Source organism: Streptomyces sp. NBC_00203 (assembly GCF_045206325.1).
Lineage (GTDB): Bacteria > Actinomycetota > Actinomycetes > Streptomycetales > Streptomycetaceae > Streptomyces > Streptomyces lutosisoli.
In genome coordinates, this window is record NZ_CP108126.1 from 9,736,038 (window position 1) to 9,963,826 (window position 227,789).

Here is a 227,789-nt window from a genome sequence, read left to right on the forward strand (position 1 = left end):
CGATGCCCCGGTCTACCCCGCCGAGCTCGCCGACGCTCTCGGCATCTCGCGCACCCGGCTGTCCAACCACCTCGCGTGCCTGCGCGACTGCGGCTTGGTCGTCACCGTGCCCGACGGTCGCCGCACCCGCTACGAGCTCGCCGACGAACGCCTCGGCCACGCGCTCGATGACCTGCGCACCGCCGTGGTAGCCGTCGAAACCGACCGCATGTGCGTCGACGCCGACGAGAAGGGGTGCTGCTGATGACCGCGATATCCCTCGGCCCCTCCCTGGCCCGCCGCGACGCGCTCGCCCGCCGGATACGCCTGCTGGTCACCGCGACCATCACCTACAACGTCATCGAGGCAGTCGTCGCCATCACCGCCGGCACCCTCGCCTCCTCCACCGCCCTGATCGGCTTCGGACTGGACTCCGTCATCGAGGTTTCCTCGGCCGCTGCCGTCGCCTGGCAGTTCTCCGCCCGCGAACACGCCGTACGCGAGGCCCGCGAGAGGACCACCCTGCGGATCATCGCGGTGTCGTTCTTCGCGCTCGCCGCCTACGTCACCGTTGACGCCGCACGTGCCCTGGCAGGCACCAGCGAGGCCGAACGCTCCATCCCTGGCATCGTGCTCGCCGCCCTCTCCCTTGCGGTCATGCCCTTCCTGTCCGCCGCCCAACGCCGCGCCGGCCGCGAACTGGGCTCCGCCAGCGTGGTCGCCGACTCCAAACAGACTCTGCTGTGCACGTACCTTTCGGCCGTGCTCCTGATCGGCCTGGTCCTCAACGCCACTCTCAGCTGGTCCTGGGCCGACCCCATCGCCGCCCTCGTCATCGCCGCCATCGCCATCAAGGAAGGCCGCGACGCCTGGCACGGCAAGGGCTGCTGCGCACCCTCAACCGCAACGGCCCCGGCCGGCAATCGTGAGGCAATCGACGCGTGCGGCTGCCGTCCTGGCAGCGACTGCTGCCGCTGACCCGGAGCCCGCCTGGCCAACTGTCACCGAGACAAGTGGCCATCGGCGATTGAGCGCAAGTCCGCGACCTGTACTTCTGTCGGGCGAGGCGGCCGTTGAGGGGCGCGAGGCTGTCTCAATATGCGGCTCCGCCGCGTGGGCGCGACCAGCCACAACGGACCCGCAGTCTCTCCACGGCCCAAAGAGCGCCCCGCTCAGCGCCACCCGTACCGCTCGCGCAACCGGTGCACCACGAGATTGAACCGCATCCGATCCAGCGCACAAGCCTCCCGCCGCATCCCGTCCTCATACAGCCGCAGCACCCGGTCCACGTCCACCCAGGAGTCCCGCCCCGACCGGTCCCACGGCCCGCTCCCGATCGGCACCCACTCCCGGTCCCCGTCGTGCCGCTTGCTGGACAACTGCACGGCGAGCAGCGTCCCCCCGTCCTCGCGAGCGACCACCAGCACCGGCCGGTCCTTGCCCCGCCCGTCGTTCTCTTCAAACGGCACCCACGTCCAGACGATCTCGCCGGGATCCGGATCGCCGTCATGCGCGGGGGAGTACTCGGTCCTGACCCGGCCGACCTCGCGGGGTTCGGCTTCGGTGGTCGCGGTGGGCCCGTAGCGGCCGGGCACGTCTTCGTCGGTAGAGGCAGTCACGGGGCACACGTTACTTCGGGGGTACGGAAGCCAACTCCCGTACCCCCGAAGCCTCACCGACTCACGGCCTCACTGCCTCAAACGGCTCACCTCTCGTCCTTCTCCACCGTCACCTTCTCCGTACGCGGCGCCACGACCCCGTTGAGCCCAGCCGCGGCCCCCGCCCCGTTGCCCGTCGCCCCGTCCTGGTTCATCGACGCGAGCAACTGGCGTGCCAGGCCCAGGCCGGTGCCGCCCATGGTGAGCGCCTTGGCGAACATGTCCGCCATGCCGTCGGCGCCGTTGAGCAGCACCATGTGGTCGACGTTGCCGAACGCGCTCGCGCCCGCCTGGACGATCTCCGGCCAGTTCTCCGCGAGTTGCTGGGCGACCACGGCCTCCTGGTTCTCGGCGAGGGCGGCGGCCCGCGCCTTGATGGTCTCGGCCTCCGCCAGACCCTGCGCACGCGTCGCCTCGGCGGCCGCCAGACCCTTGGCCTGTGCGGCGGCGGCCTCGGCCTCACCGGTGGCGCGGGTCGCCGTCGCCGCGGCCGCACCCCTCGCCTTGGTCGCCTCGGCCTCGGCGTTGGCGGCCGTCTTGACCCGGTTCGCCTCGGCCGCGGCCGCGAGTTCGGTCTCCTGGGCCTTGGCCTGCGCCGCCGAGATACGCGCGTCACGCTCGGCCTCGGCGTGGGCACGGATCTCGTACGCCCTCGCGTCCGCGGGCTTGCGGACGTCCGCCTGGAGCTGCTGCTCCCGGCGGAGGGCGTCGAGTTCGGCGATGCGGGTCTCCTGGACGACGACGTCCTGCCGGGCGGCCGCGTCGGCGAGCGGTCCGGCCTGCCGGGCCTTCGCCGCCGCCTTGTCGCGCTCGGCCTGGTAACCGGCCTGGAGGATCTCGCTGTCCCGGGTGGCCTCCGACATCCGGGCGAACGACTTCTGCTCGGCCTCGGTGGCGAGACGATTCGCCTCCGCCTGCGCGATGCGCGCGTCGCGCTGTACGGCGGCGGCGTGCGGCATGGCGAGGTTCTTGATGTACCCGGTCGGGTCCTCGATCTCGTGGATCTGCAGTGAGTCGACGATCAGGCCGAGCTTCTCCATCTCCGTACCGCACGCGGCCCGGGTCTGACCGGTCAGCTTCTCCCGGTCGCGGATCATGTCCTCGACGGTCAACCCGCCGACGATGGACCGCAGATGACCGGCGAACACGTTGTGCACCCGCTCGGCCATCATCTTCTGCTGGTCGAGGAAGCGGCGGCCAGCGTTGGCGATCGACACGAAGTCGTCGCCCACCTTGAAGATGACCACGCCCCGCACCTTCAGCGGAATGCCCTGGTGGGTCACGCAGTCCACGTGCAGCTCGGTCTCGTTGAGGTCGAGCGAGATCTTGCGCACCGCCTGCACACCCGGCAGGACCAGCGTTCCGCGCCCCGTGACGATGCGGAATCCCATGCCCTCTTCAAGGCCTTCGGTCCGATGCTTCGAACCGGAGATGATCAGTGCTTCGTTGGGCTCCGCGACACGCCACATGAGCTTGAAGACCACAACGATGAAGATCAGTGCGAGGACAACAGCCCCCGCCACGACGCCGACAACCATCGGCATACGCCCCCTTTGCATGGTGCCCTATCGGCACCGAACGAACGGGAGTGTGCTCCTGTGCAAGGCGCGGGTACAGACGCTGACGGATCCTTGTTGCAATCTTGACGCGTACGGCTCTCACCTGGGACGAACCCGTCACAGACGAGCTGTCAACTGGCGTGTGCGGGGCGCGTGTCAGGCGTCGTACGCGGCCGACACGTACACCGTTCGCGGCGGCAGATACTCCACCACCATCACCACCGTGCCCCGCTCGATGCGGTCCTTCGCGGCGGCGGGATACGCGAGGAAGTGCTCGGCGCCGCCGCGCACCCGGACGATCACCTCGCCGACGAGCCCAGGTCCGACCGTGCCGGTCACCCGCCCCATCAACCCGACCATCGACGCATCGTCCATGGTCACAGGGTACGGCCGGAACTCGCTTACGCCGCCGGAGAGTCCGCCGGAGTCTGGTGCGGCGGCCACCATTCGTGCCAGCGCAGGTCCGCCTCCAACTGGGCGGCCAGGGAGACGAGAAGCGGCTCGCTGTTCGCCGGGCCGAGCAACTGGGCGCCGACGGGCAGGCCGTCGCCCACGAAACCCGCGGGGACGTTCACGCCGGGCCACCCGAGGATGTTCCACGGCCAGGCGTACGGGCAGGCGGCGATCATGGCCCGGTCGGTGCCGAGACCGTTCAGGTTCACCATCGAGCCGATCCGCGGCGGGGGAGCGGCGGTCGTCGGCGCGAGCAGTACGTCGTAGGTGTCGAAGAGCGCGCCGATCCGCCGGTGCAGCGTGGCCTCGGCCCGCCGGGCCGCCCGCAGCGGCGCGCCGCCGAGCAGCCGGCCGAGGCGGGCGGCGTCACGGGTGCGCCGGTCGAGCAGATGGGGGAACGGCACATCGCGCACCCGCTCGGCCAGGCCGGCCGTGGCGCGTGGGATGAACGTGAGCCCGATCTGCCCGTACCGCGGCTCGGCCTCCTCCACGACATGTCCGAGCGCCGCGAGCCGCTCCGCGAGCGCGAGGACCTTCGCCCGTACGACGGGGTCGAGCCGGGCGGGCAGCGCGGTGAACGGCGGTTTCAGCGACAGCGCGATCCGCAGCCGGCCCGGATCGCGGCCCACCGCGTCCGAGACGCGCAGCGCGGGCGGGCGGTGCAGATCGCCGTCGTGGTTGCCGCCGGCCGCGTCCAGGAGCAGGGCCGCGTCCGCGACCGTGCGGGCGAGCGTTCCGTTGACCGTGATGCCCTGGAAGGACTCCGGACGCGGCCAGGTCGAGATCCGGCCGCGCTGCGGCTTGATGCCGATCAGATGGGTCCAGGAGGCCGGAATGCGCACCGAGCCCGCGCCGTCCGAGCCGAGCGCCGCCGGGACCAGACCCGCCGCCACCGCCGCCGCGGAGCCCCCGGACGAGCCGCCCGGGGTGTGATCGCTGTGCCACGGATTGCGGGTGGCGCCGAAGGCGGGACCCTCGGTGAAGGGCCACTGGCCGAGCTCGCAGGTGTTGGTCTTGCCGACGACGACGGCCCCGGCCGCCCTCAGCCGGCGTACGGCCTCACCGTCCTCGGCCTGCGGCGGATGGTCGCCCCGGCAGCCGAACGCGGTCGGCTCGCCCGCCACGTCCATGTCGTCCTTGACCGCCACCGGCACCCCGAGCAGCGGTCGCCGCACACCGGCGGCAAGCTCCTTGTCCGCCGCGTCGGCCTCGGCGAGCGCCGCCTCGGCGCGCACCAGCCGGAAGGCGTTCAGGGTGGGCTGGGTCGCCTCGATCCGGGCCAGCGCCCGCTCGACCACCTCGCGCGCGGTCACCTCGCCGTCGGCGAGGGCGCGTGCGCACTCCGCCAGACCTGCGGCACGGTCGGGAGCCATCCGGGTCACCTCCGAAGCATGTCGTCTACCGAACGGTAACCTCCGGACGGGCCATCCGACACCGGACGCGGAAGTTCCTTTGTGGAAGCGGGAGTTCCGCCGTCCGGGGGCTCTGGGCTCCCCCCGGCACAGAACGGCACGCAGTGCCTCTGCAAGGATGCGATACGTCATGGTGCAGATACCGAAGCAGTCCGCCCCGCCGTCACCCGCACAACGACCCGTGCCGACGAGCGCCGATGTGGCGCGCCTGGCGGGCGTCTCCCGCGCGACCGTCTCGTACGTCCTGAACAACACCAGCGCCGTCCGGATCAGCGAACCCACCCGCCGCCGCGTCCACGAGGCCGCCAAGGAGCTCGGGTACGTCCCGCACGCCGCCGCCCGCAGCCTGCGCGCCGGGCACAGCCGCATGGTCCTGATGCCGGCGCCGTCCGTGCCCGTGGGACCCCTCTACAGCCAGTTCTTCAACGAGCTCCAGTGGGCGCTGAGCCGTCTCGACTACACCGTCGTGCAGTACGGCAGCGTCGGCCTGCACGGCGACGAGGCCGCCCGCGCCTGGGCGGAGCTCAGGCCGGTCGCCGTACTGGTCCCCGGCAGCGGGCTCGGCCCGCAGGGTGTGGCCGTCCTCAAGCGCTCCGGCGCCCGGGCCGTCGTCACCCTGGGCCCCGAGCGCGTCGAGGGCGCGCACGCGCTGCTCATGGACCACGACCGGGTCGGCCACAGCGCGGGCGCCCACCTGGTGGCCCGCGGCCGCCGCCGTATCGGCGTAGTGGTGCCCGAGGAAGCCGGCCTGGAGATCTTCTCCAAGCCCCGCCTCGAAGGCGTACGCCGCGCCCTGCACGGCACCGACGCGTCGGCGACCGAGCTGCCGCTGGCGTACGAGGAGGAGGCCGCCGCCCGGCTCGCGGCGCGCTGGCGCTCCCTCGGCCTCGACGCCGTGTTCGCGTACAACGACGAGTACGCGATGCTGCTGATGCGCGCCCTGCAGGACGAGGGCATCGGCATCCCGGACGAGACGGCCGTCATCGGCGCCGACGACCTGATGCTCGGCCGGCTGCTGCGGCCCCGGCTGAGCACCGTCCACATCGAGCTGCCGTCCGGACGCGACCTCGCCGAGCTGGTCGACCGGGCGGTCCGCGAACCCGGCGCCGGGCCCGAGACCCATGAGGTACTGGGAGCGCGGGTCGTGCACCGCGAGTCGAGCTGAGAGAGGCTGGATCTGGTCCCCCGACCGCATCGGACACCGGAGGCGCTTCATGCGGACCACGGTCGGCATCATCGGCGGCGGCCCCGCCGGGCTCCTGCTGGCCCGGCTGCTGCACCGGACGGGGATCGACTGCGTCGTCCTGGAGAGCAGGACGCGCGCGTACGTCGAGCAGCGCCAGCGGGCCGGAATGCTGGAGCAGGGCACGGTGGACGCGCTGCGCGAGTGCGGCGCCGCCGACCGCCTGGACGCCGAGGGCCTGATCCACCAGGGCATCGAGCTGCGCTTCGACCGCGAGCGCCACCACATCGACTTCCCCTGGCTCACCGGCGGCCGTACCGTCACGATCTACGCCCAGACGGAGATCGTGAAGGACCTCGTGGCTCTCCAACTCGCCGCGGGGCCACCGCTGTTGTTCGAGGCCGAGGCGCTCGCCGTCGAGAAGCCGGAGAGCGACTCACCCGTCGTGCGGTTCCTGCACGAAGGCCGCGAGCAGACCTTGAGCTGCGACTACGTGGTGGGCTGCGAGGGCTCCCACGGCGTCGCGGCCGACGCGTTCCCTGCCGAGGTGGGCCGCGTCTACGCGCACGAGTACCCGTACTCCTGGCTGGGGATCCTCGCCGAGGTGCCGCCCTCCTGCGATGAGCTGATCTACGCGCGCGGCCCGGGCGGCTTCGCGCTGCACAGCATGCGCTCGCCGTCCGTGTCACGGCTGTACCTGCAGGTCCCGAACGGCACCGACGTCAGCGACTGGCCCGACGAGCGGATCTGGGACGCGCTCGACGCGCGCTTCGCGATCGACGGCGACTGGCGGCTGGCGCGCGGCCCCATCACCTCCAAGTCCGTGACACGGATGCGGAGTTCCGTCCACGAGCCGATGCGGTACGGACGCCTGTTCCTCGCCGGGGACGCGGCCCACATCGTGCCGCCGACCGGCGCCAAGGGCCTCAACCTCGCCGTGTCCGACGTCCGGGTCCTGGCGCGCGGCTTCGCCGAGCTGCACCGCACGGGATCGACCGAACTCCTGGACCGCTACTCGGAGTTGTGCCTCGCCCGGGTGTGGCAGGCCACACGTTTCTCGTACGACATGACTAGGATGTTGCACGCTCAACCAGATGGGGATGCCTTCGAACACCGGATGCAGCTCGCGCGACTGCGCCGGATCACGGCATCCCGCCCCGCGGCAGCCGAACTGGCCGCGAACTACACGGGACTTCCGCTGGCTTTATGAGCTCGACGGGCCGCCTGGGATCCACGAGTCCTACGAGCCCGCTGTGCCCCGCTGGTGATCAGTGAACGATCGGAGAGCCGTCATGCCGCTGCTCGACCCCACGACCTGGCAGTCCCGCACCCTGTCGGGCGGTGAGTACACCGTCACCGAGCCCGCCACCGGCGAGCCGCTCGGCGCCGTCACGCTCGCCGCCGCCGAGGACGTCGCGACGGCCGCGCGGACCGCCCGCGCCGCCCAGGCCGAGTGGGCCAAGGCCCCGCACTTCGTCCGTGCCGCCGTGCTGCGCAAGGCGGGGGACCTGTTCGCCGCGCACGCCGGTGAACTGCGCGACTGGATCGTCCGCGAGTCCGGCTCCATCCCGGGCAAGGCCGACTTCGAGCTGCACGTCGCCGCCCAGGAGTGCTACGAAGCCGCGGCGCTCGCCTCGCGTCCGACCGGCCAGATCCTGCCGTCCGAGGCGCCGCGCCTGTCGTACACGCGACGCGTCCCGGTCGGTGTCGTGGGCGTGATCGCCCCCTTCAACGCCCCGCTGATCCTCTCGATCCGCTCGGTGGCCCCGGCGCTCGCGCTCGGCAACGCCGTCGTACTGAAGCCGGACCCGCGCACCGCCGTGTGCGGCGGCCTCGCGCTGGGCGCGGTCTTCGCCGAGGCGGGCCTGCCCGAGGGGCTGCTGCACATCCTGCCCGGCGGCCCCGAGGCCGGTCAGGCGCTGGTCGCCGACCCTCAGGTGCCGGTGATCTCCTTCACGGGTTCAACTGCCGCCGGACGCGCGGTCGGTGAGGCCGCGGGCCGTCATCTCAAGCGCGCGCACCTGGAGTTGGGCGGCAACTCCGCCCTGATCGTCCTGGAGGACGCCGACATCGACGCGGTGATCTCCACGGCGGCCTGGGGCTCGTTCTTCCACCAGGGCCAGATCTGCATGACGACGGGGCGCCACCTGGTCCATGCCTCGCTGTACGAGGAGTACGTGGAGCGGCTCGCCGCCAAGGCCGACGCGCTCGCCGTGGGTGACCCGTACCGCGAGCAGGTGCACCTCGGGCCGATCATCGACAGCGCCCAACTCGCCAAGATCCAGGGGCTGGTGGAGTCCAGCACGGCACGCGGCGCCAAACTGGCGGCGGGCGGCACCCACGAGAAGCTGTTCTACCGGCCCACGGTCCTCGCGGGAGTCGACGACACGACTCCGGCGTACGCGCAGGAGGTGTTCGGTCCGGTCGCGCCGGTCCGTGCGTTCGGCGCCCTGGACGAGGCCGCGGCCCTCGCCTCGGCGGGACCGTACGGCCTGTCGCTGGGCATCGTGACCCGGGACACCGCGCGCGGCCTCGAACTCGCCGAGCGCATCCCGACCGGCATCGTCCACATCAACGACCAGACCGTCAACGACGAGGCCGTGGCCCCCTTCGGCGGGATCGCCGCCTCCGGCACCGGCGCCCGCTTCGGCGGTGAGGCCAACCTGGAGGCCTTCACCGACGTGCGCTGGACGACGGTGCGCGGCGATGTTGCGGCGTACCCGTTCTAGACCGCGTACGCGGCCTTACTGACCGTCCTGCTGAGCCTGCTGGGCCTGCTGCTCCGCGATGGACTTGCGGACCTCGTCCATGTCCAGCTTCCGGGCCTGCCCGATGACGTCGTCCAGGGCGGCCTGGGGCAGCGCCCCGGGCTGGGCGAAGATCGCGACCTGGTCGCGGACGATCATCAGCGTCGGGATCGACTGGATGTCGAAGGCCGCGGCCAGCTCCGGCTGCGCCTCGGTGTCGACCTTGGCGAACACCAGGTCGGGGTTGGCCTCGGCGGCCTTCTCGTAGACGGGGGCGAACTGACGGCACGGCCCGCACCAGGACGCCCAGAAGTCGATCAGGACGAACTCGTTGTCCGTGACCGTCTGGTCGAAGTTCTCCTTGGTGAGCTCCAGGGTGCTGCTCATACGTGTATCCCTCTTCCTCGCGTCCGGGTCATGCCGGTTTGCACAACGCCGCCTCCCGGGGGCGTATTCCGCGTGCGTACCCGTGTGGCCACGGCGCACACCAGGAACCAGACTGGGCCCATGACGGAAACGGAATCCATCGCGTACGACGTCGTGGTGCTCGGGGCCGGGCCCGTGGGGGAGAACGTCGCCGACCGCACCCGCGCGGCAGGTCTGTCCACCGCGGTCGTGGAGAGCGAGCTGGTCGGCGGCGAGTGCTCGTACTGGGCCTGTATGCCCAGCAAGGCTCTGCTGCGCCCGGCCATCGCCCGCGCCGACGCCCGCCGTGTGCCCGGACTCAGGCAGTCCGTGCAGGGCCCCCTCGACGCCCCCGCGGTCCTCGCCCACCGCGACTACTACGTGTCCCACTGGAAGGACGACGGCCAGATCGCCTGGCTGGACGGCATCGGCGCCGATCTGTACCGCGGCCACGGGCGGCTCGACGGGCCCCGCAGGGTGACCGTCGAGGGACCGGACGGCGAGCGGCAGGTGCTGACCGCCCGGCACGCGGTCGTCGTCAGCACCGGCAGCCGCGCCCTCCTCCCCAACTTGCCGGGACTCGCCCAGGTCAAGCCCTGGACCAGCCGTGAGGCCACCAGCGCGCACGCCGTGCCCGGGCGGCTGATCGTGGTGGGCGGCGGTGTGGTCGCCGCCGAGATGGCCACGGCCTGGCGGGCCCTGGGCTCCGAGGTCACCGTCCTCGTCCGCGGCAAGGGCCTGCTGCCCCGCATGGAGCCCTTCGCCGGGGAGCTGGTCGCCGAGGCCTTGCAGGAGGCGGGCGCGGACGTGCGCACCGGCACCTCGGTGTCCGCGGTGACTCGGGAAGGCTCCACGGTGGTCGCGCTGACCGACACCGGCGACCGGATCGAGGCCGACGAGATCCTCTTCGCCACCGGGCGCGCGCCCCGCACCGACGACCTCGGCCTCGACACGGTCGGCCTGGAACCCGGCTCCTGGCTCGACGTCGACGACAGCCTTCAGGTGGTCGGCAGCGAGTGGCTGTACGCGGTCGGCGACGTCAATCACCGCGCACTGCTCACCCACCAGGGCAAGTACCAGGCCCGGATCGCGGGCGCCGCCATCGCCGCCCGCGCCGCCGGGGTGCCCCTCCTGGAGACTGACCCCTGGGGAGCCCATTCCGCGACCGCCGACCGCGCGGCCGTCCCCCAGGTCGTCTTCACCGACCCGGAGGCCGCGGCCGTGGGCCTCTCCCTTGCCGAGGCGGAAGCCGCCGGGCACCGCGTCCGGGCCGTGGACGTCAACATGTCCTCGGTGGCGGGCGCGGGCCTGTACGCGGACGGCTACCACGGCCGGGCCCGCATGGTCGTCGACCTCGACCGCGAGATCCTCCTCGGCGTCACCTTCGTCGGCCCCGGCGTGGGCGAACTGATCCACTCGGCGTCGATCGCGGTCGCCGGTGAGGTACCGATCGGCCGCCTCTGGCACGCCGTGCCGTCCTACCCGACGGTGAGCGAGGTGTGGCTGCGGCTGCTGGAGGGGTACCGGGACAAGTAGGCGGCGTTGTGGAAGTCCCGCGCGGCAGCCGCGCGGGACTTCGTCATGCCAGGGAGACCAGCTCCAGATACTCCTCGCTCCACAGATCCTCGTCCGCGTCCGGGAGCAGCAGCACCCGGTCCGGACGCAGGGCCTCGATGGCGCCCACGTCGTGGGTGACCATGACGATCGCGCCCGGGTACGTGCCCACCGCGGCCAGGACCTCGGCCCGGGAGACCGGGTCGAGGTTGTTGGTGGGCTCGTCGAGGAGCAGGACGTTCGCGCCGGAGTGGACCAGACCCGCCAGGGCGTGGGGGTCCCCCCATGCCCTTAAGGCTATGGGGGAGGGTCTTCTCCCCTCCGGACAGCACGCCTACGCGTTTGTCGGCGTCGTCGCCCGTGAACAGGAACGAGCCGAGCACCCGCCGCACCTCGCCGTCCGTGAGATGCGGCGCCGTGGCGGCCAGCTGCCCCCGGACCGTGTCGGCGGGGTCGAGCGTGTCGTGCTCCTGCGCGAAGTAGCCGAGGCGCAGCCCATGACCGTGCACCACACGCCCGCTGTCCGGGGTGTCGTGTCCGGCGAGGAGACGCAGCAGAGTGGTCTTGCCCGAGCCGTTGAGGCCGAGGATCACCAGCCGGCTGCCCCGGTCGACGGCCAGGTCGACTCCGCCGAGGACACGGAGATCGCCGTACGCCTTGGTCAGACTGATCGCACCGAGCGGCATCCGCCCGCAGGGGGCGGGCTCGGGCAGCCGGATCCTGGCCACCTTCTCCGTCCGCCGGACCGGTTCGAGCTCGGCGAGCATGCGGTCGGCGCGGCGGGCCATGTTCTTCGCCGCCACGGCCGTCGACACGTACGTGCGCATCTTGTCCGCCTGCGCGTGCAGCGTCGCCGCCTTGCGCTCGGCGTTCGCCCGCTCCCGGGCCCGGCGGCGCTCGTCGGCGTCCCGCTGGGCGAGGTAGGCGTGCCAGCCCGTGTTGTGGACGTCGAGCGTGGCGCGCGACGGGTCGAGGTGGAAGACGCGGTTGACCACGGCGGCCAGCAGCGAGGTGTCGTGGCTGATGAGGACGAGCCCCGCCTGATGGTTCGTCAAGAAGGCACGCAGCCAGGCGACCGAGTCGGCGTCCAGGTGGTTCGTCGGCTCGTCCAGGAGCAGGGTGCCGTGGTCCGCGAACAGGATGCGGGCCAGCTCGACCCGGCGGCGCTGACCGCCGGACAGAGCGCCGACCGGCTGGTCCATGACCCGGGCCGGCAGCCCGAGGCCCGCGGCGACCCGGGCCGCCTCCGCCTCGGCCGCGTACCCGCCCCGCGCCAGGAACTCGGCCTCCGCCCGTACATAGGCGTTCATCGCGCGCTCGGAGCCGTCGGCCATCGCGGCCTCCGCCGCGCGCAGCATCCGTACGGCGTGATCCAGGCCGCGCGCCGACAGGATCCGGTCCGTGACCGTCACCGCGGGGTCGGCCGCACGAGGGTCCTGGGGCAGGTAACCGAGCGCCCCCGTACGGGAGATGGACCCGGCGGCGGGCCGCGCCTGCCCCGCCAGGGTGTTCAGCAGAGTGGTCTTGCCCGCGCCGTTGCGGCCGACCAGACCGATGCGGTCGCCGGGGGAGACGTGGAAGGAGATGTCGGACAGCAGCAGACGGGCGCCCACGCGCACGTCGACACCGCGAACGGTGATCATGGGAATACGCTCCGGGGAATCAATCGGCAAAAGGACACACGGGTGGCGTGGAAGCGGGTCCTTGAGCTAAGAGATGCGGGGCGTAGACATGCGGCCAGGCTAGTGAAGGGACTTGGGCGGGCGCCACGGGATTTCCGCGGGCCCGAGCCTTCCGTCAGTCCCCGCCAGGCCTCGACTCGCGCCGTGGTGCGGCCGAGGCCGGCTCTCAGCCGGGCAGCGTGAAGCCGAGAGCCGCGGCCGCCCGCTCCGGCGTCGGCTGGTTCCAGCGGTCCGCCATCGCCTGGTTCGACGACAGTGAACGAGGCTCCGCGCGGTCGAGGTAGAGCATGCCGTCCAGGTGGTCCGTCTCGTGCTGGACGATGCGCGCGGGCCAGCCGGTGAACACCTCGTCGACCGCGCGGCCGTGCTCGTCCAGCGCCGTCAGCCGCACCTCGGCGTGCCGGACCACCAGCGCCTGCCAGCCCGGAACGCTCAGACAGCCCTCGAAGAACGCGGCCCGACCCGCGCCGACCCCCTCGTACGACGGATTGACCAGCACTCGGAACGGCAGCGGAACCCGCCCTCGCGCGAGGCGCACCTCGTCGGGCACCGGCGCCGGATCCTCGATGACGGCGAGCCGCAGCGGTACGCCGACCTGCGGCGCGGCGAGGCCGACGCCCGGCGCCGCGTGCATCGTCGCGCGCAGGGCCGCGACGAAGCGGGCCAGCAGCCCCGGGTCCAGCTGGCCGTCGAAGGGCTCGGCAAGCCGGCGCAGCACCGGGTCGCCGGCGGCGACGATCGGCAACGGGCCTTCGTGGGAGAGGAGTTCCTCGACCAGGTCGCTCAGGGGGCGGGAGGTGCTGGGGTCACGTTCGGATGCCATCGCGCCAGGATGCCAAGCCGGCCCGCGCCGAGCGAGGCGGCGCGGGCGAGTCCCGGATCTTCCCGGATCTTCCCGCATGTGACGCACGCCACTCGCACGCCCGGGAACTCGACTGCTCCGCGCCCCGACTACTGGACCGCCACCGGCGAAGGGAGCCCAACTCCCCGGCCCACGGCCCGTTTCCGTCCCCTGCCCGACCGGAGAACCCCGCCGATGTCCACCGCTCCCTTGACCACGACGGACGAGTCCCCGCAGTCCGTAGCGCCGACACCGTCCCGAAGAATCTGCTCCCCGCTGCGCCCCCTGATCCTGCGCCTGCACTTCTACGCCGGACTGCTCGTCGCCCCGTTCCTGCTGGTCGCCGCCACGACCGGCCTGCTGTACGCCGCCTCGTTCCAGGCCGAGAAGATCGTGTACGCGCATGAGCTGACCGTCCCGGCCGGCGACCACAAGCTTCCGCTGTCCCAGCAGGTGGCCGCCGCCCGCAAGGTCCACCCCGAGGGCACGGTCTCCGCCGTACGCCCCTCACCGGAGGCGGACGCCACGACCCGCGTACTGCTCTCCGGCGTCCCCGGCGTCGGCGCCGACCACACCCTCGCGGTCTTCGTCGACCCGTACACCGGGAAGGTCCGCGGAGCCCTGGAACAGTACGGGTCCACCGGTGCGCTCCCGCTGCGCACCTGGATCGACGGGCTGCACGCCAACCTCCAGCTCGGCGAGAACGGCCGCCTCTACAGCGAACTCGCCGCCAGCTGGCTGTGGGTGATCGCGGGCGGCGGCCTGGTGCTGTGGTTCGGCCGCCGCCGTGCCCAGCGCAAGGTGCGCGGCACCAGTGGGCGCCGCCGCACCCTCGGGCTGCACGGCACGGTCGGCGTCTGGGCGGCCGCCGGGTTCATCTTCCTCTCGGCGACCGGTCTGACCTGGTCGACGTACGCCGGGGCGAACATCGACACCCTCAGGACCTCGCTCGGCCAGGCGACGCCCTCGGTCTCGTCGGCGACCGGCGGCGAGCACGCGGGCCACACCGGCACGGGGACCGCGGAGGCCACGGCACCGGACATCGCCCTCGACGTCGACAAGATCCTCGCGGCCGCCCGCGCCAAGGGCCTCGGCGACCCCGTCGAGATCGTCGCGCCCGCCGACGCCTCCTCCGCCTATGTGGTGAAGCAGATCCAGCGCAGCTGGCCCGAGAAGCAGGACTCGGTGGCCGTGGACCCGGCGACGGGCAAGGTCATCGACGAACTCCGCTTCGCCGACTACCCACTGCTCGCCAAGCTGACCCGCTGGGGCATCGACGCGCACACCGGTGTCCTGTTCGGTCTCGTGAACCAGATCGCCCTGATGGCCCTCGCGCTCTCGCTGATCCTGCTCATCGTGTGGGGCTACCGCATGTGGTGGCTGCGCGGCCGCGCCTCCGCGTTCGGCCGGCCCATCCCGCGCGGCACCTGGCAGCAGGTCCCGCCGCAGATCCTGGTCCCGGCCATGGCGGCCGTCGCCGTCCTCGCCTACTTCGTCCCGCTGCTCGGCATCCCGCTCGCGGTGTTCATCGCCGTGGACGTCCTCCTCGGCGAGATCGCGTACCGGAAGGGGAAGCGCACCTACGGCGGCCCGGTGGCGTGACCGGACGGGCGAATGCCGAAGGGAGACGCGAAAAACGCCTGAGGAAGACGCGAAAGGGCGAACGCCGGAGGGAGACGCGAGAAGGCGAACGCCGGAGGAAGACGCGAAAAGGCCGGTCAACGAGGTGACCGGCCTGTCGCCGAAAGGGGCCTGAGCGGTGTGATCACACCTGCTCGAAGTCGCCCGCCAGTGCCGAGGCGATCCGCAGATGCGACTCCGCCTCGTCATGCCGACCCTGGCGCTGCAGCGTGCGCCCCAGCATCAGCCGGGCGTAGTGCTCGACCGGGTCGAGCTCCACGAGCGCGCGCAACTCCGTCTCGGCGCGGCGCAGTTGAGCCGAGTGGTAGTAGGAGCGCGCCAGCAGCAGCCGGGGTCCGACCTGCTCCGGCACCTCCTCGACCAGCCCGCCCAGAATCCGCGCCGCGGCGGCGTAGTCCTTGGCGTCGAAGTACATCCGCGCCCGCTCCCAGCGCTCCGCGGCCGTCCCGTGGTCGTAGTACGTCGTTTCCACTGCTGACCTCCTTCGACAGGCCACAACCGCCAGAGTTGGTTGAATATTCCACAACGGGTCCTCGCCCTGCTGTGCTGCGGGCAGTTGCTTACGCGCCCGCCAGCTCCGCGTCGGCCCGCTCCGTGACGAGGGCCAGCACGCGCCCGGCGGTCGCCAGGTCCTCGGCCGGAATGTCCGCGTACAGCCGGGCCGCGATCTCGTTGCCGGCGGTGCGGATCCCCTCGAACAGCTCCCGGCCGCTGTCCGTGAGCGACACCCGCTCGGCCGTCGGCTCCTCCAGCAGCTTCAGGGCCGTCATCTCGTCGACGGTGGCCCGGGCCGCGGGCTCCTCGATCTTCAGTGCCCCGGTCAGCCGGCCCACGAGCCAGTCGCGCTCGACGGTCCCGCCGTTGTCGGAGACGGCCCGGAGGGCCACCGACTGGTTGAAGGTGGTGCCGCTGCGGGCGAGCACGCTCTCCAGGAGAGCTCGGCTCGCGTAGTGCGCCAGACCTATGACCTGGCCGCCTACGGGGGGAGTGGTGATGGTCATGACTGCTCCTTGTCGGGATGTCGGTCGTTGTCACGATGCGGGCCGATGCCGCGATGCCGGTCGGTCCCGGCCTGCGGATCGAGTGGTACGTCGAGCAGGGTGGCCAGCTCGCGGCTGAACGCCTTCGTGCGCTCGCCGTCGAGCCCGCCCAGGGGTTCGAGAAGCTGGTCCAGGAGCCCCTGGACCACCCGGATCGCACGGCGGGCGATCTCGCGCCCCTCGTCCGTGAGGGTCAGCTGGATCGCCCGGGGGTCCGCCGGATCCCGGGTGCGGTCGACGAGGCCTGCCGCCTCCAGGGCGCGGGCCAGCTTCGACACGTAGAGCGCTTCGAGTCCGGTGTGATCGGCGAGCCGGCGCTGACTGGGCCGCAGCCCCTCCCTGTCCATGCCGTACAGCGACGCCACCAGCGAGTACTGCGCGTGGGTCAGGCCCAGCGGAGCGACCGCGCGGTCGACGGCCACGCGCCATTTCATCGACAGACGCCAGACCAGGAAACCTGGCGTCGCCTTCTCAGGTACCGAACTCATGAGAGAAACCGTACATGGCTACTATATCCATGGCTACTATTTTCTGACGGGTCCGACCAACGGCGTACGCGCCTGCGGCCGAGGTCCTGGGCCCCGCGCCGGTTCTGAGCCAAGTGCCCCTCGATGGGCGGGTCGATGGCCTGACGGAGGGTCCCCGACGGGGCTAGGTTGTGCGCCATGAGCAATCTTGATCGCGAGGCGGTTCCCGCACTCTGCGGTGGCCGCGGTTTCGTGGTGGCCGAGCCGGTGCGTGAACTCCTCAGCCCCCGCCGGGTCAAGCTCGGCGAGTCCACCGAAGTCCGCCGCCTGCTGCCCAACCTGGGCCGCCGCATGGTCGGCGCGTGGTGCTTCGTCGATCACTACGGGCCCGACGACATCGCCGACGAGCCCGGCATGCAGGTCCCGCCGCACCCGCACATGGGCCTGCAGACCGTCAGCTGGCTGCACGAGGGCGAGGTGCTGCACCGCGACTCCACGGGCAGCCTGCAGACCATCCGCCCGCGCGAACTGGGCCTCATGACCTCGGGCCGCGCCATCAGCCACTCCGAGGAGAGCCCCAAGTCGCACGCCCGCCTCCTGCACGGCGCGCAGCTCTGGGTCGCCCTCCCCGACGGCCACCGCCTCACCGACCCGCGCTTCGAGCACCACGCCGAACTGCCCGTCGTCACGGCTCCCGGCCTCAACGCCACGCTCATCCTGGGCACCGTCGACGGCACCACCTCGCCCGGCACGACGTACACCCCGATCGTCGGTGCCGACCTGGCCCTGGCGAGCGGCACCGACGTACGACTGCCGCTGGAACCCGACTTCGAGTACGCCGTCCTGTCCATGTCCGGCGAGGCCCACGTGGACGGCGTACCGGTACTCCCCGGCTCGATGCTCTATCTCGGCTGCGGCCGGAGCGAACTCCCCCTGCGCGCCGAGTCGGACGCCGCGCTCATGCTCCTGGGCGGCGAGCCCTTCGAGGAGGAGCTGATCATGTGGTGGAACTTCATCGGGCGGTCCAACGAGGACATCGCACAGGCCCGTTCGGACTGGATGGCGGGCTCGCGGTTCGGTGAGGTGGTGGGGTACGACGGTGCGCCACTGCCCGCTCCTGAACTCCCGCCGGTGCCCCTGAAACCGCGCGGAAGGGTGCGCTGACCTGGGGTTCCAGCCCTGGTGCGGGCCTCTCGCGGGACACGGCTGTCTCCGCTCGGCACCCCGTTTTCGCGAGTGGGCGATCGCTCCTGATGGGGCGTCAGCATCATTGTGTTGGTGTCTTGTGCTGGGGCGAGACGCCACCAAGTGCCTGGGTGGCGAAGGGGAGGAGCCTCACAGCGCGGGGCCCGCCATCATCCGGTCCACCGACGAACCGCTCATCTGCAGACCGGGCAGCAGCCAGTCCTGGAACGGCGCCAGCACGGCCAGCACGAGGAAGGCGAGGCCGACCGCCCAGCTGAGCCAAGGACCCCCGCGCCACAGCTTCTCCAAGAAGATCACGGCGGCCAGTCCCGCCATCGCCGCTACGTTCATCACGCCGAGCGGGATCAGGACGATCATCAGGCCCCAGCAGCAGCCGACGCAGTAGAGCCCGTGGTGCGCGCCCACCCGCAGGTCCTTCGCCCACGGCCGGAAGCGCGCGTACCGCAGCAACTGGAACATCGGGTTGCGGCAGTGCCGCAGACAGACTCCTTTCAGCGGCCCGAACTGCTGCACTCCCGCGAGCAGAAAGGCTGCCGCGCCGATCCAGCGGCCCGCGTCGGGGTGGCTGTCGACCAGATGCCCGGTCGCCGCCAGGGCCGCGTACACGAGCAGCCCGAACCCGGCCCAGGCCAGCAGATAGCCGCCGATGAACTCGCTGATGCGCAGGGCCCGGACACGGCCCGCCGCGCTGCGATTGATCGCCTGGACCCAGGTGAGGGCGACGGGCGCCAGCGACGGCAGCATCATCGCCGCCATCATGACCACCCACAGGAGCAGGAAGAGTGGGAGCGCCAGGCCCATGGTGCCCGGGTCCATTCCCATGCCGCGGGACTGAGCGACCGTGAGCACCCACGCCAGAGCGGCGATGAGCGTCAGCAGAGTCCAGCCGAGGGCCAGATCACGCCTCGGCAGCAGGACCCCGGGCCGGGTGGGCTCCGGCGCGGCGAGGTGAGGATGCAGCATGGCGTGCCTCCCGGGAACGCCCACCACGGACAGCGGTGAGCAGTCCGAAGACACCTCCAGCAGATCACAGAATCGGAGGGCCCAAAAGCGGACGGAGGGGAAGCGGCTCTCGTCGGTGACCGGACCTCCCCTGTGCCGCGGCCGACACCGCGCAGGACTGGGGTTTCCTCGCCGTGCAGGCGCATGCTGGAGATGAGGCCGATCCGCTTGGCTTCGTGGCCGGAGAGCTCTGTGCGGGACGACTCCGCCGCTCCCAGGACCTTGCGGTAACGGGGGATGAGAAGGTCAGCAAGATGACCGAAACAACCACCAGCCCGGCCTGGCATCTGGTCGGCGACTGGTTCGACACCTGTAAATGCGCCTGAACTTCCTGATGCTCGGGTCCTTCACCGGCAACATATGGGCCGGCGCCGCCACCGACTCGTATGCCGCCTTCTTCGTCGACGAGCGCGCCGACGACCAGCAGCGCGCCGCGCTCGGCACGATCTTCAGCGGTGAGGTGGGGGGCTGGCCGAAGGAGTTCGGCGAGCTCGCTCCCTTCGAGGTGCGCGGCATGGAAGTCGCCCCTGTCATCGTGGAGATCGACGAGGACCTGGGATCGTGGAGCGTCGAGGTCCCGGGCCGGGTCACCGCCCGCGCCGAGGCCCTGGCCGGTCCCACCACGCCCGCCGGCGCGCGGGTGCAGGTACACAACGCCGGCGGTGCCGAGGTCGGCCCGGGCCAGATCGCCACATGGGGTCGCGCCACGACGGACCAGGCCGACGCCTTCGGCTTCAGCTGGGACCGCAGCGGCAAGTCGAGCAAGCATTTCCCGTTTGACTGGAGCGGTCCCGACTGATCAACCCCGCTGTACGGAAACGGAATCCAGATCCCTGCCCGCAGGCCGGAACCGAACGGCCATTCAGACCTTGCCGTACTCGTCGTGGCGGCGCAGCCAGTGGGCCTCCTCGCCGTCCTCGTGGCGGCCCAGTGGTGTCCGGTCGAGGAGGCCGTAGTAGGCCATGGCGGGTTCGAGGCCGCGCGCGGTGGTGACGTACGTCCGGTGGACGCTGCCGTCCGAGAGCGCGTAGGCGCTCATCCCGGGCCCTTCGGTGACGTACCCGAGCACGTCCGTGCCGGACAGTTCCGCCATCTGATGCACGGTCGGCGGGATGTCGCCGTCGAGGAACGGCCTGAGCTCCTCCTCGGTGTACTGCAAGCCGAGGTCGCGGTGGAAGTCGCTGCCGCCGGCGGAGACCCAGTCGAAGCTCCAGCCCATCCGCTCCCGGTAGGCGAGGAGCTTGTCGATCGGCGCCCGCGAGGAGCAGATCAGCGTCACGTCGCGGGCCTTGAGGTGGATCACGTTGGGCGCGAGGGTGTCCGCGATCGAGGAGCAGACCGTGCATCCGGCCTCGTACGGCGGACCGAACATGAAGTGGTAGATGAGCAGCTGCGAACGTCCGTCGAAGAGGTCCGCGAGCGACTTGGTCCCGCCCTCGGTCTCGAAGCGGTAGTCCTTCTCGACCGGCACCCACGGAAGCTCCCTCCGCTTCCGCGCGAGTTCGTCGCTGCGCCGGGTGAGTTGCTTCTCCTCCACGAGCAGCTCCTGGCGGGCTGCGTCGAATTCCTCCTGTGTGCCGACCCTGTGCTTCGGCATTGCTTTCTCCCTCCTGCGCGGGAGCACCATCGGGCTGTGTGCGGTCGCCTGCGGCGGCTGCCGGCAGTGCCTGCTGCCTGCACCGGCGTACCCGTCAGGCCTCATCTCCACCGTACGCGCGGCGGCGGGGCCTTGCCTTACAAGATCATTATCGTGGCCCCGACGGTCGGCGCCTCCGTGCTGTACGCGGTCGCGGACAGTCCCGGCCGGCTGTGGGCGGCTCGCCTCGGCCAGGGCGCCGCGGCCTCCGCCCTTTCCACTTCGGCCTCCGCCATGGCCGCCCGCCTGAATCCGGCGGCCGAGCGAGGCCGCGCGTTCGGCAGTCACGGCGGCTGCCGTTTCAGCTCGGGGACGCGCTGCCGTTGGTGCGTCAGCTCGGCTTCAGTGCCGACGGCGCCAGAACGGCGTGTCCCAGCGTTGTTCTCGTCGGTACTGGGCGGTGCGTGCGTTCAGGTACTCGGCATGTACGGCTGCGATGCGCCGGGCGTAGGCGTCCAGCGCGCCGGTCTCTCCGGCCCGGTCGGCCAGGATTGCCCGTGCCGCCACCAAGCCGGTGGCCACCGCGGTGACGATCCCCCGGGCGGCCAGGGGGTCGGTCGCGGTGGCGGCGTCACCGACGGCTGCCCAGCCCGGGCCGGCCGCAGGCCTGGCGCAGGCGGAGCCGGCGGCCAGCACCCGCAGCCGCCGGGGTGGACTCTCCCAACGGGCGGTGCGGTCCCGGATGTGACCGGCGAGCTGCACTTGGGCCCACCACACGCCCGGATCGAGCAGATGCAGGCCGGCGACGAGGTCGGCATCGGTCATGGCCATCACGACCCGCTCACCACCGGGCAGCGGGGCGGTGTACCACCAGCCCCAGGGAGTGGACTCCACCAGCGACGTTCGTTCCAGCTCAGCCGTCCCCGCCCCCGCCCTCGGCGGACCCAACAGCCCGGCTACCGCGATCAGATGGTCGGAGCGGACCAGCCCCGCTCCGATCCGGCGGGCCAGCCGCGCCGCCCGGCCAGTGGCGTCAACGAGATGGCCGGCCCGCAGCACGCTGCCGTCCCCTGTGGTGACCTGCCAACGGTCCTGCTGCCGTCGGACACTGTGGACGCGCCCGGTGTGCCGGCAGGCGCCAGCGGCCTGGGCTGCTTGTAGGAGGGCGGCATTGAACCGGGCTCGGTCAAGGTGCCAGCCGTCGCCGTACGGCCCGAACTGATAGCCCGCGACGCTGAGAGCGTCCTCGCCCCAAGCGGCCTGGTTGCCGTGACAGGGAGCGTGCCCATCGGCGGCGATACGGTCGAGCACTCCCAGCCGTTCCAGCAGCGGACGGGCGCTGGGAGCAAGACTCTCCCCGACCCTCCAGCCGGGGGAGACCACCGGGGTGACGATGACGACTTCCGCGCCGGCCCGGACGAGGCTCAGCGCGGCCACACACCCGGCGGGGCCGCCCCCGGCTACCAGAACGTCGCAGTGCCGCGTCCTCGCGCCGCTGTTCGATCCGCTGCCGCTCAATGCTCCGCTCCGGCCTCTGCCCGGCCTACTCGGGCTCGGGAGCGGTCCGCTCCGTCTCCACCAGGATCTCGCGGCCGTCCGGACCGGGCCGGGCGACGACGAACCCGAGAGTGCTCCACTTCGCGACCATCGCGTCAGCGTCGGCGATCCCACGGTCCCACTCCCTGAACGCGTCGGCCGCGACCTGAATGAGCGCGTCGTGCTCGGGCTCGGGAAGCACTTCGTCGGGGCGGGAAGCGGGCCACCAGTGGGTGTGGCAGGCGTCGAAGTCGGCCTGCCAGGGCAGGGCCATGTACTTGGTGACATCTCCGGCGAACAGGTCTTCGCGCAGCCGGAAGGGCGCGGCCCAGGTGGCCGGGTTGTCAGCGATGTACGTCATCTCGATACCCGGGAAGAATCCCCCGCCGCTGCAGGCCTCCAATGCGGCCCGTACCAGGGCGTGCGGCTGGTCCGCGGGCGCGAGGGCCTCGAGCGGCACCTCGGGGGCGGGCGCGCCCGGCCAGTCGGCCAGGAAGTCGCCGACGGCCCAGCGCCGCATCCGTTCGTACTGGCCGGGCAGGAGTGTCAGCCAGGTTTGCGGATGCTCGGGGTCTCGATCGCCGCCGTCGCCGGCAAGGACGGGCATGAATCCGGCGTCGGCCTGGCCGATGTCCAAGAGCCCGGGCTTCGGCGTACGCAAGCGGTCGAAGACGGCTTGCCGGTGCTTGGCGTTGACGTCGGCGTTCGAGGACAGCTGGGCGAGGCGGTCGGACGCGAGGAAGTTGCGTGCGATGCCGTGCTTGATGCGCGCGACCGCGTTGACCCAGGCGAATCCGACCGGCCGGGCGAGCAACGGGTAGATGTCCCGGGTGAAGGAGACCTCCGGCGCTATGGGCAGCCTGCCCGACGCGCGGGCGGTCTCCAAGGCGACGTCGTACAGAGTGATCAGGCTTGCTGTGTAGGGGGCGTAATCAGGAGGGGCCGCCAGGACCCAAGCGGGAGTCACCGGCACCGGGCGACCCTGCGGCCCCAGGCGGACGGTCGCGCTGACCGGACCGTCAGAGATGTCGTCGAACCAGAAATCGTTGTTGGCGAAGTGGCTGATCGGATTGGCGGGCTTGACCGAGGCGGACTTCCCGAAGCCGCCGAGGACGAGGAGCCGGCCTGCCTCGTCCGTGCGCAGTTCACCCAGCGGCACCGGGGTGCCCAGGAAGGTTCCGGTGTCGAACCGGGCACCCGTGCCGTCCTGGGAGGGACCGGTCACGCTGCGGGGGCCAGGCCGGATGACCAGCCGCGCCCGAGCCGAGGGATCGGCGGGATCGATGTGCCGGTTACGGCGGTTGGCGTCCGCGGCGGACTCGTGGAAGCGCCCGGCGAACTTGAACCACTCGCCCTTGGCGTTGGCCAGCTCGACGGTCCAGGTGACGTGCGCGTCGGCCGAGGTGAGCTCGCCCAGGGCAGCGCCGGCCCGGTCATAGGCGTACAGGCGGAACCGGGCGGCCTGGCGCTTGATCCGCCCGGCGGTGTCCTTGAAGCCGCCGTCCGGCCGCGGCGGAATGCCGGGGGCCTCCGGACCTATGAAGAAACCGTCGGGACTGTCGCCCAACCTGGCGATGCCGACCGTGGGGTGGATCTCGCAGTGGGAGATGTCATCGAGGTTCATGTGCGCTCAGTGGAAATGCATCTCGGTGGCCAGATCCCCTTCTTCTTCGTAGAACTCCCGCCCTATCGCGAGCTGCAGATCAACGCCAACCGGTCCGCCGTCCAGAAACTTCGCGGTCACCTGGTTGCTCTCGTGCAGTCTGTCTGCCGGGCGATCTGCCCTTCCGGCGATCTCAAGCCGCGGGCCCTTCCGGAGGATGTCATCGGTGAGCACAGTGCCCCCGTTACCTGAGGCTTGCCGAATCGCGATGTGATGATCGAAGTCCGGGGCCTTGGTGATCCAATGCGCGAGGAAAAGCTCACTTCCCTTCCCGAAGGCCAGGTAATTCAGGGCCGGGGGCCGAGAGGCGTGATGGTCGAAATGCCGGAAATTGATGACGCGTTGCACCTCGACAGTCACCGGGTCGATGATTTCGGTGCCGCCTCGCTCAAAATGACCTCGAAACAACGTACCGGTGAACGAGGTGAGTTTGGGCTCTTGGCCTTCCGGGGCGACGAGATCGGAGATGCGGAACGGTTCGGGGGCCAGCGTGTAGACAGCTGTTCCCGTCGTCCGGCGGTCATCGGCGTAGATCTGCCGCGCGTCACCTGTCGCGCTTTTCAGGGTGACTTCAATAACGTACTGAACGGCGTGGGGATCCATGAACATGGGCATGTGGGACAGATAGACGGTCCCCTCACCCAGTACCACCATTCCATGGGAAGCCTTCGGCTCGACGATCGGCATCGGGATCATCTCCGTTGCGAAGTTCGTCCGTCGTTCCCGTGAGGGACCTCCCCTTGGCCTTTCTCAGGCTTGCACGTGGTCTGGAAGATCGCCATTCATGGTCAGATCACGCCCGTTGAAGCGACACCGTGACGTGGTTACTGCAACTGCTCGGTCCGACCGGCGACGAGCCGGCCGGACCGAGCAGTTGCAGCCGGGCCGAATGTGCGGTTGTGGCGTCCGGCACGGTGACGTCGGCCTGGCCGCGGACGAGAGCCGACCATCAGGGGGTCAGCGTGATGTCCAGGTCGTCGTGGTCTCCGACGTCCTGCATGCGGTAGCCGATCTGCGTGGAATCCGTGCTGCTCGTCCACTCACACCAGTCGAACGCGCGAGACGGAGCCTGCCGGGCGAGGTCGCCGGCCCAGAACGCGCCGTCCGAGGCGTGTGCGAAGTAGCACCAGTAGCGGTTGATGTCCGACAGATCACCGCCGTGGACGACAGCGCTCTGTCCCGGAGCCAGATTCCACCAGCCCTTCTTCGTCCAGTCTCCCCCGTCAACGCAGTTGGGCGTGTACCACATGATGGTCACGGCGAGCTTTTGCGGGTACTGGTTGATGAATTTCAGCATCAGTCGTTCCCCTCACTCTGCGGTCGCACGGCAGGCCCTCTGTTTTTCGCCCCTGCGGTCTGCTCGGACCAGCTGGGGGAATGTTCCGACCCGCTCAGCCCGGGACGGTGCGACACACTCAGCGACTTCCGGACCTTGGGACCGTCTGACGATGCGCCGAAATCGGCGGTCGGGCTCACGCTCACCGTGAACTCGGTGGCATCCTTACCCGGCATTTATTTCGCTCCTCACGTCAATTGCCCGCTGCGAGGGGGCATTTCCTGTTTCCCATCTAAGGCGGCCGATCTACCCGGTGGGGGTATTTGCGCAGGCGACACGGGAAGCTGTCACCTGATGGACCCAATTCCGCACAGCAGGCGCAGGTGATCGCGTTGCAGGCGTCGTACATATGTGCGTCACTGGCTGTAGATGCAACCAAAAGGTCCCTTTTGGGAAGGATTTGACATGGTTGATCTTTCTACTGTGCAGGATTCCACGGTCGCCGTCTGGTCGGATTTCTGCGCCATCGCGCCCAGTCCGGAACTGCGCACCAGGACGCTGCAGGAACTGGAGCGGGTCCGAAGCGAATCGGACGTGGCGAGTATGTTCCGGCCCGGTGGTGCCCCGCGCATGCTCGGCTTCGACGACGGCACCATCATCCCGGCCGACGAATTCCCGCCGGGCACACCGCACGAGGCCATCCGCACCGCGGCAGCCACCCGCGCCTCGCTGACCGGTGCGATACGGGTCGTCGTCGTCCTGGCGGACTTCGCGGACAAGCCGATGACCGCGGACAGGGAGCACTTCGAGAAGCTGTTCTTCTCCCTCGGTGAGCTCCCGCACGGCAGTGTCCGGGACTACTACCGCGAAGTGACGCACGGTCTGGTGGACATCGTCGGCGAGGTCACCGGTCCCGTCCGGCTGCCGCAGAAGCTCTCCTGGTACGCCAACAACAACTTCGGCATCGGCCGCCCGGCAGGGCAGGCACGCGCGCAGATCATGGCCCGCGACGCCGCCGTCAGCGCCGACCCTCTCATCAACTACGCGCCGTACGACAACGACGGCAACGGATTCGTCGACGCCTTCATCGTCCTGCACGCCGGCGCGGGGGGCGAAGCCACCGGCAACCGCGGTGACATGTGGTCGCACAAGTGGGTCCTGCCGAACGCGTACAACGCCGACGGCGCCCGGATCTTCGGTTACCTCACGATTCCCGAGGACGCCAAGATCGGCGTCTGTGCCCACGAGTTGGGGCACCTGCTGTTCGGTTTCCCCGACCTGTACGACATCGACGGATCGTCGGAAGGGGTCGGCAACTGGTGCTTGATGGGCGCCGGTTCATGGGGCGGCGGCGGTGACATTCCGACGCATCCGTCGGCGTGGTGCAAGATCCAGCAGGGCTGGGCCAAGGCCGTCAACGTCACGAACAACGGAACGCTGTCCATCCCCGACGTCAAGAGCAGCTTCGAGGTGCAACGGCTGTGGAGGGACGGCCTGCCGGGGGACGAGTACTTCCTGGTGGAGAACCGTCAACAGACGGGATACGACAGCTCGTTGCCCGCCTCGGGCATGCTGATCTGGCACGTCGACGAAGGCCAGTCGGACAACACGAACGAGAACCACTACATGGTGGGCCTGGTCCAGGCGGACAACCAGCGCGACCTGGAAGGGGCGACGAACCGCGGTGACGACGGCGACACCTACCCAGGGAGCACCGGCAACAGCTCGTTCAGCCCGTCGAGCCAGCCCAGTTCCCGGTCGTACACCGGGGCTGCGACCGGTGTCTCCGTCACGGACATCTCGGCGCCCGGCGCCACGATGACCGCCACGGTGTCGGTCTCGGCGGCGGGTGCCGTGCGTGCACCCGTCCATGCCATGGCCAGGCACGAGGCTGAGGACGTACCCGGGCTGGTCAAGACGATCCACGATCTTCAGGACCGGCTCACCGCTCTGGAGCAGGCCGTGGCGCCTTGGGCGGGCGCCGAGGCATACCTCGAACAGAGCCTGCGGTCCGAGCTCAGGGGTACGACGGGCGGCCCGCAGCCTTTCGCCAGAGCGAGCGACGCGCACGCCACGCACCGGCACGAGGGACCGCCCCACCGGTGACCGTCGGACATGGTGCAGTCGATCGACAACCGCACTGATCTGGTCGCGCGGCTGGTCAGGACAGGCCCCCATCCGCGGCTGGCAGGCTGGGACCAGGCAGAAGTGGACGTACTCGACGCAGAGCCGGTAGTCGGCTACGCCGACCTGCTGTCGGGCAACGTCGGGCAGCGCATGCTGCTCGCCGTGCCCAGCCCGCTCCTGGCGGACGCGGTGCCGGGGTCCACCATCCGTGCGAGGGCCAGACTGGCCGCCTCGGGTGAGGCGATGGCCGAGAACAGGCCCGCTCCGGGCACCTTCGTCGTCGAACCGCCGAAGTGAGGGGATGCGTCAGTGAGGGGGCCGACCCTGGGTCGGCCCCCTCGCTCGTGTCCCCCTGTAATGTCGGATACAGGACTTTCGTCTGGTCGGGAGGTTGCTGATGTCCGATCCCATTCCCCCGGCAGAGTGGGAGGCACGCGTCCCTTCCGAGGTTCCACCGCGCCCGGAGGTCGTCGAGGTCGCGGAAGCGGAGCCCGCCCAGGACGATGAAGGCCCTGCCGGCCACGAAGGGCATCCGGGTCCCGAGCAGAATCACCCTCCACGGATGACGTCGGCACCGCTCCCTCCGGAGGGGAAGCGGCGGCCCCTGTGGCGCCGTCCCGCTGGTCAGCGGGACGACAAGGGCGAGCCGACCAGTGCGGGCGGCTGACGCCGACGGGCGGCGCCGGCGCGGGTCAGGGCTCGGTCGAAATCGCGTACGAGATGAGATCCGGCAGTGACCGCCCGCCGCCGGCGGCGTTCGGTCCTCCGGCCATGTTCCAGTTCTCCGCGCTCTGCTCCGCGACCACACGCGGGAAGCTCTCGCCCGACCACCAGCCGAAGTACGGACCGCCCGACTGGCCGGGCTTGATGTCGTTGCGGTGCATGATCCGCAGCGCGTTGCGGCCGCCGAAGGTTTCGCTCACCGTGCTGTCCATGATGCCGTTCGTCGTGTAGACCGGCCGCATGCTCGCACCGATGTCGACCGGGTAGCCGATGTGCGCCCACAGGGCCTGTCCGTTCCAGCTGTCCGAGTACTCGCGTGAGCCCATCCATCCGGTGCTGTCACCCAGGCCGCTGCTCAACACGCAGACCGCGTAGTCGAACGCCGCCTCGTTGGACTGGATCCCGTCCGATCCGTTCACGCGCTGCCAGACGTAGATGCGTGTGGCGTAGGCGGATCCGTAGGGAGTGCTCGTGTCGTACTGCATAGGCGTGAAGGTGACCCAGTCCGACCCGCCCCCGGCCAGCCAGGGGATGGCGTGGCCGGCGGTGATCATGTGACGGCGTCCCACCATGACGCCCGAGGCCGAGCCGCCCGGAGTGGCGACGCGGCCGCAGGTCCGCCATGGGTACGACGTGTCGTAGATGACGGTGCGGTCGTCCGGCGGGTAGACCGTGGACGGTTCACCCACCTCGTCCTGTGTCCCGGGCACACGGCGCCACAGGGGCGCCCTCACGGCCTCCGGGCGCAGCAGCTGCGGCACCGCTCGCAGTGGCGCGTCGTCCGGACGGTAACCGTCGTGTTCGGCCGGGGCGTCGGCCAGCTGGGCCAGATCGGCTTCGGACACCATGATGACTTCGGGTCGTGGCGGGAACTCGTGATCGGTCTCAGGCACTTCAGAGGCCGACGGCTCCAGTTGTGGACGCCAGTGCGCTGGGGGAATCGGTTCGGTCATGGCCGGCCCTCCTGGCGGTGCGCTGCGGAGACGAAACCGAACTGAAACACAGTCACAAGCCTGAAATAAAGGGCCATTTCGGTGAGTATTGCCTGATGAGCTGCCAAAATACACATCCGGACCAGCGGCAGACTGACTTCCCTGACGGGCCCCTCAGCCAGGAAAAGAGGAGGCGTTCTGACGCTCAGTTGATGATGGGCGAAGCGATGACGACGGTGATGTCCGCGGCATCCGTGCCGGTGCGGTAAATGTGGGGGGGCGTCTCCGGCGAAGGCCAGGAGATCCCCCGGGCCCAGGCGATGGGGGGCGTCGGTGGGTCCGGCGGTGACGTGGCCGGAGGCGACGGCCCTTCTTGACCTTCAGCGTCGGCAGGGCCACCTCGGCGAGGTCGGCGAGGCTGCGCACATGGGTGCCACCGCAGGGCGCGGCGTGCAGGGCCCCCAGGCGCACGACGAGCTGCCCTGCTCGTCGTGGTCCGCGGTCACGGCCTGACCGGAGAAGTGGATGTTCCCGGCGCAGGTCCATCCCTGGGCGCGGCCGGCCATCAGGTGTCCGGCCGGACGCAGCGCCGCATGCGTCTTACGCGCCTCCAGGTCGATCCGGGCCTTGACCGGCTGTTCCTCCGTGAAGACCGGCAATCCAGCCCCTTCGGGCGCCCTAGCACGTCCCGTGTGCCTCCCTGAGGGGATCGGCGCCCTAGGCTTCCATCCGGCACCGGCACCGACCCCAGGAGCGCACACCGTGTTCGACCCCGCACCGGAGCACCCGTACCCCGACGCCGACCGGCCGGACGAGGCGCCCACACCGCACGCACTGCTCGAGCCCGTGCTCGGCCTCTTGGGCACTTGGTACGGCCGAGGTCAGGGCGGGTACCCGACGCTCGCCGAGGAGTTCGCGTACGCGCAGGAGGTTACCTTCAGTCACGACGGCCGCCCCTTTCTGCGCTACGAGGCCCGGGCCTGGCTGCTCGACGCCGATGAGGCACCGCTGCGTCCGTCGGCCCGCGAGAGCGGCTGGTGGCGGCTTCAGCCCGACGGCCGCGTGGAGGCACTGATCACCCAGCCCACCGGCATCGCGGAGATCATGGTCGGTCGTGCGACCGGCAACTCGGTCGACCTCTCCACCCATGAGGTGGCCCTCGCCCCCACCGCCAAGAAGGTCAGCGCCACCCGCCGCCACTACACGCTGACCGACGACGACACGCTCACGTTCGTCCACGACCTGGAGGCGGTCGGTCAGCCGTTGCAGCACCATCTCTCGGCGCGCCTGCGACGCAAGGGTTAGGACGGAAGGGCTGGGACGCTCCGCTCGGGAAGGCGACCTTCGCGTCCATGGCGTGAAGCCGCGTAGGCCGCGCAGTCGCGAAGGGTCGCGCGCAGTCGCGAAGGGCCGCGCGCCTTGCCCGCGTCGCGCACCCGGCGCACGCTGGTCGTATGGCTGGTCACGACGGGCCTACGCTCATCACGTCCGTGCGGCGGGCCTTCCGCCTGCTGGAGGCGGTGGGCGCGCACGAGAACGGCGTGCCGGCGAAGCAGCTGGCACGTGAGACGGGTCTGCCCCTGGCCACCGCCTATCACCTGCTGCGGACGATGGTCCACGACGGATACATACGGAAGCTGGACGACGGCGGGTTCGTCCTGGGTGACAAGGTGCAGACGCTGCACACCACAGGGCGCGGGCAGGCGCTCCTCAGCCGGGTCCGTCCCACGCTCGCCGCTCTGCGGGACGAACTCGCGACCCCCGCCTACCTCACCTTCTACGAGGAGGGCGAGATCCGGGTCGCCGAGATCGTCGACGGTCCCCGGACGCCCCGGGTCGACCTCTGGGTGGGATTCGAGGACGCGGGGCACGCCACCGCGCTGGGAAAGTCGGTGCTGCGAGAACTGGATGACGGCTCCCGCAAGGACTACCTCTCCCGGCACCACCTCGCCGACCTCACACCACGCACCATCACGAGCCGTCCGGAACTGCTCCGGCGCCTCGACTCCTCACCCTTGGCCCCCGCGGTCACGGACCTGGAGGAGTACGCCCTCGGCACGGTCTGTGTCGCCGTGCCCGTCTACAGCGGGGACACGCTCGGCTCGCTCGGTGTCTCCATGCCGGCCAACCGGCTCTCCCGGCTCGAGGACGTCCTGGAGCGACTGATCCCGACGGCGAATCGTGTGACCAGGAGCCTGTCGCTCACTATCTGAAAACCCTGTTCTTGTGACGCCCGAGCCAAACCCGTTTCCTGGATGAAACAGACATTTCAGGAGTGCGGCCGGCGCACAGATGAGGACTGCGGACAAGACATGAGCCAGGCCCGAGACCATGGTCGCGACCACTGGCCGATGCGGTCGTTCCGAGACCGAGTGGCCGGTCCCGGGGCGCCGGTCCGGAGGCGTATCGCCGTACAGATGGCCGCCGCCGCGCCCGTACTGCCCGTGCTGTTCGTCTGCGCCATCGTGCTCATCGGCGTCGTCGGTGGAGCGGGGATGATCTGGCTGCCGCTGCTCGCGGTCGGCCCCGCGCTGGCCGCCACCACCAGCGGGCCGCGCGGAGTCCTCTGTGTCGGTCTGCTCGCCGCGGTGCTGGGCGCGACGCTCGGGACCAGGGACGGTGTTCCGGCCCGCGAGCTGTCGGCGGTGCTGTCCGCCCTGGTGGCCGTCGCTCTGGCGAGTGGTCTGGCCAGCGCGCTGCGCGGGCGTCGTGAGCGGGTGCTCGCGGCCGTCCGTTCGGTCGCGGAGGCCGCCCAGCACGCGCTTCTCAAGCCGGTACCCGCGACCGTGGGCCCGTTCCAGGTGGCTGTCCGTTACAGCGCCGCGGCGGCGGAGGCCCGTATCGGCGGGGATCTCTACGCGCTCGTGCCCACCCCGTACGGAGTCAGGCTGATCGTCGGCGATGTGCGCGGCAAGGGGCTGCAGGCCGTGAGCACCGCCGCACTGGTACTCGGCGTCTTCCGTGAGGCCGCCTACGACGAGCCCGATCTCCTCGCCGTCGTCGACAGGATCGAGCGGAGCCTGGCGCGCAACCTCGGGCCTGACGACTTCGTCACCGCCGTGGTCGCCGGATACCCGCAGGCAGGGCATCTGGAGCTGGTCAACTGCGGACACGCGCCTCCGCTGCTGGTCCGCGCATCCGGAAGCGTCGTGGCGGTCGAGCCGACCCATCCGGCCCCGCCCCTCGGGATACGTGCCCTCACGAATGAGACGCCCAGCCTCCAGGTGCTGCCCTTCGCCGACGGGGATCAGCTGCTGCTCTACACCGACGGGGTCACCGAGGCCCGCAACCACAGCCGTGAGTTCTACCCGCTCGCCGAAGGGCTGGCACGCCACTTGTCCGACGAGCCGGCGCGCACCCTCACCGCGCTCCACGACGAACTCCTGGCCCATGTGGGCGGCCGGCTGCACGACGACGCGGCGCTGCTTCTGCTCCAGAAGCCGGCCGCTCCCGGGCCGGCGGTTCCCGAACCGGCCGTCCCGGAACCGGCGATGCCGAGGCAGCTGTAGGCCGCCCGCCCGCGTACACGGGGGCGGCCGTCAGCTGTCGTAGTCCACGCTCAGGGTCTCGGAGACGGGGAAGGACTGGCAGGTAAGGACATAGCCCGCGTCGACCTCGGAGGGTTCGAGGGCGAAGTTGCGGCGCATGTCGGCCTTGCCGTCGGTGACCAGGGCCCGGCAGGTGCCGCAGACACCGCCTTTGCAGGCGAAGGGCAGGTCGGGCCGCGTCTTCTGGGCGCCGTCGAGGATGCTCCGGTCTCGGCGCAGGGCGGAGGCCGTGGAGCGGCCGTCGAGCGTGATGGTGACCTGGCTGACCGGGCCCTCGGTGGCCGCGTCCTGGTGGTGCACTTCCCGTACGGGCTCGTCGTCGGCGTAGAACAGCTCCTGGTGGACCCGGTCGCCGGGCACGCCGAGCCCGGCCAGCACCTGCTGGGCGTCACGGACCATGCCGTGCGGGCCGCACAGCCACCAGTGGTCCGCGCCCGCCACGTCGACCAGCGAGTCCACGAGCGCGGACAGCCGTTCGGCGTCCAGCCGGCCGGAGAGCACTTCGGCCTCGCGCGGTTCGCGGGAGAGGACGTGGGCGAGCTCGAACCGGGCCGGGTAGAGGTCCTTCAGGTCGGCCAGCTCGTCGGCGAACATCACGGTGCCGGCACGCCGGTTGCCGTAGAAGAGGGTGACCGTCGAGCGGGAGTCCGCGGCCAGTACCGACTCGGCGATGGACACCATGGGAGTGATGCCGGAGCCCGCCGCGATCAGCACGTGATGGCCCGGGGTGGTGAGGTCCGGCGTGAAGGCGCCGGTCGGGGCCATGACCTCGACCGTGTCACCGGGGCGCACGTCCTTCACGAGCCAGGAGGAGAACAGTCCGCCCGGCACCACCCGCACCCCGATGCGCGGTACCGATCCGGCCGGAGAGCAGATGGAGTACGAGCGGCGCTCGTCGCGGCCGTCGATCGCGCGCCGCAGGGTGAGCGACTGCCCGGGGGCGAAGGCGAACTCCTCCGCCAGCTCCGCGGGGATGTCGAAACTGACCGCCGCCGCGTCCTCGCACAGGGGCTGCACGGCGGCGACCCGCAGGGAGTGGAAGGCCGGCCGGCGGCGGGTACGCGGGCGTACCGCCGGGGCGCCGGCCGGCTCCATCAGGTCGTCCATCAGATCTCCTTGACGTACTCGAACGGTTCCAGGCAGGCGCGGCAGCGCCACAGCGCCTTGCAGGACGTGGCGGCGAAGCGGGAGGTCTCCTCGGTGTCCACCGAGCCGCAGCGCGGGCAGGCCACCGTCCGGCGGGCGGGGGTCAGCACCAGCGGTACGGGACCTGCGGTCCTACGGGGTGCGGTGCCGGGCGGGGCGATCCCGTGTTCGGCGAGCTTGCGGCGGCCCGTCGGGGTGATCCAGTCACTGGACCACGGCGGGTCGAGCACCGTGCGGATCTCCACGCGCGCGTACCCGGCGTCCTTCAGCCGCGCGGCGACACCCGCCCGCATCTCCGCCATCGCCGGACAGCCCGAGTAGGTCGGCGTCAGGCTCGCGACGACCGTGCCGTCGGGGCCGAGCGACACCTCGCGCAGCACGCCCAGGTCGGCCAGCGTCAGCATGGGCAGCTCGGGGTCCGGCACCTGCTCGGCGATGTGCCGGGCCCGCCGCACGTCGGTCAGTACGGTCACCATGTCGCCTCCGGGTGGGCACGGGCCACGCTCTGCAACTCGGCCAGCAGCGGCGCGAGATGCTCGGTGTGGTCACCGGAGCGGCCGGCTCCGGGCAGCGGCCGGTACACGGGCATGGGCAGCCCGCCCGCCTCCGTGACCTGACGCAGCACGGCGACGACCTCGTCCCGTACGTCGTACGCCGTGAACAACTCACCCAGGTACGGGGCGACTTGCTCCAGAGCCGTACGGGTCCGGCGGTGCGACTCCTGCGTACCGTCGCCCAGCCGGACCACCCACTCGGCCGCGTACTGCCGGTGGTAGGTCAGTTCCTTGACGCCCTTCGCGGCGATCGCCGCGAGGACGGGGTCGGGGGACGCCATGAGCCGCTCGAAGTGCGCGAGCCGCCAGCTGGACAGCACCAGGAGCCGCACGACGCAGAACGCGAAGTCCCCGCACGGGAGTTCGGCCAGACGTACGTTGCGGAAGTCGTCGGCGTCGCGGAAGTAGGCGTAAGCGTCCTCGCCGCGGCCCGTGCCGTCGACCTGGCCGGCGCGCGCGTAGAGCAGGCGGGCCTGGCCGAGCAGATCGAGGCCGATGTTGGCGAGCGCCACCTCCTCCTCCAGCTCGGGGGCGCGGGTGGTCCACTCGGCCAGTCGCTGGGCGGAGACCAGCGCGTCGTCGGCGAGCACGACGCAGGAGGCCGCCAGCTCCCCGGCGTCGACCCCGTCGGGCACGGTGGTGTCGACCCCGTGCAGGGGATCCTCGAAGCCGGTGCCGTACGCCCAGCGGGCGTCGTCCTCGTGTCCCTCGGCGAGGGTCAGGTAGACGTGGTCGTCACTCATGCCCTGCTCCTCAGATGTGCGGGACGTCATCGGGGATGTCGTAGAAGGTCGGGTGGCGGTAGACCTTGTCGGCGCTGGGGGCGAAGAACGGGTCCTTCTCGTCGCGGGTGGAGGCGGCGATGTGCTGCGAGCGCACCACCCAGATGCTGACGCCCTCGTTGCGACGGGTGTACAGGTCACGGGCGTGGGTCAGGGCCATCGCGTCGTCGGCGGCGTGCAACGAGCCGACGTGTACGTGGTTCAGGCCGCGCTTGCCCCGTACGAACACCTCGTACAGCGGCCAGCCGTCCTTCTTGCCGTCGGTGTCGCTCATGCCGCCGCTTCCTTCCGGGCTCGTTCGTTCTGCTTGGCCGCGTGGGCGGTGGCCGCCTCGCGGACCCAGGCGCCCTCCTCGTGGGCTGTGCGCCGCCGGGCGATCCGCTCGGCATTGCACGGTCCGTCGCCCTTGATGACGCGCATCAGTTCGTCCCAGTCCGGGGTGCCGAAGTCGTGGTGTCCGCGCTCCTCGTTCCAGCGCAGCTCGGGGTCGGGCAGGGTGACGCCCAGCTTCTCGGCCTGCGGGACGGTCATGTCCACGAAGCGCTGGCGCAGCTCGTCGTTCGAGTGCCGCTTGATCTTCCAGGCCATCGACTGGGCCGAGTTGGGAGAGTTGTCGTCGGGCGGACCGAACATCATCAGCGACGGCCACCACCAGCGGTCCACCGCGTCCTGGACCATCGCCCGCTGGGCGTCGGTGCCGCGCATCATCGTCAGCAGCAACTCGTACCCCTGGCGCTGGTGGAACGACTCCTCCTTGCAGATTCGCACCATGGAGCGCGCGTACGGGCCGTACGAACTCCTGCACAGCGGTACCTGGTTGCAGATCGCTGCGCCGTCGACGAACCAGCCGATCACGCCGACGTCGGCGAAGCTCAGGGTGGGGTAGTTGAAGATCGACGAGTACTTCTGCCGGCCCTCGATCAGCCGCTCGGTGAGGTCGGCGCGGTCGGCGCCCAGGGTCTCCGCCGCCGAGTACAGATACAGCCCGTGTCCGGCCTCGTCCTGGACCTTGGCGAACAGGATGGCCTTGCGGCGCAGCGACGGCGCGCGGGTGATCCACTCGCCCTCCGGCTGCATGCCGATGATCTCCGAATGCGCGTGCTGGGCGATCTGCCGGATCAGTGTCTTGCGGTAGCCGTCGGGCATCCAGTCGCGCGGCTCGACCCGCTGGTCGCGCGCGATGGTCGCGTCGAAGTGCTCCTGGAGCTGCTCTTCGGCCGCCGGCCCGACGCCGTCGGCGCTCGCGGCGGCGGAGTGTGTCGTGGTCATCGATACCAGCTTCCCTACCGACCATTCGTTCGGTTCTAGTGTGACGGTTTTCTTCCGGCCGGGCAAGACTTTCGCCCGGCCGGGCAGCACCTGGGCGTGGTCAGGGCCGGGCACGATCAGGGCCGGGCGCGGTCGGACCCGTGCCGCTCACGGCCAGGCGTAGAAGCCCCGTCCTGTCTTCCGCCCCAGCTCGCCGCGCGCGACCTTGTCACGCAGCAGCCGCGGCGGCGCGAAGCGCTCCCCGAGCGTGGCGTGCAGGTGTTCGGCGATGGCGAGGCGTACATCGAGTCCGACCAGATCGGTCAGGCGCAGCGGGCCCATGGGGTGCCTGTAGCCGAGACTCATGGCGTCGTCGATCGCCTCCGGCTCGGCGACCCCCTCCTCGACCATGCGGATCGCCTCAAGGCCCAGGGTCACTCCGAGGCGGCTGCTGGCGAACCCGGGGGAGTCCTTGACGACGACGTCCTTCTTGCCCAGCGCGCGTGTCCAGTCGAGCGCCAGCCGCAGGGTCTCCTCCCCGGTCTCCGGCGCAACGACGATCTCGATCAGCTCGGAGGCCGGCACCGGATTGAAGAAGTGCATGCCGAGGAAGCGCCCGGGGCGGGAGAGGGCCGCCGCGAGGTCGGTGACCGACAGGGAGCTGGTGTTGCTGGCCAGCACGGTCGCCGGACTCACGACACGCTCGGCTGCGGCGAGCAGGCGGGCCTTCAGCGACGCGTCCTCGGGGACGGCCTCGACGACGAGGCCGCACGCACGCGGCAGCTCGTCGACCGAACCCACGACAAAGACCCGGCCGAGCACGTCCGCGGCGGGCTCGCCGATCCTGCCGCGCTCGGCGGCCCGCTCGATCCCGGTCGCGACCCGGTCCAGAGCGGCGGCCGCGGCTCGCTCACCGCTCTCCACGACGGTCACGGACGAGCCCGCGGCGGCGAACGACTGGGCGATGCCCGCCCCCATCCGGCCGCCGCCGATCACGCCCACGACGGCGGGTGCGGACGCAGTGCTCATTGCGGCGGTGCTCATGCCCTGCTCCTCTTCTCCAGGAAGCGACTCATCCGCTCCCGCTTGTCCTCTCCCTCGAACAGCACGGCCTGCGCCAGGTCGTCGGCGACCGGGTGGGCGCCCGGCGAGTCGACCACGAGCTTGGTGAGGCGCAGGGCCGCGGCCGAGGAGCGCGCCATGCGGTCCAGCAGCGCGTGCGCCGCGTCGAGGAGCTTGTCGGCCGGTACGACATCGATGACCAGCCCCGCCGCCAGCGCCGCCGGCGCGTCCAGATTCCGCCCGGCGAGCAGCACCTGCTTGGCCACCGACTCACCGACCAGCTCGGGCAGCCGCCAGCAGGCCCCGGCCGCGGCGAGAATGCCCAGTCCCGGCTCGGGGTTGCCGAACACCGCGTCGGGTCCCGCGATGCGCAGATCGCAGGCGTACGACAGTTCCGCGCCCCCACCCAGCGCCCAGCCGTCGACCGCGGCGAGGGTCGGCATGGGCAGCCTGCGCACCCGCTCGAAGAGACGGCTGTTGATGCCCTGCAGGGCTTCGTCGCGGCCGCGCCGCAGCAGCTCCGCGATGTCGGCGCCGCCCGCGAAGACCCCGCCGTGCCCGGTGAGCAGCAGGAGCTTCGGGTCATGTTCCAACAGATCGCAGACGGCGTGCAGTTCGCGGATCATCAGCCCGCTGATGGCGTTGCGGGCCTCGGGCCGGTGCAGGGTGACGACGACCCGGTCGTCGCGCTCCTCGACCAGGAGCGTCTCGTACGTGGTGCTCATACACGCCCCTTGGCCGACGGGGACTCGTAAGCGGCGCTCATACGCGTTCCACGAGCATCGCGACGCCCTGCCCGACGCCGACGCACAGGGTCGCCAGGCCCCGGCGGGCGTCCTCGCGCTCCAGCCGGCCGAGCAGCGTGAGCAGGATGCGGGCGCCGGAGCAGCCGAGGGGATGGCCGAGCGCGATGGCGCCGCCGTCGGCGTTGACCTTCTCCTCGTCGAGCTTCAGCCGCCGTATCACCGCGAGTGCCTGTGCGGCGAACGCCTCGTTCAGCTCGACCGCGTCCAGGGCGCCGGTCTGCCAGCCGGCACGGGCGAGGGCCTTCTCGGTGGCGGGGACCGGACCGAGACCCATCAGGTTCGGCTGTACGCCGGCCGAGGCGGAGGTGATGATCCGGGCGCGCGGGGTGAGCCCGTACCGCTCGACGGCCGCCGCGCTCGCCACCACCAGCGCGGCGGCGCCGTCGGACAGCGGGGAGGAGGAACCGGCGGTGACGATGCCGTCCGGGCGGAAGATGGTCCGCAGGCCGGCGAGCTTCTCCAGCGTCGTGCCCGGGCGCGGGCCCTCGTCGCGTACGACCGCGCCGTCCTTGACCGGCACCGGCACGATCTCGCGGTCGAACCGGCCGGCCTCCCGCGCGGCCACCGCCCGCTGGTGGCTGCGCAGCGCGAAGGCGTCGGAGTCGGCGCGGGTGATGCCGTCGAGCGCGGCGACCTCTTCGGCGGTTTCCCCCATCGACAGGGTCACCTTCGCCGTCTCGGGGGCCGCGTCGGCGGCCACGGCCCGGTCGGCGGCCGTGAAGCGCGGGTTGGTGAAGCGCCAGCCCAGCGAGGTGTCGTGCACCTCGCCCGGCTTGGCCCAAGGGGTGCCGGGCTTGGCCATCACCCAGGGCGCGCGGGTCATCGACTCCACCCCGCCCGCGACGACCAGGTCGGCCTCACCGGACCGGATGGCCTGGGCCGCACTCGCGACCGCCGTCAGCCCGGACGCGCACAGCCGGTTCACGGTGTAACCGGGCACGGTGTCCGGGAGCCCGGCGAGCAGCACGGCCATGCGGGCCACGTCCCGGTTGTCCTCACCGGCCTGGTTGGCCGCCCCGAGGATCACCTCGTCCACGGCGTCGCCCGGTATCCCGCTGCGCCGCACCGCCTCGCCGACGACCAGGGCGGCGAGGTCGTCCGGCCGTACGGAGGCCAGCGCGCCTCCGTACCGGCCCTGCGGGGTGCGGGCTCCGTCGATCAGAAAGACCTCGTCAGGCATGGACGGACTCCTCTGCGGACTCTCCGGCCTGCCCCAGCGGGGTGCGCTGGCGGGCGAAGAAGTCCGGACGCTCGGGGGCTTTCCTGGGCATGCGTTCCACCTCTTGACAGGCAGTGGTGATGCTGGATTACTTGGCCGTGCCGCACGCTAACCGAATGTTCGGTCGGGCCACAAGGTGGTGAAAAAGGTGACGCAGACCACGGACGCGACATCGGCGGGAGCGACACCCACCGAGGCGATGTTCGCCGCGGACGAGGCGTCCCGGGCGCTGGGCATCGAGCTCCGCGAGCAGGGCGAAGGGACCGCCACGCTCCGGATGACCGTGACCCCGGCGATGGTGAACGGACACCACATCGCCCACGGCGGCTATCTGTTCCTGCTCGCCGACACCGCCTTCGCCTGTGCCTGCAACAGCCACGGACCCGTGACCGTCGCGGCCGGAGCCGACATCGACTTCGTGGCCCCGGCGTACGAGGGCGACGTCCTGGTGGCCACGGCCCGGGAGCGCATCCGGTTCGGCCGCAGCGGCATCTACGACGTGAGCGTTCTGCGCGGCGACGAGGTGATCGCGGAGTTCCGCGGACGCAGCCGCAGCATCCGGAACACGACGACGAAGGAGTCGCGATGAGCACCGCACCGACGCCCGGCGCGGCCATGGGACCGAGCCCGGCCCGCCTGGGCGAGCCGCTTCCCCAGGATCTGCTGGACGAGGGCGAGCGCCTCACCCGCGAGCAGCTGAGGGAGCTTCAGCTCGACCGGCTGCGGGCGACGTTGCGGCACGCGTACGACAACGTGGAGCTGTACCGCAAGAAGTTCGACGCGGCCGGGCTGGGGCCCGACGACTGCCGTTCCCTGGAGGACCTGGCCCGGTTCCCCTTCACCACCAAGGCGGATCTGCGGGAGACGTACCCCTTCGGCATGTTCGCCGTCCCGATGGCGGACGTGCGGCGCATCCACGCCTCCAGCGGCACCACGGGCCGCCCCACGGTCGTCGGCTACACCGAGAACGACCTCTCCATGTGGGCGGACGTGATCGCCCGCTCGATCCGCGCGGCCGGCGGCCGCGCGGGCCACAAGGTGCACATCTCCTACGGCTACGGCCTGTTCACCGGTGGCCTGGGCGCGCACTACGGCGCCGAGCGGGCCGGCTGTACGGTGATCCCGGCCTCCGGCGGTATGACGGCCCGCCAGGTGCAGATCATCCAGGACTTCAAGCCCGAGATCATCATGGTCACCCCGTCCTACATGCTCACCCTGCTCGACGAGTTCGAGAGGCAGGGCGTCGACCCGCGCACGACCTCCCTTCAGGTGGGCATCTTCGGGGCCGAGCCGTGGACCGAGGCGATGCGCCGCGAGATCGAGGAGCGCATGGACATCCACGCGGTCGACATCTACGGCCTGTCCGAGGTGATCGGCCCCGGGGTCGCCCAGGAGTGCGTCGAGACGAAGGACGGGCTGCACGTGTGGGAGGACCACTTCTACCCCGAGGTGGTCGATCCGTTCACGGACACGGTGCTGGCCGAGGGCGAGGAGGGCGAAGTGGTGTTCACGTCCCTCACCAAGGAGGCCCTGCCGATCATCCGCTACCGGACCCGCGACCTGTCCCGGCTGCTGCCCGGCACCGCCCGGCCCGCCTTCCGCCGCATCGAGAAGATCACCGGCCGCTCCGACGACATGATCATCCTGCGGGGAGTGAACGTCTTCCCCAGCCAGATCGAGGAGATCGTGCTGGCAACGCCCGGAGTCGCGCCCCACTTCCAGGTGCAGTTGACCCGCCGCGGCCGGATGGACCACATGACCGTCCGCGTCGAGGCACGCCCCGGGGCCGGGGCCGAGCAGCGGGAGGCGGCCGCGAAGGCGATCGTCCAGGGTGTGAAGGACGGGGTGGGTGTCACCGTCGAGGTGGCGATCGTCGACCCCGAGACCTTGGAGCGCTCGCTGGGCAAGCTCCGCCGGGTGAAGGATCTCCGCGAGCAGTGACCGGCTGCTGACCGGCTCGGGATGCCGGGCCGACGGGCATCGCGGCCCAGGGTTCCAGGCCGGTCGTCAGGGCGCCGGGGTCAGGAGAGTCCGCCGAGCTCGTAGTCGAACCAGATCCGGTGCGTGCCGTCGGCGTCGACCGCCATCCCGCCGGCGCCGGAGATCCCCGCCAGCTCCCCCGTGCCGCTGGAGGGGACGATGGTGAAGAACTCGGCGGTGCGGTCACTGCCGGAAGTCGTCGCCGAGTGCGCGAAGTTGAAGGCACCGCCGCGGCCGTGCAGGGAGCCTTCGAAGGACTCCATCGCCACGTATGTGCCGGCTCCGGTGGCCTGGTCGAACGCGGCGGTGAACAGGGTCGCGGAGCGGCCGACGACCTCGCCTTCGTAGCGCTTCTCCATCCGCGCGACGCCGACCGGGAGTCCGGTGGGCACGGCCGGGTCCGGGCCCAGTTCCGTCGGCACGAAGGCTTTGACGCTGAACGTTCCGGCGGCTCTCATACGACGGATGGTATCGGCGCCGCCCGGACGCGCCCCTAGCGAGCGGTCAGGCCCGCGGGCTTCGCCGACGGGCCGGGGCGCGTGCGCGCCTTTGGGGGAGTGAGCGCACCGTGCCCCGCGGTGCAGACGACCACGGCTTCGACCGGCTCGCCGCAGTCGGCGTGCGTGACCTCCAGCGGTGGACCTTCCGGATCCGCCACGTAGCGGTCACCCCACTGCTTGAGGGCGATCATCGCCGGCCACAGTTCCCAGCCCTTGCGGGTGAGCCGGTACTCGTAGCGGGTGCGGCTGCCGGGCTCGCTGTAGGGGACGGTGTCCAGGATCCCGGCCGCGACCAGCTTGCGCAGCCGGTCCGCCAGCACGGACTCGGACAGCCCGACGTGCCGCCTGAAGTCGTCGAAGCGCCGTACGCCGTTCATGGCGTCCCGCAGGACCAGCAGCGACCACTTCTCGCCGACCAGGTCGAGGGTGCGCGCGACCGTGCAGTTCTCCGTGCTTGTCTCGAGCCACGTCATGCGCTCCATCCTAGGCTGGCTTCGACATTGACATCCAGGCCTGGTGCTGGCTAGCTTCGAACACAGAAGCCAGATCATTTGAGGAGTGCCATGGGCAGGTCACGCACAGTCGACTGGGAGGACCCGGCCGTCTCGGCCGGCGCGGTCGGACAGCACAGCGGTCTCGACTTCCTCCGCGAGATGCAGGCCGGGCGGCTCCCCGCGCCACCGATCTCGGCGACCCTCGGCATGACGCTCGAGGAAGTCGAGTACGGCCGAGTGGTCTTCGCGCTGGTGCCCGGTGAGGAGCACTACAACCCCATCGGCAGCGTGCACGGCGGCGTCTACGCCACCATGCTGGACTCGGCGGCGGGCTGCGCGGTGCAGTCGGTCCTGCCGCAGGGCACCGGGTACACCTCGCTCGATCTGAACGTGAAGTTCCTGCGTCCGGTCACCGTGGACACCGGCAAGATCCGAGCGGTCGGCACCGTCCTCAACAGCGGGCGCCGCACGGCCCTCGCCCAGGCCGAGCTCTTCGACTCCGCCGACCGGCTGCTCGCCCACACCACCAGCAGCTGCCTGTTGTTCCCCGTCTGACCGGGCACGGCGAGTCCTGGCGCCGGGGAACCTCCGGAGAGCGGGACCCGGAGGCGTCCTGAGAGCATGGGGTAGGGGTCGGCGGGGATTAGGTCAAGGCCTGGCTCCCATCCCGGCGCGGCGGTCGCCCGGTGTGCCGGGGCGGGGTCCGCGGCCCGTGCCTTCCTTGCGGTCGAGCTCGGACTTCCAGACCCGGAAGCCGTCCTCGGACCTGCCGCGCCGCCAGTATCCCGAGATGGACACCTGGTCACGGGGCAGGCCGCGCTCGGTGAGCAGGTGGGGCCGCAGCCCGTGCATGACCTCCTGCGCCTCACCGTGGACGAACGCGTGCACCCGGCCGGGCAGCCAGTCCATGTCCCGTACGGCGGCTTCGAGTTGGTTCTCCTGGTCTGTGCCGTGCCGGTGGACGTAGGTGACCTCGCCGTTCTCCGGCAGGGGGAGGGCGGGTTCGTGCGCGGGGGAGTCGACGAGGGCCACGACCCTGGCCACCGCGTCACGGGGCAGCTCCGCCAGGGCGGCGGCGATCGCCGGGAGGGCCGACTCGTCGCTCACCAGCAAGTGCCAGTCGGCGGACGGGTCGGGTCGGTATCCGCCTCCGGGGCCATTGACCATGAGCTGGTCACCCGGTGCGGCGGCCGCGGCCCAGGGGCCGGCGACGCCTTCGTCGCCGTGGATCACGAAGTCGATGGCCATGGTCCCCGACTCGACGTCCGGGAAGAGCGCGGTGTAGGTACGGACGGCGGGCAGGTCCTCGGGCGGCAGCACGCGGCGCAGGGCGCGCACGTCGAGCGGTTCCGGGTAGCTGACTCCGGGCTTCGGGAACACCAGCTTGACGTAGCGGTCCGTGTGGACGCTGTCGGTGAAGGCCGACAGGTCCTCGCTGTGGAACCACACCCGGCGCAGGCTGGGCGTCATCATCTCTGTGCCCGTCACGGTCAAATGCGTTGTCACCAAGGCTCCTTCATCGACAACATCCCTCAATTCGTCATGCATGTGCCGGCGCGTCGTGGGGAAGGGTGGCCACGGACCGGGGAGGGGGCCCTTCGGCCGCGGCGGGGCGCCGCACCAGGCCGTGGACGATGATCCGGACCAGGGACGCGCCGTCCGGGAATCGGCGCGTCGGACGTGGCCGCCTCGTCGGACCGTCCTCCTGCGGAGCCCGGCGTGCACCCGGTGTGCCCGGTGTGCTGAAGCGCCGCCTCCGCGCACGACCCTCTCAGCGGCGAAAGGCACCGGCAAGGCCGGCGCGGGGAATCTATGGTTGCGGGGAACGCGTCTGCCGGGCGCCGGCCGTGCCCGCTGGTCGGGCGACCGGTGGTCGCGGGGGACGTAGCCCACTCGCGGGCAACTCCACCGACAAGGCCCTCAACCTGCTGGAATCGGCCGCGGCGCCCGGCTACCCGCACCGCCTGGGCGACATCGCCGCGGCCGCCGGAGTACCCAAAGCCGGCGCGCACCGCATCCTGCAGGACTGCGACGTGCTTACGCGGCGCCGGACAGGGAGTCCGCGGTGTCCTGGACATCGCCTCGTGAGACGGCCAGGTAGCCGACGAAGCCGATGATGGCGACGGTCCAGGACACGGTGACGGGCCCCAGCCCCAGGGCGAGGCCGCCGCGGGAGTGGCCGAGCGCCATCCAGTCGGCGACGGAGGCGCCGAGCGGACGGGTGATGACGTACGCGGACCAGAAGGCGGCCACCGCGTTCAGGGAGCCCCAGCGGTGCATGACGGCCGGGACGGTGATGGCGACGGCGTACAGGACGGCCGAGCCCAGGTAGCCGAGGCCGATCGTGGCGGAGAGGTCCCCGGCGGCGGTGCCGAGCGCGAAGGTGGCCAGCACGGTGGCCCAGTAGAAGATCTCGCGGCGGCGGGTGCGGATGCTGTGGATGGAGAGCGTGCGTTCGCACGCGTACCAGACGGCGAACACGGCGGCCAGCGCGATCATGAAGAAGGGCGTCGAGAGCGTGTACGGGACGCCGAGACCCACGTGCAGCACGTCGGCGGCCATCGTGCCGAACACACTGACCATGACGATCGCCGTCCAGTAGATCCAGGCGACATAGCGGCGGACGGCGAACTGCACGGCGAGCGAGAGCGCGAGAGCCACGCCGCCGAGGCCGACGGCCGGGATGGGACCGAGGTTCTGGGCGAGGAAGTCGGAGGCCGTCTCGCCCATGCCGGTGGTCAGCACCTTGATCACCCAGAAGTAGATGGTGACTTCCGGAACCTTGCTCGCCAGGGCGGTGGCGGAGGGGGTGGCGACGCGACGGTGACGGGTGAGGTGCTCTGTGCTCATGCCCGCACGATGACATGGCGAACTGACGTTGCCACAGGGGTCTTTGCCATCGCTTGGGGGCTTCTGGTGCAGGAGTTGCCAGGGGTGGCGACGGGCCTGAACACAACCTGAACACCTGAACGGAACACCTGGTCAGCGGCATGATCGCGGTGATACGAAGAGCGGTTGCCCGGCGGCCGAGGCGACCGCGCGGGCGTCGCCCGGCGATGGGGCACCCGCTCGGGCGGGTGCCCCATCGGCGTATCGGGCGTCCGGTCACGCGGCAAGCGTCACCGCCGCCACGGCGGGCGTCCGCAAGGAACGCCGGGCCGTGAACAGGATGGTCCCCAGTGTCACTGTCGCCGCGACCGTGACGACGGCGAGCCAGATGCCCAGGCCCCTGCCCGGCCATGCCGTGTCCGTACGGACCAGGGTGAACGGGAGGATCCCCGCGAGCCCGGCCACGGTGCCGAAGAACACTCCGGTGACCGTCAGGATCACACCTTCGGTGCCGACCATGGCGAGCACCTGGCCCGGTGTCGCACCGGCCAGCCGCTGCCGGCCGAACTCCTGGCCGCGGTAAGTGGTCGCCGCGTACAGGGAGTTGATCAGCATGACGCAGGAGAAGACCACGATGATGCCGACGACCACGAGGTTGAGGGTTTCCAGGTTCTTGGCGTCGACGGACTTGGGTACGCCCGAGGCGTCGATCGCCTCGTTCTCGACCGCCTGCATGCACAGCGTCGCCGTCGCCATGCAGGTGAACAGGATCAGCGGCATCAGGACACCGGACAGCTCGTCGGCGCGCCGCCGTAGATTCCGTACGGCCAGCCAGCCGCTCGGGCCCGGCAGCGGGAGCCGGTCGAGCAGCTCCTTCAGCAGCTTCGGGGAGAGCAGCGCGAACCCCACCGACAGCAGGATCGCGCCGTACGCGGGAGGCGCCATCAGCGCGGCGTCGTTCGCGGAGAAGGCGAAAGTCGAGCAGACGGCCACGACGCCGACGGTCAGGGCCGCGTACTTGAAGAACTTCCGTGCCCCGCCCCGGGGTTGGCGCCGCCTCGTCGCCCGTCGCACCGCGAGGAACGCCGCGCCCGCCGCCGCAAGCACCGTGATGTCGATGCCCGACACGAGGGCGATGGGACCGAAGGAGTAGTCCACGGACCGCGCCACCTGACCGCTGTCCTGGAAGACGGTGAGCAGGGCCCGTCCGCCGAGCATCGCGGGACCGATCGCCAGTACCGAGCCCACCAGCGCGACCGCCACCGACTCACCGACGACCATCCGCCTGATCTGCGCCGGAGTCGCCCCCGAGCACCGCAACAGCTCCATCTCGGCGCCGCGTTGACGGACATTCACCGTCAGCGTCGAGGCGACCGCGAAGAACACCAGCAGGGTGCCGTAACCGCCGACGACACTCGCCGCGGTGGACAGCGACTCCGCGCTCACCGAGTCGACACCCGACTGCCCGGCCGTGTCGTGCATCGAGTTGAACGTCATGATGATCGCCGCGCCGAGGAACGCGGACAGCAGCGTCGCCGTGAAGCGCCCGGGGCGCTTGCGGATCGAACGCAGAGCCAGAGCGAACATGACCTCACACCCCCAGCAACGCGTCGTCGCCCAGGTGCGCCAGGCGCTCGGCCACCGCGTCCACCGTCGGCGCCTGCATCCGGCCCGCCGGCCGTCCGTCCGCGAGGAACACCACGGAATCGGCGTACGAGGCGGCCACCGGGTCGTGCGTCACCATGACCACGGTCCTGCCGTGCACCCGTACCGCCTCCTGGAGCAGGCGCAGCACATCGCGCGCACTGCGCGTGTCCAGCGCACCGGTCGGCTCGTCCGCGAAGATCACCCGGGGTTCGGTGACGAGCGCACGGGCGATGGCCACACGTTGCCGTTGTCCTCCGGAGAGCTGGTCGGGCAGGTGGCCGAGCCGGTCACCGAGACCGACGGCCGTCAGGATCTCCTGGACCCGCGCACGGTCGACGCGCCGCCGGGCGAGCCTGAGCGGCAGGACCGTGTTCTGCGCGACGGTCAGCGTCGGCAGCAGGTTGTACTGCTGGAACACGAAGCCGATCCGGCTGCGCCGGAACCTCGTCAACTCGGCCTCGCCGCCGCCCGTCATCTCCGCGCCGTCCACCATCACGATGCCGCTGTCGGGCCGGTCGAGCCCGGCCGCGCACTGCAGCAGCGTGGACTTGCCGGACCCAGAGGGCCCCATCACGGCGGTGAACGTGCCCCGCGCCAGGCTGAGCGTCACCCCGTCCAGGGCGGTCACGGCACTCTCCCCGGCGCCGAACGTCCTGCTGACCTTGACCAGCCGCAGAGCCTCCGGGGCGGGTCCCGAGTCGTGCGTACGTCGCGCTTGGCGAAACATCGTCATCACTCTCCGTCCGGCACGCCCTGTGCCTCGCCCACGACGCTACGGAGAGCCGGGCCGGGCCACATGGGGCGCAGAACCCGTATTCCGGGGTGTACTCAGTGACACCCCGTACGGGTCACCAGAACGCGCCGACCTCCCGACAGCCCCGATGCAATGGACAGATGACGGCGCCCCCGGACGACTGCCTCGCGCGCAACGAGTGGATCTGCGGCGAGTATCTGAGCACGCGCCGCCAGATCCTCCTCGACGCCGTCGGCCAGCACCTCCAGCTCACGGCGGTCTCCGTCCTCATCGGGCTCGCCCTCGCGGTGCCGCTGGCCGTCCTCGCCCGCCGCTGGGGCTGGTCGGCAGGTCCGGTCCTCGGGGTGACCACGATCCTCTACACGATCCCGTCGCTGGCGATGTTCTCGCTGCTGCTGCCCGTCTACGGACTGTCGGCCGCCCTGGTCGTCGCGGGCCTCGTCCTCTACTCCCTGACCCTCCTCGTACGGAACATCCTCGCGGGCCTGCGCGCCGTCCCCGAGGACACCCGGCAGGCCGCGCGCGGCATGGGATACGGGCCCATCCGGCTGCTGCTCACCGTGGAACTGCCGCTCGCCGTGCCCGCCGCGATGGCCGGGCTGCGGATCGCCACCGTCTCGGCCGTCTCGCTGGTCACGGTCGGCGCGATCGTCGGCTTCGGAGGGCTCGGCAACCTCATCTACGCGGGCATGAACACCTACTTCAAGGCCCAGGTCCTCACGGCGTCCGTGCTGTGCGTCGTCATCGCCGTCGCCGCCGACCTCCTGCTGCTCGGCGTGCAGCGGCTCATCACCCCCTGGACCAGGGCGGCCCGCGGATGACCACCCTGACCGATGCCTGGGACTGGCTCACCGACCCCGCGCACTGGTCGGGCGACGACGGCATCCGGCACCGCCTCGCCCAGCATCTCGTGCTGACCGTCGTCTGTCTGATCATCAGCTGTCTGATCGCGCTGCCCGTCGCCCTCGTCCTCGGCCACCTCGGCAAGGGCGGCGCACTCGCCGTCAACATCTCCAACATCGGCCGCGCCGTCCCCACCTTCGCGGTCCTGGTCCTGCTGCTCCTGACCCCGCTCGGCAAGTACGGCGAGGGCCCGACCGTCGTCGCCCTCGTCCTGTTCGCCGTGCCGCCCCTGCTCACCAATGCGTACGTCGGGATGCGCGAGGTCGACCGCGATGTGGTGCGAGCGGCGCGCGGGATGGGCATGACCGGGCGACAGATGCTGTTTCGCGTGGAACTGCCCCTTTCGCTCCCGATGGTGATGAACGGGGTGCGGATCGCCGCCGTCCAGCTCGTCGCGACCGCCACCATCGCCGCGCTCGCGGGCGGCGGCGGGCTCGGCCGGATCATCACCGCGGGCTTCAATCTGGCGAGTACGCCCCAGGTCGTCGCCGGTGCCGCCCTGGTCGCCGTGTTCGCGCTGATCGTCGAGGGGATCTTCGAGGTCACGGAACGGCTGGCACCGCACTGGGTGAGGGGCCCGCGATGAGCCGTCAGTGCGCGCCGCGCAAGGGGCTCGCGACGAGACGGCGCGCCGCCGCCCTGCTGACGCTGCTCCTGCTGAGCGGCTGCGCCACCGGCCCGGCCCTGGAGAACCAGAGTGCGGTCACCGCCGCGCCCGGCGACAGCAAGCACCTGACCATCGGCTCGGCCGGCTTCACCGAGAGCGACCTGCTGGCCCAGATGTACGCGCAGCTGCTGAACCAGGCCGGCTACCGGACGTCCATGCTCACCGTCGCCAACCGGGAACTGTACGAACCCGCCCTGGAATCGGGCCAGATCGACGTCGTCCCCGAATACGCGGCCACCTTCGCGGACTGGCTGAACGCCAAGACCAACGGAGCCGGTGCGCCACCCGCCGGCTCGCCCGACCTCGACACCACGATGGCCGCCCTGCGTGAACTGGCCACGCCTCGCGGCCTCACCGTCCTCGAACCCGGCAAGGCCGTCGACCAGAACGCCTTCGCGGTGACCGGGGCGTACGCCCGTGAGCATCACCTCAAGACGCTCGGCGACCTCGGAAGGTCCGGCCTGGAGGTGCGGCTCGCCGCCGGCGACGAGTGCGTGCAACGGCCGTACTGCGAACCGGGGTTGAAGAAGACGTACGGCATCGACATCACCGCCGTCGACCCGAAGGGTGTCGGCACCACCCAGGCGAAGCAGGCCGTGCAGAGCGGCCAGGACCAGATGGTGCTGACCACCACGACGGACGCGACCCTGGACGACTTCGGGCTGGTCCTGCTCGCCGACGACAAGCACCTGCAGAACGCCGACTACATCGTCCCCGTCGTCAACCGCTCCCGCGCGGGCAGCGAGGGCGTCACCAAGGCGCTCGGCAGGCTCAACGACGTACTCACCACCGCCGATCTGGCGTCCATGAACCAGCAGGTGGACAGCTGGCGACGGCTGCCGACGGACGTGGCGAAGACCTTTCTCGAGGACAAGGGCCTGCTGAAGTGACAGGTCCGTGACGTCCGTGACCGGACTGGTGCGGTGCGGTGGCTTCCCGCCGGGGCCGGGCCTCGGTACACGTTCTCCATGGGGGATTACGGGGGATTCCGCCGGACATGGCGGCAGACATTACGTGAAGCGGTCCTGGGGGCCCGCACCGACACCAAGGCCGACGGGCTGGCGAATCTCGTCGAGCCCGGCCGCGAGACGGCGTACGAGCGGTTCGAGAGCGTCTATCCCAAGCAGCAGGTGCAGCTTCAGCTGCTCTACGGCGCATCGCAGCGGGCCTTCGAGTCGCAGACCAGACAGTCGCTGCGGATCACCGTCGGCAGCGTACTGAGCAACGTGCTGCGCGACGGGCGGCTGACCGGCACCGAACCCGACCGTCACCTGGCCGAATATCTCGGCAAGGAGATCTCCGGCCTGCGGGCGCGCATCGACCAGGACTGCGCGCTGGCCGTCAGCCGTGGCCTGAACGTGGGGCTCAGCCTGGGGGCGTTCATCAGCGTCGTGCTGCTGATGGTGCCCCTGGTGGTGGGAGCCGCGGGGCTGCTCGACCTGTTGCGGGTCGAGGTGGGCTGCACCGACCGCTGGAGCCTCATGGGCGCCTTCGTCTGCGGGGGAGTGGGGGCCTTCGGCGCGGTGCTCAGCGTGCTCGTACGGCTGCGCAACAGCGGCGAGGAGTTGACGCGTCGCAGGACGAACGGCGACCGGGGCTCGGTCGCTCCCGGCCAGATGGCCCGCGGCATGCGGCACGAGGGCGTCTACCGGGTCTTCGTCGGCTGGATCCTGGCGCTGGCCGTCTACTTCCTGCTCAACGCCGGCTTCATCACCCTGTTCGACATGCCCGCCACGCCCGCCGAGATCTGCGCGGACAACGCGGAAGGACAGGGCACCGCCTTCTGGGGATTCTGGTGCGCCGTCGGTTTCCTGGCGGGCTTCAACGAACGCTGGGCCTTCGGGCTCCTCGACCGCTCGAACCGGCCGGACCGCACCGCCCGGTCCACGACTCAGGCGTCCGCCACGGAGTCGAACTCCACCTGACCCCGGGGCACGCCGCGCGCGTCCGCGTCCACCGAGCGTCGCAGCGCCTCGTGCAGCTTCGCCGGGGTCAGCACGCCGAGGAAGCGCGCCCCCTCCAGCACGGCGACCCAGCCGGCGTCGTGCTGGAGCATCACACCGAAGGCCTGCTTCAGCGGGGCACCCACCGGCACCCAGGAGTTCATGCGGTGGGCGAGGTCGCCGACAGCGCCGCCCGCCCCGAGCTCGTCGACGCCGACCCATCCGTGCAGATCGCCCTGCGTGTCGAGCACGACGGCCCAGCGCGCGCCCTCCGCGTGCAGTCGGGATGCCGCCTGCGCGGCGGGTTCGTCCAGGCGTGCGATCGGCGGCTGTTCCAGGTCGTCGATCTCGATCGTGGTGACCGACAGCCGCTTCAGACCGCGGTCGGCGCCCACGAACTCGGCGACGTACGGAGTGGCGGGCGTGCCGAGCACCGCGCCGGGCGTGTCGAACTGCTCGATGCGCCCCTGCCCGTACACCGCGATCCGGTCGCCGAGCCGCACCGCCTCCTCGATGTCGTGCGTGACCAGCAGCACCGTCTTGCGCACCGCCTGCTGCATCCGCAGGAACTCGTCCTGCAACTGCTCGCGCACCACCGGGTCCACGGCCCCGAACGGCTCGTCCATGAGCAGCACGGGCGGGTCGGCGGCCAGCGCCCGCGCCACCCCGACCCGCTGACGCTGACCGCCCGACAGCTGCTCCGGATAGCGCGATCCGTACGTCTTCGGATCCAGGCCCACCAGATCGAGCAGCTCGGCGGCGCGCGCCCGTGCCTTCGCCTTCTTCCAGCCGACCAGTGTCGGGACGGTCGCCGTGTTGTCGAGAATGGTCCGGTGCGGGAACAGGCCGACCTGCTGGATGACATATCCGATGCGCCGCCGCAGCCGCACCGGGTCGACGGTGGCGATGTCCTCACCGTTCACGAGGATCCGTCCCGACGTCGGCTCGATCAGCCGGTTCACCATCATCATGGTCGTCGTCTTGCCACAGCCCGACGGGCCGACGAGCGTGACGAGTTCGCCCTCGGTGACCTCGAAGGAGAGGCCGTCCACGGCGGTCGTGCCGTCCGGGTAGCGCTTGGTGACCTGCTCGAACCGGATCATTCCCTCACGCTAACCGCGGCCTTCACTCCCCGCTCACCAGCACCACCTCCAGGGTGCGCGGACCGTGCACCCCCTCGACCCGGTCCAGCTCGATGTCACTGGTCGCCGACGGCCCGGAGATCCACGTCAACGGGCGGGCCGGGTCGAGGCGCTCCAGGGCCTGGGGCACGGAGGAAACGACCTGGTCGGCGACCCGTACGACACAGATGTGGTGGTCGGGGACCAGGGTGACGCGGCGGCGTCCCTGGTCGGGGGAGCCGTCGAGGACGAGGGTGCCGGTCTCCGCGATCGCCACCGCGCACGCCGTGACCACACTGTCGACGGCGTCCAGCTCGTGCGGTGTGCTGTCGAGCCGGTCGGGGACACGCCTCACGTCGGTCGCCGCGAGCCACGCCTCGTCCAGCCCCGCCGGTACGACCACCGACGCCGAACCCCGCTCGGCGAGCAGCCCGGCGATCGTCGACGCCAGCCCATCGGCGTCGCAGCGGTGCACGAGCGCCCGATAGTCCGCCAGGTTCTCGGCGAGCAGATCCACCGTCTCCGCGACACTCCGAGCCCCGTGCTCGCGCAGATAACTCCGGTCGACGGCCTGCTCGTACGGCGTGTCGTCCTGTCGTACGTCGGCGATCGCCCGCCGCACCCGGCCCAGGATCACATCCCTGCTGCTCACTTCGCCTCCGCCTCCTTGCCGCCCTGCGTACGCTGCCACCAGTCGCGGAACGGCTCCGCGGGCACCGCCGGCAGATCACGGGTCTCGCTCCACGCCCTGCCGGGGCCCGGCAGTGTCCGTGGATGGAAGCGGCGTGTCCGTGAGGCGAGCCGCTGGCCGGTGCGCAGTGCGCCGGGATGGCTGAACGCCCAGCGTGCCGCCCGCATTGCCGCCCGCTCTGCGGCATGCCCCTTCGCGGGCTTGAGGACGACCCTGTTGCCGTCCCGTGTGGCCTGACCGCCCTCGGCGACCCGTTCCCGCAGATGGACGAGGACTTCCGGGATGTCGATGGCGACCGGGCACACCTCGTAGCAGGCACCGCACAGCGTGGAGGCGTACGGGAGGGAGGCGTCGATCTCGCTTCCGGTGCCCCGGAGCTGGGGGCTCAGGATGGCGCCGATCGGGCCCGGGTAGACCGAGCCGTAGGCGTGACCGCCCGCCCGCTCGTACACCGGGCAGACGTTCAGACACGCCGAGCAGCGGATGCAGCGCAGCGCCTGGCGGCCGACCTCGTCGGCGAGCGTGTCGGTGCGGCCGTTGTCGAGGAGGACCAGGTGGAAGGTCTGGGGTCCGTCCTCGTCCGTGGTGCCCGTCCAGGTCGAGGTGTACGGGTTCATGCGCTCGGCCGTCGAGGAGCGGGGGAGCGTCTGGAGGAACACCTCCAGGTCCTGCCAGGTCGGCACGATCTTCTCGATGCCGACGACCGAGATCAGGGTCTCGGGGAGCGTCAGGCACATACGGCCGTTGCCCTCGGACTCCACCACGACGAGCGTGCCGGTGTCGGCGACCATGAAGTTGGCGCCGGAGACACCGACCTTGGCGCGCAGGAACTTCTCCCGCAAATGCAGCCGGGCGGCCTCGGCCAGCTCGGCGGGCGTGTCGGTCAGTCCCTCGGGGGCCGGGCGGCCCCACTCGCCCATCTCACGGGCGAAGATGTCGCGGATCTCGCCGCGGTTGCGGTGGATCGCCGGGACCAGGATGTGCGACGGCCGGTCCTTGCCCAACTGCACGATGAGTTCGGCGAGATCGGTCTCGTAGGCGTGGATGCCCTCGGCTTCGAGAGCCTCGTTGAGCCCGATCTCCTGCGTGGCCATCGACTTGACCTTGACGACCTCCGTCTCGCCGGTCATCTTGACCAGCTCCACGACGATCCGGTTGGCCTCGTCGGCGTCGGCGGCCCAGTGCACGATGCCGCCGGCCGCCGTGACCGACTCCTCCAACCGCACCAGATAGTGGTCGAGATGACGGAGCGTGTGGTCCTTGATCTGCTTGCCCGCCTCGCGCAGCGCGGCCCAGTCGGACACCTCCGCGACCGCCTTGGCACGCTTGGAGCGGATCGTGTGGGTGGCGTGTCGCAGATTGCCGCGCAGGGTGGCGTTGTGCACGGCTTCGTGCGCGGCCTTGGGGAACGCCGGCATGCCGACGAAGGTCCCGCTCATACCAAGGGCTCCTCTTCCGTGCTCGCCAGGATCTCCGCGATGTGCACGGGCCGCATGCCCGTGTTGAGGCGGCCCATCGTGCCGCCGATGTGCATCAGACAGGAGTTGTCGGCGGCGCACAGCACATCGGCGCCCGTCGACTCGGCGTTGCGCACCTTGTCGGCGCCCATCGCAGCGGAGACATCGGAGTTCTTGACGGCGAAGGTGCCGCCGAAGCCGCAGCACTCGTCGGCGCCGGGCAGCTCGCGCAGTTCAAGTCCCTTGACGGCCTGGAGCAGCCGGCGCGGCCGGTCGCCCAGACCCAGACTTCGCAGGCCGTGACAGGTGGGGTGATAGGTCACCGTGTGCGGGTAGTACGCGCCGACGTCCGTCACACCGAGTACGTCGACGAGGAACTCCGTGAGCTCGTACGTCTTCGGCACGACCGGCGCCAGCGTCTTGGCCAGGGTGTCGCCACGCCCCTCGGCGCGCGCCCGCTCACCCATCCGCGGATACAGCTCCCGCACCATCGCCCCGCACGAGCCGGACGGCGTCACGATCGCCTCGTACTCCCCGAAAACATCGGAGAAATGCCGGGCCAGCGGCTCGGCATCATGGCGATACCCGGTGTTGTAGTGCGCCTGCCCGCAACACGTCTGACCCATCGGGAAGTCGACGTCGACACCCAGCCTGGTCAGCAGTTTCACCACGGCGCGGCCGGTGTCCGGATACAGCGTGTCGTTGACACAGGTCAGGAACAGAGCGACACGCATCGCGGCTCCTCGTTCTCGATCATCGGATGAGTGCAGGGTACGCGGCGAGCGCGCGGTGTGGGAGACACCGCGCACCGCCGCGTACGCGCCTCGCGGTTCATTACGGGGCGAGCCTGGCCTCGGCAGCCTGCCAGGCCGCCGTGTCGCCCCGCGGCTCGTACCGCCGCAACGGCTGGGTACGGGCGAGCAGTTCACGCATCTCCGCGCGGTCGCCCACCAGCCCGTGGGCCCGGGCCTGGACGAGGACGTTGCCGAGCGCGGCCGCCTCCGCCGGACCCGCCACGACCGGCAGCCCGCAGGCGTCGGCGGTCAGTTGGCACAGCAGGGCGTTGCGGGTGCCGCCGCCGACGATGTGCACGACGTCGACCGGGTGGTCGGCGAGCGACTGGGCCTCGGCGACCGCCCGGCGATGGGCGAGCGCGAGGGAGTCGAGGATGCAGCGCGTGACCTCGGCCGGGGACTCGGGCACCGGCTGCCCCGAATCCCGGCAGGCGGCGGCGATCCGGGACGCCATCCGGCCCGGTGCCAGGAACGCCGCGTCGCCCGCGTCCACGACGGACCGCAGCGGCGCGACTTCGGCGGCGGCCGAGAGGAGATCCCCCAAGTCAGGGTGCCCCCATTCCCGTACGCACTCTTGAAGCAGCCACAGCCCCATGATGTTCCGCAGATAGCGGACCGTGCCGTCGAGGCCCAGCTCATTGGTGAAGTTGGCCGCCCGGCTCGCCTCGGTGAGCACCGGCGCGTCCAGCTCCAGCCCCGCCAGGGACCAGGTGCCGGTGCAGATGTACGCGAACCGCTCCCTGGTGGCGGGCACGGCGGCCACCGCCGAAGCGGTGTCGTGCGAACCGACCGTGGTCACCGGCACCGGACCGGTCAGCCCGGTCTCCTCCAGGACCTGCGGCCGCAGCAGTCCCGCGGGGTCGCCGGGGCGGCGCAGCGGCGCGAACAGCTTGAGGTCGATGCCGAGCCGCGTCGCCAGGTCGTACGACCAGTCGCGCGTCCGCGGGTCGATCAGCTGGGTCGTCGAGGCGTTGGTGAGCTCGGTGCCCGCCTCGCCCGTGAGCCAGTACGTCAGCAGGTCCGGGATGAGCAACAGGCGCTCGGCACAGGCGAGTTGTGCCGAGTGCCGGGCCGCCGTCAACTGGTACAGCGTGTTGAACGGCGCGTACTGGAGCCCGGTCGCCGCGTACAGCTCGGCGGCGGGCACGGTGGCCCACACCTTCTCCGCGACGCCCTCCGTGCGGGCGTCGCGGTAGTGCACCGGGTTGCCGAGCAGCGCCCCGTCGGCGTCCAGCAGGCCGTAGTCCACGGCCCAGCTGTCGATGCCGACCGAGTCGACCTGCCCGGCCGCGCGCAGACCGTCGAGGACGCCCGCGTACAGGGAGAGGATGTCCCAGCGCAGGCCCTCGGGGACGCGCACCGGGCGGTTGGGGAAGCGGTGCGCCTCGGAGAGTTCCAGGGTGTCGGGGCCGACGCGGCCGACCATGACGCGCCCGCTGGACGCGCCGAGGTCGACCGCGGCGTACGACTTCACAGCCGTCACTTGAGTCTCCGTGTCACTTGAGTTGCCCGCGTCACCCACATCACCCACGTCACCCGCGTCACCGAAGGAACGCGGCGGCGACGCCGGCGTCGACCGGGACGTGCAGGCCCGTGGTGTGCGTCAGCTCCCCGCCCGTCAGGGCGAACACCGCGTTCGCGACGTGCTCCGGCAGCACTTCCCGCTTGAGGATGGTCCGCTGGGCGTAGAACTCGCCCAGCTTCTCCTCCTCGATGCCGTACGTCGCCGCCCGCTGCGCGCCCCAGCCGCCCGCGAAGATCCCCGAGCCGCGCACGACCCCGTCGGGGTTGACGCCGTTGACCCGGATGCCGTGCTCGCCCAGCTCGGCGGCCAGCAGGCGCACTTGGTGGGCCTGGTCGGCCTTGGTCGCGGAGTAGGCGATGTTGTTGGGGCCGGCGAAGACCGCGTTCTTGGAGGCGATGTAGATGATGTCGCCGCCGAGGCCCTGCCGGGTCATCACCCGGGCCGCCTCGCGCGAGACGAGGAAGGAGCCGCGGGCCATGATGTCGTGCTGGAGGTCCCAGTCCTTCGCGGTGGTCTCCAGCAGCGGCTTGGAGATGGAGATGCCCGCGTTGTTGACCACCAGGTCCACCCCGCCGAAGGCCAGCACCGCCGCTTTGAACGCCTCGGCGATCTGCTCCTCGGAGGTCACGTCGACGGTGACGGCGACGGCCTTGTCGGGACCGCCGAGGGCGGAGGCGACCGCGTCGGCGTTCTCCCCGTTCAGGTCCGCGACGACCACGCACGCGCCCTCGGCCACCAGCCGCTCGGCGATCGCCCTGCCGATGCCACTGCCCGCGCCCGTCACCAGCGCCACCCGCGTCGCGAGCGGCTTGGGCTTCGGCATCCGCTGGAGCTTGGCCTCCTCAAGAGCCCAGTACTCGATGCGGAACTTCTCCGACTCCTCGATCGGCGCGTACGTCGAGACGGCCTCGGCACCGCGCATCACGTTGACGGCGTTGACGTAGAACTCGCCGGCCACGCGTGCGGTCTGCTTGTCCTTGCCGAAGGAGTACATGCCGACGCCGGGCACGAGCACGATCGCCGGGTCGGCGCCGCGCATCGCGGGGGAGTCGGGCAGGGCGTGCCGCTGGTAGTACGCGGCGTACTCCTCGCGGTACTCGCCGTGCAGCTCCTTGAGCCGGGCGACGACCGTGTCCAGGTCGGCGGCCGGCGGCAGGTCGAGGACGAGCGGCCTGACCTTCGTCCGCAGGAAGTGGTCGGGGCAGGAGGTGCCGAGCGCGGCGAGCCGCGGGTGCTCGGCGCGGGCGAGGAAGTCCAGGACGACGTCCGCGTCGGTGAAGTGGCCGACCTGCGGGCGGTCCTGGGAGGCGATGGCCCGGATGTACGGCGCGAGGGCCGCGGCCCGCTCCCGGCGCTCGGCCTCGGACAGGGCCTCGTACCCCTCGACGACCGGCCCGAACGGCTCCGCCTTCCCCTGCGCGGCCAGGAACGCCTCGGCGGTGCGGATGATGTGCAGCGAGTTGCGCTCGCACTCCTCGGCGGTGGCACCCCACGCCGTGATGCCGTGCCCGCCCAGGACACAGCCGATCGCCTGCGGGTTGGCCTCCTTGACCGCCGCGATGTCCAGTCCGAGCTGGAAGCCCGGCCGGCGCCACGGCACCCACACGACGCTGTCACCGAAGCACTCGGCGGTCAGCTTCTCCCCGTCGGCCGCGCAGGCCAGCGCGATCCCGGAGTCGGGGTGCAGATGGTCGACGTGCGGCGCGTCCACCAGACCGTGCATCGCGGTGTCGATGGACGGCGCTGTGCCTTCCCCTCCCGAGGGTCCTCCCTTGCCATGCAGGCAGTAGTCGAACGCGGCGACCATCTCGTCCTCGCGCTCGACACCCGGGTAGACGTCCTTCAGCGCCAGCAGCCGGTCCAGCCGCAGCACGGCCAGCCCCGCCTCTGTGAGCGTGCCGAGGTCACCACCCGACCCCTTGACCCACATCAGCTCGACATCACCCCCGGTCACGGGATCGGTGTCGGTGCCTTTCGCGGAGGCGTTGCCACCGGCGTAGTTGGTGTTACGGGGATCGGCGCCGAGCCGATGAGAGCGGCCGAGCAGGGCAGCGGCTTCGGGATGGGGTGCCATGGTGTTCTCAGTCCTTAGTAGATCAAGAGGGTGGATATCTCAGCCGCGGGCCGAGGGGAGCGCCCCTTCAGGGGCGCGGGGCTGTGTCGTCATGCGGCTCCGCCGCGTGGGCGCGACCAGCCACATACGGCCCGCAGTCTGCAACCGGCGTCGCCCGGCAGACGCGATGCAGCCGGCTACGCCCCCCAACCCGCCTGCTGCCCACCCACCCGCTCCGCGGCGATCTTCTCCGCCCACCCGCAGCGGCGGTATGCGGCAACCGGGTCCGGGTCCAGCCCGAGCTCGGCGCGGACCTCGGCCAGCAAAGGCCGCACGTCAGTGTTGTACGCGTCCATGACCACGGCGTTCGCAGCCAGCACATCCCCAGCCCGCTGGGCCTCACCGAGCGCGGAACGATCGACGAGGAGCGCCTTCGCCGTGGCCTCCTGGACGTTCATGACGGAACGGATGATCGCCGGGATCTTCGCCTCGATGTTGTGGCACTGGTCGAGCATGAACGCCACATCCGGGGTGAACCCACCCCCACGGATCACCTCGTACATGATCCGGAACAGCTGGAAGGGATCGGCGGCCCCCACCATCAGGTCGTCGTCGGCGTAGAACCGCGAGTTGAAGTCGAACCCGCCGAGCTTCCCCTCCCGCAGCAGCGTGGCGACGATGAACTCGATGTTGGTGCCGGGCGCGTGGTGCCCGGTGTCGACCACGACCTGCGCCTTGTCGCCGAGCTTGAGGCAGTGCGCGTACGCCGTGCCCCAGTCGGGGACGTCCGTCGAGTAGAAGGCGGGCTCGAAGAACTTGTACTCCAGCAGCATCCGCTGGTCGTCCCCGAGCCGCTCGTAGACCTGGGCCAGGCCCTCGGCGAGCCGGTCCTGGCGCTCACGGAGGTCGTCCTGCCCGGGATAATTCGTGCCGTCCGCGAACCACAGCTTCAGGTCCTTGGACCCCGTCGCGTCCAGGATGTCGACACACTCGAACAAATGGTCGATGGCCTTGCGTCGCACCGCCGCGTCCGGGTGGCAGATGGAGCCGAGCTTGTAGTCGTCGTCCTGGAAGGTGTTGGAGTTGATCGTGCCCAGCTTCAGGCCGCGGTCCTCCGCGTACTTCGCCAGGGCTGCGTAGTCGTCGACCTTGTCCCAGGGGATGTGCAGGGCGACGGTCGGCGCCGCCCCGGTGAACTCGTGCACCTTCGCGGCGTCGTCCAGCTTCTCGAAGGGATCGCGCGGCACTCCGGGTTGCGCGAACACCTTGAAACGGGTTCCCGAGTTCCCGTACGCCCATGACGGCGTCTCGACGGCCTGGGTCTTGAGCGCGGTCTTCACCGCTGCGAGCTCGGTCACTTCGGGGCTCCTACGACTTCGAATGTGAAAGGGCTTCTTGAAAGCTCACTCTGAAACGATTCAGGAGCCGAAGCTATGAGCCCCCCGAAGGGCTGTCAACCCCTGCGGCGCAGGCCGTTGACCGTGACTCGGTTGTGACCTTCGGGCATCGAAAAATTTCGACACGAACCCATTGACGCGACCTGGGTGACCTGCCTAACGTCCCGGCAACCCAATTGAAACCTTTCACGACGCTGTGAGGGCAGTCCTGCCGGCGTCGTCGAGGAGCCCCTCATGACCCACCCGTCCGATACGGGACCGGCCCCCGTGCTGGCGCTCAAGGACATCTCGAAGTCCTTCGGCGCCGTACGAGCCCTGCGGGACGTGTCCCTGGAACTGTTTCCTGGCGAAGTGCACGCGCTCGCCGGAGAGAACGGCGCGGGCAAGTCGACCCTCATCAAGACGCTCGCCGGCGTGCACCGACCGGACGCCGGTCAGGTGCTGCTGGACGGCGAACCCACCGTCTTCCACGGTCCCGCCGACGCCCGCGACGCGGGCATCGCGGTGATCTACCAGGAGCCCACGCTCTTCCCCGACCTGTCGATCGCCGAGAACATCTTCATGGGCCGCCAGCCCCGGCGGGCGTTCGGCCGGATCGACCACAAGGCCACCCACGCGGCGACCGCCGCCCTGATGAAGCGCCTCGGCGTCGAACTCGACCCCGACCGTCCGGCGCGCGGCCTGTCCATCGCGGACCAGCAGATCGTCGAGATCGCCAAGGCGCTCTCCTTCGACGCCCGCGTTCTGATCATGGACGAGCCGACCGCCGCCCTGACCGGCAGCGAGGTGGCCCGCCTCTTCGGCGTCGTCCGCGCCCTGCGTGAGCAGGGCTCGGCGGTGCTGTTCATCTCGCACCGGCTGGAGGAGATCTTCCAGATCTGCCGGCGGGTCACGACCCTGCGGGACGGCGCCTGGATCTCCAGCGAGCCGCTGGAGGACATGACGGAGGACGACCTGGTCCGCCGGATGGTCGGCCGCGACCTCGACGAGCTCTACCCCAAGCAGGACGTCGAGGCGGGCGAGGTCGCCCTGAGCGTGCGCCGGCTGACCCGCGAGGGCGTCTTCACCGATATCTCCTTCGACGTCCGGCGCGGCGAGATCGTCGGTCTCGCCGGACTCGTCGGCGCGGGGCGCACGGAGGTCGCCCGGGCCGTGTTCGGCGTCGACCGCTGGGACGCCGGAGAGGTCGAGGTCGACGGCAGGACGCTCACGAACGGAGCGCCCTCCACGGCCATGGCCGCCGGGCTCGCCCTCGTCCCCGAGGACCGGCGCGCCCAGGGTCTGGTGATGGACATGTCCATCGAGCGCAACATCGGCCTGACCGGGCTGCGTACGACGGTCAAGGCGGGCCTGATGGACCGCGGCGCCGAGCGCAGCCGCTCCCTCGACTGGGCGGTCAAGCTCCAGGTGAAGTACGCCCGGATCGCCGACACCGTCTCCACGCTCTCCGGCGGCAACCAGCAGAAGGTCGTCCTCGCCAAGTGGCTCGCCACCGGCCCCAAGGTGCTGATCGTCGACGAGCCGACCCGCGGCATCGACGTCGGTACGAAGGCCGAAGTGCACCGGCTGCTCAGCGAGCTGGCCGCCGACGGGGTGGCCGTCCTGATGATCTCCTCCGACCTGCCCGAGATCCTCGGCATGGCCGACCGCGTGCTCGTGATGCACGAGGGCCGGCTCACCGCCGAGATTCCGCGCTCCGAAGCCACCGAGGAAACCGTGATGGCCGCAGCCACCGGGAGGGCCGCCGCATGACAGCCATGGAGAGGGCTGCCCGTATGACCCCGATCAACCCCCGGAGGGCCGCCGTATGACGGTGACCGCACCCAACCCCGCCCCCGCCGCCGAGGTGTCCAGGTCGAGCGGCACCCGGCTGGTGGACCGCGTCTTCAAGATGCGTGAACTCGCCATCCTGGTCGTCTTCCTGGTGATGATCGCCATCACCCAGATGGGCAACAGCCAGTTCCTGTCCGAACAGGGCATCAAGGATCTGCTGCTGAACGCGACCATCCTGGTGCTGGTCGCCACCGGCCAGTCGCTGGTGGTGATCACCCGGAACGTCGACCTGTCGGTCGGCTCCACGCTCGGCATCAGCGCCTTCGCGGCCGGCACCTATCTCCAGGGCGGCGGAAACCCCGTCGTCGCCGTACTCCTCGCGGTGCTGCTCGGCGTCGGCTGCGGACTGGTCAACGGGCTGCTCGTCAGCCTCGGTCAGGTGCCCGCGCTCGTCGTCACCCTCGGCACGCTCTACATCATCCGCGGCATCGACTCCATCTGGGTCGGCTCCCGGCAGATCACGGCGGCCGACCTCCCGGGCGGCTTCGTCGACTTCGGCTCCGGCGGCATCTCGGCGGTCCCGTACCTCGCCCTGATCGCCCTGGCGGTGCTGCTGGTCACCGCGTACTACCTCAAGCACTTCGGCAGCGGCCGCGAACTGTACGCGCTGGGCTCCAACCCCGAGGCCGCCCGGCTCGCCGGCATCCCGGTCCGCAAGCGGATCCTGACCGCGTACGTCGTCTGCGGCGGGCTCGCCGGACTCGCGGGCGCCATGTATCTCGCCCGGTTCGGCAGCGTCGATTCCAGCACCAGCACCGGCTATGAACTCACCGTCGTCAGCGCGGTCGTGGTCGGCGGTGTCGTCTTCACCGGCGGCTCCGGCAGCGTCTACGGCGCGGCCCTCGGCGCACTGCTGCTGACCTCCATCAACAGCGTGCTGCCCGCCCTCGGCGTCAGCTCCGTCTGGGTGCTCGCCATCAACGGCATCCTGCTCATCCTCGCCATCGCGGTCGACCGGATCGTCGCGCTGCGCGTGGCCTCCGCCCTGAAGAAGAGGAACGCCCGCCATGGCTGACTCGTCCCTCGCGCGCGCCGTCCGCTGGGACACGGTCGTGGGCGCCCTCCTCATCGTCCTGCTGCTGTCCTCCTTCGGCTTCGTCGACGGCTTCGGCAATGCCCTCAACCTGTCGTTCCTGATCGGCAACACCCTGCCGATCGCGATGATCGCCCTGCCGATGACCCTGCTGGTGGTGGCCGGTGAGATCGATCTCTCGGTCGCCTCCACGGCGGGCCTGTCCGGTTCGGTGATGGGCGCCCTGTGGAACCAGGGCATGTCGATCGAGTCGATCATCCCGCTGTGCCTGCTGCTCGGCGTGGTGTGCGGGCTGGTCAACGGTCTGCTGGTGACCCGGCTCGGGCTGCCGTCGCTGGCCGTCACCATCGGTACGCTCGCCGCCTACCGTGGCATCGCGCAGATCGTGCTCGGCCAGGACTCGGTGACCGACTTCCCCACCCAGTACCTGGACTTCGCGGCCGGACGCCTCGGGAACACCTTCCTCCCGCAGGCCTTCCTGCCCTTCCTGGTGCTGCTGGCCATCGCCGTGGTAGTACTGCACGCCACCCCGTTCGGACGCTCCGCCTTCGCGATCGGCGCCAACGAGGAGGCCGCGCGGTTCGCCGGCATCCGCGTCAAGCGGCAGAAGCTGATCCTCTTCGTCGCCACCGGCGTCATGGCTTCCCTGACCGGCGTCTTCTGGACGCTGCACTACGCCAGCGCCCGCTACGACAACGCCACCGGCCTCGAACTCTCCGTCGTCGCGGCCGTGCTGCTCGGCGGCATCGACTTCGACGGCGGCAAGGGCACGCTCGGCGGCGCGATCGCGGGAGTCTTCCTGCTCGGCGCGCTGCAGAACGTGATGAGCCTCCTGAATGTCTCCGCGCAGTCGCAGATCGTCGTCACCGGCGTGCTGCTCGTCGTCTCCGTGCTCGGCCCCCGGGTCGCCCGGCAGATCTCCGTAGCGAGGGCGGGCCGCAGAGCCTCCTCGGCTCCGGCCTCGTAACTCCCACCCTGCCCCGCCCTGTCATCCCTCCGCTCCCCCTCGTAAAGGAACTTCCGCCATGCGCAAGTCATCGATCCGTCGGGCCTGTGTCGCCCTCGCCGCCGTCAGTTCGCTCGCCCTGGCCGCCACCGCCTGCGGCGGCACCACCAAGAACGACGTCAAGGACGAGGGCGGCTCGGCCGCCGCGACCGGCAAGGCCGACCCCAACGCCGCCACCAAGAAGGGCCTGACCGTCGGCTTCCTGCCCAAGCAGGTCAACAACCCCTACTTCACCTCCGCGGACAAGGGCGGCGAGAAGGCCCTGACGGAGCTGGGCTCCACGTACAAGGAGGTCGGCCCGAGCAGCGCCACCGACACCTCCGGCCAGGTGAGTTACGTCAACACGCTCACCCAGCAGCAGGTCGACGCGATGGCCGTCTCCGCGCAGGACCCGGGCGCCCTGTGCACCGCGCTCAAGCAGGCCATGACCAACAAGATCAAGGTCGTCACGTACGACTCGGACACCAAGCCCGAGTGCCGCAACGCCTTCGTGTCGCAGGCCAGCGCCGAGGACCTGGGCCGCACCGAGGTGCAGCTGCTCGCCGAGCAGATCGGCTACAAGGGCGAGATCGCGATCCTCTCCGCCGCGCAGACCGCGACGAACCAGAACACCTGGATCGACTTCATGAAGGACGAGCTGAAGGACTCCAAGTACAAGGACATCAAGCTGGTCAAGGTCGCGTACGGCAACGACGACGCCCAGCAGTCCTTCCAGCAGACCCAGGGCCTGCTCCAGGAGCACCCGAACCTCAAGGGGATCATCTCCCCGACCACCGTCGGCATCAAGGCGGCGGCCCAGTACCTCTCCGGCTCCAAGTACAAGGGCAAGGTCAAGCTGACCGGCCTCGGCACCCCCAACGACATGCGCAAGTACGTCAAGAACGGCACGGTCGAGGGCTTCGAGCTGTGGGACCCGGCGAAGCTCGGCGAGCTGGCAGCGCGGACCGCCGTGGCGCTGTCCTCGGGGCAGATCACCGGCAAGGAGGGCGAGACCTTCAAAGCCGGTGACATGGGCTCCTTCACCATCGGCAAGGACGGCGTGATCAGCCTGGGCAAGCCGACCGTGTTCAACGCGAAGAACATCGACCAGTTCAACTTCTAGAAGTTCAACTCGCAGGACCCGGAGGGTCATTGATGCAGCGTGTGTGCTTTCTGCTGAAGGTCCGTGCGGACCGCCTCGACGAGTACCGCGAGCGGCACGCCGCCGTGTGGCCCGAGATGCTTCAAGCGCTCTTGGCCACCGGCTGGCACAACTACTCGCTCTTCCTGCGCGAAGACGGCCTGCTGGTCGGCTACTTGGAGACCGAGGACTTCGCGGCCGCACAGGCAGGCATGGAGGCCACCGACATCAACGCCCGCTGGCAGGCCGAGATGGCGCCGTTCTTCGAGTCGCTGGACGGCGCCAGACCCGACGAAGCCATGAAGCCCCTCACCGAAGTGTTCCATCTAGCCTGACCAGGAGCTCCGCAGGATGAGACGACGCACACTGCTCACGACGGCACTGCTGGGCGCGGTGGCAGGCCCCGGCCTGGGAGCCGGTACGGCGCGGGCGGCCGACCCCGGCCCGTCCGTCACACTGACCGGCACCACCCAACTCGACGCCCAAGCCCTGTTCTTCGTGTCCTACGACGGCCTGGTCAACAACAACTCGTTCCAGAAGAACGGGCTGTTGACCTACAAGGGCTACCAGTACGCGGCCTGGTACACCACCGACCGCAGCGCGGTCGTCGCCCGCCGGGCGCTCGGCGCGTCCAGCTGGTCGACGGTCACCCTCGCCCACACGCTCAAGAGCTCCGACTCGCACAACGTCATCTCCATGGGCGTGTCCAAGACCGACGGCCGGCTGCACCTCAACATGGACTCCCACAGCGACGGCTTCTTCTACGTGAAGTCGGTGGCGGGCCTGCTCGACAACCCGGCCTCCACCAGCTGGACCTCCGCCGTCTTCGGCTCCGTACAGACGACCCTCGACGGCCTCGCGCTCACCACGCAGTTCACCTATCCGCAGTTCATCTCGACACCGGAGGGCAAGCTCCAGCTCAGCTATCGCGTCGGCATCTCCGGCAACGGCCGCAACGCCCTCGCGGAGTACGACGGTTCGTCCTGGACGGCTCTCGGGGAGTGGTCCAGCTCGACCGGTACGTACACCAGCTCGCACGGCTCCAGCACCGTCCGCAACATGTATCTGCACGGCATCGACTACGACGTCAACGGCCGACTGCACTCCTTCTTCACCTGGCGCGAGCAGAACGCCGCCGTGATGTGCAACAGCGGCGGCATCACCAACCACGACACGGGCTACGTCTACTCCACCGACCGCGGCCGCACCTGGCGCAACGACGCGGGCACCCTCGTCGGCACCACCGGGACGTCGGACACCGTCGCCGTCACCGACAGCGGACTCGTCATCGACTCCCTCAACCCCGACCACTCCCTGATGAACCAGGAGAGCCAGGCCACCGACTCGACCGGCCTGCCGCACGCGATCATCAGCTACGTACCCGGCCGCTTCGGCCAGTGCACGACCAACTACGTCACCGACCGGACGGCCAACGGCCGCGCCTTCCACGTCCGCAAGAACTCCTCGGGCACCTGGACCAAGACCGAGATACCGATCGTCCTGAACTCCAGCCAGCGCACCAAGCTGGTCCTCGACAAGTACGACAACGCCTACGCGATCATGCCGTTCGGCCGGATCGTCGGCGCCTCGAAGTCGTCCGGGTACACCGACTGGACGCTCCTCTACGACGGCAGCGCCCTGAACGCCTTCGGCGAGGTCGTGATCGATGAGATGCGTGTCTCGCAGGATGGGAAGCTGTCGTTCATGTACCAGGAGAAGTCCAGCGGTACGACGCCGTCGGCCCTCCACGTCGTCGATTTCCAGTTGCCTTCGTGACCACTGGGTACGGCCCTCACGCGGGTAGTGTGAGGGCCGCGCCCGCCGCTTCTCGTTTCCCTGGAGGTTCCCGCCCGATGGCCCAGTCGGTGGGTATCAAGGACGTCGCCCGTGCCGCCGGAGTCTCCGTCGGTACGGTCTCGAACGTGATCAACCGCCCCGACTCGGTCGCCTCCGAGACCCGGGCGCGAGTGCTGTCCGCCATCGACCGGCTCGGCTATGTCCGCAGTGAATCCGCGCGCCAGCTGCGGGCCGGGCGCAGTCGGATCATGGGCCTGCTCGTCCTCGACATGGGCAACCCGTTCTTCGTGGACGTCGCTCGGGGCGCCGAGCGCGCCGCGCGGGACACCGGGCTCGGCGTGATGGTGTGCAACAGCGCGCAGAGTTCGAGCGAGGAGGCCGACTATCTGTCGCTCTTCGCCGAGCAGCGGGTGCGCGGGGTGCTGCTGACGCCCACCGACGCGAGCGGGCGCAACATCGAGGCGTTCCGCCGCAACGGCATCCCGTTCGTGCTGGTCGACCGGGTCGCCGAGGGCACCACCGAGTGCTCGGTCTCGGTCGACGACGTGGCGGGCGGCGCGCTCGCCGTACGGCATCTCGTGGACGCCGGTCACCGCTCCATCGCGTACGTCAGCGGGCCGCCCGGACTCAACCAGGTCAGGGACCGCCGCACCGGCGCCCTGAACGCCCTGGCCGAGGCGGGACTCGGCCCGGACAGCCTGCGCGAGCTGCCCACCGAGCGGCTCGACGTGGCCGCGGGGCGCGACGCCGGTGCCCGGCTGCTGGGCCTCGCCGAGCGCCCCACCGCCGTCTTCTGCGCCAACGACCTGCTCGCCCTCGGCGTCCTGCAGGCCATGTACGCGGCCGGCGTCGGCGTACCCGACGACCTCGCGATCGTCGGCTACGACGACATCGAGTTCGCCGCCGCCGCGGCCGTCCCGCTCACCTCCGTACGCCAGCCCGCCGTGACCATGGGCGCGCTCGCCGCCGAGCTGCTCCTTGAGGAGATCGAGGCGGAGACCGCTCCCACGCCGCACGAGCACCGGCGGGTCGTGCTCCAGCCGGAGCTGGTGGTGCGCCGCTCCAGTCTCTCGGCGCGCTGACCGCGGGTTCAGTGGGAGCAGGGGCTGCCGGGTGGCCCCTGACGGCGAGCGGGCTGAGCCGCTGTTCAGTTAGATTTCTTGATCCCCGGGCTCCGCCGCCTGCGGAACATGTGCTCAACTGGGACGCAGCCTGGAATCCGTTCGTCTCGGGAGCCCTGTTGACCGTCAGCTACCGCCAGCCCGGTGTCGTCCTCACCGACCACCGCTTCACCGTGCCCCTCGACCACGACGACCCGGCGGGGGAGAGCATCGAGCTGTTCGCCCGTGAGGTCGTCGCGAGCGACAGGGCCGACAAAGCGCAGCAGGACCTTCCCTGGCTGGTCTACCTCCAAGGCGGTCCCGGCTTCGGCGCCAACCGCTTCGTCGGCAAGCAGGCCTGGCTCGGCCGCGCGCTGAAGGAGTTCCGGGTACTGCTCCTCGACCAGCGCGGCACCGGCCATTCCACGCCCGCGAGCCGGCAGACTCTCCCGCTGCGTGGCGGCCCGCGCGAACAGGCCGACTACCTCACGCACTTCCGCGCCGACTCCATCGTCCGCGACTGCGAGGCCATCCGGCCCCGGCTCACCGGCGGCGCCCCCTGGACCGTCCTCGGCCAGAGCTTCGGCGGCTTCTGCACGGTGCACTACCTGTCGACCGCGCCGAAGGGACTGCGCGCCGCCGTGATCACCGGCGGGCTGCCCACCCTCGACGGGCACGCGGACGACGTCTACCGGGCCGCGTACCCCCGCATCGAGCGCAAGGTCGCCGCGCACTACGCGCGCTACCCGCAGGACGTCGAGCGGGCCCGCCAGATCGCGGAGTACCTCCTCCAGCACGAGCCGGTCCTTCACGGCGGCTACCGCCTGACCGTCGAGGCCTTCCAGTCGCTCGGCATCGTCCTCGGCGGCAGCGAGGGCAGCCACCGCCTCCACTACCTCCTGGAGGAGGCCTTCGTCCGCACCCCGCAGGGCCAGGCCCTCTCCGACGCCTTCCAGGAGGACGTCCAGGGCCTCCTGTCGTACGCCGGCCACCCGCTGTACGCGCTCGTCCACGAGGCCTGCTACGCCCAGGGCGACCGCCCCACCGCCTGGTCCGCCGAGCGGGTGCGCGCCGAGTTCCCGCAGTTCGACGCGGCCAAGACCCTCGCGGACGACGGACCGCTGCTGTTCACCGGCGAATCCGTGCACCCCTGGGCGTTCGAGACCGACCCGGCGCTGCGCCCGCTGCGCGAGACCGCCGAGCAGCTGGCCGCTCGCACCGACTGGCAGCCGCTGTACGACCCCGCCCGCCTCGCCGCCAACGAGGTGCCGGTCGCCGCCGCGGTCTACCACGACGACATGTACGTGGACGCCGAGCACTCCCTGCGCACGGCACGGGCGATTCGCGGCCTGCGCACCTGGGTGACGGACGAGTTCGAGCACGACGGCGTACGTGCCGGCGGGCCCCGCGTCCTGGACCGGTTGCTGGCGCTGACGCGCGACGAGGTCTGAGATCTCCGAGCCCCTCTAAAATTCTGACGGACTGTCAGAAGCCTTAGGGGGTACGGATGATCGACACCACACGTACGGACATCCCGGAGGGTGAGGAGCGGCTGCGCCTCGACGTCGGGGACGGCATCGGCGTCCTCACCCTCTGCCGCCCGGCGAAGCTCAACGCGTGGAGCTGGGAGTCCACGCGTCAACTCGGGCTGTTCGCCGACCGGATCCGCTTCGACGAGTCGATCCGGGTGGTCCTGCTGCGGGCCGAGGGGCGGGCCTTCTGTGCGGGGATCGACGTCACGGCACCGGGCGGCGCGATCACCGGCCGGTCCGCCGCGGAGCGTGCCCGCGCCTACTACGAGGGCATCCGCTGGGCGCACGAACGGTTCGCGGCCTTCGCCCGGCTGCCGCAGCCGGTCGTCGCGGCCGTACGGGGCTACTGCCTGGGCTTCGGGTTCGAACTCGCGCTGATGGCGGACCTGCGCGTCGCGGCCGACGACGCGGTGTTCGCGTTGCCGGAGGCGCAGCTCGGGGTCGCGGTCGACGCGGGCGGTGATCTGCGGATCGCCCGTGAGGCGGGCGCGGGCTGGGCCAAGTTCCTCGCGCTGACCGGGCGCCGGCTGGACGCGGTCACGGCCGAGCGCCTCCATCTGGTCCAACTCCTTGTTGCACCCGATGAGTTGGACAAGACGGCCCGTTCCGTCGCCGTCGAGATCGCGGCCAACGGGCCCCTCGCCGTGCAGGGCATCAAACACGACATCGACACCTACGCGGACGCCGGTCTCGCCGCGGCCCTCGACCGCACGGCCATGTCGGCGGCGCTCACCCTCACGTCCGAGGACGCGCGCGAGGGATACGCGGCGAAGGGCGCCCGGCGCGTGCCGCGTTTCGAGGGAAAGTGACCGGCATGTTTTGATCAGTCAGGTTTCTGCACGCGTTCTGTACGGCGTTCTGTACGACGGAGGATGGGGGAGGACCGATGCACGACAGTGAACTGCTCGCCGACCGGTTCGAGGCGCACCGCGGCCACTTGAGAGCGGTGGCCTACCGGATGCTCGGCTCGCTCAGCGAGGCGGACGACGCGGTCCAGGAGGCCTGGCTGAAGCTCAGTCGGACCGACGCCGACGAGGTCAGGAACCTCGGGGGCTGGCTGACCACCGTGGTCGGCCGGGTCTGCCTGGACATGCTGCGCTCCCGGGCCTCGCGCCGGGAGGATCCCATCGAGGACACCTTCGTCCCCGACCCGGTCATCAGCCCCTTGGCACGGATCGACCCCGAGCAGGAGGTGCTGCTGGCCGACTCGGTCGGGCTCGCCCTCCTCGTGGTCCTGGAGACACTGGAGCCCGCCGAGCGGCTCGCGTTCGTGCTCCACGACATGTTCGCGGTTCCCTTCGACGACATCGCGGCCATCGTGGGCCGCTCCCCGGCCGCGACCCGCCAGCTCGCCAGCCGGGCCCGCCGCCGGGTACAGGGAGCCGCTCCGGAACCCGAGCCCGACCTCACCCGGCAGAAGAAGGTCCTCGACGCCTTCCTCGCGGCCTCGCGCGGCGGAGACTTCGAAGCCCTCCTCTCCGTCCTCGACCCCGATGTCGTGCTGCGCGCGGACTCGGGCCCGCTGGTCGGCGGAGCGGCGGCCTCCAAGCTGGTCCGCGGTGCGGCGGCCGTGGCCCGACAGGCGCTCACGTTCGCGCGGTTCGCGGCATCCTCGCGGCTCGTGCTCATCAATGGCGAGGTCGGTGTCGTCGCGCTGCTCGACGGGCAGCCGATGTCGGTCATGGGCGTCACGGTCGCCGACGGGAGGATCGTGGCCATGAACATCCTGGCCGACCCCGAGCGGCTCGCGCGGCTCGACCTCGGGGCACTGGCCGGGTGACGGTCGGCCGGTGAAGGGGGGCAGGTGCAGGTCCCAGGTGACGGTCAGCCGGTGAAGGGCCCGCGCCCCATCTGCTCCCGCACCGGCACCACCGGCGGGCTGACGAGCCCCCTGCGCTGCCAGTTCGCGCCGTCCACAACCAGCGTGTGGCCGGTGATGAAACGGGCGTAGGGGGACGCCAGGAAGGTGGCGGCCCAGCCGAGTTCGCGCGGCGCGCCGACCCGGAGGGCGGGCTGGCGCGCGTCGTGCGCGTCGGCCCGGTCCAGGTTCCCGCGGATGTCGTCGGTCATGTCCTCGTGCGGCATCAGCCCGGGCACCAGGCCGTTGACCTGGATGCCGTACGGCCCCCACTCCACGGCCAGCGTCCGGACCAGGGTGCGCACACCCGCCTTGGCCGCCGCGCTGTGCGCGAAACCGGGGCCGCCCGTCCAGGCGTACGACGCACCGACGTCGATGATCGAACCGGGCGTGCCCGCGGCCAGGTGGCGGCGGCCGAACTCGCGGCTCATCAGAAACGTCCCGGTCAGTGTGATGTCGACGACCGCCCGCCAGGCGTTCGGGGACATGTCCTCGGCGGGCACGGGGAAGTTGGCGGCCGCGTTGTTGACCAGCACGTCGGGCAGCCCGCACGCGTCGAACACCTCGGCGATGCGCTCCGCGTCCCGTACGTCGCACACGGCCGTCGTCACCCGCGTGCCCAGCGCCGCCAACTCCCGCCGCGCGGACCGCAGATGCTCCTCACCGCGACTGACGAGCAGCAGATCGGCGCCCAGTCGCGCGAACTCCGCCGCGACCGCCCTGCCGAGCCCGGTCCCGCCGCCGGTGACCAGGACGAGCGAGCCGTCGTACGTCCCCGGCGGCAGCGCGCTCGCGCCGGGCGGGGGAGGGGCGGGGAGACCGGGGAGAGGGGTGTCGTCCATGGCCGTCTCGATACCCGGTGTCCCCGCAATCCGCCAGAGACACCCGGACATCGGCGGGCATCCGCCTTCGGCGCCGTTCGCTCGGCTCAGTCGACGGCGATGCCCAGGCACACCTCCTGAGCACCGAGGGCGAGACGGAGCGGGAGCGTGCTGTAGGGGTGGTGCGGCGGCACGATGATGTCCGCCGCGCATGTCCACGCGGCGCCGGGCGGCAGTGCCGGAACGACGGGGGTGCCGAAGGAGGCGTGGGTGCTGTCGACCGGGGCGGCGTCGGTGGCCGTGGCGGAAACGTTGGTGACGGTCAGCCGAGCGGTGACGGTCGCCCCGCGGACGGCGGCGACGGGCCCGAGGGTGACGGTGAAGGGACCGGCCGCGCCGGAGGCATGGCCCAGCTCCTGTGCGTACCGCGAGACCCAACCCGCGGCCGGCGAGCCCGCGTTGGTCGTGCTGGGTTCCCAGATGACGATTCCGTCAGCCAGCTCGCGGAACCGGTCGGCGCTGTACGACCAGACGTCCGGCGGCAGTTCGCCACCCCCGATGTAGTGGGGATGGAAGTACGGATGGACCGGCTTGCCCGGCGCCAGGGCACGTGCGTGGCGGACGGCCGCCGCGAACCGGTCGGTCCACGTCGCAGGGGTCTGATCGGGCCACCAGTACGCCTCGGGCGCGAAGAGGTCGAGCAGCCCGTCCTCGTACAACTCCCGTGTCAGTTGCCGGTTTTCGGGTTTCCAGTCGAAGCCGTACATCCCGACCGGGGAGCCGGGGACGGTCTCCTTCGTCCAGATGATGAGCCGCTTCCAGAGGTCGAGTGCGTGGCGGGCGGCCCGCCCCGACAGCTCGGTGAGCAGGATGTCCTCGAAGTCGAGCACGACCGGAGCGCCCGGCTCACCGCCGAACTGCTCGATGTATGCGTGTACTTGGGCCTGGTAGGCGGCCCGGTCGGGGAGTGCGCCCCCGCGCGCGTGGCCGCCGTCGTCGTCGCAGGTGAACTTGAAGATGTCGTACACGACCGTGGACCGGACCGCACCGAACTGGTGCAGGCCCGGCACACGCTCGCCGCGCTCATTGGTGAAGACGCGCATGGAACCTTCCGTACGAGAAGCCGGCGATGTCAGAGAACGACCGTGGCCCACCGGGTGTCGCTCAGACCCGTGCGCAGATGGAACAGCGCGGTGCTCCATGTCTCGGTCGACGGGATGGTCAGGTAGAGGGTCGTGTTCCAGGTCGCGCCGGGCGCCAGCGCGGGCACGTTCCAGTACTGCCAGGTGCCGGAGATGCCCTGCGGCGCACCGGTGAAGCTCTGCATGGTCGTGGCCGCGGTGGTGGCACTGGACGTGTTCTTGATGGTCACCGGAACGCTGGTGGTCGCACCGCGCGGGACCGTGCAGTTGCCGCTGGGCGCGGACGCGGTCGCCGTCAGCGGTCCGCTGCTGCTGGTCCCCGTGATGACACCCATCTCGTACGAGTTCTGCGACACCCAGTTGCAGGCGGTGGAGTCGGCGGCGCCCGGCTCCCAGACGACGACACCGTCGGCGCTCGCCTTGGCCTGGGTCAGGATGTAGTTCCACGTGGTGCCCGAGACATAGCCGCCGCCGATGATGTTGGGGCTGACGTACGGGTAGATCGGCTGGTCGGGGACGAGCGAGCGGTCGTTGGCGACGGACGCGTCGAACTGGGTCTTCCAGCTCGACTGGGTCTCGCCGCTGTCCCAGTACGCACGCGGCGCGAAGAAGTCGAGCAGGCCGTCGGCGTGGAGTGCCTTCGTCAGAGTGTTGTTGGTGGCGTTGTAGTCGTAGCCGTACATCCCGACCGGCGCCGACGGCGCGACCTCGTGCGTCCAGGTGATCAGCTCCTTCCAGAGGTCGAACGCGTTGGTCGCGGCCGTCCCGGAGAGCTTGGTGACGACGATGTTCTCGAAGTCCAGGACCACCGGGGCGGTGTCGCCCGCGCCGAACTGGCTGATGTAGTCGAGCATCTTGGTCTTGTACGCGCTCTCGGTGGGCAGCGCCCCGCCGTTCGAGTAGCACGCGCTGGTGTCACAGGTGAAGGCGAACCAGTCGTACGCCACCGTGGCCTTCACCGCGCCGTACTGCTCCAGGCCGGGCGTGGTGGCGTTGCGCTCGTTGGTGAAGACGGGGAAGGTCGCGGCGGCGGAGGCGGGTGAGGCGAGGGCGGGCGTCACGGTCAGCGCGGTGGCGGCCGCGAGCAGCACGCTCCGGCCGAGGGCCCGGCGCAGGAGGTGGCGGAGAGAGGGCGGGCTGTTCCAGTGCATCGTTGCTCCTGAAAGGTCGTACGGGTGTGACGTGGGCCTAGGGGCGGACCGGCCGAGGTCCTCAGGCGAGCCGCACCCTGACGGTGTGCGTCGCGCCGGCGGCTCCGGTCAGATCGCCGAAGGTGAGCTTGAGACCGTGCCCGGGGCGGGCTGCGGTGACCGCCGGGGACTGGGAGAGCACCTCGCGGACCGGGCGGTGCCACACGACTTCGAGGGCGGTGGCTTCGCGGGCCGGGTCGGCGACACAGACGGTGGCCGTGCCGTCCCGGTGTTCCCGCACGAGGACGGCGGCCGGGGCACTGGCCGTGAGGAGGCCGAGGCTGCCGGGCTCCCAGAAGTTGACGGCGGTGAGGCCCAGTTGGGGGCTGCGGACGCCCTGCCGGCGGGCGGTGTTGGCAAGGATCCTCAGCCGGCCCGCGTCCTGCGCGCGATGCGCCGTGGCCCTGGCGCTCGCGCCGGGCATGAGGACGTACGCGTAGCCGGCGTTGGCGGGGAGGAAGCCGTGGTCGGTCCAGAGGGTCAGATAGCGGCGGGTGATCGGGGTGGTGGAGCCACCGGTGTTGATGTCCCGCCAGGCGCCGGTCCGTTCCTCACGTACGGCGTTGAACGCGGCCCCGCCGGGGAAGACATAGCCGGCGTGCCCCTCGATGTGGGCCCAGGAGGCGTTCCCGAACTTCCCTGTCCAGCCCTGGGTGTTGGGCTGCGTCTCGCCGTCGACGGTGAGAGCGGGTGAGCCCGACGTGCCCAGCGCGCGGTTGTCGACGGTGGTCTCGATCGCGTACCCGTCGGCGGCGGAGATGCCCGCGCCGAGACAGACGACCGAGTCGTCCAGGAAGAACCAGGACTTCCGTGCGCTCATCGTGCTCGACAGGCCCTTGAGGTACTGGCCGACCGCCGCGTACTCGCCGTCGGTGGTGCCGCCGACCCAGGCCGCGTCGGGCTTCGGGTTGCCCCAGTTGCCGCCCTCGCCGTCGGCCAGGGGCTTCCTGGAAGCGGTGATGCCGGGCAGGCGGTACGGGTCGACGGTGGGCCAGAAGGCGTCCGAGTACTGCGTCTCGCCGAAGTCGTCGCCCCACCAGGACAGCCAGCCGGCGCCCGTGTGGAAGCCGCGCGCGTTCTCGCCGTTGCCGTACTCGTAGTGGGCGATCCGCTTCGAGGCCATGCTGAGCGAGGCGGCCCAGCCGCGGCGGCGGTGCGTGACCCGGTCCATGCTCGCGAAGATCCGGTGCTCGACCGGTTCGGGAGCGGCCTCGACCGAGGTGTCCGCGAGCAGGGCGCGCAGCGGCGCGAGGCGCACGATGCTGAGATTGAGGTTGCTCGTGGCGGGTTCGTGGCGGTCGCGCTCCAGCCAGCCCTTCACCAACGCCCGCCAGCGGGCCTCCTGTTCGGGGCTCGCGCCCTGGCCGAGCAGCAGGATCGAGCCGAGCAGTCCGTGGGCGCGGGTGTGGTCGTCGGCGGCGCTGCGGCTGATGCCGCGGCCCGCGACGTTGTCCATGATCAGACCGTTGTAGAGGAACGGCGCCACGGCTTTCTCGATGGTGTCGAGGAACAGCGCGCTGTTCGGGTCGGTGACCTCCCAGCCGGAGCCGCGCAGCAGCGCGAAGAGCCGTCCGAGGCCGTCGTTGAGGACCGTTCCGTACCCGGCGATGTAGGGGATCGAGGTGTGCTGGATGTACGAGCCGTCGGCGTAGAAGCCGTCGCCCGTCGTGACGTAGGGGAAGACGGGGGAGAGGGCGTCCCGGGCGAGCGTGATCTTCGCCGGGCTGCGGCCGACCACCCCGCGCACCATCATCGCGCGGCACAGGTCGACCCGGTTGGCGCCGGTGCTGGTGCCGGTGTACGCGCCGACCGCAGAGTCGGGCACGAAGGCGTCGACCGCCGCGCAGAGGCTTGTGATCTGAGTCTCCGTCAGCGCGTCGTACACGAGCACACAGACGTCCATCAGATTCTGCGGGGCACCGATCTGCCAGTCCCACCAGTTGCCGTAGCGCGTGGTGTTCTCGTTGTAGACCTGGGAGTTGACGTGGTCCAGGCCGGTGACGATGCCGCTCAGGAGCGCCGGGTCGCCGGTGAGGCCGGTGCCGGGCTGCGCGTATGCCTGGGCGAGTGTGCTGAGCCTGCTGTAACTGCCGGAGATCTTCGAGGAGTACGCGTACGACTCCGCGTCGGTGTCGGGCTCCGGGTCCGCCCAGACCAGGTCCGGCCAGAGTGAGCCCGTCGCCGGGGCCATCGCGGCCAGATGACCTGCGGCCGTGCTGCCGAGGGTGGCGAGCTGGGTGCGGAACGGCTCGGAGGCGGGGTCGAAGTCCGTGCCGAGGATCAGGTCGCGCCACTTGGCGCGAAGGGCGGCGAACTCGTCGTCGTCGGAGGCGGAGGCGGAAGCGGAGGCGGTGGCGGAGGAGGGGAAGGAGGCGGTGCTCACAGTGCCGAGGGCGAGAGCGGTCGCCGTGGATCCCTGGAGGAATCGTCGGCGGGACCAGGAAGAAGGCATGACTGATGTCCTCTGCGGGAGGGGTGGTGAGCAGGCGGAAGAATCCGACGGCGTGCTCGGCAGCCGGGCGGCGTGGGCGGTCCAGGGGTTCTAACACGCTCATCCACGCACCAGCAATGGTTTACGCACGGAATTCTTGCTTTACCTTCGTTCGAAAGTAAACGTCAGAGTGGGTGTGGAAGCGATAGTCTGGCCCTGATCAGGGCATGCGAGCAGAGGGGAACCGCCGTGCACGCGGAAGAGAGGCACCAGGTGATCCTGCGCCGGGTGCGCGAGCAGGGATCGATGCGTGTGACGGACTTCGCCGCCGAGCTGGGGGTCTCCCCGGTCACGGTGCGCAAGGACGTCGAAGTGCTGGCCGAGCAGGGGCTGCTGGTGCGGGTGCACGGCGGCGCGATGCTTCCGAAGGACTGGACGGAGGGTGCGACGCCCGCGGCCGAGGCCGTGGAGCGGCGAACGCAGGCCCTGGGGCTGATCGTTCCGTCCTCCGCCTACTACTACCCCGAGGTGATCAAGGGCGCCCGCGAGGCGGCCGAGGCGCGCGGAATCCGGCTGCTGCTCGGTGTCTCCGCCTACGACCCCGAGACGGAGAAGGTGCAGGCCGAGCAGCTGATCGCGGAGGGTGTGGCGGGCCTGCTGCTCGCCCCGTCCGAGACGCGGGGCGCGGTGGGCCGGCAGTGGTACGAGGATCTCGACGTGCCGGTCGTGCTGGTCGAGCGCCGGCCGGAACAGGGTGACGCCGCCGCCGAGCACGTGGGCACCGACCATGCCTACGGCGCCCGTCTCGCCGTACGGCATCTGCTGGACGGCGGACGGCGGCGCGTCGCCCTGCTGCTGCGCACGGGGACTCCGACGGCGCCCTGGATCCAGGAGGGATACCTCGCAGGGATGCGTGCCGCGGGCCTCGACGCCCCGGAGGACACCGCGTTCATCGACCTCAGCAACTACGACGTGGGGGAGCCCGCCTACGAACAGGCGTTGGAGGAGTTCGTGCGGGGCGTGCGGGACAGGGCGATCGACGCCGCCCTGGTCCACACCGACAACGACGCGATGCTCCTGCTCCAGCGCCTGCGCGCCGCGTCCCTGTCGGTTCCCGGCGACGTCGCGCTGGTCTCGTACGACGACGAGGTGGCCGAACTCGCCGATCTCCCGCTCAGTGCGGTGGCCCCGTCGAAGCATGAAGTCGGCGCCACGGCGGTCGAGTTGCTGCTGCTGAGGCTGGCGGAACCGGGGCGTCCGCGGCGCCGTATCGCGATCCTGCCGGAGCTGCGCGTGCGCGCTTCCAGTGAAGCGTAAGTAAATCGCTGCTCTACTTTCGTTTCCTTTCGAAAATCTTGTTTTTCTATTGACTCCTTGTGGGGCTGGGCCCAAAGATGTGCCTCACCCGCCGCGACATGCAGCACCGCGGCCCGCCCCCCGAGGAGCCGAGCAGTGAAGCTCACCTCTCGTACGTCCCGTTCCGCCCTTGCCGCGGCCGCCGTCTCGCTCTCGCTGGCGATGTTCGCCACCGCCTGCGGCGGCGACGACGGCTCCGACAAGGCCGGCACCGCCGCCAAGCCGGTCACCCTCACTTACTGGGGATGGAGCCTCGGCGCCCAGCAGGTGGCCGACGAGTTCAACAAGACCCACAAGGACATCAAGGTCAAGTTCTCGGCGATCACCGGCGGCCCCGACGGCTACGCGAAGATCACCAACGCGATCAAGGCGGGCAACGCCCCCGACGTCGTCGGCATCGAGTACCCGCAGCTTCCCGAGTTCGCCAGCCAGGGAATGCTGGAGGACATCAGCAGCGAGGTCGGTGACACCGTCAAGGCCAAGTTCTCCCAGTCCATCCAGGACCGGGTGACCCTCGGCGGCAAGACCTGGGCCGTGCCCTACGACGCCACCCCGAACCTCCTCTACTACCGCAAGGACATCTTCAAGAAGGCCGGCGTCGCCGTCCCCACCACCTGGGACGAGTACAAGGCGGCCGCCAAGAAGATCAAGAAGGCCGACAAGGACGTCCGCATCGGCGACTGGGCCAACGACGACCCGGCGCTGCTCCCCGCGCTCGCCTGGCAGGCCGGCGCCAAGTGGTACGGCACCGAGGGCGACGCCTGGAAGGTCGGGATCAACGACGCCGCGTCGAAGAAGGTCGCGGACTACTGGCAGGGCCTGGTCGACGACGACCTCGTCGCGACGGCCGGCTTCACCAGCCCGGAGTTCACCAAGGCCAGGAACGACGGCACGGTCGCCAGTTACATAGGCGCCTCGTGGAGCGCGGGCGGCCAGATGACGGCCTTCCCCAAGCAGTCCGGCAAGTGGGGCATCGCCCCGCTGCCGAACTGGGGCACCACCGCCACCGGCATGTACGGCGGCACCTCCTACGCCGTGCCGAAGGGCACCAAGCACGTCGAGGCGGCGGCCGAGTTCGCCGCGTGGGCGGCCACCACGCCGGCGGCCGTGAAGGCCCGGCTGAGCAAGCTGGAGGCCCCGAGCAGCGCGCTGCCCGCCAACGCGGAACTCCGTGAGGTGGCGGCCGGAGTCTTCGACGACCAGGGCTACTTCGGCGGCGACGACGTCTACAAGATCGCCGGAGCGGCGGCCGACACCATCGTCCCGGACTGGACGTGGGGCCCGGTCCAGACCGCGACCAACACCGCCATCACGGACGCCTCGTCCAAGGGCACCGTCGCCGACGGTCTCAAGGCCGGCCAGTCGGCCGCCGAGAAGGCGATCAAGGACCGCGGTCTCAACCTCGCCAAGTAGAGCCGGGCGGGTCCGGGGAAACGGGACCCGGCCCCTCCCGCCGTCGCCGGGCACTCACTCAGCCGAGTGCCCGGCGACGCCCCGTCCCTCACGGCAGCCGAAGCCCCCCATGTCCCAAGGAGCCCCCGTGGCACTCTCCCTCCAGCGGCCGACACGTCGCCACCCCCGGTCGAGACCGGGGCAGCGCAGCGCGGTCGCCGTGTTCCTCGTCCCGTTCTTCACCCTCTTCGCCGTCGTCCTGGTCGCGCCCATCGGCTACGCGATCTGGATGAGCCTGCACGAGGAACGCTCCTCCGGCCTCGGCTTCGGCGGCAGCGAGCGGGTCTTCAGCGGACTGGACAACTTCACCAAGGCCCTGAGCGACGAGGGCTTCCTCTCGTCCTTCCTGCACCTGGCCGGCTACTGCGCCCTCTACATCCCGGTGATGATCGGCACGGCCCTCGCCCTCGCCCTGCTCGTCGACTCCGCGGCGGCCCGCGCCAAGCGCTTCGTCCAGCTCGCGGTGTTCCTGCCGCACGCCGTTCCGGGCATGATCGCGGCGATCATCTGGATCTATCTCTACACGCCGGGACTCAGCCCGGTCCTCGACTGGATCCAGGCCGCGGGCGGCAGTTGGAGCTTCTTCGCCAAGGGACACACCCTGCCGTCGGTGGTCAACATCGCCGCCTGGCAGTGGACCGGCTACAACGTGATCATCTTCTACGCCGCGCTGCAGGCCGTACCGCGCGAGATCATCGAGGCGGCGGTCGTCGACGGCGCGGGCGGACTGCGTACCGCCCTCCAGATCAAGCTGCCGATGATCCGCTCCGCGGTGGTTCTCACGCTGCTGTTCACCTGTGTCGGCGTCGTCCAGATCTTCAACGAGCCGAAGCTGCTGGCCGACCGGGCCCCCTCGATGGGCTCCGACTGGGCGCCGATGATGTACGTCTTCAAGGCGGCCTTCGAAAAGCACGACTACGGCCTCGCCGCCGCCGCGTCCCTGCTTCTCGCCTTCGTCGCGGGCGTCCTCTCCTTCATCGTCACGAGGCTCGGGAACCGAGGTAAGGCAGCATGAGCACGCGCACACTTCCTTCGACTTCGACCTCGGATTCGGCCGGCGACGCGCTGGCCGCCAGCCCCCAAAAGGCCGGCCCGGAGCGGGAGTTCTCCGGGCGGCGCCGCCGCGTCACCGGTGGCGGAGCGGTCTCCAAGGCGGCGGTCAACGGGGTCCTCCTCGTAGCCGTCCTCTACACGCTCATGCCGCTCACCTGGCTGCTCATCGCGGCGACGAAGAACTCCGGGGACCTCTTCGGGACTTCGGGCTTCGCGTTCGGAGACTTCAGCCTCCTCGACAACCTCCACGCCGTGTTCACGTACAACGGCGGGATCTTCCTGCGCTGGATGCTCAACAGCCTGATCTACTCCGTCATCGGCTCGCTGCTCTCCTCGCTGATCAGCGTCGCCGCCGGATACTGCTTCGACAAGTACGAGTTCCGCGGCAAGGAGAAGCTCTTCGGGCTCGTGCTGGTCGGCACGCTCGTCCCCGCCGTCGTCATCACCCTGCCCCAGTACCTGCTCGCCTCCGACGTGGGCATCGTCAACACTTACTGGGCCGTACTCATCCCGTCCCTGGTGAACCCTTTCGGCGTGTATCTGGCCCGGGTCTTCTCCGAGGGCTATGTGCCCGGCGAGGTGCTGGAGGCCGCCCGGGTCGACGGCGCGAGCGAACTCAAGACCTTCCGCTCGATCGCCCTGCCGATGCTCACGCCCGGCTTCATCACCCTGTTCCTGTTCTCGTTCACCAGCAGCTGGAACAACTTCTTCGGCCCGCTGATCATGCTCAACGACGAACACCTGTACCCCGCCGGACTCGGTATCTACAGCTGGAACCAGATGGTGCTGCAGAACCCCGAGATGTACCGGCTCGCCATCACAGGCGCCCTCGTCGCGATCATCCCGCTGATCCTCGCCTTCGTCGGACTGCAGCGCTTCTGGCGTTCGGGCCTCACCGCAGGAGCCGTCAAGTGAACCACCCCCCGTCTCCGTCCGCGCGCACCCACCGCCCCCGCGCCGTCCTCGCCATGGACGCGGACTCCCGGGCGGCCGTGCTGGACGAGAGGGCCCTGCTGCGCCTGCGCTCACTCGCCCGTCTCGACCCGGATCTGCTGGTCACCGACTTCACCGCACCCGAGGCCGCGGCGGCGCTGCGTGAGGCCGAGGTCCTGGTCACCGGCTGGGGCTGCCCGCCGCTCACCGCGCAGGCCCTCGCCCTGATGCCCGCCCTGCGTGCGGTCGTGCACACCGCGGGCACGGTCAAGGGTCTGATGACCGAGGCGGCCTGGGAGCGCGGCCTGAGCGTCACCAGCGCCGCCGAGGCCAACGCCCGTCCCGTCGCCGAGTACACCGTCGCCGCGATCGTCTTCGCCAACAAGCGCATCCTCGACGCCGCCCGGGCCTACACCGCGGCCCGCGCCCAGCTCGACCCGCTGCGCCTCTACCCCGCCATCGGCAACTACCGCAGGACCGTCGGTGTCGTGGGCGCCTCCCGGATCGGCCGGCGCGTCATCGAACTGCTGCGCTCGTACGACGTCGAAGTGCTGGTGTACGACCCCTACCTGGACCGGCAGGACGCCGCCGCCCTCGGCGTCGAGCAGACGACGCTCGACCAACTCGCCTTCCGCAGCGACGTGGTGACCGTGCACGCCCCCGAACTCCCCGAGACCCGGCACCTGCTGGACGCCCGGCACATCGCTCTGATGCGTGACGGCGCGACCCTCATCAACACCGCGCGGGGCTCCCTCGTCGACACCGAGGCGCTCACCGCGCACCTGGTCTCCGGCCGTCTGCACGCGATCCTCGACGTCACCGACCCGGACGTCCTGCCCGCCGACTCCCCGCTCTACGACCTGCCCAACGTCCTGCTCACCCCGCACATCGCGGGCTCCCTCGGCACCGAACTGACCCGGCTCGCCGACGCCGCGGCCGACGAACTGGACCGCTACACACGGGGGTTGGCCTTCGCTCACGCCGTCCAGCCCACGGCTCTGTCCCGCTCCGCCTGAACGGCACGTGACCCAAGGAACCACCTCGTGACGATCGCCCCCACCCCTCAGCAACTCGCCTGGCAGCAAGATGGGTTCGGCCTCTTCCTGCACTTCGGCGTCAACACCTTCAACGGGGAGGAATGGAGCGACGGCACCCTCGACCCGGCGACCTTCGACCCCACCGGCCTCGACGCGTCCCAGTGGGCGCAGACGGCCCGGGCGGCCGGAGCGAAGTACGTCGTCCTCACCGCCAAGCACCACGACGGCTTCTGCCTGTGGCCCACCGCGACCACCACCTACTCGGTGGCGTCCTCGCCCTGGCGCGAGGGCCGGGGCGACGTCGTCGCCGAACTCGCCGAGGCCTGCCGGGGGGCAGGCCTCGGCCTGGGGCTCTACCTCTCGCCCTGGGACCGCAATGCCGGCTGCTACGACGACCCGGCCGCGTACGACGACTTCTACCTCCGCCAGCTCACCGAACTCTGCACGCGCTACGGACCGCTGTACGAGCTGTGGTTCGACGGAGCGGGCTCGGAGGGCCGCACCTACGACTGGGACGCGATCACGGCCGTCGTGGACCGGCACCAGCCCGACGCCATGGTCTTCAACATGGGCCGTCCGACGATCCGTTGGGTCGGCAACGAGGACGGTCTGGCCGATGACCCCTGCCGGTACGTCACTGAGTCCACCGGCATCAGCGTCTACGACGACGGCCGCGAGGCGCTCGACACGGCCCGCTATCTGCCGCCCGAGTGCGACGTCCCGATCCGCGCCAACTGGTTCTGGCAGCCCGACGACCTCGACACCCTCAAGAGCCGCGACCAGCTGCTCGACATCTGGTACCGCTCGGTGGGCCTGGGCGCCGGCCTGCTCCTGAACGTGCCACCGGACCGCCGCGGCCTGATCGACCTTGCCGACCGCGACCGCCTGCTCGACTTCACCGGCGAACTCACCCGGCGCCTGGCCGAGCCCCGGACCTGCGTGCTGTCGGTCGTCGACGGGGGTGACGTGCTCGCGCGCTTCCCCGAACCCGTGCGCATCGACCACCTCGAACTGCGCGAGGACCTCACCGCTTGCCAGCGCGTCAGCCACCACGAGGTACTCGCCGACGGTGAGCCACTGCTGAGCGGTCACACCGTCGGCGTCCGGCGAGTCCACGCCTTCGAGCCCCGCACCGTACGCGAACTCCGCATCCGGCTGACGGGCGACGGCGCCACCCTGACCGAGGCGAAGGGATACGCCGCCAAGTGACCGAGATCAGCCCGCTGACCCTGACCACGAACGAGACCGGCTTTCTGCGCAACGGCCGGCCCCACCAGTTCATCTCCGCCGCGATCCACTACTTCCGGGTGCATCCGGATCTGTGGACCGACCGCCTGGAGCGGCTGCGCGCCATGGGCGTGAACACGATCGAGACGTACGTCGCCTGGAACGTTCACGAGCCCAGGCCCGGGGAGTTCGACTTCGACGGCCCGAACGACGTGGCGGCCTTCATCAGAGCCGCGGGCGACCTCGGACTCGACGTCATCGTCCGGCCGGGCCCGTACATCTGCGCCGAGTGGGACTTCGGCGGACTGCCCGCCTGGCTCCTGGCGGACCGCACGATACGGCTGCGCCGGAGCGACGACCGCTATCTGGCCGCGGTGGACGCCTGGTTCGACACCCTGATTCCCGTGCTGGCGCCCCTGCTCGGAAGCCGCGGCGGCCCTGTCGTGGCCGTCGGGATCGAGAACGAGTACGGCAGCTACGGCAATGACACCGCCTACCTCGAACACCTCCGGGACGGACTCGTCCGCAGGGGCGTCGACTGTCTGCTCTTCACCACCGACGGCGCCGACCACGGCTTCCAGCTCGGCGGCCGCATACCCGGTGTGCTGAGCACCGGAACGTTCGGCTCCCGCCCCGAGAAGTCTCTCGCGACCATGCGCACGTACCAGCCGGAAGGCCCACTGGTGTGCGTGGAGTACTGGCACGGCTGGTTCGACCACTGGGGCGAGCCGCACCATACCCGCGACCCCGAGGAAGCGGCCGACACGCTCGGCGAACTGCTCGCCGCCGGTGCCTCGGTGAACATCTACATGGGCCACGGAGGCACCAACTTCGGCTGGTGGAACGGCGCCAACCACGACGGAACCCGCTACCAGCCGGACATCACGAGCTACGACTACGACGCCCCCGTCGGCGAAGCCGGCCAACTCACCCGGAAGTTCCACCTCTTCCGCGAGGTGATCGCCCGGCACTTCGGTCCGGCCGCGCACGAGCCGCCCGCGCTGCCGCCGCGTCTGACACCTCGGACGGTCACGGTGGAAGGGCAGGTCTCGCTCGCCGGCTCGCTGGACGTACTCTCCAAGCCGCAGCACCACACCGAACCACTGACCATGGAGGAAGCGGGTCAGTCGTTCGGCCTGATCCACTACCGGACCCGGCTGCGCGGGCCGCTGCCCGAGACCGCACTGCGCATCGACGGGACGGCCGACCGGGCACAACTCTTCCTGGACGGACGGGAGATCGGACTGCTGGAGCGGGACCGCCCCCAGGAGTCCCTGCCGGTCACCGTGCCGGCGGGCGGCGCCGAACTCGACGTACTCGTCGAGAACCAGGGGCGGATCAACTACGGCCCGCTGCTCGCCGACCGCAAAGGCATCACCGGCGGCGTCCGGCTGGACAACCAGTACCAGTTCGGCTGGGAGATCCGGCCGCTTCCTCTCGACGACCTGTCGGGCCTGGAGTTCACGGCCGCGCCCGCCGGGGACGGCCCCGCCTTCCACCGTGCCACCGTCCAACTGGACGCGGCCGCCGACGGTTTCATCGCGCTGCCCGGCTGGACCAAGGGCATGGTGTGGCTCAACGGATTCGCCCTCGGCCGGTACTGGGAGCGCGGTCCGCAGCGCACGCTGTACGCGCCCGGGCCCCTGTGGCGCGCCGGCGCGAACGAGCTGGTGATTCTCGAACTCCACCGGCCCGGCAGCACCGTCGCCATCCTCGACGCCCCGGACCTCGGCGCGGAGCAGGACGCGCCCATCCCCGTCTGGTGACCTGACACTTCGGAGAGCGGGAGCCCCGATGCCGTACGCGAACTCGCCCACCTCACCTGTGCCGCCCATCTCGTCGATCTCGCCCATCACCGGCCTGACGCGAGAGCACTGGGAGGAGTACGGCGACCGGCTCCTCGAAGGCGCCCACGCCCACGCCTCCGCGTCGTACGCGCAGGTGAACATCCCCGGCAGGCGCAGCGTCGCCGGGCCGGTCTCGGACGGTCTCGAAGGGTTCGCCCGTACCTTCCTGCTGGCGGCCTTCCGTATCGCCGGGGACGGGGGAGAGGGCCCCCGGGCCCACCAGCTGATCGACCGTTACGCGGCCGGGCTGGCGGCCGGGGCCGACAGGTCCCACCCGGAGGCCTGGCCGAGGATCGACGGCGACCGCCCCTCGCAGCCCATGGTCGAGGCCGCGTCCATCGCCCTCGGGCTGCACGTCACCCGGCCCTGGATGTGGGCACGGCTCGACCCCGCTGTCCGGGAGCGCGTTGTGGACTGGCTGGCCGGGTTCGTCGGGCGGTGGACCTGGCCCAACAACTGGGTGCTGTTCCAGACCGTCGTCGAGGAGTTCCTGGCGGCGGTCGGCGGCCCGCACCAGGAGGCGGAGATCCTGCGGGGCCTGGACGCCATCGAGAAGTGGTACCTGGGCGACGGCTGGTACACCGACGGCGCGGACCGGCGCATCGACTACTACAACGCCTGGGCCTTCCACCTCTACCCGCTCCTCTGGACGGACATGGCCGCCGGAGGCGCCCGTTCCGATCGGGCGGCCGAACTCAGGAACACCTACCGGGAGCGGCTGCGGTCCTTCCTGGCCGACTACGTACACCTGGTGTCGGGCGACGGCTCACCGGTCCACCAGGGGCGGTCCCTCATCTACCGGTTCGCCGCCGCGGTGCCGTTCTGGACGGGCGCGATGTTCGACTGCTCGCCCCTGCCGCCCGGGCTGGCCCGCCGCGCGGCGAGCGGGATGCTGCTGCACTTCGACCGGAACTCCGTTCCGGACCGGCGGGGGCTGCTGACGCTGGGCTGGCACCGGGAATTCCTCCCGATGACGCAGGAGTACTCGGGCCCGGCGTCTCCCTACTGGGCGGCCAAGGCCTTCTGCGGCCTCCTGCTGCCCACGTCGCACCCGGTGTGGACCGCGTCCGAGGAGCCGCTGCCGGTGGAGCTGGCCGACCGGATGACCGCCATTCCCGCGGAGGGCTGGCTGGTCCAGGGCACTCGCGCCGACGGCATCGTCCGCCTGCACAACCACGGCAGCGACCGCCAGGGCGGCGGGGAGCCCGAGTACGACGACCCGCACTACGCCAAGCTGGCGTACTCCTCGCGGACGGCTCCCCAGACGTCGGACGGGGCCTGGGCCCGCACCGTGGACAGCCAGCTGGTGCTGCTGGACCCCGACGAACCGGACGTGAACGCCCGGGCGCTGAGGCGAGGCCGCATCCACCCACTCCTCGCCACCGAGGAGCAGGGCATCGGCCATGCCGCCTCCTGGCACACCCCCTTCCGCCGCACGGACTCCGGCTCCGGCGACGCGAGACCGGTGAGCGAGTGCCGCATCGAGACGCACACGGTGGCCTGGTCGCGCTACGAGATCCGGGTCCACTTCGTGACGGCTCCCGCGGGATGGGGCGTCCGGGACGGCGGCTACAGCCTTGCGTCCCCGACCGCCCCCGAGACCTGCGATACACGACACTGGCAGGCCGCGGTCACGGACGACGGCACGACGACCGCGATCGCCTCGCTCTGGGGCTTCGAGCACGGCGGACTGCACCGGGACTCGGAAGCCGACGCCATGGGGAAGGAGTCCGCGGTCCCGTATCTCACCGCTCGTCACGCCGGCGGCACGAGGACGTACGTGTCTTGTGTGCTGCTCGATGCCGACGGCTTCGATCCCGTCGGCCCTGCGCCCGTCGGCGTGGACACCGTCGTCGAGGAGGGCCGGGTGACGCTGAGCCTGCCGGGCCTGCCGGGCGGCACAGTGATCACACGGCTCGGTCCGGACCAGTGACGGAGCTGACGCGGCGGCTCCCGGTTCAGTTCAGTTGAGTTCAGTTCAGAGCGTCGTGCAGCGCCGCGAGCAGGTCGAGCGGCCGTCGGTCCGGCCACACGGCGCGCGTCCGGTTCATGGCGTACGAGAAGCCGACCCGGCTGCCGGGCCACGCCCCGTGCCGTGATCCCCATGCCCCGGCGTGCCCGAACGCGTCGGGCGCCGGGCCAAAAAGGCCCAGCTCGGTCTGCAGCTCGAACCCCGCGCCGTACGCCATCGGGCTGCCCCACAACGGCTCGGTGCCGCACCGCAGTTCGCGCCGACCCAGCTCGACGGTCGCCTCCTTCATGACGCGTACGCCGTCCAACTCGCCGCCCCGCGCGAGGCAGGCGTAGAAGCCTGCCATCGAACGGGCCGTCACATGTGCGCCCACCGCCGGGACTTCGGCACGGCGGAAGGCGGCGCTGTTCCACAGGGCGGGCGCGTCCGGGGCGGCGAGGGGGTTGCGGGTCAGGACGCGCAGTGGATCGTCGTCCGGCGGCGGTGCGAGGACGCCCGGGCCCGCGAGTGTGGTGGCGGCCCGGTGGTGCTCGGCGTCCGGCAGCCCGAGCCAGACGTCCAGGCCGAGCGGGCCCGCGAACTCGTCGGCGAAGAGGGCGCCCACGCTTCTGCCGTCGACCCGGTGTATCAGCTCGCCCGCCAGCCAGCCGTAGGTCAGCGCGTGATACATGAACCCGGCGCGCGGATCGTCCGACGGTGCCTGTGCGGCGAGCAGCCCGGCCATGTGCCGGGGGTCGAGGAACTCCGCTTCGCTGAAGGGGGCTTGGATGCCCGGCAGCCGTGCCTGGTGCGACATGATCTCGGCGACGGTGATCCCGGCCTTGCCCGCCGTGGCGAACTCGGGCCAGTAGTGGGCGGCGGGTGTGTCGAGGTCCAGGAGCCCGCGCTCGACGAGGAGGAGTACGCAGGCGGCGGTGAGGCCCTTGGCGCCGGAGAAGACGAGTTGCAGGGTGTCGGTGGTATAGGGACGACCGCTGTCCGGGTCGGCGGTGCCGCCCCACAGGTCGACGATCAGCTCCCCGTCCCGGTACGCGGCGAAGGCGGCGCCGGCCTCCTCGTGCTCCTTGAAATTACGGCCGAAGACCTCCGCGACCGCGTCGAAGCCGGGGGCTGTGTGGCCGTGGATGTCCATCGTCCGTCACCTTTGGGTCGGTCGGTCGGTCGGTTGGTGGGGTGGGGTGGGGCGGGGCGTGTACGTGTCCGGTGCGGCTGGAGGTTCCTCGCCCCCGCCGCCCCTACCCGTCCCATCCTTCTGGGGCTCCGCCCCAGACCCCGTTCGGTTGTGTGTCGGGTGCGGGTGGGTGGGGGCTGGTCGCGCAGTTCCCCGCGCCCCTGAAGGCTCGGGGCTGCGCCCCGTCGCCCCCGGCCCGCTCCCGGCCCGCCCCCGGTCTTTTGTCTTTTAGGGGCGCGGGGAACTGCGCGACCAGCCCCCACCCACCCGCAGACGCATTCAGGGGCGCGGGGAACGGCGCAATCTTTGAGGGGGGTCTGGGGGCGGAGCCCCCAGGGATGGGACGGGTAGGGGCGGCGGGGGCGAAGGAACCACCGTCAGGCATGCGGAGAGGCTACCGATCTGCTCGGTAATGGTCCAGACCATGGCATCGAGCCTGTTCAGGGCACTCTCCCGGCTCAGTAGGCTGGGGGCATGCATGAAGACAGCGGAACAGTCCAGGACGACCGACGCCTCGAACTGCGGGCCGACTGCGGTGAGTGCTTCGGGCTGTGCTGCGTCGCGCTCCCCTTCTCCCGCTCCGCGGACTTCGCCATCGACAAGGACGCCGGAAAGCCTTGCCCCAACCTGAAGACCGACTCCCGCTGCGGCATCCACACCCAGCTGCGCGACAAGGGCTTCACGGGCTGCACGGTGTACGACTGCTTCGGCGCCGGACAGAAGGTCTCCCAGGTCACCTTCGGCGGCAAGGACTGGCACTCAGGTTCGAAGGAACGCGCCCGGCAGATGTTCGACGTGTTCCCCGTCGTACGCCAGCTCCACGAACTGCTCTGGTACCTCAACGAGGCGCTGACCCTCCCCGCCGCCGGCCCCGTGCACGCCGACGTCCGCCGCGCGCTCGACAAGACGGAGCGGCTCACCCGCCAAACCCCGGAAGAGCTCGGCGAGTTGGACGTAGGAGCGCACCGGCAGGACGTCAACGTGCTGTTGCTGCGGACCAGTGAACTCGTACGGGCGGGAGCCGGCCGGGGGAAGAAGGGCCGCCCCAAGGACCGCCGGGGGGCCGACCTGATGGGCGCCCGCCTCAAGGGAGCCGATCTGCGGGGAGCCAACCTGCGCGGCGCCTACCTCATCGCCGCCGACCTGACCGGCGCCGATCTGCGCGGCGCGGACCTGATCGGCGCGGACCTGCGCGACACCGACCTCACGGACGCCGATCTGACCGGCGCGTTCTTCCTGACCCAGCCCCAGCTGAACGCGGCCCGCGGCAGCATCGGCACGAGGCTCCCGGACTCAGTCACCCGCCCGGGCCACTGGGCGCCCCAGGGCTGAGGCCTCCCGCTGGACGGGCGCCCGGCGTTCCAGGTGCAGGCGCAGCCCCTCCGGCATCAGTGTCAGCCGTTCGGCCACGCGCAGCCGGTACTCCGGGTCGGCCCGCAGCTCGTAGCGGCGCAGCAGCAGCCCGAGAACCAGCGTCGCCTCGTGCAGCGCGAACTGGCGGCCGATACAGGCCCGCGCCCCGGTGCCCCACGGCTTGAAGGTGTGCGCGGGCCGGGCCCGTACCGCCTGCGCGTCGAAGCGGTCCGGGTCGAACTTCTCGGCGTCGGCACCCCACACCTCCGGATCCCGGTGCAGCAGTGGCGTCAGGACCAGTGCCCACGCGCCCTGCCGCATCGGGTGGACGCCGCCCAGCACCGTGTCCTGCCGGGCCTCGCGCGCGAAGGCCGGCGCCGTCGGCCACAGGCGCAGCGACTCGTCGAGGACCCGGCGGACGTAGCGCAGCTTGGCGATCTGGTCGTAGCCGGGCCGGTCGGTGTCGCCCCAGACGCGGTCGACCTCGGCCCGGGCGCGCGCGGCGACGTCCGGGTGCCGGGACAGGTAGTGCAGGGCGAAGGAGAGCGCGCCCGAGGTGGTCTCGTGGCCCGCGATGAGGAAGGTGATGACCTGACGGCGGACGTTCTCCGGCGCCAGCCGCTCCCCGGTCTCCGGATGGGCGGTCTCCAGCATCCGGTCGAGCAAGTCCCCTTCCCCGCTTGAGGATCGGCGTGCCGCCACCACCGCGTCGACCGTGCGGTTGAGGAACGCCATGTCCGCCTCGTTGCGGCGGAAGGCGCCGCGCAGCAGCAGCGGGGCCAGCGGCGCGGGGACGACATTGAGGCGCTGCGCGTACGTCAGGGTGCCGACCATCGCGTTCACGAAGGGATGCGGCCGGGAGCGCTCGAAGGAACCGAAGTCATGGCCGAAGCCGGTCCGGGCGATCGTCTCCAGTGTCAGCTTCGTCATGTCGCCGGGCACGTCCACGCCGCGCCCCGCCGCCTGCTCCCGGTCCCAGCGGTCCGTCAGCCGCTCGGCCACGGCGAGCATCATCGGGTGATAGCCCTCCATGGCCTCACGGCTGAAGCCGGGCGCCAGGACGTCGTGGGCCAGCTGCCAGTTGGGCTCGTGGTTGTACGCCGTGAACAGGCCGTCGCCGGCCACCGGGCGGAGGTTGGCGACCCCGAGGCCCACATGCTTGGCGAACCGCGACTCGTCCGCCAGCTCGGCCGCGAGGTCCGCGCCCCAGACGAAGACGATCTCCTTGCCGAAGGCCTTGCGCCGGAAGACCAGCCCGAGCCGGCGGCCGAAGCGCATCGAGTCCTGGAGCGGCGTACGGACGTTGACGCCGAGTACGTCGCCGATGAGGGGGACGCGGCGCGGCGGATGCGGAATGCGGTGCAGCTCCGGCCAGCCCAGTTCCGCGCTGCGGAACCCCTTGGGCAGCGCGGTCCCCGTCGTCTCCGTCATGACGCCATCTCCCTCGTGCCCGGGGCGGGTTGAGTCTGTTGTACGTGGGTTCAATAACGGAAACCAGTCTGGTCCCGTTGTTGAACCGACGTCAAGTAAAGTGCGGGCATGGCCGGGAAACAGGGGGAGCGCGCGCGTCGTCGGCTCAGTACCGAGGAGCGTCGGGAGCAGCTCCTGTCGGTCGGGGCCTGTCTGTTCTCGGAGAGCCCGTACGACGAGGTGTGGATCGAGCAGGTGGCCGAGATCGCCGGAGTCTCGCGTGGGCTGCTGTACCACTACTTCCCGACGAAACGGGACTTCTTCGCGGCCGTCGTCGAGCGCGAGAGTGGGCGGATGCTGCGGATGACGGCGGCCGTGCCCGGAATCCCGGTGCGCGAGCAGCTCGGTGCGGGCCTCGACACCTTCCTCGGATACGTCGAGGAGCACGCGCACGGCTTCCGTGCCTTCCACCGTGCCGACGCGGCGGGCGACCAGGCCGTACGCAAGGTCTATCAGCAGGCGCTGGCCGCACAGGAGCGGCAGATCCTGGAGGCGCTCGCCGCGGACCCCGAGCTCGGCTGGGCGCCCGAGGACCGCCCCGAACTCCGGATCGCGGTCCGGGGATGGCTGGCCTTCACCACGGCCGTGTGCCTGGAGTGGCTCAGGGGGGCGGAGCTGACCCGGGAGCAGGTGCGCGAGCTGTGCGCGCGGGCACTGCTGGGCGCGATCACGCCCTGAGTCGGCACTCGTCCCGCCCGGTCGCAACCTGAACAGAGTGCTCACAGATGGCGAGGCGTGGTTGGCGTACACCCGGATCTTCGATAGGTTAGGCAAGCCTTACCTAAGGAGGAACTGATGGGTGACCGTCACACCTGGACGGCCGCGCCTTCCGCGGCGGAACGCGCCCGCTCGGTACTCGCCGTGGCATGGTCCTGCGCGGTGACCGCCGAAGGCGGCCGGGAGGAGTTCGTCGGCGCGCACACCGTCGCCGTGGACGGCCGGGTGCTCCTGCACGTGCCGGAGGACAGCGCGCTGCTCGCGGCCGCGATCTGCGCGCCGCGCGGCGAGCCGTCCGCCGTCCTGGAGTTCGCCGATGTCGCGCCGGTTCCGGTACGCAACCGCATCCGCGCCCGCCTGTGGCTCGCCGGCTGGTTCATCCCCGAGGACGGCCATCTGGCGTTCCGGCCGACCCGCGCGGTGCTGCGCCGGCCGTCCGGAACGGTCGTGCTCGACCTGGACGAGTTCGCCGACGCCGAGCCCGACCCCCTCGCCCTCGCCGAGGCCCAGCTGCTCACCCATCTCGCCGACGCCCACCCGGACGCCATCGAGCGGCTCACCCGCCTCGTCGAACCGGACAGCCTGCACGGCGCGGTGCGCGTCCAGCCGCTCGCCGTCGACCGCCACGGACTCACGCTGCGGATCGAACGGGCGCGAGGAAACGGCGACGTACGCCTGCCCTTCCACGCGCCCGCCGACGATGTCGCCTCGCTCACGGAACGCATGCACGTCCTGCTGACACAGGCGAGCGCCGTGTCCTGTCCCCGCGCGCTACAGCGGCAGCGCACAGACGGCGACCGGTGAGGCGAACGGCTCGCCCGCGAGCCGGAGTTCGCCGCTCCCGCCGTCGACGTGGAAGACGCTGACGGTGCTCGACCTCTGGTTCGCCGCGAACAGCAGTCGTTCGTCCGGTGAGAACGCGATGTGGCGCGGGAAGTCGCCGCCGACCGGAACCGTGTCCAGGAGCCTCAGGCGGGCCCCGTCCGACTCGATCGCGTAGCGCGTCAGGCTGTTGTGGCCGCGGTTGGCGAGATAGGCGTACGACCCGTTCGACGTCACCAGGATCTGCGCCGGGTAACTCGTGCCCTCACCCGTACCCGTGGACTGCGGGTCGCCCGGGGTGAGCCTGCCGGTGGCCCGGTCGTAGGCGCAGACCACCACCGTGTTGTCGACCTCGTTGGCGAGGTAGGCATGACGGCCGCCGGGGTGGAACGTGAGATGGCGCGGGCCCGCGCCCGGCCGTGTATGCGCCTGGGAGACCTCGGTGAGCGTGCCTTTCGACTGGTTCAGCCGGTAGCTGTAGACGGTGTCGGTGCCCAGGTCGACGGCGAGTACATGACCGCCGTCGGGGCTGGTGATGAACTGGTGGGCGTGCGGGCCCTGTTGACCCGGGCCGGGCGCCGGAGTGGAGTGCGTGACCAGGTCGGTGCGCTCGCCGAGCGCGCCCGAGGCGTCGATGGGGTGCACCGCGACGCTGCCGGAGGTGTAGTTCGCGCTCAGCAGCCAGCGCCCGCTCGGATGCACCGACAGATGACAGGGGCCCGCGCCGCCGGTGCCGCGTGTGCCGAGCACCTTGTTCTTCGCGAGCCGTACGGCCGTCACGCCACCGTCGTCCCGCTCATTGACGGTGTACAGCGTGCGGCCGTCCGGATGCGTCGCGAGATACGACGGGTTGCCGACGCCCGTGATGGTGCCGGTGCCGGTGATCCGGCCCGTCGTAGGGTCGTAGGTGGCGAGGCCGATCCCGGTGCCGCCGCCGTCGACCGATGTGTAGGTGCCGAGGTACAGCGGGCGGGGGCCGGAGCGGTGAGTGGGGGACGGGGAGGCGTCGGCGCCCGGCGCTGTGGGGGTCGCGGGTGCCGTCGGGGCCGCCGCGGGGTCCGCCTCGGGTGCGGCCGGTGCCGGGACCGTCGTCACGGCGGCGGCTCCCGCCAGCGCGCCCACGAAGCGGCGCCTGGTCCAGCCGCCGCCCGGGCCGCGCGCCGCTTCTGCACCACTGCTCATGCCTGCACCTCGGGTGTCGGTTGCCTCAGCTGTGACAGCCACCTTGGCGCGAGACACCCGTGAAGTGCAAGACCGGCAACGGCCATTGCATTCTGTGCAACGGCCTTTCCCCGCCTGTTCCTTCCCTGTCCTTCTCTGTCCTTGCCTCTTCCTCGCTTACCAGTCACCGTCCTCGACCGGCTTGCCCGGCGCGTCCTTGAGCGGCTTCACCTGGTGGGGCGAGGGCTGCTGCCAGGGCTCGTGGTCGTCGCCGAGCCAGTCGCCGACCGGCTGCACCGAGCCCAGCGTGTCCGTGGGGGCCAGGTCGGTGGCGTCCTGGTCGTAGTAGTCGAACCAGGGGAGCCCGGCCCGGGTGTAGGCCGCGCGGTCCACCGGGGACGGCGGGGGAGACTCTCCGGTGATGCGACGCCACTCCGGCGGCGTCACGAGATGGACGAACACGCGCCCGGCCGGCTCCTTGGCCCAGGACTTCAGCGGCCGGTCGTCCTGGTAGACCTCCTGGCGCATCGAACCGCCGACACCGAGGCCCATCGCCGGAGCGCTCCGCGGACGCCCCGGCGCTCCGCCCATGGGAGGCGGAGCGGCACCCGGCGCGGCCGGCGCGGCCATGGGGAACGCGGCGCCGTAGCCACCCGCCGACAGGGTCGGCTCCCTGCGCTGCTCGGCCCTGCGGCGCTCCGCCTCACGCCACGCGGCCAGCTCCCGGTCGTTGAGCGGGAACGACTGCAGCTGTACGCCGCCCCACACCTCCTCGCCGGTGACCTGACCCTCGACGGTGGCGCCCAGGCCGAGAGGCACCGCCACGAACTGGCGGACCGTCCCCTTCCCGGAGTTGATGCCGTCGAGCCACGGCTGCCGGGGCAATACGACATAGTTCTGCGGTTTCCTGGTGAGCCGGGAACTCCACGGCTTGCCCGAGACCGCGCACACCTTGCCCACGCCGACCTGGAGGGCGGCCGGCTCCGACGTCCCGCCGAAACTCAGCCACATGGCCTCGCGCAGATACACCGGCAGCATCACACCGCCGCGCGCCCGCCACTCGGCGGGCACCGTGTCCGCGTAGTCCTCGACGCGCCGTATCGGGAACTCGCCGAGCCCCGGAGGCAGCGCGTGCGTGCCCGTCTCGGGCAGCCGCAGAGTCCGTATGAACCGGACCCGCACCCCGCCCGGCAGCCGCAGGGTGTTCCCGTCGATCCGCACGGTGCCCTCGGTCATCCGCCCGCCCCCTCGTCGTGTCGCTCGGCCGACATCGCGCCGCCTCCACGCCGTCGGACGAGTCTCGATCCCCGACGTCATACGGCTCTGGCGATGTCGTACCGCTTCCTCACATAGAACGTCGGGAGGCGGCGGGGCGGTTCCGCTTCCGGCGCAGTCGCCGCGGTACGCGCAGGTGTCGCCGCAGGCGCGTGAGGTGCGGCCGGCGTTCGCGCTCCTCGCGGGTGCAGCGGTCCAACTCCTCCAGGAGGCGCCGGGTGCGGTGCTCCGTGTCGAGCTCGTCGATGATGCGGTTGACCTCCGTCAGGACGGCGCCGTGCAGCTGCCACTGACGGGCGTCCCGCTGGACCTCCTCGAGGAACAGCTGGGCCAGCTTGTCGCGGGTGGCGGCCGCCGTGGTGAGTTCCGCGCTGAGCCGCTCCTCGGCCGACGCGGCGCTCTGGCTCACATCGGTGGTCACCAGGACGGCGAAGCTGACGATGGCGTCGGCGACCTCGGACAGCAGCTGTTCCAGGGCGGCCCCGGCCCGCTTCTCGAACAGCGGCTGGGGTTCGCGCTCCTTGGCGAGATCGGTGAGGCTGCGCGAGAGGACGCGCAGGACCACGGTGCAGATCTCCAGCGTGTCGAGCCCGGTGCGCAGCACCACCCGGTGCAGCAGTCCCTCGCGCACGCGCGGGTTGAGCTTCAGACTGTCCTCGGCCTGCCGCAGCGCCGCGTCCACCTCGACGATGTCGTGGTCGAGGCGGCGCGCCTCGTGCAGCCGTTCGGCCGCCAGCTCGAAGGGGGTACGGCCGGCGGCCTCCTCGCCGACGCGCAGCATCAACTGGCGCATCCGGCGCGCCAGGTCCTCGATGGACTCACCGGCCTCCTCCACCCACACCGGCGGCGCGAGCACGAGATTGAAGGCGAAGCCCACGACCGCCCCGATCAGCGTCTCCAGCACCCGCGCCCACGCGGTGTCGCCCACTCTGGTGACGCCGAGGACCAGCATGGCGCTGATCGCCACCTCGGGCACGAACTCGCTGACCCGTACGAGATGTCCCACGGCCAGTGAGGCGACGATGATCAGGGCAAGGCTCCACCAGGTCAGCCCCACGAGGCTGCTGAAAACGATGGCGATGACGACGCCGGCCACCACGGAGTTCACCCGCCGGATTCCGGTGGTGATCGTGGCGTAGACGGTGACCTGCACGACCAGCAGCGCGGTCAGTGGCGCCGTGAGCGGCGCGGGCTCGGGGCTGAGGTGCAGGGCGACGACGTACGCGATGGTCGCGGCGGCCGCCGACCGCACCGTCTGGACGACCACGGGCTCCCGGCGCCGCTCCACGAACCGGGCGACGGACGCCGCCCACTCACCACGTACCTCTTGCATCCTTGGGCTTTTCCCGTTCCACAGCCGTACCGAACGTTTTCATTGCGGACCGTATCTGTCCGCGAGTCGGCCTAGTTTGTTCTCATCAGCCGGAAGGCACAAGGAGGGGACCGGGGGATGAGCAATGTCGAGGGTGTCGAACTGCTGACGCGGGCACACGCCTACCGCGCGACGAGGTGGTTGCGGCCGTAACCCGGCTGATGAAGCCGGCAGGGGAAAGCAGGCTCGGGAAAACCACAGGGTCGCCCGCGAGGCTTTCCCCCGCCCCCATACGGAGGCCTGCCGGATGGTCCGCGGGAGCCCCGCACGGGATTCTCGGATCATGAAATGGCACCGGTCCGTGTCCGCCGCATGATCGGCGACGCGCGCATGGTGGGCCTCGGCGAGGCCACCCACAGCTCGCACGACTTCTTCGCCCTCAAGGACCGCGTCTTCCGTCACCTCGTCGAGGAGAAGGGCGTTCGCACCTTCGCCCTGGAGGGCAGCTGGAGCACCGGACTCCGCCTGGACGACTACGTTCTGCACGGCACGGGCGACCCCCGGCGCATCCTGAGCGAGGAGTTCCAGAGCGAGTACCTGTGGTGGAACAACACCGACTATCTGCGGCTCGTCGAGTGGATGCGCGCGTACAACGTGCGGCACCCCGACGACCCGGTCCGCTTCATGGGCGACGACTTCGGCTGGTCCGGACCCGAGTTGTACGACGCCGTCACGGACTATGTGGCCGGTACGTACCCGCAGCTGCGCGCCCGCTTCACCACGCTCTACCGCGGCCTGCGGCCCACCGTGAAGAGGGAGACGTACGTGGCCGGCTACTACAACGAGCCGCTCGCCGAGCGTAAGGAGGCGTACGACTGGGCCGTGCGGGCCGCGGCGGTCATCGACCAGACGGCGCGCTGGTACGCGTACGACTTCGAGGACCCGAAGCAGAACGCCGCCTCTCTGCGCTACCGCGACGACACCATGGCCGACAACGTCATCTGGTGGCAGGAGCACACCGGCACCAAGGTGCTGCTCTCGGCGCACGACGCGCACGTCGGATACGAGACCTTCGACCCCTCCGCATATCCCAAGATGCAGGGCGCGTTCCTGCGCGAGCGGCTCGGCGCGGGGTATGTGAGCGTCGGTGTCACCTACGACCGGGGATCGTTCAACGCCGTGGGTGCGGACGGGGAGATCCACCGCTTCACGCTGGGGCCGGCGGGCCCGGACAGCAGCGAGTCGACGCTGGACCAAGTCCGCTACCGCGACTACGTCGTGGACCTGCGCGGGGTCGGTTCACCGGCCCGGGAGTGGCTGGACCGGACACGGCCGACCCGGTTCGTCGGCACCGACTATCCGGGCCCGGACTTCAGGATCGCGCTCGGCCGCAGCCACGACATCCTCATCCACCTTCACCGGGTGGAGGCGGCGCGGCTGCGGGACCGGTAACCGGCCACCTTCGCGAGGTTGCCGCAGCGGTCCATGGAGCACCAACGGCGGCGGCGGGCCTGGGAGTCGTCCAGGAAGAGCAGCGAGCAGCCGGGGTTCTCGCACTCCTTGACCCTGGCCAGCAGGGGACTGGCGACCAGGAGAACGGCATCCCGGGCCACGGTCGCCAGGGCCGCCGGCGCGGGATCGGCGGCCTTCCAGCGCAGGGGCGGTCGCGGGCCGTCGTCCCCCTCGTCGAGCTGGGGAGATAGGTCGGGACGGGCGGCCGCTTCGTTGACCTGCGTGACATCGGCCGGGTCCGGGGCGGCCGATTCCATCGCGGCGCGTACGAGGCGGTAGACGGCCTCGCGCAGGGTGCGGGCGTACGCCAGGTCGCCCTCGGTGACCCGCGCAGGCGCGTCGTCGGCCCCGGCCCGCAGGTCCGCCTCGGCGATCCAGCGGGCGAGGGCGCCGGTGTCGGGGAGCCGCTCGAAGGGGGCGTCGCCGTGGCGTCTGCCGAGCGTCGCGACGAAGTTCAGGCACGGGCGGCCGCCGATGAAGGGAAACGCCGACATCGGGTCGGGGGCGGGACTGGTCATGACCTGAGCTTAGCGCTTGACACTGGTTCATGGGGTGTCGCATGGTGACACCAGTTGAACCGGTGTCACGGCTCCCGGGTGGGGAGCGGTCACCGGCGTCGCCATGAGAAAGCGGGTAGGGGAATGCGTGCAGTGCGGATCGATGAGTTCGGCGGGCCCGAGGTGCTGGTGCCGGTGGAGGTGCCCGACCCCGTCGCGGGGCCCGGCCAGGTGCTGGTGAAGGTTGTGGCGGCAGGTGTGAACCGGGCGGACGCGCTGGTCCGTGCCGGGCTCTACCACCGGGCCGGACGGCCGCCGCTGATCCCGGGCGTCGAGGCGGCCGGAATCGTCGCCGCGGTGGGGGAGGGCGTGACCGGCCTCCGTGTCGGGCAGCGGGTCATGGCCCTGGACGGCGTGAACGCCCCAGGTTTCTATGCCGAGTTCGCCGCCGTTCCGGCCACGCAGGTGACCGTCCTGCCGGACGGCGTGGAACTGACGGAGGCCGCGGCCCTGCCCGTCGCCTGGCTCTCCGCCTGGTACTGCCTGCGCCACCTGGCCAAGGTGACCAAGGACGACACCGTGGTGGTGAAGGCCGCCGCGAGCGGGGTCGGCAGCGCGGCCGTGCAGATCGCCGCCGAGACCGGCGCCCGGGTCATCGCGGTCGCCGGTTCACCGGAGAAGACCGCCTGGGCCGCGGAACTGGGCGCCCACGTCACCCTCGACACCTCCGCGCACCCCGACGACGCCGAGGTCGAGGAGGTGCTCAGGCTGACCGAGGGGCGCGGCGCGGACGTCGTGCTCGACACCGTCGGTGGCCGCGCCTTCGGGCGAAGCCTGCGCGAGATCGGGCACGGCGGGAGGGTGGTGGCCCTCGCCAATGTCGCGCTGGAGCCGAGCACGATCGACACCCGCGACTTCTACCCCAAGAACGTGGCCATCCTCGGCTTCCAGCTCACCAATCTGCAGATCCACGGCTACGACCCCCGCGAGGATCTGCGGGAGCTGGCCGATCGGGTCGCGGCCGGCACCTACCGCGTACCGGTGGAGACCGTGCTTCCGCTGGACCGGGCGCGCGCGGCCCACGAGCGCCTGGAGCGGCGCGACAACCGGGGCAAGATCGTGCTCGCCGTCGGGGAGAACTGACACCGCCGGGGACGTGAGGCTCAGGCGAGCGTGCCGAGGAGCCCTTCGAGGACCACTTCCTGCCGCCGGGCGCCGGTGGTGTGCGGAGCGAGCAGGGCGTTGATCTGGAACCCCATGAGGGTCGCCAGCAGGGTGTCGATGACGGGTTCGTCCGGTGTCGTCGCGGTGACCTCTCCGGCCTCGCGGGCCTGCCGCAAGTAGGTCCGCATCTGCTCGCGCCAGAGACTCATGGCCTGCTCGTGCACGTCGGCCATCCGCTCGTCGTGCAGCGCGCGGTCCCAGAAGGCGATGACCACCCGGGCCTCCAGGAGCCGGACCTCGTCGAGGGGCATGATCTCCAGACAGAGCCTGCGCAGGGCGGTCAGACCGCTCGCGTCCCCGATGGCCTGCTCGGCACGCGTGTTGGTGCTCTCGAACGCGTACTGGAACGCGGCCTGGAGGATCTCGTCCTTGTTGCGGAAGTACGGCGCCAGCGCGCCGTTGGAGTAGCCGGCCTCGGCGGCCAGGTCCCGCATGGTGACGGCGTCCAGGCCGCGGCGTGCGATCAGGGCCCACACGGCTTCGACGATCTGCCGACGTCGTACGTCATGGTCGACGATCTTCGGCATCCGTGTGTCGCCCCTCGTCCCGGTCCTCGTCCTTGGCCGCTGCGAGCCCGGCCTTCGTCCAACTCGACCTTAGCCAAGACCGTGACCACGTCCACGACCTCGCCCGTGGTCAGCCGAGCATCCCGGCCATCCCCGCGATCATCAGCAGGCCGCCGGTCTCGCCGAGCAGCGGGGTGCGGCCGGGCGGCGCGGGAACGTCACGCCAGACGCGTGTGAACAGCATGGCCCCGGCCCGGGCGACGGCCCAGCACGCGAGGAAGAACAGCGGCAGCGGCCAGGAACCGTCGCCGTGCGCGTGCGGCGCCTGGGACGGCACCATCACCGCCGTCAGTACGGCCATCACGGCGAGGTCGACGCTCCGGGCGGCGCACCCGCCGCGGGCGCTCCACGCGCAGGCCGAAGCGGTGGCGGCGCAGGCGAACAGCAGCTCACGCACGCCCGCTCCCGGGGCCGTCGCCGTCATCGCGGTGAGCGCGACCGCGTGCGGACCCCACCGCCGTACCGGACCGGGCAGGTGACCGGCCAGGCACAGGGCGGCGCCCGCCAGACCGGTCACCCACAGCAGTTCATGCACGACGGCGCACCGCGGACAGCGCGCCCGCCGCGAAGGCGAGCCCGACGAGCGCCTCGAAGGCGTGCGCCAGCCAGGCCGAACCTCCGATCAGCGTGGTGAAGTTGTCCAGCACCAGCCACAGGACGACCGCCAGGCCGACGACGCCGAGCACCGGCGCGACCCGGGTGTGCCACGGCCGGCGGTCCACGCCGGTGCGGGCGAAGTAGGCCACGACGGCGACGCCCACCAGGATCATCAGGACCAGGATCCCGAGCGTGGCCAGCCCGCTCATCGAGGTGAAGAGGTCGAGGACGGGGTCGGCACCGGCGAGTGTGAACGCACCCACGATCACCACGGCCGAGACGGTCTGGGCCAGCGAACCGGTGTGCGGCGAACCGTGCCGGGCATGGCTGCGGGCGAGCACCGAGGGGGCGCTGCCCTGGCGGCCCAGCGAGAACAGATAGCGGGCGATGGCGTTGTGGAAGGCGAGCAGCGCGGCGAACAGGCTGGTGAGCAGGAGGACTTCCATGAGGTCGGAGGCCGCCGAGCCGACATACTGCTCCGCGATCGCGAAGACGAGCCCCGAGGTGTTCTTGCCCGCCGCCTCCTGCACCTTGTCGCTGCCGACGGCCAGCACCACCGCCCAGCTGGAGAGGGCGTAGAACACCCCGATCAGGATCACCGCGAGGTAAGTGGCCTTCGGGACGCTGCGCTTGGGGTCGCGGGCCTCCTCGCCGTAGATCGCGGTCGCCTCGAACCCGATGAAGGAGGCGACGGCGAACATCACGCCGATCCCGGGCGATCCGGTGGTGAAGGCATCCGGGGTGAAGGAGGTGAGGTCGATGCCGTCGGCGCCGCCCTGGACCAGTACGGCGACCGTGACCACCGCGACGATGCCGACCTCCAGGATCAGCAGCACCGACAGCAGCTTCGTTCCTACGTCGATGTTGCGGTACCCGAGCAGTGCGACACAGCCGAGGAGCAGCCCGCTCCACAGCCACCAGGGCAGGTCGGGGCCGTGGTACTTCACGACCAGGCCGTCGAGTGTGGTGCCCGCGAGGCCGTAGACACCCGCCTGGACGGCGCTGTAGGCCAGCAGGGCCAGCCCCGCCGCTCCGGTGCCGGTGACCCTGCCGAGTCCGGCGGTGACGTACGAGTAGAAGGCGCCGGCGTCCACGACGTGCCGGCTCATCGCCGCGTAACCGACGCTGAAGAGCAGCAGTACGACCGCGACGACCAGATAGGCGGCGGGCACGCCGGGGCCGTTGCCGATGGCGAGCATCACCGGCAGCGCGCCGCCGATCGCGGTGAGCGGGGCGGCCGCGGCGACCACCAGGAAGACGATCCCGGCGACCCCGACCGAGCCGCGCAGCCCGGACGCGGGTGCGGGTGCGGTGCCGGCCTCGACGACCTCTGTCTGTTCACTCATGGCAGCTCCCGGTGGAACAGGCGGTGTGGGCAGAGGCGTTGGGCGGCACGTCGAGGGTGGGGTTACGGTCGAAGAAGCCGACCGGCTTGAGCTTGAAGCCGGTGTAGTCGACCGGCATGATCGGCCAGTCCTCCGGGCGCGGTGCGTGGGTGAGGCCGAAGGTGTGCCAGACGACGATGTCCTGGCCGTCGATGTCACGGTCGGCGGCGGTGTAGGCGGGCAGCCCGGCGCCGCCCGGGTGCTGGTTGACGAAGTCCCCGGCCGGGTAGCGCTCGGCGGGGTCGTAGCGGGTGACCCACAGGTGCTTGGTGGCGAACGCGGCGCGCGCGGCCACGGACGACGCCGGGTCGGCGAGCAGCGCGGGCTTGCCCTCGGGGAACAGCGCGTAGCCGACCGGATGGCCGAGACGGTTGAGCTCCGTGGGGTTGGAGATGTGCCAGACGCGGTCCACGGAGGCATCCGCGCTGCGCTGGGCCTCGCTCTCCCTGGTCAGTGGCGTACGGCGCAGGCTGAAGGCGTTGCCGCGCGGGTTGTCCGGGCCGATGGGCACGCGAGCGGCGTCGACTTCCTCGACGCGGTTGATGGTCCCGTCGAGCGTCATGTCGAGCCGCGCGCAGAACAGGTGCTGGTGGTACGGGGCGCCGAGACCCGGCGCGATCTCGGTGGCGTACGGGTAGTCGCCGCCCGGATGCGTGGAGGTGAAGACGACGCCGGTGGCCTTGGCCTCGAACTCGATGGTGCCGTCGAGGTAGAGGTACCAGTAGAAGCCGTAGTCGTAGTTGCCGACGGTGGTGAAGAAGGAGAGCACCATACGGCGCTGCCGGCGCGTCTCGGTGGAGCCCGCCCACAGGTCGGTGTGCTTCCAGAGGATGCCGTAGTCCTCCTCGTGCAGACAGATCGCGTTGGTGAGCGTCTGCGGAGCACCGGATTCGTCGGCGATGACGGCGTCGACGTAGGTGATGTCGCCGAGGCAGTCGCAGCCCAGCTCAAGGGAGTTGGCGTAGCGGCCGATCAAGTACTCGCCGGTGTCGAAGTAGTTCTGCCAGGACCGTACGGGGGAGGGGTCGGCGTACGGGACGACCATCTCGGCGATGGAGGCGCGGTGGATGAGCGGTCGCTCGCGTCCCTTGTCCCGGTCGTCGAAGGCGATCTGATGGAGGATCAGGCCTTCGCGGGCGTCGAAGCCGATGCGTAGCGACCAGTTCTCCCAGCGCAGGAGATGGCCGTCGAGGGTGAAGCTGGGGCCTTCGGGCTGGGTGATCTCCAGGGGCTTCTGGGTGGTGCGGAGCGGACCGGTGACGGCCGGGTCGTCGAAGTTGCCGGACTCGGCGGGTATCGGGACGGGGCCGAGGTCGACGACCTGGTCGACGGTTCGGCCGATGACATCGACGTAGGCGACGAGGCCGTCGACGGGGTGGGCCCAGGCGTGGTCCTTCTCGTGCTCCTGGACGAAGGCGAGCCCGCGCAGGATGCGGCGCCCGGACTCCTGCGGATACTCGTCGCCGTACACACCGGCGGACAGCGGCGCGACCCGGACCTGGGCCACGTCCAGGTCCCGGGCCCGCAGGGCGGCGAGCCACCGTTCGTCCTTGGCGAGGATCTCCTCGACGAGCCCGAACTCCTCGTCCAGTACCGGGAGTTGTCCATCGGAGACGGGGTCCAGGACGCGGTCGCGGTGCACCGACGCGCGGGACAGCGACACGACCACGTCATGGGCCGGTGCTCCGGCCGTGTCCTGCAGCAGGACACGCACTCGACGGTCGGCCGGGGCGTCCGGCGCGCGGCCGAGCAGGTCCTGCTTGGCCGGTTCCTCCAGGCCGAGGTAGGCGAACCGGGTCGTGTCCGTCAGGAGGCCCGCCGCGAGGAGGACGTCGCGTGCGGCGGAGATCTCCTCGGGGGCCAGTGGGTCGAGCGGGTGGGGCGGAGTGCTCATGAAGTCTCCAGGGAGAGCGGCGCGATATTTTTCTTCTACGTCTGTAGAGAAAAACTGCGCCACTCATGTTTCCCTCGGGGCCGCACCCCCGTTTCCCGGTGGTTAACAAGTCCCCCGTGGCTGATGGGGCGGTCACCGGCTCGGTCAGGCCATGAGCTTCTCCAGGAACGCGGAGAGATTGCGCACCGTCCGGGCGATCTGCTCCTCCACGGTGAGGGTTTCCTCGAAGCGGCTTCCCGGCTGGGGGACCTTCCTGCCGCGTACGTACAGGGAGCAGCCGAGGTCGGCGCAGATGTATACGCCGACCGAATTGCCCTCACGGCCGGCCGGGCCCGCCTTGCGTGCCGTCATCAGCGAGACGCCGTTGCCCGGATGGGTCGTCAGGCACAGCGAGCACATGCTGCGGTGCAGGGAGCCGCGTGGGGAGGAGGGGAAGCGCAGGGTGATGCCGACGGGGGAGTCGTCCCGCTCGGTGACGACATAGCTGCGGTCGGGCGCTCCGGGATCCCGCCAGCCCAGGAAGTCCAGGTCGTCCCAGGGGAGTTCGTCGAGATCGCGGGGTATCGCGAGCCGCTTGGCCTCCCCCTTGGAGCAGTTGACGAATGAGTTGCGGATGTCCTGCTCGGTGAGTGATCTCATGGGGGAGTCCTCCTGGGGAGCTGTGTGTGGGTGTCGACAAAACCTAGGGGTACTAGGTTTTGTCCGAAGCTACCTAGCCTCATGGGAGAGGTCGAATGGATTTCGCGAGGGCTCGTACGCCGCTGGGGAAGAGTGGCGCGGCGGGGAGCGGCAGCACGCCGGGGAACAACTGCCGCGCACCCCAGGAGCAGGCTCTCCGCCACGTCGCGGCCCACGCGCGCGGCCCCGCGCTGGACCCGGCGCTGCGGGTGACCCTCAACTTCCACCCGGACCGGCTCGTGCGCGGGCTGCCGATCCTGGAGGCGCTGGCCCAGGACGGCACGTACCGCTCGCAGTTCGTCACGGGCACCAGCAACGGTGGGCTGACCGCGCATCCCGGCGGCGACCGCTGGCGCTGGGAGAGCAGGATCTTCGGCGCGGCGTACGACGACGCGCCCGCGCACGAGCGCCCCGTGTACGGCGGGCTGAACTTCCGCCGCCAACTGGTCGGCGCGTCACCCCGGTTCGGCTCCTCGCACTTCCGGATGACAGGCGAGGCGCTGCGGCGCGCCACCTTCTGCTACCCCGACAGCGCGGCCGAGCCCTCCGCATTCGGGGTCGCGGCCGGCATGTCCCTCATCGAGCTGGCCGAGGCGGACGAGCAGGACGCCCTCAACGACTACATCGAGGCGCAGGTGCACGGACAGGTCGTCCTGGCCCGGGACATGGAGGCGCTGGTCCTCGACGCGTCGTACCGCGGCACGCCCGTCGAGGCCGCGGCCCTGCGGCTGCCGTGCCCGGTCGAGTGGCATCCCGGATACCGGCTCTCCGCCGAGGAGTTGCGCCGCCACCCCGACTTCCGGGGGCCGGAGTTCGTCGAACTGGGCGCCAGTATCGCCGTGGACGGTTACCTCGACCCACGGATCATCGGGCACGCGGCACGCACGGGACGCTACGAACCGCAGGACCTGAAGATGGTGTGGCACTGCCTCGCCCGCTTCGGTGCTCCCCAGGGCGCGGGAACAGCCGTGGGCGGTCACACTCCGGGAGCCGGCACCCCCAACACATAGGCACGAGCGACCCGTTCGGTACGGGTGGCCGCTCCGAATTCCTTCCCTGCGGCCTGCCTTCAGCGCGGCCCCGGCCGACGGCGTGGCGTTCGTGCCGAGCAGTGGCTGAGCGAACTGATCGCGTCGGGCCGATACGTCGAGGATGTGTACGCAGCCGGACAAGCCGTGTCCGGCTGTGGGCCCACGTGGCAGAGTGGGCCCACAGACGACTGGGGGCTGTGGTGGACGGCTGGGAGCGGGCGCTGCGGGTTCTCGACATGGCGGGTCTGCCGTCCGGCAGTCTCGCTGACCGCCGTGCCCTGGCGGGCGGGACGTACAACGAGGTCGAGGAGCTACGACTCACCGACGGCATCCGGTACGTACTGAAGGTCCCTCCGTCGGCCACCACTCCCGGCCTGACGCACGAACAGGAACTCCTTGTCTCCGAGGCCGAGTTCTACCGAGGCGCGGCTACGGTCGGCGTACCGGCGCCCAGGGTTGTCGGAGACCGTTTCGACGGCCATCTGCTGATGACGCCCTGCCCCGGCGCGCCCTGGGGCGACCTCCCGCCGGGTGAACAGGCCGTCCTGCGCGAGGAGTTGGGCCGCCTGGTGGCCCGCCTCCACAACGTGACCGGTCCCGGCTTCGGCTACCCCTCCGGTGCCCTCGGCCCCCTCGCCCCCGACTGGCGCACCGCCTTCACCGCCATGTACGACGCCGTCCTGGACGACGCCCGCCGCTACCGCGCCTGGCTGCCCCGCCCCGTGGACGACGTGGCCCGCACGGCGAAGACCGCGTACGACGCGCTGGACGAGGTCATTGTGCCCCGCCTCGTCCACTTCGACCTGTGGCAGGGCAACATCCTGGTCGAGCGGACGGAGGCGGGACCCCGGATCGGTGGTCTGATCGACGGCGAGCGCATGTTCTGGGGCGACCCTCTGGCCGACTTCGTCTCGCTGGCCCTGCTCGGCGACATCAGGCAGGACGAGGACTTCCTGACCGGCTATCAAGAGGAGGGTGGCCAGGCCGAGTTCGACCTCCCGGCCCGGCAACGCCTCGCCCTCTACCGCAGCTACCTCTACCTGATCATGCTCGTCGAGACCGTGCCCCGCGCGCTGGGCGACGAACACGTCGCCTGGCGACGCGAGGCGGTGGCCCCGGAACTCGTCGTGGCCCTGGACGAGATCGCCTAGGGCCACAGATCCGGCGTCGTGGCGCGACCGGACGCGTCACCGGTCCCCTGAGGGGAGGCCGGCCGGTGTCAGGCCGCGCTGCGCCCCCTCCCGCCATGTGTGCGGATGATGTCCGCGTACCGGTGCCCGCTGCCCTTCACCGTGCGCTTCTGTGTCTTGTAGTCGACGTGCACGAGCCCGAAGCGCTTGTCGTAGCCGTACGCCCACTCGAAGTTGTCGAGCAGTGACCAGGCGAAGTAGCCGGCGAGCGGAACGCCCTTGCGGACGGCTGATGTGCAGGCGGCGAGGTGCTGTTCGAGGTACGCGGTGCGTTCGGGGTCGTCGACGGTTCCGTCGGGGCGTACGACGTCGGGATAGGCGGAGCCGTTCTCCGTGACGTAGATCCTGGCGGCGCCGTAGTCGTCCGTCAGGCGGAGCAGCAGGCGCTCGATGCCGGCGGCGTCGACCTCCCAGTCCATGCCGGTGCGGGGCACCCCGAGGCGGCGGACCGTACGCACGCGCGGGGCCGGTCCGGTGGGGTCGTCGGCGACGGTCGACGGGAAGTAGTAGTTGAGGCCCAGCCAGTCCAGCGGCTCGGCGATGGTCTCCAAGTCGCCGGGAAGCTCCGGGAGTTCGACCCCGTACACCTCGCGCATGTCCGCCGGGAAGCCGCGGCCGTGGACCGGGTCCAGCCACCAGCGGTTGGTGTGTCCGTCGAGTCGGTGGGCGGCCGCGATGTCCTCGGGGCGGTCGGTGGCGGCCTCGATGCTGGAGAGGTTGTTGACGATGCCGACCTGGGCGTCCGGGACCGCCGCACGGATCGCCCGCACCGCCAGACCGTGGCCGAGGAGAAGGTGGTACGAGGCGCGGACCGCGGCCGTGAGATCCGCCAGACCGGGGGCCATCCGCCCTTCGAGGTGTCCGATCCACGCCGAGCACAGCGGCTCGTTGAGCGTGGTCCAGTGCTTGACCCGGTCACCCAGCCGCTCCGCGACGACCGCCGCGTACGAGGCGAAGTGGTGAGCTGTGTCGCGTACCGGCCAGCCGCCCCGGTCCTGGAGCACCTGCGGCAGGTCCCAGTGGTAGAGGGTGACCGAGGGTGTGATGCCCGCCTCCAGCAGGGCGTCGATCAGGCCGTCGTAGAAATCGAGCCCCTTCGCGTTGACCGGGCCGTCGCCGCCCGGCATCACGCGCGGCCAGGCGATCGACAACCGGTAGGCGTTGGTGCCGAGTTGACGCATCAGCGCGATGTCCTCGCGCCAGCGGTGGTAGTGGTCGCAGGCGAGGTCCCCGTCGTCGCCGTTGTCGATCTTGCCGGGGGTGTGCGAGAAGGTGTCCCAGATGGAGGGGGAGCGGCCGTCCTCGGCGACGGCGCCCTCGATCTGGTAGGCCGACGTGGCCGTGCCCCACAGGAAGTCCTCGGGAAGTGCGGCAAGGTCGATGGTCACGGAAGTCCCTTCGTTCTTGGAGGAGTTGGTCACTTGACGGCTCCAGCCGTCAGCCCGGCGACGAGATAGCGCTGGAGCAGCAGGAACCCGGCGACCACGGGCACGCTGACGACGAGCGAGGCGGCCATGATCTGGTTCCAGTACACGTCGTTGAGCGTGGAGTAGCCCTGGAGCCCGACGGCGAGCGTGCGCGTGGCGTCGTTGGTCATCACGGACGCGAACAGCACCTCGCCCCAGGCGGTCATGAAGGCGTAGACGGCGACCGCGACGATGCCGGGAACCGCGGCGGGCACGACCACACGGAACAGCGCGCCGAGCGGCCCGCAGCCGTCGACCAGCGCCGCCTCGTCCAGGTCGCGCGGCACCGAGTCGAAGTACCCGATCAGCATCCAGATCGAGAACGGCAGGGAGAAGGTGAGATACGTGAGGATCAGGCCGCCGCGCGAACCGAACAGGGCGATGCCGGTGGCGTTGCCGATGTTGACGTAGAGGAGGAACAGCGGGAGCAGGAACAGGATGCCGGGGAACATCTGCGTCGACAGCACGGTGACCGTGAAGACGCGCTTGCCGCGGAAGGAGTAGCGGCTGACCGCGTACGCCGCGAAGACCGCGATCACGACGGAACAGACCGTCGCCGCGCCCGCCACGATCAGCGAGTTCACGAAGTACTTCGCCAGCGGGACCGTCGACCAGATGTCGATGTACGGGCGGAACGTGAGCCCGCTCGGCAGCCAGCGGAACTTCCCCGACACGTCCGCGAGCGGCTTCAGGGAGCTGGAGACCATCACGTAGACGGGCACCAGGACGAACCCGGTGAGCAGGGTGAGGAAGATCCGCCGGGACCAGAGGAAGGACCGCGGTGGCGCCATCGGAGAGCGGCGGCTCGTCGTGGAGGTGCTAGACATCGGCCGTCTTCCTTCCTCGGGAGGTCAGCAGCAGGTAGACGCCCGTCACGGCGAGCAGGAAGAGCAGCAGCAGTACGGACATGGCGGAGCCGGTGCCGAAGTTCCAGGTGACGAACGAGGCCTGGTAGATGTGGACCGAGATGAGGTCCGCTGACTCGGGAGCGGTCTTGCCGAACAGGACGTACGGCGTGTTGAAGTCGTTGAACGTCCACAGGAACAGCACCAGGACCAGGACCTGGTTGACCGGGCGCAGTGACGGCAGGGTGATCCGGCGGATCCGCTGCCACATGCCGGCCCCGTCGAGGGCCGCCGCCTCGTACAGCTCGCCCGGGATGTTCTGCAGGCCGGCCATGACGATGAGGAAGGCGAACGGCCAGCCCTTCCACACCGAGACGATGAGCAGGGCGTAGAAGCTGTTGTCGCCGATGAGCCAGAAGGACGGCTTGTCGGTGAGGTGCAGCTGGTCGTGCAGGACGTGGTTCACCAGGCCGTTGTCGTGCTGGAACATGAAGACCCAGGTGATGACGGCCGCGTACACCGGCAGCGCGTACGGGACGAGGAAGAGTGCCCGGAGCAGGCCGCGGCCGCGGAAGGTGTCCTGCATGTAGACCGCGGCGGCCGTGCCGATCAGCCAGCACAGGCCGACCGAGAGCAGGGTGAAGGCGACGGTGACGAGGAACGAGTGGAGCAGCGCCTTGCCGATGGGCGCGCTGAAGTCCACCGAGACCTTGTAGTTGTCGAAGCCGGACCAGGGCGCGGTGCCCCAGTCGCGGATGTAGAACTGGGTGAGTTCCTTGAAGCTCATCACGATGCCGATCACCATCGGCACCAGGTGGACGAGGAGTTCGAGGAGCAGGGCGGGCAGGAGCAGCATGTAGGGCAGTCCGATGCGCCGGACGCGCCCGGTGCGGCGGGGGCCGCGTGCCGCACCGGGGGAGCTCTTGCGCACCGTCCGCTCGCCGGACTCGGCGGAGGCGGCGGTCGTGGTGGTCATGTCGGTGCTCGCGCTCACTTCGTCGGCATCTGCTGCTGGGCCTTCTGGAGCGCGGCCTTCACCGACTCCGTGGTCACCGGGTGTCCGGCGGCGGCAGCGGCGAACAGCTCCTTGACCGCCGTACCGACCGCCGTCTCGAACTGGGACTCGTCGGCGACCTGCGGAAGCGCGGCGGCGCTCTTGGCCAGGGTGTCCTTGAGGACCGCGTTGGCCGGGGTGTTGAAGGTGGCGTCCGTCTGGGCGGTCTTGACCGGCGGGATCGAGCTGTACGCCGTGTTGAGGACCTTCTGCTCCGCGTCACTGGTCATGAACTTCACGAACTTCGTGGCACCGTCGAGGTTGTCGGTGTTCTTGAAGACGGCCAGGTTGATGCCTGCGACCATCGAGTTGACGTTCGTGCCCGTCCCCGGGGTGCCGGACTGCACGGGCACCGGAGCGATGCCGTACGCGTCCTCGCTCATGCCCTGCGACTTCAGGTTGGCGGACGCGGACTGCCACAGCAGCATTGCGTTCTTGCCCTTGGCGAAGTCGCTCACGGACTGGTTCTGCGCGTACTCGGCGTTGCCCGGCGCGATGATCTTGTCCTTGGCCATCAGGTCGACGTACTGCTTGACCGCGGCGACCGTGCCGTCCGAGGTGAAGTCGGGCTTGCCGTCGGCGGTGAAGAAGCCGGCGCCGTGCTGCTGGGCGAAGACGAAGGTGTGATGGATGTTCTCCGACGGGTTCGAACCCTCGGCTCCCAGGCCCCACTTGCCGTCCTTGGAGAGCTTCTTGCCGTCGGCGATCAGCTCGTCCCAGGTGGCCGGCGGCTGGGAGATCCCCGCGTCGGCGAACATCTTCTTGTTGTAGTAGAGCGCGTACGCCATCGAGTACAGCGGCACCGCGGCAGGGTCCTTGCCCTGAGCCCCCGTCGAGCCGAGCGCCGAGTCGACGAAGCGGTCCTTGCCGCCGATCTTGGCGAAGTTCTTCGTGTCCCACGGCAGCAGCGCCCCGGTGGCCTGCAACGAGGCGCTCCAGGTGTTGCCGATGTTGAGGACGTCGGGGCCCTGACCGGACGTGGTCGCGGCGAGGATCCGGTTGAGCAGGTCGGACCAGGGCACGACCTCCACCTTGACCTTGATCCCGGTCTGCTTCTCGAACTTGTCGAGCTCGGGCTGGAGGACCTTCTTGTCCACCTCGATGCTGGCGCCCTGGTTGGAGGCCCAGTACGTGAGCGTCTTCGGCGAGTCGTTGGAACCGCCACTGGACGAGCCGCCGCCACAGGCGGTCACGGCGGTCAACAGGGAGATGGTGACCGCACCGGCGGCCGCGGCTCGGATTCTGCGCATGGCTGGGTATGTCCCTTTCCCGGAGGGAGAGCCGCGAGAGCCGTCTGCGTTCACTTCCCGAACGACCCTCATGGCTTAATTTAGGACGTGAGTTAAGACCCGGAAGAAAGTCGCGTCAAGGGATCGCGCAGGGGTATCTTGCAGGTCGGGCAGGCGGGAAGGGATTCTCATGGCGGGGCGGAACGGGCGGACAGTGCGTGACCTGCGGCGGGGCAATCGCACCGCCGTGCTGCAACGGTTGTATTTCGACGGACCGATGAGCCGCTACGAACTGGGGCCGGCCACGGGCCTGAGTTCCGGGTCCATCAGCAATGTGGTCGCCGAACTCGTCGCCGACGGACTGGTCGAGGAGGCGGGCAGCGTCGACTCCGACGGCGGCCGCCCGCGCACCCTGCTGCGCGTGGTGCCGGGCAGCGGCCACATGATCGGCGTCGACGTCGGCGAAACCCGCGTCCGCGTCGAGCTGTTCGACCTGACCCTCACCGAACTCGCCCGCACCGAGCGGCCGTTGGAGCACCAGGGATACGAGGCCGACCGGCCGCTGAAGCGCCAGGAGTACGACGTCGACGTCATCGTCGGCCATATCCGCGACGGCATCGCCGAGGTCCTCGCCGAAACGGGCATCGCCCCGGAGCGGCTCCTCGGCGTCGGTATCGGCGTCCCCGGCATCGTGGCCCGCACCCCGGAGCGCGGCGCGGTGGTGCACGGCCAGACGATCGGCTGGGACGCCGTCCCGCTCGAATCCCTGCTCCGCTCCACCTGCGAACTCCCCGACACCGTCCCGTACTTCGCGGACAACGGCGCCCGGACCCTCGGCCAGGCCGAGATGTGGTTCGGCGCCGGACGCGGCGCCCGCAACGCGGTCGTGGTCCTCTTCGGCTCCGGCGTCGGAGCCTGCCTCGTCACCGAGGAGGTGGAGAACGGCCGGTCCGTCGAATGGGGGCATCTGACCGTACGGGTCAGGGGGCGCCGCTGCCGCTGCGGCGCCCTGGGCTGCCTGGAGGCGTACGCGGGGGCGGAGGCGCTCCTCGACCGCTGGCGCGAGGAAGGCGGACGCCCCCCTGAGGGCACCGACGAGGAGACGGCGCTCACCGCGATGCTCGCCGCCGCGTACCCGGCCGGGGACACCGAACCCGACCCGGTGGCGCTCGCCGTCCTGGAGGAGACCGCCGAGTACCTGGGCGCGGGACTCTCCGACCTGATCAACCTCTTCCAGCCCGAGCGGATCCTCATCGGCGGCTGGGCGGGCCTCCAGCTCGGCACCCGCTTCCTGCCCGCCGTACGCCGGTACGCCGCCTCGTACGCCCTGCGCTACCCCGCCGAGCGCGTCTCCATCGACCTCGGCAGACTCGGCCCGGACGCCGTCACGGTCGGTGCCGCGATCCTGCCGCTGGCCGACTTCTTCGCACGGGGCGGGCGGCGCGCCGAACCCGCGAGCGAGGGCCCGCCCCCGGCCTGGCGCACGGCCCTGGAGGAGCGCGCTCCGCACTGATCGACGTCAGCGGATCCTCCCCGCTCCCGTTCGTATGACCTGTGAGGTAATCGACAAGGTCGCCGCCTCCCGGAACCCTGAAGGGCGTACCCACTCGCCCGTCACCGGATTCCGGGAGGTTTCCCATGCCGTACTTCGAGAGCCCCGTCGATGGCGCCCGGCTGCACTTCGTGGACTACGGGCCCGCCGACGGCCAGGTGGTCGTGTTCGTCAACAGCTCCTACTTCGGTACGGAGATGTGGGAGTACCAGATGCTCCCGCTCGCCGAGGACGGGTTCCGCTGCGTCGGGTTCGACCGGCGGGGGCACGGGCGGTCCGACGACGTGTGGGGCGGCTTCGACCTAGACAGCCTCGCCGACGACATCGACGGGCTGCTCAGGCACCTGGACCTGCGTGAGGTGACGCTGGTCGGGCACTCGCTGGGGACCGCCGAGATCGTGCGCTGCCTGACCCGGCACGGAGCCGGGCGGGTGGCCGGGGTGGCGCTGGTCGCGGGCATGGTGCCGGGCGCCGTCCGGTCCGTGGATCACCCCGGAGGTGTCGACCCGGCGCTCATCCGGGCCGGCAACGACACCTTCCGACGCGACCGGGCCGCGTTCTTCGCGGACGGCGCCCGCGCGTTCTTCGCCCTCGACCTCCCCGGGAACCACCTCTCCGAGGCGTACGTGCGGTCCATGGTCGACCGCTGCCACGGAGCGACCGCCCGAGCCGGGGCGGCCCTGGGCGACCTCGTGGTCACCCTGAACGTGGCCCCCGAACTGGCCAAGCTCGACCTGCCCGTCCTCGTCGTGCACGGCACGCACGACGCGTCGGCGCCCCTGGACCTGACCGGCCGCCGGTCGGCGGAACTGCTGCCCGACAGCACCCTCAAGGTCTACGAGAACGCGGGCCACGGTCTGTTCGCCACCCACGCCGAGCGACTCACGGCGGACCTGCGGGAGTTCATCACCCGCTCATGACCCAGTTGGGTCCTGCGGTCCTGCGGTTTTGCGGTCGTACGGGCGTCACGCGAACGCGTTCACCCTGGTCAGCTCCGCCGACAGCTCCCACAGCCGCGCCGCCTGGTCGGGGTCGATCGCGTGCTCGCGTACGCCGACCCGGGTGCCGTCAGCCGGAGCGGGCTCGGCGATGTCGCAGTCCTCGCAGTACACCCCGCCCATGCCCGCCAGCTGCGGCGAGGTCGCGGCCCATACCTGGGTGGCCGCGCCCTGCTCGGGCGACTTGAAGGCCTCGGGGTGCAGCAGGACGCCGTTCTCGTCGATCCAGCCGCGCTCGACCATCTCCTCCCTGGGAAGGTGGCGCTGGAGCGGGGTGAGGATGCCTCCGGGGTGCAGGGAGAAGGCCCGTACGCCGGAGTCCCGGCCGAGCCGGTCCAGGTGCACGGCGAACAGCACGTTCGCCGTCTTCGCCTGGCCGTACGCCTCCCACTTGTCGTAGCCGTTCTTCCAGTGCACGTCGTCCCAGCGGATGCCCGACAGATGGTGACCGGTGGAGGACACCGCCACGACCCGCGCCCCGCCCGGCTCGATCGCCGGCCAGAGCCGGTTGACCAGCGCGTAGTGGCCGAGGTGGTTGGTCGCGAACTGGGTCTCCCAGCCGGGTCCGACCCGGGTCTCGGGGCAGGCCATGATCCCGGCGTTGTTGATGACGATGTCGATGACGCGGCCCGAGGCGAGGAACCGCTCGGCGAAGGCGCGCACGCTGTCCAGGTCGCCGAGGTCGAGCTCGTCCACCTCGACCCCGTCGATGCCGTCCAGCGCCTCCCGGGCGACGGCCGGGCGCCGCGCGGGAACGACGACGCGGGCGCCGGCTTTGGCGAGCGAGCGCGTCGTCTCCAGGCCGAGGCCCGAGTAGCCGCCCGTGACGAGCGCGAGCTTTCCGGAGAGGTCGATGCCATGAAGGACGTCGTCGGCGGTGCTCCGGGCACCGAAACCCGAGCCGATCTTGTGCTGTGCGGTGGTCATGACGTGCACGCTACGAATTGGAGCGGACTCGAAGTCAAACGGACGCTCCGTGCCGGTGGGGTGACTCGGCTCCCGGAGCAAAGAAAAGACCCCGACCGGACGGGGGAATCTCGGTCGGGGTCGCCTGTGGTGAGCACGGACGGCGGTCGCCTCACGGCGGGGGCTCCACAGGGCATCAGCCGAACGATCGCCCCTGTGGGCAAAAGGTTAGGCCCGGGGACACTGTTCCGTCCGCACCCACGTCTTGTTCAACGGAGAACCACCGGCAGGTGTTCCCTGGGACCGCGGCAACCCCGGTGACGTGCGTCACGGGATCTTCACAGCTTGACGGCAACCGCGCCGAACTGAGGAAGCACGGCGGGGGAGCCGGCATCGGCGCGCCACTGGGAGCACGGGACGATTCCGGGCGTGATCACCTCCAGGCCGTCGAAGAAGGCCGTGATCTCCGCGCGGCTACGGGCTGTGATCGGCGGGGTGGCGTTCTCGTTCCAGAACTTCATGGCCTCGATGTTGCCCTCGCCGCCGAGGTCGGCCTCGGTGGTGGGGTGGGTGAGGACGAGATAGCTGCCGGAGGGGACCGCGGCCATGATCCGCCGCACGATGTCCTGTGCCCGCCCGGTGTCGAGGACGAAGTTGAGGATGCCCAGCATCATGACCGCGACCGGTTCGCCGAGGTCGAGGGTCGCGGCGGCGCCCTCGACGATGCTGTCCGGGCGGTGGACGTCGGCGTCGAGGTAGTCGGTCGCTCCCTCGGGCGTGCTGGTCAGCAGCGTACGGGCGTGGACGAGCACGATGGGGTCGTTGTCGACGTAGACGATCCTCGACTCGGGCGCGATCCGCTGGGCGATCTCGTGGGTGTTGTCCAGGGTCGGCAGTCCGGTGCCGATGTCCAGGAACTGCCGCACCCCGCGGTCGGCGGTCAGATGGCGGACCGCGCGGCCCAGGAAGTCGCGGTCGGCGCGTGCCACGTCCCGGATGACCGGGAACATCGCCGCGACCTGGTCACCGACCGCCTGGTCGACCTCGTAGTTGTCCTTGCCGCCGATCCAGTAGTTCCAGACCCGGGCGTTGTGCGCCACGCTGGTATTCAGCCTCGCCGAACCGCCCACCGGGCCCTGGCTCGCGCTCACGTCTTCCCCTCTCCGCGCGCCGAGCAGGTGTGCCGGGCGCATGCGACAGCCGCCACGGCGGCACCGGACCGTCGCCGTCATTGTGCCGCGCGTCGATCCCGGTGTCCGGGGAACCGGGCGGGTCCCTGTCCGCTCGCTCGATGACACGGGCGTGCCGGGTGCGCGGTTTCGCACGAGGGGCACGTCAGGGGCTCGTCGCGCGTGCCGGTGTCTCCCGGTCCGCGGTCCAGGCCAGCAGCTCCTCCGCGGTCCATGTCGTGATCACCCGCTCGGCCGGCACCTCGCACTCCTCGGCCCGTGCGCAGCCGAGGATCTGCCAGTCGAGCTGGCCGGGGGCGTGCGCGTCGGTGTCCACGGAGAACAGCACGCCCGCGTCGACCGCCCGGCGCAGCAGCCGGCGCGGCGGGTCGAGCCGCTCGGGACGGCTGTTGATCTCCACGGCCGTCCCGGACTCCGCGCAGGCCGCGAACACCGCGTCCGCGTCGAACTCCGACTCGGGCCGGCCGCGCTCGCCGATCAGCCGGCCGGTGCAGTGCCCGAGCACGTCCGCCAGTGGATTGCGTACGGCGGCGACCATCCGGCGGGTCATCGACCGCGCGTCCATGCGCAGCTTGGAGTGCACGGACACGACGACGACGTCCAGCCGGTCCAGCAACTCCGGCTCCTGGTCCAGCGATCCGTCGTCGAGGATGTCGCACTCGATGCCGGTGAGCAGCCGGAAGGGGGCCCACCGGTCGTTCAGTTCCGCCACCACGGCCAGCTGCTCGCGCAGGCGCTCGGGCGACAGGCCGCGCGCCACGGTCAGCCGCGGCGAGTGGTCCGTGAGCACCGCCCACTCGTGCCCGAGCCGCGCGGCGGTGCGGCCCATGTCCTCGATCGGACTGCCGCCGTCCGACCAGTCGGAGTGCAGATGGCAGTCCCCCCGCAACAGCGCCCGCAGCCGCTCACCCCCTCGGGCGAGCGGAGCCGCCCCGGTCTCCCGCTCCACCTTCTCCAGGTAGGCGGGCACCTCACCGGCCAGCGCCTCACGCACCACCTGCGCCGTCTTCGGACCGATCCCCTTGAGCGACTCCAGCGTCCCGTCGGCGGCCCGCTCCGCCACCTCGTCGGCGGGCAGCGCGGCCAGTACGGCCTCCGCGGTGCGGAAGGCACGTACGCGATAGGTGGGGGCCAGGGCCCGTTCCAGCAGGAACGCGATCCGGTCCAGGGCTTCGACGGGGTCCATCGGCACCTCCTGCCTCCAGCGTTGCCCAGCCGTCGGGGGCCCGCACGGCGGAGGACGGGCGGCCCTGCGACCGGGGCGCCGCCCGGCCGCTCACCCGGCTGGGCGAACACGCCGACTCCGGCCGTCCGGCCACACGAGGGGCCGCCGGGGCCGAGGTGCTCCAACCGCTCAGCCGCTGCCCCGGGGGAACCGATCTACGCTCTATTCATGACCGAAATCGCGAGCCCCCACATCTCCCACCCACGGATCATGGTGCTCGGGGTACAGCCGGGCACGCCGCCGTTCCGGATCATGGAAATCGACGGCGAAGTGGTCGGCGCGGCCAAGGCGATCACCGATGTCCTGGAGACCGCCGCGGCCTACGGCATCACCGTCCACGATCTCGACGACCCGGAGGTCGTCCGCTGGGTGGGAGGCGACAAGCTCACCTGGAGACCGCGCTGACACCGGGCACGGCTCGCGCGGGCCGGGCAGAGGCTCGGGAGCGCCGGGCAGGGACCCGGGACACCCGTCCGTGAAGCGGTGGCGTACGGCCGTGACGAGGCGGCGCACGGCCACGAAGCGGTGGCGCACGGCCATGAAACGGCAATGCTCACGCTTGGCGCCGCAGCGCCCGGCCATGAAGTCCGAGCGGCCCGTGGAGGCCGGGGGAGCGCGTGGACCTGCGGGTTTCGCGCCGGTGTGAGCCGCCGGGGGCCGAATGCCCCCGCACCCCAGCAAAGATCATCATTCGGTGGGAACCGGGAATGGGCCCGCACCCGCCAGGGCACGTTGATCTTGCCGGGTGATCACGACCGCCCCGGCGCCCCCTCTTCCCTACGGGAGTCGTCATGTTCCGTGGCTTCGCCGTGCCCGCAGCCGCCCTCGCCGCCACCGTCCTGGCCGCCACCACTCTCCTGAGCGCTTCCCCCGCCACCGCGGCAGGCGCGCCGCTGGCCGGAGACGTCTGCTTCTGGACCGCCGCGGGACAGCACGGCTCGTCCTGGTGCTACACCCCACCCGGCTATACGGATGTGCCCGACTTCCTCCACGACAAGGCCGCCTCCTTCCGCTCCAACGCCGACAGTGCCGTGTACGCCATCGACTGGGGCCGCGACACCTGCTACTACCGGCTGATCCGCGCGCACGACCTGGCCGACAACTGGCCCTGGGGAGCCCGGCTCGACGGCGTCGCCGATACGACGATGGGCTGCGAGGTCGGCTGACGCGTGCGACCACTTCGCGCGCTGTGCGCCACCGCGCCCGCGGCGCTGGCCCTGCTGGGAGCGCTGGCGCTGACCGGATGCGCCACGACGACGGAGACAACAGGGGCGACGGCCGGGCGGGGCGCCCTCGCGCTGCCCACCACCGAGCGCGGCAAGGACGCTCTCATCGACACCGCCCAGCAGGTGCTCGTCGACCAGTGCCTGACCCGCCAGGGCCTCACCCCGCGCCATCCGTCGGACAAGCGGCACGCCTCGGGCGACCCGAACCGCCACCCTGTGCTCGCGGACGACCGCGCGCTCCAGGCCGCCCTCTTCGGCCGCGGCCGACCCGAACTCTCCGTCACCCTGGCCACCGGCTACACCGTCACCGCCCACAGCGACGGCTGCCTGGCCGCCGCGCAACGTGAGCTGTACGGGGACCAGGCCCGATGGTTCCGAACCCGGGTCGTGGTGAACAACCTGCGGGCCGAGGCCCAGCAGCGCATGCGACGTGACCCGGACTACCGCGCCGCCGCCACCCGTTGGGCCCGCTGCGTCACCCCGGTGCACGGCCCCCGGCCCGAACGCCCCGACACCGCCGTCTCCGCGCGCTGTGCGCGCCAGAGCGGCCTGGCCCGGCTCCGCGCCCGACTGGAGCCGGCGCTGCTGGCCCGGGTCCGCGCCGACCGGCGCGACCAGCTGACCACCTACGAGCAGCTGCGCACCCGCGCACTGCACCGCGCGGCGGCCCTGTACGCCGAGCGGACCGTTCCGGTAACCCGTGAGAAAGGCAGTACCTCTTCGTGATCATCAAGCGTCTCGCCACCTCCGCCGCAGCGGCCCTCCTCGCCCTCGGGGGCGGTCTGGCGTTCGCCACGCCGTCCGGGGCCGCGGACTGTCCCAGCGGCAACTTCTGCGTCTGGGAGAACGCCAACTTCGACGGTCAGCGCGCCAACTGGTCGGGGGACGACGGATGGTGGGAGAACTGGATCGCCGACACCGACTCCTCCTGGGCCAACCACGGCATCTCCGGACCGGGTGTCAAGGACCACGTCAAGGTCTACGAGGACGCCTGGCAGGGCGGCGACATGACGATCTGCCTGGCACCGGGCGAGGAGGTCGGCTACAACGCCGTCGCCAACGACCGCGGCGACTCGCACACCTGGTCCATGGGCTGCTGACCGGCCGACACCGGCCGCCCCGGTTCCGTCCGCCCGCGGTGGGGGCCGCGGGCGGGCGGTCAGCACCGTAGGACCGACGACCGAACGACGGAGGGTCCGGTCGGGGCATCCCCGCCGGACCCTCCGCCCGCCCGCCCGAGCGGTCTATCAGCTGGCCGTCAGCCCACCGTCCACTTCTGGTTGGCTCCACCGGAACACGACCAGATCTGCAGCCGCGTACCGTTGGCCGAGTTGTTGCCGGTGACGTCCAGGCACTTGTTGGCCTGCGGATTCACGATGTCGCGGGCCGCGGTGACCGTCCACTTCTGGTTCGGGCCGCCGGTGCAGTCCCACAGCTGGACGGTTGAGCCGTCCGCCGTGCCGTTGCCGGTGACGTCCAGGCACTTGCCCAGTGCGCGAAGGGTGCCGTCCGAGGACACGGTCCATTTCTGGGCGGCGGTGCCGTTGCAGTCGTAGAGCTGTACGGGGGTGCCGTTCGCCGGGTTCGCCCCGGCCACGTCCACGCACTTGCCCGCGAGACCCGTGATCGGGGCGCCGGTGCCGCCCGAGCTGTCGCTCGTCGTCACCTTCACCTCGTCCACGACGAGCTGCTGCGGGAAGGCGGTGGAGCCGTCGGGGTCGCCGGGCCAGTAGCCGCCGACCGCCAGGTTGAGGATGAGGAAGAACGGCTTGTTGAACACCCATGAGTTGCCGCCCAGATCGGCGGGCGTACGCCGCTGGTAGACCGTCCCGTCCACCGACCAGGTGATCGAGTCGGGCGCCCAGTCGACCGCGAAGGTGTGGAAGGCGTCCGCGAAGGCCTGGCCGTTCGGCAGGGAGTACGCGGCGCCGATGCCGCCCGAGCCGGAGTACCCGGGACCGTGGATCGTGCCGTGCACGGTGGACGGCTCGTAGCCCACGTTCTCCATGACGTCGATCTCACCGGAGTTCGGCCAGCCGACCTGTCCGATGTCGTTGCCGAGCATCCAGAACGCGGGCCACATGCCCTGCCCGCGCGGAATCTTCATCCGGGCCTCGACATGGCCGTACGTGGTGGTGAACTTCCCGGCGGTGTTCAGCCGGGCCGAGGTGTACTGGCAGGTTCCGTACCAGCACTGGTAGTTGGCCGGATTCTCCTTGCGGGCGGTGATCACCAGATGGCCCTGGCCGTCCAGGGCCGCGTTGTTGCTGCCGGACGTGTAGTACTGCCGCTCGTGGTTGTTGACGTTGTCGCCGGTCTCGATCTGCCACTTGGACGAGTCGACGGCCGAACCGGCGGGCCCGTCGAAGGTGTCCTGGAACGTGACGGCCGCGGCGGCCGCCGCGGCCCCCGCGTGAGCGGGTGCGACGGCGGCGGACGCGGACGCGACGAGCACGGCGGACAGTGCGGCGAAGAGGCATCTTCGGAGCAGGCGCGGGGAGTCCATGACTCTCCCTTCCGTACGGCGACCCGGGAGACGGGTGGGCCGACTGAGGTGGGGGGTGCATGCTTCGCCTCTTGATTTAAGAAGTGAGGTAAGGGGGTGTCAAGAGTTTGGTCCGGACCACTACTTGAGGTGACTCGTCAGGAGCGAGGGCCACCCTTGGGGTGCACCGCCCGGCCGAGCCGGCGCCCCAGCAGCAGATAACCCACCAGCGCCCCCGCCGTGTTGAGGATGACATCGTCGATGTCGAAGGCGCGCCCGGTGATGAGTGCCCCCTGGATCAGCTCGACCAGCAGCATGACCGCCGCGGTCAGCGCGAGAACGCGCAGGATTCCCCGGGCCCTTGGCGCCAGCACGGGAAGCAGCACTCCGAACGGCACCCCGAGCAGAAGGTTCCCGCCGATCTGCTTGACGGCGTCGCGCAGCTCCGGCTGGGAGAGGTAGGCGTTCAGGGACCTGCCGGGGTGGAGATTGCTGTGGACCAACGCCTTTGACGCCGGGGACGGCTCCAGGGTCAGTCGGGCCAGCGCGGCGGCGAAGGCCACCATGGCCGCGAAGGCCAGCGTCATGGCCAGCAGTCGTAAGGGAAGCGGCAGCGCCCCTCGCTCCCGGGGCGATGCCGAGGCCTGGCCGCCGGATTTCGCCGCTGGTGTCCGGCGACCGGATTTCGCTGTCGGTGTCCGGCGCCCGGATTTCGCGGCACCGCTGTGTAACGCCGTACGGACCATGCGATCCTCCCGGTTTCAACTGCCCTCTGTGTAAGGGCGGTTACCCCGGATGGAGGCGTCGATGCCGATCGGCACGGCGACTGGGGGAGCTGTGCACCAAGGGGCAGCAGGGGAGGGCTTGGGGGCACGGCGAGGGTCCAGCGGGGCGATCACCTCACCCCACTGGACCCTCACCCCGCTGGACCTCCGCCGCGTGGCTAGTCGCTCGCCGGCTTCGCGTACGTCGTCGCCATGCCTCCCGCGAAGTCGTACACGATGACCTGTTCGTCGCCCACGACCCATGCGTCGTGCCCGGGCGGGCACACGAACACATCGCCGGGTCCTACTTCTCCTTCGCCGCCGTCGTCCATGCGGATGTGCATCCGTCCCTGGACGACATAGCCGTTGTGGTGGATTTCGCAGCTCGCCGTCCCCGCGAGGGGGGCCACGGACTCGGACCAGCGCCAACCCGGTTCGAAGGTCCCGATGGCGAAGTCGAGCCCGGTCATGTGGACCGCTTCGAGGTGACCGCGGGGGAAATCACGTCGTTCATCCGGCTTGTCGACCGTCTTGATCTCCAGCATGACGGCTCCCTTCAGTTGCCCCCCTCCATCGTCAGCCCGCCGACAGGGGACTGCCATCCGGGAAGACGGCCGCTGCAGGACGGTTGCCCCGTGGGCCGTGGGAGCGCTTCCATGGATGCCATGTCCACGTCACTACGCACAAGGAAACCGCTCCGGTCCGCACTCGGCGCGCTGCTCGCGGCGCTGGTGCCGTTACTCGCCGCGGTGCTGCTCACCGCACCGCCGGCCTCCGCCGCCCCGGTGGCGCCCACCGCCCCCGCGGCCGCCGCCGCGTCCCTCACCGAGGTGACGAACTTCGGCAGCAACCCCAGCAACCTCCAGATGTACCTCTATGTGCCGGACAGCGTCACCGCGCACCCGGCGGTCCTGGTGGCCGTGCACTACTGCACGGGCTCGGGTCCGGCGATGTACTCCGGCACCGAGTACGCCTCACTGGCCGACCGCTACGGCTTCATCGTCATCTACCCGTCGGTCACCCGCAGCAGCAAGTGCTTCGACGTCTCCTCGCCGCAGGCCCTGAGCCGCGGCGGCGGCAGCGATCCGGTCGGCATCAAGTCCATGATCGACTGGGTCACCCGTACGTACAGCGCCGACACCGGCAGGATCTTCGCCACCGGGATCTCCTCCGGCGCGATGATGACCAACGTCCTGCTCGGCGACTACCCCGACGTGTTCGCGGCGGGCGCCGCGTTCGCCGGGGTGCCGTTCGGCTGCTTCGCCACCACCGACGGATCCGAGTGGAACAGCGCGTGCGCGAACGGCACCGTGACCCACACCCCGCAGGAGTGGGGCGATCTGGTCCGCGCCGCCTACCCCGGCTACAGCGGGCCCCGGCCACGGATGCAGCTGTGGCACGGCACCGACGACGCCACGCTCCAGTACCCCAATTTCGGGGAAGAGATCAAACAGTGGACGAACGTCCTCGGCGTCAGCCAGACGCCGACCGCCACCGACTCGCCCCAGTCCGGGTGGACCCGCACCCGCTACGGCTCCACCGGGGACCAGGCTCCCGTCGAGGCGATCAGCCTCCAGGGCGTCGGACACAACCTGATGACCACCGGCATGGCGGCCCGCGTCCTGACCTTCTTCGGCCTGGACAGCGCCGGCCCGGCACCCCAGCCCCAGCCGGGCGGCTGCCGGGTGGCGGTCACCACCAACGCCTGGAACACCGGCCTGACCGCCTCCGTGACCCTCACCAACACCGGCACCACCGCCGTCAACGGCTGGCAGCTGGCCTTCACGCTTCCCTCCGGCCAGACCATCACCAACGGCTGGGGCGCCACCTACGCGCCGGCCACCGGCACGGTGACCGCGACCAACGCCACGTACAACGGCACGATCGCCCCCGGCGCCGCCGTCACCATCGGCTATCAGGCAAGCCACAGCGGCAACGCCGGGTCGCCCACCGCCTTCACCATCAACGGCACGGCTTGCAGCGTCACTTGACCAAGGCGCCCTGGCCTCGACGGGTCAGGCGCCGTAGCTGACCGTCACCTCCTCGAAGCCCAGGGAGTGCAGCAGACCTTTGAGCATGCCGGTGGTGTTCGCCTCGGCGCGCGAGGTGAGGCGGCTGTCCTTCGCCGCCTCACCGATGTGCTTGGCCGCGAGCTTCTGCACGGCCTGCTCGCTGTTCGGGTTACCGGAGAAGATGTCGCCGATCCGGTCGAGGAGACCGCGCTGCTTGGAGACGGCGTAGGAGTGGTCGGGGTCGAGCGCGGGTTTGCCCAGCACCGCGTGCGGCAGCCGGAGCGTGGCCGACGTACGGTCGCTGTTGACCGTCACGTCCTTCTCGCCGAGCGTGCCGAGGTCGACATACGCGTCGACCGTGCCGGCCCCCACGTACAGCGTGCGGGTGCCGCGGATCGCGTCGGGCAGGTACTTGGCGTCCTTCTCCAGGTCCACGACCACCTGGAAGTTGCCCGTCGCGGCGTCGTAACGGCTCATGTCCTGGATCGACGTGAGGAGTGCGGGGCCCGACCGGTCGTGCGTCTCGGTGCCGAACAGATCACGCAGCCCTGGCAATACGGCCAGCCGAAGCCCGGCGAACAGCACCACGAGCACCAGCACGAACGCGGTGACCACTTTCGCCCAGCCGGGCATCCTCCGCTTGGTGGACGTCGAGGGGGGCGTCTGCTTGATGGACGTCGTCATGTCGACGGTCCTCCTTTCAACCGTCCGTGTACCCTCCAAGTCCCTTGACAGGCCGATGCGTTGGCGGATTGATGCCGATGCCGGGCTCGCGCGGCCAGGTCAGGTACTTATGGCCCCCTGCTCCGGCCGTAGTTGGCTGTAGGCCGAGAACGCACCGTGTCTGCTCGTCCACCGAATCCGCTAGACGGGGCGGTCGCCCGAGACACGGGACCACCACACTCCCTCCCCGCGCGTCAGCCCCGGCAGCCGCAGCTCGAAGTCCCGCACCTGCCGGGCCGGCAGCTCACCGGTGACCAGCCACGCGGTGCGCCCTCCCGTCGTCTCCTTGAACTCCGCTCCACAGGAAGCCAGTTGAGCGGTCACCGGGGCCAGCGCGTCGAGCGGGAGCTCCACCTCGAACGCGTGATACGGCTCGTACACCCGCGTCCCCGCCCGCTCCAGGGCGCGGCGCAGCACGATCGGGGTCAGTCCGCGGAAGTCGGCGGCCGTGCTGAGCGGCGCGGCGAATCCGGAGCGGACGAGCGTGACCCGGTAGTCCGTCACCGGCCGGCCGTGCGGACCGGTGAGCAGGGTCGCGTGGACGGTGTCCTCGATCGCCTGGTGGAACGCCCGGGGCAGCGCGCCGAGTTCCGTCTCGTAGGTGAAGACGCCGCCGGAACCGCGCGGCCCCGGTTCGACGCGCAGCCCGACCGTCGCCCAGAATCCGGTGTGCCCGTGCCGCTGGATCTCCCCGGACGCCTCACCGGTGCCGTCCGGGCGTTCCAGGAGCCGCACCCTGCTTGCCTCGAAGTCGGCCTCGATGCCGAAGTCCTGGGCGAGCGTGGCCGCGAGGACCTCCTTCTGGACTTCGCCGTAGAGCAGCAGCGCGGTGCTGCCGGACGCGGCGGGCCTGGCGTGCATCAAGGGGTCCTGGTCGGCCAGGGCGAGGAGCGCCGAGCGCAGCGGGGCGGCCTGGGCGGGGTGCCTGGCCCGTACGAGCGTCTCCAGTGTCGGGGCCGCGAACTGCGGTGCCCGGTCGGTGCCGTGGCCGAGGCGGTCGCCGACGCGGATGCCGCCGACGCCTCGCAGCGCGGCGATGTTCCCCGCGGTGAGGGAGGCGGCGCCGGGCTGTCCGACCACCTCCAGTGCGAGCGCCCGGCCGGGCACCGGCACGGTCCGGCCGTCGGCCTCGCGACGCAGGAACGTGAGTCGCTGACGGCGCGTCACCTCACCTTCGTACAGGCGCAGATACGCCGTTCGCTCGCCACCGGGTCCGGGCCGTACGGCGAAGACCGTGCCGCGTGGCTCATCGGCGGGCGGCTCCTCCGGGCGGGGGATCAGCCGGGTCACGGCCTCGACCAGTTCGGTGACGCCCTGTCCGCCGAGCGCCGATCCGAAGAGGACCGGATGGACCGAGCCGTCGGCGGTGTGCGCGGCGAGCGCCGCCCACAGCTCGTCGCGCGTCGGCGGCGGGCCGTCCACGAGCGCGGCCAGGACGCCGGAGTCCACCTCGGCGAGCGTGCCGGCCGCGAGGTCGTCCAGCGGGCGCGGCAGCACACGGGCGGACGCGGTGCCGATGTCCGTCACGCGTGCGAGCGGGACGACGTACGGCGTGAGGCGGCGCCGGATGTCGTCGAGCAGCCCGTCCTGCCGTGCGCCCGCCCGGTCGATCTTGTTCACGAAGACGAGGGTGGGCAGGCCGAGCCGCCGCAGGGTCTTCATCAGGACACGCGTCTGCGCCTGGACACCCTCGACGGCGGAGAGCAGCAGCACGGCACCGTCCAGGACCTCCAGGGCGCGCTCCACCTCGGCGATGAAGTCGGAGTGCCCGGGGGTGTCGATCAGGTTGACCTGTACGTCCCCGGCGGTGAAGGCGGCAACGGCCGAGCGGACGGTGATGCCGCGCTGCCGCTCGATCTCCCCGTCGTCCGTGCGGGTGTCCCCGGCGTCGACGCTGCCGAGCCGCTCGATGGCGCCGCCGTCGAACAGCAGCCGCTCGGTGAGGCTGGTCTTACCCGCGTCGACGTGGGCCAGAATTCCGATGTTCAGGGTGTGCATGGGTGGTCGAGTCCTCGAGAACAGTCGTCCGGTAGGGGCGCTGAGAAGTTCCGAGGAATCGGCGCATGCGGGTTCTCCTGAATCCGAGGGGGACTGGCGACGCCATCATGGCGTGGCCCGGGCGGCCGTCCGCAACCGGTTTTCCCCCGGGTCGAGTGCCCGAAAGGTGCCCAGTAGCATGAGGCACGCACCCCGGGTCGATCATGCCAACCGGCGACGCAACCCGGTTCGATCATGCGAGGAGCGGTCGTGCGTGACATCGCTGTGTTCAGCGGTAGTGCCCATCCCGAGCTGGCGGCCGAGGTCTGCGCGCATCTCGGTGTGCCCCTCAGCCCGACCCGGGTCAGCCGTTTCGCGAACGACTGCCTGGAGGTCCAGCTCCAGGCCAATTGCCGCGAGCGCGATGTCTTCCTCGTGCAGCCCCTGGTCACACCGGTCCAGGAGCACCTCGTCGAGCTGCTGATGATGTGCGACGCGGCCCGCGGCGCCTCCGCCGGCCGGATCACCGTGGTCATGCCGCACTACTCGTACGCCCGCTCGGACAAGAAGGACATGCCGCGGATCTCCATGGGCGGCCGTCTCGTGGCGGACCTGCTGGTGGCCGCCGGGGCGAGCCGTGTCCTCGCGATGACACTGCACTCTCCGCAGGTGCACGGCTTCTTCTCGGTGCCGGTCGACCATCTGCACGCCCTGCGCGAGCTGGCCGCGCACTTCAGGAACTACGACCTCTCGCGTACGACGGTGGTGTCGCCGGATCTCGGCAACGCCAAGGAGGCGGCGGCGTTCGCGCGGCTCATCGGCGCCCAGGTGGCCGCCGGTGCCAAGCAGCGGTTCGCCGACGACCGGGTGAGCATCAGCTCCGTCATCGGTGAGATCACCGGGCGGGACGTCATCGTGCTGGACGACGAGATCGCCAAGGGCAGCACGGTCCTCGAACTCCTGGAGCGGCTGCGGGAGTTGGGGCCGCGGTCGATCCGGGTCGCCTGCACCCACGGTCTGTTCGCGGCCGGTGCGCTCAAGCGGCTCAGCGACCAGCCCGACGTCCTGGAGATCGTGTGCACGAACACCGTGCCGGTCCCGGTCGCGGAGCACACGGAGAAGCTGCGCATCCTGTCCATCGCCCCGGCGCTCGCCGAGGCGGTGCGGCGCATTCACAACGGTGAGTCCGTCAGCGCCCTGTTCGACGCGCCTCAGAGCGAATAGACAGGAGGGAGCGGAAGTTCCGGCCGATCGCTCGGCCGGGAAGCCGCGAAGCAACGCTCGGCGTCACCCAGGTGATCAGGAGGGCTTGCAGTGGCGAAGGCGAAATTCGAGCGGACCAAGCCGCACGTCAACATCGGCACCATCGGTCACATCGACCACGGTAAGACAACGCTCACCGCGGCCATGACCAAGGTGTTGCACGACCAGTTCCCCGACCTGAACCCCTACACGCCGTTCGACCAGATCGACAAGGCTCCCGAGGAACGCCAGCGCGGCATCACGATCTCGATCGCCCATGTCGAGTACCAGACCGAGAACCGGCACTACGCGCACGTCGACTGCCCGGGGCACGCCGACTACATCAAGAACATGATCACGGGCGCCGCCCAGATGGACGGCGCGATCCTGGTCGTCGCGGCGACCGACGGCCCGATGCCGCAGACCAAGGAACACGTGCTGCTGGCCCGGCAGGTCGGCGTCCCGTACATCGTCGTCGCGCTCAACAAGACGGACATGGTGGACGACGAGGAGATCCTGGAACTCGTCGAGCTGGAAGTGCGCGAACTGCTCACGGAGTACGAGTTTCCGGGCGACGACGTCCCGGTCGTGCAGGTCTCCGCGCTCAGGGCCCTCGAAGGCGACCCGAAGTGGAGTCGGTCGATCCTTGAACTCCTCGCGGCGATCGACGAGTTCGTGCCGGAGCCCGTACGCGATGTCGACCGGCCGTTCCTGATGCCGATCGAGGACGTCTTCACCATCACAGGGCGCGGCACGGTCGTCACCGGTCGCATCGAGCGCGGTGTGCTGAGGGTCAACAGCGAGGTCGAGATCATCGGCATCCACGAGCAGAAGACGAAGACCACCGTCACCGGCGTCGAGATGTTCCGCAAACTCCTCGACGAGGGCCGGGCGGGAGAGAACGTGGGACTGCTGCTGCGGGGCGTGAAGCGCGAGGACGTGGAGCGCGGGCAGGTCGTCATCAAGCCGGGATCGGTCACCCCGCACAAGGAGTTCGAGGCGCGCGCGTACATCCTGTCCAAGCACGAGGGCGGCCGGCACACACCGTTCTTCGACAACTACCGGCCGCAGTTCTACTTCCGTACGACGGACGTGACCGGAGTCGTGACCCTGCCCAAGGGCACGGAAATGGTCATGCCCGGCGACAACACCACCATGCATGTGCAGTTGATCCAGCCCATCGCCATGGAGGAGGGGCTGAAGTTCGCCATCCGCGAGGGCGGCAGGACGGTCGGCGCCGGGCAGGTCACCAAGATCCGGAAGTAGCCTCCGGCCGGCTCAGCGCCTCGTCCAGCGAGGAGCGGGGCGGCAGGAGGCGCGCGAGGCCGGTCACCCGGAGGATCCGCAGCGTCAGCGGCTGGGTGCAGACGAGGTGCAGCCGTCCGCCGCGGGCGAGGACGCGGCGCCTGGCCCGGTACAGCAGCCGCAGGCCCGAGCAGTCGAAGAAGTCGACGGGCCGCAGGTCGATGACGACCTGCGGCGCGTGGCCCCCGGTCGCGGAGTCGAGGACCGGGGTGATCTCCAGCGCCGCGAGGATGTCGATCTCCCCGTGGAACTCCAGCACCACGTGACCGCGGTCCTGGTGGATGCGCAGATGCCGGGTGAGCGGTGCGGGGTCGTGCGCCACGAGTCATCACCTCCAACCGGCAGCTGCCTGCTCCCGAGGGCAGGGGCCAGGTGCACCGGGGGCCGGGGTGACGACATCCAGCGAGCTTGGAGACGCCACCAGGGCACCGGTGGTTGCAAAACCGTTCCTTGCTTTGCAAGTTACCCTCGTTGGAGCGAATTCCAGCATGTTCGATTGACATATGTCTTCGATTTGCGCGGCGAGTCGCCCCACGGAGTGGATGCCGGGGTCCTGCGGGGTGGGGCAACCGGGTTACGACAGCGCGTGCCACGCCTTGGACAGCGCTTGCCTGAACTGGTCGGTCTGGTGCGAGGTGAGGTCCTTGACCATGCGCTCCTCCAGCTCTCGTACGGCGTCCGCGAACCGCCCGAGCACTTCGCGTCCCTCGTCGGTCAGCAGGATCAGCAGCTCGCGCCGGTTGCGCGGATTGCGCTCGCGGCGCACCAGGCCGCGGTTCTCCAGTGAGCGCACCAGATCGGCCATGGACTGCGCCGTCACGAACGAGTCGCGCGCGAGCTGCGCCGCCGACAGACCGTCGTGCCGCTCCAGAACGGTGAGCGAGGTGTACTGCAACGCGGTGATTCCCGCCGGTTTCACCAACTCGTCGAGGTGTGAGCGCACGACGAGCTCCACCTGCTTGACCATGTAGAGCAGTGACGGGGGTGCCTTGGTTGCCTGGGTACCGACCATGGGTTCAGCCTAAGGCATTGACAGGAAACCTGTCTGTAACGAGACTGCCAACCAACAGGAATCCTGTTGGTTGAAATCTTGGCGATCAAGGCTGAGGAGTGGGCAATGACGACCACCTTCGAGAGTGGGCCCGGACGGCTGTTCATCGGTGGACAGTGGCGCGAGGCGGCCGACGGAGCGCGTACGGACGTGATCGATCCGTCCACGGGCCGGGTGGTCACGACCGTCGCGGAGGCGGGCGCGGCCGATGTCGACGCGGCCGTACGCGCCGCACGCGAGGCCTTCGACCACGGCCCCTGGGCCGCGATGAGCGGCCGTGAGCGCGGCCGGGTGCTGCACCGCGTCTCCGAGCTGATCCGCGAGAACGCCGACGAGCTCGCCGCCCTGGAGAGCCTCGACGTCGGCAAGCCCCTCTCCCTGTGCCGCCCCGTCGACGTGCTCACCGCCGCCGACGAGTACGAGTACTGCGCCGCGCTCGCCCAGACCCTGGACGGCGCCACGCGTGACACCCCGCTCAACGCCTTCGCATACACGCGCCGCGGACCGCTCGGCGTGGTCGCCGCGATCACGCCCTTCAACTTTCCGCTGATCCTGTCCAGTTCGAAGCTCGCCCCGGCACTGGCGGCCGGCAACGCCGTGGTCCACAAGCCCGCCGACGAGACCCCGCTCAGCGCCCTCTACATGGCCCGCCTGCTCCAGGAGGCCGGTGTCCCGGACGGCGTCGTGAACGTCGTCACCGGCAGCGGCCCGGTCGCGGGCGAGGCGCTGCTGCGCAACCCCGGCATCGACAAGGTCGCCTTCACCGGGTCCACCGCGGTCGGCCGGCACGCCGCGAGCGTCGCCGGGGAGGCGCTCAAGCCGGTCACCATGGAGCTGGGCGGCAACGCGGCCCACGTGGTCTTCGCGGACGCCGACCTGGAGAAGGCGATCGGCGCGATCATCAAGGGCTTCGTCTTCAACACCGGACAGTTCTGCATGGGCGGCCCCCGGCTGCTGGTGGCGCGCGAGGTGTACAGCACCGTGGTCGGCATCCTCGCCGACGCCGTGCCCGGCGTGCCCGTCGGCGACCCCCGGCAGCCCGAGACCGTCGTCGGGCCGATGGCGGGGGAGAAGCATCTGCGCAAGGTCGAGGAGTACGTCGACCTGGCCCGCAAGGAGGGCGGCCGCATCGTCTGCGGCGGTGAGCGCCTCGACCTCGACGGTGGCTACTACTACAAGCCCACCGTGATCGCCGACCTGTCCAACGACTCCCGCGTCGTCCAGGAGGAGATCTTCGGTCCCGTCCTCACCGTCCAGCCCTTCGACTCCGAGGACGAGGCCGTCGAGCTGGCCAACTCCACCCCGTACGGACTGGCTTCGGGCATCCAGACCACCGATCTCACCCGCGCCCACCGCGTCGCCGACCGGCTCCAGGCGGGCATCGTCTGGATCAACGACTGGGCGATGCTCGACCCCGCGGTCCCCTTCGGCGGGGTCAAGGACTCCGGCTTCGGACGGGAGTACGGGCCCGAGGCGCTCGCCGCCTACACCAAGGTCAAGTCCGTCGTCGTCTCGCTCGACTGAGCGCGCTCACAAAGGAGTTCATGCGATGTCCACCACCACTCGCGCCGCCGTGGTCGAGTCCGGGGGAGCGCCGTTCACGCTCGCCGACGTCGAACTGGACGAGCCAGGTCCGGGCGAAGCCCTTGTCCGTATGGTGGCCGCCGGGCTGTGTCACACCGATCTCGGTGCGGCGAGCGGCGGTCTGCCCTTCCCGCTGCCCGGGGTCCTGGGCCACGAGGGGGCGGGTGTCGTCGAAGCCGTCGGCCCGAACGTCTCCACGGTGGCACCCGGCGACCATGTCGTGCTCTCGTTCAGTTCCTGCGGCGGCTGTCACAACTGCCGTGACGGGCACCCGGCGTACTGCGCCACCTGGCTGCCGCTGAACCTCATCGGCGGCCGGCGCGCCGACGGAAGCAGCACGATCAGCCGCGACGGGACGCCGCTCGGCGGCCACTTCTTCGGCCAGTCCTCCTTCGCCGAGCGGGCGTTGGTCGACGAGCGCAGCCTCGTCAAGGTCGACCCGAACGTCCAGCTGGAGTCCATCGCCCCGCTGGGCTGCGGGGTGCAGACAGGGGTCGGCGCCGTCTGGAACGTACTGAAGCCCGCGGCGGGGAGCAGCCTCGTCGTCCTCGGCGCCGGAGCCGTCGGCCTGTCCGCGGTGATGGCGGCGGCCCTGACCCCCGCGACCACGGTCATCGCCGTCGACAAGGTCGCCGAACGGCTCGAACTGGCACGGGAGTTGGGCGCCACGCACACCGTGAACGCGGGCGAGGCCGATGTCGCCGAGGCGGTGCTCGCCCTCACCGACGGCCGCGGCGCCGACGGAGTCGTGGAGACCACCGGCAGCGTCGCCGTGCTGCGCAAGGGCGCCGACGCACTCGCCCCGCGCGGCACCCTGGTCGTCGTCGGCGCGCCGCCCTTCGGCACCGAAGTCGCCCTGGACGTCAACGCGTTGCTGCCGGGCAAGAAGGTCGTGGGCCTCACCCTCGGCGACAGCGAGACCCAGACCTCCATTCCCGCCCTGGTCCGCCTCGTCCAGGACGGACGGCTCCCGCTGCACCGACTGATCAGCCACTATCCGTTCGAGGACATCGAGCAGGCGGTGCGGGACATGAGCGCGGGCAAGACGATCAAGCCCGTGCTCACATTCTGAGACGCCCTTACTCGCGTTCTGAGACGGCCGATCCGTCCCGCGACCGGTCTCCCCAGGTCCGTCGGCCGATCCGTCAGTCGACCAGCAGCACCAGCTTCCCCGTGGTCCGGCCGGTGTCGCCCAGCGCGTGCGCCTTGGCGGCATCGGCCAGCGGGAAGGTCTCGGCGATCGTGGCGCGCAGCTTCCCCGCCTCGACGAGGTCCGCGATCGCCGTCATGCCGGTGTGGTCGGCGTCGACGAGCATCCGCACCGCCCGTACGCCGAGCCGCTCGGCCTCCTCCGGGAATTCGTCCGACCCGACCGGCAGGATCGAGACCACCACTCCGCCCGGCCGGAGCACGCGCAGCGAGCGGACCGTGGTCTCGCCCCCGATCGTGTCCAGCACGACGTCGACGTCCTTCACGGCCTCGGTGAAGTCGACGTTCTGATAGTCGATCGCCTCGTCCACGCCGATCCCGCGCAGGAAATCGTGCTTGCCCGCGCTCGCCGTACCGATCACATACGCGCCGAGCGCCTTGGCGATCTGCACGGCCACATGTCCGACCCCGCCGGCCGCCGCGTGGATCAGTACGCGCTGCCCCGCCTGGAGGTTCGCCTGCTCGGTCAGGGCCTGCCACGCGGTCAGGGAGACCAGCGGGAGCGCGCCCGCCTGCGTGTGGTCGATTCCGGCCGGCTTCAGCGCGAAGAAGCGGGCCGGGGCGGTCACGTACTCGGCGTGCGAGCCGTGGCCGAACGGATAGCGCAGCATGCCGAAGACCTCGTCGCCGGGCTGGAAGAGGGCGACACCGATCCCGGTCGCCTCGACCACACCGGAGACGTCCCAGCCGAGGACGAAGGGCGGCTCACCGAGGAATCCGCCGGTGGCGCGGTGCTTCCAGTCGGTCGGGTTGACCCCGGCGGCCCGTACCCGGACCAGTACCTCGTTCGGCCGTGGCGCGGGGCGCTCCACCTGCACTTCCTTCAAGACCTCGGGACCGCCGAGGACGTCCTGGCTGATGGCTCGCATCGTGTTCACAGTGCTCATGGTGAACCAGCCTGCCGGGGCCCGCCCCGCAGGAAAATGGCATGATTGCCAACCTTCGATAGAATCGTGCCATGCGGCATGTGGAACGGATCGTGGTCCTGGCGCTGGACGGCGTCTACCCCTTCGAGCTGGGCATCCCCAGCCGGATCTTCGGCGCGGCGGACGGCCGGTACGAGGTGGTGACCTGCACCGTCGACGGACGGCCGGTCCGCACCAACGCGGATTTCTCGGTCACCGTCGACCACGGTCCCGAGGCGCTGCGCACCGCGGACACGGTGGTGATCGCGGCGATCGCTCCGGCGAGGCTCGTCGAGGAGCCCTCCGACGAGCTCACCGCCGCGCTCGGGCAGATCCGGCCCGGCGCCCGCCTCGTCTCCATCTGCACGGGTGCGTTCGTCCTGGCGGCGGCGGGTCTGCTGGACGGGCATCGGGCGACCACGCACTGGCAGGTGGCCGACGAGTTCCGGCGCCGGTTCCCGCGTGTGTCGCTGGACCCGGACGTGCTGTTCGTCGACGACGACTCGGTCCTCACCTCGGCGGGCGCCGCGTCCGGTATCGACGTCTGCCTGCACATCGTGCGCAAGGACCACGGCAGCGCGCTGGCCAACAAGGTGGCCCGGCGCTGTGTCGTCCCGCCGCTGCGGGAGGGCGGCCAGGCCCAGTACATCGAGCAGCCCGTCCCGGAACCCTCGGCGACGAGTACGGCAGCCACCCGCGCCTGGGCCCTGGCGCACCTCGACGACCCGCTGACACTCACCGATCTCGCCGGCCACGCCCGGATGAGCCTGCGCACCTTCGCCCGCCGGTTCAACGACGAGGTGGGCATGAGCCCCGGCCGCTGGCTCATCCAGCAGCGGGTCTCCCGGGCCCGCCATCTGCTGGAGTCCAGCGACCTGTCGGTGGACCAGATCGCGGGCGAGGTCGGCTTCGCGACCGGCACCTCGCTGCGCCAGCATCTGCACGCGGCGATCGGCGTCACGCCGCAGGCCTACCGGCGTACGTTCCAGGCGACCCGCTGACCACCGAACGATCCCGGCCACTCGTGCGTCGTAGGAGGGCACACGTGAGTCGGAGGAACAGGGGTGGGGATGCGCAAGCGGATCGTGGCGACGGTGGTGCTGGTCGGTCTGACGGCGGTGGGCTGTGACGAGGGGATCCGGGAGGACCTCGTGGTCACCGGTACGCCCCCGGCCACGCCGTACGCCGGGCGGCTGGACCTGCCGTTCAAGGAGAGCGCCGACGGCAGCCCGCGCGAGGCCGAGGCGAGTTCGGGCTCGGCCGGGCGGGCCCTGGAATGCGACCACGGGATCTTCGAGGGCAGTGGGGGCGATGGGTGGGGCAAGGGTGACGGCGGCTCGACGCCGGAGGAGGGACTGAACACGTACTTCGACATGTACAAGCCCGAAGTGCCGGACCACGGCTACCGGGTGGAGCGCAAGGAGAAGGATCGCGTCCTGTTCTCGTACGACGTCAAGGGCAGGACCAAGGTCGCCGTCGTCGTCGCCAAGGACCAGCCGAACCGCCCCGGCTGGGGCCCGGAGACCAGCGCCTCCTGCGACCCGGCCGAATTCCCGGCGAGCTTCACCGACTCGAAGGGCTACGAGATCTGGCTCGACCGCGACGGCAACCGCGTGCCCACCTCCGTCGTGAGCAGCTCCGTGGGTCCGGAGCACTGCGACTGGGAGAGCACGCACTTCCTCGGCCTGGGACAGGGCGAGAAGGGCAGGCAGTACGTGCGTGACCCGCACGGGGTGCTCGGGACCGAGTCGCTCACCGCCCCGTACGACGGAGACGTCCGTATGCCCGCGGACGCCCATGACACCGGCTACCACTTCCACGACTGGGAACTGTGGCTGTCGGCCGACAAGGCGACGGCCTACGTCCGCACCTCCGACGGGGTGGAGGCATGGCCCGCCACGAAGGACGGAGTGGGCTGTATGTGAGGCGTCAGCGGCTCATGTGCAGGGCGACGAGCAGCTGCCAGACCTGATCGGCGATCTCCTGCGGGGTGCCCTCCAGCACCCCGTGCAGCCAGTCGGCGAGGACCCCCGCGAAGGTGGCGGCCACCGCGGAGGCCACGAGCGGGGCGTCCGGGGCGCCCACCAGGGTGCGCTCGGCCAGGCTGCGGGCGCGCAGATCCCGGTGCAGCACGAGACCGAGCGGGCCGCCGCCGCCCGGGCTCAGGAGCGCGCGGTAGAGGGCGGCGCGCGGCGCCAGCTCGGCGAAGAACGTGCGGAGCGCGGGCGGCGCGGACACCGGGTCGGGCCGTCCGCGCCACGCGTGCAGTGCCTCCACGGCGTCCCGTACGACATCGGCGCAGGCGTCGACGGCCAGCGCCTCCAGGTCGGCGTAGTGCACGTAGAACGTGGCCCGGCCGACGCCGGCCCGCCGCACCAGCGCGGCGACGCCGACCTCCTCCAGCGGCCGCTCGGCACACTCCTCCAGCAGCGCCTGCCGCAGCTTCGCCCGGGTCCGGGCGGCCCGCGGGTCCTCCGGCGTCACCGCGCGACGAGGACGGCGGCCAGGGCGAGCGCGCCGGGCAGGGCCTGCGCGAAGAGGATCCGGCGGTTCGCGGTGACCGATCCGTACACACCCGCGACCACGACGCAGCACAGGAAGAAGACCTGTGCGTCGAAGCCGGTCGGATCCGCCGCGATCAGTCCCCACACCAGGCCCGCCGCCAGGAACCCGTTGTAGAGCCCCTGGTTCGCGGCCAGCGGGGCGGTCGCCCGGGCCATCTCCGCGTCGAACCCGTGCAGGCCCCGCCCCGGCTTCTTCTGCCACAGGAACATCTCCAGCACCAGGATGTACGCGTGCAGCGCGGCCACCAGGCCCACCAGCACGTTCGCGACCGTTTCCATCGTCAGCAAGCTCCGTCGTACGTCGTCATTTCATGGACAGCTGTCCACTATACCTGGACGCCTGTCCAAGAAGTCCAGGGGCGCGTCGGGTTGTCTCGCGCGCCCCCGGGGTAGCGATGCAACCGATTTCTGTTCGCTGAGGGGGAATTGACGTGTCGGGCAGCCTCGCGCCGGGTGGGTGGAGCGGGAGTGAACGCGGGATGTGGGCCGCTTTCCGAAGGGGGGAGTGGTTCGCGGACCAGGGTGAGATCCGGGCGTCCATCGTACGGGGGCTGTTGCTGGCGCCGCCGCCGGCCGAGGCGGGGCATCTGCCGCGGCTGAGGCTGAGGGATGTGCGGATCACCGGGCGGCTGGACCTGGCCGAGGCGGTCGTCCCCGGGACCTTGCGGTTGCACAACTGCCGTTTCGAGCAGGCCCCTTGCCTCGACGGCGCGTCGCTGGGGGCACTGGAGATGCGGGACTGTGTGCTGCCCGGACTGTCGGCCGTGGGCGTCACGATCGGCTGGAAGTGCGAGATCTCCGGGTGCCGGGTGGAGGGGCCCATCGACCTTTACGGCGCCTCGATCGGCGGCACCCTGCACCTGGAGAACAGCCGTCTCACAGGGCACGGCGAGCGACGCGGCGAGCGGGCGCTGCAACTGCTGTGCGCCACCATCGGCGGGGACATCCAGGCGGGCACGGGGCTGCACGTCGACGGCTGCACGGACCTCAGGGACACCTCGGTACGCGGCAGCGTCGTCCTCAAGCGCGCCGAGCTGCTCAACCCGTCGGGCATCGCGCTCAAAGCCAACAGGCTGCACATAGGAGGGAACTTGAGCTGCGGCGGGCTCGTCGCCGAAGGCACCGTCGACCTGTGTGACGCCCGGGTGGGCGGCGGCGCCCTCTTCGAAGGCGCCTCGCTCACCACCGAACACGGGCCCGCGCTGCGCGCCCACGGCATAGACGTAGGTGCCGTGTTCAACTGCTGCGACGGGTTCACCGCGCGTGGCAGGGTCTCGCTCAGCAGCATCACCGTACGCAGCCGGGTCTGCTTCCAGGACGCCGTCATCGACGTACCGCCCGGCACCCCCGCCCTCACCTGTCGCCGCTCCACCGCGTCCGAACTCGCCCTCACCACGCGTGAGCCCGTGCGCGGCACCGTCGACCTCAGCCACACCCGCCTGACCGTCCTGCGCGGCACACCGGACAGCTGGCCGGACACGGTGCGGCTGGAAGCTGTCGTCTACGACAGCCTGCTGCCCCAACTCCCCGCCGTGCAACGGCTTCCCCTGCTCACCCGCGACCCCGAGGGCTTCACCCCGCAGCCGTACGAGCAACTCGCGGCCGCCTACCGGCTGCACGGTCACGACGGCGAAGCCCGCACGGTGCTGCTCGCCAAACAGCGGCGGCTGCGCACCACCCTGCCGTGGCCGGGGCGGGTGTGGAGCAGGCTCCAGGACGTCACCGTCGGCTACGGCTATCGGCCGATGCGCGCCATGTGGTGGCTGTACGCGATCATGCTCAGCGGGATCCTGCTGTTCACGCGGTGGCCCCCGCAAGCGGTCGATCCGGGCAAGCCGCCCCACTTCCAGGCGGCGATCTACACCCTCGACCTGGTGCTGCCGCTCGTCGACTTCGGGCAGGAGCAGGCTTTCAGCCCCCGCGGCGGCCTGCAATGGGCTGCCGTGGTCCTCGTCTGCCTGGGCTGGCTGCTCGCCACGACGGCCGCCGCGGGCGCCAACCGGATGCTCCGCAGAGCATGAGCCCAGCGATCACAGAGGTCGCAGAGGTCTCAGCGATCTCTGTGACCTCAGTGATCTCAGCGGGATGCGGCCGCAAGCCGCAGAGCGAGCGCCCGTAACGCCAGCTGCATCTCGAACTGGGCCGTCGGATCGTGGAGTTGGTCCCCGAACAGTTCGTCCAGCTGCCGCATCCGGTACCGCACCGTCTGCGGATGCACGGCGAGCCGCGCCGCCACCTCACTGGCGTTGTGGCCGCACTGCAACCAGCTCAGCAGCGTCTCCGCGAGCCGCTCCCGCTGCGGCGAGCGCATCGCGTCCAGCGGGCTCAGCCGGCGCTCGGCCATCGCGTCCACCAGGGCCTCGTCGCGGAAGAGCAGCAGCGTCGTCAGATGCTCCTGGCAGCGCACCATCTCCGTGTCCGGCAGGATGCCCCGCCGCACCAGATCGAGCGCCTCGGCCGCCCATCGCAACGACCGCGCGCCTTCCTGGAGCGCGACGGCCGGCCCCATCGCCGCCCGCAACCCGTGCAGCGCCCCGGCGACGGCCCGCGCGCGTCCCGGCCCGTCCGGATCAGGCACGACCAGGACGGCCGGCTGCACATCGAACCGTGCCAGGAACTCCGGCGGCACGATCGGCGGCGCTGCCGCCCGGGGCTTGGACATGACCGGCCACGACGTCGCCGCGGGCTGCGGCCCGTGGTCGATCGCGACGACCGCCAGCGCCCGCGGCAGCGGCCAGCGCGCCGTGTGCGCCAGATCGCTGATCGCCTCGGCCGACGCGGGCGGATCCGCGGTGAGCAGATCGATCAGCCGCGTACGCCGCTGCTGCAACTCGCCCGCCGCGTGCAGCCGTGCCTCCGTATAGCCCGCGGTCGTCGCGGCCGCCATCTCGTCCAGATGCAGGAACAGCGCCTCGCCGAAGGCGGCCAGCACATTGCGGGGCAGCAACTCGGCGTCGACCAGCGCGTTGACCCGGCGCCAGGTCACCCGCGCGCCGAGGCGCAGCGCGGACTGGAAGGAGTCGAGACTGCGCCCCTCGTCCGCCTCACCGCGCCCGATGCGCTGGTACGTCTCCTTCACCGGCTCCCAGTCGGTGTCCGGCTTCGCCATCCGCTCCAGGAACCCCTGCAACGCGTGCTCCACACCACGGTGCACGACGTGCATGTACGTGTCGTCCGTCGGGCGCGCGTACTCGGGGATCTCGGTCCGGATCGCCCGTACGACCTCTTCCCTGATGTCGTCGAAGAACGGTCTGAGGTGGTCGTGCAGATCCGAGGGGAACGCCTTGAACGGGCCGCCTGCTTCGTCGTCCATGGGTCGGGCTCCGTCCTGCGCACCGGTCAGGGGCTCGGAGACGATACTCGCAAGTAACCAGCCGTGGCTCATCAACGGCGGACAGAGATCGGGGTGTTGATTGTCACTTCGTGACAACGCGGGCGGCCCCGTTGCGGCCTCGGGCCACCACCCGCCGATGCCGGCCACGGCGGCGCAGCGCGACCAGCGTGACGAGGGCTCCCGTCAGCACGCAGCAGGCCGCGAGGCGCAGCCCCAGGTCGTACCCGGCGAGGAACGCGCCGCGCGGATCCGATCCGGTCCGCAGCTCGGAACGCTCGCGCCGGGTGAGGACCACGCCGACCAGCACCACACCGAACACGCCGGAGACCTCGCGAGCCGCGCTCACCAGACCGGTGGCCATTCCCGTGCGCGCGTCCGGCACCCCGGCGAGGCAGCGCACGGTCAAGGGAGTGGTCAGCGCGGAGCCCGTGCCGATCAGCAGCAGCCCGGGCTGCAGATCCCAGTACCCGGCGTGCGCCCCGGTCCCCGACACGTACACCAGGCCGAGCGCCACCAGGGCGAGCCCCACGGCGATCGACACCTGTGCGCCGAGGCGCCGCGCCGCCGGCTCGGCCAGGGGCGTGCACAGCAGCAGCGCCCCGGCCAGCGGGAGGAAGGCGAGGCCCGCCCGGGTCGGTGAGAAGCCCAGGATCCGCTGGAGGTAGAGGGCGGTGAAGAAGAACACGCCGTTGACGCCGATGCCCCACAGCATCTGCGCGAGCACCCCGCCGGTGAGGAACCGGTCGCGCAGCAGCCGCAGTTCGACGAGGGGGCGGGCGGTGCGTGTCTGTACGACGAGGAACAGGCAGGCGGCGACCGCCGACACGCCGAAACACCACGGCACGGGACCGCTGCCGAAGCCGTGCTCGCCGCCGCGTACGAGACCGTACGTGAGGAGGTACAGCGACACGACCGACAGCAGCACACCGGGCAGGTCGAGGCCACCGCGCGCGGGCTCGCCCGATCCGGCGGGGACGGCGGACACCAGTGCCAGGGCGAGCAGACCGAACGGGATGTTCAGCGCGAACACCCAGCCCCAGGACCACTGTTGGGTGACGAACCCGCCCACCACGGGCCCGAGTGCCAGTGCCAGGGCCAGGGCTGCCGTCCACAGTCCGACAGCCGTCGCACGCCGTCGTGCCGGCAGATCGGCGGCCACCACGGCCAGCGACGCGGGGATGACCAGGGCCGCCCCGACGCCCTGCACGGTACGGGCCGCGATGAGGGTGCCCCCACTGTCCGCCAGGGCCGCCGCCCCCGAGGCCGCCGTGAAGACCGCGATCCCGGCCGCCAGCACGACCCGGCGTCCGAACAGGTCGGTCAGCCGCCCGCCGGGCAGCAGCAGCGCGCCGAAACTGAGCACATAGCCGGCGGCCACCCACTCCAAGTCGGTCACGGTCAGGCCCAGTTCGCGCTGCACGGTGGGGAGGGCGACATTGATCACCGTGTTGTCGAGCGTGGTGATGAAACCGGTCAGCGCGAGCAGCGTCAGCAGTGCGCACAGCCGTCCACGTCCCACCGTCGCGACTCCTTCCGTGCACCCCTCGGCACGCCTTACCGCGTGGCATGGATTGTGGGCGGCGCGACGTCGCCGTGGCTCTGTCCGCGGGGCCGAATCGGGACCGCGGCTTTATCAGCGGACTGACAGAAACCTGCTGACGAACTGTTAGTACGTCGTCTAACCCGACCGGCATCCGGCGGCGGACGCTGGTGCACCACCCCACCGGTTGCCCGCACTTCAGGGACAACAGCACCGCTCTCCCCACGAGTTGGAGCCGACATGACCTCCGCTGCCCGGCCGGATGCCGATGCGTTACTGACGGACCACCTGCGGCACTGGGCCGGCCGTCGGCCGCAGCAACGCGCCTTCAGCCACGTCCACTTCCCCGACCCGGCATCCGAGGGACTGCACCGCACCCTCGGCTGGCGTGCCCTGGACGCCCGCGCCCGCGCCGTCGCCGACCGGCTCGTGATCCTCGCCGCGCCCGGCGACAGAGCCGCCCTGGTCATGCCGCAGGGGCTCGACTACACGGCGGCCTTCCTCGGCTGCCTCTACGCCCGCGTGATCGCCGTACCCCTCTTCAGTCCCCGACTCCCAGGTCACGAAGGCAGATTGGCGGCCGTCCTGGCCGACTGCGAACCCGCATGTCTGCTCTCCGACTCGACCACGGCCACCTCCGTGGAGGCCTTCGTCCTGGACCACGCCCTGCCCGTGGTGCCCGTCGTTCCCGTCGACCGGCTCCCCCTCCAGCGCTTCGCGTTCGACGAGGCCGAATCCGCACCGGCCCCCGACGACATCGCGTATCTCCAGTACACCTCGGGCTCCACACGCGAACCCGCCGGCGTGATGATCAGCCATGCCAACGTCGTGGCCAACGCCCGCCAGGCCATCGACGCCTTCGTCGTGGACCCCGGGGCCACCACGACGGTCGGCTGGCTGCCGCTCTTCCACGACATGGGACTGGTCCTCAGCATCGCCGCGCCCGTCGTCGGTGGCTTCCCGTCCGTCCTGATGGACCCGGTGGCCTTCCTGGAGAACCCCGCACGCTGGCTGCGTCTGCTGGGGTCGTACGACGGGACGATCAGCGCCGCGCCGAACTTCGCGTACGACTACTGCGTGGCCCGCACCGACCCCGCCGTGCTCGACGAACTGCGCCTGGACCGCGTACGCGTCCTGATCAACGGCAGCGAGCCGGTGCGGCCGGGCACGATCGACCGCTTCCACACCGCGTTCGCGCCGGCCGGCCTCGATCCGGCGACACACGCTCCCGCGTACGGGCTCGCCGAGGCCACGGTCTTCGTGGCGGCGGACGCGGACGCGGCGGCGCCCACGACCGTGGCGTGCGACGCGGGCGCGCTGGCGGAAGGACGCGTCGAGGTCCTGCCGGATTCCGAGGACGCGGCCCTGCTCGTGTCGTGCGGCGCGCCCGCCGGACAGGAAGTGGAGATCGTCGACGCGGACGGTGACGTGCTGCCGGAGGACCGCGTGGGCGAGATCCGGTTGCGCGGGCCGAACATCGGCCGCGGCTACTGGAAACGCGCGGACCGGGCCTTCTGCGACCCGGAGGGACGGCTGCGCACCGGCGATCTGGGCGCCCTGCACGACGGGCGGCTGCTGGTCACCGGGCGTCTGAAGGACGTGATCATCGTCGACGGGCGCAACCACTACCCCCAGGACATCGAGGAGACCGTGCAGAGTGCCGTGGACCTCGTCCGCCGGGACCGGCTCGCCGCGTTCGGTGTGCCCCGCGCCGACGGCACCGGCGAGGAACTCGTCGTGGTGGCGGAGCACCGCCGGGACGCCGAGCCCACGGCGGACGACGCCGCCGACGCGGAACGCACCGTACGCGCCGCCGTCTCGGCACGTCACGGGCTCAGGCTCGGCGCGCTGCTGCTCGTCCCACCGGGCACCGTGCCGCGCACGAGCAGCGGCAAGGTGGCCCGGACGGCGGCCCGGGCGTGCCACCTCGACGGAGGGTTCGGTCCCCGATGAGACCCTCGCGCACGGACATTCGCGGCGTGATCGTCGGGCGGCTGCGCGCCTGGTACGCCCTGGACCCCGGCCAGATCGGCGACGACCGGCCGCTGGCGGAGCTCGGGCTCACCTCGCGCGACGCGGTGGCCCTGACCTCGCTGCTCGGCGAACTGGTCGGGCGGCGGCTGCCGGACACGCTGCTGTGGGACACGGGCACGATCGACGCGCTGGTGGAGCGGCTGACGGAGGAGCAGCGGCCGGGCGTCGTGCCGCCACCACAGCCGAAACCGGTCCAGACAGCCATCGCGGTGATCGGCCTCGGCTGCCGCTTCCCCGGCGGCGCCGACTCGCCCGACGCGTACTGGCGCCTGCTCACCGAGGCCCGGGACGCGGTCGGCACGGTCCCCACCGGCCGATGGGAGCCGTTCCCGCAGGCCGACGTCACCCGGCACGGCGCCTTCCTCGACGACATAGCGGGCTTCGACGCGGAGTTCTTCGGCATCGGCGCGCACGAGGCCAAGGCGATGGACCCCCAGCACCGCATGCTCCTCGAAGTGACCAGGGAAGCCCTCGATCACGCGGCGCTGCCCGTGAAGGAGCTCGCGGGCAGCCGCACCGGCGTCTTCGTCGGCATCAGTGGCAACGAGTACGCGCATCTCACGGCCGCCGCCCCCGACGCCTGGACGGCGACGGGCGCCGCGCTCAGCATCGCGGCGGGTCGCCTCTCCTACGCCCTCGACCTGCGCGGCCCGAGCCTGGCCATCGACACCGCCTGCTCGTCGTCACTGGTCGCGGTGCATCACGCCGTACGCAGCCTGCTGACGGGGGAGAGCGACACCGCGCTCGCCGCCGGGGTGAACCTGCTGCTGACGCCCGCCGTCACGCTCGGCTTACAGCGGGCGGGCGCGCTCGCGCCGGACGGTCGCTGCAAGGCGTTCGACGCGACGGCCGACGGGATCGTACGCGGCGAGGGCTGCGGCGTCGTCGTACTCAAGCGGCTCACGGACGCCGAACGCGACGGCGACCGAGTCCTGGCGGTCGTCCGGGCGACGGCCGTCAACTCCGACGGGCGGTCCAACGGTCTGACGGCCCCCAACGCCGAGGCCCAGCGCGCCCTGCTCGCCGAGGCGCACACCGGCCCCACGACCGTGGACTACGTCGAAGCCCACGGCACCGGAACAGCCCTCGGCGACCCGATCGAGGCGGGTGCCCTCGGCGCGGTGCTCGGCTCCGGGCGCGATCTGGACCAGCCCCTGCTCATCGGCTCGGCCAAGACCAACCTCGGACACCTGGAGGCAGCCGCCGGAATCGCCGGGCTGATCAAGACCGTACTGGCCCTCCAGCACGGCGAGATCCCGCCCCAGCTGCACTTCACCCGCCCCGGCCCGCACGCCGACCTCGACGGACTCGGCCTGCGCGTCGTCACCGCGGCCGAACCCTGGCCGCGCTACTCGGGAACGGCCACCGCGGGCGTGTCGGCCTTCGGATTCGGCGGCACGAACGCCCATGTCGTCCTCGCCGAACACCGCAGGAGCCCGCGTCCTTGGGCGCCGCACGAACAGCCCGCGCTGCTGCTGCTCGACGGGCCGACCGCGGAACGGGTTCGTTCGTACGCCGGCGAGCTCGCCGACTGGCTCCCCGGCGCCGCACGCGTACCCGAAGCCGATCTGGCCCGCACCCTCGCGGGCCGGACGGGCCGTGGACGCCACCGCGCGGCCGTCGTGACGCGAGACAGGTCCGAGACGGCGGACGCTCTGCGGAGCCTGGCCGCCGGCACGCCGTCCCCGCACCTGGTCACGGGCGAGGGGACACCGGGCGGCCCGGGACCCGTGTGGGTGTTCTCCGGCTACGGCTCCCAGTGGCCCGGCATGGGGCGGCGACTCCTGGTCGCGGAACCGGTGTTCGCCGCCGCCGTCGAGCGTCTGGAGCCACTGCTGCGCTGGCACGCGGGTGTCTCCCTGGCCGCGAGCCTGCGACCGGACGCCGACCTGACCTCGCCCGCCGTCGTCATGCCCGTCCTGTACGGCGTCCAGCTCGCCCTCGCCGAACTGTGGCGGTCCTACGGTCTCGAACCCGCCGCCGTGATCGGCCACTCGCTGGGGGAGATCGCCGCGGCCGTCGTCTCGGGGGCGCTCGATCCGGTGACCGGCGCGCGAATCGTCGCCGCACGCTCCCGGCTTCTGGCTGGGCTGACGGGCGGCGCCATGGCCGTCGTCGACCGGCCCGAGTGCGACATCCGGACGCTGGCCGGGGACCTGCCCACCCTCCAAGTCGCCGTGCACGCCTCGCCGGTGCAGAGCGTGGTGACGGGCTCCGCCGACGACGTGGCGGGCCTGGTGGCCAGGGTGACGGCGGAGGGCGGGTTCGCCCGGTCCTTGGGGGTGTCCGGCGCCGGGCACTCACCCGAAGTCGAGCCGCTGCTGGGGGAGTTCGCGCGGGAGCTGGGTGAGGTGCCCTCGACCCGCCCCGGCTGCCGTCGCTACTCCACCGTGCTCGACGACCCCCGGGACAGCGCCCCGTACGACACCGCGTACTGGGTGGCGAACCTGCGACGACCGGTGCGATTCGCCCAGGCCGTGCGCGCGGCAGCGGAGGACGGCCACCGCGTCTTCGTCGAAGTCGCCCCGCACGCCACACAGTCGCACCCGCTGACCGACACCCTGCCCGAGGGCTCGCTCGTCGTCCCCACCCTGCGCAAGAACACCGACGACGCGCTGACCTTCCGCACCTCACTCGCCACGCTCCTCGTCAACGGCGTACAGATGGGCGGCTTCCGCGAGCGGCTCGGCGGCCGCATCGTGGACGTACCGTCACCGCGCTGGCGCCATCGCCGCTTCTGGTTCGGCGAGGAAGGTGAGAAGGGCGAGAAGGGGGGAGCGGGCGCTGTTCCGGCTCCAGCAGTCCCGGCGGCGCACGAGGCGGATCCCATCGAGCGGCTTCGCCGGTGCGTGGCGGGAGTCATGGGCTATGGCCCCGACCGGATCGACCCCGACGTGCCGCTGACGGACCTCGGCCTCGACTCGCTCACGGCCGTGCGGATACGGGGCGCTGTGGAGCGGGAGTTCGGGGTCGCCGTCGAGCCGGGGGTGCTGCTCAGGCACGGGACGCTGCGAGAGGTGGCCGGGTTGCTGGGCGTCTCCGTGCGGGGCACGGCGGACCCGGAGACGGAGCAACCGCCCGGCCTGCGCGGCCCGGAACCGGAGAAGCCGCGCGGCCTGCCCGACCCGGAACCCGAGGAGCGCAACGAGACGCTCCTCCGCGTGTTCCCCTCCACCGGCTCGGGCACCCCGCTCTTCCTGGCCCACGCTGCCGGCGGCTCCTCCGCCGTGTACGCACGTCTGGCCGAACGGCTGTGCGGGCAAAGGCCGTTGTGCGGATTCGACCGGCAGGACCACCCCGACGACGTACCGGGACGCGCGGCCGAGTTCGCCCGCCGCATCCGGGAAGCGCGTCCCAACGGGCCCTGGATCGTTGGGGGTTGGTCGTACGGAGGTGTCCTCGCGCAGCAGACCGCGCGGCTGCTGAGCCCGCACGGAACCGTCTCCGCGCTCGTCCTGATCGACGCGGTGCTGCCCCTGCCCGCACCGCCCGGGCTGTCCTCGGCGGACACGGCACGGCGCCGCTTCGAGGACTTCGCCGCATACGTGGCACGCACCTACGGCACCCGGCTCGACCTGCCCTACGACGAACTCGCCGCCCTGGACGACACCGCGCAGATCGACCTCGTGATCAAAGTGCTCGGCGAGTCGGTCGCGCTGCCGCCCTCCGTGCTGGAGCACCAACGGACGTCGTACCTCGATCTGCGCGGCGGAGAACGCCACCGGCCCGGGCGCTACGAGGGGCGGACGCTGCTGTACCGGGCGAGCGAGTCCGCCCCGCACACGGTCCGCGACCCTCGCTACGAGCGCGACGACACGACGCTCGGCTGGGACGCGTACTGCACCGACCTCACCGTCGTGCCGCTGCCGGGGCACCATCTGTCCCTGCTCGACCCGCCGGTCGTCGACACGCTCGCCCGGCTGCTGACGCGCGACCTGGGCGACTAGCGACTCCTGACCCGCAGGCTCAAGAGCTCAAGACGAGGAGCAGGCCCGTGCCCCTACCCCGCCCCACCCGGAGAAGCGTCCTCCTGGCGGCCACAACTTCCCTTGCTTCGGCGGCAGTTGGTGCCACCCCGGCCGCGAGTGACGGCGCCCGCATCACCGCGGCGAAGTGGCTCGACGCCCGCACCGTCGACCTCACCGTCGCCTCGCCCGCGGTGGGCGCGTCCCTGCCCGTACGCGTCGTCACGCCGGCCGACTACGCCGCGTACCCCGACCGCACCTGGCCGGTCCTCCACCTCCTCCAGGGCGCGCACGACGACTACACGTCCTGGACCCGGGAGACGGACGTCAGCGACTTCCTCGCGGGGCAGGGCGTGCTCGTGGTGATGCCGGCGTCAGGGCCCACCGGCATCCCGACCGACTGGTGGAACTACGGGCTGTCCGGCGCCCCGGACTACGAGAAGTTCCAGGTGGACGAGGTCATGGAGCTGCTCCGGCAGAACTTCCGGGCGAGTGACCGGCGCGCCGTGGCCGGGGTGTCCACCGGCGGGTACGGGGCGCTGGCGTTCGCCGCGCGGCGCCCCGGCGTGTTCGGTGCGGCGGCCTCGTACAGCGGAATCCTGGACACGACCGCGCCGGGCATGCCGACCGTGGTCGGCGCGATCGTGGCGCGGGAGTCGCTGCTGCCGCTGACCCTGTGGGGGAGCGTGCTGTTCAGCAGGGACAACTGGAACCGGCACAACCCCTACGCGCGGGCGGACGCTCTCGCGGGCACCGGGCTGTACATCTCGCAGGGCAGCGGTCTGCCGAGCGGCGACTTCGGGAACCTCGAAGGGGCCGTCCTGGAGGGAACTCTGTGGAGCCAGGCACACCGGTTCACCCGGCGGTTGGAAGCGCTGGGCGTCCCGGCGCAGGTGCACTTCTACAGCGGTGGATCGCACGCCTGGCCCTACTGGCAGCAGGAGTTCAAGGCCTCGTGGCCGACGCTCGCCGCGGGCCTCGGCCTCAGCTGACCCCGTCGGCCCCACGAAGGAGGAACGACATGGATGCCCTGGCCGAGGCCGTCGTGGCGGGAGCCACCGCCGCCGAACTGGAGCACCTCCCCTTACCCGCCGACTTCACGGCCGCCCATCTGAGGTCCGAGGACGTCGGCGGTTTCACCGGCGTCGCCGACAAGGACGTACGCAAGACGATCCACATCGGATCCGTGCCGCTGCCCGAACTCGCCCCGAACGAGGTCCTGGTGGCCGTCATGGCGAGCGGCATCAACTACAACACGGTGTGGTCGGCGATGTTCGAACCCATCCCGACCTTCACCTTCCTGCGTCAGTTCGGCCGCCAGGACCGCTGGGCGGCCCGGCACGACCAGCCGTTCCACGTCATCGGCTCGGACGCGGCGGGCGTCGTCGTCCGCACCGGGGCCGGGGTGCGCCGGTGGCGGATCGGCGACCACGTCGTCGTCAGCCCCACCTACGTCGACGAGGAGGAACCGGCCACACACGCCGACGGCATGCTGGGGGCCGGCCAGCTGGCCTGGGGCTTCGAGACCAACTACGGCGGCCTGGCCCACTACTGCGTCGCGCGAGCCAGCCAACTCATCCCGAAGCCGGGCCACTTGAGCTGGGAGGAGGCCGCCGCGAACCCGCTGTGCGCGGGCACGGCGTACCGCATGCTCGTCAGTGAGCGCGGCGCCCGCATGACCCAGGGCGACGTCGTCCTGATCTGGGGAGCCGCGGGCGGCCTCGGCGCGTACGCGGTGCAACTCGTGCGGGGCGGCGGGGGGATCGCGGTGGGCGTCGTCAGCAGCGAGGCGAAGGCCGCGTACGCCCGCAGCCTCGGCTGCCACGCGGTGATCAACCGGGAGGAGATCGGCCTCACGGGAAGCGAGCCGGCCGATCCCGTCACCGTCGGCAAGCGGCTCGGCCGGCGTGTCCGGGCCGCGACCGGCGAGGACCCGCACATCGTCTTCGAGCACGTCGGCCGCGCCACCTTCGGCGTCTCCGTCTTCGTTGTCCGCCGCGGCGGAACCGTCGTCACCTGCGGCTCCAGCACGGGCTACCAGCACGAGTTCGACAACCGCTACCTCTGGATGCGCCTCAAACGCGTCATCGGCAGCCACGGCGCCAACCTGCAGGAACAGTCGGCCGTGCACCGCCTCCTCGACCTCGGCCACATCGCCCCGGCCCTCACGGTGACCCATCCACTGGCCGACACGGCGGAGGCCGCGCGGCTCGTCCAGGACAACGCCCACATGGGAAAGGTCGGTGTCCTGTCCCTGGCACCCGGCCCCGGGCTCGGCATCACGGACGCCGAGCGCCGGGGGAGGCTCCTGGCAACCACGCCGCAGGGAGCCCGGCCGGGGCCGCGGTGGTGACTTACGGTGTCAGCCCCCTGTGGCGTGTGAGCTCCGCCGAGCCCGTTCGCGGGGCCGGGCGGTCATCTGCAGGGTGCTGGGCCGTACCGTGGCGCGGGCCACGGGGCGGATGCTCTGGCCGGGCGCGAGTTCGAGGCACCAGTCCCGGGTGAGGGTGGCGATCGCCGTGGTGAGTTCGGCCTGGGCGAAACGATCGCTGATGCATTTGTGCTTCCCGGCACCGAAGGGCAGAAACGATCCTTCTCAGAGCGGGGCCTGGTCGTCGTTCAGCCACCGGTCGGGATCGAAGGCCAGCGGATCGGGGAAGAGTTCGGGATCGCGGTGCAGGGCGTGCTGGCAGTACGCCAGCTCGGTCCCGGCCGGGATCTCCCACGCACCGATACGGGTCGTCCGCAGGGTGCGGCGGGTGACGAGCCAGCCTGTGTGGTGCAGACGGAGGGCCTCGGTGATGACGCGGCCCAGATAGGGCAAATGGGGCAAGTCGTCGAAGGTGACCGGCCGGTCGGCGACGACCTCGTCGAGTTCGGCCTGGACCCGCTCGTCGATGCCGGGGTTGCGGGCGAGCTCGTACAGCACCCAGGACAGTACGGACGCGGTCGTCTCCGTGCCGACCACCGCGAGAGTGAGGATCACCGAGCAGATCTGGTGCCCCGTCAGCGGCTTGCCGCTCCCCTCGTCCTCGGCCTGGAGCAGCATGGAGAGCATGTCGCCGCTGTCGCGACCGGAGGCCCGGAGCTGATCGACCGCGTCGCCGATGGTGGCGCGCACGGCGTCGCGGGCGGCGGTGAAGCGCCGGTTGGCGGGCAGCGGCAGGCGTTCCGCCCAGTCCGGCAGCATGATTCGGGTGCCGACGCCGTTCATGACGACCGACAGGTCCCGGCGCAGCTGGTGGAAGGCCTGTTCGTCGATGCTGCCCGAGAAGGCGGTCGCGGCGAGCATGTCCAGGCTGGGCTTGACCATGACCTCGCGTACGTCGAGGAGTTGGCCCGGCCGCCAGGAGGCCATGGTCGCGGTGACCTGGTCGCGCATGAGGTCCACATACCGGGTGATCTCGGTGTGCCGGAAGGCGGTTGCAGCTGGCGGCGTTTTTGTACGTGTTCGGCGCCCCGGCGGCGGTGACCACGCTGTCGCCGAGCAGCTGGCCCATCTTCTCGAAGAAGCGGCCCTTGTCGAGGGTGGGGGCGAGGCGGCGTTCAGTCAGTCCCTTCACGATGTTGGCGCCGAGATCACTTCCCTGTTCGGGGCTCGCCGTAATCCCCTTCGGCGCGTGCTGTTGGCCACGTGGAGTTCTGGCCGGTTGGACCGGGGAGTGATCGTGACGTCCCCGCGGTGGGATCACAGCTCCGTGTCAGCGATTGCGGTGATAGCGCACGGAATTGTCGAGATGAGCACTCCTGTCGGAGCGTGATCGATTACTCGCCGTTATGCGGAGGGGAGTTGATCCTTTCGATCTCAAACCCGATAAGCTCCCCTGCGGCGCTGCGAGTTGACGCGAACACACTCGGTCGCCCTTGCGCCGCGTGCTCGACACGTTCGGCGCCTGCATACCCCCCGTTCGATCGTGTTGCTTTCGAAGGATGCAGATGGAACTTGCCACTTCGCCCCCGGCGGCGCGGGCACCGGTCGGTTGGTACAGCTGGTGGCTGATGCCGGTCGCCTTAGGAGCAGGAACGGTCGTCACCGCGGTCGCGGGACCCGACCAGATCCAGATACCCGCGACCTTCGTCGGCGCCGCGGCCACCGCGGCCAGCGCCGTCTGCGTACGACTTCTCCTCCGCGCCCAGCACCAACTGCGCCGCAACAGCGGCGACTTCCGCGCCCAGCAGGCCGAGCACTCGCAGCAGTGGCAGCAGCATGTGGCCGGGCTGGAACGGAAGTTCGCGGCCGAGCGCTCCGCGCTGGAGGGCCAGCTGTCCGAGCAGGCCCAGCTCTTCGAGGCGCGGCTAGCCGAGCAGGTCGACGCCTACGAGACGCGGCTCACCGAGGAGGCCAAGGCCTACGAGACCCGGCTCACCGGAGAGGCGCAGGGCTACGAGTCCCGGCTCACCGGAGAGGCGCAGGTCTGGCAGGAGCAACTCGCCCTGCAACAGGACGCGATCGCCCGGCTCGGTGACACCCGTCTGCCCGACGCGCTCAAGCGGCTGCGGGCCGGTGAAGCCATCGACGACATCCTGATGTCCGTCGCCGAGGAGAGCGACGCGAGCCCCGAGCTCCGTGCCGAACTGCGCAAGGTCCTCAGGACCGCGCTGATCGGCGTGGAGGAGGAGTTCGACCGCTCCACGTCGGCCGAGCAGGCCGTGATCAGCATCGGCAACCGTATCCACGTGCTGACGAGCAAGCTGCGCGGCCGTCTGCACGAGATGCAGGGCGAGCACGGCCGGCTGCCCGCGGTGGCCCAGGGCCTGATGGAACTGGACCAGGAGATCGGCCCCGCCGACTGTCTCGCCGCCAGTATCGGCGTGCTCGGCGGTTCGGACCGGCCCGGACGCCAGTGGCAGGAACCGCAGCGGCTGCTCAGCGTGGTCCGGGGCGGCATCGGGCGGATCAAGGACTTCGACCGCGTCCAGGTCCGCCATCTCCCCGAACTCGGCGTCGACGGCGGTCTGGTGGACCACCTCACGCTGATCTTCGCCCACCTTCTGGACAACGCGGTGCGCTACTCGCCGCCCACCGAACCCGTGGTCGTCTCCGGCAAGGAGGTCCCCAACGGCGTCGGTATCGAGATCCAGGACGCGGGCAAGGGCCTCAACGAGGAGAAGAAGCGCGAGGCCGAGCAGTCACTGGACGGCGTCGCGGCCGGCCCCGGGCTCGGCGGCCTCTCGGAGGACGCCAACCTCGGGCTTCGCGTGGTCGGCGCCCTGGCGCGCCGGTACGGCATCCGGGTCACCTTCTCGGACTCGCCCTGGCTCGGCACCTCGGTGGTCGTCGTGGTTCCCCACAAGTACTTCAGCCCGTTGGCCGCCCCCGTCGCGGAACCGGTGGCCCCGGCCGCCGCGGTCGAGACCGCGTCCGCCCGCGAGTCGGTGGAGGCCCCGCCCGCGGCCGGCGCCGGCGACGTGGACACCACGCCCGGCGGTCTGCCGCGTCGCAGGAGCAGGCGTACCGACGCGCCGGCCACACCGGTGAGGTCCGTCGAGCGGACCGAGGAGCCCGTGGCCGCCGTGCCGCCGGACACCTCGTTCGCCGGTCTCGCGGCCTTCGCCACCGCCGGACGCGAGAGCGCCCCGCCGCGTGAGCCGGCCGCGGACGCCGTACGCGAGACGACCGCCGGACGCGAGTCCAACGAGCACCGCACTGAAGAGAGCGACTAGTCCACATGACGCAACAGGGAACCGACGTGAGCTGGGCGCTCCGCGATCTGACGGAGAGCATCCAGGAGATCCGCTTCGCCCTCGTGGCCTCCAGCGACGGCAAGGCCATCACCTCCTACGGCGCCGACGACCCCGACGACGTGGACCGCTTCGCCGCCGTGGTCGCGGGCCTGCAGGCGCTGGCCCAGCCCGTCGCCGCGCAGTTCCCGCAGTACGCGGGGCAGTTGCGCCTCGCGATGATCGAGGTGGACGGCGGCCATCTCTTCGTGGTGCGGGCCGGCGTGGAGACGTACCTCGGAGTCCTCGCCAAGGAAGGGCTCGACCAGGGCCTGCTCGGACACCAGATGAGGGACCTGGCGCGAAGGATGGGTGAGCTTCTCGGCACCACTCCGCGCCTGGAGGAGCACTCTGGATGAGTGGTCCCCGCCGGCCCACGAACCCGTCCGGTCTCGAGCGCTACTACGTCCTCACCGGTGGCCGCAGCGGACCGGGCGGTTCGGCGTCGACTCTTGACGTGGCGACCCTCATCGTCTCGCGCGCCGCGGCCGTCCCCGGCATGCAGCACGAGCACGAGGAGATCCTCCGGCGCTGCCGCGATCCGCTGTCGGTGGCCGAACTCGGCGCCCACCTCGGATTGCCCTTCAACATTCTCGCGGTGCTGCTGGCCGATCTGCTGGACGCAGGCCGCGTCGAAGCCCGTGACCCCATTCCGGCGTCCGGCGCCGGCAGCGGGCCCGACCTCGCGCTCCTTGAGGAGGTACTCAGTGGACTTCAAAGGCTTTGACCATCCCGACCGGCAGACGGACGGGGGCACCCGCTCGGTGAAGGTGATGATCGCCGGCGGTTTCGGCACCGGAAAGACCACGATGGTGCGCTCGGTCAGCGACATCAAGCCGCTGACCACCGAGGAGACCCTGACCCAGGCGAGTGCGGACGTCGACAACCTGATCGGGGTGGCGGACAAGCAGGAGACCACCGTCAGCCTCGACTTCGGCAAGATCGGCATCAACGACCAGCTGGTGCTGTACCTGTTCGGAACGCCGGGGCAGGAACGATTCTGGTTCCTGTGGAACGGGCTGTTCAAGGGCGCCCTCGGGGCGGTGGTCCTGGTGGACACCCGGCGGCTGGCCTCCAGCTTCCGGGCCATCGAGGAGATGGAACGGCAGGATGTCCCCTTCGTCATCGCCCTGAACGTCTTCCCCGACTCCAAGGATCATCCGATCGAAGAGATCCGCGACGCCCTGGACATCCCCCCGCACACCCCGATCGTGGCCTGCGACGCCCGCGACCGGACCTCCAGCCGTGACGTCCTCGTCGCCCTGATACGTCACTTGAAGGAACGCTCTGCAGTCGCACTGGAGTCCCGATGAACGCCCAGCCCTTAAACGATCCCGAGGCACCGCGCGGCTGCCCCGTCGCCCACGGTTCGGCCGAGCTCACCCGGCTGTACGGGCCGGAGGCGGCGACCGACCCGCTCGGCATCTACGAGCGGCTGCGCAAGGAACACGGCTCCGTGGCGCCGGTACTGCTGGAGGGTGACGTCCCGGCCTGGCTGGTGCTGGGGTACCGGGACAGTCGGCGGGTGCTCGACAACCCCCGCCAGTTCGCCCGGGACTCGCGGAACTGGCGGGACTGGCGGGAGGGCCGGATCGCGGAGACCTCTCCGTTGGTTCCGATGCTCGGCTGGCGTCCCGACTGCGTGTCCCTGGACGGCGAGGAGCACCGCAGGCTGCGCGGCGCCGTCAACGACGTACTGCAGGCTGCTGCCGGCCGCGGGGTCCGGCGCCACGCCACGAATTTCGCCAACAAGCAGATCGACACGTTCGCGGACAGCGGCCGCGCCGATCTGGTGGCGGACTACGCCGACCTGCTGCCGATGCTCGTGATGTCCCGCATTCTGGGGCTGGCCGAGGCGGAGGGGCGCCGGCTTGTCGAGTCCTGCGCCCAGGTGCTCAAGGGCGGCGAGGACGCCGTGGTGCACGACGGCATGATCAGGGAGATCTTCGGTGAACTCGCCGAGCGCAGGCGGTCCGAACCAGGCTCCGACCTCGCCACCGGCCTGCTGGAGCATCACGCGGCCCTCGACCACGACGAAGTCGTCCATCACCTGCGCGTGGTGCTGATCGCCGCGCACGTCACGACCAATCTGCTGGCCCGGGTGCTGCAGCTGGTCCTGACCGACGCCTCCCGGCTCTCCGGGCTGATCAGCGGTGAGCTGAACATCTCGGCGGTGGTGGAGGAGGTCATGTGGAACTCTCCGCCGCTGGCCGTCCTGCCGGGGCGCTTCGCCGCCAGCGATGTCGAACTGGGCGGGCACCGCATCGAGGAGGGCGACCTGCTCGTTCTCGGTCTCGCCCCGGGCAACCTCGACCCCGGGGTCCGGCCCGACCCGGGTGTCTCGGTGCAGGGCAACCAGGCGCACCTGGCGTTCGGCGCGGGCCCGCACGAGTGCCCAGGGCAGAGCATCGGGCAGTCCATGATCGAGGTTGCGGTGGACGTCCTGCTGCACCGGCTGCCGGGCCTGCGGCTGGCTGTGCCGGCGGATGAGCTCACCACGACCGCCTCCACCTGGGATTCCCGGCTGGACAGGCTGCCCGTCGAGTTCCCGGTGTGAACACGCCGCTGCCCGGTCGGAAACCCGACCGGGCAGCGCGCTGCCTTACCCGGCTTTGAGACGTCAGCCGTCGAGCCAGTCGCCCTCGACGCCCGTGGGACGGTATCCCGTGGCGTTCCAGAGGAAATGCGGGTGGGCGCATCCGAACATGTAGGCGAGCAGCGCGGTGTCTTCCCTCCCGGTTTGCTCGTCGTACAGGGTGTAGAACGTTTCGGATCCGACTACGCCGGCGTCTTGTTGGACATGACGAGCGCGCTCCGGGGACGGTGCGGCGCTTGATGCCTCCACGGCGGCGATGTAGGTGCGGCGCAGGATCTCCCATGTGCTGTCGATGTTGCCGTACCAGGGGCCGTGCAGTGCTTCGAAGGCATGGAGCTCGGCGTCGAAGAGGGGCCACGTCTCGGGGTGTTCGGCTCGGCAGCGTGCGGACAGCTCGGCGGTCCGGGCGCTCAGTGCCGGCGCGGTGGGCCGGGGGGCGAAGGTGAGGGTGGTGCCGTGGGTGAGGATGCCGGTGCATGCGTTGGGCTGCAGGTCGCACAGCGGGCAGTCCTCGGCCGGGGGGAGGGCCTCGGTGATGCCGTCGAACCACAGGGCGTGGCGGCCCGTCAGCCCCAACCAGACGATGGTGCTGGGCATCAGCCAGGTGTTCCACATGGGGGGATGCGCCTCGGGCATGCAGCCGTACTTGACGCTGGCGATGGCGCAGGCAGCGTAGAGGACCTTGGTGTGGGTGGGTATGTCGGCGAGCCAGAAGTTGCTGATCTCGCCGGTGAGGGCGTCGGCTCGTACGTCGGTCATGTCGTCGATGACGCGGCACAGCAGCAGGGAGGCGAGGTGTTCTTCCTGCCAGAGTTCGGTGTCGGGTGAGACGTGCCAGAACAGGCAGTCCAGCATCTGCAGGAGTGAGTAGGTGCTCTGGCTGAGTGGGTTGGTCTGAGGGAGCGAGACGCTGCCCGCGTGGTGCTGCTGGAGCCAGTACTCGTCGACGGATCGCTTATGGGCTGCGAAAAGCCCGCAGACCAGGGCCCTGGCGGTGTTGGTGCTGAAGCTCTCGGCCAAACGGCCTTCGATGAGCTGGGTGAGGCGCGCGGTGTCGATGGTGTCGATCACGCGTTTGTATTCGTGGAAGAGGAGGATGTCGTCCTCGAACGAGTGCCGGAGGCCAAGGTCTTGTTCCAGGTCGTTCATCTGCCGGGCCAAGGTCCATCCACCGGTCAGGACACTGTCGAGTTCCTCGCGGTACGGCCAGGTCTTGACGGTGAGGGGACGACCGGCGCTCTGCCGCCAGCCGTAGTCATCCAGCGTGCGTGCGGGGGGCGTGGGCAACCGACGGCACAGAGGGCAGGCGCAGCCGGTTGTCCGCTCCTCCTCGTGCGGCGGGGCGAGGGCCCGGCTCCGCCAGGCCCCCTCCAGCATCGTGCAGGTCAGCCGGCAGATCTCGATATCGGTGCTGACCTGGGGGAAGGCTGCTTCGATGACGCGCAGGCCGGCGTCGAGGTGCCTCAGCCTGGCGTATCCCTCCTCGTCGGGCGGGAGGAACGCGGGCTGCGCCAGATGGACGGCTCCCTCCACATGCAGCGTGGTGCCGACGTGCGGGGATCCGAGTGCGTTCAGCCGCTGCTGAGCGGCGTTCTGGAACCTTCGATGCTCCTGCGTAGTCCCATGGACGCGTTCCACGAAGAGGCGGGCCAGGGCGTTCCCCGCCTCTGTGGGCTGGACCTGGGCGCTTGGCTGCGCCGGGATCAAGCTGTCAGCGGACGCCTTCGAAGCGGCATCTACGACTCGAGATTTCACACCGGTCTCCCAACAAGCTGTGGTCATGACAATGGAGCGATCGGCCGTGGTTGCTGGCCGGTCGCGTCTTGAAGCCGAGAAAGTGGAGCGGATCGCCTATCTGACCTTCGAGGACGAAGCGCCCCGGGCCCGCTCGGTTCTCGAGCGCTGCGAGCCGCTCGTCCATGCCGGATTCATGCTCTCCGGCTCAACTGTGTCGATCAGGAAGCGCTCGGCCTGTCAGGCGAGGGCCAGGGAGATTCTGGGTGTACTCCAGATGTCTGCTGACGGGCATGTCGAAGGGGAGGTCGAACGTGACGTCCTGAGGCATGCGCTTCCTTCCGGGAGACGGCGAGACAGAATCCCCCCGCCCTGCGAACGGGTGGCCGACATGGCCACCCGTGCACTCGAACTCAGCTTCTATGGCCGAAAATTGAACCGTGAAGCGCTACGAGGCTGCCCAGAGCGTAAATGATCTACGCGTGACCTCACCGTGATGTCCGTTACTGCCTACGCCTCTTGGGCTGCGTATACTCGCGCGCCCCCCACATACGTCTGCGCGACCCGCGTGTCGCCGATCGCCTCAGCCGCCCCGTCGAACGGATCGCGGTCGAGGACGACGAGATCCGCCAGCGCCCCCGCCCGTACGCTCCCGGTGTCGTCGAGGTGGTTGGCGTACGCCGAACCCGCGGTGTACGCCGTCAGCGCGGCCGTCAGGTCGATGCACTCGGCGGGCAGGAACACCGGGCCCGGCTCGTCGGGGCTCACACGGTTGACCGCGACATGGATGCCCTGGAGCGGGTCGGGGCTGCTGACCGGCCAGTCGCTGCCAGCCGCGAGCCGTGCCCCGGAGTTCAGCAGCGCCCCGAACGGGTACTGCCAGGCGGCGCGTTCGGCCCCGAGGAACGGGATGGTCAGCTCGTCCATCTGCGGCTCGTGCGCGGCCCACAGCGGCTGGATGTTGGCCGTGGCGCCGAGGTGCGCGAAACGGGGCACGTCGTCGGGGTGCACGACCTGGAGATGCGCCAGGTGCGGACGCGTGTCACTCGGCCCGTTCGCCTTCCGTGCCGCCTCGACGGCGTCCAGGGCGTCGCGTACGGCCCGGTCGCCCAGCGCGTGGAAGTGGCACTGGAAGCCGAGAGCATCCAACTCGGTCACATACGCGGGCAGTCGGGCCGGGTCGATGAAGCTGGTGCCCCGATTGGCCGTCGCGCAGCCGCACTTGTCCAAGTAGGGGTCGAGGAGAGAGGCGGTGCCGTTCTCGGCCACTCCGTCCAGCATGAGCTTGACACTGGTGGCCCGGAACCGGCCGTGACTCAACGCGGCGCGTCGCTCCACGAGTTCGGGGATCTGCTCGGCCCCGCGTGCGCGGTCCCACCACAGGGCGCCCACGACACGCGCGGTCAGCGAACCGTCGCGGGCCGCCGTCAGATACGCCTCGGACGGATCGTCCATGCCCAGGAACGTCCCGACGAGCGCGTCCTGCCAGGCGGTGATGCCGAGCGCGTGCAGATGCCGCTGTGCGTGCAGCAGTGCGGCGAGCCGGTCCGCGGAGGTGGCCGGAGGGGTGATCCGGCCGACGTACTGCATGGCTCCTTCCTGCAGCATGCCGGTGGGCTCGCCCGACGCGTCCCGCTCGAACCGGCCGTCGGCCGGGTCGGGTGTGTCCCGGGTGACGCCCGCGAGCTCCAGGGCACGGCTGTTGACCCAGGCGCCGTGGTGGTCACGGTTGGGCAGATACACCGGCCGGTCCGGTACGACCGCGTCCAGCAGTTCCTTCGTCGGCGTACCGCCCTCGAAGGCCTCCATGGACCAGCCGCCGCCCGTGATCCACTCCCGGTCGGGGTGCGCGTCGGCGTACGCGCGGACGGCGGCGAGCGTGTCCTCGGCCGTCCTGGCCCCGGTCAGGTCACACTGGGTGAGCTCCAGGCCCGCCGGGACCGGGTGGACGTGCGCGTCCTGGAAACCCGGCAGGAGCAGCCGCCCGGCCAGGTCGACCACTTCGGTCCGGGGGCCGGTCAGGTCATGGACCTCGGCGTTCCCGACGGCGGTGATCCGGTCGCCGGTGACGGCGACGGCCGTCGCGGTGCGGCCCGCCGGGGTGAGGACCGGGCCGCCGGTGAAGAGGAGGTCTGCGTGCATGTTCTGTTTCCTTAGTTGGGTGTGGCCAGCAACTGGGGCGCGTCGGCGTCGGTGCCGTGTCCCGTACGGAAGTACGGGGACTTGCGGACCCACTTCGCCCACGCGGCGGCCACAAAACCGGAGAAGATCATCAAAGCGGGAGTGAGCAGCAGGAACCACCCGTTGTCCGCGCTGACTTCGAAGTGGTCGGTGGAGGTGTAGAAGGACCAGGCGAGGTAGCCGCCCAGCGCGAGCAGCGACGCGGCGCTCAAGGAGGGAAGGACCACGGCCCGTATCCCTTGCCGCCAGTCCTCGCGGAGCAGCCCCCGGAAGCGGACGGCGGCCGCGAGAGCGGTGAGCGCGTAGGACAGGGCCACGACGATCCCGACCGCGTTGACCGTCGCCATGATCATGTCGGCGAGCCGGGGGATCACCAGGGCGAGGGCGGCCACGACCGTCGCCATCGCGCCGATCAGCAGTGTCCCGATCGCCGGAGTCCCGTACCGGGCGCTGACCTTGGACCACACGGGCCCGAGCGTACGGTCCCGGCTCATCGCGAACATCCCGCGAGCCGTCGGGATCACCCCCGCCTGGAGCGAGGCGACGGCCGAGAACATCAGGGCCACCAGCGGCAGCGCGGCCAGCGGCTGCGAGGCCAGCCGGTCGCCGAAGAACGCCAGCCCCTGGGCGCCGTGCCCGGCCAACTCCTCCTCGGACAGCACGCGTTGGAAGGCGATGGAGCCGAGCAGGAACAGCCCCAGCATGGTCACCAGTGTGATGGTCCCGGCCCGCGAGGCGTCCCGGGGGTCGCGCACCTCCTCGTTCACGGTGAACGCCGCCTCGAAGCCCCAGTAGCAGAACACCGACAGCAGCAGCCCCTGTGCCAGCGCCGACGCCGAGGGGATCGCGAAGGGGTCGAACCAGCTCAGGCTGAAGGGGTGCGGCCCGGTGACGATGCCGTATCCGCAAAAGCCCAGCAGGACGACGTACTCGAAGACCAGCAGCCCGCTCTGCAGCCGCGCGGCGGTCTTGACCCCGGTGATCGCGGTGAGCGTGACGGCGACGAGGACCAGGATGCCCACGGCGGTGGTCTGGGCGGTGGAGCCCGGGTCGAGCGCGAGGCCCGCCAGCTTGTGCAGTCCCGCCTCACCGGCGAGCTGGATCATCGCCGAACCGGTCACCGCCGTGGTGTACGCCAGGAACGCCACCGTCGCCACGATGCTCACCCAGCCGACCAGGAAACCCAGCCAGGGAGTGAGCGAACGGCCCACCCACACATAGCCGTTGCCCGCGTTAGGCTCCACCCGGTTCAGCCGGGAGTAGGCGCCGGCGATCCCGAGGATCGGCAGAAAGGCCAGTAGCATGATCGCGGGCAGATGCAGCCCGACCACCCCGGCCGTCACCCCGAGCCCGATACCGATGCTGGTGGTCGCCGCCGTGCTCGAAGCGGCGATCGCGACGCCGTCGGCGACGCCGAGGGTCTTGCGCAGGGAAGGGGGATCCACACCGTACGGCTTCTGCGTCATGGCCTGCTCCGATCGCACCCGGGGCCTGATTCCGGCCCGATGACCGGAAATGAAACTGCCCGGAGCCTTAACACGTCAACGCTGTTGACATAAGGTGCCCGCACCGGAGGCAGCGCCCCTCAGGAACCGGCGGGAGAGCCCATGACGTCCACGAACGACCGAGTCGTGCCGCCCGCCGCCCGGCGGCGCAGGCGCCCCACCAAGACCGGCGTGGTGCTCTCCGAGGAGCTGATCGTCGAGACGGCGCTGCGGCTGCTCAAGGAGCACGGCGCCGACGCCCTCACCGTCCGCCGCCTCGGTCTCGCCCTCGGCGCCGACCCCAGCGCCCTGTACCGGTACTTCCGCGACACCGACGACCTGCTGCTCGCCATCGCCGACGAACTCATCGGCCGGAACCTGCGCACCTGGCACCCCACCGGGGACTGGCGCGCCGACCTGCGGGACCTGGGCCTGCGGATGCACGCCGGGTCGCTCGCGCATCCGCAGGCCGCCGTGCTCAGCTCCTACCGGGTGACGGGCCGGGTCCACGAGATCGAGGCTGTGGAGAAGATCATCGGCGTGCTGCGCGGCGCCGGCTTCCCCGACCCCGAGGCCGTCCGGATCTACCACGCGTTTGTCGACCAGGCGCTGGCCTTCGCGGCCCTCGACGCGGCCGGCCTCGCCCTCCCGCAAGCCGCCCGCGAGGCGGAGGCGGGCGTGTGGCGGGCGACGTACGCCCGACTGCCCGCCGACACGCACCCGCACATCGCGGCGACGGCCCGCCACCTGGTGGCGGACATGCGGCGCAGCGGCTATCCGGTGGCGCTGGACATGCTGCTGACCGCGGCGGCGGCCCGGCTCGAGGAGATCGGGGAGCACGGGCACGCCTAGACGAGATCACGGAGCGCCGGAACGCGGAACCACGGTCACGGACCACAGGAACGCGTAGAGGCTCACACCGAGAACGCCCGGCGCGTCACACTGAAGGGCGCTCCTACGTCATCCCTGTAGACCTGTCCGTACGACGGCCACCAGGAGGCTGCCCGCCGATGAACCCGCCCGCCCGCACCCCGAAGCAGCGCATGCAGGACACCCTCGACCGGCTGGAGAACGACGAGGACGCCTGGGTGTCCACGGCCGACGGCGACGGGGGACCGCCGTATCTGATCCCGCTGTCCTTCCTCTGGGACGGCACGACCTTGCTGTTCGCCACCCCGGCCGCCAGTCCGACGGGACGGAACCTGCGGACGACGGGGAGGACACGTCTGGGCATCGGCCCGACGCGCGACGTGGTCATCGTCGAGGGGACCGTCGAGACGCTGGAGGCCGCCGAGCTGCCGGACGGGGTGGGCGACGCCTTCGCCGAGAAGACCGGCTTCGACCCGCGTCAACTCACCACCGCCTACCTCTACTTCCGCGTCACCCCGCGGCACGTACAGGCCTGGCGCGAGGCCAACGAGATCTCCGGACGGGACCTCATGCGCGACGGCGAGTGGCTCGTGACCGACTGAACCTCGCCGTACGGGGTGCCTGCGCGCAGTTCGCCGCACGGGGGTGTCCGGGAGCGCGGGGTCCTCAGTCCCCGCCGTCCCGGGCGCCCTTGTCCGAGATCGGCCACACACCCGTGGAGCGCTCGGCGGCCTTCGCGCTCGTGCGGTCCGCCGCGCTGCGGGCGACGGCGAAGATCGCGCCCTGGAGGGCGGCAGCCAGCAGCACCTCGCCCCAGCCGCGGTCCCGGTCGAGCGCATCCGGGGCGTCCTCCTCGTGACGTATCGCCTTCCAGGCCCGCTGGAAGGCGAGTCCGGCGAGGGCACCGCTCGCCCAGCTCAATGCGAAGCCGAGAGGCTTGTGGGTGAGGGGGAGCTTGAGCTTCTTGCTCGCCTTGTACTTCTTGTTCCTTTTGGACACCTGGTCTCCTCTGCCTCTCTGGTCAAGAACGTAGGGCCGCCCGCCCAACGGTCCCGATTCCCGCCATCCCCCTTCACGCCGTGAGGTATGCCAGCACCGCCAGTACCCGCCGATTGTGTTCCTCGCCCGTCGCGAGGCCCAGCTTGGCCATGATCGAGCCGACATGAGTCTCCACGGTGCGCTCGGTGAGCCACAACCGTCGGGCGATGCCCAGGTTGGTGCGTCCCTCGGCCATCAGCCCGAGCACCTCCGCCTCGCGCGTGGTGAGGGAGGCGAGGGGGTCCCGGTGGGCGCCGAGCATCCGCGAGACCACCTCGGGATCGAGCGCGGAGCCGCCGGCCGCGACCCGTCGCAGCGCCTCCAGGAAGTCCTCGACGTCGAAGACGCGGTCCTTGAGGAGATAGCCGAAGCGCCCCTGGGCGACCAGCTCCACCGCGTTGCGGGTCTCGATGTGCTGCGAGAGGAGCACGATGCCCAGCTCGGGGAACTCGTCGCGCACCCGCCGGGCGGCCCGCGCCCCGTCGTCCGTGAGGTCCGGCGGCATCCGGATGTCGATGACGGCCAGATCGGGCCGTGCCTCGGCCACGGCCGCCACGAGAGCCGGCGCGTCCCCCGCGCGCCCGACGATCTCGTGCCCCGCGTCGGCGAGCAGTCGCGCGAGTCCTTCCCGGAAGAGCGCGGAGTCCTCGCCGATCACGATACGCATGGCAGCACCGCCTCCACGGTCGTCCCGGCACCGGCCCCGCTGATGATGTGCAGCCGCCCGCCGAGCGCGGCCACCCGGTCGGTGAGTCCCGAAAGCCCGGACCCCGTACGGGGATCGGCGCCGCCCCGGCCGTCGTCGCGCACCGTCACCCGCACCGCCCCGTCCCCGTCCTCGCGTACGACGACTCCGATGGTGGCGGCCTCCGCGTGCTTCACCGCGTTGGTGACGGCCTCGCTCGCGACGAAGTACGCGGTCGTCGCGATGTCGTCGGGCAGCGCTCGTCCGTCGAGCCGCCAGTCCAGCCGCACCGGCGCCCGAGCGGCGAGCGCCTCCAGCGCGGGGCCGAGTCCGTCGTCCAGCGAACTGGGCCGAAGGCCGTGCGCCAGCTCGCGCAACTCCGCCACAGCCGTGCCGAGTTCGGCCACGGCCTGGTCGAGCAGCCCGTCCACGTCCACCGTGTCGTCGTCGAGGTGACGCTGGGCGAGCCGGAGCGCCATGCCGAGCGTGACGAGCCGCGACTGGGCGCCGTCGTGCAAGTCCCGCTCCAGACGCCGCCGTTCACGGTACCCGGCCCGCAGCAGCCGGCTCCGGCTCGCCTCCACCTCGCCGAGCGCGCCCGCGAGTTCGGCCCGCAGTCGTACCGTCTCCACGAGCGAGGCACAGGCGGAGGCGACCTCGCGCGGACACGGCCCTTCGATCACGCCGATCGCCCGGCCCGCCGCCCGCACTTCGAGGCCCGCCGTGACCCGTACGCCGTCGATGTCCTTGAACTCCGTTCCGCCCGGCAGCAGATAGCCCACGCGCAACTCCGGTGCCCGCAGCGCGTCCCGCAGCGCCTCCTCCAACTGCTCGGGATGCGCCCGCCCTTCGTGCACCGCGCCTTCCAGCGCCCGTACGGCGGTCAGCGCGGCCTGGCGCACGGGATAGAAGCGCCGGTCCACCCGGCGGCGTACCCGGTTCTTGACGGGTACGAGTACCACGGCGACCAGCGCGGTCGCGGCGGACGCCACGAGGGGGCTGCCCCGGCCGAGCGCGAGCCCGCCGGAGGCGGACGCCGCGCTGTACACGGCGAGCAGCCCGGCCGTGACCACGGCCCAGGTGACCACCGCGCTGGCGGCGCGGTCGACGTCGTACAGATCGTGGCGCAGGATCGCCAGCGCGGTCAGGGACGGAACGCCGAGGTAGAGCGCGAGGAGCCCCAGCCAGATGAAGACTCCGACCTCACCGAACAGCAGGTAGTCGGTCCAGCAGGACAACAGTGTGCCCGGCAGCGCGACCGCGCCGAGGGCGAACCACTTCACCTGGGCCCGCTGCACCGGTTCGGCCGTGCGGTAGCGGCGCCGCATCACCAGCATCGAGGCGACGAGCAGCGCCATGAGCAGGCCGAGGGACAGGTAGGCGACCCACAGCAGCGACATGGGGCCCGTCGGAAGCGGGTGGCCGAAGTCCTCGAAGGGCGGGTCGTACGGGGTGGGGTCGAGGGTGGCGAGCACCTCGAAGAGAACCGGGTCGATGAGGACGCCGTACAGCACCAGGCGCGGGAACCGGCCGGCCGGCAGACGTCCGTCCGGGAAGACCAGCACCAGGAGCATGACCGGCACGTACCACAACGTCCAGATTCCGGCGCTGAGTTGGTGGGCGGCCTCGGCGCCGGGCAGCAGGCGTGAGCGGTCGGCGCTCACATAGGCGTAGGTGTCGCTGAGCATGATCAGCGGCGGTACCAGGCCGATGAGCGTGAGCAGGAAGCCGACGGGGTTGGCGGGGCGGCGGCCGGAGACGAACAGGCCCAGCCCGGTGGAGAAGGCCCCCACCGCGACCGCGCCGACGACCGTGAGGACGTCTCCGACGGCGGGGCCGGGGTCGAGGAACAGCAGCGCGCAGCCCCCTGCGGCCACGATCGCCGTCGACGACGCGGTGACCAGGGAGAGTCGGCGAGGCCAGGGCATGCGCTCACGGTAGGGCCGGAGGGCGGGCGTCGGTATCCGTACTGACACGCAGGCTCTCCCAGTGCCAGCCCTGATGTGCCACCAACTCCCGGCGCGCGACAGTGCGGTGACGCCCCATCACGTCACACGTCGGGAGACCGCCATGACCGCCCACACCACCACCGAGCGCCCCACGTACACCCTGCCCTCGCCCCGCCTGCGGCCATTCGCCACGGTCGCCCTCGTCGCGGTCGTCGTCGGACAGGTGATGAACTTCCTGCTGACCTGGCTGGCGCCGGGCGGTGATCCCAGCAACGGCAACTCCTACGACAAGGTCGCCGACAACCGCGGCTCCTTCTGGGCGCTCTACGCCTACGGAGGCGTGGGCATCGCCGTGTTCACGGTCGGGCTCGCGATCGCCGTCTGCATCCTGGTGCGTGAACGCGGCGCCGTACTCGCCCGGATCGGCGCCGCGGTGGCGGTGCTCTCGGGCGCGTTCCTCGCCGCGGGACTCGCCGCGATCGCCGTCGTCTACTCGTACGCGACCGACACCGCGGCCCTGGACGAGACGGCCGGACGCGCTTTCGTGCACTACGTCAACGACCACGACGGCCGTGTGATGGGCTTGGTCGGCCCCGGCGCACTGGCCACCATCCTGGCGACGCTGCTCATCGCCGTGGCTCTGCTGCGCTCGCGGGTGATCCCGTGGTGGATCTCCGCCCTGTTCCTCGTCGGCGGACCGCTGGGCTTCGTTTTCGCGTCGGGGACCTCGGGAGCGGTGGCGGCGCTGCCGGGCGCGGTGTCGGCGATCCTCATCGCCGGACAGGCGTGGCGGCAGACGGCCGCCTGACCAGGGGGGAGTGGCCCGTACCGGCGCGGGGGGCCGGTACGGGCCACAGCCGTGTGCGCGCCCGTCAGCCGGTCGGCTCCAGCACGAAGACGGGGATCTCCCGGTCGGTCTTCGTCTGGTAGTCGGCGTACGGGGGATACGCGGCGACCGCGCGCTCCCACCACTGGGCCTTCTCGTCACCGGTGATCTCGCGTGCCGTGAACTCCCGCCGCTCGGAGCCGTCCTGGAGCTCCACGAGGGGATCGGACTTGACGTTGTGGTACCAGACCGGGTGCTTGGGAGCGCCGCCCAGCGAGGCGACCGCCGCATAGCTTCCGTCGTGCTCGACGCGCATCAACGGGGTCTTGCGGATCTTGCCGCTCTTGGCGCCGCGGGTCGTGAGAATGATGACGGGGAGACCCGTGTCCATCAATGTCGTGCCCTTGGTGCCACCGGAACTCTCGTACAGCTCCACCTGCTCCCGCACCCACTGCGTCGGGCTGGGTTCGTACTCGCCCTGAAGAGGCATGACTTCCGTCCCATCGTTGCGTCGTACCGATGTTGTCCCGGCACGATTCAACACCAGTGCGGACGCGAATCTTCCGCACCATTACCTCGCGTGTAATCGCGTTCGGCGTACGTGTGCGGCACGGTGGAGCCGTTCCCGCACCGAGACGACAGAGGGGCCGCTCCATGTCCGTAGTCACTGACCACGCCTCGACGACACGTGCCGTGGTCGAGGAGTTGTTGCGCCGGATGGGGGAGGGCGATCCCCCACGGATCGCCGAGCTGTACGCGGAGCGGGGCGACTGGAAACTGAGCTGGCCGGAGGACGAGCACGGGCGCGCGGACACACCGTGGATCCGCCACCGGTCCACGCGGGCCGACACCGCGGACCACTACCGCGCACTGGCCGAGCATCATGTGCCGGGCCGGGCGGCCACCGAGATCGAACGGATCCTTGTCGACGGCGCCGAGGCGGTCGTACTCGGCGAGATCCGCCAGACGGCCGGGGCGACCGGACGCGCCTATCGCGCCCGGTTCGCCCTGCACCTCACGGTCGAGAACGGCCTGGTCGTACGGCACCACGTGTACGAGGACAGCCTCGCCGTGGCCCGTGCCTTCGAGCCCGATCCCGAGTCCTAGTACTCCAGCAGGGAGGCGGTGAAGGCCTGTTGGAGACGTTGACAGGCCCAGGCGGCCCGCCACCACAGGCTGCAACTTGTCACTCGTACGTGGGGCGAAGCCGCTGTTCCGGCGCACTTCCCCTTCCTGCCGCTGGAAAATCCGGCCATGCGGACTGGTTGGCGGACACGACGGGTCGGCGTGCTCTATCTCCTACTGTCGATCGGCGGCATGGCCGGGGCGTTGGGCATGGCCGTCCGTTTCGACCTGCGGGTGGCCGAAACGGTGGCGGCTCTGCTTCCGTCCCTGGGCGGCATGTACTTGTCCTGGGCGACGTTCGGGGCCGATCGGCGGGAGGCGGCCGAGGGTTTCGGCGTGGCCGGGGTCGCCGATCGGCTGGCGGTGGCCGTGCGGCGCCAGTGGGAGTCCGAGGCCCGGGTGCGGCGGCTGAACGACCCCTATCCGCTGCCGGTCTCCTGGCAGGCGGCCGACGCGCGGTTCGGAGAGTCGTGGTCCCTCCTGCGGGAGATGGCCAGGCACTGGCCGGACGGACGGTCGGCTCCTCGCTCCGCCGGGGTCACCGAGTCTGCCGGCCTGGCCGGGACCGGCGGGGAGATCGCCGAGGTGTTCCTGGAGCGTGTGCCGACACGCCGCCTCGTGGTCCTGGGCGGACCGGGCAGCGGGAAGACGATGCTGCTGATCCGCCTGTTGCTGGCCCTGGTCGCCGAACGGGCGGAGGGCGGCTCCGTTCCGGTGCTGTTCCCTCTGGCTTCGTGGAATCCTGCGGAACAGACGCTGGAATCCTGGATGGCGGAACAGCTCGCGCGTGACTACAGCGGTCTAGGCGACCCGGGAACGGGGCCCGCCGATCGCACCGGGCGGGTCAGCCACGCCCGGGCACTGCTGGAGCACCGGCTGATCCTGCCGATCCTGGACGGATTCGACGAGATCCCGGCACCGTACCGCGCCGTGGCGCTGGACGCGATCAACGCCGCCCTGCCGCCGGGTCAGCCGCTGGTGCTGTCCAGCCGGGTGACGGAGTACGGGGACACGCTGTCCCCGGCCCACGGGGTACCGGTCAAGCTCAGCGGTGCCGCCGCTGTGGAACTACGCCCCTTGAGAGCGCCGGACATCGCCGACTACCTGGAGCGGGACGCCGGCGGCCAGGACGCGGCGGCTGCCCGCTGGGAGCCGGTGATCCGCCTGCTCGGCACCGACGCCCCGGTGGCACGCGCGCTGACCACACCGTTGATGCTCTTCCTGGCCCGGACGGTGTACAACCCCCGGCCGGAAGAACGAGCCGGCGTCCTCCCCAAGCCTGCGGACCTGTGCGATCCGACCCGCTTCCCCGACGCCGCGGCCGTCCGGGCCCATCTCTTCGACGCGTACGTGCCCGCCGCCTACCGGCCCCATCCCCGCTACCCGTGCCGCTGGTCCCCCCAGCAGGCCGAGCGCGCCCTGCAGTATCTGGCGCGACACCTGCAGCACACCCTGGGCGGTACCACCGACCTGGTCTGGTGGCAGTTGCGCCGCGCGTTGCCGTCGCGCGTGGCCCAGGTGGTGACGGGGACTGTCCTCGGTGCCGTGGCCTGGGCCGCCGCCACCGTGGTGGGCAGGCTCACGGCACTGCTCGCCGGTCTCGACTCCGGGTGGCTGACCGGCCCGCCCGCAGCCATCGTCGCGGGCCTGGCCGGAGGGATCGCGGGCGGCATCGGCTGTGGCCTTGTCGCAGGCGTGACCGGGGGCATCGCCGAGGGGCTGACTCACGTGTTCACCACCGGGCAGCCGGAATGGCTGGCGACCACGACGGCCAACGGTCTCGCCTACGGCTTCGCCGGCGGAATCGTTGGTGCGCTGTCCAGCAGACTCGCGGTCCGGCAGCCCGGGACGGCCTCGGGGTACCGGCAAGGCTGGGCCTGGGACTGGCGCATGTGCGCCCTCGGTTTCACCACCGGAGCCACCCTCTGGTTCCCGTACCGCCTCAACTACGGCCCGATGGCCGCGGCCGTCGGTGCCCTCGCCAACGGAACGGTCTACGCACTGGCCGGCGGAGCCACCGGCGCCCTGGCAAGCAGCCTGTCCGCACACCGCCCGCGCGCCATCCCGACCGTCCGCACGCGGTGGGCCTGGGACTGGCGGGGTTTTTCGACGGGCCTCGCCAGCGGCTCCGGCATCGGCGTCACCCACTGGGCCGTCCTCAGGATCCAGTCGCTCCTCACCGGCATGCCCTCCTACACCATCGCCACCATGCTCTCCTTCTCATGCGCCATCGGGCTCGCCGTCGGAATCGCCCATGGCCTCACGGGCAAGCCGGCCGATCTCGCCACCTCGGTAGGACCGGTCGCCCTCCTGGAGCAGGACCGAAGGATCTTCCGCAGACTGTGGATTGTCGTCAGCCTCGCGATCGGCGCCGCGTTCCTTCTCTGCTACGGCCTCGAATATGGCGCACAGGGCGGGCTCTCCTACGGTCTGGGCCGCGGGACCACGGACGGACAGGCGATCTCGATGGGCCCGCCCCACATCCTCGACCGCTCCCTGGCCTACGGACTCACCGTCGGCCTTGCCGCGGCGCTCAGCCACAACGCCTGGTGGTGCTACACCCTCACCCGCCACCACCTGGCGACGCGCCGACAGCTTCCCCGGGACCTGACCGCCTTCCTCATCGACGCCCATGAACGACGCGGCGTATTGCGCCAAGTAGGAGCAGTCCACCAGTTCCGCCACATCGACCTGCAGCACCATCTCGCCGCCGCAGGGCCCTCTCAGGAGTCCGGAGACCCGCTCCCGCAACTGCCCCGGCCACGGATCCCGCTGTCTCCGGCACGCAGACGTTGAGCGGATGACGCTTCCGGCCGCGCCGGCCCAGGCCCGGAACCCGGTGGAGGCCGAGCGGCCCGGATACGTCACGCGCACCAGGACTCGGACGGCGCCTACGGCGTCCCGCAGATCACCGCCGAACTCCGCGACGTCGGCCGGGCGGTGAACCACCAGCGCGTCGCCCGCGTCGTGCGGACCATCGAGCTCACCGGAGTGCGCCTGCGCCGCAGGCATCGGACGACGGTCCCGGCCCCGTCCGTCAGCCCGAGTTCTGGCCCTGGTCCCGGGCCGACTCCGAGCAGGCGCCCGGCTCACCCCCAGGTGGCGCCCGCCGGCTCCTTGATCGTCGCGTTGAGCCGGTTGAAGAAGTTCGTCGTCGCGATCCAGAGGATGAGCGCGGAGAGCTGCTGCTCGTCGTAGTGGTCGGCGACCTCGTCCCACAGCTCGTCGGAGACCGCGTCGCCGGAACGGTCGTTCAGCCGGGTCATCTCCTCGGCCAGCGCCAGCGCGGCCCGCTCGGCGTCCGAGTAGTACGGCGCCTCGCGCCAGGCCGCGACGGACCACAGACGCTCGTCCGTCAGACCGGCCTTCTTCCCGCCCCGGCCCCCGGCGTCGACACAGGCGCTGCACCCGTTGATCTGGCTGGCCCGCAGATGGACGAGCTCCAGGGTCTGCTGGGGGACACCGCCCTTGTAGGTGGCCTTGTACAGACCCTGGATGGCCTCCATGGCGCCAGGAAGGATCATCGCCGGGTTCTTCATCCGTGCCTGCATGACGTTCTCCTCAAGAGTTCGCGGCGCTTTCTGCGCTGTCACTGCACTGACGGAGCCCGTCGGGGGAATGTGACAGGCCCGGCGAAGAAGGATCGAAGAGAGATCACCGTCATGGCGGGGCCATCAGCATCCGTAGGGCCAGTGCCGTGATCACAGCGCTCGACGCGAGCGCCGTCACCAGCCGTCCCCGACGCCCCGTCAGGGTCCGGCCGAGCAGCGCGCCGCCCCCGGCGAGCAGGAGTTGCCAGCTCGCGGACGCGGCGAACGCGGCGAGGACGAACACGCCTTGCTCCAGGGGGCGCACCGCCTCGGCGGTACGGCTGCCGAGCACCAGCGCCGCGAAGTAGATCACCGTGGTGGGGTTGAGCAGGGTGATCCCCAGCAGTGCCAGATAGGCGCGCGCCGGGCGTGGCGGGTCCTCGCCGGAGCGGGCGGCAAGCCGTCGCCCGCGGTACTGGCGGAACGCGGTGACCGCGCCGCGGATCGCCAGCGCGGCCAGCACCAGTCCCGAGGCCCAGCGCAGCGGGAGCAGTACCGGCCGCAGCGCGGCCGCGAGCGCGGAACCGCCGAGCGCGGCGACCAGGGCGTACAACCCGTCGGCGGTCGCCACGCCCAGCGCGGCGCACACACCGGTCCGCAGGGACGTGCGAGCGGTGAGAGAGACGAGATAGGTCGCGACCGCTCCGACGGGCATGGCGATGCCAAAGCCCGCGAGAAGCCCCGCGACGAGCGCGGCGGTCACGACCGGCGAAGCGTAGGCCTCCGCGGTCGGCCGGGCTGCTGCTGGACCCGCACCGGACGAGCGGCGGCGGAGGTCGGCGGCAGAAAGGCTTCGTTCGTGGACATGGGCAGATCCTGGGGCCACCGGATCTGCCCACGCAAGCCAATTACCCAGGGGCTGTCCCGGAGGAGAACAGGCCATGCCTGCGGCACCGGGACAGCGACGCGGACGGGAAACCCGAGGAACGCGGCATCGGTCCGCGCACGCTTCGGCCAGATCACGCGTCCGGCGCATCTGGCCGAACTTCGCGTGGCCGTGTAGATGCCCCGGGCATCTAATGAAGATCGGCAAGAGGGAACCATCGCTTGATCGCTTGCGAGGTCATCCATGACAGAAACCCCCACGGCAGAGCCCGCCACCACAGAGCCGATCGCCTTCCCCCAGGACCGTACGTGTCCCTACCACCCGCCCACCGCCTACGACCCGTTGCGCGAGGCGCGCCCGCTCTCGCGGATCTCCCTGTTCGACGGGCGCGGTGTGTGGGTGGTCACCGGCCACACCACCGCCCGTGAACTCCTCGCCGACCCGCGGTTGTCGTCGGACCGCACCCGGCCCGCGTTCCCGTCGCCCACGGAGCGGTTCGCCGCGGCCCGCAACCGCCGTGTCGCGCTGCTCGGCCTCGACGACCCCGAGCACCACACCCAACGCCGCATGCTGGTCCCGAGCTTCACCCTCAAGCGGACCGCGGCGCTGCGCCCGCGCATCCAGGAGACCGTCGACCGGCTCCTCGACCGGATGGCGGAGCAGGGCCCGCCGGCCGAGCTGGTGAATGCCTTCGCGCTGCCCGTTCCCTCGATGGTGATCTGCGCCCTGCTCGGCGTCCCGTACACCGACCACGACTTCTTCGAGGAACAGTCCCGCAGACTGCTGCGCGGTCCCGCCGCGGCCGACATCGAGAACGCGCGCGACCAACTGGACGCGTACTTCGGTTCGTTGATCGACCGCAAGCAGAGGGATCCCGGGGACGGACTCCTCGACGAGCTCATCCACGATCAGCTGCGCGAGGGGACGGTGGACCGCCAGGAGCTGATCTCGCTGGCGGTGATCCTGCTCGTCGCCGGGCACGAGACGACGGCGAACATGATCTCGCTCGGCACCTTCACCCTGCTGAGGCACCCGGAACAGCTGGCCGAACTGCGGGCCGATCCGACGCTGATGCCCACCGCCGTCGAGGAGTTGCTGCGCTTCCTCTCCATCGCCGACGGGCTGCTGCGCGTCGCCACCGAGGACATCGAGGTGGCCGGGAGGACGATCCGCGCAGACGAGGGTGTCGTCTTCTCCACCTCCGTCATCAACCGTGACGCGCGGACCTTCGCCGAACCGGACGCCCTGGACTGGCACCGCTCGGCCCGCCACCACGTGGCGTTCGGCTTCGGCATCCACCAGTGCCTCGGTCAGAACCTCGCCAGGGCCGAGATGGAGATCGCGCTGCTGTCGCTCTTCGACAGGTTCCCCGGGCTGCGGCTCGCCGCACCGGTGGACGCCATCCCGTTCAAACCCGGCGACACGATCCAGGGGATGCTGGAACTCCCCGTGACCTGGTAAGAGGCTGCGGGCATGAACATCGACATCTCCATCGACAAGGACGTCTGCATCGGCGCGGGCCAGTGCGCCCTCGCCGCCCCGGGCGTCTTCACCCAGGACGACGACGGATTCAGCGAGGTGCTGCCGGGCCGCGAGGACGGCGGCGGCGACGCGATGGTGCGGGAGGCGGCACGGGCCTGCCCGGTAGGCGCCATCACGGTGTCCGAGACCTGAAAGAGGATCACTTCTCGACGACGACGACGACGGCGAGGTCGAGTCGGCGCAGGCGTGCGGGGCCGGCGATCACCCTTCACGCCGCGACCCGCTCGCCCTCGCCCTCGACATCAGTACCCGCGCCGCGTCGGCCGCCTGGCCGGCGGGCTCCGTGCTCCGCGTGATGCCCGCGGTGACCATGGCGCCCTCGGCGAGCAGATACAGCTGGTCCGCGAGGGGGGACGGAAGCCCGGCGTCGGCCACGAGGCCTCTCAGGTAGTCCTTGAACGCCTCTTTGTGCGCCGTGACCTGGGCGGTGACGACGGGTGAGGTGGTGCCGAGTTCCCCGTACGAGTTGATCCAGGCGCAGCCCCGGAAGCCGGGCTCCGCGAACCACTGCCCGAGCCAGTCGAAGACCGCCAGGATCCGCTCCTCCGGTTCCCCGTGCCGGTCGACGTGCTCGGCCAGCCGCTGCCGCCAGCGGACATCGCGCCGCTCCAGATACGCCTCGACGAGCCGCTCCTTGGCGGGGAACAGCTGGTAGAGCCGCTTGAGCGACACCCCTGACGCGCCGCGGATGTCATCCATGCCGACGGTCTGGATGCCGCGGCCGTAGAACAGCTCCTCCGCGGCGTCGAGCGCCTGTTCCCGGGCGAGGGCGAGGGCCTGGTCCCGGGCGGTCGTGCTGTCCATGCGGGGGACTCCTTGACGTGAGAACGGTCGTTCTCTACGTTAGCAGCCATGACGGAGAACGCTCGTTCTCTACTGCTTCGAGATCGTCGAGCCCGAGGAATCGCCATGACCGACCGCCCGCCCCTGCCCCCGTTCACCCGCGAGACCGCCGCCCAGAAGGTCCAGGCCGCCGAGGACGCCTGGAACACCCGCGATCCCCGCAAGGTCTCGCTCGCCTACTCCGAGGACTCCGTCTGGCGCAACCGGGACACCTTCGTCACCGGCCGCGCCCAGATCGTGGAGCTCCTCACGGCGAAGTGGGCACGCGAGCGGGAGTACGCCCTGCGCAAGGACCTCTGGGCCTTCGACGGCAACCGCATCGCCGTCCGCTTCCAGTACGAGTCGCTCGACGCCGACGGCCAGTGGTGGCGGTCGTACGGCAATGAGCTGTGGGAGTTCGACGAGCACGGTCTGATGACGCGGCGGGAGGCGAGCATCAATGACGTACGGATCGAGGAGAAGGAGCGGCGGATCTTCGGCCCGCGGCCGGAGTCGGAGCGCGGGGACTCCTTCCCGGTTCAGTAGAAGTCCCGTGTGCTTCATGCGAAGTCCCGTGCGTTCCTTCGAAGTCGCGTGTGTTCATTAGGGTTTCCGGGTGAGTGAACACGCCGAAAAGCCCTTCCTCTACGTCGTCGTCTGCGCGGCCGGCATCGCTGAGGACATCAGCAAACTGATCACCGCGGCCCAGGAGCGGAACTGGGAGGTCGGCGTCATCGCCACCCCCCAGGGCCTCGGCTTCATCGACGCGACGGCCGTCGAGGCGCAGACCGGACGCCCCATCCGGTCCGCCTGGCGGTCCCCGGGCGACCCGCGCCCCTTCCCGGCCCCCGACGCGGTGGCCGTCGCACCGGCCACCTTCAACACCGTCAACAAGTGGGCGGCCGGCATATCCGACACCCTCGCCCTGGGAACGCTGTGCGAGGCGTACGGCCTTGGTGTCCCGATCGCCGTACTGCCCTGCGTGAACGAGGCGTTGGCGACCCACCCCGCTTACCGCGCGAGCATCGGGCGGCTGCGCGGAATGGGCGTCCGGTTCGGTGACCCGTACTCCGGGGAGCCGCAACAGGACGGCGGGCGAAGGGAGTTCCACTGGGAACGGGTGCTGGACCTGCTCACCCCCGGCACGTGAGGTCAGTAACCTATCGGGCTGTCACCGACGGTAGATCGTGATCGAGTGGCCGACCTCGTCGATCGGCCGGCTGGTGGCGAGCAGCGCCGCCAGCCGGCCGTCGGCCTTGGCGACCGAGGTGTCGGACACCACGAGCAGCCCGTGCACCTCGCCCGGCGGTGCCTTGCGGGGATCGGCCGCGTCGATCCCGTAGTACGACGGCACACCGGCGCCCTTGTAGACGAGCCAGACCTTCTCGTGCGGGTAACGCCGGTCCAGACGGTCGGCGAGCCGCCCCAGGTCCTGTCCCCAGTCGACGTTCGAGTCGTGCAGCCGCAGATGGGTCTTCGACGGGCCGCCGAACGCCTCGTTGGAGTACGGCAGGTAGTACGGGTACGTGAGCAGCGAGCTCACGGCGACGAACAGGACCAGCGCCGCCGTGGCGATGTGCGCCCACCGCCGTCGGAACGCGACGACACCGGCAGCGGCGACCGCGAGGAACACCGGTATGAACAGGGCGTAGCGCACGCCCAGATCGCGTGAGCCGGTCATGGCCGCGGCCAGCAGCAGAGCCGGGGGGATCAGGAGGTACGGGGCGGCGGGCCGCAGCCGGGGTATGGAGACCATCGCGACGGCACCGGCAAGCCACAGCGCCTGCATGCCGAGCGGCGTCTTCACCAGCAGCGCGGCCGGCAGGTAGTACCAGAGCCCACCGTGATAGAGCCGACCGAACAGAAACCCCTGCCACGTCGCGTTCTCGAAGCCGAACTGGACGCGCATCCCGTCCCGGTACGGCTGCGGGAAGGGCAGCCGGTCGACGAACAGCCCGCGCAGCCCATGGACGGCCGGGAGGTCCGCGGGAGCCGTCCAGCGCAGTTGGGGGTCGACGGCGAAGTAGGTGGCCCACACCACGGCGAGCGCCACCAGCGCCATACCGGTCGCGCCGGCCGCGGCGAGCCCGAGGAGCCGCGCCTTCGCGGACGCGCCGAGGGCCTGTGCCTCTGCGGACGTGCCGAGGGGACGAGTAAGCGCAGGCCTGTCGGGGGGACGAGTACCCGAGGGCGTGTCGACGGGCCGTGTCCCCGCGGGCGTGCGGAGGCCCCGCGCATGCCAGACCGACGCCACCGCCAGGAGCATCAGTACCGGAACGGCCGGCAGCGTACTCATCTTCGTGGCCACCGCCGCCCCGAGCGCGGCCCCGGCGAGCGGCAGATGGAGGAGCGGCCGGCGCCGGGCCCGCCACAGCAGCCACACCGACGTCAGCAGGAAACCCGACGCCGGCACGTCGAGCGTGGCCAGCGAGCCGTGTGCGATGACGTCGGGCGAGAACGCGTACAGGGCGAGTGCCACCAACCCGCCCGCAGGGCCGACGAGTTCACGGGCGAACGCGAGGACGACCAGGCCGAACAGCAGCGTCAGCACGATCACCGGCAGCCGTGCCCACCACATCACCCGCCAGGGATCGTTGCCCGACTCGTACAGCACCCGCCGGCCGAGCGCCGTCTGATCACCCTTGAAGCCGGCGTCCAGGTGCGGATGGGCGAACACCAGCCCGCTCGCGATGATCAGCTTGCCCAGCGGCGGATGCTCGGGGTTGTAGCGCAGGCTGTGCTGCTGGACGTAGACCACCGCCGTTCCCACATACACGGGTTCGTCGATCGTCGGCGTCTGTTCCACGGCCGTCGTGACCATCGCGACCGCCATCTCGGCGAGCAGCGCGGCCACTGCCACCACGAACAGCCACCGCCGGTGCCGCCGAAGCCACTCGAATCGCCTCGGCGGCTCCGCGCTGCTCACCGGCACGCGTTCCCCGTGCCTGCTGGCTATGAATGTCGGCATGCCCTTTGTTACGTCCGCTCCGTACGAGCCTGCTCAACCGGTGGCACCCGGCTTCGGACACCGGAATCACCGGTGGGGAGCCATGAGTATGCACCGCTGCGGGGCCTCGGCCGTGGGAGCCGGGTCGTCGCCCTAGTCGCCCGTCTCGGCGGTCCAGGTGATCCGCGGGGGCTCCACCCGCGCGCACAGAGGTGTACCACCAGTGTCGGTCAGGCCGAGGCGTCCGACCAGCAGGCCGTCGCGGGCGGCCGCGGCGAGTACCTCGGCGGGGATCGTGTCGAGCATCAGCTTGGCGCGGCGGAACATCGTGAAGACGCCCGACTCGTCGACCGTGCCCCACGACAGGTAGATGAACCGGCGGCCCAGACGGTTCTGCACGTAGGGGCCCGTCACGTCGGTGCCGGTCGGCGAGGTGATCGCGGTGCAGTCCAGGGTCCAGGTCGCGGACTCGGCGTCGCCGGGGTGCGGTTCCAGGACCTCGGCCGGACGGTCGCGGCGTTGCACGGCGACATGGATGTTGCCGTACGTGGCGAAGGCGGCGCCGGCGGGGGCCGGGCAGGTGGAACCGGGCAGGTCGACGGCGTCGATACGGATGCGCATGGCGGCCATCATCCGGCAACGGGCACAAGGCCCGCCGCGCGGTAGGACGGCCTTACGCGGTCGGCGATGTCATCCGATGCGGAGGACTCCGTCGTACCGAGGTACTACGGGCCTCACCTCAGTGACCTCCCGGGTACCACGGATCCCGGTTCGCGGGCCCTTAGCGTGATGAGTGAGCAGCCAGGCGGGTTCCGGCCCCCCGAGCACGAGGGAAAAGCGATGATCGAGGCACAACAGCTGACGAAGCGGTACGGGGAGAAGACGGCGGTCGACCGGCTCGACTTCGTCGTCAAGCCCGGCACGGTCACCGGCTTCCTCGGCCCCAATGGCGCGGGCAAGTCCACCACCATGCGCATGATCGTCGGACTGGACGCACCGTCCGGCGGCAGTGTGACGGTCAACGGCAAGCACTACGCCCAGCACAGCGCGCCGCTCCAGGAGGTCGGTGCGCTGCTGGAGGCCAAGTCGATCCACCCGGGCCGCTCGGCGTTCGACCACCTGATGGCGCAGGCCTACACCCACGGCATTCCGCGCCGCCGGGTGGAGGAGGTCATCGAGCTGACCGGGCTGCAGTCCGTGGCCAAGAAGCGCGCGGGCGCCTTCTCCCTCGGCATGGGCCAGCGGCTGGGAATCGCCGCGGCGCTGCTCGGCGACCCGGCCACCATCATGCTCGACGAGCCGGTCAACGGGCTGGACCCCGAGGGCGTGCTGTGGATCCGCAACTTGCTGACCGGGCTCGCCGCGGACGGGCGTACGGTCTTCGTCTCCTCGCACCTGATGAGCGAGATGGCGCTGGTCGCCGACCACCTGATCATCGTCGGACGCGGCCGCCTGCTGGCCGACACCACCGTGCAGGATCTGGTCCGGCAGGCCGGCGGTGACACCGTGACCGTGGCGTCCGACCAGTCGGCCCGCCTGCGCGAGGTCCTGGCCGGCCCCGGCGTGGAGATCACCGGTGAGGTCGGCTCCGAGGAGCTGCACGTGACGGGTCTGTCCGCGCGGGCCATCGGCCTCAAGGCCGCCGAGCACGGCATCCCCCTGTTCGAGCTCAGCTCCCGGACCGTCTCCCTGGAGCAGGCCTTCATGGACCTGACCCGCGACGCCGTCGAGTACCACGCCACCGCCACCATCGAGGCCCCTGGGAGGGCGGCATGAGCACCGTCACCGTCACCGACAGCCCCGCGCCCGCACCCGTGCGGGCGGCACGTCCGGAGTACAAGGTCACCGGGCGCCGTGTGCTGCGCTCCGAGTGGGCGAAGCTGTGGTCCCTGCGCTCCACCTGGATCACCCTCGGTCTGGGGCTGCTGTTCCTGATCGCGTTCGGCGTGATCGCCGCCGCGCACTACAAGTCCGAGCTCAACTCCGGTCATCCCCTGCGTCCGGACGACGCCTCGGCCACCGCGCTGAGCCTGTCCGTGTTCGGCACGAACTTCGCGCAACTGGCGCTCGGCGTCCTGGGCGTGCTGGTCACCGCCGGTGAGTACTCGACCGGCATGATCCGCTCGACGCTGGCCGCCGTCCCGCGCCGCCTTCAAGTGCTGTGGTCCAAGGCGGGGGTGTTCGGCCTGGTCGCCCTCGTCGTCTCCACCATCGGCGTCTTCGTCGCGTTCCTGATCGCCGGCGGCATCGTCTCCGGCACCCCCGCGGCCCTCTCGCTCTCCCACTCCGGCGTCGTCCGCAGCCTGCTGGGCGCGGGCCTCTACCTGGGTCTGGTCGGCGTGATCGGCACCGCCCTGGGCGCGCTGCTCCGCTCGGTCGCCGGCGGCATCTCGGTCCTGGTCGCCTCGCTGATGCTGATCCCCGGCCTGATCTCGCTGCTGCCGAGCTCGTGGCAGGACAACATCAGCCCGTACCTGCCCAGCAACGCGGGCGAGTCGATGTTCGCGCTGACCCACGACTCGACGACCCTGTCGCCCACCGCCGGGCTCCTGGTCTTCCTCGGCTGGACCGTGCTCGCGCTGGCGGGCGCCGCCTACCGCCTCGTACGCACCGACGCCTGACGACCGAGGCCGGGCGGCTGAGGCCTGACGCCCGGCCCTGACGCCGGCTTCCTCGCGACCGGCGCGGCACCCGACCGGGTCACCGGACCGGGTGCCGCGCCGGTCGGACCGCGTTCCGGGCCACCACGGACACGGGGAGGGACACGCGTACGGGGACGCGGCCGGACACACAATGGACAGGTGACACCCATGAGCGCGAACCAGTGACCCCCATGAGCATCGACGACACCGCCCACCGGACGGCACCCTCCGAGCCGCCCTTCGCGGAGGCGGACCTCCCGTGGAATCACCCCCTGGCCCGTCGGCTGTCCCGGCTCGGCCGACGGCTCAAGCAGGGCGACCGGAACCACCCGTGGATTCTGGACGCGGGGGTGATCGCGGTCGTGGCGCTGATGTTCTGCGTGCCGGACCTGGTGCACGACGGCGACGGCGACCGGCGTGGCTTCGACCTCCAGCTCACCCACCTGCCCTGGCCGGGAACCGTCGCGCTCCAGGCCGGACTGGTACTGCCCCTGCTGTGGCGGCGCAGAAGGCCGTCCCTCGCCTTCGCCGTGATCGCCGTCGTGTTCTTCGTTCAGCTGGCTCTGGGAGTCTGGCTGCGCGCCGACGTCGCCCTGCTGATCGCCCTCTACAGCCTGGTGCTGCACGGACAGCTCCGGCGGCTGCCCGTGGCCTGCGCCGTCGTCGCCGCTGCCCTGGGGCTGGCCGCCGTCCGGCTGGCGCCCCAAGTGCACGTCCTGGACGCGCTGTTCTTCCTGTTCAGCACCATCATCGCGGCGGTCGCGCTCGGCCTGGCGGTACGGATCCGGCGCGCCCAGCTCGCCGTCCTGCGCGACCGGGCGGCCCGCCTGGAGATCGAACGCGACCAGCGCAGCAAGCTGGCCGCCGCCGCCGAACGCACCCGGGTGGCCCGCGAGATGCACGACATCGTCGGCCACAACCTCTCCGTCATCATCACGCTCGCCGACGGTGGCGCGTACGCGACCGACCACTCCCCGGAACGCGGCAAACAGGCCCTGCTGCTCATCGGTGACACCGGGCGCCAGGCGCTGGGCGAACTGCGCCGCATGCTCGGCGTCCTGCGCGAACAGACCCAGACCCCCGCCGCGCCCCAGCTCAGCCCCCAGCCGGGCATCGCGGACATCGACGCCCTGTGCGCCCGGATCCGGGCCGCCGGCCCCCAGGTCGTCTACCGCACCGGCGGCGAACTGGACGCCCTGGACCGCGGTGTCCAGCTGACCGTCTACCGCATCGTCCAGGAGGCCCTCACCAACGCCCTCAAGCACGCGGGCCACGACACCCGCGTCGAACTCGCGGTGAGCGTCAAGGACACGCGGCTGCACATCGACGTCCACGACACCGGCCGGGGCGGCGGTACCGTCCGTCCCGGGCCACCCCAGGAAGAAGGACACGGACTCGCCGGCATGAGAGAACGCGCAGCCCTCTACAACGGCACCGTCACCGCGGGACCCGCCCCCGGCGGAGGCTGGACGGTGCGGGCCACCCTCGACCTCACCCCCCTGGCCGGGACCGACCTCACCCCGCCGGCCGCCACGGGCGGTGCGGTGTGACCACTGTGCTCATCGTGGACGACCAGCCACTGCAACGCCTCGGCTTCCGGATGCTCCTGGAGAGCACCCCCGACACCGAAGTCGTCGGCGAGGCCGCCCAGGGCGGGGACGCCGTCCGCAAGGCCGCCGAACTCCGCCCGGACGTGATCCTCATGGACGTACGGATGCCCGGCATGGACGGCATCGAAGCCACCCGCCGCGTCGTCGCCTCCGGCGGCCGCTCCCGCGTTCTCATCCTGACCACGTTCGACCTGGACGAGTACGCCCACGCGGCACTGCGCGCGGGAGCCAGCGGATTCCTGCTCAAGGACGCCCACCCCGAGGAACTCCTGGCCGGCATCCGCGCGGTCGCGGCGGGCGACGCCGTGATCGCCCCCGCGCTGACCCGCCGCCTCCTCGACGCCTACGCCAGGCACCTGCCCCACGAGTCGTCGAGCCGAAGGGCGGCGGACGACCCCCGAGTGCGCGCCCTCACCGAACGGGAGTACGAGATCTTCGTCGCCATGGGCCAGGGCTGGAGCAACAGTGAGATCGCCGAGCGCCTGGTCGTGGCGGAATCCACCGTGAAGACCCACGTCGGCCGTGTCCTGGCGAAGGTGGGAGTCCGCGACCGCGTCCAGGCCGTCATCCTCGCCTACGACCTCGGACTTGCCCACCCGAACCCGCCCGACTAGGCAACAGGGACGCCCGTGCACCCGGCCGGGCGCTCCTGCGTCATGCGAACTGGCCGGGCTGGTAGTCGCCGGCGGGCTGCTGGATGATGACGTTCCCGCGGTTGAAGGCGTTGATGAGGGCGATGGTGCACACCAGGGCGGCGAGCTGCTCCTCGTCGTAGTGCTTGGCGGCATTCGCCCAGGCCTCGTCCGTGACGCCGCCGGCCGCGTCGGCGATGCGGGTGCCCTGCTCCGTCAGCTCCAGGGCGGCGCGCTCGGCCTCGGTGAACACCGTGGCCTCCCGCCAGGCCGCGACGAGGTTGAGGCGCGTCGAGGTCTCCCCGGCGTGCGCCGCGTCCTTCGTGTGCATGTCGGTGCAGAAACCGCAGCCGTTGATCTGACTGGCGCGGAGCTTCACCAGTTCCTGCGTCGCGGCCGGCAGAGTCGAGTCCGCGAGCACCTTGCCCGCGGCGACGAGGTGCTTCCCGAACTTGGCCGCGACCGGGCTGGTGAAAACGTTCAGCCGAGCTTCCATGGTGCACTCCTGTGTCGTTGTCGGCGGTTACACCTCCTTGGACGAAATAGCTCCCACGCGTTGTGACATCGACGAATGTGATGCGTGTCTCCCCGTCGCACCGAGACCCGGGTCGCAGAGCTTTGCCGGACGCGATAAATGCGTTGGTCCCTCTCGCGGGCCCTGGCCATACTGCCGCCATGGATCCCGTGACCCTGGAGACCGCCCGCCTCCTGCTCAGGCCGTTCAGCCCCTCCGACGCGGACGCGGTGCACGCGGCCTGCCAGGACGCCGACATCCAGTACTACACGCCTGCGCCCACACCGTTCCGGCGCGAGGACGCCGAGAAGTACGTCGCGGAGACCGGGCCCCAGGGCTGGGCCACGGACCGTGACTACATCCTGGGTGCCTTCCGCGCGGACAGCGGCGCCCTGGTCGGTTCCTTCTGCCTGACCAAGCTCTCCCAGGGCGTCTACGAACTCGGCTACTGGGCAGCCAAGGAGCAGCGTGGCCGCGGATATTCCGCGGAGGCCGCGCGGACGCTGTGCGACTGGGGGTTCGCCACGCTCGGGGCCCACCGGATCGAGTGGTGGGCGATGGTCGGGAACGCGGCCTCCCGCGCTCTCGCCGAGAAGCTCGGCTTCACCCTCGAAGGAACCCTCCGCAATCGCAGCATCGTCAACGGCGAACCCCACGACTGGTGGGTGGGCGGGCTCCTGAAGCCCTGATCCGCCCGGTCAGGGTTTCTCAGGAGCGGCGCGGCGGCAGCAGCGACGAGCAGACCGCGGCGTGCGATCGTGGGCGTCAGTACGCCTCCCGTCAGCGGGTCCTGCGGACGTAGTCCGCGCTGCCGGGCGTCGACACCGTCACATCCCGGCGCACGATGCTCAGCCGGCCCCCGAAGCCCGAACGGGCCTTGCGCAGACCGCTGTCGGTGTACTCGATGACGACCACCCGGTCGTGGAACGCCTTCGCGTACGTCCCGCACTCGTCGTACTCGCCGCACTCCTCGGCCACCGCGAAGTCGAGCCCGGTGCGGGCCCTGAGACCCGCCAGCTCCGCGGTGTTCTTCTGACCGATGGCCAGATGCCGGGCGTGCGCGTGCGCCGAGAGCAGGGTGATGAACGCCGTGGCGTCGTCGGCGGTCAGCAGATGCCGCGAGCGCGTGTAACTGTCGTAGTTGTCCGGCTCGATCGCGTCGAAGCCCTTGTCGGCACAGCCGTCGATCCACCGGTTGACCCGGGCGGCCACTCGCTTGCGCTTGGCAGGCGTTCGGATGTCCAGCAGTGCCTCGCCCCAGTCCTCGTCGACGACGACCTTGCCGTGCGCGTCCCGCAGCAGAAGATCGGCCGGCCACTGCTTCCGCTCGTCCGGCTGCGCCTGGAAGGCGTTGACGTAACAGATGTTGTAGAGGCCGGGCGCGGGGGACGCGGCACGGTCGCGGCTGACGATGCGGACGCCGGCGGGCGGGGGATAGGCGCCGCCGATCTGGTAGTCGAAGCCCGCGTGGAGCGGGGGGAGTTCGACGGCCGTCGCGGTCGCGCCCGGTTTCGGCGTGGGCTTCGACGAGGCGGCCGGTGCTGTGGAGGACACCGGCGGGTTGTGCGGCGAGGTCCCCGTGTCCTTCCCCGCACCGCAGCCGACCAGCGTCAGCAGACTCGCCAGGACAGCGGCCGTCCCCGGACCTCCGACACCGGAAACACGCTTGGCGGGCATGTCCGCTCCATCGATCGCGAGTACGTCCCCGCCTCGGACGCTTCCCGCGATCCTGGCGACTTTGGCCGGACTTGAACCTGGTCCGTTACCGGCTGGGCGCACCTCTGCGTGCCGGGTCGCGCCACGGCACGCCAGGATCAAATCGTGTGGGCACACCCGCGTCAAGGGCGGAGATCGGCGATGTGGGCACATAGAGGGAAAGCAGTCCCCTTGGAGCCACGTCGGCGCCGACGAACGCGTGGTCCGGCTCGCGGGGCATCTCGGCTCTATTGTCTGGACATGACCGGAGACCGCATCGCACTCGCCGTACACGACCACGGGGGCGACGGACCGCCCCTGCTGCTGCTCCACGGCGCGAGGCGCACCCTCGCCGACTGGGCCGCCGTCGCCCCGCTCCTCGTACCCCGTCACCGGGTACTCGCCGTGGACCTCCGCGGACACGGTCTCTCCCCCTCCGGCACCTGGGACTTCCACCACGTGCTCGGCGACATCGAGGCGGTCCTGGAGCGGTACGGCATCCCAGGCGCCCTTCCCGTCGGCCACTCCCTCGGCGGGATGATCGCCGCGCGGTACGCAGTGGAGCACTGGGACGTCACGCCGGGCGCCGTGAACCTCGACGGATTCGGGTGGGGCCGCCCCGACCAGTACGTGGGCCTCGATCCGGTGTACGTCGAGGAACGGCTCACCGGGATGCGCAAGGCGGCGGCGTCGGTGTCGGGCGAGCGGCTTCCCACCGACGGGTTGAGGGAGCTGCTCGCCCGGCAGCGTGCGATGTCCGAAGAACTGGGCATCCCCTACGAGCTGTTGGAGGCGGCCGCCCTGCGTTCCGTGCGCGAGGGGCCGGACGGCCGGCTGGAGGTGAGGCCGGAGCGCGAGTTCGCCCTGGAGATGCTGGACGCGGTCGACTCGCTGGACCTCTTTGCGCTCTTCCACCAGGTACCCGTACCGCTGCTGCTGGGGCGCGCGCTGCGGCCGGAGCGGTCGGTCCCGGGCATGGAGTGGTTCGACGAACTGATGACGGCGTACGCGAAGGGGCTGGCCCGGGATCTCGCCGAACTGGCCGAGCAGCGTGCCGATGTGACGGTCGCCGGGATCGACGCCACCCACGAGATGCTCCTGGAGAACCCCAGGGCGGTCGCCGACGCGATCCTCGCCTTCACCTCGGAGACGATCCCCGGGTCCGCCGCATGAGCTCATGACCGGTCAGTGGGGAGTACTCGCCACGAACTCCGTGCCGCACGGTCCCGCGCCCTCGCTCTCGGGCAGGGCGACGGGTTCGCCGCTCATCGTCAGCGTCCGGTAGAAGCCGCCGATGCGCTGCGTGGAGCGGCCGACGTAGTGGCCGATGAAGGAGCGGCGGAAGCGGCCGGTACTGCGGTTGGGGCCGGAGCCGTGCACCAGGCTGCCGTTGAAGAAGAGGACGTCGCCCGGTGCCATGTCGACGGGTACGGCGGCGAGGCCGGGCGGCGGCGGCACGTACTCGCGCGCGAAGGACAGCGCCGCGTCCGCCTCCTCCGGGCAGAACAGGTCCATACGGTGCGTGCCCGGCACGACCTCCAGGCCGCCGTTCTCGCGGTCGATCGCGTCGCAGGCGATCCAGGCGGCCACGCACGTGCCCGGCTCGACCCGCAGATAGAAGTTGTCCTGGTGCAGCGCCTGGCCGCGGGCCCCGGGCGGCTTGAAGTAGAACATGCTCTGCGCGGCCAGGACGTCCTCGCCCAGCAGGACTTCCAGGACGTCCCGCAGCCGGGGATCGAGAAGGAGGCGCAGGGACAGGGCGTTGATGCGGTGCGGATGCATGACGCGGGGGTGGGCGTGCAGCGGATCGGCCGGGCCGCCGGTCGCCGCGGCGCGGGGTTCGAAGTGCCCCGGGACCGGACCGGCGGCGTGCAGTGCCGTGAACTGAGCGCACAGCTCGTCGATCTCGGCGGCGGCGAACAGGCCGCGCACCACCACGAAGCCGTTCTCCTCGAACGCGCCCCCGATGTTCCCCGGCCCGCTCCTGTCCGTCACTGTCATGCGACCGCCCCTTCTCACCGGTGTCCAGGTGCCTCACGCTAGGCCGGTGTGCCTTTCGGGAGGATGCCTGTGCGTGCTGAGGAGTTGTCCGAGCCTGCTGATCCGTCCCCGCCGCCGGGCCTGGTGACCATCGGCCGCTTCGACCAACGGCCCGGTTACAGCGTCAACCGGCCGCGCGGGGCGGACAGCTGGCTGTTCACGTGGACCACGGGCGGACAGGGACGGATCACGCAAGGGGCGACACGGACGGTGGCCGACGCGGGCGACCTGGTGGTCCTGGGGCCCGGTGTGCCGCACCGCTACTCCGTCGAACCGGACGCAGGGCACTGGGCGTTCTGGTGGGTGCACTGCCAGGCACGGGCGGCCTGGTCGGCGTGGCTGCGGCCGTACGCTCTCGATGACGGGGTGTATGCCATCGGAACCGCGCGGGGCCAGGCAGACCCCGCCGCCCGGAGCCAGGAACGCACCGAGGCCGCCTTCCGCCGTATGCTCGCCGACGCCCGCTGGACCGGAGACGGTCCGCCGCCCGCCCCCGAGGAGCCCGTCGGCGGCGAGGTCGCGGTCGCGCACGGTACCGCCGCCAGAGAACTGACGCTCTGCTCCCTGGAGGAGATCGTGCTGCTCGCCACCGCCCGGGCCGAGCGGCGCCGGACCGGCCTCGACACGCGCATTCGGCGGGCCGAGTCCCTGATCGCCGCCGACCCGGCCGCGCCGCACACCGTACGGTCGCTCGCCGAGGCCGTCTCCCTCTCACCGTCCCGCTTCGCCCACCTCTTCACCGAGCAGCTCGGCCGCTCCCCGATGCGCGCCTTGCGAGACGCCCGGCTGCTGCACGCGGCCCGGCTCCTGGAAGCAACCGAACTCCCGGTGGAGCGGGTGGCCGCCGCGTCCGGCTTCACCAGTGCCTTCCACTTCAGCCGGGTCTTCCGCCGGCGGTACGGCACACCGCCGGGCGCGTACCGGACCAGAACCGCTAACGGTGTGGGGGAGACGGCGGCAAGGTCGTGATGTCCGGTGCCGCTTCGGGCCAGACCAGCAGCACCGGGCAGGGCGCGTGGTCGACGACGAACCGTCCGGCCCTTCCCAGGCTGTGCGGTCCGAGATGGGCGCGGTCTCCGTCGCGGGCTGCCACGAGCAGATCGGCGCCTTCGGCGGCGGAGACCACCTCCCGCTCGACACGGCCCACGCGCTCAACGCGTGTGCAGGGGCGGCCCAGTCGCTCGGCCGCCGCATCGAGGAGCCGCGCGGCCGAGGCGGTGTCGAGGGTTTCCAGGCGGTTGCCGGGGTCGCGCTCGGGATGTCCGCGGCCGAGCAGGCCGGCGTAGGCGCCGTGCGCCAGTCCGGGTACGCCGGGTTCGGCGACGTGCAGCAGGGTCACGTCCGTCGCGTGCGGCGCGTACGTGCGTACAGCGTCCACGCACGTGGGCCACGTTCCCTCGACCAGCCAGACGACTACCCGCATGCCCATCAGCCTCCGATGACGTGGAGTGAGGCCCACAGTGCCAGTACGGCGGGGACCAGCGCCGCAGGCACGGCGATCAGACCGAGCCGGGTGAACTCCTTGAGGTCGACGCCGTGTTCGTGCTGGTGCACGATACGCCGCCACAACAGGGTCGCCAGAGAACCCGCGTAGGTCAGATTGGGCCCGATGTTGACCCCCAGCAGAACGGCCAGCACCGCGCCGGTGCCGGACACGGCGGCGAGCGGGAGCAGGACGAGGACCGCGGGCAGATTGTTGATGAGGTTGGCCAGGACGGCGGCGAGCGCCGCGACACCGAGCAGCGCGGGCAGACTGCTGCCGTGGGGGAGCAGATGGTCGAGCGCGTCGGCGAGCCCGTTGTCGACCACCGCCCGTACGACGATGCCCAGCGCCAGGACGAAGGCGAGAAACGACGGGGCGGCGGCCCGCATCACGGTGAGCGGGGTGGCGCGCCGGCGGACGAGCGCGCGGCCGGCGAGCACGAGCGCACCTGCCGCCGCGGACCACGCCGGATCGATGCCGAGCGCGGAGGCGACGACGAAACCCGCCAGCGTGCAGCCCACGGTGACCAGCGCGAACACCGGCACGGCCGGCGACTCGTCGACACGCGGCTCCGGCGCGGCCGCGACCAGGTCGCCGGCGAAGAAGCGCCGGAAGACCACGTACTCGGCGCCGATCGCGACCAGCCAGGGCAGGGCCATCAGCGCGGCGAAGCGCGTGAAGCTCAGGCCGGTGGCCGTGAACGCGAGCAGGTTGGTGAGGTTGGAGACCGGCAGGAGCAGCGAGGCCGTGTTCGACAGGTGAGTGCAGGCGTACACATGGGGCTTGGGGCGGGCGCCCATCCGCGCCGCGGTGGCGAACACCACGGGTGTGAGCAGCACGATGGTCGCGTCCAGGCTGAGCACCGCCGTGATCGCCGAGGCGAGTGCGAAGACGGCGGTCAGCAGACGGCTCGGCCGCCCCGCCGCCCCTCGCGCCATCCACATTCCGCAGGCTTGGAAGAGTCCTTCGTCGTCGCAGAACCGGGCCAGTACGAGGACCGCCGCCAGGAAGCCGATCACCGGCCCCAGATGCGCGGCCTCCGCGCGCACGTGCTCCCAGGAGATCGCGCCGGTGACGAGGACCAGACCGGCGGCCGGGACCGCCACCACCGCCTCGGGCCAGTTGAAGGGGCGGATCACCGCGCACACGAGCACCGCGACGAGCAGGAGTACGGAGAGGGCCTCGGCGAGCGGGGTGCTGAGTGCGACGGAAAGGCCTTCGGCGAGCGGGTCGTTCAGAGTTCGGTCCTCCGGGGGATCATGGTGGCGCCCATCCATCACATCAGATGTCGCGCCGGCCGCACTCCGAGGCCGTCAGTCCTCCCCGAGTAGCGTCAGCTCCGCCCAGATCGTCTTGCCGTCGGGCGTGTGCCGGCTGCCCCAGCGCTGGGTGAGCTGGGCGACGAGGAGCAGCCCGCGGCCGCCCTCGTCGTAGATCTTCGCCCGGCGCAGATGCGGGGCGGTGTGGCTGCTGTCGGAGACCTCGAAGATCAGGGTGGCGGCGTCGTGGATGAGGCGCAGCCGGATGGGTGCCTCGCCGTACCGGATGGCGTTGGTGACCAGCTCGCTCACTACGAGTTCGGCCGTGAACGTCGCCTCGCTCAGAGCCCAGGTGTCCAACTGCTCGGCCACCTGCTTGCGCATCGGTGCGACGAGGGCGGGGTCGGCGGGAATGTCCCAGGTGGCCACCTGGGAGGCGGCCAGCCCGCGCGTCCGGGCGAGCAGCAGGGCGACATCGTCCTGGGCGCCGCCCACCGGAAGCAGCGCCTGCAGGATCGCATGACACGCCCATTCCAGGGAATGGGACGACTGCTCCAGAGCTCGGGACAGCAGCTGGTGGCCGACGTCGAGCTCCCGCCCGCGTGTCTCGATCAGCCCGTTGGTGTACAGGGCCAGCACTGTGCCCTCGCGCAGCTCGAGTTCCACCGACTCGAACGGTAGTCCGCCCAGGCCGAGCGGCGGTCCGGCCGGGAGCTCGAGCTGCCGGGGTGGACCGTCCGGAGGGGCGATGTAGGGAGGCGGATGCCCTGCCCGGGCGAGGGTGCAGCGCCGGGAGAGAGGGTCGTACACCGCGTACAGGCAGGTGGCGCCGACCTCACCGGTGGTGCCTCCGGCCCCGGCCTCCTCCGACAGCCGCACGACGAGGTCGTCGAGGTGGGTGAGCAGCTCGTCCGGGGCCAGGTCGATGTCGGCGAGGGTGCGGACGGCGGTGCGCAGCCGCCCCATGGTCGCCGAGGCCTGGATGCCGTGGCCGACGACGTCGCCGACGACCATGGCGACCCGCAGCCCGGACAGCGGGATCACGTCGAACCAGTCGCCGCCCACCCCGGCCCGCGCCGCGGGAAGATACCGCGAGGCCGCGTCCACGGCCGCCGTCCGGGGCAGCGACTGGGGGAGCAGACTGCGCTGCAGGGCCAGTGCGGTCTGGCGCTCGCGGGAGAAGCGGCGGGCGTTGTCGATGCAGACGGCAGCCCGGGCGGTGACCTCCTCGGCGAGCAGGACGTCGTCGGCGGTGAAGGGGCCGGGCTGCCGGAACCGGGTGAGCACCGCCACGCCCAGAGTCTGGCCCCGGGCCCGGATGGGCACCGACATGGTGGCGTGGACGCCGAGCTTCGCGACGCGCTCGCGCCGGCGTTCGTCCCAGGCCAGCCACTCCTCCAGCGTGTTGTTCGCGTCCGGCACCACGATCGTCCGGCCGGCGATCAGGGAATCGGCCTGCGGTGAGGCGGCGGGGTAGACGTCGACCTCGCCGAGCGTGACGACCGCTTCGGGGGAGCCCGGGTTCACCGATCGATGGGCTGCACGGCGGAGTGTGACCGGGGCGGTCGGCAGCTCGGAGTCCGGCTCGCCCCCGTGCTCCGGCGGATCGAGCAGATCGACGCTGACGAAATCGGCGACTGCGGGCACGAAGACGTCGGCGAGCTCCTGCGCCGTCCGGGTGACGTCGAGGGTGCTGCCGATGCGGACGCTGGCCTCGTTGACCAGTTGCAGCCGCTCCCGGGCCCGGTACTGCTCGGTGAAGTCGTGGGCGGCCAGGCACACGCCGCGCACGCGCCCGTCGGCGTCGGTGAGCGGGGCGATCCGCGCCATCCAGGCGTGCGCGCGGTCCTTACCGCCCGAGCGCATGTACGTCTCCACATCGCGCCCCTCGCCCGAGACGAGCACGCCGTACAGGTTCTCCTCGAGCCGCTCGCTCTCCCGCTGGTCGCCTATTTCGGAGATCCGCAGGCCGCGGATGCGGGCCTCCGGGAGACCGATCACCTCGGCCATCGCGTCGTTGATCCCGTACAGGCGCAGCCGTTCGTCGTAGATCGCCATGGCGCACGGCGACTGCGTGAGCACGGCCCTGATCAGCGGGTCGTCGTAGGCGCGCCGGTCCTCGCCCTCGAGCGGGGTGACCAAGAGCCATTCGCCCTTCGTTTCCCTGCGATGAGCGAGCAGCCACACCGAGAGGGTGCGTCCGTCGCGGTGACGAAGGGGAAGGGCGCCGCTCCAGCGGTTACTGGTGGGTTCGGGCAGCGCTGCGTCGCCCGAACCGGGGTCCAGCAGGTCCGCCGCGGGGCGGCCCTCGACCTCCTCCGGCGCGTACCCCAGCAGTCGGTGGGCCCCCTCGCTCCAGCGGACCAGGGTGCCGTTCTCGTCGATGACTGCCCGTGCCGTGGCGGCCTCTTCGAGGGGGTGGACCGGGCTCATCGTCGCCACTCCATTGCGCACAGTCACCGTGAACAACCGCGTCACTCGGGTTACAGCCTAGTGCGTGGGCGCCCTCCGCACCGTGGAACACGGACGGCTGACGCGGCACATCCGCGAGGTGGGTTTCCGGCCGATGTGTCGTGCGGGACGGAAGTGGGTGCCGGCCCCTTGACGGCCGTGTGTGCCACCCCGTCAGAATCTGTTTGTTCACGATCAGTTGTGATGACTTATGGGCCCTGATGAGGGAGAGCCGCCATGACGGTCACTCGAAGATCGGTATTGATCGCAGGAACGGCCGTACCCGCGGCCGGTGCACTCCCGGGCGCCGCCGACGCCTGGGCGGCGTCGCCCGGTCGAGCCCCGGGGCGACATACGGTCGAGCTGCGCGACGGCTGGCGCTTCGCGCTGGTCAATCTGGGCGGCATCACCGACCCTGCGGGCGCGTACGAGGGCGCCGCACAGCCCGGCTACGACGACTCGGCATGGCGTGAGGTCGCCGTACCGCACGACTGGAGCATCGAGCAGACCCCTACCACGGAGCACGGCACCACCAGCGGCACCGGCTTCTTCCCCGGCGGCCTCGGCTGGTACCGCACCACCTTCACGCTGCCGCCCGCCCTCGCCGGCAAGCGGATCTCCGTGGAGTTCGACGGCGTGTACATGGACTCGTACGTCTACTGCAACGGCACGGAAGTCGGCCGCCACCCCTACGGTTACACCGGGTTCGCCTTCGACCTCACCGACCTGCTGCACACGGACGGCACCACCGACAACGTCATCGCCGTCAAGGTCCAGAACCAACTGCCCAGCAGCCGCTGGTACTCGGGCAGCGGCATCTACCGCGACGCCCGCCTGGTCGTCACTGAAACGATCCATGTCGGACGCTGGGGAACCTACGTCACCACTCCGGACGTCGGCGACGACCGGGCCGTCGTACGGGCGCGTACCACCGTCGTCAACGAATCCGGAGCCTCGGCCGATGTCCAGGTGATCTCAACGGTCCTCGACCCCGACGGCCGGACGGCCGCCCGTACGGTCACCACGGTCACGGTCGGCGACCGGGCCGACGAAACCCATGAACTCACGGTCGAGAAGCCGAAGTTGTGGGACTTCGCGACCCCGGGCCACCGCTACACCCTGGTGACCGAGCTGCGCGTCGGCGACGAGAGCGTCGACACCTGCCGCACCACCTTCGGTATCCGCTCGTTCCGCTTCGACCCGGACGAGGGCTTCCACCTCAACGGCACCCACGCCAAGATCAAGGGCGTCGACCTGCACCACGACCAGGGCGCGCTCGGCGCGGCGATCAGCATCGACGCCGTACGCAGACAGATGACCATCATGAAGTCGATGGGTGTCAACGCCTTCCGCACGTCCCACAATCCGCCCTCGCCGCAGATCATCCAGGTCTGCGAGGAGCTGGGCATCGTGATGATGGTGGAGGCGTTCGACTGCTGGCGGACCGGCAAGACGAAGTACGACTACGGCCGGTTCTTCGACGAGTGGTGCGAGAAGGACGCCACCGAGATGGTCCTCGCGGCCCGCAACTCGCCCGCCGTGGTCCTGTGGTCCATAGGCAACGAGGTCCCCGACTCCACCTCCACCGCCGGGCTCGCCATGGCGGACCGGATCATCGGCGCCGTCAAGGCAGCGGACGACACCCGCCCGCTGGTCATCGGCTCCGACAAATACCGCCGCGTCCCCACGAAGGGCTCCGCCGCCGACCTCATGCTCGCCAAGCTGGACGGGCTCGGCCTCAACTACAACACCGCCAAGTCGGTGGACGCCCTGCACGCCGCCTACCCGCACCTCTTCCTCTTCGAGTCCGAGTCGTCGTCCGAGACCTCGACCCGCTCCGCCTACCAGGAACCCGAGCACCTCAACACCGGCGAGAACCACACTCCCGGCAGGCGCGCGGTCTCCTCGTACGACAACAACCTCGCCTCCTGGACGATGAGCGGCGAGTACGGGCACAAGAAGGACCGGGACCGGAAGTGGTTCGCCGGGCAGTTCCTGTGGTCGGGCATCGACTACATCGGCGAGCCCACGCCGTACGACGTCTTCCCGGTGAAGGCCTCGTTCTTCGGCGCGGTCGACACGGCCGGCTTCCCCAAGGACATGTACCACCTGTTCAAGAGCCAGTGGACGGGTGAGCCCATGGTCCATCTGCTGCCCATGAGCTGGAACCACGAAGCGGGGGACACGGTCGAGGTCTGGGCCTACGCGAACGTCGACACCGTCGAGCTGTTCCTCAACGGAAAGTCCCTCGGCACAAGGGAGTTCGACACCAAGAAGACCACCGACGGCCGGACGTACCTGGAGACCACCGAGGCGACCGGCGACGACAAGACCTTCACCGACGGCCCCTACCCCGGGAGTTACACCAGCCCGAACGGCAGCGCGGGCAAGCTGCACCTCGGCTGGAAAGTGCCGTACGAACCCGGTGAGTTGAAGGCGGTCGCCCGCCGTGACGGCCGGACGGTGGCGACGGACGTGCTGCGGACCGCCGGGAAGCCCCACGCGATCCGTCTCACACCGGACCGCAAGACGCTCGCGGCGGACGGCCGTTCACTGTTCTTCGTGACCGCCGAGGTGATCGACGCCCATGGTGTCGTGGTGCCCGACGCCGAGCACCTGCTCGCGTTCGACGTGGCGGGCGGCTCGCTCGCGGGTCTCGACAACGGCCGGGAGGAGAGCGCCGAGCGCTACCAGGCGAGCACCAGAACCGCCTTCCACGGCAAGGCACTCGCGATCGTCCGGTCCGGTACGAAGGCGGGCCCGGTGAAGGTGACCGCCCGCGCCGAAGGTCTGCGTACGGACTCCACGACCGTCCGCACCACCCCTGCCGGGCCGAAGGCGACCACCGCGGCGACGGCGTTCGAGCCCGACTATCCAGCGGCCCCGAACTACCCCTTCGCGGACGCCAGTTACTCGGGCCGTACCGACACCCTGCCCGCCGCGATGCTCGACGGCGACGCGGCCACGGGCTGGTCCAACGCCTTCTACAAGTCGGCGACGGCCCTGTTGCCCGCGTTCAGCGGGGCCCGCCCCGAGGACTGGGTCTCGGTCACCTGGGCGCGCCCCCGCACCGTCGACCGCGTCGAGGTCTCCTTCACCGTCGACGCGACCCACGCCCTGCCCGCGTCGGTCGCGGTCTCGGTCTGGGACGGCGAGAACTATGTGCCGGTGGAGGGTTCGGCCGTCGACTGGGCCACCACGTCCGACGCGCCGACGGTGATCACCTTCGATGCCGTACGCGGCTCACGGCTGCGTCTCGTCATGGCCGGCGGCCACCCGGGGGCCGCCGACGGCGGGCTGCGGATCAGCCGCCTGGAGGTCCCGGTGGTCTGAGCGCCCCCGGTGCTCGTGCTCGGTGAGAGCGTGCAGTTCGGCCGGGCCGAGCGGGCGGTGCACCTCGACGTACTCGCCGTGCGGCAGGCGCTTGATGATGCCTGTCGCACGGCCGTGCGCCACCAGCTCGCGGTCCCGCTGCTGCAGGCCCAGGCAGATGCGGCGGGTCACGACGAAGACCAGGACGGGGACCAGGAACAGGGCGATGCGCACCGTCCAGGTCACGGTGTTGATCGACAGATGGAAGCGGGTCGCCACGATGTCGTTGCCGCCACCCGCGAGCAGGATCAGATAGACGCTGATCCACGCCGCCCCGATCGACGTACGGACCGGCCGGTTGCGCGGGCGGTCCAGCAGATGGTGTTCGCGATGGTCCTTGGTGACCCAGGCCTCCACGAACGGATAGACGCCGATCAGGACCAGCAGCGTCGGGAAGACGAGGATGGGGATGAGCACGCCCAGCACGAGCGTGTGGCCCGCCACGGTGATCTCCCAGCCCGGCATGACACGGACCAGCCCCTCGGCGAAGCCCAGGTACCAGTCCGGCTGGGCGCCCGTCGACACCTGGTCGGCGCGGTAAGGGCCGTACGACCAGACCGGGTTGATCGTCGCGACCGCCGAAATGAGCGCGATGACACCGAACACCAGGAAGAAGAAGCCGCCCGCCTTCGCCATGTACACCGGCATGAACGGCGTGCCCACTACGTTGCGTTCGGTCTTTCCCGGACCCGCGAACTGGGTGTGCTTGTGGTAGACGACCAGGATCAGATGCGCCACCACGAGGGCCGCCATGATCCCCGGTATCAGCAGGATGTGGAGGGAGTAGAAGCGGGCCACGATGTCATGGCCCGGGAACTCCCCGCCGAAGAGGAACATCGAGAGGTACGTCCCGACGATCGGCACCGACAGGAGCGCCCCGTCCACGAACCGCAGCCCGGTCCCGGACAGCAGGTCGTCCGGCAGCGAGTAGCCGAACAGGCCCTCGAACAGGCCGAGGAGCAGCAGCGTCCAGCCGAACACCCAGTTGACCTCGCGGGGCCTGCGGAACGAGCCCGTGAAGAAGTGCCGCATCATGTGCGTCAGCATCGCGGCGAGGAAGATCAGCGCGGCCCAGTGATGGATCTGCCGGATCAGCAGCCCGCCGCGCACCTCGAAGCTGATGTCCAGCGTCGAGGCGTACGCCTCCGACATGCGGATGCCGTTCAGCGGGACGTAACTGCCGTGGTAGACCACCTCGTTCATCGAGGGATGGAAGAACAGCGTGAGATAGACGCCGGTGAGGACGAGGACGATGAAGCTGTACAGGCAGATCTCGCCGAGGAGGAAGGACCAGTGGTCCGGGAAGACCTTGCGCAGGTACCGCCTGCCGAGGGAGTAGATGCCGAGCCGGCCGTCGAACCAGTCGGCGACGCGCTCCCCGGACGACGGCTTCTCCGCGGGCCGTTCGGTGGTGGTCACGCGCGCTCCCCCTCCTCGGCCGGGATCTCCTCGTTGTTCCGTCGTACGTGCGTGAGCTTCTCGGGATTGGTGACGATGTAGACGTCGGACACCTGCTCGCCGTCCGGGGTGAGGTCCATGACCATGACGGCGTACGGCGACTCGCCCATGAAGATCACCGCGGAGTCGTCGCCGTTGACCCGCCGGTAGCTGATGTCGAGGTCGGTCCCGCGGCGCCTGGCGTACCCGGCGAACAGACGCGCCGCCTTGTCCCGTCCGTGCACCGGCCGCAGCCCGGCCGAGCGGGCCTTGCCGCCGCCGTCCGTCCACACGGTGACGTCCGGCGCGAGGATCTCCATCAGCGCGGCGATGTCACCGCCGAGCGCGGCCGCCACGAACCGTTCGGTCGCCTGCCGCCGTACACGGGGATGGGCCCGGTACAGCGGACGGCGGGCGTGCACGTGTTCCCGGGCGCGGTGCGCGAGCTGGCGCACCGCCGCCGGGCTGCGGTCGATGACCTGCGCGATCTCGGTGTGCGGGTAGCCGAACACCTCGTTGAGGACGAACACCGCCCGCTCCAGCGGGGTCAGCGACTCCAGAACCACGAGCATCGCCAGCGACACCGACTCGGCCCGCAGGGCGCGCTCGTCGGCGGAGTCGTCGGCGGCGGGTTCGTCGAGCACGGGATCCGGCAGCCAGGGCCCCACGTAGGTCTCGCGGCGGCGGGTGATGGCGGCGCGTCGTGCCAGGGCGTGGTTCACGGCGATGCGGACCAGGTAGGCACGCGGGTTGTCGATCCCGTCGAGCGGGGAGCGGTGGGTTCGGCTGCTCCAGGACAGCCAGGTCTCCTGGAGTACGTCCTCGGTGTCGGCGACGCTGCCGAGCATGTTGTAGACGATCGCGAAGAGCAGCTCGCGGTGGTCGACGAACACCCGCGTCGCGCCGTCGGTACCGGCCCCGGAGCTTTCTGACATGCGTTGCCTCCCTTGATGCGCTCACTACTGCGACGGGAGAAGGGAGTCCGAATGTGACGTCCGACGGCCGAAATGTGACGTACGTCTCAGGCCGCGGTCCTCGTGTCACACCGGCCGCCAAGACCGCCCTCTTGAACGCGAGTACGACGCTTTCGGCACAAGGAGACACACATCGTGTTCAAGAAATGGCACGGCAACCCATGGGCGATCCTCATCACGCTCTCCCTGGGGTTCTTCATGACGCTCCTCGACCTGACGATCGTGAACATCGCGATCCCCGACATGGGCCAGGACCTGGACGCCTCCCTCGACGAGATCCTGTGGGTCGTCAACGCCTACACCCTCGCCCTCGCCGTCCTGCTGATCACCGCGGGCCGCCTCGGTGACCTGCGCGGCAAACGCAACCTGTTCATCGCGGGCGTCGCCCTCTTCACGCTCGCCAGCCTGGCCTGCGGCCTCGCGCGGGACCCGGCCCAGCTGATCGCCTTCCGCGCGGTCCAGGGCCTGGGCGCGGCGCTGCTCATGCCGCAGACCCTGTCGATCATCGCGGAGGTGTTCCCGGCCGACCGGCGGGGCGTCGCGATGGGCGTGTGGGGCGCGGTCGCGGGGATCTCCGGAGCCCTCGGCCCGATCATCGGGGGCGCGCTGATCACCCATCTCGACTGGCGGTGGATCTTCTACGTCAATCTGCCGCTCGGAGTGCTGGTCCTGGGCCTCGCCGTGGCGATCATCCCGGGTTCGCGGCGCACGGTCCGCCACCGCTTCGACACCTTCGGCGTAACGCTTGCCTCAACTGCCTTGTTCTGCCTGGCATTCGGTCTGACGGAAGGGCAGCGCTACGACTGGAACGGCTGGATCCTGGCGCTGTTCGGCGCGGCGGCCGTGTTCTTCGCCGGCTTCCTGGCACACGAGCGCGGCCAGCAGACGAAGGACCCGCTCGTCCCGTTCTCGCTCTTCAAGGACCGCAACTTCACCCTCATCAACTTCGTGGGCATCACCGTGTCCTTCGGCGTCATCGGGATGTTCCTGCCGCTGACGATCTACCTCCAGTCCGTCCTGGGCTTCAGCGCGCTCAAGTCCGGGCTGGTGCTGCTGCCCCTGGCGCTCGGCTCGTTCGTGATGGCGGGACCCGCGGGCGTCCTCGCGGACCGGATCGGCGGCAAGTTCATCCTGATGACCGGGCTGCTCGCCTGGGCGGCCGCGCTGGTGTGGATCGTGGCCGCGGCCGACGTCGGTTCGAGCTGGACGGCGGTCGCCTTCCCGCTCTTCCTCGCGGGTCTGGGCGCGGGCTGCACCTTCGCGCCGATGGCCACCGAGGTCATGCGCCACGTACCCGCGCGGCTGTCCGGTGCGGCCTCGGGTGTCAACAACGCGCTGCGGCAGGTCGGTGCGGTCCTCGCGGGCGCCGTCGTCGGAGCCGTGCTCCAGGCTCAGCTCGCCAACTCACTGACCGACCAGGCGCGGCAGCGCGCCGGGCAGCTCCCCGCCGCGTACCGCGACGGCTTCGTCGCCGCCTTCTCCAAGGCGGAGTCGGACGTGAACGCCCGGCAGACGGCCGGTGCCCCGTCCGGAGTGCCGCACGATGTCGCCGACCGGATGCGGGAGCTCGGCGGCCAGGTCTTCGGACACGGCTTCGTGGACGCGATGGGCCCCGCCGTCCTGGTCTCCGCCGCGGTCCTGCTGACCGGCGCGCTCACCTGTCTCGCCGTACGCCGTCACCGCGGCCCGTCCGCCAACCCGCACGCCCTGCCCGTGTCCGAGCCCGCACTGGAGGAAGCCACCTCATGAGCATCGACCTCACCGTCATGTACGCCGCCCACGACGCGTTCCGGCGCGACCTGGAACGCCTCGGAAAGGCCGCCGCGGACGGCACCGCCTTCACCCCCCCAGTCCGCGCCGGCTGGGACAACTTCACGCACCAGCTGCACATCCACCACACCGCCGAGGACAGCGACCTGTGGCCCCGGGTGCGGCGCGAGGTCCAGGGCCGTCCCCAGGACATCGCCCTCCTCGCGGAGATGGAGGCGGAGCACGGCCTCCTCGACCCGCAGCTCACCGCCGTCGACGCGGCCCTGAAGGACCGGTCGGTCGAACTCCCCGAGCTGGTCCACGCGTTGGCCTCGACCCTCGACGACCACCTCGCACACGAGGAGGCGAGCGCCCTGCCGCTCATCCAGGAGGTGCTGACGCCCGCGGACTGGGGCGCCTTCACGGGACGTATCCGCCAGACGCAGGGCCTGCGCGGAGCTGCCGTCTTCGTGCCGTGGATCGTCGACGGCATCCCGCCCGCCGACCGTGCCGCGTTCCTCGGCGCGCTGCCGCCGCCCGTCCGTGTCCTCAACCGCCTGTTCTGGGAGGCGGGTTACCGCAGGCGCGGGCTGTGGGGGAGCTGACCGGGCGGCGGGAGCTCAGGCGGGGCCCTGCTGCATCCAGTGGTCCGGGCCGGGGTCGCCGCCGGGCGCCCGGACGGCGAGCCGGTCGAGGTAGTGCTCCCAGCCCTCCTGGTGCGGCTCGCGGGCCGGCTCGGGCAGACCGGAGTGGGTGAGCGTGAGCAGGGTGCCGTCCGGCTCGGGGGAGAAGGTCACCTCGATACGGCTGCTGCCGGGCGGCACCGGGTCGCCCTCGTTCTCCCAGCCCCAGGTGAGGACGATCCGGGTGTACGGCTCGACCTCCTCGAAGTGCCCGGCGGCGGTGGCGTCACCGACGACCCGCATCCGGTACGCGCCGCCGGGCGTCGGGTCGAGCACGCCCTCGATGCCCTGCCAGGACAGCCAGCGCTCGCTGTCGGTGAAGAAGGAGAACACGGTCTCCGGGCGGGCCTTGATGTGCCGCTGTACGACGACGGAGCCGTCGGGGGTGATGGTCACTTCTGCTCCTCCTCCCGCTCGGCCTGTTCGGCGAGCGCGGCCAGGGCGTCCAGGGAGTCGCCCCACATGGACTCCAGGTAGGCGGCCAGCGGTCCCATCCCAGCACGGTCCGCGCGGTAGTACCGCTTGGTGCCGTCCTTTCGGACGACGACCAGGCCCGCCTCGCGGAGCACCTTCAGATGCTGGGAGACCGCGCCGAAGGTGACGTCGAAGCGCTCGGCGATCTCTCCGGCGGACAGCTCCTCATGCCACACGAGCTGGAGAATCGCCCGCCGTCGCGGCTCGCTGATCGCCTTCACCTGGTCCACGCTGCTTATTTTAGTCATGGCTTTAACTTGCGCCGCACTCGTTCTTATTTTAGTGTCGACTAAAGAACGAGGTTCGGGGCAATACCGGACACTCGCGACAGATCCAAACGATCCCGAGAGGACATCCGATGGCCGACATCGCGATGCAGCTGACCATCGAGGCCGAGGCGGACACCGTCCGTGAAGCCCTTACCACCGAGACCGGCGTACGTGGCTGGTTCACGGCGGACGCCGAGATAGGGGCGGGTGTCGGCGCGGAGCACGCGCTGAGCTTCCCCGGCGTACCGGACCCCTGGCGGCTGCGGATCACCGAGTCCGGCGACCGGCGCCTGGTCCTCGCGGGCGAGAACGGGCCGTGGGCCGGCACCACGCAGACGTACGAGATCCTCGACGTTCCCGAGGGCGGGGTCCTGCTGCGTTTCACGCACGCCGGGTTCCCGGCCCAGGACGACGCCTACCGCAACTTCACCTACGGCTGGGCGACCAAATTCACCGCCCTCAAGTCGTACGCCGAGACGGGCAAGCCCGCTCCCTTTTTCGACTGAGCCGAGTCAGTACCTGCTGAAGCACCTTCCCTCCCCGCCGGGCCGTATCCCCTCCCGGACGAGCGGCCCCTCTCGATTCGGAGCACATCATGAACACCACCCCCGCAGAGCTCGCCGACCAGCTTGCCCGCGCCGCCCGCAACCTCCAGGCGTACGCCCAGCAGCCCGCCCTCACCGGCAAGCGTGAACTCCCCACGCCCTGCCCCGACTTCGACGTCCATCGGCTCAGCGAGCACCTGCTCGGCGCACTCGTGATGGGCGCGTACGCCGCCGCGAAGGAGCCGCTCCCCGCCGACGCCCCGATGGCCCTGACCGAGGCGCCCTGGGTGGCCTTCCCGCCGCTCGTCGAGCGGCTCGCCGCCGCGTGGGCCGAGCCGGGAGCCTGGGAGGGTGAGACGCCCTTCGCGTCGCGCACCTTCCCCGCGCAGCTCGCCGGGTTGATCACCATCATGGAACTGACCGTGCACGGCTGGGACCTGGCCACCGCCACCGGTCAGCCGTTCACGGCCGACGACGACGTGATCGCCACCGTGGCGGACGTCGTCGGACAGATCGCCGGCGGCGCCCGGGCGAACGGATCCTTCGGGCCGGAGGTCGAGCCCGCCGTCGACGCCACACCGCTGGAGCGTCTGCTGGCCTTGACCGGACGGAAGGTCGCCTGATGGCCGTTGAACCGGCCAGGTACCGCAGTGAACAGGTGCTGACCTGCGGGTATTTACGAGTAAGTACCCGCGCGGTACCGTGAGGGCATGCCAGCTCTCAACGTGGAGTTCAGCGACCGCGAGCTAGAGGATCTGCGGCAGATAGCCAAGGAGCGCGGTACGTCGATGAAAGCCCTGGTGCGGGAGGCCGCCGCGGCGGACATCGTGCGGCACCGGGCGCTGCAGGAAGGCGCGGAGGTGTTCCGCCGGTTCTTCGCCGCGCACGCGGACGAATTCGCCGCCGCCTTCCCCGAGGACGAACCATCCGCGAAGGGCGAGGGGCGGGTCGCCTGACCGATGGCTCCCGTCATCCATATCGACGTGCCCTGGCTGCTCCAGCGCCACGAAGAAGTACTGCCCGACCAGCCCACGGTCAACGACTTCTCGGCACTGGTCGCCGCCGTGGCCCGCCACCGCGTCGACCCGCCCCGCCTCGGCGTCGACTCCGACCCGGCCTGGCGCGCCGCCGCGCTGCTGCACACCCTGGCCCTGCTGAAGCCCTTACCGGCTGCCAACGCCCGCTTCGCCTGCTCGGCGGCGGTCGCGTACATGTTCGTCAGCGGCGTCGGCATCGACCCGCCGTACGGAGCCCTGGTCGACCTCGCCCGCGATCTGATCTCCGGCAAGACGGATGTCTACGGAGCGGCCGACCGACTGCGGTCCTGGCAGATCTGAGCCCGGCGGACGGGTATCCGGGGGTGGCGGGGCCGGGGCGCGGTGGCGGCGCTCGGGCATCCGTAGGCCGGAATCTCAGGTCGGCGCACGGGAATCCGTGCACCTGAATCTCAGGCCGGCGCACGGGATCCGCGGCCGACGGGCGGCACTATGGCCGTATGCCGCTGATCATGAGGCCCGCCGCGCGGGACTGGACCTGTGAGCCCGCTCCCGACGAGGTGCGCGCCTTCCACGCCACTCTGCCCGGCCACGCCCCCACTCCGCTCACCGAACTGCCCGCCCTCGCCGTTGAGTTGGGAGTCGCTCGCGTCTTCGTCAAGGACGAGTCGGCGCGGCTCGGACTGCCTGCCTTCAAGGTGCTCGGAGCGTCCTGGGCGATCCACCGGATCCTCGCCGCGGCCGACGGTCCGCTCACTCTCGTCACCGCCACCGACGGCAACCACGGCCGGGCCGTGGCCCGTACGGCACGTCTCCTCAAGCACCGTGCCCATGTCCTCGTGCCGCAGGGGGTGGGGCCGGGCGCCGTGGACGCCATCGTCGCCGAAGGGGCACGGGTGACGCGGGTCGAGGGCCCCTTCGACGAAGCGGTGCGCCGGGCCGCCGCGGTCGCGGACGCGCCCGGCGCCGTTCTGGTGCAGGACACCGCCTGGCCCGGCTACGAGGAGATCCCGGGCTGGATCGTCGAGGGCTACTCCACCCTGTTCGCCGAGATAGGCTCCCAACTCGCCGCCAAGGGAGTCGAGTTGCCCGATCTCGTGGCCGTCCCCGCCGGTGTGGGATCCCTCGCGCAGGCGGCCGTCACGCACTACCGCAGCCGCCGTATACCCGGCCCCTGTCTGCTGTCCGTGGAACCCGAAGCGGCGTCCTGCGTTCTGGCGAGTCTCACCCACGGCCGGTCGATGAGCGTGACCACCGGCGACACCATCATGGCGGGGCTCAATTGCGGTACCCCGTCCAGTCTCGCCTGGCCCTTCCTCCGCGACGGCCTGGACGCCGCCGTCGCCGTCACCGACGCCGACAGCGCTCGCGCGGTCCACGACCTCGCCGCCCTCGGTGTCTCCTCCGGCCCAAGCGGTGCGGCATCGCTGGCGGGGATCCGGGCGGCCGTCGCGCAGGGGCTCGCCCTCGAACCCGGCTCGACCGTCGTCCTGCTCAGCACCGAAGGGCCCACAGCCACCTGACCGCGGGCCCCGCAACAGACCCGCCCTCGGGGCCGCCGACCGAGGGCGGGAGGATCGGGGCCGGCGGCCGGTTTCGCGCGGGAGAGCCGCCGTCCTGCGCGGGGCCCCCGAGAAGGGCCGGTTCCAGTGGACTACGGAGTTCTGCGCGCCGGGAGCGTGCGCGGGCCGCCGGCGCGTGCGCGCGGTTCACACGGGGCGCATGGAATATCGAAAGCTGGTGCGAGTCATGTGAGTTGCCCCTGGTTCTGACTTTCTTTCAATAGGGCTGATGTTGCTCAAGTGCCTTGTTGGTCATGAGCGTGTTGTGCGAGGGTGAACGTCCTGCGCTGGGTCAATGGCCGGGTCTGAATCGCCGTTCACTATTCCGGTCTGTCGACGAGCTCATAAGGCTGGCCGACGGTCGCCGTACGGCCTTCGCGCCCCGGCCGTTTTCCCGACGTTCCGTCAAAAAGGTACGCACCAATCAGGGCTCCTTTTCGGCGGACAAGAACTTCTGTGTGCCACCTTGCACCTTGGAAGGAACCCGCTCTAGTGCACACCCCCCACCCCCCTCGTCCCCCTTATCCGCCCGGTGGCGTTCCCGGTGAATCCGACGAGAGTCTCGCCGCCGGGCTGAGAGGCAGACCGGAGAGCGATGCCGCCCATCCCGTCGCCCTGCTGATGGCCCGGCACTGGCAGTCGACGTACGACTACGCGGTCATCTGCCTCGCATCTTCGGCGAACGTCGCCTCCATGGTCACCGCGACCTCCTTCCACCAGATGCTCGACGGCCTCATGCAAGGCGACTCCGGTCTCGCGCTCCGGCCGCACCTCCTCGTGACCGTGCGGGACACCGTCAAGGACTGGTCCGCGGACGATCGGATATCCGATGTTCTGCCGGACTTGAGGAAACCCGCGGGCGGTCGCGGCATGCGCGTGGCCAAGTCCATGACGGCCGAAAATCGGAAGCTCGCCGAGCGCTCTTTCCATGCCCTCCCGGGACTCGCCCGGTGTCTGCTGTGGCACACCGAGGTCGAGGCCGAGCCCATATCCGTACCGGCTGGTCTGTCGGGCATGGATACCGACAGCGCGTCGGCCGCTCTGGAGCAGGCCCGCGAACAATTCCGGGAGGGCTGTGTACGCGCCCACCGGGAACTCGCGCCGACCAAGGAATGCGGCTTCTACAACCGGTTGCTGGACGTGCCGATTCGCCGCGGCGGCGCCTTGCTGCCCGATGTCCAACAGCATCTGATGGAGTGCCCCTACTGCCGCTACGCGGCCGAGCAACTCAGCCATTTCGAGGGCGGGTTGGGCGTACTGCTCGCCGAAGCGGTACTCGGCTGGGGCGCACGGCGGTATCTCGACTCGCGCCCGGGGCGCGCGGGGCAAGCGGTGCGCCCCCGGGTCGGATCCCCCTTCGGCGGCAGGCGGCAGGGAGACGACGGATCTCCCGGCAGCGGTGGACGTCCGGGAAGCGGTGGCCGCCATCGCCTGCTGTCCCGGATTCCCACCCAGGACCGCCGTTCGGCCCAGCCGGCAGAACGGCCCCCGAAGGCCCTGCTCACGGGGGCGGGCGTCTCGGCCGTCCTCCTCGTCACCGTGCTCGCCACCAGCCTGTGGTCGAACGACGACGGCGGCGCCGACCCCACGGCCTCCACAGGCGCGAGCAGCAGCCGCACCCTGTCGCCCACACCCGGCTCCCAGGCCCCGCCCGCCGTGTCCTCGCCGCCCGACTCGGCCGGGCTCCCGACGACCACCGAGCAGACCCGGCTGCGCAACCTCGCCGCCGACCTGTGCCTCGACATCCGGGGCGGCAAGGCGAAGGCCGGCGCCTCGACCAAGCTGGCGGTGTGCTCGTCCGCCTGGACCCAGCAGTGGTCGTACGAGGAAGACGGTCTGCTGCGCAGCGTCGCCAACCCCGAGCTGTGCCTCGACTCGCACGCTGACAACGGTGTCGTGTTCCTGGACCTCTGTGCCGCCAAGAGCGCGGCGGGCGGCGAGGACGAGCGCTACGACCTCACCGTGCGGGGCGAGTTGCTGCCCCGCTGGAACGACGGACTCGCCGTCGCGCCCGCCTCCACCGATCCCGATGCCGACATCGTCGTCAAGGTGCGCGACGGCTCCGACGTCCAGCGGTGGCGGACCGACGCGTCGTCGGCCGGCCCCGAGTCGCTGTCGATCGCGGGCACGACCAGCTGCTCGACGCGGCCCACGAGCGCCCCGCCGTCGGCCGACGGCACGCCCGAGGTGCCGAGCGAACCGCCGAACGAACAGTCGACAGGTGTGCCGGTCGAGCCCGAGGCCACTCCGTCGGAGACCTATCAGGAACCGCGCGCCGTGGCCGTCAGCGATGGCGACGACAGCGGCAGCGCGAGCGCGACACCCGCGCTGCCGCTGCCCCTCCAACTTCCCGACGTCATCACGGGGGTTGGACTGTGACGCTACGAGACGACATCCCGCGGCGGCTTGCCGGCCATGAACTCGACGGCGTTCTGGACCGCCGCCAGCGCGATCCGGACGAGCGTCTCGCGCGTGACGCCCGCGACATGCGGTGACAGCACCACGTTCGGGGCCTTGAGCAACCGCAGGGCCGGAGTGGGCGGTTCGGGGTCGAAGACGTCGATGCCCGCTCCGGCCAGGGTGCCCGCCTCCAGCGCGTCCGCGAGGGCGTCCTGGTCGATCAGGGAGCCCCGCGCGGTGTTGATCACGAACGCGGTCGGCTTGAGGAGTGCCAGCCGTTCGGCGTTCAGCAGATGCCGGGTCGCGTCGGTCAGTGGCGCGTGCAGCGTGATGTAGTCCGAGGTACGCAGGAGTTCGTCGAGTTCGACATGGCGGGCGCCGCCGAGCCGGGCCTCGGTCTCCGCGCCGACGGGCTGCGGACCGGCGTACACGATGCTCATGTCGAACGCGACCGCGCGCCGGGCGACCTCCTCGCCGATGTGTCCGAGCCCGACGATGCCGAGGGTCTTGCCGGACAGTTCGGTGATGGACTGCTGGAGCCGCGGCAGCGCCCAGTCGGCGTCGACCAACGCCGTGTGCGCGGGGACCAGTTGCTTGGCGAGAGCCAGCATGAGGGCGAAGGTCTGCTCGGCCACGTTCTGCTTCTCGGCGCCGCTGGAGCCGATGTTGCACACGGGCACACCCTTGGCGCGCGCCGCGTCCAGGTCGACGTAGTCGAAGCCATGGCTGGCACACTGGATGAGTTCCAACTCCGGTGCCGCGGCGATGTGTTCGGCGGTCACCGGGCCGAGTCCCGTGATGATGACATGCGCCGCGCGCAGCGCGTCGGGGTTCTCGTCGGTCGCCTCCACGACGGTGACGTGGGCCTCGCCGGGGAACACGGTGGCGAGCGCCGCGCCTGCCGTACGGCCCCCGACATGCGGCGAGACGACGGCCAGAACGTTCTTCGTGACGGTCATGCGGTTTCCTCGATCAGGTCGTCGGGGCCGAGGGTGGCGGGGCGGGCGTGCCCGGACAGGGCCAGCGTCAGGTCGAACTCGGCGAGCAGACAGCGGATGACGTGCTCGACGCCCGCCTGTCCGTCGAGGCCGAGCCCATAGGCGTACGGGCGTCCGACGAGCACCGCCTCGGCGCCGAGCGCGAGTGCCTTGAAGATGTCGTCGCCGGTGCGGATCCCGCTGTCGAAGAGGACGGTCAGCCGGTCACCGGCCGCCTCGACCACGCGGGGCAGCGCGTCGGCGGCCGCCACCGATCCCGCCACCTGCCGCCCGCCGTGGTTGGAGACGACCACGCCGTCCATCCCGGCATCGGCGGCACGGCGGGCGTCGTCCGGGTGCAGGACGCCCTTGAGGACGATCGGCCCGTCCCAGTTCTCCCGCAGGAAGGCCAGGTCCGGCCAGGTCTTGCCGGGATCCGCGAACATCCCCACGAAGTGCATCACCGCCGCGTTCGGATCCTCGTGCACCGGCTTGGCCAGGCCCGCCTGGAACGCCGGGTCCGAGAAGTAGTTGGCGGTGCCCACACCGTGCAGGAACGGCAGATACGCCTGGTCCAGGTCGCGCGGGCGCCATGCCAGCAGGGGAGTGTCGAGGGTGACGAGCAGCGCCGTGTACCCCGCCGCCTTCGCCCGGTCCAGGAAGGACCGGGTGACCTCGCGGTCCTTCGCCCAGTACAGCTGGAACCAGCGCTCCGCGTCGCCCATCGCCTCCGCGACCTGCTCCATGGGAGTGCTGGACGCCGACGACAGGATGTACGGCACACCCTGCGCCGCGGCGGCCCGCGCGGCGGCGGACTCCGCTTCCGGGTGCATGATCGACAGCACGCCCACGGGCGCGAGAGCCACCGGTGCGGGCAGCGGACGCCCCAACACCTCGACGGACAGATCGCGTTCCTGCACATCGCGCAGCATGCGTGGCACGATCCGCCGCCGGTCGAGGGCCTCCCGGTTGGCCCGCGCGGTGCTGCCGTTGCCCGCGCTGCCCGCCACATAGCCGACCGGACCGGGGCCGAGCCGCTGCTCGGTGAGCTCCTCCAGCCGGGTCAGATCGGTGGGCAGCCGCGGTACGGCGCCCGTCATTCCGTTCAGATAGATCTCGTACTGGAAGTCGGCCCAATGCTTCGCCATCCGTACGTCCCGCCTCTCGTCCCTGAGACCGCGCTGTACGACGTCGATCCTGGCGACTGTGACAAGGTCCGTCCACTGTGGTGCGCACATCGTGCGGCTGGGATTATCACCTTGTGAGTAACAAGACCGTGGAGGTCGCGGCAGGGAACCCCGCAGACATCAGAGAGCGCATCCGGCAGGAGATGGTCGCCGACCCGCGTGTCGTGGAGGCGATCGTCGCGGCCGTGCACGAACAGGTTCCGGTGTACGCGGCGCTCGACGACAGCCGACTGCCGGAGGTACGGGCCATCGCGGCGTGGGGGCTGGAGCGGCTGCTCCACCTCTGGGCGACCGACGGCACGCTGGGGCCGGCCGATCTCAGGCGGTTCCGGGGCATCGCGGCGGCCCGCGCGGCGGACGGGCGGCCCGTACAGGCCGTACTGCGCGCCTACCGCGTGGCGGGGACCGTCCTCACCGACGAGATCGCGGCCCGCGCGCCCCGGCTCACCGCCGCGGACGCCTTCGCGCTCGCCCGGATGCTGCTGACCACCCTCGACACGCTCTCCGAGGAGATGGCCACGGCGTACGCCGCCACCGACGAGGATCTCGCCGAGGACCACGACAGGGCACTGCGGCTGCTGCTCGACGACCTGATCGCCGGGCGGCACGCCTCCGTGGGCGCCCTGACCGACCGGTCGGCCCGCCTGGGTATCCAACTCCCGGATCCGTATTGCCTGTTGGTGGCGGAGCCGGCCGACGGGGACCGTCCCGACATGGCGCACGACGCGGCGACGGGACTGCTCGACGCGCTGGCCGTACCGGGCGACGAGGTCACTTCGCTGGCGACGGTACGCGGCTCACGTGCCGTTCTGCTGCTGCCGGCCGGTGTCTGCGCGAAGGTCGGAGCGGTGCTGGGCGGGCGGTCCTGGCGAGGCTGCGCGATCACCGGCGAGAGCCTGGACCGGGTCGCCGTCGCGCACCGCCTCGCGGCCGATGCCCTCGACACGGCGCCCGGCCACGCCCACCGGTCCGGGCGTGTTCTCACGGACGCGGACGCCCATGTCCTCGCGCTGCTCGCCGGGCATCCGGTCGCCGCGCCGGACCACATCGCGCGTCTGGTGCTCGGGCCGCTCGTCGATGCGGGGCAGCGGCACCTGCTGGAGGCGCTCACCGCGTACATCGACACGGGGTCGGCGAATGCCGCCGCCCGTGCGTTGCATCTCCATGCCCAGTCGCTGCGCTACCGCCTGCGGCGCATCCACGAACTGACGTCCCGTGACCCCCGAGATCCCTGGCAGCGGCTCACTTTGGACATCGCCCGCACGATCGGGCCGTAGCAGAGGGTTCCTCGCCCCCGCCGCCCCTACCCGTCCCATCCCTGGGGGCTGCGCCCCCAGACCCCCCTAAAAGATTGCGCAGTTCCCCGCGCCCCTTAAAAGACGGCAGCGGGTGGGTGGGGGATCGCGGGGCGCAGCCCCGCGCCTTAGGGGCGCGGGGAACTGCGCGAACGGCCCCCACCGGTCCGCAGTCGACACTCGACCGAACGGGGTCTGGGGCGGAGCCCCAGAAGGATGGGACGGGTAGGGGCGGCGGGGGCGGAATCGGCTAGGAAGTCTGGCTGGGTGGTGTCACGCGGGCGGTGGCGCGGACAGGGGCGCCGTCCGCGCCGGGGAGGCGGAGCGGGAAGAGGAAGACCTCGATCGAGTGGCCGGCGGCGTGTGCGTCGGCCACTTGGTCGAGGTGGGTGAGGTTCTCGGCGATCACGCCTCCCGTGCCGCACAGGACACGGTGCGCGGGCAGGCCGTCCCCGCCCGTGGGGTCCACGCTCAGCGCGTCGACGGCCACGGTGCGGACGCCCGCGTCGACGACCGCCTGGGCGGCCTCCGGAGTGAGCCAGGGATGCGCGAGGTAGTGGTCCGTCCCCCAGTACGCCGACCAGCCCGTGGCGAGCAGAAGGATCGCACCGGGCTGGAGCCGCAGCCGGCCCAGCGCGGGCGCGAGCAGGTCAGGACTGATCGGCGCCCGCGCCGGGAGCCCGCGGACGTCGGCGACGACCGCGGGTCCCGCGAAACGCTCCAGCGGCAGGTCGTCCAGCGTGGGCCACGCCTCGTCCACGTGGTACGGCGCGTCGACATGCGTCCCGGACTGCGACCCCATGTGCAGCCGCAGGACGTTGACGCCGTGCTCGGCGACCCGCAGCGCCCTGGACACCTCCACCCGAGGGTCACCGGGATAGACGGGCATCCCGGTGACCACGGGCACGGACAGGTCGAGCCAGGACTCCATCAGCTGCCTTCGACGGCGAGCACCGGCGGGGTGTCGTCGGGCTCCTTGTCCGATCCCGCGCCGGGGCCGGTGATCGGCGGCACCGGGGAGTCGACCGTACGGACCAGTCGGGCTCCCTCCGGTCCGTACACGGCCCGGGGTTCGGGGAACAGCCGCAGCAGGGACAGGAACAGTACGGCGGCGACGGCCAGCGACAGCGGCAGGCTGATGTCGATGCCGTTCGCCAGGTCGCCCAGCGGACCGACGAACTGGCCCGGGATGTTGGTGAAGAGAACGCCGATCACGGCGCCCACCCACCATGCCGTCATGCCACGCCAGTTCCAGCCGTGCGAGAACCAGTAACGGCCGCCGCGCTGACGGCGGTTGAAGACCTGGAGCGCGTCCGGGTCGTACCAGCCGCGCCGGGTGTAGAAGCCGAGGATCATCACGACCATCCACGGCGTGGTGCAGGTGATGATCATCGTGGCGAACGTCGAGATCGACTGCACCAGGTCGAAGCCGAAGCGGCCGACGAAGATGAACGCGATCGACAGCACGCCGACCAGGAACGTCGCCTGGACCCGGGAGAGGCGGGGGAACACCGACGAGAAGTCGAGCCCCGTGCCGTACAGCGACGTCGTACCCGTCGACATGCCGCCGATCAGCGCGAGCAGACACACCGGCAGGAAGAACCAGCTCGGTGAGATGGCCAGCAGCCCGCCCACGAAGTCGGGGGCCGCCGGGTCGACGTACTTCGGCGCCTTCGTCGCGATGATGCTCGCGGTCGCGAGACCGAAGACGAACGGCAGGAGGGTCGCTATCTGGGAGAGGAACGCGGCGCCCACGACCTTGCGGCGCGGAGCGTTGGCCGGGATGTAGCGCGACCAGTCGCCGAGGAAGGCGCCGAAGGACACCGGGTTCGACAGCACGATCAGCGCCGAACCGATGAAGGAGGGCCAGAACAGTGCCTGCGTCGCCGAGTCGGCCGAGGCCGTGAAGACACCGGCGTACGACGGGTCGAAGTCACCGGCGAAGGCGATCGCACCGAGCAGGAACAGCACGGTCGCCGAGGTCACCGCGATCTTGTTGACGAACAGCATGAACCGGAACCCGTACACGCACACCGCGAGGACCAGACCGCCGAACAGCGCGTACGCGACGACGTACGACAGCGTGCTGCGCTCCAGGCCGAACAGCCGGTGCGCGCCGCCGACCAGGGCGTCGCCGGAGCTCCACACCGAGATCGAGAAGAACGCGACGGCCGTCAGAAGGGAGAGGAACGAGCCGACCACCCGGCCGTGCACACCCAGGTGCGCGGAGGAGGCGACCGCGTTGTTCGTGCCGTTGACCGGGCCGAACACCGCCATCGGGCACAGGATCAGCGCGCCGACGACGACTCCGAGGAGCGTTGCCGCGAGCCCCTGCCAGAAGGAGAGGCCGAAGAGGATGGGGAAGGCGCCGAGGACGCAGGTGGAGAAGGTGTTCGCACCGCCGAACGCGACCCGGAACAGGTCGAGCGGCGACGCGGTGCGGTCCGCGTCGGGGATGCGCTCGACACCGTAGGTCTCGACCTCGGTGAGCGACGGGGGAGGGGTGGTCGGGGAGTTGTCGGACAAGAGTGCTCCAGCGAAGTGCCTGTACCCGGACGGGCGGTGGAGCGCGTTGTGACGCGGAGAGAAGGAGGGATGGCCGGTGGCCGCCGCTGGGGTGTGCGGCGTGAGCGGATGCCGTCCTTGTGGGGTCTGCCGACGCTAAGGCCCGGCATGCGGTCGGCGCCAGAAGGTAAATCATCCATCTTTCACGCCGGAGGTGGAGTATTCGTCCATCGTCGACGGTGCTCCGGTGTTCAGCCCGCTGCCCTGGGTTCAGCCGGTCGGGCCGGGGTCCCGTGCGGCGCGCCAGCCGTGCCAGCGGTGGACGGTGATCGCGATCACCGGGCCGTCCGGTGGCTGCTGCCGGTACTGCGCGTACTTCTCCCGCAGCAGGGCGATCGCCGCGGCGTACGCGTCCTGGGTGCCGGGCGGCAGGACGCGGGCGTCGCCGTCCGCCCGTACCCACCACAGCCGGTCCCAGTCCTCGTCGTCGTACACGTCCACGAGCAGGCTGACCGCGGGGTGGGCGGCGATGTTGCGCAGCCGCTTCAGCCGCTGTGATCTCTTGGGCTTGCGGTCGACGGCGGTGACGATCTCACCGCCGTGCGCGGCGAACACGACCGGCACCACGTGGGGGCGTCCGGCGGCGTCCACCGTCGCCAGGTGTGCGACACGGGCCGTCATGAACCGGCGGCGCGCCTCGTCCTCGTCCATGTCCGGCACGGTGAGCTCCGAATCCCCGGCAGCCGGGCGTCGTCACCGGTAGGCGGACGCGGCCTCGGCCAGGTCGTCCAGCGTGTGCAGGGTCTGGTCCTCGGGCCGGGTCGGCAGATAGAGCAGGGCGCGTTCGACGCCGAGTTCCGCGTAGATGTCGAGGGACTCCCGGTCGTGCCGGGCCGCGTAGACCACCACGGCCGGCCGGTCGCCGGCCGTCTCCCGCATGCGGTCGATCCGTGCGCCCAGCTCCTTGGGCGGTACGCCGCTGGGCATCCACGCCGAGCCGTACTCGGCGACGCGGGCGAAGGTGCGCTCGCTGTTGCCCCCGATCCAGAGGGGCGGATGCGGCCGCTGGACGGGCTTGGGCCAGCTGTGGACCGGGTCGAAGTCGACGAGGTCGCCGTGGAACTCGGCCTCGTCCTTGGTCCACAGCTCGATGATCGCCCGGATCCGTTCGTCCATCAGCCGCCCGCGTCCGGCCGGATTCGTCCCGTGGTTGCGCATCTCCTCCCGGTTCCAGCCGGCGCCGACACCGAACACCGCGCGGCCGCCGGAGACCAGATCGAGGGTGGCCACTTCCTTCGCGGTGATGATCGGATCACGCTCGACCACCAACGCGATCCCGGTGCCCAGCAGCAGATCGCCGGTCACGGAGGCGACCGCGGCGAGCGCCACGAACGGGTCCAGCGTGCGGTAGTACATGCGCGGCAGATCGCCACCGGCCGGGTACGGCGTCTCCCGGTTCACCGGAATGTGCGTGTGCTCGGCCAGCAGCAGTGCGTCGAACCCGCGCTCCTCCAGGGCCGGCCCCAGTGCCGCGGGGCCGATGCCCTCGTCGGTGAGAAACGTCGACACTCCGAACTTCATCCGCGACCACCTCGTCTCATCGGCAGCTACTGCTGCCAGTGTGGCGCGGTCCCTCACTCCTCGTCGGCCGAGGCGTCCTGCGGTGCGGTGTCCTGCGGTGCCGCGTCCGGTCCCTGCGCCCGGACCCGCTGCACGTGCTCCAGCGAGTCGCGCAGCTCGGTGAGCCAGTCGTCGGTGTGGCGCTGCACGAGGCGTACGCACCAGGCGAGGGCGTCGCTGCGGCTGCGGGCGACACCGGCGGCGATGAGGGTGTCGAGGACCTGGCGTTCGGGCTGGCGCAGCCGGGTCATGACGGGTGCGGCGATGTGCGTGAACAGGGCGCGCTCGCCGCCGCACTCCACACCCCAGGAGACCTTCTTGCGGAACCGGTGCTCCGCCTCGCGCGCCACCGCGACCCGGTCCTCGCGGGTGCGCTCGCGGAATTCCTGGATACGTGACTGGACGGCCGCCTCCTTCTCGGCGTCCGAGGCGCCTTCGGCGAGCCGGGGCTCGGGGATGCGGCCGATGACGGTGATCTCCTCGCGGTCGACCGTCACCTCCGCGAGGCTCTCGAAGAGATCGTCGGGCAAGCGGCCGGCGAACCAGCCGCGCAGCTTCTCGCGTTGCTCCGTTGTAATCATGTAATGACGATTACTCCGTTGCTCGATGAAAGCAAGGGGGTCAGCCATGGGCTGAAGCGGAATGTTTCAGGCCTATTGCTGAGCCATGGAAATCTGGCCAGGAGGAGACTCTCGACGATCAACAACCGCTCAGTTCCGGGGCTTACACGTTCGAATTCTGTAACTTCACGCCACTGTTTCAACACTCAAAGTTACCGAAACGCATGGGGTCGATGTGTGTTTCCGGTGAGGACTCGGCAGACTCGCGCTCGCCGAACCGGCACTCAACCGAGCCGGTATGGCATTCAATCGAGCGGAAGGATGCACACAATGCCGACCACCGCGCGCTGGGCAGCGACTCTCACCCTGACGGCCACCGCCGTCTGCGGACCCATGGCCGGGTCCGCCCTCGCGGCCCCCGCCTTCGGCCCGTCCGGGCTCTACGCCCCCTCGGCCCTGGTGCTCACCGTGGGCCACGGCAACAGCGCGGCCACCGTCACCCCGGAACGGGCGGTCACTCTGAACTGCGCCCCGACCGCCTCCGGCACCCACCCCGCCGCCCGCCAGGCCTGCGCCGAACTCCGGGTAGCCGGCGGTGACTTCGACGCCCTGGCGGTCAGAGACGACGTCGCCTGTACGAAGCAGTTCGACCCCGTGGTCGTCACGGTCGACGGCGTCTGGCAGGGCAAGCGCGTCTCGTACGAGCGCACCTTCGCCAACGAGTGCGTGAAGAACTCCTACGGGATGACCGTCTTCACGTTCTGAGGGACCGGGATCGCGCGGTCCTCGTGAATGACGTTCGAGGTCCGTTGCTGGGGAGTGCGGGCCCCGTCGCGGGGTGCCACGCGATTTCGCACCGAGGGTCGGCCGGACAGAGTGGGGCTGTCGGCCGGCCCTCGGCATTTGTGTGTGTGCCCGGTGGGGTGGTCCGGGAAGCGTGCGTTTCAGGGCGATTCCGGTAGCGGTGGAAAGCGGTCGAGCGGGCCCGAGGCGTCCACCGTCGCCATGTCCGTCTCGCCGTAAGCGGCCGGCGGCAGCCGGCTGTGACGGCGGCCGGCAGGGCCGGGACGGGTGCCGGTGAGGCGCCCGCTCAGCGCACCGGGGTCGCTATGCGCAGATGTGCCCCACTGGTCGACGGCGCGGCCTCGTCGCTCTGCCGGGTGATGTCCGCCCACCACGAGGCGCCCTCCTCCATGTGCCGCAGCAGGATGCCCTCGCGGATCGCCCAGGGGCAGATGGAGACCTTCTTGAGGCCCGTCAGCTTCATCGCCGTGTGTCCGACCACTGCACCGGCCAGGCTCTGGGCGGCCCGCGGTGCGGAGATGCCCGGGAGCAGCGCACGTTCCTTGGCCGTGAGCAGGGCGAGGCGGTCGAGTGAGTCGCGTAAGTCCGCCCGCTGCAACTCCCGTTCCGTGAAAGGGCCATGGCGTCCGGGCGGCGCCCCGCACAGCCGGGCCAGCTGCTGGAAGGTCCGCGAGGTTGCCACGGCGGTGCGCGGTCCCTCCCAGCGGATCCGTGCGGCCACGTCCCGCAGCTGATGGCGCACGTTGCGGCGCAGCTCCTTGATGCTGTCCGCCGACGGCGGATCCTGGCCCTCGAAGTACTCGCGGGTCAGCCGGCCCGCGCCGAGCGGGAGCGAGGCCACGAAGTCCGGCAGCCGGCCCCGCCCGAAGGCCACCTCCAGCGAGCCGCCGCCGATGTCGAGGAGCGCGAGCGGCCCCGAGCGCCAGCCCATCCAGCGGCGCGCCCCGAGGAACGTGAGCTCGGCCTCCAGCTCGCCCGGCAGGGTGCACAATCGCACGCCGGTCCCCGCGCGTACGGCCCTCAGCACCTCCTGACGGTTCGGGGCGTTGCGCACCACGGCGGTCGCGAAGGACAACGGGCCCGCCGCACCCCATCGTTGGGCCGTAGTGCCCGCCGCGCGCACCGCCTCGACCAGCTGCTCCACGGCCTCCTCGGGAATCGAACCGCCGTGCGCCACCCGCTCGGACAGCCGCAGCCGCCACTTCGCGGTGTGCACCGGCAGCGGTACCCCGCCCTCGGCGTCCGCCACCACGAGACGCACCGTGTTCGACCCCACATCCACCACGCTTACTCGCATGCCGCTGCATGTACCCCCGGTAACGGGGCGGCACGCCCTGCATGCACCGTTGTTGAGGGTGGTGCGGTCCCGGTGGCCTTCATTGCGCTGCTGCCGCGTCACCCGGGGCCGCGCCAGGGGCGGAGTCGGGGCCACCAGCCCGGCACCGCCGCGCGGTAGCGCTCGTACTCGGTGCCGAATCTGCCGGTCAGTTCCGGCTCCTCGTACCAGCGCGCGAACGCCGCCATCACGAGCCCGGCGACCACCCCGTACACCAGGAGCACCGGCCGCGCGAGCAGCAGGCTCTGCCCGGCGATCACCGCGACGACCGCCACGTACATCGGATTGCGGACATGCCGGTAGAGCCCGCCCACGACCAGGTGTTCCGTGGGCGCGACCGGCGCCGGAGTGCCGAGGCCCTCGGCGACGAACCGCGTGAAGGCGGACAGCAGCACCACCGCGCCCGCGGCCAGCGGCACCAGGCCCAGCACACGGACGGGGGGCCACCAGTGACCGGCCCGCCAGCCGGTCAGCCACCAGGGGAGAAGGACGGCCACCGTGCCGGGGGCCAGGGCCAGGAAGAGCGAGCTGCCGACCGCGGACGCAGATCTGCGCATACGCCCACCATGGCCGCCGCGCGGCGCGACGTAAACGTACGCGGTGCCTGGTTGGGAAACGTGCGCCGCCCGGAGCGGATACGTCACCGGTCCGAGCCGTCCGGGATGCCGAGACGGGCGCGAGACCGCAACGATGGACCATGGGTGTACTCGGCGAGCTGGACCAGCGGCTGTTCACACGGGTGGCGGGGGCGCGGGTGCCCGGGGCCGATCCGGCGCTGCGGCGGCTCAGCCACAGTGCCGACCACGGACGTCTGTGGCTGGGAGCGGCGGCCGGGCTCGCGGTGATCGGCGGACACACCGCCCGACGGGCGGCCCTGCGGGGGGTGGGCTCGCTGGCGCTGGCCTCGCTGACCGTGAACACGGTCGTGAAGTGGAGCACCCGCCGCCCCCGCCCACTGCTGGACCTCGTACCGACGATCCGGCACCTGAGCCGCCAGCCGCACACCACGTCCTTCCCCTCCGGGCACTCCGCGTCGGCCGCGGCCTTCGCCACCGGAGTCGCCCTGGAGTCCACGCGCTACGGCGCCCTGGTCGCGCCCCTCGCCGCCGCGGTCGCCTTCTCGCGCGTCTACGTGGGCGTGCACTACCCCGGAGATGTGCTGGCCGGAGTGGCGATCGGCGCCGGGGCCGCCGCGCTCACCTGCCGCTGGTGGCCGCCGCGCGCGGCCGTCCCGGAACGGGAACGACCCGCGGCCGACGCGCCCGCGCTGCCCCGCGGCGAGGGACTGGTCGTCTTCGTCAACAGCCGGGCCGGCAGCGGCGCACCCGCCGCGCCGCTGCCGCCCGCCGAGCGGCTGCGTGAACTGCTGCCCGGGGCCGAGCTGATCGAGCGCGGTCCTGACGACGACTTCACCGCGCTGCTCGCCAAGGCGGTCGACCGGGCCGCGGCGACGGGCGGCGCGCTGGGCGTGTGCGGAGGCGACGGCAGCGTCAACGCCGCGGCCCGCGCGGCGGCCGAACGAGGTCTCGCGCTGGCGGTGTTCCCCGGCGGCACCCTCAACCACTTCGCGCAGGACGTGGGCGTACCGGACTTCGAGGACACCGCCGTCGCCGTCGCCAAGGGCGAGGCGGTGGCCGTGGACATCGGCGTGGCGCGATCGGGGGCCGGGCCGGAGGTGCGGTTCCTCAACACCTTCAGCATCGGCCTGTACCCCGAACTCGTCGAGGTCCGTGAGCACTTGGAAGAGCGGTGGGGCAAGTGGCCGGCCGCGGCCGTCGCCCTCGTCCGGGTGCTGCGCACCGCGACCCCCGTCGAGCTGAGCGTCAACGGCCGCCCCCGCCGCCTGTGGCTGCTCTTCGCGGGCAATGGCCGGTACGTCCCCGAGGGCTTCGCCCCCGCGTTCAGGCCGCGTCTGGACGAGGGACTGCTCGACGTGCGTCTGGTGGACGGAGACCACCGCCTCGCCCGCACCCGCGTCATCGCCTCCGCGCTCGTCGGGGCGCTGCACCGCTCCCGGGTCTACGGCGCCGCACACGTCCCATGGGTGCGGCTGGAGGGACTCGCCGGTACGGACAGACTCGCGTACGACGGTGAAGTCGCCCCCGTGCCCGCTGAGTTGACGCTGGAGAAGGAGCACCGGGCACTCGTCGTGTACCGGCCCGCACAGCCGCAGGACGAGCTGGTCCAGCAGGCCCGTCTGGCCGCCGCGACAGCCCGCTACTGGAAACGCGCCGGAGACGGATGAGGGGCCGCCGTCTCCCTGCAGACGGCGGCCCCTCGGCCTGGGGGTGATCGGATCAGGAGCCGATCACATGTGGACGACCGGTGCGGCGGAAGCGTCGGAGGCCTGCTCCAGCTTCCCGCGGCGGTAGAGCAGGAAGGCGATCAGCGCGCCCGCGACGAAGGAGCCCGACGACCACCAGAAGGCGGTGGTGTAGCTCTCGATCGTGGACTGGGCCTGGACCAGCTTGTCGGTCGCGTCCTTGCCGGAGAGGTAGCTCGTGGCGGCGCTCGCGGCGAGGGTGTTCAGCAGCGCCGTACCGATCGAACCGCCCACCTGCTGCATGGTGTTGACGGTCGCGGAGGCGACACCGGCGTCCTCGGGGGCGATCCCGCTGGTGGCCAGCGACATCGCGGGCGGCATCACCATGCCGAGGCCCGCGCCGACCAGGAGCAGCTGCGGCAGTACCGCCGTGGAGAACGACGAGCCGACACCGATGCCGGTCAGCCACGCCATACCGACCGCGGCGATCGCGAAGCCCGCCGGGATGACGGCCTTCGGTCCGATGCGCGGCACCAGGATCGTGGTGGAGATCTGCGCCATGACCATGAGGGCGGCCATCATCGGCAGGAACGCCACACCCGTCTTGGTGGGGCTGAAGCCGAGGTTGAGCTGGAGGTAGTAGGTGAGGAAGAGGAAGACACCGAACATGCCCGCGCCGGTGATCAGGACGGTGATGAACGAGGCGGCGCGGTTGCGGTCGAGCAGGACGCGCATCGGCAGCAGCGGGTGCTTGGCACGGGTCTGCCACCAGGCGAACGCGGCCAGCAGGATTCCGCCCGCGGTCAGGAAGCCCCAGGTGGCGGGCGAACTCCAGTCGTGGGTCTCGGCGTTGGAGAAGCCGTAGACCAGGGAGAAGAGACCGGTGGAGACCAGCAGTGTGCCCGGCAGGTCCAGCTTGGAGTTCGCCGCGTCACGGTGATTGGTCAGCAGCATCCAGCCGCCGGCGAAGGCGACGATCGCGAAGACGACGTTGACGAACAGCGTCCAGCGCCAGTCGAGCGCGTCCGTCAGCACACCGCCGAGCAGCAGGCCCACCGCGCCACCGGCGCCGGCGATCGCGCCGTACACGCTGAACGCCTTGGCGCGTTCCTTGGCATCGGTGAACGTCGTGTTCAGCAGCGAGAGCGCGGCGGGTGCGAGCAGAGCGCCGAAGACACCTTGCAGGGCGCGGGCGGTGACCAGCATCCCGAAGCTGGTGGACACGCCGCCCAGCATGGAGGCCGCGGCGAATCCGGCGATACCCACGAGGAAGGCGGTCTTGCGTCCGAAGAGGTCGGCGATGCGGCCGCCGAGCAGCAGCAGGGAGGCGAAGGCCAGGGAGTAGGCGGTGACGATCCACTGCCGGTTGCCGTCGGAGAAACCGAGGTCCGCCTGGGCGGACGGCAGGGCGATGTTCACGATGGTGGCGTCGAGGACCACCATCAGCTGCGCGATACCGATGATCGCGAGGATCCACCAGCGCCGCTTCGACGCCTCCGCGGGTGGTGCGTCAACGGCACCGGTGCGGGCGCCCTTGGTCAGGGTCTGAGGCATGGGAGAACCACTCCAGGGAAGTCGCTCAGGGGCAACGGAGACTTAAACGAAACCGTTTCGTACACATAGACCCTAGACCAGCCCCATCGAAACGGCAACGTTTCGCTGGGGTCGGCGGGTGAGGCGGGCGTCACAGCCGCTCGCGGGAACCGTGCGTGTGCCAGGGCAGCAGGACGCGCGGGGCCGCGTCCAAGCGCTCGGCCCCGCGTTGGTCCCGGACTCGGCCGGACGCCTACCGCATCTGCCGCCGCACCAGCTCGTGCAGCCGCCCGCCCGTGTCCGCCAGCAGCGTCGCGGGCGGTCCCTGCTGGGCGACCCGGCCGTCCTCCATCACGATCACGCGGTCCGCGTCCATCACCGTGGACAGGCGGTGGGCGATCACGATCCGCGTGGCGTTGAGCGCCCGGGTGCTCTCGATGACCGTGCGCTGCGTCTCGTTGTCCAGGGCGCTGGTCGCCTCGTCGAAGAAGAGGATGCGAGGGCGGCGGATCAGCGCCTGGGCGATCATCAGACGCTGGCGCTGACCGCCGGAGATCGCGCCGCTGCCGGAGACGATCGTGTGCAGCCCCATCGGCATCCGCTTGATGTCCTCGGCGAGGCCGGCCATCTCGGCCGCCGCCATCGCCTCCTCCGGCGTGAACGGCTCGGTGCCGCAGATGCAGTCCAGGATCGATCCGGTGAACGGCTGGGCGTGCTGGAGCACGACACCGCACTGACGGCGTACGGCGGACTGGTCGAGGGCCGCCAGATCCTGGCCGTCGTACAGCACACTGCCCGAGACGGGCTTGTCGAAGCCGATCAGCAGCCGCAGCAGCGTGGACTTGCCGCACCCGCTGGGGCCGACGATCGCCACGAACTCGCCCGGCCCGATGTCGAACGACACGTCGTCGAGGACGAGCGGGCCGTCGTCGGCGTACCGGAAGGAGAGCCTTCGGGCCTCGATGCTCCCGGAGAGGAGACCCGGACGGGTGCTCGCCGTGCGGACCTCGGGGGTCGCGTCGAGCACTGGCCTGATCTCCTCGAACATCGGCAGCGCGGCGGCCGCCGAGACGGCCGCTCCCGTGATCTGGGTGACCGAGGTCAGCAGCATCGTCACCGAGGTGTTGAAGGTGAGGAAGGCGGCGGCCGACAGCGAGCCGCGCGCCGGGCCCGCGAGCAGCATGAACATCAGCAGCGAGCACAGCGGCAGATACACCGCGCCCATCACCGTGGTGAGGTTCTTGATCCGGCCGACCTTCTGCTGGAGCTCACGGCTGCGCGCGAACTCGCCGGCCCAGGCCGCGTACGCGTAGTTCTCGGCCGCCGCGACACGCAGCTTGGGCAGACCGCGCAGGGTCTGGAACGCCTGGTTGTTCAGCTTGTTGCTGAGTACGACCAGCCGCCGCTGCCAGCGCACCTGCCACAGACCGAGCCCCAGGAACACCGCCGCGATGACGACGAGCATGCCGATCGCGGCCAGCGCCATCGGCACGCTGTACCAGAGCAGCAGCCCCAGGTTCATCGCGCCGACCGTGCCCGCCTGCGCGACCGTCGGGCCGACACCCGCGAGGAGCCGGCGGATCGCGCTGATGCCCATGGCGGCACTGGCGAGTTCACCGGTCGAGCGCGAGGTGAAGAACTTTGTGGGCAGCCTGAGCAGCCGGTCCCACACGGCCGGCTGGAGCGTGGCCTCGATGCGCCCCTCCATGCGCAGCATCGTGAGGTTCTCCAGCAGCATGAACGCCGCCGACACGACGCTGGTGACCATGAGGGCGAGACAGACCTGCACGATGAGCCCGTGCTGGGCCTTCGGCACGTACTCGCCGAGCACCTTGCCAGTCGCGATCGGCACCAGCGCGCCGATCGCGACCGTGACGAGACCGCTGATCGCGAGGTTGCGCAGATCGCCGCCGGTGCCCTGGAGGCAGAACCGCAGCAGCCGCAGCGGGCTCAGCTTCCGCTCGGGCAGTGGACGGTAGAACATCACGGCCCGCGGCTCGAACTCCGCCGCGTTGGCCTTCTCGACCGGCGTCTCCCGCCCGGAGGACGGCTGTACGGCCACATATCCGCCGCGCCGCCACAGCAGCGCCACCGGCGCGCCGGACACGGCCCGGTGACCGATCAGCGGACCGATGTTGTCGCGCCACCAGCGCCCGTCGAGCCGTACGGCACGGGTGCGGACGCGCGAGGCGAGCGCGATCCGCTCGACCGGGTCGAGCCGGTCGCTCTCCGTGCCGCTCTGCGCGGACTCGGCGAGGGTGATCCCGCAAGCGGCGGCCACCAGCTTGCAGGCCGCGTACGTGGCGTCCGCGTCGGCAGCGGTCGGACGCTTCGCCGACGACTTGCCGATGGAGGCGAGCAGGGTCCGGTCGGCTTGGGCGCGGACGGCCTCGCCGGCCTTGATGCCCGCCGCCGTACGGTCCTCGTGGCTGGCCTCCAACTGCTCGATCCAGCGATCGAGTGTGGTCAGGAGGCGGTACTGCTGGTCGACCATGCTCTGCCAGACACCGGAGTCCATCAGCAGGTCGGCCGCGGCTTCGGCGCCGTACAGGGAGCCGTACTGGACACTGCCGGGCGGCACCTGCATCCAGAACACGTCGTCGTCCGTGAGCGCGGCGGCGTTCTCCGTGGCCATCGGCGCCTGGAAGAGGATGGAGAGGCTGCGGCCGACGCCGAGGGCGAGGGCGTACTCCAGCGGGCTCGACGTCGGCGGCACGTACTGGGGGTTGCCGTACTCGTCGTACGACCAGGTCTCCGTGTTGACCGGCTGGTACAGCTCGCGCAGCACGATCCGGTGCACCACGCAGTCGCGCAACGGCCGTCCGACGAGGGTGTGCTGGGGGCCCGCGACCGGACCGAGGAGCAGCGAGCCCGCTTCGAGGCGGCCGAGGTGGTGCCAGTGGCCCTGCTGGACGGCGTCGACCGCGAACAGGTCCATGGCGCCCGCGGCGACCAGCCACAGCACCTGCGGACCTTCCAGGTCGAGGCGGTTGAGCCCGGAGCAGTCGATCGCCGTGCCCATGCCGCCGAGCGCGCCGAGGACCACGTCTCCGTCGCGTACGCCCTCGTGAACCGTGGTCATCTCATCGCTCCTTGACCAGCTCGGCGTACGGGCCGCCGGCCGTCACCAGGGTGTCGTGCCGCCCGCGCTCCACGATCGTGCCGTGCTGCAGTACGACGATCTCGTCGCTGTCGCGCACGGTGCTGAGCCGGTGCGCGATCACCACGCAGGCGCAGCCGCGCTTGCGCAGGTTGTCGATGACGGTCTGCTCGGTCTCCGCGTCCAGCGCGCTGGTCACCTCGTCGAGGACCAGGATGCTCGGCCTGCGCACCAACGCCCGTGCGATCTCCAGGCGTTGCCGCTGACCGCCGGAGAAGTTGCGGCCGTCCTGCTCGACCCGGCTGTGGATGCCGCCGGGGCGGCGCATGACGACGTCGTACAGCGCGGCGTCCTGCAGCGCCGCCACCACGGCGTCGTCCGGGATCGACGGGTCCCACAGCGCGATGTTGTCGCGGACCGTTCCCTCGAAGAGGAACACGTCCTGGTCGACGAAGGACACGGAGGCCGCGAGCGCGCCGCGCGGGATGTCCTCCAGACGCTGCCCGTCGATACGGATCGTGCCCTCCCACGGGGCGTACAGCCCCGAAATGAGCCTGGACACCGTCGACTTGCCGCTTCCGGAGCCGCCGACCAGCGCGACCTGCTGGCCGGGGCCGACCGTCAGGGAGAAGCCGGTGAGCAGCGGCTTGTCGAGCGGGCTGTAGCCGAACGTGATGTTCTCCAGCTCGACATGGCCCTGGAGGCGGCGGGTGGAGTCGCCGGTGCCGGAGCGGGCGTAGAGCGGATCCGCCTGGAAGTTCTCGACGTCCTTGAGACGGGCCACGTCGGCCGCGAAGTCCTGGATGCGGCCCGCGACACCGTTGAGGCGGGTGATCGGCGCGGTGAAGCGGGTGACGAGGGCCTGGAAGGCGACCAGCAGACCCACCGAGATATGGCCCTCCACAGCCCGCAGACCGCCGATCCACAGGATCAGCGCGGAGTTGAGCGTCGCGAGCGTCGGCGCGACCACGCCCAGCCAGGCGCTCGGCACGCCGAGGCGCTGCTGTTCCTCCAGCGTGGTGGCGTGCTGCCCGGCCCACTTGCGGAAATAGCCGTCCTCGCCGCCGGTCGCCTTCATCGTCTCGATCAACTGGAGCCCGGAATACGCCGTGTTGGTGAGCCGGGCGGTGTCCGCGCGCAGCTTCGCCGTGCGGGTCGCGCGCAGCCGGATCACCACCCGCATGGCCACCACGTTGAGCAGGGCGACGCCGATGCCCACGGCGGTGAGCTGCGGGTCGTAGGTGTAGAGCAGCACCGCGTAGAGCACCACCACGATCGCGTCCACACCGGCCGCCGCGAGATCGCGGGCCAGGGTCTCGGCGACCGCGTCGTTCGACTGGAGCCGCTGCACCAGGTCGGCCGGGCTGCGCTGCGAGAAGAACGTGACCGGCAGCCGCAGCAGATGGCGCAGGAAGCGGGCGCTGCTGAGCGTGGAGGAGATGATGCGGCCGCGCAGCAGATTCGCCTGCTGCAACCAGGTCAGCACCACCGTGAGCAGCACGGAGGCGCCCATCGACGCGAACAGCACGCCGAGCAGCGAGGACTGACCGCCGATCAGATACTGGTCGATGTACGTCCGGCTGAGCGCGGGCAGCGCCGCACCGACCGCCACCAGCAGCAGACTCGCCAGCACGGCGGCGGGCATCGTGCCCGACGTGCCGCGCAACCGGGCCGGCATGGCGCCCAGGACGCCGGGCTTGCGGCCGCCCTTGCGGAAGTCCGGCCCCGGCTCCATGACGAGGACGACGCCGGTGAAGCTGGTGTCGAAGTCCTCCATGGGCACGAAACGACGCCCCTTGCCGGGGTCGTTGATGTGCACGCCGCGCCTGCCGAAGCGGCGCCCCATGCCGTCGTAGACGACATAGTGGTTGAACTCCCAGAACAGGATCGCGGGCGCCCTCACCTCGGCGAGCGCGACCGTGTCCATCTGCATGCCCTTGGCCGTCAGGCCGTAACTGCGCGCCGCCTTCAGCAGGTTGCTGGCGCGCGAGCCGTCCCGCGAGACACCGCAGGCGATGCGCAGTTCTTCGAGCGGGATGTGGCGGCCGTAGTGGCCGAGCACCATGGCGAGGGAGGCCGCGCCGCATTCGACGGCCTCCATCTGGAGCACGGTGGGGGTGCGGACGGACTTCCGGCTGCCCTTGGGGACCGTGCGCTTGGGCGCGGCGGCGCGGCGTCTGCCCCGGGTGTCTTGCGTGGTGGTCACGGCAGGAGCCAATCCATCGGGCGCTGATCGGCCAGGCGGATCGAACCCGTGGCCAGGGTCATGGAGGAGAGCGCGAACGGCGGCCCGTCCGCCGAGGACCATTTGAGGCCGCTCTTCGTGCCGGACGAACGGTCGAGACGGACCAGGACGGCCACCGGCCTGCCCTTCTTGGTGAACTGCTCGCCCAACTGGCTGTCACCGAGGAAGGAAGCGATCTGCTGCTGGCTCTGCACCGTCAGGTCGACCGCCTTCACATGGCCGCGCAACACGCCGTACTGCTGCGTCGGCACCGACTGGACGGTGAGGTCGACGGTGGCGTTCGCGGGAATCGTGGAGGCGCTCTCGGCGGGGACGTACACGGTCGCGTACAAGGGATCGCCGGCGTGGGCGACCTTCTCCACAGCGGCGACGTTCGCGCCGGTCTGGATGATCGCGCCGATGGTGGCGGCGAGTGCCGTGACGCGACCCGCGGCGACCGTGCGGACGACGGCCGTTTCGCCCTGCGCCGTACGGACCTTCAGTACGGGGGCGTTCGCGGCGAGCCGTTCGCCCTCCTTGGCGACGACCTCGGTGACCTGCCCGGCGACGGGGCTCTGCAACACGTAACTGCCCTCCCCGTGCGTGAGGATGGCGGGTGCGCTGACCGTGGACGCGACCGTGCCCGTCACGGCCCACACGGAGGCGGCCGCCATGACGACGACCGTCACGGACAGCACGAGCCAGCCCTGGGGGCGGGCGAAGCGCACCGGAAGGTCGAGCTCTTCGGGCGACTGCAGCTTGGCGAGGGCCTGTTGGCGGAACTGCACGGGATTTCCCTCACCTGTTCGAGAGATTTACGGCACCCGAGAGTCCCGGAACCGGGAAGCGGTTCCGGGACTCAACGGCATGAAACGCGATCAGAGACCGGCAACCAGGCCGGTGACCGGGGAGGTGTTGAGGCCGGTCACGCCCTCGACGGTGCCGACGACCGTGCCCACGAGGCCGGAGACGGGGGCAACGCTGTCGACCAGGCCGGTGACGGTGCCAACGGCGTTCAGCGACAGGCCGCCGGAGACGTTGTCGAGGTCGGCGTCCGAGATCTCGGCGGTCTCAACACGGGGGGTGGAGTTCATGATGGAACTTCCCTTCCTAAAGAAATTCATAAGGGGGAGAGCGGCCCCCTTCTGGGGACAGACGACGGCCGCCACCGCGAGCGTGCGGCACCCGTTTCGGGGAACCTTGGTGCGACCCCCGCGGTGCAACGGATCAAAGCACGCCCGGATGGCGCGCATCCAATCAACCAGGGCTCTCACCTGGGCACTTGAGGACGCGGGCCGGTCAACCGTGATGACGTGCACACGTCTCGACGGCGACTTCTTCACATGCTCCACGACGTCGTTTCGTGCGGGCTCTCGCCGCCCGGGGATCGAATGGGACAGTCCCGCCTCAATGGCGCGGAGGGGGTGCGGAGGGGGGCGCACGACTGTGCAGATCCCTCGCACACGGTGACTTGGTTGAGTATTCGATGTGCAGATTCGCTGAAGCCGGGATTCCGCTCCTGATTGAAGACGGACCGTTACCGATCGGTAGCGGTCCGTGCCGCTCAGCCCAGGAGCGCGTACACCGTGCTCGCCCGCGCCGCGATCTCCTCCGAGCCCTCGGCGGTCATCGTGATGTCCGCGAAGGCCATGCGGCGGCCCAGCTTGGTGAGGACGGCCTCGATCAGCACATCGGCGCCCGTCACCGCGCGCTGGAAGGTGGTGGACTGCTGGACCGTGGTCATGGGCACGAAGGCGCCGCGCGCCGCCGACACCGCGATCACGGTCGCCGTGTCCGCGGCGGCCATCAGGGCCTGGCCCGACAGCGAACCGCCCTCCCGGGAGAGGCGCTCGGACCACGGCAGCCGCAGGACCGCGCGGCGCTCGTCCAACTCCGCCACG

208 protein-coding genes and 3 pseudogenes (2 of these 211 cut by a window edge) are annotated in these 227,789 nt (G+C 70.8%); 100 read left to right on the plus strand and 111 right to left on the minus strand.

Annotated elements, in window-relative coordinates:
- Together OG975_RS43105 and OG975_RS43110 are read left to right on the plus strand one after the other, a co-directional pair.
- Window positions 1–244, plus strand: the 3' portion of a protein-coding gene (locus tag OG975_RS43105; RefSeq protein ID WP_406335110.1) for an ArsR/SmtB family transcription factor. Its footprint begins 92 nt before the window's first position; only the last 244 of its 336 coding nucleotides appear in the window; the start codon falls outside the window, past its left edge; its stop codon occupies window positions 242–244.
- Window positions 244–957, plus strand: a complete 714-nt coding sequence (locus OG975_RS43110; protein ID WP_406335111.1) for a cation transporter — start codon at window positions 244–246, stop codon at window positions 955–957. The genes OG975_RS43105 and OG975_RS43110 overlap by 1 nt, the downstream gene beginning before the upstream one ends.
- Before the next feature lie 194 nt (window positions 958–1,151).
- On the opposite strand, the gene OG975_RS43115 is transcribed toward OG975_RS43110, so the two are convergent.
- The 4 genes from OG975_RS43115 to OG975_RS43130 form a co-directional block, all read right to left on the minus strand.
- Window positions 1,152–1,598 (minus strand): type II toxin-antitoxin system PemK/MazF family toxin, encoded by a 447-nt coding sequence (locus tag OG975_RS43115; RefSeq protein WP_406335112.1) that lies wholly within the window; start codon window positions 1,596–1,598, stop codon window positions 1,152–1,154.
- An 86-nt stretch (window positions 1,599–1,684) separates the two neighbouring features.
- Entirely contained in the window at window positions 1,685–3,181 is a 1,497-nt protein-coding gene (locus OG975_RS43120) for a flotillin family protein (RefSeq protein WP_406335113.1), read from the minus strand.
- A gap of 171 nt (window positions 3,182–3,352) precedes the next feature.
- On the minus strand, window positions 3,353–3,577 hold the full coding sequence (locus OG975_RS43125; RefSeq protein ID WP_327433913.1) for a hypothetical protein: 225 nt from the start codon (window positions 3,575–3,577) through the stop codon (window positions 3,353–3,355).
- A 20-nt stretch (window positions 3,578–3,597) separates the two neighbouring features.
- A complete protein-coding gene (locus tag OG975_RS43130) occupies window positions 3,598–5,022 on the minus strand; it encodes an amidase (RefSeq protein ID WP_406335114.1) in 1,425 nt (474 codons plus the stop codon).
- A 169-nt stretch (window positions 5,023–5,191) separates the two neighbouring features.
- Between OG975_RS43130 and OG975_RS43135 the strand changes: the two genes are divergently transcribed.
- From OG975_RS43135 to OG975_RS43145, 3 genes are all read left to right on the plus strand, one after another.
- Window positions 5,192–6,226 (plus strand): LacI family DNA-binding transcriptional regulator, encoded by a 1,035-nt coding sequence (locus OG975_RS43135; RefSeq protein ID WP_406335115.1) that lies wholly within the window; start codon window positions 5,192–5,194, stop codon window positions 6,224–6,226.
- Between the two features lie 49 nt (window positions 6,227–6,275).
- A complete protein-coding gene (locus OG975_RS43140) occupies window positions 6,276–7,454 on the plus strand; it encodes a 4-hydroxybenzoate 3-monooxygenase (protein WP_406335116.1) in 1,179 nt (392 codons plus the stop codon).
- A gap of 82 nt (window positions 7,455–7,536) precedes the next feature.
- Entirely contained in the window at window positions 7,537–8,973 is a 1,437-nt protein-coding gene (locus OG975_RS43145) for an aldehyde dehydrogenase family protein (RefSeq protein WP_406335117.1), read from the plus strand.
- 15 nt (window positions 8,974–8,988) lie between these two features.
- Here the strand turns inward: OG975_RS43145 and trxA are convergent, their stop codons facing one another.
- Complete coding sequence (gene trxA, locus OG975_RS43150) at window positions 8,989–9,378, minus strand: thioredoxin (protein ID WP_406335118.1); 390 nt, start codon at window positions 9,376–9,378, stop codon at window positions 8,989–8,991.
- A 120-nt stretch (window positions 9,379–9,498) separates the two neighbouring features.
- On the opposite strand from trxA, the gene OG975_RS43155 reads away from it, so the two are divergent.
- Window positions 9,499–10,932, plus strand: coding sequence for a dihydrolipoyl dehydrogenase family protein (locus tag OG975_RS43155; RefSeq protein WP_406335119.1), 1,434 nt, complete (start codon window positions 9,499–9,501; stop codon window positions 10,930–10,932).
- 43 nt (window positions 10,933–10,975) lie between these two features.
- Here the strand turns inward: OG975_RS43155 and OG975_RS43160 are convergent.
- Both OG975_RS43160 and OG975_RS43165 read right to left on the minus strand, forming a co-directional pair.
- Window positions 10,976–12,593 (minus strand): annotated as a pseudogene (locus tag OG975_RS43160) (ABC-F family ATP-binding cassette domain-containing protein).
- Window positions 12,594–12,798: 205 nt separating this feature from the next.
- Window positions 12,799–13,455: a peptide deformylase gene (locus tag OG975_RS43165; RefSeq protein WP_406335121.1), complete on the minus strand. Its 657-nt coding sequence runs from the start codon at window positions 13,453–13,455 to the stop codon at window positions 12,799–12,801.
- A 213-nt stretch (window positions 13,456–13,668) separates the two neighbouring features.
- Here OG975_RS43165 and OG975_RS43170 point away from each other — a divergent pair, with 213 nt between their 5' ends.
- On the plus strand, window positions 13,669–15,075 hold the full coding sequence (locus OG975_RS43170) for a PepSY-associated TM helix domain-containing protein (protein WP_406335122.1): 1,407 nt from the start codon (window positions 13,669–13,671) through the stop codon (window positions 15,073–15,075).
- Between the two features lie 163 nt (window positions 15,076–15,238).
- Here OG975_RS43170 and OG975_RS43175 read toward each other — a convergent pair whose 3' ends face one another.
- From OG975_RS43175 to OG975_RS43185, 3 genes are all read right to left on the minus strand, one after another.
- Window positions 15,239–15,586, minus strand: a complete 348-nt coding sequence (locus tag OG975_RS43175) for a tetratricopeptide repeat protein (protein ID WP_327433923.1) — start codon at window positions 15,584–15,586, stop codon at window positions 15,239–15,241.
- A gap of 88 nt (window positions 15,587–15,674) precedes the next feature.
- Window positions 15,675–16,115: a MarR family winged helix-turn-helix transcriptional regulator gene (locus OG975_RS43180; protein ID WP_406335123.1), complete on the minus strand. Its 441-nt coding sequence runs from the start codon at window positions 16,113–16,115 to the stop codon at window positions 15,675–15,677.
- Window positions 16,112–16,642: a MarR family winged helix-turn-helix transcriptional regulator gene (locus tag OG975_RS43185; RefSeq protein WP_406335124.1), complete on the minus strand. Its 531-nt coding sequence runs from the start codon at window positions 16,640–16,642 to the stop codon at window positions 16,112–16,114. Before OG975_RS43185 ends, OG975_RS43180 begins: the two co-directional genes overlap by 4 nt.
- 177 nt (window positions 16,643–16,819) lie before the next feature.
- On the opposite strand from OG975_RS43185, the gene OG975_RS43190 reads away from it, so the two are divergent.
- Complete coding sequence (locus OG975_RS43190; RefSeq protein WP_406335126.1) at window positions 16,820–17,785, plus strand: pirin family protein; 966 nt, start codon at window positions 16,820–16,822, stop codon at window positions 17,783–17,785.
- Window positions 17,786–17,956: 171 nt separating this feature from the next.
- Here the strand turns inward: OG975_RS43190 and OG975_RS43195 are convergent, their stop codons facing one another.
- Window positions 17,957–18,790 (minus strand): DUF2182 domain-containing protein, encoded by an 834-nt coding sequence (locus tag OG975_RS43195; protein ID WP_406335127.1) that lies wholly within the window; start codon window positions 18,788–18,790, stop codon window positions 17,957–17,959.
- A gap of 293 nt (window positions 18,791–19,083) precedes the next feature.
- Between OG975_RS43195 and OG975_RS43200 the strand changes: the two are divergent.
- A pseudogene (locus OG975_RS43200) lies at window positions 19,084–19,628 on the plus strand (DUF1326 domain-containing protein).
- 63 nt (window positions 19,629–19,691) lie between these two features.
- Here OG975_RS43200 and OG975_RS43205 read toward each other — a convergent pair.
- The 5 genes from OG975_RS43205 to OG975_RS43225 all read right to left on the minus strand — a co-directional run bounded on the left by OG975_RS43205 (window position 19,692) and on the right by OG975_RS43225 (window position 24,901).
- Window positions 19,692–20,426: a DUF899 domain-containing protein gene (locus OG975_RS43205; RefSeq protein WP_406335129.1), complete on the minus strand. Its 735-nt coding sequence runs from the start codon at window positions 20,424–20,426 to the stop codon at window positions 19,692–19,694.
- Window positions 20,427–20,807: 381 nt separating this feature from the next.
- Window positions 20,808–21,923 carry an NAD(P)/FAD-dependent oxidoreductase gene (locus OG975_RS43210; RefSeq protein WP_406335130.1) on the minus strand — a complete coding sequence of 372 codons (1,116 nt, stop codon included), beginning with the start codon at window positions 21,921–21,923 and terminating at the stop codon, window positions 20,808–20,810.
- Window positions 21,924–21,948: 25 nt separating this feature from the next.
- Window positions 21,949–23,565, minus strand: coding sequence for a LodA/GoxA family CTQ-dependent oxidase (locus OG975_RS43215; protein WP_406335131.1), 1,617 nt, complete (start codon window positions 23,563–23,565; stop codon window positions 21,949–21,951).
- 6 nt (window positions 23,566–23,571) lie between these two features.
- Entirely contained in the window at window positions 23,572–24,291 is a 720-nt protein-coding gene (locus OG975_RS43220) for a hypothetical protein (RefSeq protein ID WP_406335133.1), read from the minus strand.
- Between the two features lie 262 nt (window positions 24,292–24,553).
- Entirely contained in the window at window positions 24,554–24,901 is a 348-nt protein-coding gene (locus OG975_RS43225; RefSeq protein WP_406335134.1) for a DUF1036 domain-containing protein, read from the minus strand.
- Between the two features lie 444 nt (window positions 24,902–25,345).
- On the opposite strand from OG975_RS43225, the gene OG975_RS43230 reads away from it, so the two are divergent.
- On the plus strand, window positions 25,346–26,986 hold the full coding sequence (locus OG975_RS43230) for a M6 family metalloprotease domain-containing protein (protein WP_406335135.1): 1,641 nt from the start codon (window positions 25,346–25,348) through the stop codon (window positions 26,984–26,986).
- A gap of 9 nt (window positions 26,987–26,995) precedes the next feature.
- On the plus strand, window positions 26,996–27,304 hold the full coding sequence (locus OG975_RS43235) for a hypothetical protein (protein WP_406335136.1): 309 nt from the start codon (window positions 26,996–26,998) through the stop codon (window positions 27,302–27,304).
- A 395-nt stretch (window positions 27,305–27,699) separates the two neighbouring features.
- On the opposite strand, the gene OG975_RS43240 is transcribed toward OG975_RS43235, so the two are convergent.
- Together OG975_RS43240 and OG975_RS43245 are read right to left on the minus strand one after the other, a co-directional pair.
- The gene (locus OG975_RS43240; protein ID WP_406335137.1) at window positions 27,700–28,578 is read right to left on the minus strand and encodes a trypsin-like serine peptidase; all 879 of its coding nucleotides are present in this window, start codon (window positions 28,576–28,578) and stop codon (window positions 27,700–27,702) included.
- 464 nt (window positions 28,579–29,042) lie between these two features.
- The gene (locus tag OG975_RS43245) at window positions 29,043–29,321 is read right to left on the minus strand and encodes a hypothetical protein (protein WP_406335138.1); all 279 of its coding nucleotides are present in this window, start codon (window positions 29,319–29,321) and stop codon (window positions 29,043–29,045) included.
- 103 nt (window positions 29,322–29,424) lie between these two features.
- Between OG975_RS43245 and OG975_RS43250 the strand changes: the two genes are divergently transcribed.
- From OG975_RS43250 to OG975_RS43260, 3 genes are all read left to right on the plus strand, one after another.
- Window positions 29,425–29,967 (plus strand): FABP family protein, encoded by a 543-nt coding sequence (locus tag OG975_RS43250; RefSeq protein ID WP_406335139.1) that lies wholly within the window; start codon window positions 29,425–29,427, stop codon window positions 29,965–29,967.
- Between the two features lie 149 nt (window positions 29,968–30,116).
- Window positions 30,117–30,875: an IclR family transcriptional regulator gene (locus OG975_RS43255; RefSeq protein ID WP_406335140.1), complete on the plus strand. Its 759-nt coding sequence runs from the start codon at window positions 30,117–30,119 to the stop codon at window positions 30,873–30,875.
- Window positions 30,876–31,079: 204 nt separating this feature from the next.
- A complete protein-coding gene (locus OG975_RS43260) occupies window positions 31,080–32,171 on the plus strand; it encodes a PP2C family protein-serine/threonine phosphatase (protein ID WP_406336716.1) in 1,092 nt (363 codons plus the stop codon).
- A gap of 30 nt (window positions 32,172–32,201) precedes the next feature.
- On the opposite strand, the gene paaE is transcribed toward OG975_RS43260, so the two are convergent.
- The 8 genes from paaE to OG975_RS43300 all read right to left on the minus strand — a co-directional run bounded on the left by paaE (window position 32,202) and on the right by OG975_RS43300 (window position 38,988).
- Window positions 32,202–33,317: a 1,2-phenylacetyl-CoA epoxidase subunit PaaE gene (paaE, locus tag OG975_RS43265; protein ID WP_406335141.1), complete on the minus strand. Its 1,116-nt coding sequence runs from the start codon at window positions 33,315–33,317 to the stop codon at window positions 32,202–32,204.
- Complete coding sequence (paaD, locus tag OG975_RS43270; protein ID WP_406335142.1) at window positions 33,317–33,832, minus strand: 1,2-phenylacetyl-CoA epoxidase subunit PaaD; 516 nt, start codon at window positions 33,830–33,832, stop codon at window positions 33,317–33,319. The genes paaE and paaD overlap by 1 nt, the downstream gene beginning before the upstream one ends.
- A complete protein-coding gene (paaC, locus tag OG975_RS43275) occupies window positions 33,826–34,653 on the minus strand; it encodes a 1,2-phenylacetyl-CoA epoxidase subunit PaaC (RefSeq protein WP_406335143.1) in 828 nt (275 codons plus the stop codon). The genes paaD and paaC overlap by 7 nt, the downstream gene beginning before the upstream one ends.
- Before the next feature lie 10 nt (window positions 34,654–34,663).
- On the minus strand, window positions 34,664–34,966 hold the full coding sequence (paaB, locus tag OG975_RS43280) for a 1,2-phenylacetyl-CoA epoxidase subunit PaaB (protein WP_327433944.1): 303 nt from the start codon (window positions 34,964–34,966) through the stop codon (window positions 34,664–34,666).
- Complete coding sequence (gene paaA, locus OG975_RS43285; RefSeq protein WP_406335144.1) at window positions 34,963–35,961, minus strand: 1,2-phenylacetyl-CoA epoxidase subunit PaaA; 999 nt, start codon at window positions 35,959–35,961, stop codon at window positions 34,963–34,965. The genes paaB and paaA overlap by 4 nt, the downstream gene beginning before the upstream one ends.
- 147 nt (window positions 35,962–36,108) lie before the next feature.
- Window positions 36,109–36,984 carry a 3-hydroxyacyl-CoA dehydrogenase family protein gene (locus tag OG975_RS43290; RefSeq protein ID WP_406335145.1) on the minus strand — a complete coding sequence of 292 codons (876 nt, stop codon included), beginning with the start codon at window positions 36,982–36,984 and terminating at the stop codon, window positions 36,109–36,111.
- A complete protein-coding gene (locus tag OG975_RS43295) occupies window positions 36,981–37,727 on the minus strand; it encodes an enoyl-CoA hydratase/isomerase family protein (protein ID WP_406335146.1) in 747 nt (248 codons plus the stop codon). The genes OG975_RS43290 and OG975_RS43295 overlap by 4 nt, the downstream gene beginning before the upstream one ends.
- Window positions 37,728–37,764: 37 nt before the next feature.
- Entirely contained in the window at window positions 37,765–38,988 is a 1,224-nt protein-coding gene (locus OG975_RS43300) for a thiolase family protein (protein WP_406335147.1), read from the minus strand.
- Window positions 38,989–39,163: 175 nt separating this feature from the next.
- Here OG975_RS43300 and paaI point away from each other — a divergent pair, with 175 nt between their 5' ends.
- Together paaI and paaK are read left to right on the plus strand one after the other, a co-directional pair.
- Window positions 39,164–39,616: a hydroxyphenylacetyl-CoA thioesterase PaaI gene (gene paaI, locus OG975_RS43305; protein ID WP_406335149.1), complete on the plus strand. Its 453-nt coding sequence runs from the start codon at window positions 39,164–39,166 to the stop codon at window positions 39,614–39,616.
- Complete coding sequence (gene paaK, locus OG975_RS43310; RefSeq protein WP_406335150.1) at window positions 39,613–40,968, plus strand: phenylacetate--CoA ligase PaaK; 1,356 nt, start codon at window positions 39,613–39,615, stop codon at window positions 40,966–40,968. The genes paaI and paaK overlap by 4 nt, the downstream gene beginning before the upstream one ends.
- An 80-nt stretch (window positions 40,969–41,048) precedes the next feature.
- Here paaK and OG975_RS43315 read toward each other — a convergent pair whose 3' ends face one another.
- Both OG975_RS43315 and OG975_RS43320 read right to left on the minus strand, forming a co-directional pair.
- Window positions 41,049–41,465: a DUF3224 domain-containing protein gene (locus tag OG975_RS43315; protein WP_406335152.1), complete on the minus strand. Its 417-nt coding sequence runs from the start codon at window positions 41,463–41,465 to the stop codon at window positions 41,049–41,051.
- Between the two features lie 35 nt (window positions 41,466–41,500).
- Window positions 41,501–41,980 carry a winged helix-turn-helix transcriptional regulator gene (locus tag OG975_RS43320; protein WP_406335153.1) on the minus strand — a complete coding sequence of 160 codons (480 nt, stop codon included), beginning with the start codon at window positions 41,978–41,980 and terminating at the stop codon, window positions 41,501–41,503.
- Between the two features lie 90 nt (window positions 41,981–42,070).
- Here OG975_RS43320 and OG975_RS43325 point away from each other — a divergent pair, with 90 nt between their 5' ends.
- On the plus strand, window positions 42,071–42,556 hold the full coding sequence (locus tag OG975_RS43325; RefSeq protein WP_327433952.1) for a PaaI family thioesterase: 486 nt from the start codon (window positions 42,071–42,073) through the stop codon (window positions 42,554–42,556).
- A 93-nt stretch (window positions 42,557–42,649) separates the two neighbouring features.
- Here OG975_RS43325 and OG975_RS43330 read toward each other — a convergent pair whose 3' ends face one another.
- The gene (locus OG975_RS43330; RefSeq protein ID WP_406335154.1) at window positions 42,650–43,507 is read right to left on the minus strand and encodes a siderophore-interacting protein; all 858 of its coding nucleotides are present in this window, start codon (window positions 43,505–43,507) and stop codon (window positions 42,650–42,652) included.
- A gap of 128 nt (window positions 43,508–43,635) precedes the next feature.
- On the opposite strand from OG975_RS43330, the gene OG975_RS43335 reads away from it, so the two are divergent.
- Window positions 43,636–44,118 (plus strand): helix-turn-helix domain-containing protein, encoded by a 483-nt coding sequence (locus OG975_RS43335; RefSeq protein ID WP_406335155.1) that lies wholly within the window; start codon window positions 43,636–43,638, stop codon window positions 44,116–44,118.
- Here OG975_RS43335 and OG975_RS43340 read toward each other — a convergent pair.
- From OG975_RS43340 to OG975_RS43350, 3 genes are all read right to left on the minus strand, one after another.
- A complete protein-coding gene (locus OG975_RS43340; RefSeq protein WP_406335157.1) occupies window positions 44,039–44,851 on the minus strand; it encodes a hypothetical protein in 813 nt (270 codons plus the stop codon). The genes OG975_RS43335 and OG975_RS43340 overlap by 80 nt on opposite strands.
- Before the next feature lie 255 nt (window positions 44,852–45,106).
- Window positions 45,107–46,417, minus strand: a complete 1,311-nt coding sequence (locus OG975_RS43345) for an FtsX-like permease family protein (RefSeq protein ID WP_406335158.1) — start codon at window positions 46,415–46,417, stop codon at window positions 45,107–45,109.
- A 4-nt stretch (window positions 46,418–46,421) separates the two neighbouring features.
- A complete protein-coding gene (locus OG975_RS43350) occupies window positions 46,422–47,204 on the minus strand; it encodes an ABC transporter ATP-binding protein (RefSeq protein WP_406335159.1) in 783 nt (260 codons plus the stop codon).
- Window positions 47,205–47,371: 167 nt separating this feature from the next.
- Between OG975_RS43350 and OG975_RS43355 the strand changes: the two genes are divergently transcribed.
- The 4 genes from OG975_RS43355 to OG975_RS43370 all read left to right on the plus strand — a co-directional run bounded on the left by OG975_RS43355 (window position 47,372) and on the right by OG975_RS43370 (window position 50,726).
- Entirely contained in the window at window positions 47,372–48,052 is a 681-nt protein-coding gene (locus tag OG975_RS43355; RefSeq protein WP_406335161.1) for an ABC transporter permease, read from the plus strand.
- The gene (locus OG975_RS43360; RefSeq protein WP_406335162.1) at window positions 48,049–48,720 is read left to right on the plus strand and encodes an ABC transporter permease; all 672 of its coding nucleotides are present in this window, start codon (window positions 48,049–48,051) and stop codon (window positions 48,718–48,720) included. The genes OG975_RS43355 and OG975_RS43360 overlap by 4 nt, the downstream gene beginning before the upstream one ends.
- The gene (locus OG975_RS43365; RefSeq protein ID WP_406335163.1) at window positions 48,717–49,691 is read left to right on the plus strand and encodes an ABC transporter substrate-binding protein; all 975 of its coding nucleotides are present in this window, start codon (window positions 48,717–48,719) and stop codon (window positions 49,689–49,691) included. The genes OG975_RS43360 and OG975_RS43365 overlap by 4 nt, the downstream gene beginning before the upstream one ends.
- Window positions 49,692–49,769: 78 nt before the next feature.
- On the plus strand, window positions 49,770–50,726 hold the full coding sequence (locus OG975_RS43370) for a hypothetical protein (RefSeq protein ID WP_406335165.1): 957 nt from the start codon (window positions 49,770–49,772) through the stop codon (window positions 50,724–50,726).
- On the opposite strand, the gene OG975_RS43375 is transcribed toward OG975_RS43370, so the two are convergent.
- The 7 genes from OG975_RS43375 to rhaI form a co-directional block, all read right to left on the minus strand.
- Window positions 50,693–51,847, minus strand: a complete 1,155-nt coding sequence (locus OG975_RS43375; protein WP_406335166.1) for a betaine/proline/choline family ABC transporter ATP-binding protein — start codon at window positions 51,845–51,847, stop codon at window positions 50,693–50,695. The two genes, OG975_RS43370 and OG975_RS43375, sit on opposite strands and share 34 nt — an antisense overlap.
- A 22-nt stretch (window positions 51,848–51,869) precedes the next feature.
- Window positions 51,870–52,517: a lactate utilization protein C gene (locus OG975_RS43380; protein WP_406335167.1), complete on the minus strand. Its 648-nt coding sequence runs from the start codon at window positions 52,515–52,517 to the stop codon at window positions 51,870–51,872.
- Window positions 52,514–53,995 carry a LutB/LldF family L-lactate oxidation iron-sulfur protein gene (locus OG975_RS43385; RefSeq protein ID WP_406335168.1) on the minus strand — a complete coding sequence of 494 codons (1,482 nt, stop codon included), beginning with the start codon at window positions 53,993–53,995 and terminating at the stop codon, window positions 52,514–52,516. Before OG975_RS43385 ends, OG975_RS43380 begins: the two co-directional genes overlap by 4 nt.
- Complete coding sequence (locus OG975_RS43390; protein ID WP_406335169.1) at window positions 53,992–54,747, minus strand: (Fe-S)-binding protein; 756 nt, start codon at window positions 54,745–54,747, stop codon at window positions 53,992–53,994. The genes OG975_RS43385 and OG975_RS43390 overlap by 4 nt, the downstream gene beginning before the upstream one ends.
- A gap of 100 nt (window positions 54,748–54,847) precedes the next feature.
- Entirely contained in the window at window positions 54,848–56,281 is a 1,434-nt protein-coding gene (locus OG975_RS43395) for a rhamnulokinase family protein (RefSeq protein WP_406336717.1), read from the minus strand.
- A 67-nt stretch (window positions 56,282–56,348) separates the two neighbouring features.
- The gene (locus tag OG975_RS43400; protein ID WP_406335171.1) at window positions 56,349–58,406 is read right to left on the minus strand and encodes a bifunctional aldolase/short-chain dehydrogenase; all 2,058 of its coding nucleotides are present in this window, start codon (window positions 58,404–58,406) and stop codon (window positions 56,349–56,351) included.
- A 176-nt stretch (window positions 58,407–58,582) separates the two neighbouring features.
- Window positions 58,583–59,743 (minus strand): L-rhamnose isomerase, encoded by a 1,161-nt coding sequence (rhaI, locus tag OG975_RS43405; RefSeq protein ID WP_406335172.1) that lies wholly within the window; start codon window positions 59,741–59,743, stop codon window positions 58,583–58,585.
- Between the two features lie 273 nt (window positions 59,744–60,016).
- Here rhaI and OG975_RS43410 point away from each other — a divergent pair, with 273 nt between their 5' ends.
- From OG975_RS43410 to sigJ (OG975_RS43455), 10 genes are all read left to right on the plus strand, one after another.
- Window positions 60,017–61,534, plus strand: a complete 1,518-nt coding sequence (locus OG975_RS43410) for a sugar ABC transporter ATP-binding protein (RefSeq protein ID WP_406335173.1) — start codon at window positions 60,017–60,019, stop codon at window positions 61,532–61,534.
- 55 nt (window positions 61,535–61,589) lie between these two features.
- The gene (locus OG975_RS43415; protein ID WP_406335174.1) at window positions 61,590–62,630 is read left to right on the plus strand and encodes an ABC transporter permease; all 1,041 of its coding nucleotides are present in this window, start codon (window positions 61,590–61,592) and stop codon (window positions 62,628–62,630) included.
- The gene (locus OG975_RS43420; protein WP_406335175.1) at window positions 62,623–63,615 is read left to right on the plus strand and encodes an ABC transporter permease; all 993 of its coding nucleotides are present in this window, start codon (window positions 62,623–62,625) and stop codon (window positions 63,613–63,615) included. Before OG975_RS43415 ends, OG975_RS43420 begins: the two co-directional genes overlap by 8 nt.
- Before the next feature lie 58 nt (window positions 63,616–63,673).
- Entirely contained in the window at window positions 63,674–64,756 is a 1,083-nt protein-coding gene (rhaS, locus tag OG975_RS43425; RefSeq protein ID WP_406335176.1) for a rhamnose ABC transporter substrate-binding protein, read from the plus strand.
- Between the two features lie 32 nt (window positions 64,757–64,788).
- Window positions 64,789–65,109, plus strand: coding sequence for an L-rhamnose mutarotase (locus tag OG975_RS43430; RefSeq protein ID WP_406335177.1), 321 nt, complete (start codon window positions 64,789–64,791; stop codon window positions 65,107–65,109).
- 16 nt (window positions 65,110–65,125) lie between these two features.
- Window positions 65,126–66,550 (plus strand): BNR repeat-containing protein, encoded by a 1,425-nt coding sequence (locus OG975_RS43435; RefSeq protein WP_406335179.1) that lies wholly within the window; start codon window positions 65,126–65,128, stop codon window positions 66,548–66,550.
- A 77-nt stretch (window positions 66,551–66,627) separates the two neighbouring features.
- Window positions 66,628–67,653, plus strand: a complete 1,026-nt coding sequence (locus OG975_RS43440; protein WP_406335181.1) for a LacI family DNA-binding transcriptional regulator — start codon at window positions 66,628–66,630, stop codon at window positions 67,651–67,653.
- Between the two features lie 158 nt (window positions 67,654–67,811).
- Window positions 67,812–69,122 (plus strand): alpha/beta fold hydrolase, encoded by a 1,311-nt coding sequence (locus OG975_RS43445; protein ID WP_406335182.1) that lies wholly within the window; start codon window positions 67,812–67,814, stop codon window positions 69,120–69,122.
- 56 nt (window positions 69,123–69,178) lie between these two features.
- Entirely contained in the window at window positions 69,179–70,012 is an 834-nt protein-coding gene (locus OG975_RS43450) for an enoyl-CoA hydratase/isomerase family protein (RefSeq protein WP_406335184.1), read from the plus strand.
- Window positions 70,013–70,089: 77 nt separating this feature from the next.
- Window positions 70,090–70,983 (plus strand): RNA polymerase sigma factor SigJ, encoded by an 894-nt coding sequence (sigJ, locus tag OG975_RS43455; protein WP_369264525.1) that lies wholly within the window; start codon window positions 70,090–70,092, stop codon window positions 70,981–70,983.
- A 44-nt stretch (window positions 70,984–71,027) separates the two neighbouring features.
- Here the strand turns inward: sigJ (OG975_RS43455) and OG975_RS43460 are convergent, their stop codons facing one another.
- The 4 genes from OG975_RS43460 to OG975_RS43475 form a co-directional block, all read right to left on the minus strand.
- Window positions 71,028–71,903 carry an SDR family oxidoreductase gene (locus tag OG975_RS43460; RefSeq protein WP_406335186.1) on the minus strand — a complete coding sequence of 292 codons (876 nt, stop codon included), beginning with the start codon at window positions 71,901–71,903 and terminating at the stop codon, window positions 71,028–71,030.
- Window positions 71,904–71,989: 86 nt separating this feature from the next.
- Window positions 71,990–72,985: a hypothetical protein gene (locus OG975_RS43465; protein ID WP_406335188.1), complete on the minus strand. Its 996-nt coding sequence runs from the start codon at window positions 72,983–72,985 to the stop codon at window positions 71,990–71,992.
- Between the two features lie 29 nt (window positions 72,986–73,014).
- Window positions 73,015–74,175, minus strand: a complete 1,161-nt coding sequence (locus OG975_RS43470; RefSeq protein ID WP_406335189.1) for a hypothetical protein — start codon at window positions 74,173–74,175, stop codon at window positions 73,015–73,017.
- A 61-nt stretch (window positions 74,176–74,236) separates the two neighbouring features.
- A complete protein-coding gene (locus OG975_RS43475) occupies window positions 74,237–76,666 on the minus strand; it encodes a polysaccharide lyase 8 family protein (protein WP_406335191.1) in 2,430 nt (809 codons plus the stop codon).
- Between the two features lie 228 nt (window positions 76,667–76,894).
- Between OG975_RS43475 and OG975_RS43480 the strand changes: the two genes are divergently transcribed.
- The 8 genes from OG975_RS43480 to OG975_RS43515 all read left to right on the plus strand — a co-directional run bounded on the left by OG975_RS43480 (window position 76,895) and on the right by OG975_RS43515 (window position 87,483).
- Complete coding sequence (locus OG975_RS43480; RefSeq protein ID WP_406335193.1) at window positions 76,895–77,962, plus strand: substrate-binding domain-containing protein; 1,068 nt, start codon at window positions 76,895–76,897, stop codon at window positions 77,960–77,962.
- A gap of 135 nt (window positions 77,963–78,097) precedes the next feature.
- Window positions 78,098–79,414: an ABC transporter substrate-binding protein gene (locus OG975_RS43485; RefSeq protein ID WP_406335194.1), complete on the plus strand. Its 1,317-nt coding sequence runs from the start codon at window positions 78,098–78,100 to the stop codon at window positions 79,412–79,414.
- A gap of 109 nt (window positions 79,415–79,523) precedes the next feature.
- A complete protein-coding gene (locus OG975_RS43490) occupies window positions 79,524–80,468 on the plus strand; it encodes a carbohydrate ABC transporter permease (protein WP_406335196.1) in 945 nt (314 codons plus the stop codon).
- The gene (locus OG975_RS43495) at window positions 80,465–81,421 is read left to right on the plus strand and encodes a carbohydrate ABC transporter permease (RefSeq protein ID WP_406335197.1); all 957 of its coding nucleotides are present in this window, start codon (window positions 80,465–80,467) and stop codon (window positions 81,419–81,421) included. Before OG975_RS43490 ends, OG975_RS43495 begins: the two co-directional genes overlap by 4 nt.
- Before the next feature lie 53 nt (window positions 81,422–81,474).
- Window positions 81,475–82,455: a hydroxyacid dehydrogenase gene (locus OG975_RS43500; RefSeq protein ID WP_406336718.1), complete on the plus strand. Its 981-nt coding sequence runs from the start codon at window positions 81,475–81,477 to the stop codon at window positions 82,453–82,455.
- A 27-nt stretch (window positions 82,456–82,482) separates the two neighbouring features.
- Window positions 82,483–83,685: an alpha-L-fucosidase gene (locus tag OG975_RS43505; protein WP_406335198.1), complete on the plus strand. Its 1,203-nt coding sequence runs from the start codon at window positions 82,483–82,485 to the stop codon at window positions 83,683–83,685.
- Between the two features lie 5 nt (window positions 83,686–83,690).
- A complete protein-coding gene (locus OG975_RS43510) occupies window positions 83,691–85,469 on the plus strand; it encodes a glycoside hydrolase family 35 protein (protein WP_406336719.1) in 1,779 nt (592 codons plus the stop codon).
- A 28-nt stretch (window positions 85,470–85,497) separates the two neighbouring features.
- Window positions 85,498–87,483 carry a DUF2264 domain-containing protein gene (locus tag OG975_RS43515; RefSeq protein WP_406335199.1) on the plus strand — a complete coding sequence of 662 codons (1,986 nt, stop codon included), beginning with the start codon at window positions 85,498–85,500 and terminating at the stop codon, window positions 87,481–87,483.
- 40 nt (window positions 87,484–87,523) lie between these two features.
- Here the strand turns inward: OG975_RS43515 and OG975_RS43520 are convergent, their stop codons facing one another.
- Window positions 87,524–88,654, minus strand: coding sequence for a serine hydrolase domain-containing protein (locus OG975_RS43520; protein WP_406335200.1), 1,131 nt, complete (start codon window positions 88,652–88,654; stop codon window positions 87,524–87,526).
- A 513-nt stretch (window positions 88,655–89,167) separates the two neighbouring features.
- Between OG975_RS43520 and OG975_RS43525 the strand changes: the two genes are divergently transcribed.
- Window positions 89,168–90,025, plus strand: coding sequence for a pentapeptide repeat-containing protein (locus tag OG975_RS43525; protein ID WP_406335201.1), 858 nt, complete (start codon window positions 89,168–89,170; stop codon window positions 90,023–90,025).
- Here the strand turns inward: OG975_RS43525 and OG975_RS43530 are convergent.
- Window positions 89,987–91,477 carry a cytochrome P450 gene (locus OG975_RS43530; RefSeq protein ID WP_406335202.1) on the minus strand — a complete coding sequence of 497 codons (1,491 nt, stop codon included), beginning with the start codon at window positions 91,475–91,477 and terminating at the stop codon, window positions 89,987–89,989. The genes OG975_RS43525 and OG975_RS43530 overlap by 39 nt on opposite strands.
- Before the next feature lie 108 nt (window positions 91,478–91,585).
- Between OG975_RS43530 and OG975_RS43535 the strand changes: the two genes are divergently transcribed.
- Window positions 91,586–92,194: a TetR/AcrR family transcriptional regulator gene (locus OG975_RS43535; protein ID WP_406335203.1), complete on the plus strand. Its 609-nt coding sequence runs from the start codon at window positions 91,586–91,588 to the stop codon at window positions 92,192–92,194.
- Between the two features lie 117 nt (window positions 92,195–92,311).
- Complete coding sequence (locus OG975_RS43540; RefSeq protein ID WP_406335204.1) at window positions 92,312–93,037, plus strand: DUF2470 domain-containing protein; 726 nt, start codon at window positions 92,312–92,314, stop codon at window positions 93,035–93,037.
- On the opposite strand, the gene OG975_RS43545 is transcribed toward OG975_RS43540, so the two are convergent.
- The 3 genes from OG975_RS43545 to OG975_RS43555 all read right to left on the minus strand — a co-directional run bounded on the left by OG975_RS43545 (window position 93,005) and on the right by OG975_RS43555 (window position 96,824).
- The gene (locus OG975_RS43545) at window positions 93,005–94,237 is read right to left on the minus strand and encodes a lactonase family protein (protein ID WP_406335205.1); all 1,233 of its coding nucleotides are present in this window, start codon (window positions 94,235–94,237) and stop codon (window positions 93,005–93,007) included. The two genes, OG975_RS43540 and OG975_RS43545, sit on opposite strands and share 33 nt — an antisense overlap.
- Before the next feature lie 156 nt (window positions 94,238–94,393).
- Entirely contained in the window at window positions 94,394–95,452 is a 1,059-nt protein-coding gene (locus tag OG975_RS43550) for a hypothetical protein (RefSeq protein WP_406335207.1), read from the minus strand.
- Between the two features lie 109 nt (window positions 95,453–95,561).
- Entirely contained in the window at window positions 95,562–96,824 is a 1,263-nt protein-coding gene (locus tag OG975_RS43555) for an FUSC family protein (RefSeq protein ID WP_406335208.1), read from the minus strand.
- A gap of 327 nt (window positions 96,825–97,151) precedes the next feature.
- On the opposite strand from OG975_RS43555, the gene OG975_RS43560 reads away from it, so the two are divergent.
- Window positions 97,152–98,255: an erythromycin esterase family protein gene (locus tag OG975_RS43560; RefSeq protein WP_406335210.1), complete on the plus strand. Its 1,104-nt coding sequence runs from the start codon at window positions 97,152–97,154 to the stop codon at window positions 98,253–98,255.
- Here the strand turns inward: OG975_RS43560 and OG975_RS43565 are convergent.
- Entirely contained in the window at window positions 98,219–98,833 is a 615-nt protein-coding gene (locus OG975_RS43565) for a CGNR zinc finger domain-containing protein (protein WP_406335211.1), read from the minus strand. The genes OG975_RS43560 and OG975_RS43565 overlap by 37 nt on opposite strands.
- Window positions 98,834–98,956: 123 nt before the next feature.
- Between OG975_RS43565 and OG975_RS43570 the strand changes: the two genes are divergently transcribed.
- Window positions 98,957–99,955, plus strand: a complete 999-nt coding sequence (locus OG975_RS43570; protein WP_406335212.1) for a zinc-binding alcohol dehydrogenase family protein — start codon at window positions 98,957–98,959, stop codon at window positions 99,953–99,955.
- Between the two features lie 20 nt (window positions 99,956–99,975).
- Here the strand turns inward: OG975_RS43570 and OG975_RS43575 are convergent, their stop codons facing one another.
- The 5 genes from OG975_RS43575 to OG975_RS43595 all read right to left on the minus strand — a co-directional run bounded on the left by OG975_RS43575 (window position 99,976) and on the right by OG975_RS43595 (window position 105,117).
- A complete protein-coding gene (locus OG975_RS43575; RefSeq protein ID WP_406335213.1) occupies window positions 99,976–100,563 on the minus strand; it encodes a TetR/AcrR family transcriptional regulator in 588 nt (195 codons plus the stop codon).
- Window positions 100,564–100,672: 109 nt separating this feature from the next.
- Window positions 100,673–101,137 (minus strand): hypothetical protein, encoded by a 465-nt coding sequence (locus tag OG975_RS43580; protein WP_406335214.1) that lies wholly within the window; start codon window positions 101,135–101,137, stop codon window positions 100,673–100,675.
- A complete protein-coding gene (locus OG975_RS43585; RefSeq protein WP_406335215.1) occupies window positions 101,130–102,545 on the minus strand; it encodes an APC family permease in 1,416 nt (471 codons plus the stop codon). The genes OG975_RS43580 and OG975_RS43585 overlap by 8 nt, the downstream gene beginning before the upstream one ends.
- Window positions 102,538–104,478 carry a primary-amine oxidase gene (locus OG975_RS43590; RefSeq protein ID WP_406335217.1) on the minus strand — a complete coding sequence of 647 codons (1,941 nt, stop codon included), beginning with the start codon at window positions 104,476–104,478 and terminating at the stop codon, window positions 102,538–102,540. Before OG975_RS43590 ends, OG975_RS43585 begins: the two co-directional genes overlap by 8 nt.
- A 144-nt stretch (window positions 104,479–104,622) precedes the next feature.
- Window positions 104,623–105,117, minus strand: coding sequence for an FBP domain-containing protein (locus OG975_RS43595; RefSeq protein WP_406335218.1), 495 nt, complete (start codon window positions 105,115–105,117; stop codon window positions 104,623–104,625).
- 95 nt (window positions 105,118–105,212) lie between these two features.
- Between OG975_RS43595 and OG975_RS43600 the strand changes: the two genes are divergently transcribed.
- Complete coding sequence (locus OG975_RS43600; protein ID WP_406335220.1) at window positions 105,213–106,166, plus strand: DUF3626 domain-containing protein; 954 nt, start codon at window positions 105,213–105,215, stop codon at window positions 106,164–106,166.
- Between the two features lie 221 nt (window positions 106,167–106,387).
- Entirely contained in the window at window positions 106,388–107,338 is a 951-nt protein-coding gene (locus tag OG975_RS43605; RefSeq protein WP_406336720.1) for a phosphotransferase family protein, read from the plus strand.
- A gap of 68 nt (window positions 107,339–107,406) precedes the next feature.
- Here OG975_RS43605 and OG975_RS43610 read toward each other — a convergent pair whose 3' ends face one another.
- Genes OG975_RS43610 through OG975_RS43625 form a run of 4 tightly spaced genes read right to left on the minus strand, consistent with a single transcriptional unit; the run spans window position 107,407 to window position 111,992 of the window.
- On the minus strand, window positions 107,407–108,765 hold the full coding sequence (locus OG975_RS43610) for a GH1 family beta-glucosidase (protein WP_406335221.1): 1,359 nt from the start codon (window positions 108,763–108,765) through the stop codon (window positions 107,407–107,409).
- Between the two features lie 29 nt (window positions 108,766–108,794).
- The gene (locus tag OG975_RS43615; protein WP_406336721.1) at window positions 108,795–109,634 is read right to left on the minus strand and encodes a carbohydrate ABC transporter permease; all 840 of its coding nucleotides are present in this window, start codon (window positions 109,632–109,634) and stop codon (window positions 108,795–108,797) included.
- Window positions 109,635–109,662: 28 nt separating this feature from the next.
- The gene (locus OG975_RS43620) at window positions 109,663–110,664 is read right to left on the minus strand and encodes a carbohydrate ABC transporter permease (protein WP_406335223.1); all 1,002 of its coding nucleotides are present in this window, start codon (window positions 110,662–110,664) and stop codon (window positions 109,663–109,665) included.
- A 14-nt stretch (window positions 110,665–110,678) separates the two neighbouring features.
- Window positions 110,679–111,992 (minus strand): ABC transporter substrate-binding protein, encoded by a 1,314-nt coding sequence (locus tag OG975_RS43625; protein WP_406335224.1) that lies wholly within the window; start codon window positions 111,990–111,992, stop codon window positions 110,679–110,681.
- 169 nt (window positions 111,993–112,161) lie between these two features.
- Here OG975_RS43625 and OG975_RS43630 point away from each other — a divergent pair, with 169 nt between their 5' ends.
- Together OG975_RS43630 and OG975_RS43635 are read left to right on the plus strand one after the other, a co-directional pair.
- Window positions 112,162–113,484: an ROK family protein gene (locus OG975_RS43630; protein WP_406335225.1), complete on the plus strand. Its 1,323-nt coding sequence runs from the start codon at window positions 112,162–112,164 to the stop codon at window positions 113,482–113,484.
- 125 nt (window positions 113,485–113,609) lie between these two features.
- On the plus strand, window positions 113,610–114,443 hold the full coding sequence (locus OG975_RS43635; protein ID WP_406335227.1) for an alpha/beta fold hydrolase: 834 nt from the start codon (window positions 113,610–113,612) through the stop codon (window positions 114,441–114,443).
- A gap of 45 nt (window positions 114,444–114,488) precedes the next feature.
- Here OG975_RS43635 and OG975_RS43640 read toward each other — a convergent pair whose 3' ends face one another.
- From OG975_RS43640 to OG975_RS43650, 3 genes are all read right to left on the minus strand, one after another.
- Window positions 114,489–115,448 (minus strand): SDR family NAD(P)-dependent oxidoreductase, encoded by a 960-nt coding sequence (locus tag OG975_RS43640; protein ID WP_406335228.1) that lies wholly within the window; start codon window positions 115,446–115,448, stop codon window positions 114,489–114,491.
- Window positions 115,449–115,765: 317 nt separating this feature from the next.
- Window positions 115,766–116,578, minus strand: coding sequence for an SAM-dependent methyltransferase (locus tag OG975_RS43645; RefSeq protein WP_406335229.1), 813 nt, complete (start codon window positions 116,576–116,578; stop codon window positions 115,766–115,768).
- Between the two features lie 184 nt (window positions 116,579–116,762).
- On the minus strand, window positions 116,763–117,803 hold the full coding sequence (locus OG975_RS43650; RefSeq protein ID WP_406335231.1) for a PHP domain-containing protein: 1,041 nt from the start codon (window positions 117,801–117,803) through the stop codon (window positions 116,763–116,765).
- A 207-nt stretch (window positions 117,804–118,010) separates the two neighbouring features.
- Here OG975_RS43650 and OG975_RS43655 point away from each other — a divergent pair, with 207 nt between their 5' ends.
- From OG975_RS43655 to OG975_RS43670, 4 genes are all read left to right on the plus strand, one after another.
- The gene (locus OG975_RS43655) at window positions 118,011–118,247 is read left to right on the plus strand and encodes a hypothetical protein (RefSeq protein ID WP_330309327.1); all 237 of its coding nucleotides are present in this window, start codon (window positions 118,011–118,013) and stop codon (window positions 118,245–118,247) included.
- Window positions 118,248–118,633: 386 nt separating this feature from the next.
- The gene (locus OG975_RS43660; protein WP_406335232.1) at window positions 118,634–119,008 is read left to right on the plus strand and encodes a hypothetical protein; all 375 of its coding nucleotides are present in this window, start codon (window positions 118,634–118,636) and stop codon (window positions 119,006–119,008) included.
- A gap of 3 nt (window positions 119,009–119,011) precedes the next feature.
- Window positions 119,012–119,794 (plus strand): hypothetical protein, encoded by a 783-nt coding sequence (locus tag OG975_RS43665; RefSeq protein ID WP_406335233.1) that lies wholly within the window; start codon window positions 119,012–119,014, stop codon window positions 119,792–119,794.
- Window positions 119,795–119,796: 2 nt separating this feature from the next.
- Window positions 119,797–120,168, plus strand: coding sequence for a peptidase inhibitor family I36 protein (locus tag OG975_RS43670; protein ID WP_406336723.1), 372 nt, complete (start codon window positions 119,797–119,799; stop codon window positions 120,166–120,168).
- 158 nt (window positions 120,169–120,326) lie between these two features.
- Here OG975_RS43670 and OG975_RS43675 read toward each other — a convergent pair whose 3' ends face one another.
- From OG975_RS43675 to OG975_RS43685, 3 genes are all read right to left on the minus strand, one after another.
- A complete protein-coding gene (locus tag OG975_RS43675) occupies window positions 120,327–121,574 on the minus strand; it encodes a ricin-type beta-trefoil lectin domain protein (protein ID WP_406335235.1) in 1,248 nt (415 codons plus the stop codon).
- Window positions 121,575–121,711: 137 nt separating this feature from the next.
- Window positions 121,712–122,299: a VanZ family protein gene (locus OG975_RS43680; protein WP_406335236.1), complete on the minus strand. Its 588-nt coding sequence runs from the start codon at window positions 122,297–122,299 to the stop codon at window positions 121,712–121,714.
- A 197-nt stretch (window positions 122,300–122,496) separates the two neighbouring features.
- Window positions 122,497–122,862: a cupin domain-containing protein gene (locus tag OG975_RS43685; RefSeq protein WP_406335238.1), complete on the minus strand. Its 366-nt coding sequence runs from the start codon at window positions 122,860–122,862 to the stop codon at window positions 122,497–122,499.
- A 120-nt stretch (window positions 122,863–122,982) separates the two neighbouring features.
- Here OG975_RS43685 and OG975_RS43690 point away from each other — a divergent pair, with 120 nt between their 5' ends.
- Window positions 122,983–124,308, plus strand: a complete 1,326-nt coding sequence (locus OG975_RS43690) for a PHB depolymerase family esterase (RefSeq protein WP_406335239.1) — start codon at window positions 122,983–122,985, stop codon at window positions 124,306–124,308.
- A 24-nt stretch (window positions 124,309–124,332) separates the two neighbouring features.
- Here the strand turns inward: OG975_RS43690 and OG975_RS43695 are convergent, their stop codons facing one another.
- Window positions 124,333–125,013: a DUF4230 domain-containing protein gene (locus tag OG975_RS43695; RefSeq protein ID WP_330309335.1), complete on the minus strand. Its 681-nt coding sequence runs from the start codon at window positions 125,011–125,013 to the stop codon at window positions 124,333–124,335.
- Window positions 125,014–125,193: 180 nt separating this feature from the next.
- Complete coding sequence (gene otr(A), locus OG975_RS43700; RefSeq protein ID WP_406335241.1) at window positions 125,194–127,050, minus strand: tetracycline resistance ribosomal protection protein Otr(A); 1,857 nt, start codon at window positions 127,048–127,050, stop codon at window positions 125,194–125,196.
- 249 nt (window positions 127,051–127,299) lie between these two features.
- Between otr(A) and OG975_RS43705 the strand changes: the two genes are divergently transcribed.
- Window positions 127,300–128,253 carry a ribose-phosphate diphosphokinase gene (locus OG975_RS43705; protein ID WP_381258756.1) on the plus strand — a complete coding sequence of 318 codons (954 nt, stop codon included), beginning with the start codon at window positions 127,300–127,302 and terminating at the stop codon, window positions 128,251–128,253.
- A gap of 90 nt (window positions 128,254–128,343) precedes the next feature.
- A complete protein-coding gene (gene tuf, locus OG975_RS43710) occupies window positions 128,344–129,537 on the plus strand; it encodes an elongation factor Tu (protein WP_406335243.1) in 1,194 nt (397 codons plus the stop codon).
- Here tuf and OG975_RS43715 read toward each other — a convergent pair.
- Complete coding sequence (locus OG975_RS43715) at window positions 129,518–129,898, minus strand: anti-sigma factor antagonist (RefSeq protein WP_406335244.1); 381 nt, start codon at window positions 129,896–129,898, stop codon at window positions 129,518–129,520. The genes tuf and OG975_RS43715 overlap by 20 nt on opposite strands.
- 252 nt (window positions 129,899–130,150) lie before the next feature.
- Window positions 130,151–130,588 carry a MarR family winged helix-turn-helix transcriptional regulator gene (locus OG975_RS43720; protein ID WP_381258750.1) on the minus strand — a complete coding sequence of 146 codons (438 nt, stop codon included), beginning with the start codon at window positions 130,586–130,588 and terminating at the stop codon, window positions 130,151–130,153.
- Between the two features lie 105 nt (window positions 130,589–130,693).
- On the opposite strand from OG975_RS43720, the gene OG975_RS43725 reads away from it, so the two are divergent.
- Window positions 130,694–132,151 (plus strand): aldehyde dehydrogenase family protein, encoded by a 1,458-nt coding sequence (locus tag OG975_RS43725; RefSeq protein WP_406335247.1) that lies wholly within the window; start codon window positions 130,694–130,696, stop codon window positions 132,149–132,151.
- A 25-nt stretch (window positions 132,152–132,176) separates the two neighbouring features.
- A complete protein-coding gene (locus tag OG975_RS43730) occupies window positions 132,177–133,283 on the plus strand; it encodes an NAD(P)-dependent alcohol dehydrogenase (RefSeq protein WP_406335248.1) in 1,107 nt (368 codons plus the stop codon).
- Between the two features lie 73 nt (window positions 133,284–133,356).
- Here OG975_RS43730 and OG975_RS43735 read toward each other — a convergent pair whose 3' ends face one another.
- Window positions 133,357–134,307, minus strand: coding sequence for an NADP-dependent oxidoreductase (locus tag OG975_RS43735; RefSeq protein ID WP_406335250.1), 951 nt, complete (start codon window positions 134,305–134,307; stop codon window positions 133,357–133,359).
- A gap of 71 nt (window positions 134,308–134,378) precedes the next feature.
- Here OG975_RS43735 and OG975_RS43740 point away from each other — a divergent pair, with 71 nt between their 5' ends.
- Window positions 134,379–135,326 carry a GlxA family transcriptional regulator gene (locus tag OG975_RS43740; RefSeq protein ID WP_406335252.1) on the plus strand — a complete coding sequence of 316 codons (948 nt, stop codon included), beginning with the start codon at window positions 134,379–134,381 and terminating at the stop codon, window positions 135,324–135,326.
- Between the two features lie 69 nt (window positions 135,327–135,395).
- Window positions 135,396–136,250 (plus strand): hypothetical protein, encoded by an 855-nt coding sequence (locus OG975_RS43745; RefSeq protein ID WP_406335253.1) that lies wholly within the window; start codon window positions 135,396–135,398, stop codon window positions 136,248–136,250.
- A gap of 4 nt (window positions 136,251–136,254) precedes the next feature.
- On the opposite strand, the gene OG975_RS43750 is transcribed toward OG975_RS43745, so the two are convergent.
- Together OG975_RS43750 and OG975_RS43755 are read right to left on the minus strand one after the other, a co-directional pair.
- The gene (locus OG975_RS43750) at window positions 136,255–136,809 is read right to left on the minus strand and encodes a TetR/AcrR family transcriptional regulator (RefSeq protein ID WP_406335254.1); all 555 of its coding nucleotides are present in this window, start codon (window positions 136,807–136,809) and stop codon (window positions 136,255–136,257) included.
- On the minus strand, window positions 136,806–137,168 hold the full coding sequence (locus OG975_RS43755; protein ID WP_327434035.1) for a DUF1304 domain-containing protein: 363 nt from the start codon (window positions 137,166–137,168) through the stop codon (window positions 136,806–136,808). Before OG975_RS43755 ends, OG975_RS43750 begins: the two co-directional genes overlap by 4 nt.
- Window positions 137,169–137,320: 152 nt before the next feature.
- On the opposite strand from OG975_RS43755, the gene OG975_RS43760 reads away from it, so the two are divergent.
- On the plus strand, window positions 137,321–138,910 hold the full coding sequence (locus OG975_RS43760) for an oxidoreductase (RefSeq protein ID WP_406335256.1): 1,590 nt from the start codon (window positions 137,321–137,323) through the stop codon (window positions 138,908–138,910).
- Between the two features lie 56 nt (window positions 138,911–138,966).
- Here OG975_RS43760 and OG975_RS43765 read toward each other — a convergent pair whose 3' ends face one another.
- Both OG975_RS43765 and OG975_RS43770 read right to left on the minus strand, forming a co-directional pair.
- Complete coding sequence (locus OG975_RS43765) at window positions 138,967–140,202, minus strand: PucR family transcriptional regulator (protein WP_406335258.1); 1,236 nt, start codon at window positions 140,200–140,202, stop codon at window positions 138,967–138,969.
- Between the two features lie 103 nt (window positions 140,203–140,305).
- Window positions 140,306–141,742: an MFS transporter gene (locus OG975_RS43770; RefSeq protein WP_406335259.1), complete on the minus strand. Its 1,437-nt coding sequence runs from the start codon at window positions 141,740–141,742 to the stop codon at window positions 140,306–140,308.
- Window positions 141,743–142,003: 261 nt separating this feature from the next.
- Between OG975_RS43770 and OG975_RS43775 the strand changes: the two genes are divergently transcribed.
- From OG975_RS43775 to ccrA, 4 genes are read left to right on the plus strand one after another with little or no spacing between them, the layout of a single operon-like run.
- Complete coding sequence (locus OG975_RS43775; protein ID WP_406335260.1) at window positions 142,004–143,716, plus strand: fatty acyl-AMP ligase; 1,713 nt, start codon at window positions 142,004–142,006, stop codon at window positions 143,714–143,716.
- Window positions 143,713–147,744, plus strand: a complete 4,032-nt coding sequence (locus OG975_RS43780) for a beta-ketoacyl synthase N-terminal-like domain-containing protein (RefSeq protein WP_406335261.1) — start codon at window positions 143,713–143,715, stop codon at window positions 147,742–147,744. Before OG975_RS43775 ends, OG975_RS43780 begins: the two co-directional genes overlap by 4 nt.
- Window positions 147,745–147,791: 47 nt before the next feature.
- Window positions 147,792–148,754 carry an alpha/beta hydrolase gene (locus tag OG975_RS43785; RefSeq protein WP_406335262.1) on the plus strand — a complete coding sequence of 321 codons (963 nt, stop codon included), beginning with the start codon at window positions 147,792–147,794 and terminating at the stop codon, window positions 148,752–148,754.
- 29 nt (window positions 148,755–148,783) lie between these two features.
- Window positions 148,784–150,115, plus strand: a complete 1,332-nt coding sequence (gene ccrA, locus OG975_RS43790; protein WP_406335263.1) for a crotonyl-CoA carboxylase/reductase — start codon at window positions 148,784–148,786, stop codon at window positions 150,113–150,115.
- A 9-nt stretch (window positions 150,116–150,124) separates the two neighbouring features.
- On the opposite strand, the pseudogene OG975_RS43795 reads toward ccrA, so the two are convergent.
- Window positions 150,125–151,312: pseudogene (locus OG975_RS43795) on the minus strand (cytochrome P450).
- A gap of 386 nt (window positions 151,313–151,698) precedes the next feature.
- On the opposite strand from OG975_RS43795, the gene OG975_RS43800 reads away from it, so the two are divergent.
- Genes OG975_RS43800 through OG975_RS43820 form a run of 5 tightly spaced genes read left to right on the plus strand, consistent with a single transcriptional unit; the run spans window position 151,699 to window position 156,040 of the window.
- Complete coding sequence (locus tag OG975_RS43800; protein ID WP_406335264.1) at window positions 151,699–153,426, plus strand: ATP-binding protein; 1,728 nt, start codon at window positions 151,699–151,701, stop codon at window positions 153,424–153,426.
- 5 nt (window positions 153,427–153,431) lie between these two features.
- A complete protein-coding gene (locus tag OG975_RS43805) occupies window positions 153,432–153,842 on the plus strand; it encodes a roadblock/LC7 domain-containing protein (RefSeq protein WP_327434039.1) in 411 nt (136 codons plus the stop codon).
- Entirely contained in the window at window positions 153,839–154,210 is a 372-nt protein-coding gene (locus OG975_RS43810) for a DUF742 domain-containing protein (RefSeq protein WP_327434040.1), read from the plus strand. The genes OG975_RS43805 and OG975_RS43810 overlap by 4 nt, the downstream gene beginning before the upstream one ends.
- On the plus strand, window positions 154,191–154,796 hold the full coding sequence (locus OG975_RS43815) for an ATP/GTP-binding protein (RefSeq protein WP_327434041.1): 606 nt from the start codon (window positions 154,191–154,193) through the stop codon (window positions 154,794–154,796). The genes OG975_RS43810 and OG975_RS43815 overlap by 20 nt, the downstream gene beginning before the upstream one ends.
- Window positions 154,793–156,040 carry a cytochrome P450 gene (locus OG975_RS43820; protein WP_406335266.1) on the plus strand — a complete coding sequence of 416 codons (1,248 nt, stop codon included), beginning with the start codon at window positions 154,793–154,795 and terminating at the stop codon, window positions 156,038–156,040. Before OG975_RS43815 ends, OG975_RS43820 begins: the two co-directional genes overlap by 4 nt.
- A gap of 63 nt (window positions 156,041–156,103) precedes the next feature.
- On the opposite strand, the gene OG975_RS43825 is transcribed toward OG975_RS43820, so the two are convergent.
- The gene (locus tag OG975_RS43825) at window positions 156,104–157,786 is read right to left on the minus strand and encodes a hypothetical protein (protein ID WP_406335267.1); all 1,683 of its coding nucleotides are present in this window, start codon (window positions 157,784–157,786) and stop codon (window positions 156,104–156,106) included.
- A gap of 73 nt (window positions 157,787–157,859) precedes the next feature.
- Between OG975_RS43825 and OG975_RS43830 the strand changes: the two genes are divergently transcribed.
- Window positions 157,860–158,288: a hypothetical protein gene (locus tag OG975_RS43830; protein WP_406335268.1), complete on the plus strand. Its 429-nt coding sequence runs from the start codon at window positions 157,860–157,862 to the stop codon at window positions 158,286–158,288.
- Between the two features lie 35 nt (window positions 158,289–158,323).
- Here OG975_RS43830 and OG975_RS43835 read toward each other — a convergent pair whose 3' ends face one another.
- Complete coding sequence (locus tag OG975_RS43835) at window positions 158,324–159,955, minus strand: amidohydrolase (protein ID WP_406335269.1); 1,632 nt, start codon at window positions 159,953–159,955, stop codon at window positions 158,324–158,326.
- An 11-nt stretch (window positions 159,956–159,966) separates the two neighbouring features.
- Entirely contained in the window at window positions 159,967–161,460 is a 1,494-nt protein-coding gene (locus OG975_RS43840; protein WP_406335270.1) for an APC family permease, read from the minus strand.
- A gap of 141 nt (window positions 161,461–161,601) precedes the next feature.
- Between OG975_RS43840 and OG975_RS43845 the strand changes: the two genes are divergently transcribed.
- Window positions 161,602–162,330 carry a TetR/AcrR family transcriptional regulator gene (locus OG975_RS43845; RefSeq protein ID WP_406335271.1) on the plus strand — a complete coding sequence of 243 codons (729 nt, stop codon included), beginning with the start codon at window positions 161,602–161,604 and terminating at the stop codon, window positions 162,328–162,330.
- 158 nt (window positions 162,331–162,488) lie between these two features.
- Complete coding sequence (locus OG975_RS43850; RefSeq protein ID WP_406335272.1) at window positions 162,489–162,950, plus strand: pyridoxamine 5'-phosphate oxidase family protein; 462 nt, start codon at window positions 162,489–162,491, stop codon at window positions 162,948–162,950.
- A gap of 64 nt (window positions 162,951–163,014) precedes the next feature.
- On the opposite strand, the gene OG975_RS43855 is transcribed toward OG975_RS43850, so the two are convergent.
- The 3 genes from OG975_RS43855 to OG975_RS43865 all read right to left on the minus strand — a co-directional run bounded on the left by OG975_RS43855 (window position 163,015) and on the right by OG975_RS43865 (window position 165,999).
- Window positions 163,015–163,347 (minus strand): DUF4235 domain-containing protein, encoded by a 333-nt coding sequence (locus OG975_RS43855; RefSeq protein WP_406335273.1) that lies wholly within the window; start codon window positions 163,345–163,347, stop codon window positions 163,015–163,017.
- A 73-nt stretch (window positions 163,348–163,420) separates the two neighbouring features.
- On the minus strand, window positions 163,421–164,053 hold the full coding sequence (locus OG975_RS43860) for a response regulator (RefSeq protein ID WP_406335274.1): 633 nt from the start codon (window positions 164,051–164,053) through the stop codon (window positions 163,421–163,423).
- Window positions 164,041–165,999, minus strand: a complete 1,959-nt coding sequence (locus OG975_RS43865; RefSeq protein WP_406335275.1) for a histidine kinase — start codon at window positions 165,997–165,999, stop codon at window positions 164,041–164,043. Before OG975_RS43865 ends, OG975_RS43860 begins: the two co-directional genes overlap by 13 nt.
- 142 nt (window positions 166,000–166,141) lie before the next feature.
- Between OG975_RS43865 and OG975_RS43870 the strand changes: the two genes are divergently transcribed.
- Window positions 166,142–166,828: a DUF4386 family protein gene (locus OG975_RS43870; RefSeq protein WP_406335276.1), complete on the plus strand. Its 687-nt coding sequence runs from the start codon at window positions 166,142–166,144 to the stop codon at window positions 166,826–166,828.
- A gap of 64 nt (window positions 166,829–166,892) precedes the next feature.
- Here the strand turns inward: OG975_RS43870 and OG975_RS43875 are convergent, their stop codons facing one another.
- Entirely contained in the window at window positions 166,893–167,336 is a 444-nt protein-coding gene (locus OG975_RS43875; protein WP_406335277.1) for a nitroreductase family deazaflavin-dependent oxidoreductase, read from the minus strand.
- A 164-nt stretch (window positions 167,337–167,500) separates the two neighbouring features.
- Between OG975_RS43875 and OG975_RS43880 the strand changes: the two genes are divergently transcribed.
- From OG975_RS43880 to OG975_RS43890, 3 genes are all read left to right on the plus strand, one after another.
- On the plus strand, window positions 167,501–167,953 hold the full coding sequence (locus OG975_RS43880; RefSeq protein WP_406335278.1) for a nuclear transport factor 2 family protein: 453 nt from the start codon (window positions 167,501–167,503) through the stop codon (window positions 167,951–167,953).
- Window positions 167,954–168,100: 147 nt separating this feature from the next.
- Window positions 168,101–170,767, plus strand: coding sequence for an NACHT domain-containing protein (locus OG975_RS43885; protein WP_406335279.1), 2,667 nt, complete (start codon window positions 168,101–168,103; stop codon window positions 170,765–170,767).
- Between the two features lie 63 nt (window positions 170,768–170,830).
- On the plus strand, window positions 170,831–171,169 hold the full coding sequence (locus tag OG975_RS43890; RefSeq protein ID WP_406336724.1) for an IS3 family transposase: 339 nt from the start codon (window positions 170,831–170,833) through the stop codon (window positions 171,167–171,169).
- On the opposite strand, the gene OG975_RS43895 is transcribed toward OG975_RS43890, so the two are convergent.
- Together OG975_RS43895 and OG975_RS43900 are read right to left on the minus strand one after the other, a co-directional pair.
- On the minus strand, window positions 171,061–171,522 hold the full coding sequence (locus OG975_RS43895; protein WP_369264592.1) for a carboxymuconolactone decarboxylase family protein: 462 nt from the start codon (window positions 171,520–171,522) through the stop codon (window positions 171,061–171,063). The genes OG975_RS43890 and OG975_RS43895 overlap by 109 nt on opposite strands.
- A gap of 109 nt (window positions 171,523–171,631) precedes the next feature.
- Window positions 171,632–172,264, minus strand: coding sequence for a LysE family transporter (locus OG975_RS43900; protein WP_406335281.1), 633 nt, complete (start codon window positions 172,262–172,264; stop codon window positions 171,632–171,634).
- Between the two features lie 366 nt (window positions 172,265–172,630).
- Between OG975_RS43900 and OG975_RS43905 the strand changes: the two genes are divergently transcribed.
- Together OG975_RS43905 and OG975_RS43910 are read left to right on the plus strand one after the other, a co-directional pair.
- Window positions 172,631–173,848 (plus strand): cytochrome P450, encoded by a 1,218-nt coding sequence (locus tag OG975_RS43905; RefSeq protein WP_406335283.1) that lies wholly within the window; start codon window positions 172,631–172,633, stop codon window positions 173,846–173,848.
- 18 nt (window positions 173,849–173,866) lie between these two features.
- Entirely contained in the window at window positions 173,867–174,061 is a 195-nt protein-coding gene (locus tag OG975_RS43910; protein WP_327435337.1) for a ferredoxin, read from the plus strand.
- Between the two features lie 69 nt (window positions 174,062–174,130).
- Here the strand turns inward: OG975_RS43910 and OG975_RS43915 are convergent, their stop codons facing one another.
- A complete protein-coding gene (locus tag OG975_RS43915) occupies window positions 174,131–174,733 on the minus strand; it encodes a TetR/AcrR family transcriptional regulator (protein WP_406335284.1) in 603 nt (200 codons plus the stop codon).
- Between the two features lie 105 nt (window positions 174,734–174,838).
- Here OG975_RS43915 and OG975_RS43920 point away from each other — a divergent pair, with 105 nt between their 5' ends.
- The gene (locus tag OG975_RS43920) at window positions 174,839–175,297 is read left to right on the plus strand and encodes a nuclear transport factor 2 family protein (protein WP_406335285.1); all 459 of its coding nucleotides are present in this window, start codon (window positions 174,839–174,841) and stop codon (window positions 175,295–175,297) included.
- A 70-nt stretch (window positions 175,298–175,367) separates the two neighbouring features.
- The gene (locus tag OG975_RS43925) at window positions 175,368–175,901 is read left to right on the plus strand and encodes a flavoprotein (protein ID WP_406335286.1); all 534 of its coding nucleotides are present in this window, start codon (window positions 175,368–175,370) and stop codon (window positions 175,899–175,901) included.
- Window positions 175,902–175,922: 21 nt separating this feature from the next.
- On the opposite strand, the gene OG975_RS43930 is transcribed toward OG975_RS43925, so the two are convergent.
- On the minus strand, window positions 175,923–177,584 hold the full coding sequence (locus tag OG975_RS43930) for a phospholipid carrier-dependent glycosyltransferase (protein ID WP_406336725.1): 1,662 nt from the start codon (window positions 177,582–177,584) through the stop codon (window positions 175,923–175,925).
- Window positions 177,585–177,851: 267 nt separating this feature from the next.
- Complete coding sequence (locus tag OG975_RS43935) at window positions 177,852–178,319, minus strand: DUF5990 family protein (protein WP_406335287.1); 468 nt, start codon at window positions 178,317–178,319, stop codon at window positions 177,852–177,854.
- 219 nt (window positions 178,320–178,538) lie between these two features.
- Here OG975_RS43935 and OG975_RS43940 point away from each other — a divergent pair, with 219 nt between their 5' ends.
- The 4 genes from OG975_RS43940 (at window position 178,539) to OG975_RS43955 (ending at window position 182,564) form a co-directional block, all read left to right on the plus strand.
- Window positions 178,539–179,474: an ABC transporter ATP-binding protein gene (locus OG975_RS43940; protein WP_406335288.1), complete on the plus strand. Its 936-nt coding sequence runs from the start codon at window positions 178,539–178,541 to the stop codon at window positions 179,472–179,474.
- On the plus strand, window positions 179,471–180,319 hold the full coding sequence (locus OG975_RS43945) for an ABC transporter permease (RefSeq protein WP_406335289.1): 849 nt from the start codon (window positions 179,471–179,473) through the stop codon (window positions 180,317–180,319). The genes OG975_RS43940 and OG975_RS43945 overlap by 4 nt, the downstream gene beginning before the upstream one ends.
- 212 nt (window positions 180,320–180,531) lie before the next feature.
- Window positions 180,532–181,890, plus strand: coding sequence for a sensor histidine kinase (locus OG975_RS43950; protein ID WP_406335290.1), 1,359 nt, complete (start codon window positions 180,532–180,534; stop codon window positions 181,888–181,890).
- Window positions 181,887–182,564, plus strand: a complete 678-nt coding sequence (locus OG975_RS43955; protein ID WP_406335291.1) for a response regulator — start codon at window positions 181,887–181,889, stop codon at window positions 182,562–182,564. Before OG975_RS43950 ends, OG975_RS43955 begins: the two co-directional genes overlap by 4 nt.
- 40 nt (window positions 182,565–182,604) lie before the next feature.
- Here the strand turns inward: OG975_RS43955 and OG975_RS43960 are convergent, their stop codons facing one another.
- Window positions 182,605–183,078 carry a carboxymuconolactone decarboxylase family protein gene (locus OG975_RS43960; protein ID WP_406335292.1) on the minus strand — a complete coding sequence of 158 codons (474 nt, stop codon included), beginning with the start codon at window positions 183,076–183,078 and terminating at the stop codon, window positions 182,605–182,607.
- Between the two features lie 179 nt (window positions 183,079–183,257).
- Here OG975_RS43960 and OG975_RS43965 point away from each other — a divergent pair, with 179 nt between their 5' ends.
- The gene (locus OG975_RS43965) at window positions 183,258–183,785 is read left to right on the plus strand and encodes a GNAT family N-acetyltransferase (protein ID WP_406335293.1); all 528 of its coding nucleotides are present in this window, start codon (window positions 183,258–183,260) and stop codon (window positions 183,783–183,785) included.
- 91 nt (window positions 183,786–183,876) lie between these two features.
- Here the strand turns inward: OG975_RS43965 and OG975_RS43970 are convergent, their stop codons facing one another.
- On the minus strand, window positions 183,877–184,773 hold the full coding sequence (locus OG975_RS43970) for an endo alpha-1,4 polygalactosaminidase (RefSeq protein ID WP_406335294.1): 897 nt from the start codon (window positions 184,771–184,773) through the stop codon (window positions 183,877–183,879).
- Between the two features lie 279 nt (window positions 184,774–185,052).
- Here OG975_RS43970 and OG975_RS43975 point away from each other — a divergent pair, with 279 nt between their 5' ends.
- Complete coding sequence (locus OG975_RS43975; protein WP_406335296.1) at window positions 185,053–185,964, plus strand: alpha/beta fold hydrolase; 912 nt, start codon at window positions 185,053–185,055, stop codon at window positions 185,962–185,964.
- Window positions 185,965–185,976: 12 nt separating this feature from the next.
- Here OG975_RS43975 and OG975_RS43980 read toward each other — a convergent pair whose 3' ends face one another.
- Window positions 185,977–186,792, minus strand: a complete 816-nt coding sequence (locus tag OG975_RS43980; protein WP_406335297.1) for a phytanoyl-CoA dioxygenase family protein — start codon at window positions 186,790–186,792, stop codon at window positions 185,977–185,979.
- Between the two features lie 63 nt (window positions 186,793–186,855).
- On the opposite strand from OG975_RS43980, the gene OG975_RS43985 reads away from it, so the two are divergent.
- On the plus strand, window positions 186,856–187,800 hold the full coding sequence (locus tag OG975_RS43985) for a helix-turn-helix domain-containing protein (protein ID WP_406335299.1): 945 nt from the start codon (window positions 186,856–186,858) through the stop codon (window positions 187,798–187,800).
- Here OG975_RS43985 and OG975_RS43990 read toward each other — a convergent pair.
- Genes OG975_RS43990 through OG975_RS44000 form a run of 3 tightly spaced genes read right to left on the minus strand, consistent with a single transcriptional unit; the run spans window position 187,766 to window position 192,006 of the window.
- Window positions 187,766–188,254, minus strand: a complete 489-nt coding sequence (locus OG975_RS43990) for a universal stress protein (RefSeq protein ID WP_406335300.1) — start codon at window positions 188,252–188,254, stop codon at window positions 187,766–187,768. The two genes, OG975_RS43985 and OG975_RS43990, sit on opposite strands and share 35 nt — an antisense overlap.
- Window positions 188,255–188,259: 5 nt before the next feature.
- Entirely contained in the window at window positions 188,260–189,591 is a 1,332-nt protein-coding gene (locus OG975_RS43995; protein ID WP_406335301.1) for an arsenic transporter, read from the minus strand.
- Window positions 189,592–189,627: 36 nt separating this feature from the next.
- Window positions 189,628–192,006, minus strand: a complete 2,379-nt coding sequence (locus tag OG975_RS44000; protein ID WP_406335303.1) for a SpoIIE family protein phosphatase — start codon at window positions 192,004–192,006, stop codon at window positions 189,628–189,630.
- 255 nt (window positions 192,007–192,261) lie between these two features.
- Here OG975_RS44000 and OG975_RS44005 point away from each other — a divergent pair, with 255 nt between their 5' ends.
- A complete protein-coding gene (locus tag OG975_RS44005) occupies window positions 192,262–195,357 on the plus strand; it encodes a glycoside hydrolase family 2 TIM barrel-domain containing protein (RefSeq protein WP_406335305.1) in 3,096 nt (1,031 codons plus the stop codon).
- Here the strand turns inward: OG975_RS44005 and OG975_RS44010 are convergent.
- On the minus strand, window positions 195,268–196,815 hold the full coding sequence (locus tag OG975_RS44010; protein WP_406335306.1) for a cytochrome bc complex cytochrome b subunit: 1,548 nt from the start codon (window positions 196,813–196,815) through the stop codon (window positions 195,268–195,270). The genes OG975_RS44005 and OG975_RS44010 overlap by 90 nt on opposite strands.
- Complete coding sequence (sigJ, locus tag OG975_RS44015; RefSeq protein ID WP_406335308.1) at window positions 196,812–197,768, minus strand: RNA polymerase sigma factor SigJ; 957 nt, start codon at window positions 197,766–197,768, stop codon at window positions 196,812–196,814. Before sigJ (OG975_RS44015) ends, OG975_RS44010 begins: the two co-directional genes overlap by 4 nt.
- Before the next feature lie 174 nt (window positions 197,769–197,942).
- On the opposite strand from sigJ (OG975_RS44015), the gene OG975_RS44020 reads away from it, so the two are divergent.
- Entirely contained in the window at window positions 197,943–199,556 is a 1,614-nt protein-coding gene (locus OG975_RS44020) for an MFS transporter (protein ID WP_406335310.1), read from the plus strand.
- Window positions 199,553–200,161, plus strand: a complete 609-nt coding sequence (locus OG975_RS44025; protein WP_406335312.1) for a hemerythrin domain-containing protein — start codon at window positions 199,553–199,555, stop codon at window positions 200,159–200,161. The genes OG975_RS44020 and OG975_RS44025 overlap by 4 nt, the downstream gene beginning before the upstream one ends.
- Window positions 200,162–200,176: 15 nt before the next feature.
- Here the strand turns inward: OG975_RS44025 and OG975_RS44030 are convergent, their stop codons facing one another.
- The gene (locus OG975_RS44030) at window positions 200,177–200,635 is read right to left on the minus strand and encodes an SRPBCC family protein (protein WP_406335313.1); all 459 of its coding nucleotides are present in this window, start codon (window positions 200,633–200,635) and stop codon (window positions 200,177–200,179) included.
- Window positions 200,632–200,943, minus strand: coding sequence for a helix-turn-helix transcriptional regulator (locus tag OG975_RS44035; protein WP_099919073.1), 312 nt, complete (start codon window positions 200,941–200,943; stop codon window positions 200,632–200,634). The genes OG975_RS44030 and OG975_RS44035 overlap by 4 nt, the downstream gene beginning before the upstream one ends.
- A 128-nt stretch (window positions 200,944–201,071) precedes the next feature.
- Between OG975_RS44035 and OG975_RS44040 the strand changes: the two genes are divergently transcribed.
- The 6 genes from OG975_RS44040 to OG975_RS44065 all read left to right on the plus strand — a co-directional run bounded on the left by OG975_RS44040 (window position 201,072) and on the right by OG975_RS44065 (window position 206,463).
- Window positions 201,072–201,488 carry an SRPBCC domain-containing protein gene (locus OG975_RS44040; RefSeq protein WP_406335315.1) on the plus strand — a complete coding sequence of 139 codons (417 nt, stop codon included), beginning with the start codon at window positions 201,072–201,074 and terminating at the stop codon, window positions 201,486–201,488.
- Between the two features lie 89 nt (window positions 201,489–201,577).
- Window positions 201,578–202,150: a TIGR03086 family metal-binding protein gene (locus OG975_RS44045; RefSeq protein WP_406335316.1), complete on the plus strand. Its 573-nt coding sequence runs from the start codon at window positions 201,578–201,580 to the stop codon at window positions 202,148–202,150.
- 87 nt (window positions 202,151–202,237) lie between these two features.
- Window positions 202,238–202,483 carry a hypothetical protein gene (locus OG975_RS44050; protein ID WP_330309393.1) on the plus strand — a complete coding sequence of 82 codons (246 nt, stop codon included), beginning with the start codon at window positions 202,238–202,240 and terminating at the stop codon, window positions 202,481–202,483.
- A gap of 3 nt (window positions 202,484–202,486) precedes the next feature.
- The gene (locus OG975_RS44055) at window positions 202,487–202,864 is read left to right on the plus strand and encodes a toxin Doc (RefSeq protein ID WP_075028158.1); all 378 of its coding nucleotides are present in this window, start codon (window positions 202,487–202,489) and stop codon (window positions 202,862–202,864) included.
- Window positions 202,865–203,022: 158 nt separating this feature from the next.
- Window positions 203,023–204,045 (plus strand): pyridoxal-phosphate dependent enzyme, encoded by a 1,023-nt coding sequence (locus OG975_RS44060; RefSeq protein ID WP_406335318.1) that lies wholly within the window; start codon window positions 203,023–203,025, stop codon window positions 204,043–204,045.
- A 531-nt stretch (window positions 204,046–204,576) separates the two neighbouring features.
- Window positions 204,577–206,463, plus strand: coding sequence for an RICIN domain-containing protein (locus OG975_RS44065; protein ID WP_406335319.1), 1,887 nt, complete (start codon window positions 204,577–204,579; stop codon window positions 206,461–206,463).
- Between the two features lie 2 nt (window positions 206,464–206,465).
- On the opposite strand, the gene OG975_RS44070 is transcribed toward OG975_RS44065, so the two are convergent.
- Complete coding sequence (locus tag OG975_RS44070) at window positions 206,466–207,443, minus strand: 2-hydroxyacid dehydrogenase (RefSeq protein WP_406335320.1); 978 nt, start codon at window positions 207,441–207,443, stop codon at window positions 206,466–206,468.
- Window positions 207,440–208,609: a lactate 2-monooxygenase gene (locus tag OG975_RS44075; protein WP_406335321.1), complete on the minus strand. Its 1,170-nt coding sequence runs from the start codon at window positions 208,607–208,609 to the stop codon at window positions 207,440–207,442. Before OG975_RS44075 ends, OG975_RS44070 begins: the two co-directional genes overlap by 4 nt.
- 113 nt (window positions 208,610–208,722) lie before the next feature.
- Here OG975_RS44075 and OG975_RS44080 point away from each other — a divergent pair, with 113 nt between their 5' ends.
- Window positions 208,723–209,925 (plus strand): PucR family transcriptional regulator, encoded by a 1,203-nt coding sequence (locus OG975_RS44080; protein WP_406335322.1) that lies wholly within the window; start codon window positions 208,723–208,725, stop codon window positions 209,923–209,925.
- A 268-nt stretch (window positions 209,926–210,193) separates the two neighbouring features.
- Here the strand turns inward: OG975_RS44080 and OG975_RS44085 are convergent, their stop codons facing one another.
- From OG975_RS44085 to OG975_RS44105, 5 genes are all read right to left on the minus strand, one after another.
- Window positions 210,194–210,874 carry a cyclase family protein gene (locus OG975_RS44085; protein WP_406335324.1) on the minus strand — a complete coding sequence of 227 codons (681 nt, stop codon included), beginning with the start codon at window positions 210,872–210,874 and terminating at the stop codon, window positions 210,194–210,196.
- Entirely contained in the window at window positions 210,874–212,469 is a 1,596-nt protein-coding gene (locus OG975_RS44090) for a purine-cytosine permease family protein (protein WP_406335325.1), read from the minus strand. The genes OG975_RS44085 and OG975_RS44090 overlap by 1 nt, the downstream gene beginning before the upstream one ends.
- 249 nt (window positions 212,470–212,718) lie before the next feature.
- On the minus strand, window positions 212,719–213,168 hold the full coding sequence (locus OG975_RS44095) for a TIGR03668 family PPOX class F420-dependent oxidoreductase (protein ID WP_406335326.1): 450 nt from the start codon (window positions 213,166–213,168) through the stop codon (window positions 212,719–212,721).
- A 33-nt stretch (window positions 213,169–213,201) separates the two neighbouring features.
- Window positions 213,202–214,029, minus strand: coding sequence for an LLM class F420-dependent oxidoreductase (locus OG975_RS44100; protein WP_406335327.1), 828 nt, complete (start codon window positions 214,027–214,029; stop codon window positions 213,202–213,204).
- Between the two features lie 53 nt (window positions 214,030–214,082).
- A complete protein-coding gene (locus OG975_RS44105) occupies window positions 214,083–214,649 on the minus strand; it encodes a hypothetical protein (protein WP_406335329.1) in 567 nt (188 codons plus the stop codon).
- 309 nt (window positions 214,650–214,958) lie between these two features.
- Here OG975_RS44105 and OG975_RS44110 point away from each other — a divergent pair, with 309 nt between their 5' ends.
- Entirely contained in the window at window positions 214,959–215,393 is a 435-nt protein-coding gene (locus OG975_RS44110) for a protease inhibitor (protein WP_406335330.1), read from the plus strand.
- 325 nt (window positions 215,394–215,718) lie between these two features.
- Here OG975_RS44110 and OG975_RS44115 read toward each other — a convergent pair whose 3' ends face one another.
- Both OG975_RS44115 and OG975_RS44120 read right to left on the minus strand, forming a co-directional pair.
- Complete coding sequence (locus OG975_RS44115; RefSeq protein WP_406335331.1) at window positions 215,719–216,729, minus strand: Ppx/GppA family phosphatase; 1,011 nt, start codon at window positions 216,727–216,729, stop codon at window positions 215,719–215,721.
- 98 nt (window positions 216,730–216,827) lie between these two features.
- Window positions 216,828–217,325, minus strand: coding sequence for a methyltransferase family protein (locus OG975_RS44120; RefSeq protein ID WP_406335332.1), 498 nt, complete (start codon window positions 217,323–217,325; stop codon window positions 216,828–216,830).
- Window positions 217,326–217,465: 140 nt separating this feature from the next.
- Here OG975_RS44120 and OG975_RS44125 point away from each other — a divergent pair, with 140 nt between their 5' ends.
- Window positions 217,466–219,013 carry a bifunctional phosphatase PAP2/diacylglycerol kinase family protein gene (locus OG975_RS44125; protein WP_406335333.1) on the plus strand — a complete coding sequence of 516 codons (1,548 nt, stop codon included), beginning with the start codon at window positions 217,466–217,468 and terminating at the stop codon, window positions 219,011–219,013.
- 63 nt (window positions 219,014–219,076) lie between these two features.
- Here the strand turns inward: OG975_RS44125 and OG975_RS44130 are convergent, their stop codons facing one another.
- The 6 genes from OG975_RS44130 to OG975_RS44155 form a co-directional block, all read right to left on the minus strand.
- Window positions 219,077–220,585, minus strand: a complete 1,509-nt coding sequence (locus OG975_RS44130; RefSeq protein WP_406335334.1) for an MFS transporter — start codon at window positions 220,583–220,585, stop codon at window positions 219,077–219,079.
- A 232-nt stretch (window positions 220,586–220,817) separates the two neighbouring features.
- Window positions 220,818–223,646, minus strand: a complete 2,829-nt coding sequence (locus OG975_RS44135) for an NHLP bacteriocin export ABC transporter permease/ATPase subunit (RefSeq protein WP_406335335.1) — start codon at window positions 223,644–223,646, stop codon at window positions 220,818–220,820.
- A 1-nt stretch (window position 223,647) separates the two neighbouring features.
- Window positions 223,648–225,870 carry an NHLP family bacteriocin export ABC transporter peptidase/permease/ATPase subunit gene (locus tag OG975_RS44140; protein ID WP_406335336.1) on the minus strand — a complete coding sequence of 741 codons (2,223 nt, stop codon included), beginning with the start codon at window positions 225,868–225,870 and terminating at the stop codon, window positions 223,648–223,650.
- On the minus strand, window positions 225,867–226,676 hold the full coding sequence (locus OG975_RS44145) for an HlyD family efflux transporter periplasmic adaptor subunit (RefSeq protein ID WP_406335337.1): 810 nt from the start codon (window positions 226,674–226,676) through the stop codon (window positions 225,867–225,869). The genes OG975_RS44140 and OG975_RS44145 overlap by 4 nt, the downstream gene beginning before the upstream one ends.
- Window positions 226,677–226,766: 90 nt before the next feature.
- Window positions 226,767–226,982, minus strand: a complete 216-nt coding sequence (locus OG975_RS44150) for a type A2 lantipeptide (RefSeq protein WP_406335339.1) — start codon at window positions 226,980–226,982, stop codon at window positions 226,767–226,769.
- Between the two features lie 470 nt (window positions 226,983–227,452).
- A protein-coding gene (locus OG975_RS44155) for a PaaI family thioesterase (RefSeq protein WP_406335340.1) crosses the window boundary here: on the minus strand, window positions 227,453–227,789 show its 3' portion. 77 nt of this gene lie beyond the right edge of the window; only the last 337 of its 414 coding nucleotides appear in the window; its start codon lies beyond the right edge, outside the window; its stop codon occupies window positions 227,453–227,455.

Coding starts and splice junctions, on each gene's coding strand:
- OG975_RS43110 (WP_406335111.1), top strand. CDS start 244: ATGACCGCGATATCCCTCGGCCCCTCCCTGGCCCGCCGCGACGCGCTC.
- OG975_RS43120 (WP_406335113.1), bottom strand. CDS start 3,181: ATGCCGATGGTTGTCGGCGTCGTGGCGGGGGCTGTTGTCCTCGCACTG.
- OG975_RS43130 (WP_406335114.1), bottom strand. CDS start 5,022: ATGGCTCCCGACCGTGCCGCAGGTCTGGCGGAGTGCGCACGCGCCCTC.
- OG975_RS43135 (WP_406335115.1), top strand. CDS start 5,192: ATGGTGCAGATACCGAAGCAGTCCGCCCCGCCGTCACCCGCACAACGA.
- OG975_RS43140 (WP_406335116.1), top strand. CDS start 6,276: ATGCGGACCACGGTCGGCATCATCGGCGGCGGCCCCGCCGGGCTCCTG.
- OG975_RS43145 (WP_406335117.1), top strand. CDS start 7,537: ATGCCGCTGCTCGACCCCACGACCTGGCAGTCCCGCACCCTGTCGGGC.
- trxA (WP_406335118.1), bottom strand. CDS start 9,378: ATGAGCAGCACCCTGGAGCTCACCAAGGAGAACTTCGACCAGACGGTC.
- OG975_RS43155 (WP_406335119.1), top strand. CDS start 9,499: ATGACGGAAACGGAATCCATCGCGTACGACGTCGTGGTGCTCGGGGCC.
- OG975_RS43165 (WP_406335121.1), bottom strand. CDS start 13,455: ATGGCATCCGAACGTGACCCCAGCACCTCCCGCCCCCTGAGCGACCTG.
- OG975_RS43170 (WP_406335122.1), top strand. CDS start 13,669: ATGTCCACCGCTCCCTTGACCACGACGGACGAGTCCCCGCAGTCCGTA.
- OG975_RS43180 (WP_406335123.1), bottom strand. CDS start 16,115: ATGACCATCACCACTCCCCCCGTAGGCGGCCAGGTCATAGGTCTGGCG.
- OG975_RS43185 (WP_406335124.1), bottom strand. CDS start 16,642: ATGAGTTCGGTACCTGAGAAGGCGACGCCAGGTTTCCTGGTCTGGCGT.
- OG975_RS43190 (WP_406335126.1), top strand. CDS start 16,820: ATGAGCAATCTTGATCGCGAGGCGGTTCCCGCACTCTGCGGTGGCCGC.
- OG975_RS43195 (WP_406335127.1), bottom strand. CDS start 18,790: ATGCTGCATCCTCACCTCGCCGCGCCGGAGCCCACCCGGCCCGGGGTC.
- OG975_RS43205 (WP_406335129.1), bottom strand. CDS start 20,426: ATGCCGAAGCACAGGGTCGGCACACAGGAGGAATTCGACGCAGCCCGC.
- OG975_RS43215 (WP_406335131.1), bottom strand. CDS start 23,565: ATGAACCTCGATGACATCTCCCACTGCGAGATCCACCCCACGGTCGGC.
- OG975_RS43220 (WP_406335133.1), bottom strand. CDS start 24,291: ATGCCGATCGTCGAGCCGAAGGCTTCCCATGGAATGGTGGTACTGGGT.
- OG975_RS43225 (WP_406335134.1), bottom strand. CDS start 24,901: ATGCTGAAATTCATCAACCAGTACCCGCAAAAGCTCGCCGTGACCATC.
- OG975_RS43230 (WP_406335135.1), top strand. CDS start 25,346: ATGGTTGATCTTTCTACTGTGCAGGATTCCACGGTCGCCGTCTGGTCG.
- OG975_RS43235 (WP_406335136.1), top strand. CDS start 26,996: ATGGTGCAGTCGATCGACAACCGCACTGATCTGGTCGCGCGGCTGGTC.
- OG975_RS43240 (WP_406335137.1), bottom strand. CDS start 28,578: ATGGTGTCCGAAGCCGATCTGGCCCAGCTGGCCGACGCCCCGGCCGAA.
- OG975_RS43255 (WP_406335140.1), top strand. CDS start 30,117: ATGGCTGGTCACGACGGGCCTACGCTCATCACGTCCGTGCGGCGGGCC.
- OG975_RS43260 (WP_406336716.1), top strand. CDS start 31,080: ATGGCCGCCGCCGCGCCCGTACTGCCCGTGCTGTTCGTCTGCGCCATC.
- paaE (WP_406335141.1), bottom strand. CDS start 33,317: ATGGACGACCTGATGGAGCCGGCCGGCGCCCCGGCGGTACGCCCGCGT.
- paaD (WP_406335142.1), bottom strand. CDS start 33,832: ATGGTGACCGTACTGACCGACGTGCGGCGGGCCCGGCACATCGCCGAG.
- paaC (WP_406335143.1), bottom strand. CDS start 34,653: ATGAGTGACGACCACGTCTACCTGACCCTCGCCGAGGGACACGAGGAC.
- paaB (WP_327433944.1), bottom strand. CDS start 34,966: ATGAGCGACACCGACGGCAAGAAGGACGGCTGGCCGCTGTACGAGGTG.
- paaA (WP_406335144.1), bottom strand. CDS start 35,961: ATGACCACGACACACTCCGCCGCCGCGAGCGCCGACGGCGTCGGGCCG.
- OG975_RS43290 (WP_406335145.1), bottom strand. CDS start 36,984: ATGAGCACCGCCGCAATGAGCACTGCGTCCGCACCCGCCGTCGTGGGC.
- OG975_RS43295 (WP_406335146.1), bottom strand. CDS start 37,727: ATGAGCACCACGTACGAGACGCTCCTGGTCGAGGAGCGCGACGACCGG.
- OG975_RS43300 (WP_406335147.1), bottom strand. CDS start 38,988: ATGCCTGACGAGGTCTTTCTGATCGACGGAGCCCGCACCCCGCAGGGC.
- paaK (WP_406335150.1), top strand. CDS start 39,613: ATGAGCACCGCACCGACGCCCGGCGCGGCCATGGGACCGAGCCCGGCC.
- OG975_RS43315 (WP_406335152.1), bottom strand. CDS start 41,465: ATGAGAGCCGCCGGAACGTTCAGCGTCAAAGCCTTCGTGCCGACGGAA.
- OG975_RS43320 (WP_406335153.1), bottom strand. CDS start 41,980: ATGACGTGGCTCGAGACAAGCACGGAGAACTGCACGGTCGCGCGCACC.
- OG975_RS43325 (WP_327433952.1), top strand. CDS start 42,071: ATGGGCAGGTCACGCACAGTCGACTGGGAGGACCCGGCCGTCTCGGCC.
- OG975_RS43335 (WP_406335155.1), top strand. CDS start 43,636: ATGATCCGGACCAGGGACGCGCCGTCCGGGAATCGGCGCGTCGGACGT.
- OG975_RS43340 (WP_406335157.1), bottom strand. CDS start 44,851: ATGAGCACAGAGCACCTCACCCGTCACCGTCGCGTCGCCACCCCCTCC.
- OG975_RS43345 (WP_406335158.1), bottom strand. CDS start 46,417: ATGTTCGCTCTGGCTCTGCGTTCGATCCGCAAGCGCCCCGGGCGCTTC.
- OG975_RS43350 (WP_406335159.1), bottom strand. CDS start 47,204: ATGTTTCGCCAAGCGCGACGTACGCACGACTCGGGACCCGCCCCGGAG.
- OG975_RS43355 (WP_406335161.1), top strand. CDS start 47,372: ATGACGGCGCCCCCGGACGACTGCCTCGCGCGCAACGAGTGGATCTGC.
- OG975_RS43360 (WP_406335162.1), top strand. CDS start 48,049: ATGACCACCCTGACCGATGCCTGGGACTGGCTCACCGACCCCGCGCAC.
- OG975_RS43365 (WP_406335163.1), top strand. CDS start 48,717: ATGAGCCGTCAGTGCGCGCCGCGCAAGGGGCTCGCGACGAGACGGCGC.
- OG975_RS43370 (WP_406335165.1), top strand. CDS start 49,770: ATGGGGGATTACGGGGGATTCCGCCGGACATGGCGGCAGACATTACGT.
- OG975_RS43375 (WP_406335166.1), bottom strand. CDS start 51,847: ATGATCCGGTTCGAGCAGGTCACCAAGCGCTACCCGGACGGCACGACC.
- OG975_RS43385 (WP_406335168.1), bottom strand. CDS start 53,995: ATGAGCGGGACCTTCGTCGGCATGCCGGCGTTCCCCAAGGCCGCGCAC.
- OG975_RS43390 (WP_406335169.1), bottom strand. CDS start 54,747: ATGCGTGTCGCTCTGTTCCTGACCTGTGTCAACGACACGCTGTATCCG.
- OG975_RS43400 (WP_406335171.1), bottom strand. CDS start 58,406: ATGGCACCCCATCCCGAAGCCGCTGCCCTGCTCGGCCGCTCTCATCGG.
- OG975_RS43410 (WP_406335173.1), top strand. CDS start 60,017: ATGACCCACCCGTCCGATACGGGACCGGCCCCCGTGCTGGCGCTCAAG.
- OG975_RS43415 (WP_406335174.1), top strand. CDS start 61,590: ATGACGGTGACCGCACCCAACCCCGCCCCCGCCGCCGAGGTGTCCAGG.
- OG975_RS43420 (WP_406335175.1), top strand. CDS start 62,623: ATGGCTGACTCGTCCCTCGCGCGCGCCGTCCGCTGGGACACGGTCGTG.
- rhaS (WP_406335176.1), top strand. CDS start 63,674: ATGCGCAAGTCATCGATCCGTCGGGCCTGTGTCGCCCTCGCCGCCGTC.
- OG975_RS43430 (WP_406335177.1), top strand. CDS start 64,789: ATGCAGCGTGTGTGCTTTCTGCTGAAGGTCCGTGCGGACCGCCTCGAC.
- OG975_RS43435 (WP_406335179.1), top strand. CDS start 65,126: ATGAGACGACGCACACTGCTCACGACGGCACTGCTGGGCGCGGTGGCA.
- OG975_RS43440 (WP_406335181.1), top strand. CDS start 66,628: ATGGCCCAGTCGGTGGGTATCAAGGACGTCGCCCGTGCCGCCGGAGTC.
- OG975_RS43450 (WP_406335184.1), top strand. CDS start 69,179: ATGATCGACACCACACGTACGGACATCCCGGAGGGTGAGGAGCGGCTG.
- sigJ (WP_369264525.1), top strand. CDS start 70,090: ATGCACGACAGTGAACTGCTCGCCGACCGGTTCGAGGCGCACCGCGGC.
- OG975_RS43460 (WP_406335186.1), bottom strand. CDS start 71,903: ATGGACGACACCCCTCTCCCCGGTCTCCCCGCCCCTCCCCCGCCCGGC.
- OG975_RS43465 (WP_406335188.1), bottom strand. CDS start 72,985: ATGCGCGTCTTCACCAATGAGCGCGGCGAGCGTGTGCCGGGCCTGCAC.
- OG975_RS43470 (WP_406335189.1), bottom strand. CDS start 74,175: ATGCACTGGAACAGCCCGCCCTCTCTCCGCCACCTCCTGCGCCGGGCC.
- OG975_RS43475 (WP_406335191.1), bottom strand. CDS start 76,666: ATGCCTTCTTCCTGGTCCCGCCGACGATTCCTCCAGGGATCCACGGCG.
- OG975_RS43490 (WP_406335196.1), top strand. CDS start 79,524: ATGTCCCAAGGAGCCCCCGTGGCACTCTCCCTCCAGCGGCCGACACGT.
- OG975_RS43495 (WP_406335197.1), top strand. CDS start 80,465: ATGAGCACGCGCACACTTCCTTCGACTTCGACCTCGGATTCGGCCGGC.
- OG975_RS43500 (WP_406336718.1), top strand. CDS start 81,475: ATGGACGCGGACTCCCGGGCGGCCGTGCTGGACGAGAGGGCCCTGCTG.
- OG975_RS43515 (WP_406335199.1), top strand. CDS start 85,498: ATGCCGTACGCGAACTCGCCCACCTCACCTGTGCCGCCCATCTCGTCG.
- OG975_RS43520 (WP_406335200.1), bottom strand. CDS start 88,654: ATGGACATCCACGGCCACACAGCCCCCGGCTTCGACGCGGTCGCGGAG.
- OG975_RS43525 (WP_406335201.1), top strand. CDS start 89,168: ATGCATGAAGACAGCGGAACAGTCCAGGACGACCGACGCCTCGAACTG.
- OG975_RS43530 (WP_406335202.1), bottom strand. CDS start 91,477: ATGACGGAGACGACGGGGACCGCGCTGCCCAAGGGGTTCCGCAGCGCG.
- OG975_RS43535 (WP_406335203.1), top strand. CDS start 91,586: ATGGCCGGGAAACAGGGGGAGCGCGCGCGTCGTCGGCTCAGTACCGAG.
- OG975_RS43540 (WP_406335204.1), top strand. CDS start 92,312: ATGGGTGACCGTCACACCTGGACGGCCGCGCCTTCCGCGGCGGAACGC.
- OG975_RS43545 (WP_406335205.1), bottom strand. CDS start 94,237: ATGAGCAGTGGTGCAGAAGCGGCGCGCGGCCCGGGCGGCGGCTGGACC.
- OG975_RS43550 (WP_406335207.1), bottom strand. CDS start 95,452: ATGACCGAGGGCACCGTGCGGATCGACGGGAACACCCTGCGGCTGCCG.
- OG975_RS43555 (WP_406335208.1), bottom strand. CDS start 96,824: ATGCAAGAGGTACGTGGTGAGTGGGCGGCGTCCGTCGCCCGGTTCGTG.
- OG975_RS43560 (WP_406335210.1), top strand. CDS start 97,152: ATGGCACCGGTCCGTGTCCGCCGCATGATCGGCGACGCGCGCATGGTG.
- OG975_RS43565 (WP_406335211.1), bottom strand. CDS start 98,833: ATGACCAGTCCCGCCCCCGACCCGATGTCGGCGTTTCCCTTCATCGGC.
- OG975_RS43570 (WP_406335212.1), top strand. CDS start 98,957: ATGCGTGCAGTGCGGATCGATGAGTTCGGCGGGCCCGAGGTGCTGGTG.
- OG975_RS43575 (WP_406335213.1), bottom strand. CDS start 100,563: ATGCCGAAGATCGTCGACCATGACGTACGACGTCGGCAGATCGTCGAA.
- OG975_RS43585 (WP_406335215.1), bottom strand. CDS start 102,545: ATGAGTGAACAGACAGAGGTCGTCGAGGCCGGCACCGCACCCGCACCC.
- OG975_RS43590 (WP_406335217.1), bottom strand. CDS start 104,478: ATGAGCACTCCGCCCCACCCGCTCGACCCACTGGCCCCCGAGGAGATC.
- OG975_RS43595 (WP_406335218.1), bottom strand. CDS start 105,117: ATGAGATCACTCACCGAGCAGGACATCCGCAACTCATTCGTCAACTGC.
- OG975_RS43600 (WP_406335220.1), top strand. CDS start 105,213: ATGGATTTCGCGAGGGCTCGTACGCCGCTGGGGAAGAGTGGCGCGGCG.
- OG975_RS43615 (WP_406336721.1), bottom strand. CDS start 109,634: ATGGCGCCACCGCGGTCCTTCCTCTGGTCCCGGCGGATCTTCCTCACC.
- OG975_RS43620 (WP_406335223.1), bottom strand. CDS start 110,664: ATGACCACCACGACCGCCGCCTCCGCCGAGTCCGGCGAGCGGACGGTG.
- OG975_RS43625 (WP_406335224.1), bottom strand. CDS start 111,992: ATGCGCAGAATCCGAGCCGCGGCCGCCGGTGCGGTCACCATCTCCCTG.
- OG975_RS43630 (WP_406335225.1), top strand. CDS start 112,162: ATGGCGGGGCGGAACGGGCGGACAGTGCGTGACCTGCGGCGGGGCAAT.
- OG975_RS43635 (WP_406335227.1), top strand. CDS start 113,610: ATGCCGTACTTCGAGAGCCCCGTCGATGGCGCCCGGCTGCACTTCGTG.
- OG975_RS43640 (WP_406335228.1), bottom strand. CDS start 115,448: ATGACCACCGCACAGCACAAGATCGGCTCGGGTTTCGGTGCCCGGAGC.
- OG975_RS43650 (WP_406335231.1), bottom strand. CDS start 117,803: ATGGACCCCGTCGAAGCCCTGGACCGGATCGCGTTCCTGCTGGAACGG.
- OG975_RS43655 (WP_330309327.1), top strand. CDS start 118,011: ATGACCGAAATCGCGAGCCCCCACATCTCCCACCCACGGATCATGGTG.
- OG975_RS43660 (WP_406335232.1), top strand. CDS start 118,634: ATGTTCCGTGGCTTCGCCGTGCCCGCAGCCGCCCTCGCCGCCACCGTC.
- OG975_RS43675 (WP_406335235.1), bottom strand. CDS start 121,574: ATGGACTCCCCGCGCCTGCTCCGAAGATGCCTCTTCGCCGCACTGTCC.
- OG975_RS43680 (WP_406335236.1), bottom strand. CDS start 122,299: ATGGTCCGTACGGCGTTACACAGCGGTGCCGCGAAATCCGGGCGCCGG.
- OG975_RS43685 (WP_406335238.1), bottom strand. CDS start 122,862: ATGCTGGAGATCAAGACGGTCGACAAGCCGGATGAACGACGTGATTTC.
- OG975_RS43690 (WP_406335239.1), top strand. CDS start 122,983: ATGTCCACGTCACTACGCACAAGGAAACCGCTCCGGTCCGCACTCGGC.
- OG975_RS43695 (WP_330309335.1), bottom strand. CDS start 125,013: ATGACGACGTCCATCAAGCAGACGCCCCCCTCGACGTCCACCAAGCGG.
- OG975_RS43720 (WP_381258750.1), bottom strand. CDS start 130,588: ATGGTCGGTACCCAGGCAACCAAGGCACCCCCGTCACTGCTCTACATG.
- OG975_RS43725 (WP_406335247.1), top strand. CDS start 130,694: ATGACGACCACCTTCGAGAGTGGGCCCGGACGGCTGTTCATCGGTGGA.
- OG975_RS43730 (WP_406335248.1), top strand. CDS start 132,177: ATGTCCACCACCACTCGCGCCGCCGTGGTCGAGTCCGGGGGAGCGCCG.
- OG975_RS43735 (WP_406335250.1), bottom strand. CDS start 134,307: ATGAGCACTGTGAACACGATGCGAGCCATCAGCCAGGACGTCCTCGGC.
- OG975_RS43740 (WP_406335252.1), top strand. CDS start 134,379: ATGCGGCATGTGGAACGGATCGTGGTCCTGGCGCTGGACGGCGTCTAC.
- OG975_RS43745 (WP_406335253.1), top strand. CDS start 135,396: ATGCGCAAGCGGATCGTGGCGACGGTGGTGCTGGTCGGTCTGACGGCG.
- OG975_RS43755 (WP_327434035.1), bottom strand. CDS start 137,168: ATGGAAACGGTCGCGAACGTGCTGGTGGGCCTGGTGGCCGCGCTGCAC.
- OG975_RS43765 (WP_406335258.1), bottom strand. CDS start 140,202: ATGGACGACGAAGCAGGCGGCCCGTTCAAGGCGTTCCCCTCGGATCTG.
- OG975_RS43775 (WP_406335260.1), top strand. CDS start 142,004: ATGACCTCCGCTGCCCGGCCGGATGCCGATGCGTTACTGACGGACCAC.
- OG975_RS43780 (WP_406335261.1), top strand. CDS start 143,713: ATGAGACCCTCGCGCACGGACATTCGCGGCGTGATCGTCGGGCGGCTG.
- ccrA (WP_406335263.1), top strand. CDS start 148,784: ATGGATGCCCTGGCCGAGGCCGTCGTGGCGGGAGCCACCGCCGCCGAA.
- OG975_RS43800 (WP_406335264.1), top strand. CDS start 151,699: ATGGAACTTGCCACTTCGCCCCCGGCGGCGCGGGCACCGGTCGGTTGG.
- OG975_RS43805 (WP_327434039.1), top strand. CDS start 153,432: ATGACGCAACAGGGAACCGACGTGAGCTGGGCGCTCCGCGATCTGACG.
- OG975_RS43810 (WP_327434040.1), top strand. CDS start 153,839: ATGAGTGGTCCCCGCCGGCCCACGAACCCGTCCGGTCTCGAGCGCTAC.
- OG975_RS43820 (WP_406335266.1), top strand. CDS start 154,793: ATGAACGCCCAGCCCTTAAACGATCCCGAGGCACCGCGCGGCTGCCCC.
- OG975_RS43830 (WP_406335268.1), top strand. CDS start 157,860: ATGACAATGGAGCGATCGGCCGTGGTTGCTGGCCGGTCGCGTCTTGAA.
- OG975_RS43835 (WP_406335269.1), bottom strand. CDS start 159,955: ATGCACGCAGACCTCCTCTTCACCGGCGGCCCGGTCCTCACCCCGGCG.
- OG975_RS43840 (WP_406335270.1), bottom strand. CDS start 161,460: ATGACGCAGAAGCCGTACGGTGTGGATCCCCCTTCCCTGCGCAAGACC.
- OG975_RS43845 (WP_406335271.1), top strand. CDS start 161,602: ATGACGTCCACGAACGACCGAGTCGTGCCGCCCGCCGCCCGGCGGCGC.
- OG975_RS43850 (WP_406335272.1), top strand. CDS start 162,489: ATGAACCCGCCCGCCCGCACCCCGAAGCAGCGCATGCAGGACACCCTC.
- OG975_RS43860 (WP_406335274.1), bottom strand. CDS start 164,053: ATGCGTATCGTGATCGGCGAGGACTCCGCGCTCTTCCGGGAAGGACTC.
- OG975_RS43865 (WP_406335275.1), bottom strand. CDS start 165,999: ATGCCCTGGCCTCGCCGACTCTCCCTGGTCACCGCGTCGTCGACGGCG.
- OG975_RS43870 (WP_406335276.1), top strand. CDS start 166,142: ATGACCGCCCACACCACCACCGAGCGCCCCACGTACACCCTGCCCTCG.
- OG975_RS43875 (WP_406335277.1), bottom strand. CDS start 167,336: ATGCCTCTTCAGGGCGAGTACGAACCCAGCCCGACGCAGTGGGTGCGG.
- OG975_RS43880 (WP_406335278.1), top strand. CDS start 167,501: ATGTCCGTAGTCACTGACCACGCCTCGACGACACGTGCCGTGGTCGAG.
- OG975_RS43885 (WP_406335279.1), top strand. CDS start 168,101: ATGCGGACTGGTTGGCGGACACGACGGGTCGGCGTGCTCTATCTCCTA.
- OG975_RS43895 (WP_369264592.1), bottom strand. CDS start 171,522: ATGCAGGCACGGATGAAGAACCCGGCGATGATCCTTCCTGGCGCCATG.
- OG975_RS43905 (WP_406335283.1), top strand. CDS start 172,631: ATGACAGAAACCCCCACGGCAGAGCCCGCCACCACAGAGCCGATCGCC.
- OG975_RS43915 (WP_406335284.1), bottom strand. CDS start 174,733: ATGGACAGCACGACCGCCCGGGACCAGGCCCTCGCCCTCGCCCGGGAA.
- OG975_RS43920 (WP_406335285.1), top strand. CDS start 174,839: ATGACCGACCGCCCGCCCCTGCCCCCGTTCACCCGCGAGACCGCCGCC.
- OG975_RS43930 (WP_406336725.1), bottom strand. CDS start 177,584: ATGGCGGTCGCGATGGTCACGACGGCCGTGGAACAGACGCCGACGATC.
- OG975_RS43935 (WP_406335287.1), bottom strand. CDS start 178,319: ATGCGCATCCGTATCGACGCCGTCGACCTGCCCGGTTCCACCTGCCCG.
- OG975_RS43940 (WP_406335288.1), top strand. CDS start 178,539: ATGATCGAGGCACAACAGCTGACGAAGCGGTACGGGGAGAAGACGGCG.
- OG975_RS43945 (WP_406335289.1), top strand. CDS start 179,471: ATGAGCACCGTCACCGTCACCGACAGCCCCGCGCCCGCACCCGTGCGG.
- OG975_RS43950 (WP_406335290.1), top strand. CDS start 180,532: ATGAGCATCGACGACACCGCCCACCGGACGGCACCCTCCGAGCCGCCC.
- OG975_RS43960 (WP_406335292.1), bottom strand. CDS start 183,078: ATGGAAGCTCGGCTGAACGTTTTCACCAGCCCGGTCGCGGCCAAGTTC.
- OG975_RS43965 (WP_406335293.1), top strand. CDS start 183,258: ATGGATCCCGTGACCCTGGAGACCGCCCGCCTCCTGCTCAGGCCGTTC.
- OG975_RS43970 (WP_406335294.1), bottom strand. CDS start 184,773: ATGCCCGCCAAGCGTGTTTCCGGTGTCGGAGGTCCGGGGACGGCCGCT.
- OG975_RS43975 (WP_406335296.1), top strand. CDS start 185,053: ATGACCGGAGACCGCATCGCACTCGCCGTACACGACCACGGGGGCGAC.
- OG975_RS43980 (WP_406335297.1), bottom strand. CDS start 186,792: ATGACAGTGACGGACAGGAGCGGGCCGGGGAACATCGGGGGCGCGTTC.
- OG975_RS43985 (WP_406335299.1), top strand. CDS start 186,856: ATGCCTGTGCGTGCTGAGGAGTTGTCCGAGCCTGCTGATCCGTCCCCG.
- OG975_RS43990 (WP_406335300.1), bottom strand. CDS start 188,254: ATGCGGGTAGTCGTCTGGCTGGTCGAGGGAACGTGGCCCACGTGCGTG.
- OG975_RS43995 (WP_406335301.1), bottom strand. CDS start 189,591: ATGGATGGGCGCCACCATGATCCCCCGGAGGACCGAACTCTGAACGAC.
- OG975_RS44000 (WP_406335303.1), bottom strand. CDS start 192,006: ATGAGCCCGGTCCACCCCCTCGAAGAGGCCGCCACGGCACGGGCAGTC.
- OG975_RS44005 (WP_406335305.1), top strand. CDS start 192,262: ATGACGGTCACTCGAAGATCGGTATTGATCGCAGGAACGGCCGTACCC.
- sigJ (WP_406335308.1), bottom strand. CDS start 197,768: ATGTCAGAAAGCTCCGGGGCCGGTACCGACGGCGCGACGCGGGTGTTC.
- OG975_RS44025 (WP_406335312.1), top strand. CDS start 199,553: ATGAGCATCGACCTCACCGTCATGTACGCCGCCCACGACGCGTTCCGG.
- OG975_RS44040 (WP_406335315.1), top strand. CDS start 201,072: ATGGCCGACATCGCGATGCAGCTGACCATCGAGGCCGAGGCGGACACC.
- OG975_RS44045 (WP_406335316.1), top strand. CDS start 201,578: ATGAACACCACCCCCGCAGAGCTCGCCGACCAGCTTGCCCGCGCCGCC.
- OG975_RS44050 (WP_330309393.1), top strand. CDS start 202,238: ATGCCAGCTCTCAACGTGGAGTTCAGCGACCGCGAGCTAGAGGATCTG.
- OG975_RS44055 (WP_075028158.1), top strand. CDS start 202,487: ATGGCTCCCGTCATCCATATCGACGTGCCCTGGCTGCTCCAGCGCCAC.
- OG975_RS44060 (WP_406335318.1), top strand. CDS start 203,023: ATGCCGCTGATCATGAGGCCCGCCGCGCGGGACTGGACCTGTGAGCCC.
- OG975_RS44070 (WP_406335320.1), bottom strand. CDS start 207,443: ATGACCGTCACGAAGAACGTTCTGGCCGTCGTCTCGCCGCATGTCGGG.
- OG975_RS44075 (WP_406335321.1), bottom strand. CDS start 208,609: ATGGCGAAGCATTGGGCCGACTTCCAGTACGAGATCTATCTGAACGGA.
- OG975_RS44085 (WP_406335324.1), bottom strand. CDS start 210,874: ATGGAGTCCTGGCTCGACCTGTCCGTGCCCGTGGTCACCGGGATGCCC.
- OG975_RS44100 (WP_406335327.1), bottom strand. CDS start 214,029: ATGAAGTTCGGAGTGTCGACGTTTCTCACCGACGAGGGCATCGGCCCC.
- OG975_RS44105 (WP_406335329.1), bottom strand. CDS start 214,649: ATGATTACAACGGAGCAACGCGAGAAGCTGCGCGGCTGGTTCGCCGGC.
- OG975_RS44110 (WP_406335330.1), top strand. CDS start 214,959: ATGCCGACCACCGCGCGCTGGGCAGCGACTCTCACCCTGACGGCCACC.
- OG975_RS44115 (WP_406335331.1), bottom strand. CDS start 216,729: ATGCGAGTAAGCGTGGTGGATGTGGGGTCGAACACGGTGCGTCTCGTG.
- OG975_RS44120 (WP_406335332.1), bottom strand. CDS start 217,325: ATGCGCAGATCTGCGTCCGCGGTCGGCAGCTCGCTCTTCCTGGCCCTG.
- OG975_RS44125 (WP_406335333.1), top strand. CDS start 217,466: ATGGGTGTACTCGGCGAGCTGGACCAGCGGCTGTTCACACGGGTGGCG.
- OG975_RS44130 (WP_406335334.1), bottom strand. CDS start 220,585: ATGCCTCAGACCCTGACCAAGGGCGCCCGCACCGGTGCCGTTGACGCA.
- OG975_RS44135 (WP_406335335.1), bottom strand. CDS start 223,646: ATGACCACGGTTCACGAGGGCGTACGCGACGGAGACGTGGTCCTCGGC.
- OG975_RS44150 (WP_406335339.1), bottom strand. CDS start 226,982: ATGAACTCCACCCCCCGTGTTGAGACCGCCGAGATCTCGGACGCCGAC.